Below are 218,583 nucleotides of genomic sequence, written 5' to 3' on the forward strand. Positions count from 1 at the left end.
TCTGATGACCCGCCAGGTGACGGAGTATTTCGGCCAGCAGCCGGACGGGTCCTATTCGACGCGCGGCGTCATGAGCTGGCCCGCCGAACCGCTGAAGAAGGAGCTGGAAGCCTTCGCCCACGCCATCCGCACCGGAGAGGCGCCCGAGGTCACCGGCGACGACGGCCTGCGCAATCTGGAAGTGGCCCTGAGGTGCCTGGGCGAGGGATGAGGCGGGCGGCGGGTGCGTTCCCGTCGTTCAGTTTCAGCCCAGAGCGCGCCTCATGTCCCTCGCGCAAAATCGTCGCCGACGAGCAGCAGGACATCAATTCTGACTTGGCTTTAATTTGACGCGGCGCCCCCGCCTCCCGCCTTGTGGCGGCATGATCAAGCTGACGGTTCTGGTGGGCGCCCTGGCGTGCCTGGGGTGTTCGGCGCCGCCTCAGGCGCAGTCGGGGGCGAGCCAGGGAGCTAGCGTCGTGACGGCGGCGGTGGTCGAGGCGGTGCGCCCCGGCGGTCCTCATCCGGTGGGTGTGGCCGAGGGTCCGGCGCTGGCGTCCGGGGCGGCGACGCGGCTCTACTATCCGGCGGCGAACGCGGGCGGCGAGGGGCGGGCCGAGAGCCCCAGCCCCGATCACCGGGCCAATCTGGCGCGCCGGTTCGGGGCGGATGCGGCCGAAATCCTGGCCCAAGCCGTGACGGCCGCCAGTCAGAACGCGGCGCCGGCCGCCGGCCGCTTCCCCCTGGTGGTGTTCCAGCCGGGCGCCTCCATGGGCGGCGGCGACTATCGCCTGCTGCTCGAGGATATCGCCAGCCGAGGCTATGTCGTCCTGGCCCTGAGCCCCGAAGGGTCGCCCCCGGTGTCGGGCGGACGCTATCGCCAGGCGGCGGCCGAGCTGGTCGAGGCGGTCGCCCTGGCGCGGTCGGGCGCCGTGGCGGGGATCGAAGGCGACCGGGTTGCCGTGATCGGCCATTCCCTGGGCGGGGCGGCGGCTGTCATGGCCCTGGCGGACCTGCCGGGCGCGGTCGCGGTGAACCTGGACGGCGACTACAACGGGCCGACGCGCATCCCGGCGGATGGCCGTGTCCTCTATCTGCTGGGCCGGACCGAGGGCGAGGCGGACCGGTCCCGGGACCGGCGCGCCCGGGCCTGGCGCGAGGCGGTCCAGGGGGCGGGCGATGCCGTGGCCTTGCAGGTCGCGGATGTCCGGCATTTCGACTTCGCCGACGCCGCCCTGATTCAGGATGCGGTTCCCCAGGACCGCCGCCGCACCCGATTCGGCCCCATCGGCGGCGCGAAGGCCCATGCCCTGACCACGGATCTGGTCGCCGGCTTTCTGGACAGCCGCCTGAAGGGCCAGGCCGACGCCTGGTCCGCCGCCCGGGCGCGCCACCCCGAGGCGGCGGCGCCCACGACCTGGTGACGCCTCAGCCGTCCACCATCTGCATCGACAGCCATTCGGCGATCAGGGCCGGCTTTTCGCCGCCGTCGATCTCGACCGTCAGTTCGTGCCGGATCAGCCAGCGGCCGCCGCCCTTGTCCTCGGCGCCCAGCAGCTTGAACCGCCCGCGCACCTTCGATCCGGCCGGAACCGGCGCCAGGAAGCGCAATTTGTCGAAGCCGTAGTTGACCCCCATCACCACCCCGTCCAGCGGCTGGACCGCGTCATAGCTCATGGCCGAGGCCAGGCTGAGGGTCAGGAAACCGTGCGCAATGGTCCCGCCGAACGGGGTCTGTTTCGCCAGTTCGGGGTTCACATGGATGAACTGATGATCCTCGGTCACCTGGGCGAAGGCGTCGATGCGGGCCTGGTCGATCTCGAACCAGCGCGAGACCCCGACCTCCTGGCCGATCAGGGATTGCAGGTCGGATGGTGCGGGCATGGGCTCAGTCTCCGGCGGGGGTGAAACGGTCTTCGATGATGGCGGCGAACAGGGCCGGATCGACATTGCCGCCCGACAGCACCCCCACCGTGGTCAGGCCCTGGGTCGGAACCTTGCCCGCCAGCAGGGCGGCCAGGGACACCGCCCCGCCCGGTTCGACCACCAGCTTCAGCACACGGAAGGCGTAGCGCACGGCCTGGGCCACCTCGGCGTCGGTGACGGTCTCGATCCGGTCCAGCCGCCGGTTGATCGGAAAGGTCAGCTCGCCCGGCCGGTCGGTCATCAGGGCGTCGCAGATGGACGGATGGACCACCGGCGGATGGGTCAGCCGTTCGCCCGCCGCCAGCGAGATCTGGGTGTCGTTATAGGCCGCCGGCTCGACGCCGATCACCCGCGTGTCCGGCGACCGCGCCGCCATCGACAGATTGATGCCCGCGATCAGCCCCCCGCCCGAGGCGCCGCACAGCAGTTGGTCGATTGGCGCATCCGCCTGTTCCAGGATCTCCAGCCCCGTCGTGCCCTGGCCCTCGATGACGAAGGGATCGTCGAACGGCCGCACCAGGACCGAACCGCGCGTGGCGGCGATCTCTTCGCCGATGGCCTCACGGCTTTCGGTGTAGCGGTCATAGGTCCGCACCTCGCCGCCGAAGCCGATGACGCCTTCGACCTTCACCCTCGGGCTGTCGGCGGGCATGACGATGATGGCGGACGTTCCCACCATGCGCGCAGCCGCCGCCACCGCCTGGGCGTGGTTGCCGGACGAATAGGCCACGACGCCGCGCGCCCTTTCCTCGTCCGTCAGGCGGCTGATGCGGTTATAGGCGCCGCGGAATTTGAAGGCCCCGGCGACCTGCAGGTTTTCCCCCTTCAGCAGCACCCGCCCGCCCAGCCGCGCGTTCAGGGCCGGGCTTTCGATCAAGGGCGTGCGCACGGCGTGGCCGGCGATCTGGCGGGCGGCGTCCAGGACGCCATCGAACGAGGCGGTGTGCATGGCGCCACCTAAGCCGATGCGGACGCGGGCTCCAAGAGGCGATCTGGCCGATGACGGCGCGCCAGCCTGCCCCTATGTTGCCCGCCATGACCGATGCGACCGACGCCGCGACCGAAGCCGACCGCCCCCTGACCCAGGACGGTCCCGCGATCCGGCTGTGGCTGATCGACGCCTCGGCCTACATCTTTCGAGCCTATCACGCCCTGCCGCCCCTGACGCGCAAGTCGGACGGCCTGCCGGTCGGCGCGGTCCAGGGATACTGCAACATGTTGTGGAAGCTGATCCGCGACATGAAGGGGGCGGACGGCCCGACCCACCTGGCGGCCATCTTCGACCATTCGGAAAAAACGTTCCGCAATGACCTCTATCCCGACTACAAGGCCCACCGCCCGCCGCCGCCGGAAGACCTGATCCCGCAATTCCCCCTGGTGCGCGAAGCCACGGCCGCCTTTGGCGTCCATTGCGTCGAACTGCCCGGCTATGAGGCTGACGACCTGATCGCCACCTATGCCTGCAAGGCGCGGGATGCGGGGGGCGAGGCGGTGATCGTGTCTTCCGACAAGGACCTGATGCAGCTGATCGGGCCGTCGGTGGTCATGTGGGATCCGATGAAGGACCGCCGCCTGGCCGAGGAGGCGGTATTCGAGAAATTCGGCGTCACCCCGGACAAGGTGGTCGAGGTCCAGGCCCTGATCGGCGACAGCGTCGACAATGTGCCCGGCGCTCCCGGCATCGGCCCCAAGACGGCGGCCCAGCTGATCGGCGAGTTCGGCGATCTGGAAACCCTGCTGGCCCGCGCCGGCGAAATCAAACAGCCCAAGCGGCGCGAGACCCTGATCGAATACGCCGACCAGATCCGCCTGAGCCGCGAACTGGTCACCCTGACCTGCGACGCCCCGGCGCCCGAGCCGATCGACGACTTCGTGGTCAGGGATCCCGATCCGGCGACCCTGTCGGCCTTTCTGGAGAAGATGGAGTTCCGGTCCCTGTCGCGGCGGGTCGGGGACGGCAAGGCGGCGGCCCATGACGGATCGGCCTTTGCGCCCAAGCCCATGTCGGCCCCGGTGGCCACGCCACGCTACGCCCCGGCCGAAGCGCCGACGCCCGTCGAGGGTCAGGCCTTCGATCACGACGCCTATGTCTGCATCCAGACGCTGGAGGATCTGGACGCCTGGATCGCGCGGGCCAGGGCGGCGGGCGTGGTCGGGTTCGACACCGAGACGGACGCCCTGTCGGCCACCCACGCGGGCCTGTGCGGCGTGTCGCTGGCGCTGGGGCCGAACGACGCCTGCTACATCCCCCTGACGCATGAACACCCCGAGGCGGCGGGCGCCGGCGGGGGGCTGGATTTCGGCCAGGCGCCGGCGCGCGAGCCGATCACCCAGATCGACAAGGCGACTGCACTCGCCCGGCTGAAGACCCTGCTGGAAGACCCGGCGGTGCTCAAGGTCGGTCAGAACATCAAATACGACATGGCCGTGATGGCCCGGCGCGGCGTGCGCGTGGCGCCGATCGAGGACACCATGCTGATCAGCTATGTGCTGGACGGCGGCCTCTATGCCCACGGCATGGACGAGCTGTCCAAGCGCTGGCTGGGGCACGAGCCGATCGCCTTCAAGACCGTGGCCGGGACGGGCAAGGCGCAGAAGAGCTTCAAACATGTCGAGCTGAAACCGGCGACCTGTTACGCCGCCGAGGACGCGGACGTGACTTTGAGGCTGTGGCGCCTGCTGAAGCCGCGCCTGGCCGAAGAGCGGCTGGTCACAGTCTATGAAACGCTGGAGCGCGGCATGCCCGCCGTCCTGGCGGACATGGAGCTGGCGGGGGTGCGGATCGACCCGGACCGGCTGCGGCGCCTGTCGCACGAGTTCGGCCTGAAGATGATCGAGCTGGAGGCGCGGGCGCACGAACTGGCCGGCCGTCCCTTCAACCTGGGCAGCCCGAAGCAGATCGGCGAGATCCTGTTCGGCGAGATGAGCCTGCCGGGCGGCAAGAAGACCGCCACCGGACAATGGGGCACCGACGCCAGCGTGCTGGAAGACCTGGCCCTGACGCACGACCTGCCGCGCGCCCTGCTGGACTGGCGCCAGCTGTCCAAGCTGAAGGGCACCTATACCGACGCCCTGACGGCGGCCGCCGATCCGAAGACCGACCGGGTGCATACGTCGTATCAGCTGGCCGCCGCCTCGACCGGGCGTCTGGCGTCCAGCGACCCGAACCTGCAGAATATCCCCATCCGCAACGAGATCGGCCGCCAGATTCGCCAGGCCTTCATCGCCGCGCCCGGCCATGTGCTGATCAGCGCCGACTACAGCCAGATCGAACTGCGCCTGCTGGCCCATATCGGCGACATCGCCGAGCTGAAGCGGGCGTTCAAGGCCGGGCTGGACATCCACGCCGCCACCGCGTCCGAGATGTTCAACGTGCCGATCGAGACCATGGACGCCGAGACCCGCCGCCGGGCCAAGGCGATCAATTTCGGCATCGTCTACGGCATTTCCGCCTTCGGCCTGGCCAACCAGCTGGGCATCGATCAGGGCGAGGCCGGAGCCTACATCAAGACCTATTTCGAGCGCTTCCCCGGCATCCGCGACTATATGGACAAGACCAAGGCCCAGGTGCGCCAGGACGGCCATGTCACCACCCTGTTCGGACGGCGCATCCACATCCCGGCCATACATTCAAAGTCGGGCGCCGAGCGTCAGTTCGGCGAGCGGGCGGCGATCAACGCCCCGATTCAGGGCTCGGCCGCCGACATCATCCGCCGCGCCATGATCCGCATGCCGGACGCCCTGAACCGCGCCGGCCTTGAAACCCGCATGCTGATGCAGGTGCACGACGAACTGGTGTTCGAGGCCCCCGAATCCGAGGCCGAGGCGGCCCTGACCCTGATACGCGGCGTCATGGAAGGCGCGGCCGAACCGGCCGTGGCCCTGAGCGTGCCCCTGGTCGTCGACGCCAAGGCCGCCGCCAACTGGGACGCGGCGCATTGAGGTCGGGATTGACAGTTTGTTGCTGTTTTGTTCTCATTGAGACATGAGTCAGAACCCGCCTTCGAGCCTTGGTCCGCAGTCCTTTGAAGCGATCCGTCGCGAGGATGAAGGCGCCGAATTCTGGCTCGCGCGCGAACTGGGGCCGGTGTTGGGCTATCAGGACTATCGCAATTTCGTCGCGGTGATCGAGAAGGCGAAGATAGCCTGCCGACAGGCGAGGTCGGAAATTTCCGACCATTTCGGTGACGTCACCATAATGGTCGATATAGGCTCCGGCGCGCAGCGGGAAATCCGCGACATCCGTCTGTCGCGCTACGCCTGCTATCTGATCGTTCAGAACGGTGATCCGTCCAAGCCGGTGATCGCCCAGGGCCAGACCTATTTCGCCGTTCAGACGCGCCGCCAGGAATTGCAGGACCAGCCCGGCTTCGGCGCCCTGTCCGAGGATGATAAGCGACTGATGCTGAGGCGTGAGATGGCGCATCACAACACCGCCCTGGCCTCGGCCGCGCGACAGGCGGGGGTGGAGACGCCGCTGGATTATGCGGTGTTTCAGGATCACGGCTATCGCGGCCTGTACGGCGGCCGGTCACAGCGTGACATCCACGCCGCCAAGGGCCTGAAGAAAAGCCAGAAGATCCTGGATCACATGGGCAGCACCGAACTGGCCGCCAATCTGTTCCGCGCGACCCAGGCCGAAGACAAGCTGCGGCGCGACGGCGCCTCGACCAGGGCGCAGGCGAACGATATTCACCGGGACGTGGGCCGCAGGGTGCGCGCGACCATCGCCGATCTGGGCGGCGTCATGCCCGAGAACCTGCCCGCGCCCGACACCAGCATTGGACAGCTGGAGCGTCGTCGCGCCAAGGCTGTGAAAGGCCCGACCGATGACTGACGCCGCTCCCGATCCCGACGTCCGCGACAATACCGAGGCGCGCCGCTACGAACTGACCGTCGAGGATCAGACGGCGGTGGTGATCTACAACCCGGTGGCCGGCGGCCTGCTGATCACCGAGACCATCGTGCCGATCCCGCTGGAAGGGCGCGGGATCGCCAGCCGGATGGCGCGCCATGTGCTGGCCGACATAAAGGCGCGCGGCCTGGTCGTCCTGCCCACCTGTCCGTTTTTCTCGGGCTATCTGCAGAAACATCCCGAATGGGCGGACATCGTGCACCCGTCCTATCGAACCGCCCTGGGGTTGTAGGCGGGCTCGAAAAGCGCCGTTCACCACTCCTTTGCCGCTTGGGGTCTAGGAAGACCGCCTGAGCGGGAGAGTAGGCTTGCAGCGTCTGTACGATTCGGTTTCGCCCCAACTGACCACCAGCGCGCGCGAGCGGCGCGGCCAGATTCCGGTGCGCATCCTTCTGGCCCTGCTATTGGCCTGGTCCCTGCATTCGGTGGGGCGCAATGAACTGATCCTGCCCTGGCTGGCGATCAGCGCGGGGGTCCAGCTGTTCGAGGCCTGGGCCCTGGCGCCGTTCCGCCGCGCAGAGGCTGTCGCCGGCGACAAGGGCCGGATCGTCCTGACGGCCCTGGCGTCGACCGTGGTCATGGCCGTCGTTCACGCCGTGACAGCCCTTCTGATCTGGCTGGAGGGCGACAAGACCCTGGCCACGGTGGCGGTGCTGATCCTGGCCGGCGGCCTGCTGAACAACATCGCCTCGGGCATCGAATCGCGCCTGCTGTTCTTCCTGGGCGCCACCCCCTATCTGGTCGCCCTGGCCGCCATGCCCTTGACTCAGATGGTCGAGTGGCGCTGGACCCACCTGCCGCTGCTGGCCACCTGTGTGGTGCTGTTCTTCGGCGCCGTGCTGGGGGTGTGGTCGCGCACCCATGCGGCGCGCCGTTCAGAAGGCCGCGCCCTGATCGACGCCGAGACCCGACTGGAACAGGCTGAAACCGCCATGGCCGACCGCGCCGCCATGGCCGCCATCGTCAGCCACGAACTGCGAACCCCGGTCAGCGCCATCCTGGCCAGCGCCCAGGTGATCCGCGACGGGGCGCGACCCGAGGGGACCCCCGAGGCCGCCGATCTGATCATCGACGCGGGCCGGCTGATGACCGGTATGCTGAACGACCTGCTGGACCATTCCAAGATCGAGGCGCGCGGCATGACGCTGGAGGCGCGCGATTTCGACCTGGCCGAATTCACCGCCGAGGCGGCCCGTTTCTGGTCCGCGCCCGCGGCCGAGAAGGGGCTGACCTTGGTTGCGCGCGGCCCGGTCGAGTCCCTGTGGCTGAAGGGCGATCCGCACCGGCTGCGTCAAATCGTCAACAACCTGATCTCCAACGCCCTGAAATTCACCCCGCGCGGAGACGTCGTGCTGGATGTTCGGGCCGACCCCGCACCGAATGGCGGGCGGCGACTGGTGCTGAGCGTTCGCGACCAGGGCCCGGGCATAGCGCCCGACGCCATGGCGCGGCTGTTCTCGCCCTTCGCCCAAGGGTCCGCCGAGGTGGCCCGCACCTATGGCGGCACCGGTCTGGGCCTGACCGTCAGCCGCGATCTGGCCCGGCTGATGGGCGGCGACCTGACGGCCGATGGAGCCGAGGGCGGCGGCGCCGTCTTCACCCTGGACGCGATGCTGCCGGAAGGCCGTCCCGTTGATCGCGCCGACCAGATGCAGGCCGCGCCCCGCGATCTGGCCCGTCGCCTGCGCGTCCTGGCCGTGGACGATCACGAGGTGAACCGCCGCACCCTGGCCCTGGTGCTGCAGCCGCTGGAAGTGACCCTGAGCGCCGTGGCCAGCGGGGCCGAGGCGCTGGAACTGCTGGCGGCCGAACGGTTCGACGTCGTGCTGATGGACGTCAACATGCCCGGGCTGGACGGCAATGAGACGACGCGGCGGCTGCGCGCGGGCGCCGGGCCGAACCGCGACGCGCCGGTGATCGGCTTCTCGGCCGGGGTCGAACCGACCCAGGTCGCCGCCTGTCGCGAGGCGGGCATGACCGACTGGCTGCCCAAGCCGCTGGAGCCGGCGCGCCTCTATGCGGCGCTGGAGCGGGCGATGACGGAACCGGCCCAGGCTGATACTCAGGCGGCATGACCGCCTCCGCCACGGATGTCCTGATCGTCGGCGCCGGCGCCGCGGGCATGATGTGCGCCATAGAGGCGGGCCGTCGCGGTCGGCGCGTCGTCGTGGTCGATCACGCCGCCGCGCCGGGCGAGAAGATCCGCATTTCGGGCGGCGGACGCTGCAATTTCACCAACCTGGGCGTGGGCCCCCACGCCTTCCTGGGCGGCAATCCGCGCTTCGCCACCTCGGCCCTGAAGCGGTTCAGCCAGCACGACTTCATCAAACGCGTCGACGCCGCTGGCATCGCCTGGCACGAGAAGACATTAGGTCAGCTGTTCTGCGACGGCAGCGCCAGACAGATCATCCGTATGCTGACCGACGACATGGCGGCGGCGGGCGTGACCCTGAAGCTGGGAACGGCGGTGGAGGCGGTCGAGGAAGGCGACGGCTTTCGCGCCCGCCTGTCGGACGGATCGGCCCTGACGGCCGCCAGCCTGGTGCTCGCCACAGGCGGCAAGTCGATCCCAAAGATGGGCGCCACCGGCTGGGCCTATGACACGGCGCGGCGCTTCGGCCTGGCCGTGACCGAGACGCGGCCCGCCCTGGTTCCCCTGACCTTCGAGCCAGGCCTATTGGCCCAGACGGCGCTGTTGTCGGGCCTGTCGGTCGATGCCGTGGTGACCCACGGGCGCACTCGGTTCCGCGAAGGCCTGCTGTTCACTCATCGCGGGGTCAGCGGGCCGTCCATCCTGCAGATCAGCAGCTATTGGCGCGAGGGTGAGGCGATCACCATCTCCATGGCCCCCGATGTCGATGCGTTCGAGACCCTGCGTGTCGCCCGCGCCGACAACGGCCGCCAGGCGGCGGCCACCGCCCTGGGCCATGTCGTGCCGCGCCGCCTTGGCGACGCCGTGCTGGCGCGGCTGGGCGTGTCCGGCAATCTGGGCGACCTCTCGGACAAGACGCTCCGCGCCCTGGACCAGGCGATCAACGGCTGGACCCTGAAGCCCGTGGGGTCGGAAGGCTATCGGACGGCCGAGGTCACCCTGGGCGGTATCGACACCGCCGGCCTGGACCAGAAAACCATGGCCAGCCGGACGCGGCCGAACCTCTACGCCATCGGCGAGGCCGTGGACGTCACCGGCTGGCTGGGAGGCTATAATTTCCAGTGGGCCTGGTCGTCTGGCTGGGCCGCGGGTCAGGCCTGCTGAAGCGTCAGGCCGCCAGGCCGGCGGCCTTCATCATCGGCCGCAACTGGACCAGGGCCTGGGGGTCGGCGCCCAGGGCGGCGCGGGCGTCGGGCGCACGCAGCAGTTTCAGCGCCTCGGCCTTGGCCCGGTCGGCGGCGGGCCCGGTGGGGGCCGTGTCGCCGGCGGCCAGGCGCAGCAGCAGGCCCAGCTTCTGCACGGCCGGCGCCGGAGCTCGCGCCAGCTGGACGGTCAGACGGGCGTCGGCCTCGACCAGCCCGCCCAGGACGCCGATGGCGTCGCAGATCGCTTGCTCGTCGTGCTCGGTCAGGGCGGCGGTCCTGACCGACTTCTGCAGTCCGGCCAGGATGTTCAGCTTCTGCGCCGCCGTGCCGCCCGACTGGCGCATCTCGGTCTCGAAACGCAGGGACGAGACGCAGGCGGCCAACCAGCGCGCGGCCGACCGCTTGTTGGCCCCGCCGGTCACGTTCTCACACAGCCGGGTCAGCAGTTCGGCTTCGCACAGAACGGTGTCGCAACCCTTCACATAGGCGGCGACGAAGTCGGCGGTGACCAGGGTCTTGGACCGTTCGACGAAGGCGTTCTGGACCTCGTCCAGGGTCAGCAGCCGCCCGGCCGTCGCCGTCAGGGCCGTGGCCAGGGCGCGCAGGATGTCGATCTCGCCGGGCGCGTCGCTGGGCCTCAGGCGGCGGGGGCTCATCAGTTCGCGCACCACCATCCGCGCAAGGGCGGCGGCCAGCAGGGGAAATTCGCCTGCGGCCAGATGGTCGCCCAGACGGGCGGCGGCGCCTTCGACAGGCGGGATCAGCAGCTCCAGCCGGGGATCGAAACGGATCAGGGCCTCGACCTCGCGCGGGGCGGCCATGCGGACCACGGCCGCCAGACTGGCGCCCTGGTCCAGGGACGGGCCCAGCACCTGGGCCAGGTTGGTGCGCTGGGACAGAAGCTCGCACAGGAATTGCTCGACGGGCACCAGGACCAGGGCGCGCGGCGGCCCGTCGGCTGGGGCGCCGTCGACGATGTCCATCAGCCGCTCCAGCCGCGCCCGGGCGCCCTTGGCGTCCCCCACGAAGGCGCAGACGGCGCCGCCCATGGCGAAGGCGCGATCCGACGATCCGGCCAGATGGACCGCCACCTCGGCCACGCGGCGCTGGGACAGATCGGGGAACAGACCTCGGCGGCCCGCCAGGATGACGCGCTCCACCGTGCGGTCGGCCAGTTTCTGATAGTGGCGCACCAGATCGTGGACCGACTGGCCGGTGGCCTGGCTCTCGGGCACGGCGACGCGCTGGATGGCATGCTGAATCTCGACACCCGAGGCTTCCAGCTTCTCGGCCAGATCCGGGCGATGCAGCAGCTCGAAGGCCGTCACGCCGTTGCGGCCCAGCCAGTCTTCCATCACCTGGGCCAGGCGTTCGCGGGCGTGCGGGGCGTAGAGGTCCTGGGGGCTGGAGCAGACCGAACCGCCGCCCGACTCCTCGACCAGCCGCTTGCGCTTCACCTCGGGCGCGCCCTTGGTCAGGACGGTGAAGCTGGCGAACTCCATCGTGTCCGGATCCAGGGTCTCCTTGGTCACGCGCACGGCGGCGGCGCGGTCGTCCTTCAGCAGGTCCTCGGCCGTCTCGATCGCGGCCTTGCGGTCCTCGGTCGCCATAAGCAGCGACCACGGCGCGGGCGCCGTCTTGCGGATATAGACTTCGTAGTGGACGGGGCCGGCCATGAATCGCTTTCGGACGCTAAGGCCGTCACCTTGAAGCATAAGGTTTTAAGGGAGGGTTTTTGGGCGGTGGATGCGACGCACTGCTCATCCGGGACGCTTGCCGTGCGCTTGTGTGTAAGTCCGGCTTCTTATAACGTTGATACTGAAGGGGGTGGGATAAATGCGGGTACTTGCTGGAATATTCGCCGTTCTGCTTGCGTTGGTGATCTGGGACGATCCTGCCTTTGCTCAGGGGGTCTACGCTCCGATCTCCGTCACTGGGTATAATCGCGATGAAATCGCGGAGGCTTTTCCGGCGGTATCCTCGACGACCGCCGATGTCGATGGCGTGAGGTGGACCTGGGTGGCGCGCAGCTTTCCTGGCTCCACCATAGGCCTGCCCCTAGATCGAAAACTGGAAACCTCCACGCACCGATTTCTCCTTAATTCCTATTCAACAAACAATGTCTTACGTCTCCTGAACTCGACAGGAACCCTAACGCTGGATGCCCCGAAGGCGTATCCGAGCATAAGCATTCTGGCGTCGAGCGGTAGCGGATCCGCCAACACCACGGTGCAGGTCAATTTCGTCGGCGGAGATGTTTATGTTCACCCCGCTTTCACGGTCTCGGATTGGTTTCTCGGCGCGAGCCCGTTTCCGTCTTTCGGCAGAGTCGACCGGCAAACCGACGCCGTCGAGAACCTCCCTGCGGGCGGACTGCTGCATGTTTATGACATCTCCATACCGCCCGCACAGGCATCCTTGCCCATAGAAAGCATCGCCATCCGATCTAATTCGGCGACCACCGTTTTGAACGTCATGGCGGTGGCGGGGTATGTGCCCCCCGCTGTTCCCACCCTCGGTTCATGGGCGATTTTCCTGTTCGGCGGTTTGCTCTTGGGAGGGGGCGCGGCCTATGCGCGGTTTACACGGTCGGCCGCCTGACGCCCGATCATTGAAGGCCGCCTCCTGGCCTCCCGCCATCTCAGAGGTTTTCATGGCGAGCTTGATGCTGGAGGGCGGATAATTTGCGCCTTCGGCAGGTGAACCCCATTTCCAGCGGCCCAAATCTAACCGCGATCCCGTAGAACGGTTACGCTTGCCACGCGTTCCAGCGTGAGTCGGCCGCCACGCGGGGCCGCGATCAGAGGAGAGACCCTTGGCCAACATCACCCTGGTGGATGACGACGAAAACATCGTGGCGTCGGTCTCGCTGGCGCTGGAGAGCCATGGTCACACGGTCACGGCCTATCACGACGGCGCGACCGGGCTGGAGGCCCTGGAGGCCACCCCGCCCGACCTGGTCATACTGGACGTCAAGATGCCGCGCATGGATGGGATGGAGGTGCTGCGCCGCCTGCGCCAGACCAGCCAGATTCCCGTCATCATGCTGACCTCCAAGGATGAGGAGATCGATGAGATCCTGGGCTTCAACCTGGGCGCCGACGACTACATCCACAAACCCTTCAGCCAGAGGCTGCTGATCGAGCGGGTCAAGGCCCTGCTGCGTCGCTCGGGCGCCGACGGGGGCGAGCCGGAGCCGGCGGGCGAAGGCTCGGGCAAGGCCATCCGTCGCGGCAAGCTGAGCATGGATCCGGCGCGCCACGAAAGCACCTGGGACGGCAAGCCGGTCAAGCTGACCGTCACCGAATTCCTGCTCCTGCAGGCCCTGGCCCAGCGGCCCGGCTTCGTGAAGAGCCGCGACAACCTGATGGACGCCGCCTACGACGATCAGGTCTATGTCGATGACCGCACCATCGACAGCCACGTCAAGCGGATGCGAAAGAAATTCCGGGCCGTCGATCCCGAGTTCGACGCCATCGAGACCCTTTATGGCGTCGGATACCGATACCGCGAAAGCTGATCCGGCCGACCGGCCGGGCCGGGACGTCGAGGACGAGGGCCGCCCCCGCGTGCGCCTGGGACGATCGCGCCTGGGCGCCTTCATCCTGGCGCTGAACCTGCTGAGCCTGCTGATCCTGTTCGGCGGGGCCCTGGCCCTGAACGAATGGCGCCGCGGCCTGGTCGAGGCGCGTCAGGAATCCCTGACCGTCCAGGCCGAGCTTCTGGCCAATCTGCTGGGCGAGGCGGGGGCGACGCGGGGCGAGCCGCGCCCCATGCTGAACCCCCTGGACGCCGCCCTGCTGCTGCGCGACAAATTCATTCCGACGGGCCAGAGGGCGCGGCTCTACGACCAGGACGGCCTGCTGGTGACAGACAGTTTCGCGGTGTCGGAGGCCATTTCCGGCGCGCCCCTGCCTCCCGCCCTGCCGGCCGGGGTCACGGCGCCCCAGCCGGGGGAACCCGCCCGCGCCCGCGACGACCGCCGCCAGGACAAGGCCGCCGCCGAATTGGCCGCCGAGGTCGAGCGGGCCCTGACCGGAGAGCCCCAGGCCGGGGTGCGGCGATCCGAAACGGGGGACCAGGTGGTGTCGGTCTCCATTCCCGTGCGCCATGTGCAGCAGGTTCTGGGCGTGTTGACGCTGGAAGCCGGAGACGTGGACGAGATCCTGTCGGCCCAGCGGCGGGCCCTGGTGCCCTTCGCCCTTGTGGCCCTGATCGTGTCCCTGCTGTCGTCCCTGGTGCTGCATCTGTTCGTGGCCCGGCCGGTGATGCGTCTGTCCCTGGCGGCGGACGAGGTGCGGATGCAGCGGGCGCGCGCCATCTCCCTGCCCGACCTCGAGGACCGCAAGGACGAGATCGGCGACCTGGCCCGCGCCCTGGAGAGCATGACCGACACCCTGTCGACGCGGATGGACGCCATCGAGGGCTTCGCCGCCGACGTCAGCCACGAGATCAAGAATCCCCTGACCTCGATCCGCTCGGCGCTCGAGACCCTGGCCCTGGTCAAGACCGACGCCCAACGGGAGACGCTGACCGCCTTGCTGCAACAGGACGTGCGGCGGCTGGACCGGCTGATCACCGACATCTCCAACGCCTCGCGGTTGGATGCCGAACTGTCGCGCGAGCGGCCGCGCCCGATCGACCTGGGCGAACTTCTGGCCGAGGTGACCCACATCTATCAGGCCACGGCCAAGCCGGGAGAGGCGGCGGTGGTGCTGGAGATGCGCGACGGCGTCGACAGCCCCGTCTCTGGCCGCGACGGGCCTCTGGGCCAGGTGTTCCGCAACCTGATCGACAACGCCCGCTCGTTCAGCCCGCCGGGCGGAACCGTGCGGGTTCTGCTGGACCGCGAAGCCGGCGAGGTGCGCGTCCGGGTCGAAGACGACGGGCCGGGCATTCCGCCGGACAATCTGGCGACCGTGTTCGAGCGGTTCTACACCTCGCGGCCCAAGGGGACGGCCTTCGGCGCCAACTCGGGCCTGGGCCTGTCCATCGTGCGCCAGATCGTCGAGGCGCACGGCGGCCGCGTCTGGGCCGAGAACCGTGCGGGGCCTGATGGCGCGGCGGCGGGCGCGCGCTTCACCGTCGTCCTGCCCGAAGCCGCGCGCCGGGGATGACCCAGCCGCTGCACGCCACCGTGGTCGCGCGCCATCATGCCGACGGCTGGCGCGGGGTGATGCTGAGGGGCGCTTCGGGCGCGGGCAAGAGCGACCTGGCGCTGAGGCTGGTTCAGGCCGGATTCCGCCTGGTTGCGGACGACTACGCCTGGGTCTGGGCCTCGGACGGCGCCCTGTTCGCCCGGTCGCCGGCCATGATCGCCGGCCGGATCGAGGCCCGAGGCCTGGGCCTGTTGACGGCGCCGACACTGGAACTGGCCCGGATAAGGCTGATCATCGACCTGGTTCAAAACCCGGTGGAGCGGATGCCGGAACCGCATTTCGAGACCCTGGATGGGGCGGCCGTGGCGGTCCTGGCGCTGGACCCGAGGCCGGCCTCGGCGGTCGCCGTGGTCGCAGGGGCTCTGGCGGGGTTTGATCGCGGCGCGGTTTGGCCTATCTAGGCCGGCTTGCGGTCTTGTCGGGCGTCGGCCCGAGGACGCGGCATGGGGCTTTGTCTTGGCGGTTCCTCAATGATCGGCCTGGTGATCGTCACCCACGGGGGCCTGGCCTCCGAATTCCTCTCGGCGATGGAGCATGTGGTCGGCCCGCAACGCGGGGTGGCCGCCATCTGCATCGGGCCGGAGGACGACATGGAGCGGCGCCGCCGCGACATCGTCGACGCCGCCGCGGCGGTGGACGACGGCGACGGGGTCATCCTGCTGACCGACATGTTCGGCGGCACGCCGTCCAACCTGGCCATCTCGGTGATGGAGCAGACCCGGGCCGAGGTCATCGCCGGACTGAATCTGCCCATGCTGATCAAACTGGCCAGCGTGCGCGGCCGCGAGAGCCTGGACGCCTGCGTCGCCGCGGCCCAGGACGCCGGGCGCAAATATATCTCGGTCGCCTCCTGGGTGTTGTCGGGGGAAAAATGAGCGAGACCGTTCCCGGCGCCGCCAAGGCCGTCGTCAACATCTGCAACCAGCGCGGTCTGCACGCCCGCGCCTCGGCCAAATTCGTCAAACTGGCCTCGAACTACGACTGCGAGGTGCGGGTGACGCGTGACGGCGTCACCGTGGACGCCCGCTCGATCATGGGGCTTCTGATGCTGGGCGCCGGCAATGGCTGCGGCGTCGAGATCGAGGCCGAGGGCGAGGGCGCCCAGGAGGCCGTCGCCGCCCTTGCCGACCTGGTCAACCGCCGCTTCGACGAAGATCAGTAAGATCGCCGACCCTGCACGATTTCGCCGCAAACCGGGGTAAGGTCGGGGTCATGAGATCGTCCGCCGCCGCCCTTGTCCTGTTCGCCGCCGTCTCGGCCGCCGCGCCCGCATGGGCGGACACCCGGCTTCTGGCCTATGACGCGGCCGACCGGGTGACCCAGGCCCTGACGCGCGGGGTGACGCTGGAGGTGGTGCGGCGCGGCCTACTGGGCGGGACCACTGTGCGGCGCATACTGTCGACCACGGCACGAGGCTCGGCCGACATCACCCTGGGCGGGCCGGACGGGGTGCGACGGGTCCTGCCGGAGGGCGCCGAGGCTGTCTCGATCTACACAATCCCGTCCGAGGGCGACGGACGCGGCCTGACCCGCGCCCTGTGTCCGGGGGCGGACCAGGCCTATCTGCTGCTGGGCCGGGTGCGGGCGGGGCGGCCCCTGACCATCCACGCCGCCGGCCGCTGGAGCGACGGCGCCTTCCGCCACTGCGTGACCCTGAATTACAGCTATCGCGGCGAATGGGCGGCGCCGCCGGCGCCGCGCGCGGCCGGCTGATCCGCCTGTCACGGGAATTTCGCCACCTTCGCCGTCCGGACGCGTTAGTCTGGCCATGATGACCGTTTCCGCCCGCACCCGTCCGTCGCCGCCGCGCCCTGTCGGCCGGGCCCTGGCCGCCGTGCTGTTTCCCCTGGCGCTGATCCTGGCCGTGCTGGTCGTGGACGAACCTTCGGCCACGGCGGTCTGGAACCAGGCGGCTCAGGCGGCGGGCGAGGCCTGGACCGCCGCGCGCACGCGCCTGGCGCCCTCCGCCCCCGACGCGGCGGTCGCCCGGGACGGTCCGATCCTTCAGGGCGACTTCCGCGCTGGCGATGACCGGACCCGCGCCCTGACCGGCCAGGTCGCCTTCGTGCGCGCCGAGCTGCGCTTTGAAACCGGCGGCCTGCTGAAGACCCGGCCGGACCGGATCGGATTCGGGCGCCAGGTTTCGGACGCGGCCGGCGCGACATTCGCCGCCCTTTATGGCGCCGGACCCGAGGACCAGATCGAACTGCGCCAGGTCCTGCCCGGCTCGGCAGCCGGGCTGTGCGACGGGGCCACGCCGGGCTGGATCGGCCTGTGGCATGCCGGCGACCGGGTGGTGCTGATCCCCTTCCGTCCCGGACCGCCGCCCGGCCCCGCCGCATCGCCCGAATCCCCGTGCGCCGCCCTGACCTATCGCCGCTGACCGGCGTCCTCCTCGGGGCTGTGCTGGGTCTGGCAGTCGCCCTGATGAGCTGGACACGGCCGGCCCAGGCGCCGTTTCCGGCCTCGACCGACGGCCCGGCGGTCGTCGCCTATCTGCTGGACAACGGCTTCCACACCGACCTGGCCCTGCCGCGTGACACCCTGGCCGCCGACGGCGGTCCCCTGGCCCAGGCCCTGGATCGCGTCCCGCCCGGCGACTGGATCCTGGTCGGCTGGGGCGACGCCCGCTTCTATGTGGACCAGAGGCCGATCCATCACCGCCTGCCGGACGGCGCCCGGGCCTTCTTCGCCCCGAGCAACGCCTCGGTGGTCATGCTGGACCCCTATGGCGGCGATCCGTCCCGCCTGGGTCCGGACCGGGGCCGCCGCGCCCTGGCCTTGTCGCCCAAAGGATTCGCCGCCCTGCGCGCGCGGGTCGAGGCCTCGCTGGCGCTGCGCGACGGCGCCCCCATCCTGGCGGCGCAGAGGCCCGGCGACGACACCCGCTTCTTCGCCTCGACCGAGACCTTCGGCCTCGGCCACCTGTGCAACCACTGGACGGCCCAGTTGCTGAACGCGGCCGGGGTTCCGGTGCGGCCCTTCCGTTCGATCGTCTCCAGCGAACTGCTGGCGGCCGTCGACAGGGCCTCGCTGGACAGGGCGTCCGAGGGGGACTAGACCGCGCGCCTTCGTTTCCTCAGCCGGGTCCGATCCCCGGCGGCGAAGACAAGGAGCCGCCCCATGGGCCGCAAACAGCACACCCGCAACGCATCCGGCCCCCATGGCCCGTCCCAGCGCCAGCTGCGCGCCGGCGAACTGATCCGTCACGCCCTGGTCGATGTGCTGCGCGAGGAGCAGATTCACGACGCGGCCCTGGACGGGGTGTCGATCACCGTCACAGAGGTGCGGATGAGCCCGGACCTGCGCCACGCCACCTGTTTCGTCGAACCCCTGGGCGCCGGGGTCGAGGCGGCGGTCACGACGGGGCATGAAAGCGAGATCATCAAGGCGATGAACGAACACGCCAAATTCCTGCGCGGGCGGCTGGGGCCCAAGCTGGACATGAAATTCACGCCGGACCTGAAATTCCGTCACGACGAGAGCTTCGACAACGCCAGCCACATCGACCGGCTGTTCAACGACCCGCGTGTCCGCGCCGACCTGGAACGTCACGACGACGAGGGCGAATAGTGGGCCGCCGCAAGTCGGGGCTGGCCATCCACGGCTGGGTCTGTCTGGACAAATCCGCCGGCCTGGGATCGACCGAGGCGGTGACGCGCGTCCGCCGCCTGTTCGACGCCAACAAGGCGGGCCACGCCGGGACGCTGGATCCCCTGGCCGACGGCATCCTGCCCATCGCCCTGGGCGAGGCGACCAAGACCGTGCCCTTCATGATGGAGGCGCGCAAAGCCTATCGCTTCACCGTCAACTGGGGCGTCTCGACCGACAGCGTCGACCGCGAGGGGCGCGAGATCAGCCGTTCGGACGTGCGGCCGACGCCAGACGCCGTGCGCGCGGCCCTGCCCGCGTTTGTCGGCGACATCCAGCAAGTCCCGCCGGCCTTTTCCGCCATCAAGGTGAACGGCCAGCGCGCCTATGACATGGCGCGCGAGGGGGCGGCGGTGGAGCTGTCCGCGCGCGCGGTGACCATCCATTCGGCCGAGGTGACCGCCGCGCCCGACGCTGATCACGTCGAGATCCGCATCGAGACGGGCAAGGGGGTCTATGTCCGCTCCCTGGCCCGCGATCTGGCCGCCGTCCTGGGCGCCGAAGGGCACGTCAGCGCCCTGCGGCGCGAGCGGGTGGGGCCGTTCTCGACGGAAAACGCCGTGACGCTGGATTTCCTGGCCGATCTGGTGCATAGGGACGCCGCCTTTGAGGGCCTGCTGCCCGTTTCGACCGCCCTGGACGACATCCCGGAGCTGGCCGTGACGGAACAGGACGCCTTCTCGCTTCGGCAGGGACGGCCGATCGTACTGCTCCCCCGACAGGTTGAAACCTTGAAGAGCCGGCTTCGTGACGGCTCCCGCATCGTTTCCGTCTTTCAGGGTCAGACGCTCGTCGCTCTCGGTTCGTTGCGGGCCGGTCGGCTCGAACCCGACCGCGTTTTCAACCTGTCCTGACGCTCTCCGCAAGGAGCCGAAAGGACGCCCAACGCCCTCAAGCAGCGAGCCTCCGCGAGGCGAGCGATAGGGCAAGAAAGGGAATACCGATGTCGATCACTGCTCAACGCAAGCAGGAAGTCATCGCCGACAACGCCCGTGGCACGGGTGACACCGGCTCGGCCGAGGTTCAGGTCGCGATCCTCTCGGAGCGCATCGCCAACCTCACCGAACACTTCAAGACCCACAAGAAGGACAACCACTCGCGCCGCGGCCTGCTCAAGATGGTCTCGCAGCGTCGTCGCCTTCTGGACCACCTGGTGAAGGTCGATAAGGAGCGTTACACCGCCCTGATCACCAAGCTGGGCCTGCGCCGCTAAGCGCGGAAACAACGAGATTCGAGGCGCGGGCCACGTCCGCGCCTCTTTCCGTATCTAACGACCGCCGCGCGCCGCGGTGTTTTGTATCGGCGCACGGACCCTTGAACCGGTCCGACACTCAACACGACGCGAGGGCCAAGCCGGTCCTCATCTTCCCGGGTTCGCCGCGATGGCGCGGCCGCCCTTGGACCGAAGGACTGAACGCCCGACGCTCCGCCCCACTGATGGGACTCCGGCCGGAATACGCCGCCCGGACTACGAAAGACGAGACATGTTCGACATCAAACGCAAGACGATCGAATGGGCCGGCCGCCCGCTGACGCTGGAGACGGGCCGTATCGCCCGCCAGGCCGACGGCGCCGTTCTGGCCACCTATGGCGAGACCGTGGTCCTGGCCACCGTCGTCTATGGCCGCGCGCCCAAGCCGGGCCTGGATTTCTTCCCCCTGACCGTCAACTACCAGGAAAAGACCTTCGCCGCGGGCCGCATCCCCGGCGGCTATTTCAAGCGTGAAGGCCGCCCGACCGAGAAGGAAACCCTGGTCAGCCGCCTGATCGACCGTCCGATCCGCCCCCTGTTCGTCAAGGGCTTCAAGAACGAGACCCAGGTCGTCGTCACCGTGCTGCAGCACGACATGGAGAACGACCCCGACATCGTCGGTATGGTCGCCGCCTCGGCCGCCCTGACCATCTCGGGCGTGCCCTTCATGGGCCCCATCGGCGCCGCGCGCGTCGGCATCATCGACGGTGAGATGGTCCTGAACCCGGCCGTGGACCAGATGGGCGAAAGCCAGCTGGACCTGGTCGTCGCCGGCACCGCCGACGCCCTGATGATGGTGGAATCCGAGGCCAAGGAGCTGTCGGAAGAGACCATGCTGAAGGCGCTGATGTTCGCCCACGCGGGCATGCAGCCGGTCATCGACGCCATCATCGAACTGGCCGAACACGCCGCCAAGGAGCCGTTCGACTTCGCCGCCGAGGATCACTCGGACGTCGTCGCCTCGATCAAGAAGCTGGTCGGCGCGGACATCAAGACCGCCTACACCCACGCTGGCAAATACGACCGCCGTTCGGGCGTCGATGCGGCCAAGAAGACCGCCGCCGCCGCCCTGGTGAAGACCGACGAGAACCCCGACGGCGTCGACGCCTCGAAATTCGCCGCCGCCTTCAAGGAGTGCGAAGCCGAAGTCCTGCGTCGCGACATCATCGAGAACAGCCACCGCGTCGACGGCCGCGCCCTGGACAAGGTCCGCGCCATCGTGTCGGAAGTCGGCGTCCTGCCGCGCACCCACGGCTCGGCCCTGTTCACCCGCGGCGAGACCCAGGCCCTGGTGGTCGCCACCCTGGGCACTGGCGAGGACGAACAGTACATCGACAGCCTGACCGGGACATACAAAGAGAAATTCCTGCTGCACTACAACTTCCCCCCCTATTCGGTGGGTGAAGCGGGCCGCATGGGGTCGCCCGGCCGTCGCGAGATCGGCCACGGCAAGCTGGCCTGGCGCGCCATCCGCCCGATGCTGCCGACGACCGAGGACTTCCCCTACACCATCCGTCTGGTCAGCGAGATCACCGAGTCCAACGGTTCGTCCTCGATGGCCACGGTCTGCGGTTCGTCGCTGGCGCTGATGGATGCGGGTGTGCCGCTGGTCCGCCCCGTGTCGGGCATCGCCATGGGCCTGATCCTGGAGCCGTCGGGCGAGTTCGCCATCCTGTCGGACATCCTGGGTGACGAAGATCACCTGGGCGACATGGACTTCAAGGTCGCCGGCACCCGCGAAGGCATCACCAGCCTGCAGATGGACATTAAGGTCGCCGGCATCACCGAAGAGATCATGACCAAGGCCCTGACCCAGGCCTCGGCCGGTCGCCTGCACATCCTCGATGAGATGGACAAGGCCATGACGGCGCCGCGCGCCGAACTGGGCGAGTTCGCGCCCAAGATCGAAACGGTCAAGATCCCGGTCGACAAGATCCGCGAAGTGATCGGCTCGGGCGGCAAGGTGATCCGCGAGATCGTCGAAAAGACCGGCGCCAAGATCGACATCGGCGACGACGGCACCATCAAGATCGCCGCCAACGACCAGGAGAAGATCGAGGCCGCCAAGGAATGGATCAACTCCATCGCCGCCGAGGCCGAGGTGGGCAAGATCTACACCGGCAAGGTGGTGAAGGTCGTGGACTTCGGCGCCTTCGTGAACTTCTTCGGCGCCAAGGACGGCCTGGTCCACGTGTCGCAGATGGCGCTGGAGCGCGTCGCCAACCCGGCCGACGTCGTGTCGGAAGGCCAGGAGGTCAAGGTCAAATTCCTGGGCCTGGACGACCGCGGCAAGACCAAGCTGTCGATGAAGGTCGTCGACCAGGCCACGGGCGAGGACATCACCGACAAGATCAACGCCGAGCGCGCCGAACGGGGCGAGCCGCCCCTGTCGGAGGACACCGGCGGCCGTCCGCGTCGTGACGGCGATCGCGGCGGCGACCGCGGCCGTCGCCGTCGCGACTGATCTACGGCTTCAGCCTGACATGAAGAAGGCGGCGCTCCTCGCGGGCGCCGCCTTTTTCCTTTCCGTCTCCTCCTCACGGAGGAAGGAAGAATGGATCAGGCCGTGCACTCGGCCGGCTTGGTCTCGCCCGGCTTGTACAGGGCGCAGGCCCGGTCGATCTCGTCCTGGATCAGTTGGCAGGGGTTGTTGGGATTGCACGGCGGATGGCTGGCGGGACTGACGGCCATGCAGCGGCGCACCAGCTCCATGGCGCCGTCCGAGCCCTGATCCAGGGTGCAGGACATCGAAGACGCCTCGGCGGGCAGGGGCGCGTCCTCCTGCGGCGGAGCGTCGGCGGGCATGACGGCGGTCTGTTCTGCCATGGCCGGATCGCTCGGCCGGTCCGTAGTGGGCTGCTGGCAGGCGCCCAGGGCCAGGACGGCGATCAGGGCGGCGGCGGTCAGCGGTGTGGTCAGGCGCATCAGAGGTCTCCGCAAGCTGTGTGGCGCGGACCATGCCCTTTTTCACCGAACGGCGAAACCTCTACAGCCGACGGGGGAATCCCTTCGCAGCCTAGCCCAGGGCCGCCTTCTGCAGGGCGAACAGTTCGGCGCATCCGCCATGGGCCAGTTCGAACAGACGGTCGAACTCGGCGCGTGAGAAGCCGCGCTTTTCTCCGGTCGCCTGAATCTCGACGATCTGGCCCGCCCCGGTCAGGACGAAGTTGGAATCCGCCTCGGCCGAGGAATCCTCCTCATAGTCCAGGTCCAGCACCGGCTGGTCGGCGCAGACCCCGCAGGACACGGCCGCCACCTGATCCAGGATGGGGTCGGCGCTCATCACCCCCTCGTCGCGCAGGTATTTCAAGGCTGAGGCCATGGCCACCCAGGCGCCGGTGATCGCCGCCGTGCGTGTGCCGCCGTCGGCCTGGATCACGTCGCAGTCCAGAACCACCTGCCGCTCGCCCAGGGCCTTCAGATCGACCACGGCCCGCATCGAGCGGCCGATCAGGCGCTGGATTTCCTGGGTGCGGCCCGACTGCTTGCCCGAGGCGGCCTCGCGCCGGCCGCGCGTGTGGGTGGCGCGCGGCAGCATGCCGTATTCGGCCGTGACCCAGCCCTGGCCCTTGCCGCGCATCCAGCCGGGGACGTTCTCCTCGACCGTGGCAGTGACCAGAACCTTCGTGTGGCCGAAGGCGACCAGGCAAGAGCCCTCGGCATAGCGGTTGACGCCGGTTTCCAGGGTCACGGGGCGCAGTTGGTCGGCGCTGCGGCCGGACGGGCGGGGGGCGGTCATGCGGGAACTCCTTGGAAGGCGGCGAGCGGCTGCTTATCCTGAAACCATGAGCCTGATCCAGCCCGCCTATGCCGGCCTGGCCGCCCTGGACCAGCGGGCGCGCGACATCTTTCGCCGCATCGTCGAGACCTATCTGGCGACCGGAGAGCCGGTGGGCTCCCGCACCCTGTCCCTGTCGGGCGTCAGCCTGTCGCCCGCCTCGATCCGCAACACCATGCAGGACCTGGCCCTGGCCGGGCTGTTGCATTCGCCCCACGCCTCGGCCGGGCGCATTCCGACCCATGCGGGTCTCAGGCTGTTTGTCGACGGCCTGCTGGAGATTGGCGACGTCGGGGTCGAGGAGCGGCGCGAGATCGACGCCCGCCTGGCCGGGCGGGGGCGACATTTCGACGAGGCTCTGGACGCCGCCTCGGCCCTGCTGTCCGGCCTGGCGGGGGGCGCCGGGGTGGTCGTCAGCCCGGTGCGCGACGCGGGGGTCAAGCATGTGGAATTCGTCGCCCTGGGCGGCGACCAGGCTCTGGCGGTGCTGGTCGCCGACGACGGGACGGTGGAGAACCGGCTGATGCCTCTGGCCGCCGGGGTCACCCCGTCGACCCTGGCCGAGGCCTCCAACTTTCTGAACGCGCGCTTGAAAGGCCGACCCCTGGCCGAGGCGCGGGTCGAGATGGCGGCCGAACTGGCCACGGCCCGGCGCGAGCTGGACGCCGCCGCCGCCCGGCTGGTCGAGGACGGCGTGGCCGCCTGGTCCGGCGGGGCCGAACGCGAGCGCGCCCTGATCGTGCGCGGCCGCGCCAACCTGCTGGCCGATCCCGGCGCGGTCGAGGACCTGGAGCGCGTCCGGTCCCTGTTCGAGGACCTGGAGCAGAAGGAACAGCTGATCGGCCTGCTGGACGGTGTCGAGGGCGGCCAGGGGGTCCGCATCTTCATCGGCGCCGAGACGCGACTTTTCTCCCTGTCGGGTTCCGCCGTGATCGCGGCGCCCTATATGTCGGGCCGACAGCGGGTCCTGGGCGCCATCGGCGTCATCGGCCCCGCGCGGTTGAACTACGCCCGAGTGATCCCGTTGGTGGACTATACCGCCCGGGTCCTGGGCCGGATGCTGGACGGACAAGAGACGTGACACAAACGCCCGAAGACCCCATCGAAACCGAACTGGACGCCGACATCGCGGCCTCCGAGGCCGACGCAGAGGCGGGGCTGAACGCCCAGCCTGAGGACGGCGACCTCGACCCCCTGGACGCCGTGATCGCCGAGCGTGACCAGTGGAAGGATCGCGCCCTGCGCGCCACGGCCGAGGTGGAGAACATCCGCCGCCGCGCCGAGACCCAGGCGAACGACGCCCGCGCCTACGCCATCCAGCGGTTCGCGCGCGACCTGCTGGGTGTGGCCGACACACTGGAGCGCGGCCTGGCCTCGGCGCCGCGCGAGGAGGCCGAAGGCCCCGTCGCGGCCATGGTCACCGGCCTGGAACTGACCCAGAAGGCCCTGCTGCAGGCGTTCGACGCCAACGGGCTGAAGCGGGTCGAGCCCCAGGCGGGCGAGGCCTTCGATCCCAACCTGCACCAGGCGATGATGGAACAGCCGTCCGCCGACGTCCCCGGCGGAACGGTGATCCAGACCCTCCAGGCCGGCTACGCCCTGTTCGGCCGCACCGTGCGTCCGGCCATGGTGGTGGTCGCGGCCAAGGGTTCAGGCGCGGGATCAGGCGGCGCGCCCGGCGCGCGGTTCGACACTCGCGCCTGACCGGATCAGGCCGCCGGCGTCCGGGTCACAGCCCCAGCCGGCGCGCCCTGGCCGCGATCTCCAGCAACAGCCGCTCGGCGACCAGATGGTCGGGCAGGCCGGTGGTCTTGGCGGCCACGTCGGCGGCGTTGACGCTGTCCAGGGTCTCGTCCAGGGCCGTCAGGCTCCAGCCGCGCGCCTGGCGCAGCATCTCGGCCTCCTGTTTCCAGAAGACGCCGGCCGCCTTGGCCGCCTCCTTGGCCCCCGCGCCATTGGCCTGCAGCACCGCGATGCGCCGCAGCCGGCCCAGGTGCAGGGCCGCCTGGCGCACCGCCATGACCGGCGATTCCCCCTCGGCCAACGCCCGCCGCAGTCCCGCCTGGGCCGGCGCCGGTCGGCCGCCGAAGGCCTGCAGCGCGGCATCCTGAAGCGAGGCGTCCGGTTCCACCCCCAGGTGCAGGTCCAGTTCGTCCGCATCGACCGTCCGGCCGGATCCCGGCCCGATATAGAGGGCCAGGCGCTCGATCTCCTGGCGCATCAGTCCGCGTTCCCGGGGCAGGCGGGCCACGAACCGCTCCAGGGCGTCCGAGGTCAGCCCCACCTTGTCGGCGGCCAGGGCCTCGCGCGTCATCCGCGCCATGTCGCCGACCTCATCCTCGTAGCAGACGATGGCGGCCGCCCCCGAAGCCGTCTCGGCCGCCTTCCTCAGACCCGAGTCGCGCCCCAGGCTTCCGGCCTCGATCACCAGCATGGCGTCGGGGTTGAACCCGCCCTCGGCATGGGTCTTCAGCGCTCCGGCCAGCAGCTTGTCGATCGAGGCCTTTTCGACCCCCAGCCGCACCCGCACCAGCCGCCGCCCGCCGATCATCGACAGGGCGGTCAGGGCCTCTTCCAGCCGCGCCTCGTCGCCGTCCATGTCGGTGTCGGTCAGCAGGGTGACGTTGAACGGGTCGTTCAGGTCCGGGGTCACCGTCCGGCACAGGATCTCGGCCCGCTCGGCCACGCCGGACCGGTCCTTGCCGTGGATCAGCACCGCCCGCACAGCCGGATCGGGCGACTTCAGGAACCGGTCTATTTCCGGGCGCTTTGAGAGGTTCATCTGATCCTCCCCCCTCGGGGGAGGGGGACCATGCGCAGCATGGTGGAGGGGGCTGATCCACGCGCCGGTGTCCGGGGCTGGCCCCCTCCACCGCTTCGCGGTTCCCCTCCCCCGATGGGTGAGGATTTTTTGCGGGCCGTCCTCACGGTTCCGACAGCGCCCTCAGGATGTCGATCCGCAACAGCCGCGCCAGGTCGGCGGCGGCCCGGTCCTCGCCGTCCTGCTGGGCCGTGATGGCGGCATAGGGCTGGTCCGCGGCGGCGTAGGTGACGGTGGCTGTCTCGGTCCCGGTCAGGGGCTCGCCCCCCGCGGCGGCGCTGAGGGTCCATTCGGCCCGGACGGTCAGTTCATAGCGGCTGGCCGTGTCGTCGATGCGCCGCCCCAGCGGCCGTCGCGCGCTCTGAACCCGCACATCCAGGGTGCGCAGCGGCGCCGCGCCCCGGTTGACGCCCAGGACGTCTTCAAGCTGCTCGCGCAGGCGGAAGCCCAGCCGGTCGTCCGGGGTGTTGACGGCGATGCGCGACGCCTCGGTCCCCGCCGCACCCTGGGCGTACAGGGGGGTGAAGCCGCAGGCCGCCAGCCCCGGCAGGGCCAAGGCGACGACCAGGCCGATCAGGGCGGGGGCGCCCTTCATCCGGCCACCAGATTGACGATGCGGTCGGGCACCACGATCACCTTGCGGACGCTCAGGCTGTTGGCGGCAAGGTAGGCCTGAACCGCCGGATTGGCGAGAGCCGCCGCCTCGACCGTCGCCGTGTCCGATCCGCGCGGCAGCACCACCTCGCCCCGGCGCTTGCCGCCGATCTGAACCGGCAGGGTGACTTCGTCGTCCGCCGCCAGGGCCGGGTCGTATTCGGGCCAGGGAGCGTCCAGCACCATCCCCGCCTGGCCCAGCCGGGTCCAGCCTTCCTCGGCCAGGTGCGGGGTGAAGGGGGCGATCAGCCGGGCCATGGCGTTCAGGGCCTGGCCCCGCGCCGCGCCGCCTGCCCCGTCATGCTGACGCAGGACGGCCAGGAAGGCGTACAGCTTGGCGATGGCCGAGTTGAAGCGGAAGCCCGCCACCCCCTCGGTCACGGCCTTGATCGCCTTGTGGGTCTCGCGCACCAGGGCGGCGTCCGCCGCCGCATCGCCGGGCGCGGCCGGGTCATGGGCGTCGAACTCGGCCCAGACGCGCTGGACGAAGCGGCTGGCGCCCTCGACCCCGCCGGCCGACCACTGAACGTCGCGCTCGGGCGGGCTGTCCGACAGGACGAACAGCCGGCCGGCGTCCACCCCGTGGCTGTCGATGATGTCCTGGGGCGCGACCACGTTCTTCTTGGACTTGGACATCTTCTCGATGTCGCCGATCGAGACCTCGGCCCCGGTCGACAGGCGGCGCGCCACGCGGCGGCCGTCCACCGTCTCGACCCGCACGTCGGCCGGCTCGACCCAGCGCGGCTTGCCGATCTCGTCCTGGCCCTCGAAATAGGTCTCGTGGACCACCATCCCCTGGGTGAAGAGGCCGGCGAACGGCTCCTTCACGTCCATCAGCCCGGCGTCGCTCAGGGCCCGACTGATGAAGCGGGCGTACAGCAGGTGCAGCACGGCGTGCTCGACCCCGCCGATATACTGGTCCACCGGCAGCCAGCGGGCCGCGGCCGCGCGGTTGATCGGCTGGTCCGCCGTCGGATCGGCGAAACGGGCGAAATACCAGGAACTGTCGACGAAGGTGTCCAGGGTGTCGGTCTCGCGCGTCGCCGCCGCGCCGCACGACGGACAGGCGACGTGCTTCCAGGTCGGGTGCCGGTCCAGCGGATTGCCGGGCACGTCGAAGGTCACATCATGCGGCAGTTCGACCGGCAGCTGATCCGCCGGAACCTCGACCGGGCCGCAGGCCGCGCAATGGATGATCGGGATCGGACAGCCCCAGTAGCGCTGGCGGCTGACGCCCCAGTCACGCAGGCGATAGATGGTCGCCCCCTGGCCCTGGCCCATGGCCTCGATGCGCCGCACCGCCTCGGCCTTGGCCGCCTCGATGTCCAGTCCATCCAGGAAGTCCGAGTGGAAAATCGCGCCAGGGCCGACATAGGCCTCGTCCGCCACGTCGAAATCGTCGTCGGCGCCCTCGGGCCGCACCACCGGGATGACCGGCAGAGCATATTTGCGGGCGAAGTCCAGGTCGCGCTGGTCATGCGCCGGACAGGCGAAGATGGCGCCCGTGCCGTAGTCCGACAGGATGAAGTTGGCGATCCAGACCGGAACCTCGGTCGCGGTAAACGGGTGGACCACCTTCAGGCCGGTGTCCCAGCCGATCTTCTCGGCCTGTTCGATGTCGGCCTGGCTGGCCCCGCCCTTGCGGCATTCGGCAACGAAGGCGGCGACGCGGGGATCGGCCTCGGCCAGCTGTTTCGAGATCGGGTGATCGGGGGCCAGGCCCATGAAGCTGGCGCCGAACAAGGTGTCGGGCCGGGTGGTGTAGATCTCCAGTCCGTCCTCGAACCCGGCCGGGGCGACGCCCGCCCAGGCCCAGGTCATCTGCAGGCCCTTGGACCGACCGATCCAGTTCTCCTGCATCAGCCGCACCTTGTCAGGCCAGCGGCCCTCCAGGGTCTTCAGCCCGTCGATCAGGTCGTCGGCATAGTCGGTGATGCGCAGGAACCACTGGTTCAGCTTGCGCTTCTCCACCACCGCTCCCGAACGCCAGCCGCGCCCGTCGATCACCTGTTCATTGGCCAGGACGGTGTTGTCGACCGGGTCCCAGTTGACCACCCCGTCCTTGCGATGGACCAGGCCGCGCCGATACAGTTCCAGGAACCAGGCCTGCTGCTTGCCATAATAGGCCGGGTCGCAGGTGGCGAACTCGCGGCTCCAGTCCAGCGACAGACCCAGCAGCTTCAGCTGATCGCGCATGTTGGCGATGTTGGACCAGGTCCAGTCGCCGGGATGGACGCCCCGTTCCATGGCCGCGTTCTCGGCCGGCATGCCGAAGGCGTCCCAGCCCATGGGGTGCAGAACGTCGAAGCCCTGGGCCCGCTTGGACCGGGCCACCACGTCGCCCATCACATAGTTGCGGGCGTGGCCCATGTGGATGTTCCCGCTGGGGTAGGGGAACATCTCCAGCACATAGTATTTCGGCCGTCCGCTATCGCCTTCGGGCGTGCGGAAGGCGTCGGCGGCCGCCCAGCGGGCCTGCTGGCGGGGTTCGGCGGTCTTGGGCTCGTAGCGGGCCACGGGTCGGTATCCTGAAGCAAGCCTCAGGGTTCGGGCCCGAAGAGGCGTTAAAACGAGGGGTCGGTCAGCGCGCCTGCGCCAGGTTCAGCTGGCGCGCCTTGGTCAGGATGGCGTTTTCCAGGTCCGTCTCGGTCTGGGCCGCCACCGGCGAGGAGACCCAGGCGCCCGAGGCGTCCTTGACCTCCTTGGTCACCGTCACGTTCAGGGCGTCGGCCCGTAGTCGCGTGTCCAGGATGAAGACGGTCGCCTTGAACCGCTCGTTCGGGGTCTGCGGATTGACGTACCAGTCGTAGTTGACCACCCCGCCCCACGGGTCCGCGTTCAGCAGCGGCATGAAGCTCAGGGTGTCCAGGGTGGCGCGCCACAGGAAGGCGTTGACGCCGATGCCCGTCTGGCTGGCAGCGTTCGCCTTGGCCCCGCCGCCGGTGAAGGGCAGCCGGGGTCCGCCGCAGCCGGCCAGGGCCAGGCTGGAGCCGATCAGAGCCAGGGCGGCGACGCGGGCCGCGCGGTTGCAGGAAAGCATCAGGAACCGTCTCCGTTCAAAGCGCGCCGGCCCCCTGGGCCGCCACAGCGGCGCGGGGCCGCGCAAGGGCTCTATAACACGGCGAAAAGGGGCGATGACAAGGCGAAGCGGCGTCCGCCGCCCCCTGTTCGTCTTAACGAAATCGCCGAAAGGGCGAATTCCCGTGACGCCTGCGCCACAGATTCGCCCCCAGGGCCATGGAACATCGGTCGATCAGTCGTGTTTGATTGACCGGCCGCCATGTCGGTGTCTAATCGCGGGAACGAAAGGGGCCGCCCCCGGGCGGTCGATCGAAGGAGTCGGCATGCGTCTCGGCGCCCTGACAGCTGCGATCGTGCTTGCGGGCGTCGCCGGATTCGGCGGCCAGGCCCTGGCCCAGTCGCGCCCGGCGGCCACGACCCTGTCCTTCAATGAAGCCACTGCGGCCTCGCGCGCCACCAGCGGCTCGGCCAACACCGCCACGGCCCCGCGCCGCAGCCTGCGCTGGATCGACGGCGGCCGCTGGGGCCTGGACTTCAACCTGAACCAGCCCGTGGGCCGCGAGACCGAATGGGGCGACGTCGAAGCCGGCGCCTATTATCGCCTCAGCCCACGCCTGCGCCTGGGCGCCTCGGCCGGCCTGGCCACGCCGCGCGCCGACCCCGGCCGCGCCCCTGAATCCGACGGTCGCGCCCAGCCGCGCGTCCGCCTGGAATCGATCTTCAAATTCTGATCGGCCGCGCAAAGGCCGACTGCACCGCCCCCACGGCCGCCAGTCCGCAGACGCCGCTGTCCGCCAACCGCGCTGCTGTTTCGGCGTCTATGCCGCCCAGGGCGTAGGTCGGTCGGCCCAGGGCCGTCGCCCGCGCCAGCCCCTCGAGCCCCAGCACCGGCCGCGCCGAGGCGCTGGCGGTCGCAAAGACGGGCGAGGCGACCAGAGCGTCCAGGCTATCGAGCGGAAGCGGTCCCGAAATAGCGTGGATCGCCGCCGTGATCAGCCAGTCCGGCCGGGCCCGCCGCAAGTCCGCCGCCCGTCCGGCCATTCGCTCCGGCAGATGCACCCCATCGGCGTCCAGGGCCTGGGCCAGGTCCGCATCGGCGCCGACCAGCAGCCGCACGCCCCGTCCCGCCGTGGCCGTCCTCAGCCGCCGGCCGGTCTTGATCGCGTCCTCGGCTCCGAAGGCGCGGAACACCACCGCCGCCCCGGCGGGCAGGCGGCTGGCCGTCTCCCACGGCCGCGGGGTGCGGGGCCCATCCGTGAAGAACAGCAGGGGCGGCAGGTCGCCCGCCGCCGGGCTGACAGCCGCCGCTCGCCGGTTTAGAGCCTGGGCCTGCCGCCACAGCCGCGCCGCATCGTCGGGATGGTCCGCCGTCATGTCCGCTTCTTCGCCCGCCGCGTCCGCCGCGTCCATCGCCGACCGCCTGGCCCACGCCCGCGCCGCCATCGCCCGGGCCGCCGCCTCGGCTGGGCGCGAGGCGGGGGATGTGACCCTGACCGCCGTGGTCAAGACCCAGCCGCCGGCCGCCATCGACGCGATCCTGGCCGCCGGCCAGGCCGTCTTCGGCGAAAACCGGGTTCAGGAGGCGCAAGCGCGCTGGGCCGACCGCGACCGCGCTGGGCTGGAGCTTCGCCTGATCGGCTCGCTCCAGACCAACAAGGCCGAGGCGGCGGTCGCCCTGTTCGACGTCATCGAGACCCTGGACCGGGCCCGGCTGGTCGAGGCCCTGGCCCGGGCCGCCGACAGGGCCGGACGAACTCCCCGTTGCCTGATCCAGGTCAACACCGGCCGCGAGCCCCAGAAGGCCGGCGCCGCGCCCGAGGCGGTTCCCGCCCTGCTGGACACGGCCCGCGCCGCGGGCCTGACCGTCGAGGGGCTGATGTGCATACCCCCCGCCGAGGACGACCCCGTTGCGCATTTCCGGCCCCTGGCCGCCCTGGCCCGCGACCTGGGCTTGCCGATTCTGTCCATGGGCATGAGCGGCGACTATCCGGCCGCCATCGCCTGCGGCGCCACCCATGTGCGGCTGGGAACGGCCCTTTTCGGGGAACGAAACCGTCCCTGAAGCTCCTCTAGAGAGGCCGCGGCGGCATTTCTGTCGTCCCGCGCCTTGCTTCGGCCGTCAGCGTCGCCATTCTCTGCACCATGCCCACGCCCAAGACCCTGCTGATCATCGACGACGACGACGACCTGCGCGAAGCCCTGGCCGAGCAGCTGGCCCTGCACGATGAGTTCCGCGCCGAACAGGCGGCCACCGCCGGCGACGGCCTGCGCCGCGCCCGCGAGGTGCGGGCCGATCTGATCCTGCTGGACGTCGACCTGCCCGACATGGACGGGCGCGAGGCCTGCCGTCTGATGCGCGACAGCGGCCTGTCCACCCCGATCATCATGCTGACGGCCCAGGGGTCGGAGGCCGACACCGTCCTGGGCCTGGATTCCGGGGCCAACGACTATGTCGTCAAACCCTTCCGCTTCGCCGTGCTTCTGGCCCGCATCCGCGCCCATCTGCGCAGCCACGAACAGTCCGAGGACGCGGTCTTCCAGATCGGCCCCTACGACTTTCGCCCGGCGGGCAAGCTGCTGGTCGATCAGAAGGGCCGCAAGATCCGGCTGACGGAAAAAGAGACCAACATCCTGAAATACCTCTATCGCGCCGGGGCCAAGGCGGTCTCGCGCGAGGAGCTGCTGACCGAGGTCTGGGGCTATAACGCCGGGGTCACGACCCACACCCTGGAAACCCACATCTACCGCCTGCGCCAGAAGATCGAGCCCGAACCCGGCCAGGCCCGGCTGCTGCTCACGGACGCGGGCGGCTATCGCCTCCAGCCCTAGGGTGGCCCTGACGGCGCCGACGGCCGCGTCCTGCCGCATCGATGTCTGGCTGTGGCGGGCGCGATTCGCCAAGACCCGCGGCGGCGCCGCCGCCCTGGTCGAGGCCGGGGCCGTGCGGCTGACGCACCAGGGCCGCCAGGTCCGCCTCGACAAGCCCAGCCGCTCGGTCCACCTGGGCGATGACCTGTTGATCGTCCAGGGCGGCCGCCTGACCGAGGTCCGCGTCCAGGCCCTGGGCGAAAGACGCGGCCCCGCCAGTGAGGCGCACGCCCTCTATGTGGCGACCAGTCAGGCCGAGGGCTGAAGCACGAACTCGCCTTCCAGGTGCAGCTTCACCTCGTCGCCGACCGCCGGCAGGGCGTAGTCGATGCCGAACTCCGAGCGCTTGATCACGGCCTCGCCGTCGAATCCGGCCTTGTAGGCGCCGCCCATGGACGGGCCCGCCTGGTTGAACGTCACCTGGATCGTCACCGGCCGGGTCACCCCGCGCAGGGTCAGGTCGCCGACCACCGTGGCGCGCGAGGCGTCGTCGGCATCGACGGTCACCGAGCGCGAGACATAGGCGGCGGTCGGATGGTTGGCGGTGTCGAAGAAGTCCGGCGTCTGCAGGTGGCGGTTCAGACCGTCGGAGTTGGAATCCACCTGGGTCAGGGGAACGGTTGCCGTCAGACGGCTGGCCGATGGATCGGCGGGATCGAGGACCAGCTGGGCCTCCACCTTCACGAACTGGCCGTAATAGGTCGAGAAGCCCAGGTGGTTGACCGACCAGGTGATCTTGCCGTGGTCGGAATCCAGGGCGTAGGTCCCCGCCCGCACCTCGGCCGGGGTCTGGGTCAGGTCGGGGCGGGCGGTCACGGCGCCGGCCGAAAGCAGGGCCGCGCCCGCCAGGGTCAGGGCGGCGACCGCCGCGGGTCGGATCATCGGATGCATGGGGTCTTCCTTCCGCTGAGGATACTGCAATAATGTTAGTTACAGATCATGCCGCGCCGCGACAAGTCTGGGGGGCCGAATCCGGTCACTTGGTTGACACCGGCGGGCGGGCGGCTCATGTCCCGGCCTCGCCCCGCCGCACCTTCCGACCGCTCATGACCTATATCGTCACCGACGCCTGCGTCCGCTGCAAATTCATGGATTGCGTCGAGGTGTGCCCGGTCGACTGCTTCTATGAGGGCGAGAATTTCCTGGTCATCGCCCCGGACGAATGCATCGACTGCGGCGTGTGCGAGCCAGAATGCCCGGTGGACGCCATCGTGCCGGACACCGAGGACGAGCCCGACGGCAAGTGGCTGCAGATCAACGCCGAATACGCCAAGGTCTGGCCCAACATCACCGTCAAGGGCACGCCTCCCGCCGACAAGGAACAGTTCGAGCGCGAGACGGGCAAGTTCGAGAAATATTTCAGCCCCAAGCCCGGCAAGGGTTCCTGAGCCTGCGGCGCAGCCCGCGCGACCACGGATTCCCTCGCCGGTCGAACTGACGCCGTGGATGTTTTGAATTTCTGCGGTTTTGTGATAGATTGCCATCATTGGATCGGGCGTATCGGGTAAATCCCGCGCTGCCCGTGTTTGCGACAGAACCTCGCCCACGCAGGCGGGGTCGGCCAGAGGTTCGGTGATCCGCTTCCACGCTTGAAGCCCGATGACGACTTTCCCCGGCGCCTGCGCCGGGCGAAGCCCGTTCGGCTTTGTGCGCCGCGTGTTCCCCCTTTCTGAGCCGGGAAAGGACTGAAGACATGACGAGCAAGAGCGGTCTGGAATTCAAGGTTGGCGACGCGGTCGTCTATCCGGCGCACGGCGTCGGCAAGGTGGCGGCGATCGAGACCCAGGAAGTCGCCGGCATGTCGCTGGAGGTCTATGTCGTGACCTTCGACCACGAGAAGATGACCCTGCGCGTTCCGACCAAGAAGGCCAAGACGGCCGGCCTGCGCACCCTGGCCGGCGAGGACGTCGTGACCAAGGCCCTGACCACCCTGAAGGGCCGCGCTCGCATCAAGCGCACCATGTGGTCGCGCCGGGCCCAGGAATACGAGGCCAAGATCAACTCGGGCGATCTGATCTCGATCGCCGAGGTGGTGCGCGACCTGCACCGCGCCGAGACCCAGCCGGAGCAGTCCTATTCGGAACGCCAGCTGTATGAATCGGCCCTGGACCGCATGGCCCGCGAAGTCGCCGCCGCCAACCGCATCGACAAGGACGCGGCGGTCGAACTGCTGGCCAAGTCGCTCAGCGCCAAGAAGCCCGTGGTCCCCGCCGCCGAAGCGGCCTGATCAAGGCTCGGACGATTGAAAAGGCCCCGGAGCGGTCCGGGGCCTTTTTCCTGTCCGCCGCTCAGCGTTTCGGCGCCGGCATCTGGCGGCCGTTCTGGTGCAGGACCAGGCCGGTCACCTGGCCCGCCGCGTCGCGGGTGAAGACGATGCGGGCGTCGATCCCCTGGGTGAAGAAGGCGTCCGCTCCCTCGGCGCCCAGGATGTTGCGCCCCTGGCCGGTCGCCTGGACCGTCAGCTGCCCGTCCGCCACCGACACCGTCAGCACGAAGGTCGGCGCCAGGGCGTAGTCGCCCTCATATTCGGCCAGGGTTTCCGGGGCGATGGCGACGGCCCGGCGTTCTTCGGGCAGGGTCACGTCTCCGCCCTGGGCCAGGGTCATCAGATCCCCGCCCAGCTTGCCGACCGAGGGGCTGTTCAGGTTGCTGAGGGCCACCACGGTGATCGCGCGCCCGGTGTCGCGGCCCATATAGGTGTTGAAGCCCTCGATCCCGCCGGTGTGGCTGATCACCTGGCCGTCTCCCGATGGCTTGACGAATAGCCCCAGGGCGTAGTCGTCCAGGCCCGGCCGGGTCAGTTCGGCCATGGAGGCGGCGTTCAGCAGCCGGCCCCCGAACAGGCCGTCCTCCCATTGGCGCAGGTCGTGGGTGGTCGAATACAGGGCGCCCGCCCCCTGGGGCACGCTCATGTCCACATAGTCGGCATTGACCACCCCGTCCGTATCGGGGCTGTAGCCCGAGGCCCGCCGCGGCAGGATGGTCTCGTGCCGGTCATAGCCGCTGTCGGCCATGTCCAGGGGCCGGAACAGGTTCTCGACCACGAAGTCGGCATAGGTCCGCCCGCTGACCCGTTCGATGATCGCGGTGGCCAGCACATAGGCCGAGTTGGAATAGGACCAGCGCTCGCCCGGCTGGAAATCCAGCGGCCGGTCGCGGAACCGGGCGATCAGGCCGTCCACCGTCGTCGGCAGGGTCTTCAGCGCCTGATAGTCGTCGAAGCCGGTGAAGTTCGGCACGCCCGAGGTGTGGTTCAGCAGGTGTCGCACCGTCACCGCGTCCCAGGTCGCCGGGGCGTCGGTCAGATAGGTCTTCACCGGCGCGTCCAGGTCCACCTGGCCCTGCTGCACCAGCAGCATCACCGCCACGGCCGTGAACTGCTTGCTGACCGAGGCCAGGCGGAATTTGGTCTCGCCGTCGTTGGCGATGTTCCATTCGCGGTTGGCCAGGCCATAACCGCGATCCAGCAGGACCTCCCCGTCCCGGACCACCAGGACCGATCCGGTGAACTCGCCCTGGTCGACGGCGCGACGGACCACCTGGTCCATCCGCTCCGGATCCTGGGCCGCGGCCGGCCCGGCCCACAGCATAAGGGCCGCCAGGCCGACGGCGATCAGACCGCCGCCGGATTTCATGACCAGGGGGTTCGACATCCGCATTCTCCTCCAGGCGTCATCGCCATTGTGGAGGAAGGAGGCGACGGGCGCACCCATCGGATGCGCGCGGCCGGAAATTCAGCCCGTGACCTCAGAAATACTCCGCGTTCGCCGGGCACTGGGCGGCCACGCGCCGCGCGGTGATGCTGGCGGGGATATAGGGGGTGCCGCGCGACAGCTGGGCCCCGCCGCGGAAGCTGAAGCTCTCGGCCTGATAGGGGCCGTTCAGCCGCACGTTCACGCGCCGGCCCTTGTGGTCGGTGCAGGTCCCCTCGAAACGCGCATTCCCGCCGCCAACCTGGCGCACCGGATAGACGCATTGCCAACGCCGCGTCGACAGGCCGCCGAAGAAGCGGTTGATCTCGCTGGGGCGGACGCATTTCGTCTCGGTGTCGCGCACCCCCATGACGCTGGTGGTGTAGGTCCAGTAGCCCGGCTGGGGCGTCTGGCTGGACTGGCTGCCGGCGACGCCGGGCGCGGCCAGGATCGCCGCGGCGGCCGCCACGGGCAGGGCGGCGGCGGCCAGGCGGGTCAGGGTCTTGCTGTTCATCACGGGCCTCATCAACCTGAATCTCGGGGCTTGATCTATGAGGTGGCGACTGAACGCCGGCTGAACAAGCGTCGCGGCCTCAGGACGCCAGGCGGCGCGCGGCCTCCAGATCCGCCGGATTGTCGACCGACAGGGGGGCCGCCTCGACGACCGCGCCCCAGATCGACAGCCCCATCTCCAGCGCCCGCAGCTGCTCCAGCTTCTCGCGGGTCTCCAGCGGCGAGGGCGGGGCGGCGCAGAAGCGTTTCAGCGCCTCGCGGCGATAGCCATAGACCCCGATGTGCCGCCACACCGGCCCATCGCCGTAGAGGGTGGAGCGGGTGAAATACAGGGCGCGCCCGGTCATCGCGCCGGGCGCAAGGGCCAGGACCGCCTTGACCACGTCCGGATTGGCCCGGTCGGACACGTCCGCCTCGGCCGCGACCAGGGTGGCGATGTCGCAGGACGGCTGGTCGGCCAGCAGGCGCGCGCAGGTGGCGGCGATGGAGGGGGGCGCAAACGGCATGTCGCCCTGAAGATTGATCACCGCGTCGTGGCGGCCGTCCGGGTCGATCGCTTCCAGGGCGGCCATGATCCGGTCCGAGCCGCTGGGCAGGGCCGGATCGGTCAGGACGGCGCGCCCGCCCGCCGCCTGGACGACCTCCACGATCTCCGCATCGCCCGCGGCCACGGCGACGGGCAGGCCCGATGCGGCGGCGCCTTCATAGGCGCGCACGATCATCGGCCTGCCGCCGATATCGGCCAGGGGCTTGTTCGGCAGGCGGGTGGCGGCCATGCGCGCGGGGATCAGCACCAGGGGATTCAGCGTGGCGGACATGGGCCGTTCGCTCCTTGTCGGCCCGCGGGAGCGTTCGGGCCGGTTGCGAAGGCGGCGCTAGCGTGTAAGAGACGGCCACGCAAGGATGCGCCCGCTTCGGCGGGGCTTTGACAGGGATGCGACGACGCGATGAGCGGCGATCTGAAGTGGAACAAGATTTTCGGCGCCGGCCTGGCCACCGCCTTCGCCATCGTCGGCCTGCAGCAGGTCACGGCGGGGGTGTTCCATACCGAAAAGCCCGAGAAGATGGGCTATTTCGTCGATGCGCCCGAGGAATCCGCCGGCGCCGAGGCCGCCGTCCTGCCGATCGACTGGGGCACGGTGCTGCCGGCCGCCGACGTCGCCGCCGGTGAAGCCGCCTTCGCCCGCTGCAAGGCCTGCCACACCGTCGCCTCGGGCGGCGCCGACGGCATCGGCCCGAACCTGTGGGGCGTGCTGGGCGGACCGGTGATGCACCGCGCGGGCTTCGCCTATTCGGACGCCATGGCCAAGCACAAGGCCGAGGCGCCGACCTGGGGCTATGACCAGATCGACCACTTCCTGACCGCCCCGGGCCGCTATGTGCCGGGCACCAAGATGTCCTTCGCCGGCATCCGCGACGAACAGACCCGCATCAACCTGATCGCCTATCTGCGGACCCAGGGGTCGGGCCTGGGCGTGCCCGCGCCCGATCCCGCCCGCCAGCCGGGCGCCGCCCCGGCCGAGGGCGAGACGCCGGCCGCCGAGGGCGCCGTCGCCACCGAGGGGGCCGAGGCGCCCGCGACCACCGACACGGCCACGACCCAGGCCGCTCCGGCCTCGCCGCCGGCGGCGACCAGCAGCCCGTCCAACCACTGAGGTTCCGGACAGGTCGTGTTCGCAAGGGCGGTCCCGCGGGGCCGCCCTTCGCCTATGCGCGGGCGTCCAGCCCGACCCGGATGCTGTGGACCCGTTCGTCGCCGAAGAAGACGTGGGCGGCGACCGCGCTGGCGTGATGGGCGAGCAGTTGCACGGCCTCTGCGCGGGCCTCTTCGACCGTTTCGGCCGCCAGGGGCTCCATGTGCGGCACGCTGAGGATGTCGGATTCGATGAAGCAGAAATAGGTCACGGACGTCTCCCGAACCATAACAAGGCGGGAGTGTGCGGCGTGCGCTACCGGTCTCTTCCAGCCGCGGACGCCCAGGAACGTGTGCCCACGATGCGACAAACTTAGCACGATCCTTCGCGTCGCGCTAGCAGAGGTCGCGCACGAGGCGGTGGAGACGCGTCAGACCCGGCGGAACACCGGCGCATCGAAACCCTCGGCGGCGTAACGGTCGGCTGCCGCCGCGAAAGACTCCATCACCACCGACCGGGCGGCCCCCGTGGCGTGGACCAGATGTCCGGCGTCATGGACGATGGCCGAATGGCCGCCCCAGACGTCCAGATCGGGCTTGAGCCAGATGACCAGGTCGCCGCGTCTCGCCTCCGCGTCGCGAACCGCCCGGCCCAGTTGGGCCTGGTCCGGCGCGTAGCGGCCGCCGGCCAGGCCGCAGGCGGTCAGGGCCTGCTGCACCAGGCCGCTGCAGTCCGTGGCCCGATCCGTGCGCCCGCCCAGGGCGTGGGGCGTGCCCAGCAGCCGCTCGGCCGCCGTGGCCGGGTCGGGATCGAAATCGCCGAAGGGCGCGACCGCGTCTTGCGCCACCCAGCCCGCGCCGACCACCTGAACGAAGCCGTCGCGGCGGCCGCCGGTCTGGACCAGGGCGTTCCACGGCAGGACGGCGACGACCTCGGCCTCGGCCGAGGCGCTGCGGCGTGCAGGGGTGCGCGGCAGGGCGATGCGGGCGTCGGGGGCGGCCACGGGACCCAGGGCCGCGCGGTCGATCCAGCCGATGGCCCCGTCGCGGCGGGCGCGGCCCCAGGCGCGCGGACCCCGGCTTTCCAGCACGTCGAACGCTTCGCCGAAAACCAGTTCACTGACCCGACGCGCCGTCGCCTCGGGCCCATCGCGCAGCTCGGCGCTGGGACTGACCAGCTGGAAGGCGTCGGTGGGGCGATAGGCGGCCGCGCGCACCAGTCCCTCGACCGCCTGTTCGGCCAGGTCGGGACGCGCCAGGGCGCGGGGCGGGATCAGGGCGGAGAGGTCGGTCAAGACGTCGGCGGTCCGGTTGAGCCGCCACCTTGCACGACAGGCCCTAGAGTCGCGTTAACAGGCGTAGCGGGCCTTCAGATAGCGATAGGCGGCGCGCACGCCATAGACCTCGGCGCCCTCGGGCCGGCCGGGCGCGGCCTTGGGGTTCCAGCCGAAGACGTCCATGTGCGCCCAGGCCCCGGTCTGCGGCGCGAACCTCTGCAGGAACAGGGCCGCGGTGATGGAGCCCGCCTGGGCCCAGGCGGCGGAATCGTTCCTCACATCGGCGATCTCGCTGTCCAGCGAAGATCGATAGCCGGGCCACAGGGGCATCCGCCACAGGGGGTCGCCCACCTCCCGCCCGGCCGCCAGCAGCCCTTCGGCCAGGGCCTCGTCATCGGTATAGAGCGGCGGCAATTCCGGCCCCAGGGCGATCCGCGCGGCCCCGGTCAGGGTGGCGTAATCCAGCGTCAGCTCCGGCGTATGTTCGCCCGCCCGCGCCAGGGCGTCGGCCAGGATCAGCCGGCCTTCGGCGTCGGTATTGCCGACCTCGATGGTCAGGCCCTTGCGGCTGTTCAGGATGTCGCCGGGCCGGAAGGCGTCGCCCGACACCGCGTTCTCGACCGCCGCGACCAGCACCACCAGCCGCACCGGCAGGTCCGCCTGCATCACCAGCCGGGCCAGGGCCAGGGCGTGGGCGGCCCCGCCCATGTCCTTCTTCATCAGCCGCATGCCGGCGGCGGCCTTCAGGTCCAGTCCGCCGGTGTCGAACACCACCCCCTTGCCGACCAGGGCGACCAAGGGCGCATCCGTGCGGTCCAGGTTCCAGCCGATCTCGATCAGCCGCGGCGCGCGGTGCGGGGCGGCGGCGCGACCGACGGCGTGGACGGCCGGATAGTTCGCTTCCAGCAGGGCGTCGCCGGTGGTGACGGTGAAGGCGGCCCCGTGCGCCTCGGCGATCTCGCGGGCGATGGTCTCGATCTGCAGCGGCCCCATGTCGGCCGCCGGGGTGTCGATCATCTCGCGCCCCAGGTCGCAGGCCGCGACGATGCGGGCCGTCTCCTCCAGGTCCAGGCCGGGGGGCGCGACCAGGCGCGGGCGCGGGCGGTCGGACCGGTCCTTGTAGCGATCGAAGACATAGGTCCCCAGGGCGAAGGCCAGGGCCGCGCGCTCGGCCTCGGCGCCGTCCAGGTCCAGCCGATAGATCCCGGTTGGCAGCCGGCCGGCCAGGGCCCGCGCCGAGAAGGGATCGAAGCGATCGCCCCGCCCGACCAGCACATGGTCCAGCGCCCCGTCCGCCCCCGGAACCAGGGTCCACTGGCCGGGCTTCCCCGCGAACCCGTTCAGGGCGGCCCAGCCGGCGTCCGGCGCGGCCTCGGGGCCGATGAAGCGGACGGGAATGGCGGTCGCGGCCTCAGCCGCATCGGCGGGGATCAGGGCGGGGTGCAGGGCGCTCATGGACAGCCTTCCGGACCGTGCAGGTCGTTAACCAGTGATTGACGCGGCCCGGCGATTCTCGATGCGACCGCCGGATCGTCAGGATCGCCCCCTCATGTCGCGCACCGCTCTTCGTCTCGCAACCGTCGCCGGACTGACCGTCGCCTTGAACCTGGGCGCCCAGGCCGCCTGGGCCCAGACGACGTCCGCCCAAACTCCGGGGACGAACACGCCCGCGCCCGCGCCCCGCACCCCGGCCGGGGCCCAGGAGCGGGCCGCCTACGACCGGATGGACCCCCTGTCGCGCTCGGCCTTCTGGGCCGGTCAGCAGGAGATCAACCCCGCCGACGCCGAGGCGGGGGTCAAGCTGGCCCAGGCCCTGCTGGACATGGGCGCCAACGACCAGGCGGTCCAGGCGGCCGAGCGGCTGCTGGTGCTCCAGCCTGACAATGTCGAGGCCCTGATGATGCTGGGCCGGGGCCATATCGCGCGCGGCCAGGCCTTCTATGGCGTCGCCGCCCTGGAGAAGGCGCGCGCCCTGGCCCCGAACGACTGGCGGCCCCTGTCCCTGCTGGGCGTGGCCTATCAGCAGGTGCGGCGGACCGACGACGCCCGCGCCGCCTGGAACGAGGGCCTGCGCCTGTCACCCGACAACCCCGCCATACTGACCAACGCCGCCATGGCCCTGGCCGCCTCGGGCGACGCCGGGTCGGCGGAGGTTCTGCTGCGCCGCGCGGCCTCGCGACCGGACGCGACGCTCAAGACCCGGCTGAACCTGGCCATGGTGCTTGGGCTTCAGGGCAAGACGGCCGAGGCCGAACAGATCCTGCGCCGCGACCTGCCGCCCGAAGCCGCCGACCGGAACCTGCAGTGGTTTGCCGCCCGCATGGCCGCCGCCTCCCCGACGACGGGCGCAGGCGCCGAGGCCGCCCGGACCTGGTCTTCACTGCAATAGACGTCGGCGCCTCGCCGCGACGGCCCGACCGCCCTATCTAGGGGCCATGATCGACGACCTCTACAGCGCCCGCATCCTGTCGCTAGCGGCCAACCTGCCGCACGCCGGCCGATTGGAATCGCCTCAGGGCACGGGCGAAAGGACCGCCAAGCTGTGCGGATCGCGCGCCGTGGTCGATGTGGTGCTGGACGCCCAGGGCCGGGTCGCCGCCTTCGCCCAGGACGTCAAGGCCTGCGCCCTGGGCCAGGCGGCCGCCGGGGTGCTGGGCCAGTCGGTGATCGGGGCCGACATGGCGGATATCCAGGCCGCCCGCGACGCCATGCAGGCCATGCTGAAATCCGGCGGCGAAGGACCCGAGGGCCGTTTCGAGGGCTTGCGGATCCTGAAACAGGTCGCGGATTATCCCGCCCGCCACGCCTCGACCCTGGTGGCGATAGAGGCGACCCTGGACGCCATGCGGATGGCCCTGGTGGCGGCGGCCGCCCCGACCCGGACAGCATGAGGACTTCGACCGATGGTGCGGGCGGTCGGACTCGAACCGACACGTCTTTCAACGGCGGATTTTGAATCCGCTGCGTCTACCATTTCGCCACGCCCGCATCCGGCGATCGAAGGCGGCGCAATCTAGCGGCGGCGCGCGCCGGGTCAATCGCGCCGGCCAGGGCTCAGGCCGCGGATTCCACATGGGCGTCCGAACCGCCGGCCAGAATACGGCGCGCCCGCACATACATCTCGATTCTCTGCAGCACGATCATCGCCGCCACGAAGAGCAGGAAGGCGTCGGCCACGGCGATGGCGCTGAGGCCCAGGGAGGCGGCGTGCGGCTCCAGCCAGGCGCCCAGGGCGCGCCGCCCGAACAGCAGCAGGACGATCAGGATCAGGCCCAGGGGCGAGGCCTGGGCCTTCAAGGCGCCATCGGAATGTTTCTCGATGGTCATCATCCGGCCGCGCTGCCAGCCGGCGGCGGCGCCCAGGACCAGGCCCATGGCCAGGATCAGCCAATCCAGGGGCCCGAACGACGCATGGGCGACCCCCGGCTGCATCGAGGTTCCCCATATGGCCAGGCCCATCAGGGGCACGATGATCGCCGGCGCGACCCACATCCACTGCGGTCGCAGGGTGCGCGGCCGGCGATTGCGCAACAGCACCAGAGGCAGCATCACCGCCACGGCGCCCAGGGGAATATACTGCTGCGGCTCCATGCCCGTCTCCAGCCGGCTGAATTCCGCCCGAACCTAGACGGGCCGCACCGTCTGGTCGATGGCGCCGAAGATGGAGTGATGGCGGTCGTCCAGCATCTCGATGCGGACGGTGTCGCCGTGCTTCAGGAAGGGGGTCTCCGGCTTGCCGTGCAGGAGGGTCTCGACCATCCGCACCTCGGCGATGCAGCTGTAGCCCAGGCCGCCATCGGCCACCGGACGGCCGGGTCCGCCGTCGGCGTCGCGGTTCGACACCGTGCCCGAGCCGATGACCGAACCGGCCCCCAGGGACCGGGTCTTGGCCAGGTGGGCGATCAGGGTTCCGAAACAGAAGGTCATGTCCACCCCGGCTTCGGCGCGGCCGAAATCCTGACCGTTCACCTGGACGTTCAGGGCGCCGGACAGCTTGCCGTCCTTCCAGCGGTCGCCCAGGGCGTCGGGGGTGACCAGGACCGGCGACAGGGCGCTGGCGGGCTTGGACTGGACGAAGCCGAACCCCTTGGCCAGCTCGTTGGGGATCAGGTTGCGAAGGCTGACATCGTTGACCAGGCCGACCAGGCGGATGTGGTCCAGCGCCTGTTCGCGCGTGACGCCCTGGGGCGTGTCGCCGGTGACAACGACAATCTCGGCCTCCAGGTCGCAGCCCCAGGCCTCGTCGGCCAGGGGGATGTCGTCGCGCGGCCCCAGCATGGAGTCCGATCCGCCCTGATACATCAGCGGGTCGGTCCAGAAACTTTCGGGCATCTCGGCCCCGCGCGCCTTCCGCACCAGTTCGACGTGGTTCACATAGGCCGAGCCGTCGGCCCATTGATAGGCGCGGGGCAGGGGGGCGGCGGCGTCGCGTTCGTGGAAGCGGCCGCGCGGCACGGCCTCATGCTCCAGGCTTTCAGCCAGGGCGCGCAGGCGCGGCTCGCACCGGTCCCAGTCGTCCAGGGCCGCCTGCAGGGTCGGGGCGATCAGGAAGGCGTCGGTGAACCAGTTCAGGTCGTCGGAGACGACCACCAGGCGGCCGTCGCGGCCGTGCTTGAGCGAGGCGAGTTTCATGACTTCGGCTTAGGCGGTTTCAGCGATAAGGGAAACCTCAGTCGGCCGACAGTTCGCGATGGGCGGCGCGCAGTTCGCCGATCCGTTCGGCCTTGTGCCGCCAGTGCTCGTTCAGATCGGCCACGGCCAGGCGCAGGGCATGGTCGCGTTCACGCGGGCTCAGAGGCGACGGCGTGTGGGGCCCGTTGTGGTCGTCATGTCCGCCCTTCTCGTCACGCCCGGGCGCGCCGTTGATGATGGTGACCTGGGTCACCGGCCCGGGTGCGGCGCTGGCCTGAGCAGGGTCGTCATGGGGTTGGTGATCGCCATGCCCATGATGCTCATCGCCGTGCCCCTGACGATGAGGATGATGGTCGTTGCCGTGCGGGTCGTGGCGCTCTCCGTCCAGGGCGCGGTCCAGGCCCTGAACCAGGTCGCCGAGGCCGCCCGCCAGTTTCAGGGTGGCGCCGAGCCGTTTCGACAGCACCTTTCGCAGATCCTCGGCCTTGCCCGCCAGGCCGGCGCCGTCCGCCTTCATGGCCGCCTTCAGGGCGTCGTCGACGGCCTTCCAGATGGCGTCGGCCGCGTCCGCGCGCCGGGGCGACCGGGCCTCGTTCAGGAACCAGCCCAGGGCGAACAGGGCCAGGCCCAGCACGACCAGGGCCGCCAGCATCATCGGCGGCAGGCTGAAGACGAGATCGGGACCGGCCGGCTCGAAAGCCCGGTCCGCGCCGAAGTCCGCTCCATTCACTGGCACGCCCATGCGGCCCTCCCTCTGCCCGGCCATCTTGCCCGGCGCGGCGGCTGCCGCAAGGAAAAGGTTAACGGCTCAGCACGCGCCGCGCCTCGGCCCCGGCGCGGGCGGCCATGTCGCGCACCTCCACCTCGACCGAGACGGCGCCGGCCGGGGCGTGGGCCCAGAGGTAGCGGCGCTCGACCTCCACCTCCCGCCCCGAGGGGGCGAAACCGACGAAGCTGTCGCCCCAGGGGGTGATCTTCAGGATCTCGGCGAAGGGCAGGGCGCAGGCGGCGGCCAGTTCCTCCCGGGCCATCGCGGCCAGTTCGTCGTCGCTCATTCGTCCAGGGACTCGTCGCCATAGATGGCGACGGCGGCGGGCCGGTCGGCGGCGACGCGGCCGCGATACATGCCCGAGGTGTTCATGGCGAAGGCGACCGCCCCGTCGAGGCCCATGACGATGACCCCGCCGTCGCCGCCGATGCCCCCCACGTCGGCGATCTCGGCCTCGGCCGCCGCCTGGGCCGTGGCGCCGTCGCGCGTGCGGATGCAGATGTCGCGGGCGACGGTCGAACGGATGAAATATTCGCCCGTGCCGGTGGCCGACACCGCGCAGCCGTCGGCGTTCGAGGCATAGGTGCCGGCCCCGATCACCGGGGCGTCGCCGATCCGGCCCCAGCGCTTGCCCGAGGTGCCTCCGGTGGAGGTGCCGGCCGCCAGCCGACCCTGGCCGTCCCGGGCCACGGCGCCGACCGTGCCGTATTTGCGCTCGTTCAGCGGCGGAGCGGCCTCGGCCATGGCGCCGGGCGGCAGGATGAAGGTCGGGACGGGATCGACCGGGCGGGGCGGGATCGGATCGCCGCGCTCGCGCAGGGTGCGCTCCAGCCCCTGCCAGCGGCGCTCGGTGAAGAACCAGGACGGATTCACCTGTTCCAGACCGGCGGACTCGGCGAAGGCGTCGGCGCCCTCTCCGGCCAGCATGACGTGCGGCGAACGCTCCATGACGGCGCGGGCGGCGGCGATGGGGTGGCGGGTTCGGGTCAGGCCGGCGACCGAACCGGCGTTCAGGTCGGTCCCGTCCATGACGGCGGCGTCCAGTTCGTTCCGGCCGGCGGCGGTGAAGACGGCGCCGCGCCCGGCGTTGAACAGGGGGTTGTCCTCCATCACCTCAATGGCGGCCTGAACCGCGTCCAGGGCCGAGCCGCCGTCGCGCAGCACGGCCGCCCCGGCCTCCAGCGCCCGGTTCAGCCCGTCGCGATAGGCGGCGTCCTGATCCGGCGTCAGATCGGTCCGCTCGATGACGCCCGCCCCGCCGTGAATGGCCAGGGACCAGGTCGGCGGCTCCTGGGCGATGGCGGGGGAGGCGAGCATCAAGGTCAGGGCGATGCCGATGTTCATTGTCCGTTCGCGCATTTTCGACTATTCTTCCCCTATGTCCGAGGTCACCGACATCGTCGTGCCGATGCTCCAGAAGATCCAGGCGCAGCTGACGCGCCTGGATACCGATATGGCCAACCTCAAGGAAGACATGCACCACATCAAGGTGCGGCTGACTTCGCTGGAAGCGAATGTGAACAGCCTGAATCGGCGGATGGACAATTTCGACCAGCGGCTGGAACGGGTCGAACGACGGATGGAACTGGTCGAGGCCTGATCGCGGGCTGTCACCGCCTGTGATGCAGGCGCTTCCAGACGCGATAGGCGACGATGGGGGCGAAACCGCAGACCAGGGCGGCGGCCAGAACCGTCCAGAAGCCGCCCCCCAGCCAGTATTCGCCCGCCAGGGCCCCGGCCGCGGCGGCCGCGACCGGCCCCAGCCAGGGCAGCCAGTGCGGCGGCCGCATCCTCAGGCGTCGACCTTGATGACGCCGCGGCGGATCTGGTCCAGCTCGATGGAATCGAACAGGGCCTGGAAATTGCCGTTGCCGAAGCCCTCGTTGCCCTTGCGCTGGATGATCTCGAAGAAGATCGGGCCGAACATGTCCTGGGTGAAGATCTGCAGCAGCAGGCCCTCCTCGTCCGAACCGTCGATCAGGATGCGGTTCCTGCGCATCCGCTCCACGTCCTCGCCGTGACCCGGCAGGCGTTTGTCGATCAGTTCGAAATAGGTCTCGATCGTGTCCTGGAAGGCGACGCCGCGCGCCTTCATCGCCTCGACCGTCTCATAGATGTTCTCGGTCGTCAGGGCGATGTGCTGGATGCCTTCGCCATTGTAGCGGCGGATGAATTCCTCGATCTGGGAATTGTCGTCCTGGCTTTCGTTCAGGGGGATGCGGATGGCGCGGTCCGGCGCGATCATGGCCTGGGAGAACAGGCCGGTCGCCTTGCCCTTGATGTCGAAATACTTCTGCTCCTCGAAGTTGAAGACCGAGTTGTAGAAGCTGGACCAGGTGCGCATCTGGCCGCGGCGGACGTTGTGGGTCAGGTGGTCCAGGATCTCCAGTCCCATGGAGTTCTTGCGCTCGGCCTCTTCCCAGCCCTCGATCTCGTCCCAGCCGTCATACAGCGAACCGGCGTCGCCGTACTGATCGACGACATACAGCAGGCTGCCGCCGATGCCCTGCAGCACATAGGGATAATCGCCGCCCAGGGCGCCGCCGGCCGCGCCCTCGGCCGCGCGGGCGCCGCGGGCCAGGGCGCCCTCATAGGCGGCCTTGGCGTCGTTGGTGCGGAAGGCCATGCCATTGGCCGAGGGGCCGTGGTCGCCGGCGAAGTCAGCCGCCTGGCCCTTGGGCGCGCGGTGGACCAGGAAGGAGATGTCCCCCTGTTTCAGCCGGACGACGCCGGTTTGGGGGTTCACATGGGTCTGGGTGAAACCCATCAGCTCCAGCTGGGCGATCATCGCCTTGGGGTCGGGGCCGGTGAATTCGACGAATTCGAAACCATCGACGCCCAGCGGGTTTTCCTGGTCCAGCCGGGCCGCGGCGTCGTTCTGGGGCGCGTCGTGCATGGGGGCGTCTCCTGATCCTGGGGGCGGCCGGAACCGCCTTTCGGCGCGGAACCTAGTCATCCGAGGCCCTCAAGCCAAGACAAGGCCGATGACAGGTTCGTGGAGTCGCAGGCGCGCTTCGCCGGATGCGCGCGCCTGCGCCCCCTGCTACAGGCCTTGAACGCCATCACGGATCGCCGATGCTCCGCAAACTTTACGACTGGGTCTTCTCCCTGGCCCGCAGCCGCCACGCCACCCGCACCCTGGCGGTGATCTCCTTCGCCGAAAGTTCGGTCTTTCCCGTTCCGCCCGACGTGATGCTGGCGCCGATGATCCTGGCGCGGCCGGAACGGGCCTATTTCTACGCCGCCGTCTGCACCGCCGCCTCGGTGGCGGGGGGAATCCTGGGCTATGTGATCGGCTATTTCCTGTCCGACGTGGGCCAGTCCATCCTGACCTGGCTGGGCAATCCCGAGGGTCAGGCCCAGTTCGAGGCCTGGTTCGACCGCTGGGGCCTGTCGGTGATCCTGGTCAAGGGGCTGCTGCCGATCCCCTACAAGCTGGTGACCATCAGCGCCGGCCTGGCCCATTTCAACTTCGCCGTCTTCGTGGCGGCCTCGATGGCGACGCGCGGCGGGCGGTTCTTCCTGGAGGCCTGGATCCTGCGGCGCTGGGGCCCGGCCATGCTGCGGATGGTGGAGAAACGCCTGGCCCTGTGGGCTTGCATCGGCCTGGCGGTCTTCATCGCCGGATTCGCCGCCGTGAAGCTGATGCACTGACCTGATCGACGCCGCCGCAAGGCCGGGCTAGAAAGGTTTTCCCATGATCGGCCTTTACCGCCTCCTGACCCGCTGGTGGACCGCCTTCGCCCTGGCGGCCTCCCTGGCCATGCTGGGCGCCGCCCACGCCTTCGAACGGTTCGCGGGCCTGGCGCCGTGCAACCTGTGCCTCAAGCAGCGCGAGGTCTTCTGGGGCGCGGCGGTCATCGCCCTGATCGCCACCCTATGGGCCCTGGTCAGCCGCGCCAGCCGGGGGACGCCGCGCATCGCCGCCTTTCTGCTGGCCGCCGTCTTCGCCACCGGCGCCGTCACCGCCGCCTTCCACGCCGGAGGCGAGATGAAGTGGTGGTCCCTGCCGGCCGCCTGCGCCGCCGGTTCGGGCGGGATCAGCCTGGACAGCCTGACCGCCCTGGCGCTGGGCACGGGGCCCGCCCCGCGCGTGGCCATGTGCGACGCCGTGGTCTGGCGCTTCCTGGGCCTTTCGATGGCCAGCTGGAACGCCCTGATCTCGGCCTTGCTGGCGGTGTTCAGCCTGCTGGCCGCCAAACGGCCCAAGGATGCGAGGGCCCCGCGCCATGTCGACTGAGCCGACCGCCGCCGCCCCTGCGCCCCGCCTGGCCCGCCCCGGCCGGGGCGAAGGCCGACGCCGCATGGCCGAGATCCTGCGGGTCGATCACGCCGGGGAATACGCCGCGGTCCAGATCTATCGCGCCCAGCGCGCGGTCTTCGAAGGCCGCAAGGGCCGTGACGCCATCAGCGCCGACATGGCCGAGATGGAGGCCCAGGAACAGGTCCACCTCAGCCGCTTCGACGCCCTGCTGAACGACCGCCAGGTGCGGCCCACGGCCATGATCCCCCTGTGGCGTCTCGCGGCCATCGGCCTGGGCGCCGGGACGGCCCTGATCGGCGAGAAGGCGGCCCACGCCTGCACCGAGGCGGTCGAGAGCGTGATCGAGGAACACTATGCCGATCAGGTCGCCGAACTGACCGAGCGCGATCCCGACCTGGCCGCCGAGCTGGAGCGGTTCCGCCAGGAGGAACTGGCCCACCACGACCACGCCATCGCCCACGGCAGCCGCGAGGCGCCCGCCTACCGCCTGCTCAGCGCCGTCATCAAGGCCGGCTGCAAGGCCGCGATCAAGATCAGCGAGAGGGTCTAAACCATTTTCGGTTCAGTCGGAATCGACTGAACCCAGATATTCGCTCTAGGCGGCCTCCGCCGACCGTCAGAGATCGGACAGGAAGTCCAGCAGCAGGCGATTGACCGCCTCGGGCCGTTCCTGCTGCAACCAGTGGCCGGCACCGGGGATGATGTGCGATCCGCGCAGGTCCGGCGCCCAGTCCCCCAGACTGGCCTCGTGACGGCCGGCGTAGTGGCGCACCGGGTCGGTTTCGCCGACCATGAACAGGGCCGGGACGGTGATCCCGAGGCCCTGGGCGAAGGCCGTCAGCGACCAGTTCAGGTCCAGGCAGCGATACCAGGCGAAGGCCGGGCCGAAGCCGGTGCGGCGGAAGGCCTCGACATAGCGGGCGAAAGTCCCGGGCGTCATCGACGGCGGCAGGGGGGCGTCGTCCGGCAGGGTCTGAAGCAGGCTGCGCCCCGGCGGAATGAACCCTGTCGCGCGCGGCGTCGGCGCCCCGTCATAGGCCCAGAAGACCTTGCGCAGGGCCGTTTCCGGGTCGGCGTCGAACTCGGCCTGAGCCGCCGCCTCCTGAAAGCGCGCGATATAGAGGTCGCCCAGCCCGGCCTTCCGGGTGATGGCCTTCATCGCCGCGATGGGCGGGCCGCGATCCGACCGCGGCTGGAACGGCACGCTCAGCCCGGCGACGGCGCGGAAGACGTCGGGCCTCAAAAGGGCGCAGTGCCAGGCGACCGGTGCGCCCCAGTCGTGGCCGACGACCACCGCCCGGGTCTCGCCCAGGGCCTGGACCAGGGCGACCATGTCCCCGACCAGGTGCAGGATCGAATAGGCCGCATCGCCCTCCGGCCGGTCGGTGCCGCCATAGCCCCGCATGTCCGGCGCCACGACGCGATAGCCGGCCCCGGCCAGGGCCTCGATCTGGGCGCGCCAACTGAGGCCCAGTTCGGGAAAGCCGTGGATCAGCACGACCAGAGGCCCGGTCCCGGCCTCGATCACCGACTGGTTCAGGGTGGCGGTGCGCAGGACGTGGGTCTTCATAGGCCGCCTTCCGCCGGCAGGGTCAGGGCCGAAGATCCGGCGGCGTGGCTTCGGCGGTCAGGACGGCGATGGCCTCCTCGATCGTCAGCACCTCCTGCGCCTGGTTGCCCAGGCGACGGATGGCGACCTTGCCCTCCTCGGCCTCCTTGCGGCCGACGACGGCGATGACCGGAACCTTGGCGACGGAGTGTTCGCGCACCTTGTAGCCGACCTTCTCGTTGCGCAGGTCGGTCTCGACCCGCAGGCCGGCGGCGCGGAATTTCCCGGCGACGGCCTCGGCATAGGGATCGGCGTCGGAGGTGATGGTCGCCACCACCGCCTGGGTCGGCGCCAGCCACAGGGGGAAGGCCCCGGCATAGTTCTCGATCATGATGCCGATGAACCGTTCGAACGACCCCAGGATGGCCCGGTGCAGCATGACCGGCCGGTGCTTCTGGCCGTCCTCGCCGACATATTCCGCGCCCAGCCGCTCGGGCAGGACATAGTCCAGCTGGATCGTGCCGCAGGTCCATTCGCGGCCGATGGCGTCCTTGACGATGAAGTCCAGCTTGGGCGCATAGAAGGCGCCGTCGCCCGGCGTCACCACCGGCTCGGTCCCGGCGGCGCGGGCCGCCTCGGCCATAAGGGCCTCCGCCTTGTCCCAGAATTCGTCCGTGCCGGCGCGCACCTCGGGCCGGGTGCCCAGGCTGATGTAGGCGGTTTCCATGCCCAGGTCGGCATGGACGCTGCGCGCCAGTTCGATGAAGGCCGCCGTCTCCTCGACGATCTGGTCCTCGCGGCAGAAGATGTGGGCGTCGTCCTGGGTGAAGCCGCGCACCCGCATCAGGCCGTGCAGCGAACCCGACGGCTCATAACGGTGGCAGGCGCCGAACTCGGCCATGCGCAGCGGCAGTTCGCGATAGGATCTCTGGCCCTGGTCGAAGATCTGCACATGGCCGGGGCAGTTCATGGGCTTCAGCGACAGGGTCTCGCCCTCGACCGTCTCGCACACGAACATATTGGGGCGGTATTTGTCCCAGTGGCCCGAAGCCTCCCAGAATTTGCGGTCCAGAACCTGGGGCGTCTTGACCTCAACATAGCCGGCCCTGGTCAGGCGGCGGCGCATATAGGCCTCGATCACCTGCCACAGCACCCAGCCCTTGGGGTGCCAGAAGACCATGCCGCGGCCTTCCTCCTGCATATGGAACAGTTCCATCTGCCGGCCGATGCGGCGGTGATCGCGCTTCTCGGCCTCTTCCTGCCGCTGCAGATAGGCGTCCAGATCCTCCTTGGTCGCCCAGGCGGTGCCATAGATGCGCTGAAGCTGCTCGCGCTTGGAATCGCCGCGCCAATAGGCGCCGGCCAGCTTGGTCAGTTTGAACGCCTTGCCGACGTGTTTGGTCGAGGGGAAGTGCGGCCCCCGGCACAGGTCCAGCCAGTCGCCCTGTTTGTAGACGGTGATGGTCTCGGTCTCGGGCAGGTCGCGGATCAGCTCGGCCTTGAACTTTTCGCCCCGCGCTTCGAAGAAGCGGATGGCCTCGTCCCGGTCCCAGACCTCGCGTTCGAACTTGGCGTCGCGGTCGATGATGCGGGCCATCTCCTTCTCGATGGCGGCGAAGTCGTCGGTCGAGAAGGGCTCGTCGCGGGCGAAGTCGTAATAGAAGCCGTCCTCGATGGCCGGGCCGATGGTGACCTGGGTGCCGGGAAACAGGGTCTGCACCGCCTCGGCCAGGACGTGGGCCGTGTCGTGGCGGATGGTGTACAGCGCCTCGGGATCGTCACGGGTCAGAAGGCGGAAGTCGCCGCCTTCTTCCAGCGGCCGGTTCAGGTCGCGCTGCTGGCCGTTCAGCTCGGCCAGCACGACGCGCTTGGCCAGGCTGGGCGAGATGGAGGCGGCGACGTCGCGGGCCGTGGCCGTGGCCGGGAATTGGCGCACCGCGCCGTCGGGGAACTTCAGGTCGATCATGATTCAGTCTTCAGCCGGAGGCGGCGGGACCGGATCGTATCCCGATCCGCCCCAGGGGTGGCATTTACAGACCCGACGCGCCGCAAGCCATCCCCCCCGCACCGGCCCGTGCCGGATCAGGGCCTCGGCGGCATAGTCGGAACAGGTCGGCATGAACCGGCACGACTGGCCGATCAGTGGCGACAGCGTCAGCTTGTAGGCCCGATGGGCCGCGCGCACGCTGCGTTCGTAAAGGGCGCCGGGGGAGGCCATGGCCATCGGCTTATCCGCCGGTCCAAGCGCGGGCAACCGGCTTCAGGCCGCCTGGCGCCGCGCCTCGGCCTCGCGCACGGCCTCGACGGCGCGGTCCACCACCTCCAGCCCGGCGCCGGGCCGGATCGCCTCGACCGTCAGGATGCGGCGGAAGGCGCGGGCGCCGGGCCGGCCGTGCATCAGACCCAGCATGTGCCGCGTCATCGCCGGCAGGGCGGTCCCGGCCTCCAGCCGCGCGGCCATATAGGGACGATAGCGGTCCAGGGCCGTCCACGGATCGATGTCCGGCCCGGCCTCGCCGAACAGCCGCCGGTCGACCTGACCCAGCAGGGCCGGTTCGTGATAGGCGGCGCGGCCCAGCATGACGCCGTCCAGCCGCACCCCGTCGCCGGCGTCGGCCAGATGGGCCTCGGCCTGGTCCAGATCGGCGATCCCGCCGTTGATGCAGACGGTCAGGTGCGGCCGCTCGCGCTTCAGTCGGCGCACCAGGGCGTAGTCCAAGGGCGGGACGTCCCTGTTCTCCTTGGGCGACAGCCCCTTCAGCCAGGCCTTGCGGGCATGGATGATGAAGGTGGTCACCCCGGCGGCGGCGCAGGCGTCCACCGTGGCGAACAGGCTCTGTTCCGGATCCTGGTCGTCGACGCCGATGCGGCATTTGACCGTGGCCGGCACGTCGACCGCCTCGCGGATCGCGGCCATGCAGTCGGCCACCAGCCCCGGTTCTTTCATCAGGCAGGCGCCGAACCGGCCCGACTGCACCCGGTCGGACGGGCAGCCGACGTTCAGATTGATCTCGTCATAGCCGCGCTCGGCGCCGATCCGCGCCGCCTGGGCAAGCTGATCCGGTTCGGACCCGCCCAGCTGCAGCGCCACCGGATGTTCGATCCCGTCGAAGCCCAGCAGCCGCTCGCGGTCGCCATGGATCACCGCCGGCGCGGTGACCATTTCGGTGTAGAGCAGCGCCCGCCCGGTCAGGGCGCGATGGAACGCCCGGCAATGCCGGTCGGTCCAGTCCATCATGGGGGCTATGGAAAATCTGCTCATCACATACAGACTTATTGGGCAAACCGGTCCGTTGCGGGCTGGGCCGACCCACCGATATTTCATGCGGTCAAGGGGGAGCTGTGTGCAATAGCACGCTCCGAGCCCCTCCGCAGGCGTATGTTGCGGCGGACCTTCGATTTCTGAACCTCCAGGCTCGTTCCGTCAGCCTCCGGCCCCCATCCGTTGTCGACCGCCCTAGGCTCGCGACGCGGTCGCTCGCGGCTTGAGGGCGGAATTGGCGGCGTCTTCGCCAGCCTGGATGCTTGCGAAGTTCGGGAAGGCGGCGGAGCGTCGGGCCTTCGCCCGGCTGGATTGGGCATTCGATGCCGTGTTCGGCGAGAGGTCTGACGCTCCGCGCGGAGGGTTTCCACGAGCTCGGGGCGGGCGCCGATCTTTTCGGCTACTCCCGGTGGCCCGCGGCGGGCGGGGAGGTCCAACGAACCCCTCCCGGAACGGCCAGAGTAACCCCCTCGACCCTCCCTCGATCGCCGGACCCGTCGCCAATGACTGTCCGATCCGACGACCGCAGGCCTGTGTGTGTGAACACGCAGCCCCGCTTCCTCCGCTCCCGCCGCCGCGAAGTCGCTGGCCTCGCGGCCTCCCCATGCGACGGGACCTGGGGAGTATAGGGCCGTTCCCAGCCCAGGCGTGTGGGATGGGGCTGGCGGTGGGGATTAGTAGGCGGGATCAGGAAGTTGGGTTCCCTGGCGCGCACAGTTGGCGTTCCTGACCCCTCTCCCGATGGGAGAGGGAGGGACCCGCCGCCTGGCGGCGGGAGGGTGAGGGTCGGGTGTATGCGATCCGCCGCCAGCCGACCCTGACCCTTTGACGCTTCGCGCCGCCCTTCGGGTCGGCCAAGTCGCATCGCTGCGCTCTGCGGGCCTCAAGCCCTCTCCCAGCGGGAGAGGGAAAGGGGGACGTCGGAGAGGTAGGGGGTCCCCCGGCCTCCCCCGGCTTTCGCCGGGGTCGCCGGAGGATGACGGAGGGAGAGAGGGCGCGTGGGGCCCTCTCCATCGCTTCGCGGTTCCCCCTGAGGGGGGGAGGATCGCGCGGCTGGCTTCTCGGGGAGCGGGAGACGGGCTAAGGGACGGCCGATGTCTTCCGATCCTGCCGACCATCGCCCCCTGCGGACCTTCGGACGCATCAAGTCGCGGCCGATCAAGCCGCGGCAGGCGGCCCTGTTCGACACCCTGCTGCCGTCCGTGGCCGTGCCGGACCCCAGGGCCGGGCCGGTCGATCCGCGCGCCCTCATGCCCCAGGCGACCGAGGCCTGGCTGGAGATCGGGTTCGGCGGGGGCGAGCATTTGGCGGCCCAGGCCGAGCGCAATCCCCAGGCGGTCATCATCGGCTGCGAACCCTTCCTGAACGGGGTCGGCTCGCTGTTGCGGCATATCGACGAGCGGGGACTGAAGAACGTCCGCGTCCACGCCGACGACGCCCGGGCGGTGGTGGACGCCCTGCCGGACGCCAGCCTGGACCGGGTGCTGATCCTGTTTCCCGATCCCTGGCACAAGGCGCGGCACAACAAACGCCGGCTGGTGCAGGACGAATTCGCCGGCGAACTGGTCCGGGTGCTGAAGCCCGGCGGGGCCCTGCGGTTCGCCACCGACTGGGCCGACTACGCCGACTGGGCGCTGGAGCGGTTCGCCCGCACGCCGGGACTGGAGCGGATCGGTGATGTCGAGGACTGGCATGCCGCGCCCGCCGACCATGTGGTCACCCGCTATGAGGAAAAGAAGCTGGGCGACGTGGCGCCCATCTTCCTGGAGTTCAGGCGGGTCGCCTGAACCGTTCGCGCGCCATCAGGACGGCCACGACCAGGGCCGACTTGACCACCGCCCCGATCAGGAAGGGGGCGGCCCCGTCGCGCACCGCCGCCCCAGGCCCCACGAACCGCGCCAGCCAGGCCGCGCCAAGGGCCAGGATCAGCAGGTGCAGGACCGAAAGCCACCCGACGCCCAGCCAAGGCCGCGTCAGCCAATCCTTCCGTGCGGCCCATCCGGCCAGGCCCGCCGCGATCGGGAAACTCCACAGATACCCGGCCGTCGGACCCCACAGGGCCTGGGCGCCGCCGCTCCCGTCCGAGAAGACCGGCAGGCCCAGGGCGCCGGCCGCCAGATAGGCCAGGACGACCAGGGTCCCCCAGGCCGGACCCAGCCAGGCCCCGGCCAGCAGGACGGCGAAGGTCTGCATCGTCATGGGCACGGGAACCATGGGAACCGCGACCTGGGCGGCCAGGGCGATCAGCAGGACGAAGGCGGCGATCTGAAGGGCGCGGATCATGGCCCCGCTTGTGCGGCCGACGAAGGGGGCTGACAAGCCGTCTCGAAGGGCCTATATCGCGCCTCACATCGTTAGACCGGCGTCCTAACGGCGCCGTTTGAAGCGGCGGCCCGGACGGCCCGCCGCTTTTGTTTTGCCCCCGGCGCCCCGAGTGGCGGCCGGACCCGAGAGAGACCCTTGCGCGCCAAGACCGCCGAAGACCGCGCCCTGCTGGAGCTGCTGGACCCCGTGGCGGAGTCCGTCGGCCTGGACATCGTGCGCATCCGCCTGATGGGCGGGACCCTGCGCCGGCGGCTGCAGATCATGGCCGAACGGCCCGCCGACCACGACATCTCGGTCGAGGAATGCGCCCGTCTGAGCCGCGCGGTCAGCGAGGTCCTGGACGCCGCCGATCCGATTTCCGGAGAATATCTGCTGGAGGTGTCGTCGCCGGGCATCGACCGGCCCCTGACCCGGCCGGTGGATTTCGACCTGTTCGAAGGTTTCGAGGCGCGGCTGGAGACCGACCGGATGGTCGAGGGCCGCAAGCGCTTCAAGGGTGTCCTGGCCGGGGTGGAGGACGGAAACGTCGCCATCGACCTGGACGGCGAGGAGGACACCGCCCTGATCCCGTTCGACTGGCTGGCCGACGCCAAGCTGGTCATGACCGACGCCCTGCTGAAGCGCGGCGCCGAGATCCGCGCCCGGCGCGGCGAACCCGAAGATGACGGCCTGCCTTCCGAAGGGCCTTCACCCCTGAACACCAACACGACTTCGACGTCCGAGGACAAAGCCTGATGGCCGCTACCGGTATTTCCGCCAACCGCCTGGAACTGCTGCAGATCGCCGATGCGGTCGCGCGCGAGAAGATGATCGACCGCGAGATCGTCATCGAGGCCATCGAGGAGGCGATCCAGAAGGGCGCCAAGTCGCGCTATGGCGCCCATCACGACATCCGCGCCAAGATCGACCACAAGACCGGCGAACTGGCCCTGACCCGGCACGTCACCGTCGTCGCCGACGACTGGCAGCCGGAAGACGAGCTGGAAGAGTTCAACGACAGCGCCATGGTGCGCCTGAAGGACGCCCAGAAGCGCGACCCCGAGGCCGAGGTCGGCAAGGAATATGTCGAGGAGCTGCCGCCGTTCGAGTTCGGCCGGGTCCAGACCCAAATGGCCCGCCAGGTGGTGACCGGAAAGGTCCGCGAGGCCGAACGCGCCAACCAGTACGAAGAGTTCAAGGACCGCGTCGGCGAGATCGTCAACGGCACGGTCAAGCGCGTCGAATACGGCAACACCATCGTCGATCTGGGCCGGGGCGAGGGCGTGATGCGCCGCGACCAGTCGATCCCGCGCGAGGTGTTCAACATCGGCGACCGGATCCGCACCTACATCTATGACGTCCGGCCCGAGGCCAAGGGTCCGCAGGTGATGCTGAGCCGCGCCCATCCGGGCTTCATGGCCAAGCTGTTCGCCCAGGAGGTGCCGGAGGTCTATGACGGGGTGATCGAGATCCGCGCCGCCGCCCGCGACTCGGGCTCGCGCGCCAAGATGGCGGTGCTGTCGAACGACAGCTCGATCGATCCGGTCGGCGCCTGCGTCGGCATGCGCGGCAGCCGTGTCCAGGCCGTGGTCGCCGAGCTGCAGGGCGAGAAGATCGACATCATCCAGTGGAACAACGACGAGCCCACCTTCATCGTCAACGCCCTGGCCCCGGCCGAGGTGTCCAAGGTGGTGCTGGACGAGGAAGCCGGCCGCGTGGAAGTGGTGGTGCCGGACGAGCAGCTGTCGCTGGCCATCGGCCGTCGCGGCCAGAACGTGCGCCTGGCCAGCCAGCTGACCGGCTGGCAGATCGACATCATCACCGAGGCCCAGGATTCGGAACGCCGCCAGAAGGAGTTCACCGAACGCACCGCCCTGTTCCAGGAAGCCCTGGACGTGGACGAGGTGATCGCCCAACTGCTGGTCACCGAGGGCTTCGCCACGGTGGAGGACCTGGCCTATGTCGAAGGCTACGAGATCTCGGACATCGAGGGCTTCGACGAGGAGACCGCCGAGGAGCTTCAGGCCCGCGCCCGCGACTTCCTGGACAGGCAGGCGGCCGAGCAGGACGCCAAGCGCAAGGAACTGGGCGTCGAGGACGGCGTGCTGGAGGTGCCCGGCGTGACCCTGCCGATCGCGGTCGCCCTGGGCGAAGGCGGCGTCAAGACGGTCGAGGACCTGGCCGACCTGGCCACCGACGAGGTGCGCGGCGGCTATGAGATGCAGAACGGCGAACGGGTGAAGGTCGCCGGGGTGCTGGAAGCCTTCAACCTGTCGCAGGAAGACGCCGAGATGCTGATCCTGCAGGCGCGGGTGGCGGCCGGCTGGATCGACGCCTCCGAACTGCCCCAGCCCGAGCCCGAGCTGGAATACGAAGAGGAATACGCCGAGGGCGAATACGACCCCGAGGCCGTCTTCGCGGCGCCGGACGCCGAGGCCGGAGACGAGGCGCAAGCCGATGCCGACGACGTCGCCGACGAGGGCGACCTCGAACCCTCAGACGCGTGATGGAGGCCAGGACCGTCCATGCCGCCGCGCGAAGGAGCGATCGATAGGGAGCGCCGCGACCTGGTCAGCCGCCAGGTCATGGATGAATCTCGCCTGATCCGCTTCGTCGCCGGGCCGGACGGTTCGGTGGCTCCCGACCTGGGGCGCAAGCTGCCGGGCCGCGGCCTGTGGGTGGCGGCCGACCGCGACTCGGTCCGCACGGCGGCGTCCAAGGGCCTGTTCGCGCGCGCCGCCAAGGCGCCGCTGAAGGCCGCGGCGGACCTGGACGAGACGGTCGAGACGCTGCTGGTCCGGCGCTGTCTGGACCAGCTGGGTCTTGCCCGGCGCGAAGGCGTGCTTATCTCGGGCTTCGAAAAGGCCGCCGCCGCGATCCGATCGGGTCGCGCCGCCTGGCTGATCGAGGCGTCGGACGGCGCCGCCGACGGGCGCGGCAAGCTGCTGGGCCTGGCGCGTCACCAGACGACGCGGGTGTGCGGCGCCTTCACCGCCGAAGATTTGGGTTTGGCCCTCGGGCTGGAAAATGCGATACACGCCGTCCTGCCTGCGGGCGGGCGAGCCGATCGCTGGACCTTCGAGGTCGAACGACTGGCGGGATTTCGACCGCTTCTGCCCCTCGCCTGGGGACAGGATGCGACAGAAGCCCCGAATAGGGACTTGGACGGGCGGGGTTCTGCTCCCTGATCGGGGGCGGGGCGCCGCACGGCTTTTTGTGTTTGAGGACTGTGGGCGGACCCCCGCCCGTTTTTGAAGCGACCGGATGACTGACGAGAACGACAAGACCAACGACGGCAAGACGACCCCTCCCGCGGCGCCGTCCGCGACGGGGCCGCGCGCGCCGCTGAGCCTGAAGCCGCGCACGGCGGGGGCGGTTTCGGCCGGCACCGTCAAGCAGAGCTTCAGCCACGGCCGCTCCAAGACCGTGGTGGTCGAGACCAAGCGGCGCGTCGGCGCGCCCAGCCCGGTCCAGCGTCCGACCGGCTTCGATGTCGCGCGTCCGCGCGCCGAGGCCCCGGCCCCCGCCGCGCCGCGTCCGGCCGCGCCCGCCGCCTCGACCGGCGGCCTGTCCAGCGAGGAACAGGAAGCCCGCCGCAAGGCCATCGAACTGGCCACCCGCCAGCAGGCCGAGCGCGCCCAGGCCCAGGCCGCCGAACAGGCGCGCCGCGACGCCGCCGCCCGCGAACAGGCCGCCAGCGCCGCCGAGGCCGCCAGCGCCGCCAAGGCCGAGGCCGCCGCCGCCAAGGCCGCCGCCGAAGCCGCCCGCGCCGAGGCCATAAACTGGCCGCCGCCGCGCCGCGCCAGCTCCGGCCAAGCCGCGGCCAAGACGGCCGCCCCGGCCGCGCCGACGGCCCCCGCCGAAGCCGAGACGCCCAGCGCCGAGGCCCCGGCCCGTCCGGCCGCCCCGGCCCGCGCCCCGGTCAATTTCGGCCAGCGCGCGCCCAAGCCCGGCAATCCGAAACGCGCGCCCATCGAACGCCCGGCCTTCGGCGGCCGCTCGGCCCGCGAAGCCGCCATGGGCGGCGGCGAGCGCAACTATTCCGACCGGCCCCAGGCCGCCGCCCCCGGCGGCCGCCCGGCCCAGCCTGTCCGCTATTCCGCCCTGGACCCGCGCCCGGCCCCCGGCGCGCGCGGCCCCGGCGGCCCGCGCACCGGCCCCGGCGCCCGGCCCGGTCCGAACCAGCCCCCGGCCGAGGCCGCGGTGGCCCGCCCCGTGCGCGCCGGCTTCGGCCGCCCGGCCGGATCGGGCCGCGAGGACGAACGCGACAAGCGCTTTTCCGACGCCGGTCCCGGCAAGGCCGTCAGCCGCACCCGCGGCGAGCCCAAGCGCCGCGAAGGCCGCCTGACCATCCAGGCCCTGGCCGGCGGCGACGAGGACGCGGCCGAACGGATGCGCTCCCTGGCCTCGGTGCGCCGGGCCCGCGAACGCGAACGCGAAAAGCGCAAGGGCGGCTCGACCGACGCGCCCAACCGCCCGCGCGAGGTCGTCATCCCCGACACCATCACCGTGGGCGAACTGGCCAACCGGATGGCCGTGCGCGGCGTCGACATCATCAAATTCCTGATGCGTCAGGGCCTGATGATGAAGATCAACGACGTGATCGATTCCGACACCGCCGAACTGGTGGCCGACGAATACGGGATGAGCGTCAAGCGGGTGTCGGAATCCGACATCGAGACCGGCTTCCTGGGCGAGGCGGACGACGCCGAGGCCTCGGAGATCCGCGCCCCGGTCGTGGCCGTCATGGGCCACGTCGACCACGGCAAGACCAGCCTGCTGGACGCCCTGCGGACCACCGATGTGGCGGCGGGCGAGGCCGGCGGCATCACCCAGCATATCGGCGCCTATCAGGTGCGGCTGGAGGACGGCCAGCGCGTGACCTTCCTGGACACGCCGGGCCACGCCGCCTTCAGCGCCATGCGGGCGCGCGGCGCCACGGTGACCGACATCGTGGTGCTGGTGGTGGCCGCCGACGACGGCGTCATGCCCCAGACGGTCGAGGCCATCCAGCACGCCAAGGCGGCGGGCGCCCCGATCATCGTGGCGGTCAACAAGGTCGACAAGCCGGACGCCAATCCGCAGAAGGTCGTCAACGAACTGCTGCAGTACGAGGTCATCGCCGAGAGCCTGGGCGGCGACACCCAGATCATCGAGGTGTCGGCCAAGGAACGAACCAATCTGAAGGGTCTGATCGACGCCATCCTGCTGCAGGCCGAGGTCATGGACCTGCGCGCCAACCCCGACCGTTCGGCCGAGGGGGTGGTGATCGAGGCCCAGCTGGACAAGGGCCGCGGCGCCGTCGCCACCGTCCTGGTCAAGCGCGGCGCGCTGAAGCGCGGCGACATCGTCGTGGCCGGCTCGGCCTGGGGCAAGGTCCGCGCCCTGCTGAACGAGCGCAACGAACAGCTTCAGGAAGCCGGCCCCTCGGTGCCGGTCGAGATCCTGGGCCTGGACGCGGCGCCCTCTCCGGGCGACGTCTTCGCCGTGGTCGAGAACGAGTCCCGCGCCCGCGAACTGACCGAATACCGCGACCGGGTGAAGCGCGAGAAGACCCAGGTGTCCGGCGGCTCGGTGTCGCTGGTCGACATGATGGCCAAGCTGGGTTCCAAGAAGGTCTCGGAACTGCCGGTCCTGATCAAGTCGGACGTCCAGGGCTCGGGCGAGGCCATCCAGGGCTCGCTGGAGAAGATGGGCAACGACGAGGTGCGCGCCCGGGTCGTCTATTCCGGCGCCGGCGGCATCACCGAAAGCGACGTCAACCTGGCCAAGTCGGCCGGGGCGCCGATCCTGGGCTTCAACGTCCGGGCGTCGAAACAGGCGCGCGACCTGGCCGAGAAGGAAGGCGTGGAGATCCGCTACTATTCGATCATCTACGACCTGCTGGACGACATGAAGGGCGTGCTGTCGGGCATGCTGGCGCCGCTGCAGCGCGAGACCTTCCTGGGCAACGCCCAGGTGCTGCAGGTGTTCGACATCTCCAAGATCGGCAAGATCGCCGGCTGCCGCGTCACCGAAGGCGTGGTCCGCAAGGGCGCCCGCGTCCGCATCATCCGCGAGGATGTGGTGGTGCTGGAACTGGGCGTGCTGAACACGCTCAAACGCTTCAAGGACGAGGTCAACGAGGTGCCCTCGGGCCAGGAATGCGGCATGCAGTTCCAGGGCTTCCAGGACATCAAGGAAGGCGACTACATCGAGTGCTTCACGGTCGAAGAGATCAAGCGCACTCTGGACTAGGTGGAATCGACATTCATCGCATCCAGATCATGGCGGCGGCGAGGTGAACGAAGCCTAGGAAGTGAATGGCTCTGCGATCGTAGCGGGTGGCGAAGCGTCGGAAGTGCTTGAGCTTTGAGAAGCAACGCTCGATGCGGTTACGAGCGCGATAGGCTTCAATGTCGTGGGCGATCAGCACCTTGCGAGTGCGGTTGGAGGGGATGACGGCTTGCGCGCCGGCGTCGGCGATGAGTTGGCGCAGGGCGTTGGAATCGTAGGCCTTGTCGGCCAGCACGGCGCGGGGGCGAAAGCCTTCCAGCAGGGCTGGCGCGGCCAGGGCGTCGCCGCTTTGGCCGGCGGTTAGGATGAACCGGATCGGCCGGCCGAGGGTGTCGGCGGCCATGTGGATCTTGGTGGTCAGTCCGCCTCGGGAGCGCCCCAGAGCCTGATCCGAGGCCCCCCTTTTCCGGTCGCCGCCTGCTGGTGGGCTCGGACCAAGGTGCTGTCGATCATCAGGTACTGATTGTCACGGTCCTTGATCAGGTCGGCGAACACCCGATCCCACACCCCGGCCTTCGACCATCGGCTGAAGCGCTTGTGCAGCGTCTTCCAGCGTCCATAGCGCTCGGGCAGATCGCACCAGTGCGCCCCCGAGCGCAGCACCCACAGCACCCCGTTGACGAACAGCCGGTTGTCGGCGGCAGTCCGCCCAGGATCGCCCGCCTTGCCCGGCAGCAGGTCCGCGATCCGCTCCCACTGAACCTGGCTCAACTCGTAGCGCTTGGCTGACATCAAAAGGGCTCCGTCCATCGAACGGAGCCCTATGAATCAGACATCTCAGCGTCTGAGAATCCTGAATGTCGATATCACCTAGGGCCTATCGACCTTTGCGCGCCGGCCGCCCTCTCCCTATGGGAGAGGGCTTGAGCCTCCGGGAGCGCAGCGATCGGCAAGGCGAAAGGGTGAGGGGCGGCTTTTGAGCCGTTCGATCATCTGAATTCCGACACTCGGCCCTCACCCTTTCGCGCAAGGCCAATCGCCCTGGCGGGCTCTTGGGCGCTCAAGCCCTCTCCCAGCGGGAGAGGGCCAGGGGGACGCTATCCCGAGGCCTAACCTTCGGATCAGGCCACGTCTTCGAGCAGGGCGACGAACCGGCGGCGGGCCTCTTCGGCCAGGGCCGCGTCATAACGCATGGGCGGGGCGTTCATCGGCTCGTCGAAACTGTGGGTGCCCTCGGCGATCCAGGTTTCGACCTCGGCGCCGCAGTCGCGGATCATGGCGTTGACCTGTTCGGCGTTGCGCACGGTGGTCAGGTGGTCGCGCCGGGCGGTCACGGCCAGGACCCGGGGACAATGCCGCCACGGCCGCATCCGGTTGAAGGCGGCGAAACCGACATAGGCGTAGGCCAGCCAGACCGCCCGGACGCCGGACAGGTCGCAGGCCTCGGCGTCCCTAAGCCCCGCCGCTCCGAAGGGGTCGGGGTCCAGGCTCATGGCCTCCATGATCGACCAGCCGCCGTGGCTCCAGCCCGCCAGGGCTAGGCGCGATCCATCCACCTCGGGCCGTTGCGACAGGCCGTGGATGGCGGCCAGGACGTCGCCCGACCTTTCCCCGCCGCGCAGGATCATGCCGGTGCAGACGAAGGCCAGGGCGGCCATGTGGCTGATGTCGCGGGGGGTGTAGGAATCGACGATACAGGCCCGCCACCCGGCCGCGCGCGCCGCCTGGGCGTAGAGGGGCAGATGGTCCCTCAGACCCCCGCAGCCGTGGAACAGGATGACGGTGGGGCGCGGCCGGTCGTCGTCCGGCCCCACCAGGGTCATGTGCGGCTCCAGCCGGGCCCAGCGTTCGGCAAGCGTGTCCATGCAGGGCTTCTAGAGCCTGATCCGCTCGGAGGGAATCGCTTCGCGCGCGCCCCGATGCGGTGCCTCCGGCGCGGGGCCGGAGGCGAGCGCCCGGGCAGGCCCGGACGCTCGGGATCCGATCAGCGGACGGCCGGGGTCCAGCCCTTGCCGGCCATGCAGGTGCGGTAGGTGGCGCCCGTACGGTCGCTGGCGCCCTCCAGGCGGCAGGCCTCGCGCGAGGCGTCGAACGGCTGGGCGTTCTTGCCGGTCCAGCCGAATTCGGTTTCCTCGCCGGGGTTGACCACGGTGACGCAGGCGGCGGTGGACAGGGCGGCCGCGGCGGCGGCCAGGACGAGCAGGCGTTTCATGGGAAGGCGCTCCACTGAATGGGTGATGCCGCCTCTTAGGCCGTTTGTGCGCGTTTCGTCCCGTTACAAAGCGGAAAGGGAGATTACATTTCCGCAATCTTTGCTTTTTAGGAAAAGATCACCGTATTGCGAACATCCGTCAGTGACGGTCGTTATTCCGGTTCAGAGGTCGCGCGTGGCCGTCATCATGAAGTTGACGTCGGCGTCCGCCCCTTCGTCCCAGCGGTCGTTCAGGACGTCATAGGCCAGGCCGAAGGGGCCCTGGACCGCCAGGCCGGTTCCTTCCAGCATGGCCGCGATCTCGGCGGGTTTCAGGAACTGGCGCCAGTCGTGGGTGCCGGCGGGCACCCAGCGTAGGATGTATTCCGCCGCCACCTTGCCCAGGGCCAGGGATTTCAGGGTGCGGTTCAGGGTCGCCACCATCATCAGCCCGCCCGGCTTCACCAGGCCCGCCGCCGTCTTCAGGAAGGCGGCCGGATCGACCACATGTTCGACCACCTCCAGCGTCAGGACCACGTCGAAGGGTCCCGCCCCCTCGGCCGCAACCTGTTCGACCGTGGCGTTGCGATAGGCGATATCCAGACCGACCATCTCGGCATGGGCGCGGGCCGTGCCGATATTCTCGGCCGAGGCGTCCAGGGCGGTGACGTCGAAGCCCATGCGCCGCATCGGCTCGGCCGCCAGGCCGCCGCCGCAGCCGACGTCCAGCAGGTTCAGCCCCTCGAACGGGCGGATCGCCTGGGGATCGCGGCCGAACCGGTCCAGCGCCAGCCGCCGGATCAGCCCCAGCCGCGCCGGATTGAATTTGTGCAGCGGCGCGAACGGCCCGCGCGCATCCCACCATTGCTCCGCCTGGGCCGAGAAGCGGGCGACATCGGCCGGGTCGATCGAGGGACCATGGGCGACCTGAACCATTCACTCATTCCTTCCCGCCTAGGCTCAGCGGATCAATATGACATCGACGCCCACATCCAGCGCCGCCCAAACGCGGTCCCCGGTCAGAACCGGCCCGCCTGTCTTGATTGCGAGAGCCAGACAGGCGCGATCCGCCAGAGACAGTCCGAAGCGTGAAGTCCGCAACCACAACCGTCCTGCCAGATCGGCCTGTTCTGCATCATAGGGAACGATCTCGCAGCCCAGATAATGCGCCCGCATCGGATCCGCCCCCATTCTGACCAGAGTGGTGACGACTTCTGCGAGATTGACGGCGCTCATCCTCCCCGAAGGCAAATGGTCTCTAACCCGTTCGCACCCGGGTTCATCGAGCAGATAGGCCAAACCTGCGGAAGCATCGATGACATGGCTAGTCATCGAATTCACGCATGGCCTCCCAGCGACGTTCGGCGATCAGGGCGTCAGTCGCCGACCGCATGCTGACAAGACGGGCGGCTTCAGATGCGGCGCTGACATCGATGAGGACCACATCGTTCAGGAATTTCCTGGCGATGAAAACAGCCCCGGGCCGTGACCATCCCGGCGGCAATTGAATGCGTCCCTGAGCGTCCACCGTCAGGCGCATGGGCAAGCCAGAATCGTCATGAAAACCGGCCGTCGGTTCTTCCACGCCCTGGCGAGCGTCGGATCGGTATGCCGACTCCGCTCCCAGCCCAGGCGCCGTGAGCACATTATGCACGAATTGGTAGCGAACACCCATGTGCCGGGCGATTTCACTGCGGCTAAAGCCGTGCTGAGCATAACGCCGCATCTTGGCGGACTTGTTGTCCCCCAGGTCCGAGACATCGATCGCCTCCATCGTCCGGGTGTCGGTGGAAGGCGACGCCGCGCTTGCGTTCGGCTCCGTCCTGTTGCGACGCCTTTTGGCCTCGTCGGCGACCAACACCTGACGCACCTGCTGATAGCTTCGATCCACCAGTCGCGCGATCTCAGAGCGCGACCGTCCCTCGGCCGCAAGCGCGCGAATCCGATCTGAAATCGTCTGAGGTTTTGAGTAACTGTTCATAACTGATAGATACTCCATCCATCATTGATGTCAAGCCTTGCGTTGTCATGCGGCGACGCGCTCGTTAGACCGCTCCGAGACAGGGAGTCGTTCGCGGCCTGATGACACGACTGGTGATGAAGTTCGGCGGCACCTCCATGGCCGACCTGGAGCGCATCCGCCGCGCCGCCCGCATCGTGGCGGCCGAGGTCGGGGCCGGGCGCCGGGTCGCGGTGGTGGTCTCGGCCATGGCGGGCAAGACCAACGAACTGGTGGCCTGGACCGACGGGGCGGGCAAGCCCGGCCAGGGGGTGGCCCTGTGCGACGACGAATATGACGCCGTGGTCGCCTCGGGCGAGCAGGTGACGGCGGGGCTGCTGGCCCTGACCCTTCGCAACATGGGGCTGAACGCCCGCAGCTGGATGGGCTGGCAGATCCCCATCACCACGGACGACGCCCACGGCCGCGCCCGGATCGAGGATGTGTCCGGCGAGCGTCTGGGCCCCGCCCTGGATGGGGGCGAGGTGGCGGTGGTGCCCGGCTTCCAGGGCGTGACCCGGGGCGGCCGCATCACCACCCTGGGCCGGGGCGGATCGGATACCTCGGCCGTGGCGGTGGCGGCGGCGCTGGAGTGTCCGTGCGACATCTACACCGACGTGGACGGGGTCTATACGACCGACCCGCGGATCGAGGCGCGCGCCCGGCGGCTGGAGCGGGTGTCGTATGAGGAAATGCTGGAGATGGCCTCCCTGGGGGCCAAGGTGCTGCAGACCCGCTCGGTCGAACTGGCCATGGCCAGACGGGTGCCGGTGCGGGTGCTGTCCAGCTTCATCGAACCCGACGAGAATGGAAACCTGCCGACGCACGCCGGCACCCTGATCTGCGACGAGGAGGAGATCGTGGAGCAACGCATCGTGTCCGGCGTGACCATGAGCCGCGACGAGGCCCGGATCACTCTGCTGGGCCTGTCGGACCGAACCGAGGCGCCGGCCGACGTCTTCACCCGCCTGGCCGAGGCGAATGTGAACGTGGACATGATCGTCCAGGGCCAGGCCCGCAGCGAGGGGGCGGTCAACCTGACCTTCACCACCGGCCGCAGGGACGCCGCCCGCGCCGCCGAACTGATGCGCGGAGCCCAGGACCAGCTGGGCTTCGAGGAATTGCGCGTCGACGAGGACGTGGCCAAGGTCTCGGTCGTCGGCGTCGGCATGCGCAGCCACGCGGGCGTGGCCCAGACCATGTTCCGCGCCCTGGCCGACAAGGGGATCAAATTCCAGGCCATCTCGACCAGCGAGATCAAGATCAGCGTCCTGATCGACGCCGCCTATGCGGAACTGGCCGTTCGCGCCCTACATTCGGCCTACGGGCTGGATACGGTCTAGAAAGGCGGAGCTTCGGCGCCCATGTTGGCGTCGCAGACACGGAGGAGCCATTGCCGATCGGCGGATTGACGACGAGGGGGCCGAGGAACCTCCTGCGCCAGATCCGCGAGGCCATGGCCGGCGCGGGCCCCGCGCAGGAGCGTCTGGATCTGGTCGTCCGCATCATCGCCCAGTCGATGGTGGCCGAGGTCTGTTCCATCTATCTGCGGCGCGCCTCCGGCGAGCTGGAGCTGTTCGCCACCGAAGGCCTGAACCCCCAGGCGGTGCACACCACGCGGCTGCGTCCCGGCGAGGGTCTGGTCGGAGAGGTGGCGCGCCTGGCCCAGCCGATCAGCCTGTCGGACGCCCCGTCCCACCCCAGCTTCTCGTATCGGCCCGAGACGGGCGAGGACCCCTATCACGCCTTCCTGGGCGCGCCCCTGCTGCGCGGCGGCCGGGCCATCGGGGTGCTGGTGGTCCAGAACCGCGCCGAGCGTCGCTATGACGAAGACGAGGTCGAGGACATCCAGACCATCGCCATGGTCCTGGCCGAAACGGTCGCCTCGGGCGAACTGCTGGCCCAGGACGAACTGCGCGACATCGAGGTGGCGCCGCACCGGCCCGAGCGGCTGAAGGGCCAGAGGTTCGCCGAAGGCCTGGCCATCGGCCATGTGGTGCTGCACGAGGCGCCCCTGCCGCCCGAGCGGCTGCTGGCCGACAACCAGCAGGTCGAGGAGATCCGCCTGCGCGAGGCGCTGATCCAGCTGAAGGACGGGATCGACGCCATGCTGGACGGCGGCCAGGGCAAGCTGGCGGGTCAGTCCTATGAGGTGCTGGAAACCTATCGCATGTTCGCCGACGACCGGGGCTGGAACCGGTCGCTGGAAGAGGCCGTGCGCGGCGGCCTGACGGCCGAGGCGGCGGTGGACCGGGTGCGCAACGAACACCGCGCCCGCTTCGCCCAGGCGCGCGACCCCTATATCCGCGAACGGCTGCACGATTTCGAGGATCTGGCCAACCGGCTGCTGCGCATCCTGGCGGGTGACAAGCCGGGCGACCGCGACCTGCCGGACGACGCCATTCTGGTGGCGCGCAACCTGGGACCGGCGGACCTGCTGGAATATCCGCGTCACCGCATCCGGGGCCTGCTGCTGGAGGAAGGCTCGTCCGCCAGCCACGCCGCCATCGTGGCCCGGGCGCTGCAGATTCCCTGCGTCGGGCGCCTGCAGGGGGTGCGCGACCGGCTGTCGGAGGGCGATCTGGTCATCGTCGACGGCGAGACGGGCGAGACCTATCTGCGGCCCCGGCCCGACATGATCGCGGCGGTCCGGTCCCGCATGGCCGTGCGCGACCAGCGCCAGGCCGAGTTCGCGGCCCTGCGCGACACCCCGGCGGTGACCCAGGACGGCACGCGCATCAACCTCTTGACCAACGCCGGCCTGGCGGTGGACCTGGAGAACCTGGACCTGACGGGCGCCGAGGGCATCGGCCTGTTCCGCACCGAGTTCCAGTTCATGGTGTCCGAGGAACTTCCCCGCCTGGACAGCCAGACGGCCCTTTACAAGCTGGTCCTGGACGCGGCGGGCGGCCGGCCGGTCACCTTCCGCACCCTGGACATCGGCGGCGACAAGGTCCTGCCCTATCTGGAGGCGACCGAGCGGGAGGAGAACCCCGCCCTGGGCCGACGCGCCATCCGTCTGGGCCTGGACCGGCCCAGCCTGCTGAGACTGCAGTTGCGGGCGCTGCTGGCCGCCGCCGCCGGACGCGAGCTGCGGGTCATGTTCCCGATGATCGCCACGGTGGACGAGTTCCGCGCCGCGCGCGAACTGGTGGATGTCGAGTGCGAATGGGCGCGTCGTCGCGGCCGGCCCCTGCCCGACCTGCTGCGGGTCGGGGCGATGATCGAATGCCCCAGCCTGCTGTGGCACCTGGACGCCCTTCTGCCCCTGACCGATTTCGTCTCGGTGGGGTCGAACGACCTGTTCCAATACATGTATGCGGCCGACCGGACCAATCCGCTGGTGTCGGACCGCTACGACCCCCTGTCGCCGCCGACCCTGCGGGCCCTGCAGGCCATCCAGGCCGCCTGCGCCGAGACGGGAACCCCGGTGTCGGTGTGCGGCGAACTGGCGGGCCGTCCGCTGGAGGCCTTCGCCCTGATCGCCCTTGGATTCACCCGGCTGTCGGCGCCCGCCGGCGGGGTGGGGCCGGTCAAGCGGATGATCCTGTCCACCGACCTGACGGCGGCGCGCAAGGGCATGCAGACCCTGCTGGGCTCCTCTTCCGGGTCGATCCGCAACGAGCTGGAGAGTCTGGCCCGCAAGTTGAACGTCGTCACCTGATCCGTCCCGTCCTGGGACGCGGTTAACACGGCGTTGATCGGGCGGCTGAAATGAGTTATCCACAGCAGGGTTTTCCGGGGTCTCCGGGGGGAGACCCGATCCGTCACGATGGCGTGCTATCGGACGGGCCGTGGTCGAGTACGGCGCGGATGGGCTTCGCCATCCCCGCGCCGAGTGTGGGGTCGGGCGTCATGGCGCTGGATACGGGGAACGTCCCCGAAGAGTTTCGGAACCATCCCGACTGGAAGGATCCCGCGCCCTCCATCGCCGACGCCGCGACTCTGGGCGACGGGCTGCGCCAGGCGCGCGAGGCCTCGGGCCGCTCCCTGAGCCAGCTGTCGACGGCCACCCGGGTTCACAGCCGCTATCTGACCGCCCTGGAGCAGAACGACTGGTCGTCCCTGCCGTCGCGGGTCTTTTCGGTCGGCTATGTGAGGGCCTACGCCGGCGCCCTGGGCCTGGACGAGCAGCTGGCGGTCGAGCGGTTCAAGCGTGAATGCCCGGACCCCTCCGTCCCGCTGCAGCCGCCCGTGGGCGTGGCCTTCCAGGAGGTGCGCCGCTATTCGCCTCGCGTCATCGGCGCCCTGGCCCTGGTCGCCGTGGCGGTGGTGGGCTGGAACGTCTTCCAGCGGGTCAGCCTGGCCCGCGCCCCGGCCCCGTCGGCCCTCACCTCCACGCCCGAAAGCTGGACCCTGGGGGCCGTGCCGGGCCAGACGGTGGCCCTGTCGGTTCCCCTGGCGGCGCCCCCGGACCAGACCATTCCCGCCCTCTATGTGACGCCGGGGCTGGAGGATCAGCTGGCCGGGACCGACACGGCCGAGACCCAGGCCGCCGCCGCGGCCCACGTCGGGCCGGTGCAGAAGGCCTTCAACCCGCGCGGCGCCGTCTATGGCGCATCGGCCACCGCCTCCCAGGTGGTGCTGCAGGCCCGCAAGGCCGCCAGCCTGGTGGTGCGGATGGCCGACGGACGGGTGCTGTTCGCCCGCCAGCTGGCCGCCGGCGAAGCCTGGCGCGCGCCGATCGGGGTGTCGGCCGTCATCGACGCCTCCGAACCCAACGCCTTCGACATCTATCTGAACGGCGAGCACGGCGGGGCCCTCCAGGGGGTTCTGACGCCGCTGCAGCAGCTGAACGCTCGCGCGGGATCGGTGGCCCGCCAGATGGCCGCCGACGCCGAGGCCGCCCGCGCCGCGGCCGCCCGGGGCGCCATGGCCGCCATCGCCCCCTCGGCCCAGGCGGCCACCGCGCCCGCCGCGCCGCCGCGTCCGGCGCCCTCGACCGGGCCGGTTCCCTATACGGCCCTGCCGCCCGCCGGCTGAGATCGCCGCACCCCATGGCCGCCGGCCCGGCCATGGCCTATATGACGCGCGAGATGAGCGACCCTTCCGCCCTCGGCCACGTCCGCCCCTGGCGCCATATCGAGCGCCGGCCCAGCCGCCAGATCATGGTCGGCGCGGTTCCGGTCGGCGGCGGCGCGCCGATCACCGTCCAGTCGATGACCAACACCCCGACGTCCGACGCGGCGGCGACCATCGACCAGATCCGACAACTGGAGGAGGCCGGCGCCGACATCGTGCGCGTCTCCTGCCCCGATGAGGACTCGACCGCGGCCCTGGGCGCCATCGTGCGGGCGTCGAAGGTTCCCCTGGTGGCCGACATCCATTTCCACTACCGGCGCGGCATCGAGGCGGCCCAGGCGGGCGCCGCCTGCCTGAGGATCAATCCGGGCAATATCGGCTCCAGCGAGCGGGTGCGCGAGGTGGTCCAGGCGGCCAAGGACCACGGCTGTTCCATGCGGATCGGCGTCAACGCCGGGTCACTGGAGAAGGAGCTGCTGGAGAAATACGGCGAGCCCTGCCCCGACGCCATGGTCGAAAGCGCGCTGAACCATGCGCGGATTCTTCAGGACCACGACTTCCACGAATTCAAGATTTCGGTGAAGGCGTCAGACCCCTTCCTGACCGTCGCCGCCTATCACCAGCTGGCCGAGGCCATCGACTGCCCCCTGCATGTCGGGGTGACCGAGGCGGGCCCCCTGCGGACCGGCACGATCAAGTCGGCCATCGCCATGGGCAACCTGCTGTGGGCCGGGATCGGCGACACCATCCGCGTCAGCCTGGCGGCCGATCCGGTGGAGGAGATCAAGGTCGGCTTCGACATGCTGAAATCCCTGGGTCTGCGGCACCGGGGGGTGAACATCATCGCCTGCCCGTCGTGCGCGCGTCAGGGGTTCAATGTCATCGAGACGGTGGGGGTGCTGGAGGAACGGCTGGCCCATGTGACCACCCCCATGTCGCTGTCGATCATCGGCTGCGTGGTCAATGGGCCGGGCGAGGCCCTCTATACCGATGTCGGCTTCACCGGCGGCGGCAAGGGGGCGGGGATGATCTATCTGAACGGCAAGATCGCCCACAAACAGGCCAATGAGGGCATGATCGACGAGATCGTGGCCCAGGTGGAGGCCAAGGCCGCCGAGCTGGAGGCCGCGCGCGCCGATCAGGCCGCCGCGGCCGAATAGTTGCAGCCCCGATCGACCGGGCGCATTATTCCGCCATGGCCAAACTGGATCCTATCATCAGCGAGTTCGCCACGACCGAGGAGGCCGAGGCCTATGACGTCTGGTTCCGCGCCAAGGTGCAGGAATCGCTGGATGACCCCCGGCCGCCGATCCCGCATGATGAGGTCGTCAGAAGGGTCAAGGCGACCATCGCGCGCAATCGCAAGAAGATCGCCTGATGCTTCCGGTGGTCTGGAGTGCGAAAGCACTCGAAGACGTGGACGGCGTCGCTGACTACATTTCTCGGGATAATCCGGCGGCTGCGGATCGCCTTACGGACCGAATGTTCGAATCGGCCGACGGTTTGGGGCTTCGAGCCCAGATGTATCGAGCGGGCCGCGCACCGGGGACGCGCGAGATGATTGTGACGCCCAACTACATCCGGGTCTATCGCATAGACATCGACGCCGTACGCATCGTCCGCCTCCTTCACGCCACGCAGCAGTATCCATGAAACTCTACATCACCACCCCGTCCCCCTATGCCCGCAAATGCCGGATCGTCGCCCGCGAGAAGGGGCTGGCGGATCGGATCCAGGAGGAGGTGGTCGATCTGTATGGCGATGCGCCCGAACTGGCGGCCGTGGCGCCCATAGACCAGGTGCCGGCCCTGGTCGCCGAGGACGGCCTGCCGATCACCGACAGCCCCCTGATCTGCGAATATCTGGACGGGCTGGGCGGCGGGCCGCGCCTGATCCCCATGAACGGTCCGGAGCGGCTGGCGGTGCGGCGGATCGAGACCCTGGGCCAGGGGGCGCTGGAGATGGGCGTCAAATGGGTGCTGGAGAAACGCCGGCCCGAGAATGAACGGTCGCCCGACTGGATGGCCCGTTGGCGCGACCGGCTGGGCCGAAGCCTGGACGCCCTGGAGGCCGCCGACCTGTCGGCCGACCGGCTGGACATCGGGGTGATCACGGCCGGATGCGTCCTGACCTGGACCGACTTCCGCCATCCGGAGTTCGAGTGGCGGGCGGGACGGCCGCGCCTGGTCGCCCTTCAGGCGGCGCTGGAGGCCCGGCCCAGTTTCGCCGACACCCGACCGGACGCCTGACGGGTCAGGCCACCCCGGCCAGCTGCAGGCCCTGGAAGACGGCCAGGATCAGCAGCAGGGCGCCCACGGCGTAGGACAGGACCGTGCGCGGGACCCGCTTGACGATCCAGCCCGCGAAGGGGGCGGCGATCAGGCCGCCGACCACCAGGCCGGCCACGGCCGCGCCATGGTTCCGCAGCGCCCCCGCCTCTTGCCAGTGGCCGGTGACCAGGCTCCAGACGAAGGTGGCCGAGATGGCCACGGTGACGAGGAATTCCGCCGTATTGACCGTGCCGATGGCGCGGCGCGGCTCGCCCCCCGCTCCGACCATGGCCGAGGAGACGGTCGGCCCCCAACCGCCTCCGCCGATGGCGTCCAGGAAGCCGCCGACCAGACCCATGGGCCAGGTCGTCCACGAGGCCAGCCGGCGCGGCTGGACGCCGCGGGCGGCGCGCCACAGGATCCAGACTCCGATCAGGGCCAGATAGGCGACCACGAAGGGCTTGATGACGTCGCCCTTGATCCCCGCCAGCACATAGGCGCCCAGGACCCCGCCGATGATTCCGGCCACGGCCAGGGGGCGGAACAGCCGCCAGTCCACGTTGCGGTGCGCCGCATGGCTGGTGGCCGAGGCGGCGGTGGTGAAGACCTCGGCGGCGTGGACGCTGGCCGAGGCCATGGCCGGCGGCACTCCGAAGGCCAGGAGCACCGAGGACGAAATGACGCCATAGGCCATGCCCAGGGCGCCGTCGACAGCTTGGGCCAGGATCCCGACCATCAGGAAGAGGAAGAAGATTTCCAAACGCATCCCCCGGACCGCGCGGCGCGGGGAGGCGCCGCCGGAGACGACAATGGCCCGGATACGGCGCCGGTTGCGATCACAGGTTCGACACCGGCGCGGCCGACCGTTAGGAAGCGCCTTCGATCTTTCAGGATGTCCGCCCTTGCGACTGCCCCAGGCCCGGCTCGATCAGGTGCTCGACCGCTTCCACGAGGTGGAGGCGCGGATGGGCGCGGCCTCGGACGGGGCCGAGATCGTGCGCCTGTCGAAGGAGCATGCCGAGATCAAGCCGGTGGCCGACGCCGTCCTGGGCCTGGCCCGCGCCCGCGCCGAAATGGCCGATCTGGAAGCCATGGCGGCCGATCCCGACATGGCCGAGATGGCGACCGAGGAATTGGCGGCCCTGAAGACCCGGCTGCCGGAGCTGGAGCGCGAAGTGGCCCTGCTGCTGGCCCCGCGCGATGCGGACGAGAACGCCAGCGCGGTTCTGGAGGTGCGGGCCGGGACGGGCGGCGACGAGGCGGCCCTGTTCGCCGGCGACCTGTTCCGCATGTATTCCCGCTATGCGGCCACGCGCGGCTGGCGGGTCGAGGTCGACAGCGTCTCCGAAGGCGACGCCGGCGGCTACAAGGAGATCATCGCCACCGTCACCGGCGACGGGGTGTTCGGCCGGCTGAAGTTCGAAAGCGGGGTGCACCGGGTCCAGCGCGTGCCGGTGACCGAGGCGGGCGGCCGCATCCACACCTCGGCCGCCACCGTCGCCGTCCTGCCCGAGGTCGAGGACGTGGAGATCGAGATCCACGACAAGGACATCCGCATCGACACCTTCCGGGCGTCGGGATCAGGCGGCCAGCACGTCAACAAGACGGATTCGGCGGTGCGCATCACCCACCTGCCCACCGGCATCGTCACCACCAGCTCGGAGAAGTCCCAGCACGTGAACCGCGACAAGGCGATGAAGGCTCTGCGCATCCGCCTGTATGACCAGCAGCGCCAGGCCAAGGACGCGGCCCGGTCCGACGCACGCAAGTCGCAGGTCGGATCCGGCGACCGGTCCGAGCGCATTCGCACCTACAATTTTCCGCAAGGCCGGGTGACCGACCACCGTATCGGCCTGACCCTGCACAGCCTGCCGCAGGTGCTGGAGGGCGAGATGGACCCCCTGCTGGACGCCCTGATCGCCGAGGACCAGGCGGCGCGTCTGTCGGCCCTGGAGGCGGAGCTGAGCTGAGGCCCGCCCCAGACAGCGCCAACGCTTGAATTTCGACGATATGCGGCGCATTCAATCGCCTGACATTGGGGGAAAATGTGATGCGCAAGGGTATGGTTGCGGGGCTGGCCGTCGCGGCGGGCCTGCTGATCGCGGGAACCGCCAATGCGGCGCCCATCACCTATACCTACTCCGGCGAAGGCTCAGGGACCGTCAATGGCGCGCCCTTCGCCAACCAGGCCTATAGTTTCGTCCTTCAGGGCGACACTACCGCCACGACAAGCGGCGGGACGATCAATCCGATCACCAGCGGCACGGTGACCATCGCGGGCACGGCCTGTTCGGGTGGTTGCGCCCTGACCTCTCCCGCTCTTTATGAAATGCGGTCGGATTTCGACAGCAGCGGCAGCGGCGTGATCGGCATTGGAGTTGTCGGCGGCGGCGATACGGGCCTCAACGAAGCCTTCTTCGGCGCCACGGCGCCGGGTCTGGACCTGGCGCTACCGACGGCGCCCGTCATAGCCACCGCCACCAACGGTTTTGCGCCTTATGTAAGCTTCGCCACCAGCGGCGGACCGGTGCAGATCACGCCCAACACGGTGGGCCCCTTCCCCACGTTTTCCTCCGCCTTGACGGCCGTCGTGCCGACACTTTCGGAATGGGCCATGATCCTGATGGGCCTGCTTCTGGCAGGCGCCGGTGCGGTCTGGACCGGCCGGCGTCGTCTGGCCTGAGGGCGTCGTCTGACGGATGCGAAAAAGGCCCCGGAGCGATCCGGGGCCTTCTTCAAATCCGGGGTCGATGGGCCTGGGATCAGGCCTCGTCGCCGGGGGTTTCGGCCTTGCCGGTTTCCGGCACGACCACGCCCTTGGGCGCGCGCTGGGTCTGGCGCTCGGCGATCCGGGCCGACTTGCCGCGACGGTCGCGCAGATAATAGAGCTTGGCCCGGCGCACGACGCCGCGGCGCTTGACCTCGATGGATTCGACGTTCGGCGACAGGATCGGGAAGCGGCGCTCCACGCCCTCGCCGAAGGAGATCTTGCGGACGGTGAAGGTCTCGTTCACGCCGCCGCCGTCACGGGCGATGCAGACGCCTTCAAACGCCTGGATGCGTTCGCGCTCGCCTTCCTTGATGCGGACGTTGACGCGCAGGGTGTCGCCCGGCTGGAATTCGGGGATGGTCTTGCCTTCGAGCAGGCGGGCTTTTTCTTCGGCAGCGAGCTGCTGGACGATGTTCATGTCATTCTCCTCGGGCTTTTGCGCCCTTTAGCTGTAAGTTGGCGGAATGCGCGGCCCAGAGGTCAGGGCGCCGTTCCCGCGTGGTCGTCTCCCGCTGCGCCTGGCGCCATTGGTCGATCCGCTTGTGATCGCCCGACAGCAGCACCTCGGGTATCTCGAGCCCCTCGAACGTCCGCGGTCGCGTGTACTGCGGATGCTCCAGAAGCCCGTCCTCGAAACTCTCGGACGACAGGCTGTCGCCTGAACCGAGCACTCCGGGGATCAGTCTTACGCACGCCTCGATCGCCACCATGGCCGCCGCCTCGCCGCCGGCGAGAACCGCGTCGCCGACGGCGACCTCCTCGAACCCCCGGGCGTCGAGCACCCGCTGGTCCACCCCCTCGAACCGGCCGCACAGGACGACAATGCCGTCCGCCTTGGCCCATTCACGAACGCGCGCCTGGGTCAGGGGCCTGCCCCGGGCGCTCATATACAGAAGCGGACGCTTCGGGCCGGTCAGGCTGTCGACAGCCCGGGCCACCACATCGGCTTTCAGCACGGCTCCGGGACCGCCACCCGCGGGGGTGTCGTCCAGGAAGCCGCGCGTATCTGTGGAAAAGGCCCGAATGTCAACCGTATCCAGGCTCCACAGCCCCTTCTCGCGCCAGGCCGTGCCGATCAGCGACACCCCCAGCGGGCCGGGAAAGGCCTCGGGGAACATGGTCAGGACGGTGACGGCATAGGTCATGGCGCGCGCCTATAGCCCATTTGCGGCCCCAGGCGGACGGATTCTATCGCAGCGCCAGGGTCGCCTGTTTGATCTCGACATATTCGTCGATGCCGTGGATCGAGCCTTCGCGGCCATAGCCGGACTGTTTCACCCCCCCGAACGGGGCCACGGCGGTCGAGATCAGGCCGGTGTTGACCCCGCACATCCCCGCCTCGATCCCGCGCGCCACGCGCATGGCCCGGTCCAGGTCGCGGGTGAAGACGTATGAGGCCAGGCCGAAGTCGCTGTCGTTGGCCTTCATCATGACTTCGGCCTCGGTCTCGAACGGGAAGACCGGGATCAGGGGGCCGAAGGTCTCCTCGGCCCGGAACAGCGTATCGTCGCCGCCCAGGGTCACGGTCGGCTGGAAGAAGCGCCCGCCCAGGGCGTGGCGTTCGCCGCCCGTCAGAACCCGCGCCCCCGAGCCGGTGACGCGGCGCAGGTGATCCTCGACCTTGTCCAGCGCCTTGTCCTCGATCAGGGGGCCGACCTTAACGCCGGGGTCGAAGGCCGGGCCGACCGGAATCCGGGCCACCTGGGCGGCCAGGCGCTCGGCATAGGCGTCCGCGACCGAGGCATGGACATAGACCCGGTTCGGACAGACGCAGGTCTGGCCCGAGTTGCGGAACTTGCCCTTGATCGTCTCGGCCACGGCCTGGTCGATGTCGGCGTCCTCGAACACGATCAGGGGCGCCGCCCCGCCCAGCTCCATCGACAGCCGCTTCAGGGTCGGGGCGCACTGTTCGGCCAGCAGCCGGCCCACGGGGGTCGATCCGGTGAAGGACAGTTTGCGGATCAGGGGCGAGGCGGTCAGCACCCCGCCGATGGTCGCCGCATCGCCGGTGACGACGCTGAGCGCCCCCTTGGGCACGCCGGCCTGATAGGCCAGCTCGGCCAGGGCGAGGGCGGTGAAGGGGGTCTGGCTGGCCGGCTTGACCACGGCGGTGCAGCCGGCGGCGAAGGCCGGACCCAGCTTGCGCGTCAGCATAGCGGCGGGGAAGTTCCACGGGGTGATCAGGGCGCACGGCCCCACCGCCTGGCGGAAGGTCAGGATGACATGGCCCAGGGGGCTGTCCTGGGTCTCGCCGATCAGCCGCTCGGCCTGGCCGGCGAACCATTTGATGAAGCCGTTGGCATAGGCGACCTCGCCCTTGGCCTCCTCGAAGGGCTTGCCGTTTTCCAGGGCCATCAGGGCGCCAAGCGCCTCGGTATTGTCGTCGATCAGACGCGCCCAGTCGCGCAGGATGCGGGCGCGGCCGTGCGGGTCCGACCGGGACCAGCCGCCGAAGGCGTCATGGGCGGCCTGGATGGCGCGCTCGGTTTCGGCGGCTCCTAGATTGGGAACATGGCCGATGATCTCGCCGGTGGCCGGATCATCGACGGCGATGGTCTTGTCCGCCGTCACCGCCTCGCCCGCGATCAGGGCGTGCTGGCGCAGAAGGTTCAGTCCGGCGGCGCGGGCGTCGGCCATGGCGGTCTCCTTGGGATCTTGCGGCTTCGGTCCTAGCTCAAACGCACGACAGGCGCATTGGCGGCGCCCGGCCATAGGTCAGGGCGCGCCAGACCCATTCGGCCGGGCCGAACCGGAACCGGGCCAGCCACCAGCGGCTGAACCCGACCTGGGCGGCGAAGATGACCAGGGCCAGGGCCAGGGCGAAGGTCGCGCCGTCGTATCTCAGCCAGTTCAGACCGAAGCCGTAGAGCACGAACAGGAAGACCAGGCTCTGCATCAGATAGTTGGTCAGGGCCATCCGACCGACGGCCGCCAGCCCCTGCAGGACTCCGCCGCGCGCCAGCCAGACCACGGCGGCCGCCCAGGCCAGGCCTAGGACCAGTTCCGCCGCGTGATTGACCACCCCCAGGGCCAGAAGCAGGCCGTCGCCGGCGGCCCATCCGGTCGCATCGACCAGGGGCTGAAGCCCAGCCAGGACCAGTCCCGTGGGCGCCAGCCAGGCCAGGGCGCGCCGCGCCAGGCCGCGCGCCCGGTCGGGGTCGGACAGCCAGCCCAGGCGGAAGATCGCCGCCCCCAGCAGGAACCGCCCCAGGGCCGTGGCCGTCAGGGCCGGGAACTCGGGCGCGGTCAGATATTCGCGCCAGTTGGCCTGGATCATCTGGGCGACATAGAGGCCGTAATCGTTTCCCTGCCAGGTGGCCCAGCGGGCGGCCCGGCCCAGGCGCGAGGCCTCGTCCACCCGCGCCTCCAGCCCCGGCTGGAGCGCCAGCCAAAGGTCGCCGGCCGCGGCGCTGAACAGGGCCAGGACCAGGCCCAGTCCGATCAGCCACGGCGTCGGGACGCGCCGGAACAGAATCAGCGCCAGACCGGCCAGGGCGTAGTTGTGCAGGATGTCGCCATACCAGACGAAGGACAGGTGGGCGAAACCCAGGGCCAGAAGCACCAGCAGTCGCCGGAGGTATATCCGCCCCGCCGGGGCGCCGGCCGCCTCCAGCCGCGCGAACATCAGGGCGAAGCCGAAGCCGAACAGCAGGCTGAACAGGGCCTGGGCCTTGCCTTCCCACAGCCAGCGCAGGACCGGATCCAGCCAGACGTCGATCTCGCTGGTGGGCAGGCGGGCCAGGACCCGGCCGGGAATGACGATGTCCGCATGCCACAACAGATTGACCAGCAGCACCCCGAACAGGGCCAGGCCGCGCACGGCGTCGACCGTGATCAGGCGCTGGCCGGACGGCAGGGGGGCGGCGGCGGTCACCGGATCAGGTCTCGATGGCGTCCAGGTCCCTGAGCCGCGTCTCGGGCAGCCAGATCAGGCACACGATGACCGAGACCAGGGTGAAGGCGATCGAATACCAGAGGCCGAAATAGATGTTCCCCGACCAGGCCACCAGGGCGAAGCTGGCCGCCGGCAGCAGGCCGCCGACCCAGCCGGTGCCGATGTTGTAGGGCAGGCTCATGGCCGTATAGCGCACCCGCGTGGGGAACAGCTCGACCAGGGCCGCCGCCTGGGGGCCGTAGAGGGCCGTGGCGGCGACGATGAAGATCATCAGAATGGCGAAGGTCAGCCCGAAATTCAGCCGCGCCGGATCGGCTCGTTCGGGATAGCCGGCCTGGGCCAGGGCGGCCTTGACCCGCCCCTCCACATCCGCGCGGGCGGCCTTCAGCCCGGCCGTGTCCAGCCCCGCCCCCTCGATCGAGGATACCTGGGTCTCGCCGATCCGGACCACGGCCACGGCGCCGGGCGCCGCCGCGACATTGTCATAGCCGATCCCGGCGTTGGACAGGATGCTCTTGGCGATGTCGCAGGAGCTGGAGAAGGCGGCCTTGCCGACCGGGTCGAACTGGACGGCGCAGGCGGCCGGATCGGCGACCACGACGACCGGTGCGCGGCCTTGAGCCTCGGCCAGGGCCGGGTTGGCGGCGCGGGTCAGGGCGTGGAAGCCGGGGAAGAAGGCGACCAGGGCCAGGATCATCCCGAACAGCATGACCGGCTTGCGCCCCACCCGGTCCGACAGCCAGCCGAAGAAGACATAGAGGCCCGCCGAGGCCACGGTGATGGCCAGGACCAGCTGATCCACCGTGGCCACCTCGATCTTCAGCACCCGCTCCATGAAGAAGCGGGTGTAGAAATAGCCGCAGTACCAGACCGCCCCCTGGGCGAACATGATCCCGGCCAGGGCCAGCAGCACGATCCGGCCGTTGCGCCAGGTCAGGAAGGCCTCGCGATAGGGGGTCCGGCGGGCGCCGCCCTCGGCCTCCATCCGCTGGAAGGCGGGGCTTTCGTTCAGTCGCAGCCGGATCCACAGCGAGATGGCCAGGAGCACGGCCGACAGCAGGAAGGGGATGCGCCAGCCCCAGGCGTCGAACGCCTCGGACCCCACGACCAGACGGGTGATCAGGATGACCCCCAGGGCCGCGATCAGCCCCAGGGCGGCCGTGGTCTGGATCCAGCCGGTCAGGAAGCCGCGCCGTCCGGCCGGGGCGTGTTCCGCCACATAGATGGCCGCCCCGCCGTATTCCCCGCCCAGGGCGAACCCCTGAAGCACCCGCATCAGCAGCAGAAGGACCGGCGCCGCCATGCCGATCTGGCCGTAGTCGGGCAGGAGGCCGATGATCACCGTGGCCACCCCCATCAGGGTGATGGTCACCAGGAAGGTGGTCTTGCGCCCGGTGCGGTCGCCGAACCAGCCGAACACCAGGGCCCCCAGGGGCCGCACCACGAAGCCGACGCCGAATGTCAGCAGGGCCAGGATATAGCCGGTCGCCTCGCCCACCTCGGCGTAGAAATGCCGCGCGATCAGGGTCGCCAGCGAACCGAAGATGAAGAAGTCATACCATTCGAACGCCGTGCCCGCCGCCGAGGCGACCACCACCGTGCGCAGCCCCGGCCCCCTGGCCTTGGCCCCCTGCGCCTCGGCCTCTTGTTCCTTGTCGGCCATTTCGCCTCCCCGCGACGCCGCCCGTGCGCCTCTGCCGGGCGCTGTCGAACGCGAATAGGCGGGAATCCGGGCGGCCGCGCAAGGCCTGGGGCGGAATTGAAAAGCCCCGCCGGGCGGACCGGCGGGGCCTGGGTTCGAAGTCGGGGAGTTCGATCAGTTCTTGGCGTCTTCCGCCGCGCCGGTGACGGCGTCTCCGGCGGCCGAGGCGTCGCGGCCCACGCCCGAGATGGTGTTGCAGGCGGCCGTGGTCAGGGCGGCCGCGGCGGCGAAGAGAACGAACAGTTTGCGCATATCCAGGCTCCTTTGGTCGCCGCGGGGCGGCTTCGGCTGGAGAAACGGCCACGCCGCCGTCAGGTTCCCTTGGGCTCTCGCTCGCCGGGGTCCGCGGGAACCACCGCCTCGGGCGTGGCGAAGGTCATGCGGGCGATGGCCCCGCCGCCCGGCGCCGCGACCAGTTCGGCTTCGCCCCGCAGCTGTTTGGCGAAGGCCCCCATCAGCACGCGCCCGACCCCCGCCGCATGTCCGGCCAGCGGCCCCGGCCCGTCGTCCTGGACCTCCAGCACGCTGACGTCGCCCCTGACCTTGAACCGCACCTGAAGCCGTCCGCCGCGGCCGGCGAAGGCGTGTTTGTGGGCGTTGGACACCGCCTCCACCACCCACAGGGCCAGGGGCGCCAGCTTGTCCGGATCGATCACCAGGGTGTCGGACTCAACCGAACTGGTCACCACCGGCCCGCGCAGGGCCTCTCCGGCCACCAGCTGGCCCACCAGGTCGTTCAGGAAGATGCGCGCGTCCGCATAGCGCAGGTCCGCGCTCTGATAGAGGGTGCGGTAGATCAGGGCCAGGGCGGCGATCCTCTGGCGGGTGTCGCCGATGGCCGCCTTGGCCGGGGCGTCGACCAGGGTCCGCTGCTGCATCGACAGCAGGGAGGAGATGATCTGGAGATTGTTCTTCACCCGGTGATGGATCTCCCGCATCAGGGCGTCCTTCTCGGACAGGGACTCCATCAGGGCCTGGTCGCGGGTGGTGATGGTGTCGGCCAGGTCGCCCAGGGTGGAGGCCAGGACGCGCAGTTCGGTCGGGGCGTTGACCGCCTGGGTCGGGCGCACGGTGAAACGGCCCCGCGCGTAGATGGCGGCGATCCGCTCCAGATAGTCCAGCCAGCGCACCACCACCCGCTCGGAGACCAGCATCACCGCCGCGAAGGCCGTCAGCCAGGCGGCCAGCGGCAGGACCAGGTTGCCGATCGGGTTCAGCACCGCCCAGGACCAGATGTTGGGCGCCGGCGCCGACAGCAGGACATAGACGTCACCCCCGGCCAGGGCGGCGCCGCTGTAGACCCGATGCTGGCCCCCCAGGGTGTCCGCCTCGAACACCGCCTCGCGGCCGGATCGGGCCCGGCCGGGCCAGCCGGCCAGCCGGCCTTCGCGGACCTGGAAGGCGGCCGGGTCGGTGGCGGTCAGGACATTGCCCTCGGCGTCGGTCAGGGCCGCCGCGGCGCCCTGGGGCAGGGCCGGGTCGGTCACGTCGGGCTGCAGGCCGCTGAGCGGGATGATCGCCGCCATGACGCCGTCGAACCGGCCCATCGGCCGCTCGGCCCGGACCGCGACGACCAGCGAGGGTCCGTCGGCCATGCGCCGCTGGGACCGGCTGATGACCGTGTGCTCGCCCTGGCTCAGGCGACGGAACCAGGAGCGGGCGCGCACCACCTCCGGCGTATTGGCCGCCAATGGCGCACGCGAGGCGCACACCGCGGCCCCGGTCGAAGAGAACCGATAGATGGCCTGATAGCCCTCGAGCCTCTGGGTCAGGGCGGCCAGGCGCGGGCTGCAGTAAGGGCCCAGGGACTCGGGCGTCAGGGCCTCCATCAGCACGACCGCCCCGTCCAGCCGCGCCTTGGCGGCCACCGAAGAACGGGCGGCGGCCAGCTGCAGATCCCGGGTCCGCTCCAGGGACTGTTTGCGGAAATCCGCCTGCATCTGGACGATCGACAGGATCAGGACCGGCAGCAGGGCGAAGGCCATGGCCACGCCCAGGCGGAAGCGGATGCCCTGGAACCTCGGCGCCGCCAGTCTCCGCGCCCAGGACCGACCGAACGAACCGCCGAGGGACCGGCCGAACGACCGGCCCAGGCGCAGCACGGCCTCAGCCCTGCCTGTTGCCGCTCAGGCGGTCTGCCTCGCCCAGGATAGAGCGCATGGCGTCCCCGGCGGCCTGGCCGTCGCGGTCATAGCCGCCGCGTTCCAGGGTGGCCTGCAGGGCCTTGCGGGCGCGGCTGACGCGACTCTTGACCGTGCCGACGGCGCAGTCGCAGATCTCGGCCGCCTCCTCGTAGGCGAAACCGCCGGCGCCGACCAGGATCAGGGCCTCGCGCTGTTCCTCGGGCAGGGTCTTCAGCGCCTGGCGCAGTTCGTCCAGGGCCACCGGCGCCTCGGGATCGTCGACGGCCACCAGGGTGCGTTCGGCCGCCTCCTGGTCCAGCTGCGACTGGCGCCAGGACCGGCGCTTTTCCGAATAGAACTGGTTGCGCAGGATCATGAAGGTCCAGGCCTTCATATTGGTGCCCATCTGATAGGAGGCGCGGGCGTCCCAGGCCTTCATCATGGCGTCCTGGGCCAGGTCGTCGGCCGCCGTCGGGTCGCCCGTCAGGGTCCGGGCGAAGGCCCGCAGATGGGGGATCAGGGTGACCAGCTCGCGCTTGAACGCCTCATCATCGGCGGAAGGCGGCCGCGGGCCTGAGCGCACGCTCATGCGCCGCCTCCCGACTTGCTGTCGGCGCGTTTGAGGATTTCCAGGAATTCGTCGGGAACCGGCTCGTTGACGACATCGTCGAACATCCGCCGCAGCTTGACCCCTATGGCCTGTTGGCGCAGCCGGGCTTCTTCAAGCCCGGGACCTTCGTCGGGCTTGCGCCGCGTGTCTTTGTCATTCGCCATGGTCTGGTCGTCGCCACCCCGATACCGCCCCCGCGGGCCTTACTTCAGACCGCTGCAACGTCGGTCCCGGCGACAGGTTCCGGAGGATCGGGAAAAATATGCTGAAGCTTGGCGCCGCATGATGGAACCCGGTCGCCATGGACGCGTTGGGCTTGACTGTGGGACCGCCGCACGGGCGGCTTCTTATTGTCGGGGACCCTATCCATGAGCCTTCTGGCCAGACTTGCGCCGCATCTTCCCTATGTGCGCCGCTACGCCCGCGCCCTGACGGGCGACCAGACCACCGGAGACAACTATGTCCGCGTCGCCCTGGAGGCCCTGGCGGCCGGCGAGCGGCAGCTGTCGCCCGAGATGACGCCGCGCGTGGCGCTGTATCACGTCTTCCACACCATCTGGTCGTCCACCGGCGCCCGGCTGGAGGACGCCAGCGGGCTGGAGGCCCAGGACGACGCCGCGCGCCGCCTGATGCGGATCGCCCCGCGCTCGCGCCAGGCCTTCCTGCTGACGGCGCTGGAAGGCTTCACCCCGTCCGAGGCGGCCCAGATCCTGGACGCCCAGCCCAGCGAGGTTGAGCGTCTGATCGGCGAGGCCCAGGCCGACATCGACGCCGAACTGGCCACCGACGTCCTGATCATCGAGGACGAGGCCATCATCTCGGCCGACATCGAAAGCCTGGTGCGCGAACTGGGTCACCGCGTCGCGGCCACCGCCACCACCCACGACGAGGCCGTGGACGCCGTGGCCCGCCAGCGGCCTGGCCTGGTGCTGGCCGACATCCAGCTGGCCGACGGCTCGTCCGGCATCGACGCGGTCAAGGACATCCTCAAGCGGATCGACGTTCCGGTCATCTTCATCACCGCCTTCCCCGAGCGGCTGCTGACCGGCGAGCGTCCCGAGCCCACCTTCCTGATCACCAAGCCCTTCCAGCCCGAAACGGTGAAGGCGGCCATCAGCCAGGCCCTCTTCTTCCATCCGGCGCGGCGCAAGGAGGCGGCCTGACGCCCCCTCGTTCTGCTCGATGCTGAAAAGGCCCCGGTTTCGACCGGGGCCTTTTTGCTGGGGCGCGTCAGTTGGCCGAAGGCGTTACCGCCGGCGCATTGACGTTGGGCGCCTCGCCGGTCGGCGGGCTGGTCGGCCGCCCCGTCGCGGTCGTCGGGGCGTCGGCGGCGGGCGGGGTCGCGACGTCGTCGTGGAAGGCGGCGACATCGACGGCCTGGGCCCCGTTGTTGGCGTTGGTGCGGGCGAAGCCGCCATGGCTGACCAGCCACATGCCCAGCAGCAGGATCGCCGCCGCCCCCGCCGAGACGATCAGTATCGTCAGGATGCGGACGCCGCCCCGGCCCTGGCGCACATACTGGGCCTCGACCGGGCGGCCTTCATGCACCGCGTCGGCGGCGCGGTCGTGGGGATTGTCGTGGGTCATGGCGGTCTCCGCGAACGGCTTGAGGAATGCTGGGGCTTCAACGTCCCCCCAGCGTGGCCGTTCCGCCGGCGGTCGGGGGCCGGGCGTCGTTCGACAAGGGCGACGAAAAATTCGCGCGCGCCGGGAACCGTTTCGCGCCGCCCCGGTTATAGGGTTTGCGGAGGCGGCGACGCCCCCCCGACTTGAGACCGGCCACAGCTGGTCTGTCGCCTCCGCGCCTCATTCTCGATGATGCCACTTCACAGGCGGGTTCTCACGAGCCCGCCTTTTTCTTCGCCGCGCCCTCGACAGGGGCGCGCGGCTCGGGCCCTATGCGCGTCCACAAAGAAAACGCCCCGTCCGTTTGAGGAGATCGCCATGAGCCGGATGAACCGTCAGTGGGTGCTGCGCCAGCGGCCGAAGGGCGAAATCCAGGACGGCGACCTGGAACTGGTCTCCTCGCCGATCCCCGACATCCGGGACGGAGAGGTGCTGATCCGCACCGTCTATCTGTCGCTGGACCCGACCAACCGCACCTGGATGAACGATTCCGAGGGCTATCTGCCGCCGGTCGGCCTGGGCGACGTGATGCGCGGCCTGACCCTGGGGGTGGTCGAGGCGTCGAAATCCACACGTTGGGCCGTGGGCGACATCGTCAGCACCGCCGCCGGGGGCTGGGCCGACTATGGGGTGGTCAACGAGGCCGCCGTGTCGCGGGTGCACCGGGCGCCGGGCCTGCCGCTGACGGCGAACATGTCGGTGATGGGAATGACCGGCATGACCGCCTATTTCGGCGTCACCGATGTGCTGCGGCCCCAGCCGGGCCAGACCATGGTGATCTCGGCCGCCGCCGGGGCGGTGGGCTCCATCGCCGGCCAGGTGGCCAGACAGAAGGGCGCGCGGGTCATCGGCATCGCCGGGGGCCCGAAGAAATGCGCCTGGCTGACCGACGAACTGGGGTTCGACGCGGCCATCGACTACAAGAACGAGGATGTCGGCGCGGCCCTGGACCGCCTGGCGCCCGACGGCGTCGACCTGAATTTCGAGAACGTCGGCGGCGACATCATGATCGCCGTCTGGAACCGGCTGAACATCGGGGCGCGGATGGCCGTGTGCGGCCTGGTCTCGGCCTATAACGCCACCCAGATGCCGCCTTCGCCCAACTTCTCGCGGCTGATCACCCACCGGCTGCACGTCCAGGGCTTCCTGGTGCTGGACTATCAGTCGCGCGCCAGGGAGATGGTCGCCGAGATGGGGCCCTGGCTGGCCAGCGGCCAGGTCAAGTGGAAGGTCCATGTCGATGACGGGCTGGAAGGCGCCCTGACCTCGCTGAACCGCTTGTTCACCGGCGACCATGACGGCAAGCTGCTGGTGCGGGTGTCCGAGGAGCCCGCCTGACGAAAGGCGGCCGATGAGCGGAACCCTGAACGTCCATTTCGAGGATCTTGGCGTCGGCCAGGTCATCCCCCTGGGGGCCTGCGCGGTCGATCAGGCCGGGCTGGACCTGTTCATCGAGCGGTTCGCCCCCGGATGGGACCCGGCCTATGGCGCGCCCGACGCCATGGTCTATGCCCTGTGGAGCCGGCTGGCGGCGGAGAAGGCGGCGGGCTGGGCCCAGACCAAGGTGCTGGCCGTCGACGGCCTGCGCTTCATGCGCAATCCGCCCGTCGGCGAGCTGCTGCGCGGGCGGCTGACGGTGATGGGCAAGGACCCGGTGGGCGACGAGAAGGGCATCGTCATCGCCCAGCACGACCTGCTGGACGAGGGCGGCCGCCTGGTCTTCTCCTGCCTGATGCGGACGGTGCTGACGCGGCGCTAAGCGCGTTCAGGCGGCCGCCCGGCGGCGCAGGCGGGCGATGCGGCGCAGGCGGCGCCAGAATTTGCCGCTCTCGGGCTCGGGATAGGGCTGAAGGTTCTCGACGAACTGTTCGGCCGAGGCGCGCCAGCTGAATTTCTCGGCATAGGCCCGGACATCACCCCGGTCGCACTTCAGCGCCTCCAGGCAGGCGGTCCTCAGATCGTCGCCGATGGCGCCGGCCCCGGACCCCGGAATGATGTCGATCGGCCCATGCGCCGGATAGGCGGCGACCGGGGTGCCGGTGGCCATGGCCTCCAGGATCACCAGGCCGAAGGTGTCGGTCCAGCTGGGAAACACGAAGACATCGGCGTCGCGGAAGCAGCGGGCCAGCTCCTCGCCGAACCGGGCGCCGAGGAATTTCGCCTCGGGATATTTTTCCTGCAGCTCGGCCCGGGCCGGGCCGTCGCCGACCACGATCTTGGTCCCGGGCAGGTCGGTCTCCAGGAAGGCCTCGATATTCTTCTCCACCGCCACCCGGCCGACGTTCAGCCAGAAGGGCCGGGGCCAGTCCTTGCCGCCCAGTTCGTCGTAGATGCGCGGCAGGTCGGGGTTGAACTGTTCGGTGTCCACCCCGCGCGACCAGGGCGAGACGTTGCGGAAGCCGTGTTCGACCAGCTCGTCCCGCAGCGTCGGCGTGGCGACCATCAGCCGGCCCGACGGCTTGTGGAACCACTTCATATAGGCGTAGCCGACCCCGACAGGGATCGGGAACCGGGCCGAGACATATTCGGGGAATTTGGTGTGGTAGCTGGTGGTGAAGGGCAGTTTCCACTCCACGCAGATGCGCCGCGTGGCGATGCCGATGGGGCCTTCGGTGGCGATATGCACCGCCTCGGGCGCGAAGGCGCGCAGCCGTTCGCGGATTTCCTCCTCGGCGCCCAGGGCCAGGCGGATCTCGGGATAGGTGGGGCAGGGGATGGTCTTGAACTGGCTGGGCTCGACGACCTCGACCTCATGGCCCATGGCGCGGCATTCCGCGATGGTGCGGGTCAGGGTGCGGACGACGCCGTTGACCTGGGGCTCCCAGGCGTCGGTGGCCAGTACGATACGCATGGAGGGCGCAGAACCTCGCCGTTGATCGGGATGATGCTCTAGCGGTTTGCGCGTGCGAAGGCGAGAGCACGATGATCCCCCTCCCGTTCCGCAACGGAAGGGTCTAAGAGCCGCCTCATGATCGCTGCTTCCGCCCCGCCCCTTGCCCTGTCCCAGGATTGGGACACGCTGGATCACGGAAAATTCGCCGACGAGACGGCGATGGTGCGCGGGCTTCTGGGCCGGGTTCCGCTGGACGGCGACGGCCGCCGGGCGGTGCTGGGCCAGGCCGTTGATCTGGTCGAACGCGCGCGCGCCAGCGTCAAGAAACAGGGGGTGGTCGAAGGCTTCCTGCAAGAGTTCAGCCTCGGCACCCGCGAGGGCCTGGCCCTGATGTGTCTGGCAGAGGCCCTGCTGCGCACGCCCGACGAGGACACCCGCGACCGGCTGATCGCCGAAAAGATCGGCTCGGCCGACTGGGCGTCTCATCTGGGACAGTCGGACAGCCTGTTCGTCAACGCCTCGACCTGGGGCCTGATGCTGACGGGCAAGCTGGTCGATGCGGACGAGGAGGCGAAGACTGACCTGCCCGGCTTCCTGAAGCGTATCGCCGGGCGGCTGGGCGAGCCGGTCATCCGCCAGGCGGTGGCCACGGCGGTCAAGATCATGGGTGAGCAGTTCGTGGTCGGCCGCACCATCGAGGCGGCCCTGAAACGCGCCGACCGCGAAGGCTGGCTGTGCAGTTTCGACATGCTGGGCGAAGGCGCCCGCACCGCCCACGACGCCGAACGCTATGAACACATCTACGCCGAAGCCATCGAGGCGGTGGGCCAGACGGCCGGGGGCCAGGGTCCGGAAAGCGGCCACGGCGTCTCGGTCAAGCTGTCGGCCCTGTCGCCGCGCTATGAGGCGATGCACGAAGACCGGGTCTGGGCCGAGCTTTACCCCCGCACCCGCCGCCTGGCCCTGATCGCGGCCCGGCACGACATCAACTTCACCATCGACGCCGAAGAGGCCGACCGGCTGGCCCTGTCGCTGAAACTGCTGGACGCCCTGGCGCATGATCCGGAACTGGGCGACTGGAAGGGGCTGGGTCTGGCGGTCCAGGCCTATCAGAAGCGCGGGCCCGAGGTGATCGCCCGCGTCGCCGACCTGGCCCGGACCAGCGGCCGTCGCCTGATGGTGCGCCTGGTCAAGGGCGCCTATTGGGACACCGAGATCAAGCGCGCCCAGGTGGGGGGCCGCACCGACTATCCGGTCTTCACCACCAAGGCGGCGACGGACCTGAACTATCTGGTCTGCGCCCGGGCCATGATCGCGGCGGCGCCGCACCTGTACGCCCAGTTCGCCACCCACAACGCCCATTCCCTGGCCGCCGTTCACAAGATGGCCGCCGACGCGGGCGTGAAGATCGAGTTCCAGCGCCTGCACGGCATGGGCGAGGCCCTCTACGCCGCCGCCGAGGACGTCTGGCGCGACGACCAGATCGTGGTGCGGGCCTATGCCCCCGTCGGAGGACATGAGGAACTACTGCCCTATCTGGTGCGCAGGCTGCTGGAGAACGGCGCCAACTCCTCCTTTGTACACGCCCTGCTGGACGAACGGGTGCCCGCAGCGGCCGTCGCCGCCGATCCCATCGCCGAGGTCGAGGCCCACCCCGACCGCCACGCCCGCATTCCGATCCCCAAGGACATGTACATGGACCGCCAGAACTCTCTGGGCCGAGACTATTCCCAGGCCGCCGACCGCGAGCGGCAAGCCCTGGCCCTGGCGGCCGTGGACGCCGAGACCCTGACCTCGGGTCCGATCATCGGGGGGATCCTGCGCGCGGGCGACAACCCGCAGGAGGTCCGCAACCCCTGGAACGGCCATCTGCTGGGCCATGCGTCGGAAGCGGCGGCCGCGGACATCGATGCGGCGGCCGAGGCCGCCCACCGCGCCCAGGTCGCCTGGGACCGCAAGGGCGGCGCGGGCCGCGCCCCGGTGCTGCGCGCCATGGCCGACGCCCTGGAAGCCGAGATGGACCGGCTGGTCGCCCTGCTGTCGCGCGAGGCGGGCAAGACCCTGAACGACGGCGTGGCCGAGGTGCGCGAGGCGGCCGACTTCTGCCGCTACTACGCCATGCTGGCCGAGCGGGACTTCGGCGGGGCCAAGACGCTGGAAGGCCCGGTGGGCGAGATCAACCAGCTGGTCCTGCACGGCCGCGGCGTCTTCGCCTGCATCAGCCCGTGGAACTTCCCCCTGGCCATCTTCACCGGCCAGATCGCCGCCGCCCTGGCCGCCGGCAACGGGGTGCTGGCCAAGCCGGCCGAGCAGACGCCCCTGATCGCGGCCGAGGCGGTGCGCCTGTTCCACAAGGCCGGGCTGGACCCCAGCCTGCTGGCCCTGGTTCCGGGGCGCGGCGAGACGGTGGGCGCGGCCCTGACCTCCCATCCCCTGATCGACGGGGTGGCCTTCACAGGCGGCACCGACACGGCCACGGCCATCAACCGCGCCCTGGCCGCGCGGCCCGGCGCCATCATTCCCTTCATCGCCGAGACGGGCGGGCTGAACGGCATGTTCGTGGACACCACGGCCCTGAAGGAACAGGTGATCGACGACGTGATCCTGTCGGCCTTCGGCTCGGCGGGACAGCGCTGTTCGGCCCTGCGGCTGCTCTATGTGCCGCACGATGCGGCCGATGCCCTGATCGAGGGGCTGAAGGGCGCCCTGGCGGCCCAGGTGGTGGGCGACCCGGCCGATCCCACGACCGACATCGGCCCGGTCATCGACGCCGACGCCCGAGCGATGCTGGACGCCCACCTGAAGCGGCTGGAAGGCGACGCGAAAATCATCGCCCGCGCCGAACTGCCGGCCCAGGCTGATCGCGGTCATGTCTTCGCCCCGACTCTTGCCGAGGTCCCGACCCCCGACTATCTGGAGCGCGAGGTGTTCGGCCCGATCCTGCACATCTGCCGCTACCACCCCAAGGATCTGAAGGCGACGGCGGGCAAGCTGGCGGCGCGCGGCTATGGCCTGACGCTTGGGGTGCACAGCCGCATCGAGGCCTTCGCCGAAGAGGTGGCGCGCCTGGTCCCGGCCGGAAACGTTTATATCAACCGCTCGATCATCGGCGCGGTGGTGGGGGTCCAGCCCTTCGGCGGCGAGGGCCTGTCCGGCACCGGCCCCAAGGCGGGCGGCCCCTACAGCCTGATCCGCTATGCGGCCGAAAAGGCCATCAGCAACAACATCTCGGCCCAGGGCGGGGACCCGGCGCTGCTGAATCTGTAACCGCCCCCTGGGGACGGGACCGATGACCGAGATCTATCGCAGCGACACGATTGTCGTGCGCGTCGTCCCGTCCAACGACACCACGCAATGGGTCGTGACCTTCGACAACTACGGCCTCGGGCCGGGTTTCGACCGCAAGGGGTTCGGTGAGGACTTCCTGCACGCCTCGGGCGTATCGGCCGTCCATGTGCTGGGGCGGGGCGACGACTGGTACCAGTATCCGGACATCCTGGCCGCCATGGCCGCCGTGCGCGCCCAGGTCGCCGGGGCCCGGCGCGTGGTCACCTACGGCTCAAGCATGGGGGCCTACGCCGCGTTGAGACTGGCCGACGCGGCGGGGGCCGATGGCGCCCTGGCCCTCTCGCCGCAGTTCTCGGTCGATCCGGCGAAGGTTCCGTTCGAGGCGCGCTGGGCGGCGGACGGACGGCGGCTGGATTTCCGCCCCGAGATCGAGGCGCGCATCGCCTGCAAGGCCCGCGCCCTGATCGTCTATGACGCCGCCGGCGCCGATCGTCGCCATATCGACCTGATTGCGCGAGAGATCGACGCGGACCGGGTCGGCCTGAGGCACATCGATCATCCCGCCGCCGTCTTTCTGCAGGAGTCGGGTCTGCTGGGCCCGCTGGTGCTGGATTTCGCCAGCGGACGCCTGGACATCGAAACCTTCCGTCGCCGCGCCGACCGCGCCCGGCGCGCCAGCGTGACCTGCCTGGCCCTTTTGGCCCGGCGCCAGCCGCCGCGACGGAGTCGGGCGGCGCTTCGGCTCGCGGAACGCGCGGTTCGCATCGCTCCCGAATCCGCCGTCGCCCTGTCGTGCCTGGCCGTGCAGCTGAGCCGCAGCGACCGTCATGAGGAGGCCGTGGCCGTCCACGAGCGGGCCACCGAAGCCGGCGGGCGGTCCCCCAACCATCTGACCAGCCACGCCCATGTCCTTGTCGACGCCGGGCGGATTTCGGAAGCTATCGTCCTGGTTCGGGAAGCCATCGCCGCCGAGCCGGGCGCAGCGCATCATCAACGCTGGCTGGCGACCTTGTTGAGTGATGCTGGCGATGCGCCTGGCGCCTTGCGGGCCCTGGAACGCGCCCTGGTTCTGGACCCCCTGAACCAAGCCTATCGGGCATCGGTGATCGAGGCGCGCCTGAACCGCAACGGCCTGGGCGGTCTTGTGGCGCGCCTGGGCGGCAGGCTGCGCACCGGCCGGAAAAAGATCGCTCGACTGTGGCGATCCACGACGCGGCCCTGACCCGAAGGACCGCGCCGAACATCCTGGCCTCAACCGGCCGGCCATCCGCCCGCGCGGCTGAGGGCGCTGGGGGCGGGGCGGCCGATCTGGGCGCCGATCCAGCGGGCCGTCTCGATCAGGGCGTCCAGGTCGTGGCCGGTCTCGAAGCCGGCGCGCTCCAGCATATAGACCAGGTCCTCGGTGGCGATGTTGCCGGTGGCGCCGGGGGCGAAGGGGCAGCCGCCGATTCCGCCGACCGAGGCGTCCAGCACCGTCACCCCCGCCTCGATCCCGGCGTGAGCGTTGGCCAGGCCGGTGTTGCGGGTGTCGTGGAAATGTAGCCGCAGGACGGCGTCGGGGGCGGCCTTGCGCGCCGCCTCGATCTTGCGGGTCACGCTCCAGGGGTCGCCGACGCCGATGGTGTCGGCCAGGCCGATCTCCTCGACCCCCAGGGCGGCGACGCGGCCGACCAGGTCGGCGACCTGGTCCACCCCGACCTCGCCGTCGAACGGACAGCCCCAGACGCAGGACAGGGTGACCGACAGCCGGGGCGTCGCCCCCGGCCCCGCCCCGGCGTTGGCCCGTCCGGCGACGATGTCGGACAGCATCCGGACCTGCTGGTCCACCGTCTGGCCCTGGTTCTTCAGGCCGAAGCCGTCGGTGGCGCTCATGGCCACATTGACCTCGTCCACCGCCGTGTTCAGGGCGCGGTCATAGCCCCGGCCGTTCAGGACCAGGCCGATGCGGCTGCGGCCCGGCTGGTGGGGCAGTTCGGCCATCACCTCTTCGGCGCCGGCCATCTGGGGCACATATTTGGGATGGACGAAGCTGACCGCCTCGATGCGCCGCGAACCGGCGGCCTCCAGCCGGCGCACCAGCTCGGCGCGGACGGCCGGGGCCAGGACGGTCTTTTCATTCTGCAGGCCGTCGCGGGGGCCCACCTCGACAATCTGGATGGCGCGGCTCATCGGTCGGCTCCCGGCGGGGCGTAGACGGTCAGGGCGACGTCGTCGCCGGTCGAATAGTTGTGGCCCCGCACCTCGCCGACGGCGCGGCCGGCCACTCCTTGCGCGGCGGCGGCCTGGCGGAAGGCCTCGGCGTCGCGGGCCTCGACCACGGCGGGCCGGCCCTCGGCCAGGGCGCGGGCGGCGCCGGCGGCGTCGGTCAGCTGGGTCCGGGTGCCGGTCAGGAAGACGAAGCTGGGTTCATGGAAACGGGTGATGGCCACCGGGCCGGGGGTGCGCCCCTGGTCCGGATGCAGATGGGCCGCGCGCAGGGTCTTCTCCAGCTGGACGGAAACCGCCAGCGGCCGCAGCTGGCGGATGGTGCCGGCCAGGGCCGCGTGGGAGACGACGCCGAAGCCCAGGGCGATCAGCACCGCCGTCACCGCCGCCCGGTTCAGCAGCAGGAAGCCCCCGACCAGGGCCGCCCCCACCGCCCCGACCATGGTCACGGCCGCCCAGGTCTGGGCCGTCGAGCGGCCGAACTCGGTCAGGCCATACAGGACCACCAGACAGATGAGCCCCGCGGTGAACAGGCCCAGGAAGGCGCCCAGCCGCCGCGAGACCGTGCCGATGGGCCGGGTCAGGGCCGCGGCGGCCAGCAGGGCCAGGGCCCCGAAGGTCGGCAGGGTGTAGTGGATCAGCTTGGTCGGCGTCAGTTCGAACATCAGCCAGGCCGGAACCAGCCAGCAGACCAGGAACCGCACGGCCGGCTCGGCCCGGCGGCTCCAGGCCGTCGACAGGGCGGCCGGCAGCATCAGGGTGGCGGGAAACAGCAGCAGGGGCGCGGCCAGGATGTAGTATCCCGGCGGTGCGCCGTGGCTTTCGTGGCCGCCCGCGACCTTTGGCGCCAGGTCGCCCATGATCGCCTCGCGCCAGAAGCCGCCGTCGGTGGCGATGGTCACGGCGATGGCCCAGGGGCCGACGATCAGCGCCAGCAGCGGCAGGCCCCAGCCCCAACCGAGGCCGCGCACCCATTTCCAGTCGCGGTCCCACAAAGACAGGGCGATCAGGGTCAAGCCGACCACAAGCACACCGATCGGCCCCTTGATCAGGACCGAGACCCCCAGGGCGGCCCAGAACATCAGCTTGTGCGGTCTTCGCCCCGCCTCGCCGGCGCGGGCGGCCATATAGAGGCGCGACAGGGCCGCCATGGCCACGGTCACGGCGGCGCACAGGACGGCGTCGGTCTTGGCGATCCCGGCCTCGGTCGACAGCAGGAAACAGGCCCCCAGAATGGCTCCGGCCAGGAAGCCGGCCCGCGCCCCGAACAGGGCCGCCCCGGCCCAGGCGCAGGCGGCGGCCGCGATCATGGCCGCCAGCAGGGAGGGGATGCGATAGGGGGCGATGGCCCGGTCCTCGACCTGGGAGGTGGCCGCCACGGCCGCGGCCTGAAGCCAGTAGATGCCGACCGGCTTCTTCCAGCGCGGCTGGTCCTGGAAGCGGATATCGACATAGTCGCCGGTCTCCAGCATCTGGGCCGTGGCCTGGGCGAAGCGGCTTTCGTCGCGATCCAGCGGCGGCAGCAGCAGCAGGCCCGGCAGGCCGGCGATCATCGCCACCAGGGCGGCGAACAGGGGGCCGCGCCAGCCCTGGATATGCCGGTCGAGATTGGGTCGGGTCATGCGACCTTCCTAACACGGCGTTTTCGCCGGCGTCAGCCGCTGCTAGAGGTGCGGACATGGATGCTTCCGACACGCCCGACATCTCCGTGGTCGTTCCCGTGCACGACGAGGCCGGGGCCGCCGGTCCCCTGGCGCGCGAGATCGCCGCCGCCTTCGCGGGCCGGCCCTATGAGATGATCTTCGTCGATGACGCCTCCAGGGATACGACCCTGGCCGAGCTGCGGGCCCTGATGGCCGAGCTGCCGGCGCTGCGGGTGCTCAGCCACGCGACCAATGCGGGCCAGAGCCGGGCGGTGCGCACCGGGGTGCTGGCGGCGCGCGGGGCCATTGTGGTGACCCTGGACGGCGATGGCCAGAACCCGCCGGCCGAGGCGCCGAAGCTGGCCGACGCCCTGATGGCGGCCCCGCCGAACGTGGCCCTGGTGGGCGGCCGCCGCGCCAAGCGCCAGGACACGGCCGCCAAACGCTGGGCCTCGCGCTGGGCCAACGGCATCCGCAAACGCCTTTTGAAGGATGACGCCGACGACACCGGCTGCGGGCTGAAGGCCTTCCGGCGCGACGTCTTCCTGCGCCTGCCCTATTTCGATCACCTCCACCGCTATCTGCCGGCCCTGATGATCCGCGAGGGCTATGAGAACCGCTATCTCGACGTCGATCACCGCCACCGCGAGACGGGCCGGTCGAAATACACCAACTGGGGCCGGCTGACCGCCTCCCTGTCGGACCTGATGGGGGTCATGTGGCTGAAATCCCGGGCCCGGCGGCCGGGCGGGATCAGCGAGTTCTGAGGCTGCGCGGACCGCCCGCGCGGCGCGGGCGTAGCGATATGGAGCGAACGGGGGTATTCACCGTTAACAAGCTCGGCCGTGGCTCGCGGCTGTCGCCAAGGAACGTCCCATGCTGATCGCCCTGCCGCTGCTGATGATCCCGGTGGTGCTCTACAATATCGTGGTCCTGACCAACGGCCTGACCGGGGCGGGCATGGCCGCGGCCGACGCCACCCTGCGCGAGCCGATGTTCTCGATCCCCATGGCCTCGGGCGCCAGCTGGAACGTGGGATCGGGCGACCTGATCCTGTTCCTGTCGCTGATCCTGCTGTTCTTCGAACTGCTGAAGTCGACGTCCAGCCGCAAGGTGGCGATCGTCAATCACGCCCTGTCGATGATCCTGTTCGTGGTCTGCCTGGTGGAGTTCCTGCTGATCCGCGGCTTCGCCACCTCGACCTTCTTCCTGATCGTGACCATGGTCATGCTGGACGTCCTGGCCGGCTTCATCGTCACCATCATCTCGGCCCGCAAGGACCTGGATTTCGGCGGAGCCTGAGAGGTTTCCCGCTAACGCTCGTCTCGAACAGGCTCGCTGACTGAGCGGGTCAGGAGAAGGCGGTGAAGATCAGGGCGACGACGGCGACGTCGAACAGGCGGGCGGCGAACGAGAGAAACTGGGCCATGGGCGTTCCGGAAGGCGACGATGTCCCGCCGTCCCAGCAAGCCCCGTGCCGGACGCCCCGGCGGCCCGGTCAGATGTCGGTGACGGTCTTTCGCCCCGCGCGGGGGCGCCGTTCGCGGTCGCCCGAATATTCCCGGCCCAGATAGACGGCGCGGGCCTGGTCCAGCACCGGCGCCCCGCCCTTCAGCCCGCGTTTCTGGCCGGACTGTCCCAGCAGCTGGGCGGCGAAGGCGGGATCGGCGGGCGTCGGCGGGGCGGCAGGGCTTGCCGGGCGGCCGGCAGCCTCTTCGGGCGGGTCCAGGGGAACCAGGGCGCGGCCGGCGGCCGGGGCGCGACGCTGGCCCTGGCGACGGTCCTGGCGGCGCTGATCGCCCTGGTCGGCCATGGGCGGATCAGTCCTTCCGGGCCAGACGATCGATCTGGGCGCGCATCTCGTCCATCTGACGGCGCATCTCGTCCAGGGGATCGGCCCTGGCGCCCGTTTCTCGCGCCGGTTCGGCGGCGGGGGTCGGGGCGGCGCCGGCCATGCCCGGCCACATCCGCATGGCCTGCTGGAACATGGCCATGTTGTGCTTGATCGCCTCGTCCATCAGCCCGGCGCCGGGCGCGGCGCCCAGGGCGCGGCTCATCTGGCTGCGAAACTGTTCCTGCTGGCGGGTGAAGCTCTCCAGCGACATCTCCAGATAGCTGGGCAGGACGTTCTGCATCGGATTGCCGTAGAAGCCGATCAGCTGGCGCAGGAACTGGACCGGCAGCAGGGCCTCGCCCCGGCTTTCCTCCTCGAAGATGATCTGGGTCAGGATCTGGCGCGTCAGATCCTCGTTCGACTTGGCGTCGAAGACCTGGAACTCGACCCCGTCGCGGACCATCCGGGCCAGGTCGTCCAGGGTCACATAGGCGCTGGTCGCGGTGTTGTAGAGCCGCCGGTTGGCGTATTTCTTGATGACGACCACGCCGTCTGCGGTCTTTCCGTCCGCGGATTTCTTCTCGGCCACGCCAAACGCCCGTTCAGTTGTCCCTTCGCCCTTATCCCGCAGCGGCGGACAATACGCCAGCCGTCATTCAGGCCGCCGCGGGCGCCAGCACCACCCCGACCAGGACCGCCGCCCAGTGGACCCCGGCGCCGGCCACCACGAATCCGTGCCAGATGGCGCGCCGGAACCTGACCCTGGGGCTGATGAAGACGAAGACCCCGGCCGTATAGATCAGCCCGCCGGCCACCAGCAGGGCCAGGGCCAGGGGATGGACGGTGTCCAGCATCGGCTTCAGGGCGATGACCGCCAGCCAGCCGAACAGGGCGTAGACGGCGCTCCAGAAGCCGTCGGAAATGCGCGGCGCCACCAGCTTGGCCCCCACCCCGGCCAGGGCGATGGCCCAGACCAGGACGGTGAAGCCCACCGACCACCAGCCCTCGAACCTCTGGGTCGTGAAGGGGGTGTAGCTGCCGGCGATCATCAGGAAGATGGCGGCCTCGTCCAGCCGCCGCAGCACCGGGCGGGCGGCGCAGGGCCGGGTCAGGTTGTAGACGGTCGAGGCCGACAGCATGGCGATCAGACAGACCGCATAGACCGCCGTGGCCATGGCCTCGCCCATGCCGGCATAAACGGCCGCCAGGGTCGCCAGGATGATCCCCCCGACCCCGGCCAGGATCAGGCCGATCAGATGCACCCAGAGATCCGCCAGCCGCTCGGCGCGGGTGGCGTAGTGTTCGATCATGTCCAGGGCGTCGGCGACACAGACGCGGGCGGACAGGGACTTCAACGCTTTCAGCATGGTTTCTCCAAACCGGAAGGCGCGCGATCGTTCCCGCCATCCTGGGGCGAAGGGGTGACGATCGGCTGAACGGCGCCGCCAAAGGCGAAGGTTGGCGTCGGCCTGAGGCCTTTCGGCAACAGGCCGGTTTGCCGCCGAGGGTCGCGAACGCTAGAGCGGCGTCAGAATTTCACGGGCCTTCAGCAGGAGTCCTCATGACCCGGAGCGCGATCCTGTACGGGCGGCCGCCGGCGGTGTTCGACCCGCCGGCCGGGGCGATCCAGACCTCGCCCCTGGTTCCCGGCTCGGCGGCGCTGGAGGCCCTGGCGCCCGGTTCGATCGACAGCGCCATGATCTACGCCCCGCCCGGGGTGGTCGAGCGGCGCCATGTCCTGGCCCTGGTCCTGCGGGCGCTGAGGCCCGGCGGGCGGCTGGACGTCATGGCCCCCAAGGACAAGGGCGGATCGCGGCTGAGGAAGGAGCTGCAGGGGTTCGGCCTGACCTTCGAGGAGACGGCCAAGGCTCACCATCGCCGCGCCATCGCCGTTCGGCCGGAGACGATTGAGGGGCTGGATCAGGCGATCACAGAGGGCGGGCCGCGTCGGCTGGACGCCATCGACGCCTGGAGCCAGCCGGGCGTCTTCGCCTGGGACCGGGTCGATCCGGGCAGCGCCCTTCTGCTGGACCATCTGCCGGACCTGTCGGGCGCGGGCGCCGACCTGGGCTGCGGCTGGGGCGCCCTGGCGCGCGCGGTTCTGACCTCGCCCCAGGTCACGGCCCTGCGGCTGGTCGACCTGGACCGGCGGGCGATCGAGGCGGCCCGGCGCAATATCGAGGATGGACGCGCCGCCTTCGACTGGGCCGACGCCCGGCTGCTGGCCGAAGACGCGGACCTGGACTTCGTGATCGCCAATCCGCCCTTCCACGACGGCGGGGCCGAAGATCGCCGCCTGGGCCAGGCCTTCATCCGCAAGGCGGCCGGGATGTTGAAGCCCGGCGGCGTTCTGTGGATCGTCGCCAACCGCCACCTCCCGTATGAGAAGGAGCTGACGGCAGCCTTCAAACGGGTGCGGCCGGTGGCCGATGCGGGCGGCTACAAGGTGCTGGAGGCGGTGAAGTGACCCTTCTTTCGTCATTCCGGGCGGAGAGGCGCGAAGCGGCTCGCAGACCCGGAACCCAGCGGCGCCGGAGCGACAGCGGAGGCGATGTTTCAACAGCCGCCCTCGTGACAGTTTCGCGCTCGCGCGCGCCGCTGGGTTCCGGGTCTCCGCTGCGCTTCGCCCGGAATGACGAAAGATGAAAACCGTGCGTCTGGACAAACTGCTGTCCTCCCTCGGTTACGGCTCGCGCCAGGAGATCGCGCGGCTGGCCAAGGCCGGGGGGGTCGAACTGGACGGGGTCGAGATCACCGACGCGGCCGCCCGCATCGCCGTGACGCCCGACCTGCCCACGCGGATGACCATCGACGGGCGGCCGGTCGATCCGCCCCAGGGGATGCTGCTGATCCTGAACAAGCCCCTGGGCATGACCTGTTCGCACAAGGAGGACGGGGCCCTGGTCTATGACGTCCTGCCCGACCGCTGGCGGCGGCGCGATCCGGCCATTTCGACCATCGGGCGACTGGACAAACAGACATCGGGCCTGCTGCTGCTGACCGACGACGGCGATCTGCTGCACCGGGTCATCAGCCCCAAACGGCATGTGGCGAAGACCTATCGGGCGTCGCTGGCCCGGCCGCTGGTCGGGACCGAGGGGCCCCTGTTCGCCTCGGGCCAGATGATATTGGAGGGCGAGGACAAACCCCTGGCGCCCGCCGTTCTGGAGGTCGTTTCGCCGACCGAGGCCAGGCTGACCGTGGGCGAGGGCCGCTATCATCAGGTGCGCCGGATGTTCGCCGCCGCCGGCAACCATGTCGAGGCCCTGCATCGCGAAAGCATCGGCGGCCTGGTCCTGCCGCCCGACCTGGCGCCGGGCCAGTGGCGGCTGGCGACGGCCCAGGAGCGCGAGGCCATCTTCGCCTGACGGAACCGCCGGGCGTCAGGGGGCTTATGGCTGCGCTTGGGAGAGGCCGTCATGGACAAGGGCGCCACGCGCAAACGCGATCTGCGGACGGGCCGTTCGCTATGGGCCGACGGGCCGGGCCTGGGCGTGCCGATCAAGCCCCTTACGGCGCCTGTGGCGGTGGATGTCGCCGTGGTCGGGGCGGGGATCAGCGGCGCCTTCATGGCGCGGGAGCTGAGCCGGGATCATTCGGTGGTGGTTCTGGACCGCCGACCGCCTCTGATGGGATCGACCATCGCCTCGACCGCCCTGCTGCAATGGGAGATCGACCTGCCGCTGACCGAACTGGCCAAACGGATCGGCGGCCGGGATGCGGCGCGGGCCTATCGTCGGTCATTCGCGGCGGTGCAGGCCCTGAAGACCATCGTGGAACGCGACCGGATCGTCTGCGGGCTGAAGGATCGCGCCTCCCTGTATCTGGCGGGCGACGCCTATGGGCATCGGGCGCTGGCGGCCGAGACGGAGGCGCGACAGGCCGCCGGGCTGGATTGCGAATACATCGGTGGGAACGCCCTGCGCGACCGGTTCGGGCTGGAGAGGACCGGGGCCATATTGTCGCCGGGCTCGGCCGTCGGCGATCCGGCGCGGTTGGCGGCCGGTCTGCTGCGGCGCGCGGCGTCCGACGGCGCCCTGATCCATTCCCCGGTCGAGGTGCTGGAGGCCCTGCCGGACCCCGAGGGCGTCACCCTGACGACCGACGCCGGCCATGCGGTGCGGGCCAGGCATGTCGTCTTCTGCTGCGGCTATGAGTTTCCCAGGGGCGTGCCGACGCCGGGCGCCAAGGTGGTCTCGACCTGGGCCATGGCGTCCCGGCCGCGCCAGCGGACGCCCGGCTGGCTGCGCGAAACCCTGGTCTGGGAGGCGTCGGATCCGTATCTGTATCTGCGCATGGCCCGCGACGGCCGGCTGATCGTCGGGGGCGAGGACGAGGATTCGCCGACCCTGCACGCCAGCCCCGAACGGCTGAAGGCCAAATGCCGGACGCTGGAGAAGAAGCTGAAGGCCTTGCTGCCGACGGTCGAGTTCGAGATCGACTACGCCTGGGCCGGCGCCTTCGGCGAGAGTTCGACCGGCCTGCCCCAGATCGGGCCGGTCGAGGGGATGCAGGACCGGGTGCATGCCGTCATGGGTTTCGGCGGCAACGGCATCACCTATTCGGTCATCGCCAGTCAGATCGTCTCGGCCGCCGTGCGCGGGCGACCCGACCCCGATGCGGACCTGTATAGATAGGATTGCAGATGGCCATCTGGAGGGCTATCTTTCCGGCATGAGCGAATACTCCGTCGCCGAGGCCAAGGATCAGCTGTCCAGGCTGCTGGATCGCGTGCTGGCGGGCGAGGACGTCACCATCACCCGTCGCGGCAAGCCGATCGTCCGGCTTCAGAAGGCGTCCGAAGCCGTTCCCGCCAAGACCAGCGGCCCCATAGATGTCGAATGGCTGCACAGCATCCGGGTCACCCCGACCGAGCCGACGGATGCGGTCGATCTGGTGCGCCAGGTTCGCGGCCACGGCGGATGAAGACCTATCTGGACACCAGCATACTGGTGTCGGCCATCCATCTCGACGATCACTCCTCGCGCGTGACGGCTTGGCTGGCTTCGACCGACGTGATCTGGAGCCGCTGGGCCCTGACCGAGATCAGTTCGGCCCTGGCGGTTCAGGTTCGGATGGGACGCCTTGCCGACAAGGCGCGGCGCGGCCTGGAGATACGCCTGGACGCCTGGCTGGGCGGGCGCGAAGTCATCGATGTCCTCAACGAAGACGTGGTTCTGGCCCGCGACCTTGTCCGGGGCGATGTGCGTCTGAGAGCGCCGGACGCGCTGCACCTGGCGATCGCGCTGAGAGAAGGCCTGCCGCTGGCGACGCTGGACCGGGACATGGCGGCCGCCGCGCGCGACGCCGGCCTGGTCGTCCTGACGCCATGACCGTCCAGGTGAAGATCTGCGGGCTGAGCACACCCGAAGCCCTGGACGCCGCCCTGGACAACGGGGCCGCCTATCTCGGACTGGTGTCCTTCCCGAAGAGCCCGCGGCACGTTTCGCTGGAGGCCATGGCGGCGCTGGCGGATCGGGCGCGAGGGCGGGCGAAGGTGGTGGTGGTGACGGTCGATGCGGACGACGCCCTGCTGACCCGGATCGGCGCGTCTGTGCGGCCCGATCTGATCCAGTTGCATGGGCATGAGACGCCGGACCGGGCCGAAGCCGTGCGGCGCCTGACGGGGGCGGGGATCATCAAGGCCCTGGCCGTGTCGGGTCCGGACGATTTCGCCACCGTCGGCGACTGGGAGGCGGGGGCGGACCATCTGCTTTTCGACGCCCGGCCGCCGGCCGGGTCGGCCCTGCCCGGCGGGGTGGGGGCGGTCTTCGACTGGTCTCTGATGGCCGGGCGGCGGTTCGCGCGGCCGTGGTTCCTGGCCGGCGGCCTGGCGCCCGAGAATGCGGCCGAGGCGGTGCGGATCACCGGCGCGCCGATGGTGGACGTCTCCTCTGGCGTGGAAAGCGCGCCGGGTGTTAAGGACGCCGGCCGGATCGCGGCCTTTCTGGACGCGGTGCGGCGGCCGTAATTCCGACGCCTGACCGCGTGAAAGCTGTGCCCGTGACCGCCGCCCTTCCCAACACCCCCTATGCCTGGCCCGACGACCAGGGCCGTTTCGGTCCCTATGGCGGGCGGTTCGTGGCCGAGACCCTGATGCCGCTGATCCACGAGCTGGACGCGGCCTATGCGGCGGCCAAGGCGGACCCGAGCTTCCAGGCCGAGCTGGATGGCTTCCTGACCGACTATGTCGGGCGGCCCAGCCCGCTGTATCTGGCCGAACGCCTGACCGAGCACCACGGTGGGGCCGACATCTGGTTCAAGCGCGACGAGCTGAACCACACCGGCGCGCACAAGGTGAACAACTGCATGGGCCAGATCCTGCTGGCCGTGCGGATGGGCAAGACCCGCATCATCGCCGAGACCGGGGCCGGTCAGCACGGCGTCGCCACCGCCACCGTCTGCGCCCGGTTCGGCCTGCCCTGCGTCGTCTATATGGGCGCGACGGACGTGGAGCGGCAGCAGCCCAACGTCTTCCGCATGAAGCTGCTGGGGGCCGAGGTCATTCCTGTCACCAGCGGCCGGGCGACCCTGAAGGACGCCATGAACGAGGCCATGCGCGACTGGGTCTCGAACGTGGCCGACACCTATTATCTGATCGGGACGGCGGCGGGTCCGCATCCCTATCCGGCCATGGTGCGCGACTTCCAGGCGGTGATCGGGCGCGAGGCGCGGGCCTCGATGCTGGCGCGACGCGAGAAACTGCCCGACGCCTGTGTGGCGGCCATCGGAGGCGGATCGAACGCCATCGGCCTGTTCCACCCGTTCATCGGCGACGCCGGAGTGCGGCTGATCGGGGTCGAGGCGGCGGGCCGTGGGCTGGACGGACCGGACCACGCCGCCAGCCTGCAGGGCGGCCGCCCCGGCGTGCTGCACGGCAACCGCACCTATCTGCTTCAGGACGACGACGGCCAGATCCTGGAAGGCCATTCGATTTCGGCGGGACTGGACTATCCGGGCATCGGACCGGAGCACGCCTGGCTCAAGGACATCGGCCGGGCCGAATATCGCGCCGCCACCGACGTTGAGGCGCTGGAGGCCTTCCAGCTGTGTTCCAGGCTGGAGGGGATCATCCCGGCGCTGGAGCCGTCGCACGCCCTGGCGCGTGTCGGCGAAATCGCGCGCGAGGTCGGCAGGGGCGGCGATGTGGTGCTGAACATGTGCGGGCGGGGCGACAAGGACATCTTCGCGGTGGCCAGACATCTGGGAGTGGAGCTGTGATGCTGATCGCCGCCCTGATCGCCATCCTGTCGGCGCCGGTCGCCGGCCAGGCTGCGCCCCTGTTCCGCCCGTTCGACGCCCCGGTCATCGCCCCGGCGGTCGCCGCGCCGGACTGCGGCGGCGAGACGGCCTTCACGGGCGCGACCTGCCTGACCGCGCCGGCCGGCCAGACCGACGCCCTGATCCAGGCCTATTCCGACCGGCTCTATACGCTGAGCTGGATCGAGGTGGACGGGTCGGACCGCCGCCGCGCCTTCGTGCGACGCCGTGACGGCGGCGGCTGCGACGGGCTGCAGATGCTGGCGGTCGAACGCGGCGACACGGTCCTGCTGGTCTTCGCCAGGACTCCGGGCGACGCCTGCGCCGCCCCGCCCAGCGCCGGGGCGGCGGCATGACCACCGCCCGCATCGACGCCCGCTTCAACGCTCTGAAGGCCCAGGGTCGGGCCGGCTTCATTCCCTATGTCATGGCCGGCGATCCGACGCGGGATCAGGCCCTGGCCATCCTGCGCGGCCTGGCCGCCGCGGGGGCCGACATCATCGAACTGGGTTTTCCCTTCAGCGACCCGATGGCCGAGGGGCCGCCGATCCAGCGGGCGGCCCTGCGCGGGCTGAAGGCCGGGCTGACGCTGAAGGGGACGCTGGACCTGGTGCGCGATTTCCGCGCGGGGGACGCCGAGACGCCCCTGATCCTGATGGGCTATCTGAACCCGATCGAGACCTATGGCCATGACGCCTTCGCCCGCGATGCGGCGGCGGCGGGGGTGGATGGGGTGATCGTGGTCGACTGCCCGCCCGAAGAGGCCGATCCTCTGACCGAAGCCCTGGACGCGGCGGAGGTGTCGCTGATCCGGCTGGCGGCGCCGACGACCGATGACGAGCGGCTGAAGGTGGTGGCCGCCCGCACCTCGGGCTTTGTCTATTATGTCTCGGTCGCCGGGGTGACCGGGACCAAGGAAGCCGACGCCGGCGCCGTGGCCCCGGCCGTCGAGCGGGTGCGCGCCGCCTCCAGCCTGCCGGTGGCGGTCGGCTTCGGGGTGAAGACGCCGCAGCGCGCGGCCCAGATCGCCCGGGTCGCCGACGCCGTGGTGGCCGGATCGGTGCTGGTGGACGAGGTCGCCGCCGCCCTGGATCAGAACGCCGATCCGGTCTCGCGCGTTCTGGACCGCGTCAGGTCGCTCGCCGACGCCGTGCGGGGTGCGCGCGCGGCCGAAAAGGTCTAAAGGCCCGCCATGGTCGAGAAGAACAAGCCGCAGGAACGCCCGCGCGGAGGCTGGCTCAGCCGCTTCGCCCCCGGCGTCCGCAAGATCGTCAGCCGCCGCGACACGCCCGACAATCTGTGGGTCAAGGACCCCGACACCGGCGAGATGCTGTACCGGTCGGACCTGGAGGCGTCGCTGTGGGTCACGCCCTCGGGCCGCCACATGCGGATCGGCGCGCGCGACCGGCTGCGCTTCACCTTCGACGACGGCGAGTATGAGGTCATCGACACGCCCGAGGTGGCCGAGGATCCGCTGAAATTCTCGGACGGAAAGCCCTACAAGGACCGCCTGGCCGCCGCCCGCAAGGCCCAGAACGCCCGCGACGTCATGTCCATCGGCGTCGGCGCCATCGATGGGACCGAGACGGTGGCGATCGTCCAGGACTTCGCCTTCATGGGCGGCTCTCTGGGCATGGCGGCGGGCGAGGCTTTCATCGCCGCCGCGCGCGAGGCGGTGGCCCGCGACCTGCCTCTGGTCTGTTTCACCGCCGCCGGCGGGGCGCGGATGCAGGAAGGCGCCCTGTCGCTGATGCAGATGGCGCGCACCACCCTGGCCATTCAGGAACTGAAGGCCGCCAGATTGCCCTATGTCGTGGTCCTGACAGACCCGACCACCGGCGGGGTCACCGCCAGCTACGCCATGCTGGGCGATGTGCATCTGGCCGAGCCGGGCGCCCTGATCGGTTTCGCCGGGCCGCGGGTGATCGAGGCGACCATCCGCGAGAAACTGCCGCCCGGGTTCCAACGCGCCGAATATCTTCAGGAAAAGGGCATGGTCGACCGGGTGACCACCCGCGCCGAACTGCCCGGCGTCCTGGGCCGCATCCTGTCCATGCTGATGGACGGCCGCCGTCGGGCGGCCTGAGGCGAGAGGCGGGCGGCCGATGTCGAAACCCGTCCGCTTCCTTCTGGCCCTGGGCCTGTCGATGCTGACCGCCGCGGCGGCGACAGTGGGGCTGAACTGGGTCTGGACCGACGTCCTGGGTGGCGGCGAGATGTCGATCCACGGCTGGATCGCCCTGGGCCTGGGCCTGTTCGGAACCTGCGGCCTGGCCTGGCTGCTGATGAGCCTGGCCTTCAAGTCCAGCCGCGAAGGCTGGGACGACCGCGTCGATAACAGCCTGGATCCCGGCCGCGATCCCGCAGACGAGCCGGACTGAAGGCGGCCTCCACCGCCCTCAGTGACCGCCGGTCGGGTAGGGGGTGGTGACGCCCGAGCTGATCATCCCCGGCAGGGCCTCGGACAGGCCCATCAGGATGAACTGGATGGCCAGGGCGCACAGGATCAGGCCCAGAACCCGCACGATGATCGACATGCCGACCTCGCCCAGGATGCGGCTGAGCGGCCCGGTCAGGGCGAAGCACAGGAAGCTGGCGGCCGCGGCGCCGGCGATGGCGATCACCCCCGCCGCCTGGCCCGCCGGCCCGATCTTTTCGGCCTCCCCGGCCTGGATGATGATGGTCGAGATGGCGCCGGGCCCGATCATCAGGGGGATGGCGAAGGGCACCACCAGCCGCTGGAACCGGCGTCGGGCATAGCCTCGCACATCCCGCGCATCGTGGGCCGCGTCGGAGTCGGTGAAGGATTTCAGGAAATCCTCCCGCGTCATGTCCAGGCCCAGCAGCAGCAGCAATATGCCCCCCGCGATGCGGAAGGCGGCCAGGGAGATGCCGAAGAATTGCAGCAGGCTGAGGCCGGTGAAGAAGAAGAAGGCCAGGAAGACCGCCACGAAGATGCAGATCAGGGCGGCGACCGACAGCCTCTGGCGCAGGGAGGCGCCGGCCGTGGCGGCGGCGAAGATCGGGATGTTGCCGATCGGGTCGACCAGGGCGAACAGGGCCACGAACAGGTTGACGCCCAGATCGACCGCGTTCATGACCTGACCTCGCCTTGAAAACCGAATTGCGCCGTTACCGCTGATTAGCGGAGCGGACGGGAGACGTCGATGACCTCGCCGCCGATGAACGACTCGCGCCTGATCGTGGGCCTGGACCTGCCCTCCGTCGAGGCCGCGCGCGCCATGGTGGATCGGCTGGGGGATGCGGCGACGACCTACAAGGTCGGGCTGGCCCTGCTGGCGCGGCCCGGCGGCGTCGCCTTCGCCCATGAGCTGCGCGAGGCGGGCAAACAGGTGTTCCAGGACTGGAAGCTGCACGACATCGGGGCCCAGGTCGAAGGCGCGGCGCGGGCGGTGGCCGAGGGCGGTTGCGACCTGCTGACCGTCCATGCCGAGCCCCAGGTGATGCAGGCGGCGGTGCGCGGGGCGGGCGGATCGCCGACCCGTATCCTGGCCGTGACGGTCCTGACCAGCCTGTCGGACGAGGACCTGAGGGCCATCGGCTATGGCGCCACGGCGGCCGAACTGGTGGCGCGGCGGGTCCGCCAGGCGCTGGACAGCGGCGTCGACGGGGTGGTGTCCAGTCCGCTGGAGGCGGCGGCGGCGCGGGCGGCGGCCGACGCGGCGGGCCGGCCCGACTTCCTGATCGTCACCCCCGGCGTCCGCCCGGCCGGTGCGGCCATGGGCGACCAGCAGCGGGTGGCGACCCCCGCCCAGGCCCTTTCAGCCGGCGCCAGCCATCTGGTCGTGGCCCGGCCCGTGACGGCCGAAGCCGATCCCCGCGCCGCCGCCCAGGCCATCGTCGCCGAGATGGCGGGAGTTCCCGTCCGCCAGACCCCTTAGAGCGTCTCCGCCTCCGCCATCGATCCCGTTGCGGCTGGCCTTCGATTTCTGAACTGCTAGGCCTTATTTCCCCGAGGCGGCCGATCCCGCATCAGGCCTCCTCGACCGCTACGGCCTCGTCTTCGTTCAGCAGCCGCCCCTCGCGGCGCGGGGTGACATAGGGCTCGGGGCGCGGCGTCGGCATATTGCCGCGCATCAGGGCCCGCCCGGCCGACAGGCCGCCGGTCAGCTGCAGGTCCAGCCGGGCGTCGTCGCGGCGGCGCACCTCGGCGATGGTGTCGGCGGCCTCGGCCTCGTTCAGACCCATCTCGACCAGCACGGCCTCGCCGAAGCGCAGGGCGGATTCGAAGGTCTCGCGGATCTGATAGTCGGCGCCCGCCTGGATCAGGCGGATCGAATGCCCCCGGTCGAAGGCGCGCACGAAGACCTTGGTCAGGGGGAACTCCCCCTTCAGCAGGGCGACGATGTGGTCGGCGACCTCAGGCTTGTCGATACAGACCAGGACCGCCTCGGCATGGCCGGCGCCCGAGGCGTGCAGCACGTCCAGCCGCGCCCCGTCGCCGTAATAGACCTTGAAGCCGAACTCGCTGGCGGCCTGGATCATCTCCACGTCGTTCTCGATGATCGACACATCGACCCCGCGCGCCAGTAGGGGCTGGGACACCACCTGGGCGAAGCGGCCGAAGCCGATGATCAGCACCTGGCCCTTCAGGTCAGCGGCCGCCTCCACCCCCTCGGCCTCGCCCGCCTCGCCCGTTTCCCTGGGCAGAAGCCGCGCCGTGGCCAGGCTGGTCAGGGGCGTCAGGGCCATGGACAGGATGACCACCGCCGTGGCCGCCGCCGAGATACGCGGATCGAATACCCCGGCGCTGAGGGCCGCGGCGTAGAGGACGAAGGCGAACTCGCCGCCCTGGGCGAACAGGACGGCGCGCTCCACCGCCTCGCGCTCGGACGCCCTGAACAGGCGGGCGACGCCATAGATGGCCACCGCCTTGACGGCCATGAAGGCGATCACCCCGCCGATCACCAGTCGCCAGTCGGCCGCCACCACCGCCAGATCGAGAGACATGCCGACCGACAGGAAGAACAGGCCCAGAAGGATGGCGCGGAACGGCTCGACATCCGCCTCCAGCTGATGGCGGAAGGTCGATTCCGACAGCAGCACCCCGGCCAGGAAGGCCCCCATGGCCATGGACAGGCCGCCCTCGTTCATCAGCCAGGCCGAGCCGACCACCACCAGCAGGGCCGCCGCCGTCATCACCTCGCGCCCGCCGTATCGGGCCAGGAAGCGGAAGATGGGATTGGTCAGCCAGCGTCCGGCCACGAAGACGACCACCAGGGCCCCGACCGCCAGGCCGATGGTCCGCCACAGCGGCGGCCCCGACGTCTCGGCCGCGCCCGCGACAGCCGCCCCCAGAACCGCCACGATGGCCAGCAGAGGCACGATGGCCAGGTCTTCCAGCAGCAGGATGGACACCGCCCTCTGGCCTGAGGGCGCGCCCAGTTCGCCGCGTTCGTCCAGCATCTGCATGATGACGGCCGTGGACGACAGGACAAAGCCCATGGCCACGATGAAGGCCACCGGGATCGACAGCCCCGCCGCCATGCCGGTCAGGGTCAGCAGCAGGCCGGCGCCCAGAACCTGGGCCGCGCCCAGGCCGAAGATCTCGCGCCTCAGACCCCACAGGCGGCTGGGCCGCATCTCCAGCCCGATGATGAACAGGAAGATGACCACGCCGAACTCGGCCACGTGCAGGATGGTCTCCGGCTCGCGGAACACGGCCAGGCCGAACGGGCCGATGGCCAGGCCGGCGGCCAGGTATCCCAGCACCGATCCCAGCTGCAGCTTGCGGAACACCGGCACGGCCACGACCCCGGCGCCCAACAGGACGGCGATATGCCCCAGACCCATGCCCGCCGGTTCCGCCATCGCCGTCGCCCCTGTCGCTTTCCCATCATAGTGGGGACGCATCGCGCCCTTGGCGAGGGGGCGGCGAGGGCCAGCGCCACAGTTTGGCCGAAAGATCACGGATCACTGGCGCTCGGGGGGCATGGAACGGAGACGTCTCATGCACACATTGAAGTCCGCCCTGGCGGTGGTTGCAGCCCTGGGCGTCGGGGCGCCCGTCGGAGCCCCTCCGGCTGCCGCTCCGGTCCAGGCGCGGGTCGTGGACGGCGAGCCGACCGCCGCCGCCTGCCGCGAATACGGCTTCGACCTGGCCCGGACCTCTCGCTCCGACAAACTGGCCATGACGGCTCCGGCCGTGGGAATGGCGGCGCCGATGCCCCCGGCCCCGCCGCCGCCTCCACCGCCGCCCGGCGCAGCCAGCGAAGCCTTCGCCCGGTCACGCGTCGCCGGCCCGATCCTGCCGCGACCGCCGGGCCCGCCGGTCGCCGCCGACACCGAACGCTATCCCGACGCCACGCCCAATCCGGTCAGGCGGGTCGCGGACCAGCCGGTCTCGACCTTCTCGATCGACGTGGACACCGCCAGCTATTCCAACGTCCGCCGCTTCCTGGATGCCGGCCGCGCCCCGCCGCGCGACGCTGTCCGGGTCGAGGAGCTGATCAACTATTTCGACTATGGCTACGCCCGGCCCGAAAGCGCGTCCCAGCCCTTCGCGGTGACCAGCGTCGTCACGCCCTCGCCCTGGGCCGACGGCCGCCAGATCGTGCATATCGGACTTCAGGGCTATGAGCTGCCGGAAGGCCAGCGGCGGCCGCTGAACCTGACCTTCCTGGTCGACGTGTCCGGCTCCATGGGGTCGGCGGACAAGCTGGACCTGGCCAAACAGGCCATGAACCTGATCATCGACCGGCTGCGACCGCAGGACACGGTGGCGGTGACCTATTACGCCGAAGGGGCGGGCACGACCCTGGCCCCCACGCCGGGCACGGACAAGCTGCGGCTGCGCTGCGCGGTGGCCAGCCTCTACGCCTCGGGCGGCACGGCGGGCGCTACCGGCATGACCAACGCCTATGACCAGGCCCAGGTCCATTTCGCCCGCGACCGGGTCAACCGCATCCTGATGTTCACTGACGGCGACTTCAACGTCGGGGTCACCGACGACAAGCGGCTGGAAGACTATGTCGCCGACAAGCGGGGGACCGGAATCTATCTGTCGGTCTATGGCTTCGGGCGCGGCAACTATCAGGACGCGCGGATGCAGGCCATCGCCCAGGCGGGCAATGGCGTGGCCGCCTATGTCGATAGTCTGAACGAGGCGCGCCGCCTGTTCGGCCCCGCCTTCGACCGGGGCGCCTTCCCCATCGCCGACGACGTCAAGGTGCAGGTCGAGTTCAACCCCGCGCGCGTCGCCGAATGGCGGCTGATCGGATACGAGACCCGGCTGCTGAACGAAGAGGATTTCGCCAACGACCGTATCGACGCGGGCGAGGTCGGATCCGGCGCCAGCGTCACGGCCCTGTATGAAATCACCCCCGTCGGCGGCCCGACCCAGGTTCCCGACCGGCGCTATGAATCGGCCCGTCCCCAGGCGGCGCCCGCCGCGCGGGGCAACGAACTGGGCTTCGTCCAGATCCGCTACAAATTGCCGGGCCAGCCGACGTCGGACCTGATCCAGCAGCCGATCCGCGCCGCCGCCACCCGTCCGGGGGAGGCGACGCGATGGGCCCTGGCGGTCGCCGCCTTCGGCCAGAAGCTGCGCGGCGATCCGTGGATGGCGGCCGACTATGGCTGGGACCGCATTCTGGACCAGGCCCAGGGCGCGCGCGGCGACGATCCGTTCGGCGACCGGGCCGAGTTCGTGCAACTGGTGCGGGCGGCCTCGGCCCTGCCGGAGCGGCGAACGCCTTAAACGTCGAACCTGACCCCCTGGGCCAGCGGCAGGGCGGTGGAGAAATTCACCGTCTGGGTCTGGCGGCGCATATAGGCCTTCCAGGCGTCCGAGCCGGATTCGCGGCCGCCGCCGGTGTCCTTTTCGCCCCCGAAGGCCCCGCCGATCTCGGCGCCCGAGGGGCCGATGTTGACGTTGGCGATGCCGCAGTCCGAGCCCCAGGCCGACAGGAAGGCCTCGGCCTCGCGGACGCTGTCGGTGAAGACGCAGGACGACAGCCCTTGCGGGACCGCGTTCTGCATCGCCACGGCACCGTCGAAATCGCGCCAGGTCAGGACATATAGGATGGGCGCGAAGGTCTCGTGCATGACGACCTCGGTCTGGCTCGGCATGCGGACGATGGCCGGGCGCACATAGACGCCGCCCGTCGCCTGGACCCGCGTTCCGCCCGCGATCCCTTCGCCCCCCTGTTCGACCGCCTGGGCCAGGGCGCGGTCGAAGGCGGCCCCGGCGTCCTCGTCGATCAGGGGACCGACCAGGGTTCCGGCCTCGCGCGGATCGCCGATGGGCAGGCTGGCGTAGGCGGCGGCCAGCCGTTCGACCAGGCCGTCCGCGACGCTCTCATGCACCAGCAGGCGGCGCAGGGTGGTGCACCGCTGTCCCGCCGTGCCGACGGCGGAAAAGGCGACGGCCCGCACCGCCATGTCCAGATCGGCGCTGGGCGTCACGATCATGGCGTTGTTGCCGCCCAGCTCCAGCAGCGACCGGCCCAGCCGCCCCGCCACCGTCGCCGCCACGGCCTTGCCCATGCGGGTCGAGCCGGTGGCCGAGACAAGCGGGACGCGCGGATCGGCGGCCAGGCCCTGACCCATCTCACGACCGCCGATCAGCAGCTGGTTCAGCCCCTCCGGCGCCTCGGCCCCGAACCGGGCGACGGCGCGGTCGAACACCGCCTGGACGCCCAGGGCGGTCATCGGCGTCTTTTCCGACGGCTTCCAGATCACCGGATCGCCGCACACCAGGGCCAGGCAGGCATTCCAGGCCCAGACCGCGACGGGGAAGTTGAAGGCGGTGATCACCCCCACCGGACCCAGCGGCTGCCAGGTCTCGCGCATGTGATGGCCCGGCCGTTCGCTGGCCAGGGTCAGGCCGTACAGTTGTCGCGACAGGCCGACGGCGAAGTCGCAGATGTCGATCATCTCCTGCACCTCGCCCAGGCCTTCGGAGACGATCTTGCCCGCCTCCAGAGTCACCAGCCGGGCCAGGTCATCCTTGGCGACGCGCAGCTCCTCGCCCAGCAGGCGCATCAGTTCGCCCCGGCGTGGCGCGGGGATGCGGCGCCAGGCGTCGAAGGCGGCGACGGACCGGGCGATCACGGCGTCCGGATCGGGCGTCAATGCCGCCTCGGCCCCGGCCGCGCCGTCGATGGGCGAGCGGGTCGTCAGGCCCGGTCCCCAGGCGGTGGGGGGAACGCCCAGTCGATCCAGTATTGTCTTCGCCTCTTGCGCCGCCGCGGTCATGGCCGTCTCCCCGATCTTCCCCGCTGTAACCGGCCCGCCCGCGCGGCGAAAGCGGAACCGTAAGCGCGCGGGCGGGTTCTGACGGCGACCCCGAAACTCAAGGAGCCCCCGCCATGAAAATCCGCGACGTGATGAGCAAGGACGTCCAGGTCGCCCGCCCCGGCGACACCCTGCAGGAGGTGGCCGGGCGCATGGCATCCGGCGATTTCGGCTTCATGCCCGTGGCCGACGGCGACACCCTGATCGGAACCCTGACCGACCGCGACATCACGGTGCGCGCCGTCGCCGGCGGAGCGCCTGCGTCCGCGCCGGTGGTCGAGTTCATCACCCGCGACGCCCTGACCGTCCGGGCCGACGACGACCTGAAATCCGTGCTGGACCTGATGGGCGGCCGCCAGATCCGCCGCGCCCCGGTGGTCGACAAGGACGGCCGCCTGGTCGGGGTGGTGTCCCTGGGCGACCTGTCCACGCGGGTGAAGGAGAAATACGCCGGCGAGGCGCTGGAGAGCATCTCGCGCCAGGGCTGACCCCCCGCGCCTTAACGCCCCCTTCACCTTCCCGCTTGACCCGCCGTCAACCCTCGGCGGCCAGACTGGCCGGATTGGCGACGAGGAGGATGGGGCATGGCGCGCGCTCAGTTTCAGAAGGGCCAGAAGGTCTGGGTCGAATGCGTCGGCGCCTGGGCCCATGTCGAACAGGTCCAGCCCGTCTGGGCCAAGGGCTTCGAGGAGCCTGTCCGCGTCACCTATGACGTCGGCCTGGGACGGGAGTTCACGGCCAATGAGCTGATGCTGCCGGTCGAGGATCAGGCGGCGACCGGAGACCTGGGCGACTGGCGCCTGCTGCGTGCGCGCAACAAGTGGCAGATGGCCGAGGACTGCCCCCATCATCCCTATCCGGGCACCTATCCGGTGGTGGTCACCGATGCGGCCGACTGGGGCGGCTGGCGCGTGCCCGGCGCCGAATACGACCGCGACCCGGACCGGATCGAGTTCCAGGCCCGGCTGATCGCCGCCTCGCCCCGCCTGATGGATCTGGCCCAGGCCCTGGTGGACATGGTGGGCGAGGCGCCCGACGACGCCCCGGCCGAGGCCCTGGCCCTGGCGCGACAGGCGCGCGAGGTCCTGCGCGGGATCACCGACATCCTGGCGCCGCCGTCCGAGGCCGCGGCGCCCAGGGCCGTCGAAGCGGCCTGATCGGGCCTTCCGCCTCGACAGGAATCCGCGACGCAGCCTAGATTCCGCCGGTTCGCCGAATCGAGGAGAGAGCGCCTTGCGCGCCACCGAGCGCCGCAGACAGGGTCCGGGGCGACGCGTCGCCGACCGCCATGCCGGAGCTCCGGCCTGGACGCGCATCCTGCTGCTCGCCGTCACCCTGGGCGTCGCGGCCTATGTGCTGCTGTTCGCGCGCGAGGCGGCCCGGCCGATGCGCGAGGCGGATCTGCTGCGCCAGGCGGCGATCCAGGGCGACGCCGATCTTCTGGCGGCCCGGTTCGAGGCGCGCCAGCGCGCGGCCCGCGGCGCCATGATCACCGGGCGCGCGGCTCTGGTCCGTGACGGCGACGCCATGGCGGCGGTCGAGGCGGCCCGGACCGAGGCGCCGGATAGCGCCTTCGCGGTCGTCGCGCCTGACGGGCGGGTCCTGGCGGTGGCCGGGGCCTCTGCCGAGACCTTCTCCGCCTCCGCCGCGCCCGGACTCGCCCCCCGGGCCGCGTCGGATCGGTCCGGCGTCCTGATCGCCGACGCCGACGAAGGGCGCAGGCTGGTCGCCCGCGTCCCCCCGCCCGAGGTGCGCGCCGGCGGGGTCGCGCGAAAGCCCCCGACCCTGTCCCTGGTGGCCGAGTCGGGGATCATGGCCTCGACCCAGACGGACCGGATCGGCCGCCCTCTGACCGCCCTGGCGCTTCAGGCCGCCGCCCTGCAACAACAGACTAAGCCCCGCTTCGAGATCATCGAAGGGGCGGGACGTCTGACCGCCGTATCCTCGGCGGGCGGCGGCGTCTTCGCGGTCGCCAGCATGCCGGTGGGCACGGGGGCCGCGGCTCTTCTGGACGACATCTGGGTTCTGGCCGCGCCCCTGGTCCTGGGCGTCGCCGTTCTGTTGCTGGTGCTTTTGAACCGCTGGCGCCAGGCCCGCATTAGCCGTCAGTGGGTGGCCTCCGAGCGCCGCTTCCGAGTCGCGGTCGAGGCGGCCCGATGCGGGGTCTGGGAATGGGACCTGGGCGAGGGATCGGTCGAGCTGTCGGACTATATGGCCGCCATGATGGGCTTTCCCGCCGGCGGCCCGGTCCCGGCCGAGACCTTCATGGAGCGGATCCACGCCCGCTATCGTGACCAGGTCGGGCACGCCCTGCGCCAGGCCGCCGCCTTCGGCGCCTTCGAGGTCACCTTTCCGGTCCAGGCGGAGGGGGTCAAGGTGCGCTGGATCGACGCCCGGGGCCAGGCGCGTGGCGAACGCCAGGCGGACGGTTTCACCTCCATCCTGGGGGTGGCGCTGGACATCACCGAGGCTCGCCGCGCCCGCGCCCAGGCCCAGGCCGCCGAGAGCCGCCTGCGCGACGGGATCGAGAGCGTGTCGGACGCCTTCGTCCTGTTCGACAAACAGGGGCGGCTGCTGCTGTGCAACCAGGCCTTCCAGGACGCCTTCGGCTTCGCGCCCGGCGCGGTCCAGCGCGGCGCCCTGAAGGACGAACTGAACCGCATCGCCGCCCTGGCGGTGAAGACCGAACATCCCGCCGCCGGCGGCCGGGCCGGGGCGCGCGAGGTCGAACTGCACGACGGGCGCTGGCTGCAACTGGTCGAACGCTTCACCTCGGACGGCGGCTCGGTGGTCACGGCCGCCGACATCACCGCCATCAAGCTGCAGGAGGCCGAGCGGCAGAAGGCGTCGGACAACCTGCGCGCCATGGTCGATCAGCTGGAGGCCAGCCAGGAGAAGCTGTCCCTGCTGGCGCGCAAATATGAGGTGGCCATGACCCGGGCCGAGGCCGCCAACCAGGCCAAGTCCGAGTTCCTGGCCAACATGTCCCATGAGCTGCGCACGCCGCTGAACGCCATCAACGGCTTCTCCGAGATCATGGCGGCCGAGATGTTCGGGCCGCTGGGCGACGCCCGCTACAAGGGCTACGCTGGCGACATCCTGAAGTCGGGCCAACACCTGCTCAGCCTGATCAACGACATCCTGGACATGGCCAAGATCGAGGCCGGCAAGATGACCCTGCACTATGAGGCGGTGTCCCTGCGCGAAGTGTGCGACGACGCGGTGCGGCTGATGCGCGGCAAGGCGCAGGAGGCGGGCCTGGCCCTGACGGTCGAGGCGGCCGACGGCCTGCCCGAGATCGAGGCCGACCATCGCGGCTGCAAGCAGGTGATGCTGAACCTGATCTCCAACGCCATCAAATTCACGCCGGAGGGCGGCGCCATCACCGTGCGCTTGGCGGCCCTGGGCGCCGACCGGGTGCGGGTGGCGGTCTCGGACACCGGCATCGGCATCGCCCCGGAGGACCTGGAGCGCCTGGCCAGGCCGTTCGAACAGGTCGAGGGCCAGCATTCCAAGACCACCCAGGGCACCGGCCTGGGCCTGGCCCTGACCAAGTCGCTGATCGAACTGCACGGCGGCGCCCTGCACATGGACAGCGCCCCGGGCGAAGGCACCACCGTCTCCTTCGACCTGCCGGTCCGCCGCGCCGCGGCCCAGGCCGAACAGGCCCGCGCCGCCTGACGGGCGCTCAATAGTGCGCGATCAGCCGCTGATGGCGAAGCGACGGTCTTCGGGTCGATGGAGGACGGCTATGCCGACAGCCAGAAAGCGATGGCCGCACACCTCTCGGCTTCCCCTATCGTGCGACAGATGAACCACCACGCCCGCCATTTGACCGTAGGACCACTGATCTTCGATCGATAGGTTCAAGCGGGAACTGAGGATGACGTCGGTCGATACGCCCCGCTCGTCTTCCGCGGAAAACAGAAGGGCAGGCTGGTCCAAGATCCGATCAGGAAACCACTTGGCCTGTTGGGGGCGTATCACACGCGCAGCACGGAGGAATTCCCCCATGCCGTCGCCAGGAGACAGGATGAATAGGGCGTCGGGGTTCGTGAGTTGCGCAACGGCGTCAGCGGTCATCACATCCGAGACCTATAGACAGAGCGCCTCGCCGAGAGAGGCTGGAGCGGGCAGCGGGAATCGAACCCGCACGAGCAGCTTGGGAAGCTGCCAGGCTACCACTACATCATGCCCGCGGCGCCTCGGCAGCCTCTACGCGACACGGGCCGCTCGCTCAAGCCGCGCCGTGCGGTTTCGGTCGGCCGCCTATTCCAGCCTCCGGGCGACGACGCCGCGCCGGGCCAGCTGGGCCTGGACGCTGTCGGGTCCCACCAGGTGCCCGGCGCCCACGGTGACGAAGGTGACGCCCGACCCTTCCAGCCGCGCCTCGATCTGGTCGGCCCAGTCGATGTTCCGGTCCGTCAGCAGGGTCTGGTACAGGTCGGGGAAGTCGGTCTTCCATTCCGCCACCAGCAGGCGCTCCAGCCCCTCCGCATCGCCGGTGCGCCAGGCGGCGACCATGCCGCCCACCTGTTCGGTCGCCTGGTCCACCCCGTCCAGGGCGTGTCGCAGGAAGGCCATCTCGACCGCCTCGGGCATGGCGGCGAACAGGCCCAGCTGCTGGTCCAGGGTCTCGAAGGCGCGGATGGTCTTGCCGTCCTCGCGCGCCCGGGCCAGCAGGATCATGTCCACCCCGGTGCCCGGCTGGTACCCCGCCCTGATCAGCTGGGCCATGGTCAGGTTCACCGCCGCGAACCAGGGGCGCATGGGGTCCATCAGGGCCGCGCTGGCGCCGATGGCGCGGGCGGCGGCGTCCAGCCGTTCGACATCCCCGGCGTCCAGCCGGCTGGACAGGGGCCGGTCCGGCGACAGGCCGTGCTGGCGGATGATCGGCAGGGCCGCGGCCGCGTCGTCGGGATTGGCCAGTTCGAACCAGACATCCTCGGCCGAGGCGAAGGCCGCCTCGATCTCGGGCGTGCGCCATTCGGTGTCGGGCTTCAGCACATGGACCGAGCCGAACAGATAGAGGGTGGAATCGGCGTCCGTGATCACCCACAGGGCGGGGGCGGCCGTCCGGTCGTCGTCCGCCGCGCGCACCGGGCTGGCCGTCAGCAGGGTCAGGCTCAGGCCAAGGACGCCCAGCACCGGCGCCAGCCTGCGCCACGGCCGCGAGGCTAGGATCGAACGGAAGGTCATGCGTGCTCCACGGACGGCGGGGGGTGAGGGGCCAGCCTATTCCGCCGCCGGGGGTTCGAGCAATTCGGGGCGGCTGACGGCGCGGGGCGACTGTTCCACCGGCGCCAGTTCCGGCAGGGTCTTGCCCTCGTGATCGACCTGCAGATCCTCGAACCGGCGCGCCTGGGTCATGACCTGGCTCTCCAGCGAACCGACGAAGGCGTTGTATTTGCCCACCGCCCCATCGAGCGCCCGGCCCAGGGCCAGGGCGTGGCCGCCCATGACCGACAGTCGCTTGTAGAGATCGCGGCCCAGCCGGGCGACATCCTCGGCGTTCTTGGCCTGCTCCTCGGCGCGCCATCCGTAGGCCACCGCCTTGCACAGGGCGAACAGGGTGGTCGGGGTCACGATCACCACCCGTGAGGCCATGGCCTGGGTCAGAAGCTCCGGCTCGTGATCCAGGGCGCTGGCCAGGAAGGCGTCGCCGGGCACGAACAGGGCGACGAAGTCAGGGCTGGGCCGGAACTGGTCCTGATAGCCCTTGGACGCCAGCTGCCGCATATGGGTCTTCAGGCTGGCGGCGATGCGCAGGGAGGCGGCCCGCGCCTGTTCCTCGCCATCACCCTCTTCCGGCAGGGCCAGGGGCACCTTGGCGTCGATCACGAACATGCCGCCGCCAGGCAGGCGGACGATGAAGTCGGGCCGGTTCTGGCGGCCCTCCTCGTCGGCCTGGGAGGTCTGTTCCTGGAAATCGAACCGGCCGGCCATGCCCGCGGCCTCCAGCACATTGCGGCAGGTCTGCTCGCCCCAGCGGCCGCGCCGGCCGGTGTTGCCCCGCAGGGCCTCGGTCAGCCGGCGCGCCTCGTCGCGCGTCGCCGCCGAGGCGTTCATCAGCAAGGCCAGCTGTTCCTTCAGCCCGCCCGCCTGTTCGGCGCGCGCCTTCTCCAGGGCCGCGACCTGTTCCTGGAATTTGGCCAGGGTCTCGGCCACGGGCTTCAGCTGGGCCTCCAGCCGCTCGCGCGCCACCCGGTCCTGGGCCTGGAAGGTCTCGGTGGCGCGGGTGACCATCTGGCCGGCCACCGCCTCGGCCGATTCCCGCGCCTGGGCCTTCAGATAGTCCGCCATGGCCCCGCGCCCGTCCTCGGCCGCCTCCAGCCGCGCCTCCAGCGCCCGGACGTCGCCCCGCGCCCTCTGCCAGGAGGCGAAGGCCCACAGGAAGCCGGCGCCGAAGACGACGGCGGCGGCCGCCAGGATGATCTCGAGAACGTTCATGCTCCGTTCCTAGACGGAATCGCGCCGTCCTCCAAACCGATCCGGCCTTCTGCGCCCTGATGCAGCGGAGTCACAGGTCCGCATCGTCGTGGTTAAGGGCGCGTCGCGCGGGAACCGGCCGAGTCGCCGCTCCGTTGAGAAGCGTGACAGGAGATCGTCCATGGCCCGCACCAGATCCGACGCCGCCCCCCGTCCCGACCTGCGTCTCGTCTCGGCCGAGAGCGCGGTCTACGAACTGATGAAGGCGCCCGAGACCACGGCCGAACGCGTCAAACGGCTGCAGATGGAGGCCCGCGCCCTGGCCGCCGAACAGGTCGAGGCGCTGGAGGTGGTGCTGAAACAGGCGGCGGCCATGGCCCAGGAAATAGCGGAGGGTGGCGACGCCTATCCGGTCGGGGCCCGTGAACTGGCCGCGCGGCTGGCCTCGGACCTGCCGTCCAAGGCCGAGACCCTGAAGGCCATCGTCGGGCGGACGCTGTAGGACCAGTTCCTCAATCCGCCCTCGCGGCCGGTCGCAACAGCCCCTCGGTCAGGGCGCGGACCACCGGCACGGCCACGGCGTCCCCCATCAGCTTCAGCGCGGCGGTCTCCGACGCCGGCAGGGCGTAGTCCTTGGGCAGGCCCATCAGGCGTGCGCATTCGCGGCCTGTCAGGCGGCGTACGCGGGTTTCGCCCCTCTCGCACACGATCACATACTGGCGCGACGAACCGCCGGCCGGAGTCCGCAGACAGCCGGCCAGGCCGTCGAACCGCACCTCCAGCCTCTGAGCCTTGGCCTGGCCTTCGCGCCGCACCCGTCGGAACCCGGCGCCCACGACGCGGCGGCCCTTCGTCAGGGCGGCCTCGATCCGGGCGCGATGCAGGGGCGCCGCCAGGGACAGGACCGCCCGCCCGCCTTCGGGCGATAGCCAGGTCACCGCCTCGTCCGGCTCCAACAGGTCGGCCAGATCGCTGTTGCGGCGCGGCGGCGGCGGCATCTTCCACCAGGCCCAGGCGGCGCGCACGGCCTGGGGCAGGCGCGCCTGGGCCGCGACCAAGCGGGACGAGTGGAAGGGCGCGAGCGGCGCCGGAGCCTGGGGCGCCTGTCCCTTGCCGCGCATGGCCACGATGAACAGCCGGGGCCGGGACTGGGGCAGCCAGTGCGCCGCGTCCATCTCCAGGGCGCCGACCCTGTATCCCGCCTCGGCCATGGCGGCGCAGACGGCGGCGAAATCGGCCCCGCCGCCCGAGGTCAGCAGGCCAACTACGTTCTCGATCACCACCACGGCCGGGCCGCGCCCCTCGGCGTCCAGCCCCTGCATCAGCCGCCAGAAACCCCAGAAGGCGCCGGACCGCCGCGCCTCCAGCCCTCCGCGCGCCCCCGCCAGGCTCAGGTCCTGGCACGGCGACGAGGCCCAGCACAGGTTGGGCCGTCCAGGCAGATCGGCGGGGGTCAGCCCCCAGACGTCGCCGACCGCCAGCGGAACCGCCGGATGATTGGCGGCGAAGGCGCGGGCCTTGGCCTGATCCAGGTCGTTGGCGAAACCGATGCGGAACCCGCGGCCGCCGGCCTCCAGCCCCAAGCCCGCCAGGCCGCCGCCGCAGAAGAATTCGAAGGCTGTCGGGGCGGCGCGATTCGGCATGAACCGCAGGCTAGCGCACCGAGACCGGCTTGGCGCCCCCTTGACCCGCGCGCGACCCGGCCTTTCCATGCCGGCTGATCGCCGGAGGTTTCCCATGCGCCCGACCCTCGCTTCTTCGCTGGCCGTCCTGACCCTTCTGGCCGGCGCCTCCGCCTGCACCCAAGAGGCGGCTGAGCCCGCCGCCGGCCCGGCCGCACCGGCCCAGGCCGCCGTGCTGGACGGAGTGGACCTGACCCAGCCGCTGCGCGCGCTTGGGACCGAACCCTTCTGGAGCGTCGACATCGGCCCGGACGGGGTGCGCTACGCCGGCGTCGACCGGCCGGAGCGGACAGCGCCCAACCCCGGCCCGGTCATGACCGGCACGGTGGCCACCTGGACCACCGAGGCCCAGGGCGAGGCCCTGGAAATCACCCTGATCGCCACCGAATGTTCGGACGGGATGAGCGACCGCACCTATCCCCTGACGGCGCGGGTCAAGGTCGGGGAAGAGACGCTTCAGGGCTGCGCCGCCGCCACCTCGGCCCTGATGGGGGCGGGCGAGTCGGGCCCGGTTCGCTAGACCATTTTCGGTTCAGTCGGAATCGACTGAACCCAGAACAAGGGTCCAGTTTCTGCTGGAGCGAATATCTGGGTTTAGTTGGACGCGCGTCCAACTAAACCGATTTCGCTCTCGCCTGCCTGTAATTCGCCCTCGTCCTGGGCCATAAGCCGGCGATGAAATTTCTCGACCAGGCCAAGATCTACGTCCGTTCGGGCAATGGCGGCGCGGGCGCCGTCTCGTTCCGGCGCGAGAAATTCATTCCCAACGGCGGGCCGGACGGCGGCGACGGCGGGCGAGGCGGCGACGTCTGGATCGAGGCGGTCGAGGGGCTGAACACCCTGATCGACTATCGCTACCAGCAGCATTTCAAGGCCGGGACCGGCAACCACGGCGCGGGCCGCAACATGCACGGCGCCAAGGGCGAGGACGTGGTGCTGCGGGTCCCCGTCGGCACCCAGGTGCTGGACGAGGACAAGGAAACCGTGCTGCTGGACATGGACGTGTCCGGCAAATCTGAGCTGTTGCTGAAGGGCGGCAACGGCGGCTGGGGCAACGATCGGTTCAAGGGGCCGGTCAACCAGGCGCCGCGCCACGCCAATCCCGGCCAGGAGGGCCAGGAGCGGTGGGTCTGGCTGCGGCTTAAGCTGATCGCAGACATCGGACTGGCGGGCCTGCCCAACGCGGGCAAGTCGACCTTTCTGGCCGCCGTCAGCGCGGCGCGGCCAAAGATCGCCGACTATCCCTTCACCACCCTGACGCCCAATCTGGGCATGGTGGATCTGTCGCCGTCCGAACGGTTCGTCATCGCCGACATCCCCGGCCTGATCGAGGGCGCCAGCGAGGGCGCCGGCCTGGGCACCCGCTTCCTGGGCCATGTCGAGCGGTCGGCCAGCCTGATCCACCTGGTCGACGGAACCCAGGAGGACGTAGCGGGGGCCTATGCGACGATCCGACGCGAGCTGGAGGCCTATGGCGAGGGCCTGGCCGACAAGCCCGAGATCGTGGCCCTGAACAAGATCGACGCCCTGACGCCCGAGGCGCGCGAGGAGAAGGCGGCCCAGCTTAAGGCCGCCTGCGGCCGCCCGCCGATGCTGGTGTCGGGCGTGTCGGGCGAAGGGGTGACCGAACTGCTGCGCGCGGCCTGGACCGAGGTCCGAAAAACCCGCGGCGAAATCGACGACGAGGGCGACGAGGTCGAACCCTTCGAGGTCGGCTGGACGCCGTGATCCTGGAACCGGTCGACTCCGTCGTCCAGAGCGTCGAATGCGTTAGCCCTCAAGCCCGCCGATCAGGATGTCCGCTTCCGCGATCCAGCGCAGCCAGTCCTCCTCGCCGAGGATGCCCCGACGCAGCGCCAGATAGATCATCCGTTCGGCGACCGGCATGGACGCCACGTCGCGGAAATGCTCCGCCTCCAGCGCGCGAAAGGTCGCCAGCCGCTGCTCCCGCGCGGTCCTCTCGCCCGCCAGCATCCCGCGCATGGCCGTTGCGCCGACGGTGTCGATGGCCAGGAGCTTGACCAGCAGGTCGTTGTTCACCCGGGGTGCGATCGGCGCCTCGAACCAGTCGTGCAGTTCTGCGCGACCCGCCTGCGTCAGTCGATACAGTTTCTTGTCCGGCCGGCTGTCCTGTTCCAGCCGTTCGAACGCCACCAGCCCCAGGTCCGCCAGACCTTTCAGGTCACGATAGATCTGCTGGTGCGAGGCCGTCCAGAAGAAGCCCAGGCTCTGATCGAAGGCGCGCACGATGTCGTAGCCGGACGACGGCTCGGCCCCCAGCACGGCCAGGATCACATGTTTCAGCGCCATACGGTCCTCCTTTTATATGCAACATGTTGCATATGGTCGTGGGTTGAGGCAAGGTCGGCGTCATCGATAGGGGACATGGGCGATGATTGACCGACCCGACAAGCGTCCGATCCCGTGGAGCGTGATCCTCGGCGTCCTGATCGGCTTTCCGCTGATCTTCTGGGCCTGGTCCCAACTGCTGCTGGACCGCGAACGGTTCAGCCTTCCGGGCGTCGATTTCTTCGTCGCCTTCTGGGCGGGGACGACGGTCGTCTATCTGCTGAAGATCGCCGTGATCCGCCGGCTTCTGGCCGGGCGGGGCTGGACCTTGGCGGACGTCGGCCTGCCGGTGTCGAAACGGTCCATCGCGATCGGCGTCGGCGGTTATCTGGTTCTGGCCCTGGCCCTGTTCGCCTTCGTCGAGGTCTCGGTCCGGGCCGTCGCCTTCGATCCGGAGAAGCTGGCGAACCTGCCCGGCCTCTATCCCGACACGACGCTGAAACGGGCGGTCTTCCTCGTCATGGCCTTCGTCGCCGGCCTGGGAGAGGAACTGACCTATCGCGGCTTCGCCATCCGAGGCCTGGCCTCGCGCGGGATCAACGCCTGGCTGGCCATTCCGCTTGCGGCGGTCCCCTTCGTCTTCCAGCACGGCCTGAAATCGCTGGACCAGTTCTGGTGGTTCTTCGGCAGCGGCCTGGTCCTGGGCGTCATCTTCGTCGCGACGAAGCGGCTGTGGCCCGGAATCGTCCTGCACTGGCTGATCATCCTCTCGGCCATGCTGGGCGTCTTTTCCGCCATGGCGGCGTGAGGTCTCACGCCTTCGTCGGGCCACGCCCTCGCCGCCGGCATCTGCTCCGGACCGTGATCATCATGGCGACAAGCCCCTCATGGCGTGTTAGGTGCGGTTTCGTTTGCTCAACCGTGAGCATAAGTCCCGCCGCGAGCCCGCTCCGCCTTGTCCTTCTTCCATGCCGGTCCCGCGCCCCAGGCGAATGGCCCCCATTCCGGGGCCTTGAGGGATGGGCTGGCCCTCGCTGCGGGCATGAAGGTCGGCCTCTTCGGGGGGTCCTTCAATCCGGCCCACGACGGCCATTCCCATGTGGCCGAGACCGCCGTCCAGCGTCTCGATCTGGACCGGGTCGTCTGGCTGGTCTCGCCCCAGAACCCGCTCAAGGACAGCCGTCAGACCGCGCCCCTGGCGCAGCGCATGGCCTCGGCCGAGACCTTCGCGCGCGGCCCCAATATGATCGTCTCGGACTTCGAAACCCGCGTCGGCACGACTTGGACCGTCGACACCCTGCGCGCCCTCAAACGCCGTCATCCCGGCGTGCATTTCGTCTGGCTGATGGGATCGGACAATCTGGAGAATTTCCACCGCTGGCGCGGCTGGACCGACATCATGCGGATGATGCCCGTGGCCGTCATCGCCCGGCCCGGCAGCCTCCTGGAAAGCCGCGCCGCCCCGGCCGCCAGACGCTTCGCCGCCCACCGCATCTCGTCCAACGAAGCGCGTCTGTTGCCGACCATGGAGGCCCCGGCCTGGACCTATCTGACGGCGCCGCTTAACCCTCAGTCCTCGACCGCCCTGCGCCGGGCCGCCGCGAGGTGACCTGAGGGGCCGTTTGTGCTAGACAGCCGTTTCAGTAAGTCTTCCGGAGCCCTCAGCTGACCCCCCCGCCCGCGCCCCAAGCGCATGACGACGCCTCTTCCGCCGCCTCCCCGGGGCCGGAGGCCGACGCCCCTCTGCCGGTCGGCGACACGCCGCTGGAACAGGCCATTCTGAACAAGCTGGACGAGGACAAGGCCCAGGACATCGTCCTGATCGACCTGCGCGGCAAGTCGCCCATGTCCGACGCCATGATCGTGGCTTCCGGCCGGTCGCACCGCCATGTCGGCGCCCTGGCCGACCACCTGCTGCGGACCCTGAAGGACCACGGCCTGGGCAAGGCGCGGGTCGAGGGCCTGCCGCACTGCGACTGGGTGCTGATCGACGCCGGCGACGTGGTGATCCACCTGTTCCGGCCGGAAGTGCGCACCTTCTACAATATCGAGAAGATCTGGTCGGTCGACAGCGGCCACCGCATCGACGCGCGGGCCTGACCCCAATCGTTTCGCGCGGCGCCCTCAAGCAGCGAACCGCCGCGCGGCGAGCGTTAGGGCAAGAAACAATGCCCGCCCTCAAACAGCGAGGCTCCGCGAGCCGAGCGGTAGGGCAAGAAACAATGCCCGCCCTCAAGCAGCGAGGCTCCGCGAGCCGAGCGGTAGGGCAAGGGTCATGAGACTTTCGGTCGTCGCTATCGGCAAGCCTGGCCGCGGCCCTGAGGCGGAACTGGCCGACGACTACGCTCGGCGCGCCACCCTGGCTGGAAAGGCCCTGGGTCTCGGCCCGCTCGAGCTGATCGACCTGGATCCAAAGAAACCCGGTAAGGCGCCGGAGGCCGAGCTGATCCTGGCCGCCGCCGAGGGCGCGCACCTGATCGCCTGTGACGAACGCGGCAGGACCTACGCCAGCCGCGCCTTCGCCGACCAGATCGCCCAGCTGCGCGACCGGGGCGAGCGGCGCCTGGTCTTCGCCATTGGCGGGGCGGACGGACTGGACGAGAGCGTACGGCGGGCCGCCGCATCGACCCTGGCTTTCGGACCCCAGACCTGGCCCCACGCCCTGGCGCGGGCCATGCTGGCGGAACAGCTTTATCGGGCGGTGACCATCCTGGCCGGATCGCCCTATCATCGAGACTGATGCGCGGCCTGCTTCCCATTCTGATCCTGGCCCTGGCCGCCGGTCCGGCCGCCGGGCGCCAGACCGCCCCGTCCGAGACGCGCCGGCTTCAGGCCGAATATCGGGACGAGGCGGTGCGCGCCCGGCGACTGAGGGCCGAGGCGTCGGCGGCCGGGCGCGAGATCGCCGCCCTGGAGGACCAGCTGCGTCGCCTGCGGGCCCAGGCCGAGGGCGGCGATCTGCGTGTCCAGGCCCAACGCCAGCGGCTGGAGGAACTGACCGGGCGCGAGGCGGCCCTGCTGGCCCGGATGACCGACGAGCGCGCCCGCCAGGGACGGATGCTGACGGCCCTGCAGATGATGAGCCGCCGCCCGCCGCCGCCCCTGCTGATCCCGGCGGATCAGGCGGTGGACACGACCCGGGCGGCCATATTGCTGCGGGCCATGACGCCTCAGATCGAGGCCCGTGTCCGCGCCCTGCGCGCGCGCCAGGACGAGATCGCCCGGGTGCGGCGGCTGGCGGTCCTGTCAAGCGAGGCCCTGATCACCCTGGAAAGCGAACAGGGTGATCGCCTGGCCGAGATCGAAACCCTGACCGCCCGCCGCCGCGCCCTGGCCACGGTGCTGAAGGCCGAGGCCGCCGCCGCCGCCCGCGCCGCCGCCGTGCTGGAGGCCCGCATCCGCGCCCTGGGCGGAGACGTTTCGGTTCCCGAGACGACCGATCCGGTCCCGACCGGCCTGCCCGGCGGCCTGACCCGCCTGGCCCCGCCCCTGGCCGGCGAACCGTCGCAGAGGTTCGGCGGCGGATCGGTCGGCTGGCGCTGGCGGGCCGACCGGCGCCAGGCCGCCGCCCCGGCCTCGGGTCGCGTTCTGCACGCCGGGCCGCTGAAGGGCTGGGGACAGGTGGTGATCCTGGACCTGGGGCCGGGCTGGCGCGCCGTGGTGGCCGGCCTGGACGCCCTGGAGGTCTCGGCTGGCGCCGATGTGCGCCAGGGCCAGACCCTGGGCCGCAGCGCCCAGGACGGCGAGATCTATTTCGAACTGCGCCGTGACGAACGGCCGGTCGATCCGGCCCCCTGGCTGGGCTGAGGCGCCGTCTGGGGGGATTCCCCTTTCCTTCCTCCGGTGACGCTGTTTTTATCGCCCCCGCGCGTCTCGGCCACGATTCAGCCGCGGGGGCGCGCCCAGATGCCGATGTCGGCCCCGCCGGGCCCAAGAAAGAGAGAGCATGCGTAAACTGCTAGTCGTCGGCGCCGCCGCCCTGGCGCTGGGCGGATCGGCCGTCGCGGTGCAGAGCCAGACGCCCCGCAACGAAACCTTCCGCATGCTGGAGCTGTTCGGGGACATCGTGGCCGCCGTCGAACAGGCCTATGTGGTGCCGGTCGACAACAAGAAGCTGATCGAGGCGGCCCTGCGCGGCATGCTGTCGTCGCTTGATCCGCATTCGGACTATCTGCCGCCCGAGAGTTACGGCGACCTGCAGGAACGGACCGAAGGGCGCTATTCCGGCGTGGGCCTGACCATCAGTTCCGAGGGCGGGCTGATCAAGGTGGTGTCGCCGATGGACGGCGGCCCGGCCGCCGCGGCAGGGATTCAGGCGGGCGACGTCATCTCCTCCGTCGATGGCCAGAACACCGCCGGCATGACCAATTCCCAGGTCTCGGAAAAGCTGCGCGGCCAGGCCGGCACCACCGTGGTGGTGGGCGTGATGCGGGTGGGCGAGGACCAGCGCGAGGTCACCCTGACGCGCGACATCATCCGCATCGATTCCGTCAGCGGCCGGCTGGAAGGCGACATCGCCTATGTCCGGATCTCCAGCTTCAACCGCAACACGGAGACCGAGCTGAACGACACCCTGGCCCGGCTGAAGCGCGAGAACCCGCGCATCACCGGCTATGTGCTGGATCTGCGCAACAACGGCGGCGGCCTGCTGCCGGCGGCCATCGCCGTGTCCGACGCCTTCCTGGAGCGGGGCGAGATCGTCAGCCAGCGCGGACGCCGCCCCGACCAGATCGAACGCTATGCGGCCACCCCCGGCGACCTGACCGGCGGCAAGCCCGTCGTGGTCCTGGTCAACTATGGCTCGGCCTCGGCCTCCGAGATCGTGGCCGGCGCCCTGAAGGACCAGGAGCGGGCGGTGATCCTGGGCCTGACCACCTTCGGCAAGGGATCGGTCCAGACCGTCTTCCCCCTGCGCGGCGGACAGGACGGCGCCCTCTACATCACCACGGCGCGCTACTTCACGCCCTCCGGCCGCTCGATCCAGAAGATCGGCATCGAGCCCGATCTGGAAGTGTCGCGCTCGGCCGCCGAGGCGCGGATCATCTCGCGGTCCAACTTCATCTACTCCGAGGCCGCCTATTCCACCGCCCTGGACGCCTCGATCGGGGCCGAACGGCGCGGTCCCCATGCGGCGCACGAGGCGCCGGGCCCGGACTATCCGGCGGACAAGGACTATCAGCTGGAGCGCGCCCTGCAGCTGCTGCGCGTCGGCGGCGACCTGTCGCGCCTGCCCGCGCCGGGGGCCGACATCGTCATCGACGGCGCCGGAGCCGACACCGCGGACGAAGCCGAGGCGACGCCCGAAGACTGAGCCCTTACCGCCCCTTAGGTGGTGAACGCAGCGTTAGGCTTTCTTAACCGGCCGGCGGCACACTGGCCTGGCAAGAGGTCCGTCCGACGCCCGCCATGTTCGCCAAACGCCAGTCCGCCCTCGCCGCCGCCGCCGGCGCCCCGCCCCGCGCCAGGGGCCCGGTCATGCCCATGAACGCCCTGAGGACCCTGGCGCGCAAGCCGCCGGTCCTGGTGGGGGCGGCGGGCCTGTTCCTGCTGGCCGCCGCCGCCCTGTTCCTGGTCGTCCTGGGCGACCCCCGCGCCGGCGCCCCGTCCGCCCGCGTCAGCCTGAAGCGGCCCGCGGCGGCCCAGACCCCGGCGCCGACCGGCTTCGACGCCTTCTCGATGGGGGCCATGGACCTGTATCAGGACCTGACCGGGACCGCCGACGACGGCCTGGGCGAGGCCGCGTCGGGAGAGGCGCTGATCACCCTGCCCGACGGCGCCACCATCGCCGGGGGCGCCCCGGTCGCCGCCCCGCGCCACGCCGCGTCTCCCCTGCCGGCCGCGCCCATCTCGGGTCTCAGCCAGCCGGGACCGAACGGCGCCCTGCCGACCATCGCGCCGGACGGCCGCACCCCGGCGGTGGCCTACGCCCGGCCCTTCCGCTCGAACGGCAGGCCGCGCGTGGCCCTGATCGTCGGCGGACTGGGGCTGAACGCCGTCACCACCCGCGCCGCCATCGAACGCCTGCCGCCCGAGGTGACCCTGAGTTTCGTGCCCTATGCCGAGGGACTGCAGGGCTGGATCGACCTGGCCCGGGCCCAGGGGCACGAGGTGCTGATCGAGATTCCGATGGAGCCGACCGGTTATCCCGACACGGTCGATCCGGGGCCACAGACCCTGCTGGCCGCCTCCACGCCCGATGAGATCCAGGCCCGGATGACCTGGCTGCTGGGCCGGGCGACGGGATATTTCGGCGTGACCAACTATCTGGGCGACCGGTTCGCCCCGTCGGACGCGGGGATGAACGCCTTCCTGGCCGTGCTGCGCCAGCGCGGCCTGGCCTTCCTGGACGACGGCTCCATGCGGCGCCGCCCCGGCGCCTTCGCCCGCGCCAGCGCCGACCGCATCGTGGATGAGACCCAGACCCCCGCCGCCATCATGGGCCAGCTGAACGCCCTGGAGGCCGCCGCCAAGACCCGCGGCCAGGCCCTGGGGACCGGCTTCAGCTATCCGGTCACGGTCGAGGCCGCCGCCCGCTGGACCGCCGGACTGGAGGCGCGCGGCCTGCAACTGGCCCCCGCCTCGGCCATCGCCGCGCGACCTGGGCGCTAAGCGCAGTGGCGAGTGGCGAGTGGCGAGGGTAGCCACGCCGCCCTTTCAGCCGTCAACAGCCAGGATCTGACCGCACCTCGATCTTGACTCACCCCTCGCCACTCGCCACTCGCCACTTCCATGGACCTCTCCCGCCATCGCCCCAACGTCGGCGTCGTCCTGTTCAACCGCCAGGGCCGGGTCTGGTATGGGCGGCGCGCCGGGACGCCGGGACCGCACAACTGGCAGTTCCCCCAGGGAGGCGTTGATGAGGGCGAGGATTTCAAGGCCGCCGCCCGGCGCGAACTGTTCGAGGAGACGGGGATCCGCTCGGCCGAACTTCTGGCCGCGACGCCCGGTTGGATCGCCTATGACTTCCCGCCCGAACTCGAGGGCCGGAAGATCGCGCGCGGCTGGCGCGGGCAGAAGCAGAAATGGTTCGCCTACGGCTTCACCGGCGAGGAGACGGAGATCGACCTGGAGGCCCACGGAGAGATCGAGTTCGACGCCTGGCGCTGGGGCCGGCTGGACGAGGCCTGCGACCTGATCGTGCCGTTCAAGCGCCCGGCCTATGAACAGGTGGTCGCCGCTTTCTCGGGCCTGGCTGGCATGCTGGCGGGCGGATAGACGGCGACCGTCAGGACGGCCCGCCGTCAGTGGCCGTCGCCGGACAGTTTCATCAGCACCAGGCCCGAGACGATCAGCACCGCCGCCGCCACCCGCATCACCGTGACCTGTTCGCCCAGGACCACGATCCCCACGACAAAGGCGCCGACCGCCCCGATGCCGGTCCAGACCGTATAGGCCGTGCCCAGGGGCAGGCTCTTCATCGCCACCGACAGCAGGCCGAAGCTGACGAACATGAAGGCGAAGGTGGCCACCGTCGGCCACAGGCGGGTGAAGCCGTCCGACTGTTTCATCAGAAACGCCCAGACGACCTCGAACAGGCCGGCGAGAACAACGAGAATCCAGGCCATGGGTCGGCCCTCCTTGCAAAGGGCCGGGCCGTCCCGGACTTGGTCCCGCACGGTTGGCGGGAGCGAGGACGTGGCCTCGTCTTTCAGCGGCTATCTAAGGCGTCGGCCGTGGGCGTCAAGCGCCGCGCGGGCCAAACAGGATGATGGCGGCCCCGGCCAGGCAGACGCCGGCGCCCAGCAGGTCCCACCGGTCCGGCGTGCGATGCTCGACCAGCCACAGCCAGGCCAGGGAGGCGGCGATATAGACCCCGCCATAGGCGGCGAAGGCGCGACCCGCCGCATCCGCCTCGACCCGCGTCAGCAGAACCGCGAACAGGACCAGGAACAGAACCCCCGGCGCGATCCACCAGGGCGACCGGTCCAGCCGCAGCCAGGCCCAGAAGGCGAAACAGCCGGCGATCTCGGCGACCGCCGCCAGGATGTAGAACAGGGCGGTCATCCGCGCCGCCCGCTCCGGCCTCAGTCGGCCGCGACTTCGGCGGCCTGTTCGGCCAGGATGGTCAGGCCCGCCGGGGTCACGTCGGCGAACCCGCCGTGCACCTCGAACCGGCGGCGTGAACCGCCGTCCATGACCGTCACCACGCCTTCGCGCAGGGCGGTCATGAAGGGGGCGTGGTCTGCCAGGACGCCGAAATCGCCCTCGGCGCCGGGCGCATCCACCTGATCCACGAGGCCCGAAAAGACCTCGCGTTCAGGCGACACCAGCGAAAAGTTCAGCTTGCCAGCCATGGATCAGGCGGCCTCGGCGGCCAGCTTCTGGGCCTTTTCGACCGCTTCCTCGATCGGGCCGACCATGTAGAAGGCGGCTTCGGGCAGATGGTCGTATTCGCCGGCCACGATGCCCTTGAACGAGCGGATGGTGTCTTCCAGCGAGACGAACTTGCCCGGCGAGTTGGTGAACTGCTCGGCCACGAAGAAGGGCTGCGACAGGAAGCGGCTGATCTTGCGGGCGCGGGCCACGACCAGCTTGTCCTCTTCCGACAGCTCGTCCATGCCCAGGATGGCGATGATGTCCTTCAGGGCCTTGTACTGCTGCAGCACTTCCTGGACCGAACGGGCGACCTGATAGTGCTCTTCGCCGATGACCAGCGGGTCCATGATCCGGCTAGTCGAGTCCAGCGGGTCCACGGCCGGGAAGATGGCCTGGGCGGCGATGTCGCGGCTCAACACGGTCTTGGCGTCCAGGTGGGCGAACGAGGCGGCCGGGGCCGGGTCGGTCAGGTCGTCGGCCGGGACGTAGATGGCCTGGATCGAGGTGATCGAGCCCTTCTTGGTCGAGGTGATCCGTTCCTGCAGGTTGCCCATCTCGGTCGCCAGGGTCGGCTGATAGCCCACCGCCGACGGGATGCGGCCCAGCAGGGCCGACATTTCCGAACCGGCCTGGGTGAAGCGGAAGATGTTGTCGACGAACAGCAGAACGTCCTTGCCTTCCTCGTCGCGGAAATACTCGGCCTGGGCCAGGCCGGTCAGGGCGACGCGGGCGCGGGCGCCCGGCGGCTCGTTCATCTGGCCATAGACCAGGGCGCATTTCGAACCCTCGGTCGAGCCGTTGTTCTTGGCCGGGTCCACGTTCACGTTGGACTCGATCATCTCGTGATACAGGTCGTTGCCTTCACGGGTGCGCTCACCCACCCCGGCCAGAACCGAATAACCGCCGTAGGCCTTGGCGATGTTGTTGATCAGTTCCTGCATGGTCACGGTCTTGCCCACGCCGGCGCCGCCGAACAGGCCGGTCTTTCCGCCCTTGGTGTAGGGGCACATCAGGTCGATGACCTTGATGCCGGTGACCAGGATCTCGGCCGAGGTCGACTGTTCCTCGAAGCTGGGGGCCTCGCGGTGGATCGGGCGGTACATGTCGGTCTTGATCGGACCGGCTTCGTCGATCGGCTGGCCGACGACGTTCATGATGCGGCCCAGGGTGCCCGGACCGACCGGGGCCAGGATCGAGGTGCCCGTGTCGGTCACCGGCTGGCCGCGCGTCAGGCCTTCCGAGGTGTCCATGGCGATGGTGCGGACCATGTTCTCACCCAGGTGCTGGGCGACTTCCAGGACCAGGGTGAAGGGCTCGCCCGTCTTCTGGTCGACGTTCTGGGTCTCCAGGGCGTTCAGGATGGCCGGCAGGTGGCCGTCGAATTCCACGTCGACGACGGCGCCGATCACCTGGGCGATGCGGCCGGTGGCGACGGCGGCCGAAGCCTTCGGCGCGGCGGTCTTCCTGGCGGCGGCGGGAGCCTTGGTCGCGGCCTTGGGCGCGGCGGGCTTCTTGGCGGCGGGTTTCTTGGTCGTGTCGGTCATCGGTTCGTTCCGTTCGGAAGGTCGTGTCGGTATCGGATCAGAGCGCTTCGGCGCCGGCGATGATCTCGATCAGTTCGGTGGTGATCTGGGCCTGGCGCTTGCGGTTGTATTGCAGGGTCAGGCTGTTGATCAGGTCGCCCGCGTTGCGGGTGGCGTTGTCCATGGCGCCCATCTGGGCCCCGAAGAAGCTGGCCTGGTTCTCATACAGGGCGGCCAGGATCTGGGTGGTGATGTTGCGCGGCAGAAGGGTCTCGAGGATTTCCTCCTCGGACGGCTCGTATTCGTAGGTGGCGCCGTTCAGGTCGATCGGCGGGGCGTCGCCGTCGACGACGGCGGGGATCAACTGCTTGGGCGTCGGCACCTGGGAGATGACCGACTGGAAGCGGCTGTAGAACAGGGTCACGACGTCGGCGTTCCCGGCCTCGAACTCCTCGGCGATCAGGGCGGCGATCGGCTCGGCCGCCGGCAATCCGATGACCTTGTGGTCGCTCATCTCGAAGGTGCGGACGATGCGGTCGCCGTACAGACGCGTCAGGCCGTCGCGGACCTTGCGGCCCACGGCGATGATGCGGACGTCCTTGCCGGCCGCGATCAGGCCGTTGATGCGCTCGCGCGCGGCGCGGATGACGTTGGTGTTGAAGCCGCCCGCCAGTCCCTTGTCGCCGGTGGCGATGACGACCAGGTGCTTCTGGTCCTTGCCCGTGCCTGCCAGCAGACGCGGCGCGCCGTCGCCCGAGACGCCGGCGGCCAGATTGGCGATGACGGCGGCCATCTTGCGGGCATAGGGGCGGGCGCTTTCGGCCTGATCCTGGGCGCGCTTCAGCTTGGCCGCGGCGACCATGTTCAGGGCCTTCGTGATCTTCTGCGTGGATTTCACGCTGTCGATCCGATTGCGCATTTCCTTGAGGCTGGCCATCCGGCGCTACTCTCGCTTCTCGGTCAGATCAGGCTCAGGCGAAGGTCTTGGTGAAGGCGTCCAGAACCGACTTCAGCTCGGTCTCCAGCTCCGGCGTCAGGTCCTTCTTGGTCCGGATGCCTTCCAGCAGGCCGGGGTTGGAGGACTTCACGCGGGCCAGCAGTTCCGATTCGAAGCGGCCGATGTCGCCCACGGCGATGCCGTCCAGATAGCCGCGGGTGCCGGCGTAGACCGAGACGACCTGCTCTTCCATGGTCAGAGGGCTGTACTGGGGCTGCTTCAGCAGTTCGGTCAGGCGCGCGCCGCGGGCCAGCAGCTTCTGGGTCGAGGCGTCCAGGTCCGAGCCGAACTTGGCGAAGGCGGCCATTTCCCGATACTGGGCCAGCTCGCCCTTGATGGTGCCGGCGACCTTCTTCATCGCCTTGGTCTGGGCCGAGGAGCCCACGCGCGACACCGAGATGCCGACGTTCACGGCCGGGCGGATGCCCTGGTAGAACAGGTCCGACTCCAGGAAGATCTGGCCGTCGGTGATCGAGATCACGTTGGTCGGGATATAGGCCGACACGTCGTTGGCCTGGGTCTCGATGATCGGCAGGGCGGTCAGCGAGCCCGAGCCGTAGTCGCCGCTCAGCTTGGCCGAGCGCTCCAGCAGGCGGCTGTGCAGATAGAAGACGTCACCCGGATAGGCTTCGCGGCCCGGCGGTCGGCGCAGCAGCAGGGACATCTGGCGATAGGCGACGGCCTGTTTCGACAGGTCGTCATAGACGATCAGGCCGTGCATGCCGTTGTCGCGGAAAAACTCGCCCATGGCGGTGCCGGCGAACGGGGCCAGGAACTGCAGCGGGGCCGGCTCCGACGCCGTGGCGGCCACGACGATGGTGTAGTCCAGGGCGCCCGACTCTTCGAGGGTCTTGACGATCTGGGCCACGGTCGAGCGCTTCTGACCGATGGCGACATAGATGCAGTAGAGCTTGGCGCTCTCGTCGTCGGTCGCGTTGACCGACTTCTGGTTCAGGATGGTGTCGACGGCCACGGCGGTCTTGCCGACCTGACGGTCCCCGATGATCAGTTCGCGCTGGCCGCGGCCGACGGGGATCAGGGTGTCGATGGCCTTCAGCCCGGTCTGCATCGGCTCGTGCACCGACTTGCGCGGGATGATGCCCGGCGCCTTGACGTCCACGCGGCGGCGCTCGGTGAATTTGATCGGGCCCTTGCCGTCGATCGGCTCGCCCAGCGGGTTGACGACGCGGCCCAGCAGGCCCTTGCCGACCGGCACGTCCACGATCTCGCCCAGGCGGCGGACTTCGTCGCCCTCAGCGATGGCGCGGTCTTCACCGAAGATCACGGCCCCGACGTTGTCACGCTCCAGGTTCAGGGCCATGCCCTTCACCCCGGCCTTGGGGAATTCGATCATTTCGCCGGCCTGGACGTTGTCCAGACCGTGGATGCGGGCGATGCCGTCGCCGACCGACAGCACCTGGCCGACGTCCGAGACGTCCGCCTCGACGCCGAAATTGGCGATCTGCGACTTCAGGATGGCCGAGATTTCAGCGGCGCGGATATCCATGGGGATCTCTCTGTCTTCGTCTTCTGGGGCGAGCCGTCAGGCGCGCCGCATTCTTGTTGTCGGCGCGTGCTTACGCACGCTTGAGGGCGAACTTCATCTGGTCGAGCTTGGTCTTCAGCGAGGCGTCGAACAGCTTCGAGCCGACCTTGACCTTCAGGCCGCCCAGGATCGACGGATCGACGCGGACGGTGGTTTCGGGGTCCTTGCCCAGCGCCGTGCGCAGGGCCGACTGGATCGACTTCAGCTGGGCGGCGCTCAGGGCCTGGGCCGACACGACCTCGGCGGCCACCACGCCCGTCTTCTTGGCATACAGGGCCTCGAAGGCGGCGATGACGGCGGTCAGGTCGCGCGCGCGGCCGTTGGCGGCCAGCAGGCCGAGGAATTTCTTGGTCGTGCCGTTGAATTTCGCCTTGTCGGCGATGGCGGTCAGGCCCTTGGCCTGATCGTCCGATGCGATGACCGGCGAGGTCAGCAGGCGGCGCAGGTCCGCGCTCTCCCCGAAGGCGGCGCGCAGCGACTTCAGGTCGGCCCGCACGGCCTCCAGCGCCTTGGTCTCGTCAGCGAGGTCGAACAGCGCCTGTGCATAGCGCTCGCCGACTTCCGTCGTCCTGAAATCGTCAGCCACAGATATAATGTCCGCGCGGTTAGCGTTCCATCGTGATCGAAGCGAACTCTCGCTGCGACCAAAGGCTTGAAATGCTTGCAGAAAGCATACCGGAGACATGTCTTGCGATATGTCATCTGGCGAAGCCGGGCGCCGGATAGCACCTATCCCCCCAAACCGCAACCGAGGCGGCAGGCCGCACCCCGTGCGGATTGCGGCCTAAGAAACCGCAACGCTAGAAGCGCATTTAGGCAATCGCCGCCTGATCGAACCCCGGGACATTCATGTTCGACGTCGCCCATCTCGTGACCGACCCCGCAGCCTGGGCCGCCCTGGTGACCCTTGTGGTCATGGAGGTGGTGCTGGGGATCGACAACCTGGTCTTCATCTCCATCCTGTCGAACAAGCTGCCGCCCGAACATCGCCAGAGGACCCGGCGCATCGGCATTAGCCTGGCCCTGATCATGCGGCTGGGCCTTCTGGCCACCATCGGCTGGATCGTCGGCCTGACCGCCCCCGTCTTCGACCTGGGTCTGGTCGGGCCGCTGAACGCCCATGGCGAACCCAGTTTCGACACCGCCTTCTCGTGGCGGGACATCATCCTGCTGGCCGGCGGCCTGTTCCTGGTGTGGAAGGCGACCAAGGAAATCCACCACACCGTCGATCCGACCCCCACCGACGCCGTGCTCGACAAGAAGGCGGTGGTTCTCAACAACGTCGGCGCCGCCATCTTCCAGATCATCCTGCTGGACCTGGTCTTCTCGATCGATTCCATCCTGACCGCCGTGGGCATGACCGATCACGTGCCGATCATGATGGTGGCGGTGATCGCCGCCGTGACGGTGATGCTTCTGGCCGCCGATCCCCTGGCGAACTTCATCGAGAAGAACCCGACCGTGGTCATGCTGGCCCTGGGCTTCCTGCTGATGATCGGCATGGTGCTGATCGCCGACGCCTTCGGGGTGCATGTGCCCAAGGGCTATATCTACGCCGCCATGGCCTTCTCGGCCCTGGTCGAGGGGCTGAACATGATGGGTCGCTCCTCGGCCCAGAAACGGGCCGCCGCCGAGGAGGCCGCCCGCGCCGCCCTGAACGACCGCGAGAAAGCCGAGCCCGGCGTCTGATCCGGACTCAGTTCCCGGTCTCGGCCGCGACCCGCGCCCGTTCGGCCCGGGTCGCCTCGTCGCGGGCCCGGCGCTCGGCCGCCAGCCGATGCTCGACGGCGACCAGTTCGCGGTTGTTGTCGGCCGAGGCCTCGGCCCGGCTCTGGCCCGCCTTGCGGCCGGTGATGTCGGCGACCGCCACCGGCGTGACGCATCGCCGCTGCTCGGCCCACCACCAGCGGCCGGAGGTTTCGCAGCGGTCCGCCGGATTGCCCCAGAAGACCTGGTACAGGCCCGCCCCTCCGGCCAGCAGGCCGAACAGCAGGAAGAACAGGACGCCCAGCCGCGCCGGGGTCAGAAAGCGTTTGATCATGGCGGCTTTACCCGGCGTTACGTTGACAGGCCTTCCCGTCCGGTCCAATCCCTGCCGCAAGATTCCGGCCAGCTGATGGAATAGCGCAATGAAGGTTCTCGTCCCCGTCAAACGGGTGATCGACTCCAACGTCAAGGCCCGCGTGAAGGCGGACCAGACCGGCGTCGATCTGGCCAACGTCAAGATGAGCATGAATCCCTTCGACGAGATCGCCGTCGAAGAGGCCGTGCGCCTGAAGGAAGGCAAGGATCACCACGCCGCCGGCACGGCGACCGAGATCGTGGTCGTCTCCATCGGCGTGACCCAGGCCCAGGAGACCATCCGCACCGCCCTGGCCATGGGCGCCGACCGCGGCGTCCTGGTCCAGTCGGACGCCGATCTGGAACCCCTGGCCGTGGCCAAGATCCTGAAGGCCGTGGCCGAGGAAGAGAAACCCGACCTGATCCTAATGGGCAAACAGTCGATCGACGGTGACAACAATGCCGTGGGTCAGATGCTGGCCGCCCTGCTGGACTGGCCCCAGGCCACCTTCGCCGGCAAGGTCGAGATCGGCGGCGGCAAGGCCACCGTGACCCGCGAAGTGGATGGCGGCCTGCAGACCCTGGCGGCGGCCCTGCCGGCCGTGGTCACCGTGGACCTGCGGCTGAACACGCCGCGCTATGCGTCCCTGCCCAACATCATGAAGGCCAAGAAGAAGGAGATCGCCATGAAGGCGGTCGCCGACTACGGCGTCGACACCGCGCCACGCCTCAAGGTTCTGAAGGTCGCCGAGCCGCCCAAGCGGTCGGCGGGCGTCAAGGTCGCCGACGCGGCCGAACTGGTCTCCAAGCTGAAATCCGCGGGGGTGCTGTAATGGCCGTTCTCGTCATCGCCGATCACGATGGTTCGGCCGTCCGCGACACCACGAACAAGACGATCACCGCCGCCCTGGCCATCTCGGGCGACGTGGACCTGCTGGTCCTGGGCAAGGGCGCCAAGGGCGTGGCCGCCGCCGCCGCGAAGATCTCGGGCGTGCGCAAGGTGCTGCTGGCCGACGGCGACGCCGTGGGCCACGGCCTGGCCGAGGCGGTCGAGGCGACCGTCCTGCCCCTGGCCGGCGGCTATGACGCCATCCTGACCCCCGCCAACACCGACGGCAAGAATTTCGCCCCGCGCATCGCCGCCAAGCTGGACACGGCGCCCATATCGGACATCATCGAGGTGGTGTCCGCCGATACCTTTGTGCGTCCGATCTATGCAGGCAACGCCCTGGAGACGGTGCAGTCCTCGGACGCCAAGAAGGTCATCACCGTGCGCCCGACCGCCTTCGCGGCCGCCGGCGAAGGCGGCTCGGCCTCGGTCGAGACGGTCGCCGCCGGCGACGCGCCGAAGACGGCCTTCGTCTCGGAGGAAATGGTCAAGTCGGACCGGCCCGAACTGGGCGCCGCCAAGATCGTCGTCTCGGGCGGCCGCGCCCTGGGCTCGGCGGAAGAGTTCCACGCCGTCATGGACCCCCTGGCCGACAAGCTGGGCGCCGCCGTGGGCGCCAGCCGCGCCGCCGTCGACGCCGGCTACGCCCCCAACGACTATCAGGTCGGCCAGACCGGCAAGGTGGTGGCGCCGCAACTCTACATCGCCATCGGCATCTCGGGCGCCATCCAGCACCTGGCGGGCATGAAGGACTCCAAGGTCATCGTGGCCATCAACAAGGACGCTGACGCCCCGATCTTCCAGGTCGCGGACTATGGGCTGGTGGCCGACTACAAGACCGCCGTGCCCGAACTGATGGCCGCCCTGGGCTGATCTTCGATCCGTTTCCGTCCCGGACGCCGGGGCGGGAACGGATCAGAATCGCTGGGCGCGGGCCAGGCCTTCCTGATGGAAGGCGGGATCGCCTAGGGTTTCGTTCAGAACCCGGACCCGCTTCATGAACAGGCCGATGTCGAATTCGTCGGTCATGCCGACGCCGCCGTGCATCTGGACCCCCTCCTGCACCGCCAGTTCGGCGACCCGCCCGGCCTTGGCCTTGGCGATGGCGGCGGCCATGGGGGCGTCGTCACGTTCGCCATCCACGGCCTGGAGCGCGGCCAAGGTGGCGGCGCGGGCGATCTCGATCTCGCTGAACAGATGGGCGGCCCGATGTTGCAGGGCCTGGAACTCGCCGATCAGCCGGCCGAACTGTTGGCGGGTTCGCAGATAGTCCAGGGTGATCCGGAAGGCCTGGTCCCCGGCTCCGACCAGGGATGAGGCCGCGCAGGCCCGGCCGAGGGCCAGGACGCCGTCCAGGATCGCCTCGCCTCCGCCCACCGGCCCGATCACGGCGTCAGCGTCGATCTGAACATCCGCCAGGGTGACGCGGGCGGCGTTATGGGCGTCGACCATGACGGTGCGTTCGATGGCGATGCCCGCGGCCCGGGGATCGACCAGGAACAGGGTGGTCCCCTCCGGCGTCCGCGCGGCCACGATCAGGGCGTCGGCGACATGGCCGTCCAGAACCATGGCCTTGGCGCCGTTCAGACGGAAGCCGTTGCCCGACCGTTCGGCGGTCGTGGCGATGCGGTCGGGCCGGTGCTTGGCGCCCTCGTCCAGGGCCAGGGCGACGATGGCCTGGCCTGCCGCGATGCGGGGCAGCCAGGCGGCCTGCTGGTCCGCCGACGCCGCGCCCAGGGTCCGCGCCGCCAGCACCGCCGTGCCGAAGAAGGGCGAGGGCGTCAGGGTGCGGCCCAGGCTTTCGGCGATGATCCCGGCCTCGACCGCCCCCAGCCCCATGCCCCCATGCGCCTCGGGGATCAGAACGCCGGCGAAACCCATCTCGCCGAAGGCCCGCCACAGGTCGCGCGACACTCCCTCGGCTTCGCGGTCGTCGCGCAGTTTGCGCAGATGGGCGATGGGGGCCTGTTCGTTCAGGAAGCCGTCGGCAGCCCCTTGAAGCAGGGTCTGTTCTTCGGTCAGGATCAGGGGCGCGGCCATCTCTCCGGGATAGGGCCCGCCGCCGCCCGCGGCAAGCGGCGGGGGTGGGTCACGGCGCGGGTCGCAGGGCCCGGGCCAGGAAGGCCGTGACCCGCGGCCAGGCGTCGGCGCGGGCGGCGGCGTTCGCATCGGGCGTTCCGCCGCTGCGATGGGCCTGGCGCGGACCGCCGTCGCCGATCAGGTCATGCCCCGCCTCGGGATAGATCAGGGCCTCGGTCGGCAGGCCCGCCGCCTGGCGCGCGGCGACGATGTTGCGGGCCTGGCGGGCCGAGTTCCACTGGGCGTCCTGCTCGCCCGCGATCAGCATCAGGGCGCCGCCATAGTTTTCGACCGGGATGCGGGCCTCGGCTTCGCGCTCGGGGTGGTCGGCGCGGCCGTTCTCGTGGATGGCGCGCAGGTCCGCCGCGTCGCCCGCCAGCAGCCCCTCGACGAAACCCCGATAGGGCATGAAGGCCAGGGCCTGGCCGTCGAAGGCGAAGGACGACCGCGTGCCCTCGGCCTCCAGCGTCTCCAGGCCCCAGCCCTCCCAGACGAGGTCGCTGGGCGTATAGGCGACGACCGCGTCGATCCAGGGATAACGGCTGGCCGCGATCAGGGCGAACTCGGACCCCTTGGAGCCGGAGAACAGGCCGAACCGCTCGACGTCGGCGCCGGGCATGGCCGCCACGGCGTCGCGCAGCCGCGCCAGCTGGTCCACCGGAATGTCGACGAAACTGCCCGACAGTTCCGGCAGGGCCTTGGGCGGCCCATACTGGCCCCAGTCGGGCGAATAATAGGGCAGGCCCACCGCCACATAGCCCAGCCGGGCCAGGATCGGCCCGAACCGCTCGCCCGCCTCGGTCCCGCCGTCCGCCCCGTGCAGTATCACCACCACCGGTCGCGAGACGCCGTCATCCAGCCGCCAGGCGGCCGCGTGGGGGAATCCCTCGACGGGGGTGCGACGGATGTCCTGGGCCAGGGCGGGCAGGGCGACGCCCAGCATCAGGGTCGCGGCGAGGGCGCCGAAGACTCGGCGGGTGGGTCGGATCATTCTGGTCTCCCGTCAGCGAACCGGTCGCTTGCGAAGAACAGTCGTCGCCGACCGGCGCAACGGATGCAGCCGTCCCTCAGGCCGCCGGCATGGTCCCGGCATTGATGGCGATACGGCCGATCAGCCCCTTGACGATCAGGTCCAGGGCCGAGCCTTCGCGATAGTCGGCGGCGGCGACGAAATTGACCCGGTCTTCCGAGATCAGCCCATAGATCTTGTTCTGGTCCCGCTCGGAATTGCGCGGGTCATAGACGGCGATCGAAAAACCGCCCTTGGTGTGCATCATCTTCATGGTCGGCACGTCGGTGTCGCCGTCGCCCAGGAAGATCATCCGTTCGAACGGCACCGGCCGCACGTCGTCGGGGATGAAGCGGTTGATCTGTTCGTGCTCGTAGTGGTTCAGCACGCCCTTGTTGATGCGGAACAGATACTGGGTCTTGGTGGTGTAGTTGACGCCCACCGCCGGCCAGATGGCCGTGCCGGTCTTGTCGTAAACGAATTTCGACGCGAAGACGTGGCGGAAGGCGTCGCGGATCGGACAGCCTTCGATCATCTCCTCCAGCCCCGCCGAGACGATATAGTGTTCGATCTCAAGGCCATATTGCTGGCCGAAGGCGTCGATGCGCTCGAACCAGCCCTTGCCGGTCAGGTCGGACTTCAGCCCGTCGAACAGCTTCACGTCCTGGCCGTGTTCGCGCAGCATCTTCCTGGTGATCGGCGCCCCGTTCTCGCGCGCCCGCTGCAGCATCAGCTGCATGTACATCAGGATGTTGTCGCCGTCGGATTCGCGCGTCAGACGGTCGGCCTCGCCCCAGAAGTCGCCGATGCCCATGCCCACCGAGGGGATGAAGGTCACCTCCTGCATGTTCCCGCGCGCCAGGGTGCCGTCGAAATCGTAGATCAGGGCGGTCTTCAGGGGGGCGGCCATGCGGCCTCCTAGTGGCGAGTGGCGAGTGGCGAGTGGTTAGTGAAGGCCGTGATGCGAGTCAAAGACGCGCACGCGTCAGCCGCCCTGCTCGCCACTCGCCACTCGCCACTCGCCACTCAGCGAAAGCTCCGGCGGGGCCGCCTCGCCGGCGGCGCTCAGCGGCAGGTGCAGGATGAAGGCGGCGCCCTTGCCCGGCTCGCTCTCCACCTCGGCCCAGCCGCCGTGCAGTTCGACCAGGGCCTTGACCAGGGCCAGGCCGACGCCGGGCCCGCCGCGCTCGCGCCGGACGAAGCGGTCGAACACATTGGGCTGAAGGTGGTAGGGGATGCCGCGCCCGGTGTCGGCGACGCGGATGCGGACCTCGCCCGGCCCGTCCTCGGCCGACAGGGTGACGGCCCCGCCCTCGGACACCGAACGGACGGCGTTCTCCAGCAGGTGATCCAGGGCCTGGCCGATGCGATGGGCGTCGGCGCGGATGGGGGCCAGGCCGGTGGGGCAGGTCACGGTCAGGCTGGCGCCGCGCCCCTCGACCTTGGGCCGCACGGTTTCGCCCGCCTGGTCCAGCAGGTCGCGGACGCGCAGGTCGTGCAGGCTCAGCTCCATCTCGCCGGCGTCGATCTGGGCCATGTCCAGGACATCGTCGATCGAGCGGGCCAGCTGGCTGGCCGCCACCCGGATGGCGCCGGCGTGCTGGCGGCTGCGCTCGGGCAGATCGCCCAGGGTCTCCAGCAGTTCCGAATAGCCGACGATGGTGGTCAGCGGGGTGCGCAGCTCATAGCTGACCGAACCGACGAACTCGCGCTTCAGCGCCTGGCTTTCGGCCAGGGCCGCCTCCTTGGCCTGCAGGGCCTGTTCCAGCTCGCGCCGGGCGGTGACGTCGGAAAAGGCCACCAGGGTGGCGCCGTCCGGCAGGGGGCGGGTGCGCCAGGCGGCGATGCGGCCGTCGCTGGTGCGCCCCTCGCCGGCCACGGCCACCCGGCTTTCGGGGTCCGGATCGGCCACCCGCGCCTTCAGCCCCAGCCACAGGCCGGCGTCGGGCAGGATCGCCTTGCCGATCTCGGCCACCGAATCGAAATCCCCCGCCTGAGCCAGCTGATCGGCGCCGACGCCCCAGAAGGTCTCGAAGGCTTCGTTGTGCAGCCGCATCCGCCCGTCCGACCCGAACACGGCCACCGCGTCGTTCAGCTTGTCCAGGGTCGCGCGCTGGACCTGGATCTGGGCGTTATAGCGACTGCGCAGCTTCAGCTCGTCGGTGATGTCCGAGAACAGCAGCAATATGCCGCCCAGCGGGTGCGGCTGGCGCACGACGCGCAGGGTGCGGCCGTCGGGCAGGGACCAGCTGTCGTCGGGCGAGGCCGCCGAGGCCTCGTAGAAGGCCAGTTCGCGCGCCTTCCAGCCGGCGTAGTCGACCACCTCGGGGATCTGCCGCCCCTGACGCAGCCGGTCCAGAAGCTCGGCGTGGGTCGGGCGGTCGTCCAGCCAGGCGGCGTCCAGGTCGAACAGCGTCTGGAAGGCGGTGTTGTGGAAGGCCAGCCGCTTGGACGGGCCGAAGATGGCCACCGCGTCGGCCAGGTGGTTCAGGGTCTCGTCGTGTGCCTCGACGTGGCGGCGCAGGGTGTCGCGGGTCTCTTCCGCCTCGGTCATGTCGATGGCGAAGGCGATGACCGCCCCGGTTCCGCCCGGCGCCGGTTCGGCCACGATGCGCCAGGCGCGGCGCCGTCCGCCTGAGGCGGTCCAGCGAAAGCCCTCCTGCCGCATGCCGCTGCGCCCCGCCTCGGACGTCAGGGTCTCGACGCCGCGATCGAAGCTCAGGCCCCTGTCGCGCGCGGCGTCCAGGGTGGCGGCCCCCACCTCGTCCAGCCAGGCGCGGTTGGCCCAGGCCAGGCGGCCGGCCGGATCGACCACCCAGGTCGGAACCGGCGAGGCGTCGGCCAGCATGCCCAGACCGCTCTCGGCGGCGTCCGAGGCCAGGCTGGCGCCGGCGGCGTCCAGGGGCGACAGGCGCAGCCAGGCCTCGCCCGACAGGGCCCGGCCGGAAACCCGCCACGGCGCGGGCTGGGCCGGCAGGACGGCGTCGAACGGCGCACCGGTCTGGGTCAGGGCCAGGAGGGGCTCGCCCAGGTGCAGGAACAGGGCGTCGCGCACGGCCTCGGCGTCGTCCGCGTCCAGGGACCGGGTCAGGGCGCGCACCTGATCGGGCAGGCCGACCATGACCGGTTCGCCATCCAGCGACAGCCGCACCTCGTCGAAGGCGGCCAGGGCCCCGTCGTGGCGCGCCCGCTCGCCCTGGGCGGCCAGGATCGCCGCCTCGGCCGCGACCTCGCGCGCGCTCAGTCGCGCCCGCGCCCGCCAGGCCCAGACACTGAGCGCCAGGGCCAGGCCGCAGGCGCCGGCGGTGGCTGCATAGGCGATGTCGGCCTCGGCCATCTCCCTCCACCCGCCAGGGATCGAATCGGATTCACCATAGCGGATTTCGGCGGGCTCCAAAGCGCCGCATTGCGGCCGGCCCCACACGCGGCGATATGTCGGCCATGACCGAGACCTGGACCGACTGGCCCGCGCCGTCGCTGGACGATTTCGCCACCCTGGCGCGGCGCGCCTTCGACGACCTGCCCGACCTGTTCCGCCAGGCGGCGGGCGAGGTGGTGATCCGCATCGACGACTTCGCCGACGACCAGACCCTGGACGATCTGGGCATAGAGGACCCGTTCGGCCTGACCGGCCTGTACAGCGGGGTCGACATCGGCCGGCGTGACGCCATGGGACCAGCGGCGGAACCCTCGCGCGTCTTTCTGTACCGCCGCCCCATCCTGGACGAATGGTGCGAGCGGGGGGACGTCGGCCTGTATGAGCTGATCGCCCACGTCCTGATCCACGAGATCGGCCACCACCTGGGCCTGTCGGACGACGACATCGACGCGATCGAGGACGCCGCCGGCGACTGAACCCGTCCGTTCGCGCTTCGTGAACGGCGCCGCCTGTCCGTTGGCGAAGGCGAGGCGGTTCTCGCCGCAAGGCCGGTGGCGGCAGTGGCGGGCGGCGGCCAGGGTCCGGTCATCGGGGCCCGGCGGTCGGGTCCCCCTGATCCGAGAGCCCGCATGAAGACCCCGATCCGCTCGGCCGCCCTGGCCTCCGCCCTCGCCGCCTGCCTGGCGCTGACGGCGGCTCCGGCCCTGGCCCAGAACGCCGCGCCCCAGACCCCTTCGGCCCACCTGGTCCTGACCTTCGATGTCGGCGCCGAGACCGGGATGGTCATGGTGGCCCTGTTCGACAGCGCTGAAGCCTATGACGCCGGCCGGCCCGTGCGCGTCGCCCGTCTGGACGTGGCCGGCGGTCAGCGGGTCGCGGACTTCGACGGCCTGGCCCCCGGCGACTATGCGGCCAAGGCCTTCCACGACGTGGACGGCGACGGCCAGATGAACACCAACCCCTTCGGCATGCCGACCGAACCCTACGCCTTCTCGAACAACGCCGTCGGCAACATGGGCCCGGCCTCGTGGGACCGGGCGCGCTTCACGGTCGCGGGCGACACCGCCCAGACCCTGCGGCTGAAATAAGGGGGCGGCGTCGATGATCCCGTCCCGTCGCGCCTTCATGATGGGCGCCGCCGCCGTCTCGGCCGCGGTCGCCGCGCCCGAGACCAGTTTCGCCGCCTCGGCCCTGCGCGCCCTTGAAGACGTGGGCGCCCCGGACTGGGCCCTGGCCACCGCCGACGTCGAGGCCGATGTGGCGCCGCGCGCCCTGAACCTGGTGCACGGCCGCGCGCCGGAGGGGCTGAAGGGGCTGCTGTATCGCAACGGTCCGGCGAAGTTCCGCCGCGCGGGCGGATCGGCGGCCCACTGGTTCGACGGCGACGGCCTGATCCGCCGCTTCGCCATCGAGGACGGCCGCGCGGTCCTGTCCGCCCGTTTCGCCGACACGCCCAAGCGCCGTCAGGAGACGCGGCTGGACGCCATGGTCATGCCCGGCTTCGGCACCCTGGCCGATCCGCGCGCCGAGATCGGCTCGGCCGACGACGCCAGCGCGGCCAACACCTCGATCCATCGGGTCGGCGATGCGGTCTGGGCCCTGTGGGAGGCCGGGTCGCCCCTGGCCATGGACCCGAACACCCTGGAAACGCGCGGCTTCGTCACCCTGAGGCCCGATCTGAAGTCCATGCCCTTCCTGGCCCATCCGCGCATCGAGCCGGACGGCCGCATCTGGAACCTGGGGCTGAACGGCGCCCAGGCCATCGTCTGGCGGCTGGCGGCCGACGGGACGCTGGAGGACGCCCAGGTCGTGCCCCTGCCGCGCGCCAGCTACATCCACGACTTCACCGCGACGGCGCGGCATCTGGTCATCGTGCTGCAGCCCTGGGTCCACGCGCGCAACGTCATGCCGATGTCGGCGGCCTTCGACTGGACGCCCCAGGCGGGAACCCAGGTCCTGGTGCTGGACAAGGACGACCTGAGCCGGCGCCGTGTCCACGACCTGCCGACCTTCGGCTTCTTCCATCTGGGCGACGCCTGGGAGGAGGCGGACGGGACCATCCGATTCGACGTCTGCGCCCACCAGGACATGGATTTCGCCGCCCACGGCGCCCAGCGCATCCTGAACGGCGTGCCGACCGGCGGGCGTCCGGCCGAACTGGCCCTGGCCGTCCTGCCGCCCTCCGGCCCGGCGCGGCTGGAGCGGACCGGTCAGATCGCCGAGTTTCCGCGCAGCGATCCGCGCCGGGCGGGCCAGGCCCGGCGGTTCAGCCTGCACACCATCGGCGACACGGCGCGGCGGCCCCTGGCCTGCGGGACCGGGGTGACGGACTGGGCCAGCGGCCGCACCCGCGCCTTCGACTTCGGCGCCGATCATGTGGCGGACGAGATGGTCTATGTGCCCAAGCCCGGCGCGACCGACGAGGCCGAGGCCTGGCTGGTCGGGGCGACCATCAATCTGAAGGCGCGGGCGACCGAACTGCATGTGCTGGACCTGGCCCGGGTCGAGGAGGGGCCGGTCGCCACCTGGCGCGCAGACGTGGCCCTGCCGGCCAGTTTTCACGGGTCGTGGGTGGGGGGCTGAAGCGGCGCCCTACCACCAGCCTTCGGCGCGCAGGCGCCGGGCGTGGACGCGGCTGACCGGCGCGGTCAGGCCGCCGTCCAGGGTCAGGCGGGCCCGGCCGTCGCCGCGGCTGACGTCGCGCACCGCCTCGCGCGCCACCCACCAGCTGCGGTGAACCTGGGCGCCTTCCAGCCCCTCCAACTCGGCCACGGCGTCGGACAGGCGCATCAAGATCAGGTCCGACCCCCGGTCTGTGTGCAGGCGCAGATAGTGGTCCTCGGCCTGGACGGCGATCAGCCGCGCCCCCTTCAGCCGGGGCGGCAGGCGATCCAGGAACCGCGCCGGTCCGGCGTCGGCCGCCGCCGCATGGGTGCGCACCGTCCGCCCGCGCGAGATGAAGATGTTCAGCACGCTCATGCCCAGGCTGACGATCCCGACGGGCAGGAGGAAGGCCGGCAGGACGGCCAGCGGATACATCCGGCCCTGGAACATCAGCCCGGTCACCGCCCAGACCACCAGGGTCATCGGCAGGGCGATCAGCACCGTCAGCACCAGGGCGTCCAGCCATGGCCGTTCCGCCGGGTCGATCCAGCGGCAGACGACGACCGAACAGAGATGGCCCCAGGCCCCGCCCGCCACCATCAGAGGAACCCAATAGGCCAGGCGCAGCGTCAGGGGCGGATCACCGCTGATGAAGGCGCCGGAAAAGGCCAGGAAGGCGCCCACGGCCGCGGCGAACCCCACGCCGCGCGCCAGCTGAGACAGGGAGGGGGTCAGGTCCGACCGGATACCCAGGCGATCAGCCCTCTGCCTCGTCGGCGGCCATGCCCATCATGTGGAAGCCGGCGTCGACGTGGATCACCTCGCCCGTCGTCGACAGGCCCAGGTCCGAACACAGCCACAGGGCGGCGCCGGCGACGCCTTCCATCGAGGTGTCCTCCTTCATGGCGCTCATGGCCCGGCCTTGGGAGATCATGCCCCGGCCGCCCGAGATGCCGGCCAGCGACAGGGTGCGCATGGCGCCGGCGCTGATGGCGTTGACGCGGATGCCCCTCGGCCCCAGGTCGCGGGCGATGTAGCGGGTCGCCGCCTCCAGCCCCGCCTTGGCCACCCCCATGGTGTTGTAGTTGGGGATGGCGCGCTCTGACCCCAGATAGGTCATGGTGATCATCGACCCGCCGTTCGGCATCAGTTTCGCCGCCCGTTTGGCCACGTCGACGAAGCTGAACACCGAGATGTTCATGGCCAGGAGGAAGCTGTCGCGGGTGGTGTTGTCGACGAACGAGCCCTGAAGCTCGTTCTTGTTGGCGAAGGCGACCGAGTGGACGACGAAATCCAGGGTTCCGAAAGTCTTCTCGATCTCGGCGAAGGCGGCGTCCATGCTGGCGTCGTCGGTGACGTCGGCCTGGACAATCAGTTTCGCCCCGACGCTTTCGGCCAGGGGGCGCACCCGCCGCTCCAGCCCCTCGCCCAGATAGGTGAAGGCCAGATCGGCGCCTTGGGCGGCCAGTTGCTGGGCGATGCCCCAGGCGATGGAGTTGGCGTTGGCCACCCCCAGGATCAGACCCTTCTTGCCCTTCATCAGGGTTCCGGTCGGCATGGTCCAGGCGGATTCGGCGGCCATGTGTGCGCTCCTCAAATCAGTCGCGCCTTTCTGGACGAGGGCGTCGGACGGAGCAAGTCGGCACGCCTCCCGCTTGGGGTCGCCGCACGGTTCTCGTCGCACCGGCGCACAACAGGCGTCCGGGCCGGGATGACGCGAGGCGAGGCGGTCTCTTAGGCCTGAACCTTCGAGAGGATCAGGGTCCCGTTCGTCCCTCCAAAGCCGAACGAGTTGGACATGACGTGCGTCAGCTCGCCGTCGTGGCGGGCGCGCAGGATCGGCATGCCCTCGAACTCGGGGTCCAGGTTCTCGATGTGGGCGCTCTCGGCCGCGAAGCCGTGCTTCATCATCAGAAGGCAGTAGATCGCCTCCTGCGCCCCGGCGGCGCCCAGGCTGTGGCCGGTCAGGGATTTGGTGGAGCTGATCATCGGCAGGTCGTCGCCGAAGACGTTGCGGACCGCAGCCATCTCCTTGGAATCCCCCACGGGGGTCGAAGTGCCGTGGGGGTTCAGATAGTCGATGCGCGGATTGCCGGCCATTTCCAGCGCGATCTTCATGCAGCGTTCGGCGCCCTCGCCCGACGGGGCCACCATGTCGTAGCCGTCGGAGTTGGCGCCGTAGCCGGTGACCTCGGCATAGATGGTCGCGCCGCGCGCCACGGCCCGTTCGTATTCCTCCAGCACCACGATGCCCGCGCCGCCGGCTATGACGAAGCCGTCGCGGTCCTTGTCATAGGCTCGGGAGGCGACCGAGGGGGTCTCGTTGAAGTTGGACGACATGGCGCCCATGGCGTCGAACATGTTCGACATGGACCAGTCGATGTCCTCAACGCCCCCGGCGAAGACCACGTCCTGCTTGCCCCAGGCGATCTGTTCGGCCGCCGCCCCGATGCAGTGGGCGGACGTCGCGCAGGCCGAGCTGATCGAATAGTTGATCCCCTTCAGTTCGAACCAGGTGGCCAGCACGGCCGAGGGGCCGGAGGCCATGGCCTTGGGCACGGCGAAGGGGCCGATGCGCTTGGGCGAGCCCTTTTCGACCGTCGTCTGGGCCGCCTGCAGGATGACCTGGGTCGAAGGGCCGCCCTCGCCGACGATCAGGCCGATGCGCGGGTCCTTGATCTCGTCCGGCGTCAGGCCGGAATCCTTCAGCGCCTCTTCGAAGGCGATGTGGCCCCACGCGGTGCCATTGGCCAGGAAGCGGGCGGCGCGGCGGTCGACCTTGTCGGCCCAGTCCTCGGCCGTATGGCCCAGGGACGGCGGGGCCCAGACCTGGCTGCGGAAGCCATGGGCGGCGTGATCGGCGGCGTGGCGCACGCCCGATCTGGCGTCTCTCAACGACGCCGCGACCTCGTCCTGGCCCGTGCCGATGGAGGAGACGATGCCCAGTCCGGTGACAACGACACGCCGCATGGGGGTTCTCTCTCTGAAAGGTTCCTGGAGCGTCAGTCTAACGCTCAGCCGCCGACCGGTTCGGCGCCGTCTTTCGTCGCACCGAACAGGCCGACGCGCATGTCGTTGCAGGTGTAGATCACCTCGCCGTCGGCCTCCAGAACGCCGTCGGCGATGCCCATGACCAGCTTGCGGTTGATGACCCGCTTCAGGTGGATCTTGTAGACCACCTTCTTGATGTCCGGCGTGACCTGGCCGGTGAATTTCACCTCGCCGACGCCCAGGGCCCGGCCGCGTCCCGGCCCGCCGATCCAGCCCAGGTAGAAGCCCACCAGCTGCCACATGGCGTCCAGGCCCAGACAGCCCGGCATGACCGGATCGCCGATGAAGTGGCACTGGAAGAACCAGAGGTCCGGATGGATATCCAGCTCGGCCTCGACATAGCCCTTGCCGTGGTCGCCGCCGTCCGCCGTGATCTGGGTGATCCGGTCGAACATCAGCATCGGCGGGGCCGGAAGCTGGGCGTTGCCGGGGCCGAACAGTTCGCCCCGGCCCGAGGCCAGCAGGGCGGCGTGATCGAAGGACGAGGGATATTGCGACGACTGGGTCAAGCGCGCGGGCTCCGTTTGCACCCCTGCGGCCTACACGCTCGCGCCGGACGGCTCAACCGGGTCGTGCGGTCCGGGCCGGGGCGGGGCCGGCCGGGCGGGCGGCGTCGCACAGGGCGCGGGCCTGGGTTCCGAACACAGCCCCTTCGGCCACCCAGCCGCTCAGCTTGCGGGCCCGGACCCGGCACCAGCCGTCCTGACAGTCCTCGATCCCGATCAGGGAATGGGGCTGGAGCCGGGCGCGCACCGAGGCCGTCTCGGACCGCGCGGCGCGGATCGGCGTCTCGCGGGCCGAGGTGTTGAAGACGGTGCGGCGGCCGGACGCCACCGACCGATGGATCCAGGCGACGGAGCCTTCCGGGTCGCACACCTTGCGCCAGTGGCGGGTCTCGGCCACCACCTGGACCGGCAGTCCGGCGGCGCGGTATTCCCACAAGATCTGGTAGTCCAGGCCGGGGCCGCCGCGGGCGCGCACCTGGGAGGATTTCAGCGAGATCCACCGCGGCACCTCCAGCCCTGTCGGGGTCGGCCGGCCGTCGGGCATGGTCGCGGCGCCGCCGCCGAACACGGCGGCGAAGGTCGCGGCGGCGGCGAGCAGGAGCGGGCGTCGGAACGGCGTCTGGATCACGGCGAGGCGTCTCGTTTCGCCCACCATGCCGCGCGGCCTTTAAGGGTTTCCTAACCCTGGGCGGGGCGCCCCGCCCAGGGACCCCAGATGGGTCAGCAGCAGCATCACCGCGGCGGCCGACAGCAGCATGATGAAGCGCCATGGGATCATGCGCGGGCCACGATGGGGATCGGGCGGCCGCGCCCCGCGCCAGCCGGCGAACAGGGCCAGGGCCGAAAAGCCGCCGAGCAGCCACAGGGTCAGGGTCAGGTCCATCCGCCGCAAGTGGCGGCTGACCCCGGTCGGGGCAAGGCCGAAATTCTTGCCGAGGGGTTAATCTTTAACGAGGCCTTAACCCGACGCGCCGCTCCCTGAGGCGGCTTGGGACGGGATTTCCACAGATGGCTGGTGCAAACCCCATATCTTGCGGTTAACGGCGCGTTTACACGCTTGATCTGGGCGATTAGCGTCAGGCGCGTAGGTCGGGAGGCGAATCAGTGAGCGCAGCCGCGCCGTGGAGCGTGAAGGGGATCGATCCCAAGGCGCGTGAGATCGCCAAGGATCTCGCCCGGCGCTCGGGCATGACCCTGGGCGAATGGCTGAACTCCATGATCATCGAAGACGGGGGCGACGACGGCTATACGCCCCTGCCGCGCCGCGCCCACGCCGCCGACAGCTATGAACGTCGCGGCCGCATCCGGCGGATGGACGACGCCTATGGCGCCGACGACGAGATGCTGCATCGGATCTCGGCCTCGGTAGAGGCCCTGGCCGCGCGGCTGGAGGCGTCCGAACGCCGGGCCCAGACGGCCATCCAGGGCGTCGACCAGGCGGTGGCCGGCCTGGTCCGCCGGCTGGACGAGCAGCAGAACGGCGACCGCGCCTGGGGCCGGCGCATCGACGACATCTCCGAAGAGCTGAAGGAAGGCCATCGCCGCCTGCGCCGCTTCGAGACCGAGACCGGACCGAAGACAACCGAGACCTTCGGCAAGGTCGAGACCACCCTGGGGGCCCTGGCCGGCCGGCTCTATGACATGGAGGAGCGCCAGCGGTCCTCGGTCAACGAACTGCGCCAGCGGATGGACGCGGTCGAGAAGACGACGCCGGGTTCGGACCTGCTGCATCAGGTCGGGGCGCGGCTGGACCAGGCCCAGTCGCGCACGGCCGACGCCCTGCGTGGGCTGGAACGGTCCTTCGCCGACCTGGACCGCCGGATGGCCGCGGCGGAACAGCGGGTCGAGCCCGCCGGCGCGCGCGAGGCGGCCCGGTTCGAGAAACTGGCCGAAAGCCTGTCGCGTCAGGTCGAGGCCAACCGGGCGGAGATGATGCGCCGCATCGACACCGCCGAGGCCGACAACCGCATGGCCCGGCTGGAACAGAGCCTGGCCTCGGTCGGCGACCAGGCGCGGGCGGCCGAGGAGCGTTCGGCCCGCTCGATCGAAGCCATGGGCCGCGAGGTCCTGCGCATCGCCCAGAACCTGAACGGCCGGATGCAGCGCGCCGAAAGCGCCGGCGCCGAACAGACGGCCCGGTTCGAGCGCGAACTGAAGCGCCACGCCCAGGCGGTGGAGCAGCGTCTGGTCTCGTCGGACGACCGGCACGCCCTGGCGCTGGAGAAGCTGGGCGGCGAGATCACCCGCATCTCCGACCGACTGTCCGAACGCATCGCCCAATCCGAGCGCAAGTCGGCCCAGGCCATCGAGGACATCGGCCGGCGCCTGTCGGAAAGCTCGGACCGGATCGAGCAGCGCTACGACCGCGCCTCGGGCGAACTGACCGAGCGGATGCGGCTGTCCGAGGAACGCACCGCCCGGCTGCTGGCCGAGGCGCGCGAGACCATCGAGCGCCGGGTCGAGCCCGCGCCCGCCGAACCCCCGGCCGCGCCCGCGCCGGTCGAACGCGACGACGACCTGGTGACCCCCGACTGGCGCTCGGCCGCCTTCCAGGACCCGGCCTTCGACGCCCCGGCCTGGACCGAGACGCCGCCGACCGTCGCCGACCTGATGGCGCCGGCTGTCGAGGAAGCCGAGCCGGCCTCCCCCTTCGGATCGCCCGAACCGTTCGCGGCCTTCGGCGGCGCCGATGTGCAGGACGCCCTGGCCGCGACCGCCGCGGCGATGGAGACCGCCGAACCCGCGCCGCGCCGCGCGGTGCCCGCGGCGGTCGAGGCCGATGCGGACGATTTCGCCGCCGAGACCGAGTTCGTCGATCCGCGCGCCCTGCGCGCCTCCATGGGCGCCGCCGCCGCAGCCGGTCGCGCCAGCCTGCCGGGCCGCAGCGCCGTCGAGGCGGCCCGCGCCGCCATGGCCGCCCCGGCCCAGGAGCCGCCGGCCCGCGCCGCCTTCGGCCTGAACCGCAAGAAGGGCGGCAAGTCCAAGCTGCAGGAACGGCTAGACAAGCAGGCGGCCCGCGACGGCTCGACCGTGCGCAAGGCCCTGCTGGCCTCGGTCACGGCGGTCATGCTGACCGGCGGCGTCTATGGCTATATGCGGCTGACCGACGGGACGACGCCCTTCCCGGGCGTCGGGACCGGCGCCGGCGAGGCGGCCCAGCCGACGGCCCTGAGCCTGACCCCGACCACCACGCCCGATCCGGCCGTGCGCGATGAGGCCCAGTCCCTCTACGCCCTGGCCCTGGAACAGCTGGACAATGGCGACGCCGCCGGGGTCGAGACCCTTAAGCGTTCGGCCCAGCTGGGCGAACCGGCGGCCCAGCTGCATCTGGTCAAGCTGTATCAGGACGGCGAGGCGGGGGTGGCCCAGGATCTGACCCAGGCCCGCGCCTGGGCCCGCCGCGCGGCCGAAAGCGGCAACGCCCGTGGCCGGCACGCCTACGCCATGTATCTGTTCGAGGGGACCGGGGGCGACCGCAACCGGGCCGAGGCCTTCCGCCTGATGCTGGCCGCCGCCAACCAGGGGCTGGTCGACAGCCAGTACAATGTGGCCCGCCTCTATGAGATGGGTCTGGACGGGACGCCGGCCGACGCCGAACAGGCGCTGAAATGGTATATGATCGCCGCGCGCGGCGGCGACGCAGAAGCCCCGGCCGCGGTCGAGCGCCTGCGCCAGGCGGCCGCCCCCGCCACCGTCCAGTCCGCCCGCCGCGCCGCCGAGGCCTTCGCCGTCGAACCCACGGCCGGCTGACCGGACGCGGCGTCCGGGCGATGCGGATTCGACCTGGCGACGAAATGGTCTAAGACCCATCGCATCGCCGCCTCGGCGTTGTCACCGTCCGCATCCAGCCGAAGGCGCGTCCTTTGGATATCTATCTGCCGATCGCCGAGGTTTCGGTGAACTGGCCGCTCCTGGTCATACTGGGGGCGGTGGTCGGCTTCGTGTCCGGACTGTTCGGCATCGGCGGCGGATTCCTGATGGCGCCGGTGCTGATCTTCCTGGGCATTCCGCCCTCGGTGGCGGTGGCCAGCCAGGCCAGCCATGTGGTCGCCTCCTCCACATCCGGCGTGATCCGCTATTCGGGCCAGGGGGCGGTCGACTTCCGCATGGGGCTGATCATGGCCGCCGGCGGGGCCATCGGCGCCCTGCTGGGCGTCGAGCTGTTCCGCTATCTGCGGCTGCTGGGCCAGGCGGACCTGGTGGTGGCCCTGTCCTACCTGACCTTCCTGGGCGTGATCGGCGCCCTGATGCTGAACGAAAGCCTGGGCGAGATCCTGCGGCGGCGTCGCGGCGAGCCGGCCCCCCGCAAGGATCGCCGCCGCCCCCTGTGGCTGTATGGCCTGCCGGGCAAGATGCGGTTCCCGAAATCGGGCCTCTACATCTCGGCGGCGCCGCCCTTCGCCCTGGGCGTCTTCGCCGGCGTCCTGTCGGCCATCATGGGCGTCGGTGGCGGCTTCATCCTGGTGCCGGTCATGCTCTATGTGCTGCGGATGAAGGCCGGGGTGGTGGTCGGCACCAGCCTGTTCCAGATCATCATCACCACCGCCATCACCACCGTGCTCCAGGCCGGGCGCAACCAGACGGTGGACATCGTCCTGTCGACCATCCTGCTGCTGGGCGGGGTGGTCGGGGCCCAGCTGGGGGCCCGGATGTCCGGCCGCATGCGGGGCGAGGAACTGCGCGCCGCCCTGGGACTGCTGGTCCTGGCCGTGGGTCTCTACATGGGGCTGGAGCTGTTCGTGCGGCCCAGCGAGCTGTTCCAGATCGCGCCGGGGGTCGCCGACGGATGATCGCCGCCCTTCCGCCCCCGCCGCCCGCCGTCGTCGCCCCGGCTCCGGCCCCGGCCCCGGCCCCGGAACGCTCGACCGTGACGACCGAGGCGCTGCGCGTCGCCGCCGCCCTGACCGAGGCCCAGGTCAAGGTCGATTCCGGATTCCGCGGGGCCTCCATCGTCCTTTATGGCGCGGTCTTCAATCCGGGGGACCGGCCGGCCGATGTGGTGGTGGTGGTGCGCGGTCCCGACGCCCCTGTCCGCCTGGTCAAGAAGACCCGCAACATGGGCGTCTGGCTGAACAGCCGGCCGGTGCTGTTCGAGGGGGCGCCCGGCTTCTACATGACCGCCTCGACCCGCCCCCTGTCCGACATCGCCGATTTCGGCCAGCTGCGCCGCCTGGGGGTGGGGGTGAACCACCTGCGCATCAATGCGCCCGAGGAAAGCCGCAGCGTCACCCGCTATGGCGTGCGCGACGTGGTGATCAGCCGGCTGGGCGAGGACTATCTGGACTGGCGCCGCGCCGTCATCCGGCTGAAGGAGGCGGCCCAGCTCTACGACACCGATCCGGACGGGGTGGAGTTCGTCGACCGCGGCCTGTTCCGGGCCGAGGTGCGCCTGCCGACCACGGCGCCGACGGGGCGCTACTATACGGAGGTCTGGCTGTTCCAGGACGGCGCCCCGGTGTCGGTCTCCAACCTGACCCTGACGGTCGAGAAGGTGGGGTTCGAGCGCGACCTCTATGAGTTCGCCCATCGCCGACCCTGGTCATACGGCCTTCTCTGCGTCCTTCTGGCCGCCCTGACGGGCTACGGCGCCAGCCGGATCTTCAGACGGAACTGACGCGCCGTACGCCTTCGGCGTCGGCCCGCACGTGGTCGATGGCCGTTGATAATCCGCTGAAAAGAATGGTGGAGGTGAAAGGCTTCGCCTTGAACCGGAACCACGCGGATAGGGTTGGCGTGGCGGCTATTCGCAAAGAAGAAATGGTGGACGCGACAGGGATTGAACCTGTGACCCCTACGATGTCAACGTAGTGCTCTCCCGCTGAGCTACGCGTCCGCCTTGACGGCCCTGGCTGTGCGCCGGGGCGGGAAGGCGGCGTCTATAACCCGGCCCCTTCGCCGACCGCAAGCGGGAAAGCGCGCATCGCCCACCACATCGTCACTCAAGCAGCGAGCGCCCGCGGCGCGAGCGGTAGAGATCAAGAAGACGCAAGTCCCCATCGCTCAAGCAGTGAGCGCCCGCGGCGCGAGCGGTAGCGACAAGAATTAAGCCGCCACCATCTTCTCGACCTCGTCGACCAGATCGCGCAGGTGGACGGGCTTGGACAGGACCTTGGCCTGGGGGCTGGCCTGGGCGGCCGTCAGGGCCACGGCGGCGAAGCCGGTGATGAACATGATGCGCAGGCCCGGCTGGCGCGCCGCGGCGACGCGGGCCACCTCGATGCCGTCGGCGCCCGGCATGACGATGTCGGTCAGCAGCAGGTCGTAGGGCCCCGCCTCCAGGGCGTCGATGGCGTCATCGCCGTTCTCGCAGTCGACCACCTCATGCCCGGCGCGCTCCAGCGCCCGGGTCAGGAAGCCACGCAGCGAGGCGTCGTCCTCGGCCAGCAGAATGCGCGCCATGCAGTGGTCCCCCGGTCTGTCGGCGGACCCTAGACCATTTTCGGTTCAGTCGGAATCGACCGAACCCAGAACAATGGCCCAGGAGTCCCTGGAGCGAAGATCTGAGTTCAGTTGGACGTGCGTCCAACTGAACCGATTTCGCTCTAGGGCCGGAACGGTAAACCGGCCATGAAAAACACCGTCGCGGCGACTTCGCGGCGGCGGCAAACCGGGTATGAAGCGCCATGGACGCCCCGGATGATGCGACTGGAACCGAGCCGGCCTTCGCGGTGACGCCGGCGTCGGGCGATGCGGGGCCGTTCGTCTTCGCCTCGCCCCATTCGGGCGAGCGCCTGCCGGCGGACATGGGCGCCGATCCGGACCTGGCCCCGGGGGATCTGGCCAGCGCCAACGACCTCTGGATGGACCGGCTGGTGGAGGCGGGGCCCCGGCATGGGGCGCCGCTGATCCGGGGCCTGATCGGCCGGGCCTATCTGGATCTGAACCGGGGGCCGGACGAGTGGGACCCGCAACTGGTCGACGCGCCGCCGCCCGGGTTCGAGACGGGCGGGGCCAAGGCCGCCGCCGGCTATGGCGTCGTGCATCGGCTGACAGGCGGGGGCCGGCCGCTTTACATCCGCCGCCTGGACCGGGCCGAGGTCGAGCGGCGGGTGGCGCGGGTGCACGGCCCCTATCACGCGGCCTTGGGCGGGCTGATGCAGGCGGCGCGTGGCCGTCACGGGCGCGCCGTGCTGGTGGACTGGCATTCCATGCCCGGACGGGCGGGCCAGGCCGATGTGGTGCTGGGCGACCGGCACGGAAGCAGCTGCGGGCGCGCGCTGACCCGCACCCTGCGGACCCTGTTCGAGCGCCAGGGCCTGAAGGTGGCGCTGAATCATCCCTATGCCGGGGGCTATTCCACCCGCCTGTGGGGCCGGCCCGAGGCGGGATACGAGGCGGTGCAGGTCGAGATCAGCCGCTCGCTCTATGTCGATCCGCGCACGGGGGGGCCGTCGGCGGGCTACGGCCGCTGTCGCGCCGCCCTGGACCAGGTGATCGCCGGCCTGGTCGGCGGATAAAAAAAGCCGCGCCCGGGGGCGCGGCTGGAAAGTCTATAGGGAGGAAACGCCCAGGAAGGGCATGACGCCCGGAGGCGTCGCATTCAAGCTAGGTTGCAGCGCACAATCCGTCAAGCGGATATGGTGTGCGGCGCGTCACGAAACGTAACAAAAAACCGCTGTCAGCAGAGTTTCCGCCGTTCAACCGGTCAGATCTTGCCGAACATCATGCTGCGGACGCGAAATCAGTCCTTGTCGATCAACCTGCGCGCGTCGCGGATGGCGCGGGCGGCGGGCGAGGCCTCCTGTCGCCACAGCATCAGGGAAAAGGCCGCCGCGACCCCGATCGCCAGCCACAGGGGCCCGAACAGCCAGGCGGCGGCGGCCAGCGAGAAATAATAGGCCCGGACCCCCTGGCTGAAGGCCGTCAGGGCGGGGTTCAGAACCTGGGCCACGGCCTGGCCATAGGCGTCGCGGTCGGGCCCCTCGGCCACCTCGGGCGCCGACCCGATCAGGGCGATGGTGTAGTTCATCTGTCGGATCGACCAGATGAAATCCAGCAGGCCGCGCGCCAGGCAGGCCATGATCAGGGCCAGCTTGCCCTCCAGCAGCCGCACCGGAACCTCCTCGGCGCCGACGGCGGCCAGGCCCCGCAGGGCCGCCTCCCCGCCGAACAATATGCCGGCCACCGCCGCGATCAGCAGCAGGTTGGTCGAGGCGAAGAAGGAGGCCGAGTTGATGGTGTGACCCATCAGCTGGCTGTCCAGCAGCCGCACCTCGCGGTGGGTCATGGCCGTCATCCAGGCCCGCCGGACATGCACCATGTCGGCGTTCAGCGACCCGGCCGTGCGCGCGATCAGGGCCAGGATCGGGCCGTAGCCCAGCCAGCAGAAGAAGAACAGGACCAGGGCGGCCCAATCCAGAGCGGTCATGCCGACCTTGATACACGCGGTCCGGCCCCAGATCGACGGGGCTGCGACGGCGGGAGCGAGATGACTCGGATCTGCGGAGAAGGCGGCGGACGGCAATGGCGGGTTGGCGAAACGCGGCCATCCTGCCGGCCCGGGGTCGGGCAGCGGCCATCGACGGCGCGAACTGGGGGCTGATCACCTTCACCGACTGAGGCGCCGCTTGCCTGAGGGCGGGCGCGGGCCTATCACGGCGGCCTCCCCGTTTCGCAGTTGCACAATAGAGCCCGTCATGAACCTCGACGCCATTCCCGTCGGCCCGAACGCCCCGTGGGACGTCAACGTCGTCATCGAGATCCCCGCCGGGGGCCTGCCGGTGAAGTATGAGATGGACAAGGCCTCCGGCGCCCTGTTCGTGGACCGCTTCCTGCACACGGCCATGTATTATCCGGGCAACTACGGCTTCATCCCGCACACCCTGTCGGACGATGGCGACCCGTGCGATGTGATCGTGATCAACCCGACTCCGGTGGTGCCCGGCTGCGTCATCCGCGCCCGTCCGATCGGCGCCCTGATGATGGAGGACGAGGCGGGCAAGGACGAAAAGATCCTGGCCGTGCCGGTCGACAAGCTGAACCCCTTCTATTCTGGCGTCGCCTCCTATCGCCAGCTGCCGGCCATCCTGATCGAGCAGATCGAGCATTTCTTCACCCGCTACAAGGACCTGGAAAAGGGCAAGCGGGTGGACGTCAACCGCTGGGCCGACGCCGGCGAGGCCGCCGAACTGATCGCTCAGGGCATGAAGGCCGCCGAGGCCAAGCTGCGCGGCGAGGCGGCCTGACGCCATCCCTCTCCGATCAGGAGAGGCGCGCGTTTGAGGTTGGCGCTCCGGCGCCCGCCCGCTATGGCTGCCCCCATGTCCGCTGACATCCCCGCCGAAACCTTCAAGCGCGCCCTGGCCCACGCCGCGCGGGCGCTGGCGGAACAGGCGGAGCTGGAGGTCGTGTTCGGGTCCGACGGGCCGCGGCTGACCGACGGCGTCCTGACCCTGCCCCATCCGCCGCGCGACCCCTCCGGGCCCGAAAGCGCGGCCCTGCGCGGCCAGGCGGACCGGCTGGCCCTGCGGCTGGCCAATCATGACGCGGCCCTGAACGCCCGGCTGCGCCCCGCCGACAGCCGCGCGGCCGAGGTGTTCGAGGCGGTCGAACAGGCCCGGGTCGAGGCCCTGGGCGCCCGCGCCCTGGCGGGGGTGCGGGACAATCTGGACGCCGCCCTTCTGACCCGGCTGGAGAAGACCGGCGCCCTGCGGGCCAACGAGGCCGAGCAGGTTCCCCTGGCCGAGGCGGTGGCCCTGATGCTGGCCGAGCGGGTGACGGGCCGCCGGGCGCCGGACGGGGCGGGCGCCATGGTCGACCTGGTGCGGGCCGATATCGAGCGCAAGGCGGGACGTACCCTGGACGCCCTGGCCGAGACGGCGGACGATCAGGGGCTGTTCGCCCTGAAGCTGCGCGATGTGCTGCGCGACCTGGAGCTGGACCCCGGCGACGGCGCCTTCGACGATCCGGCCGACGACCAGGGCGACGACCAGCCGGACCCGCAGGAGCCGGACGCGGCCGAGGATCAGGACGAGGAAGAGGAGGACGGCGGCGAGGGCGGACAGTCGATGGACGGCTCGGCCGACGACCAGTCGTCCGAGCAGGAGCGCGACAGCCGCCCCGACGGCGCCCCGGCCGATCCGGACGGCGAGGCGTCCGAGGACGGGCCCGAGCTGAACGAAGGCGCCCTGCCCAATCGCACCCAGACGGTGGACGACGGCCGGGCCATCGACGCCTATCGCGTCTTCACCACCGCCTTCGACGAGGTGGTGGACGCCGCCGACCTGTGCGACCCGATGGAGCTGGAGCGGCTGCGCGCCCTGCTGGACCAGCAGCTGGCGGCCCTGTCGTCGGTGGTGGCGCGCCTGGCCAACAAGCTGCAGCGCCGCCTGATGGCCCAGCAGAACCGCAGCTGGGTGTTCGACCTGGAGGAGGGGGTGCTGGACACCGCCCGCCTGACCCGGATCGTCACCGACCCGACCAGCCCTCTGAGTTTCAAGGCCGAGAGCGAAAGCCCGTTCCGCGACACGGTGGTGACCCTGCTGCTGGACAACTCCGGCTCGATGCGCGGGCGGCCGATCATGGTCACGGCGGTGTGCGCCGACATCCTGGCGCGGACGCTGGAGCGGTGCGGGGTCAAGGTCGAGATCCTGGGCTTCACCACCCGGGCCTGGAAGGGCGGACAGTCGCGCGAAGCCTGGATCACGGCCGGGAAGCCGGCCAACCCCGGCCGCCTGAACGACCTGCGCCACATCATCTACAAGGCCGCCGACGCGCCCTGGCGGCGGGCCAAGAAGAACCTCGGCCTGATGATGCGCGAGGGGCTGCTGAAGGAGAATATCGACGGCGAGGCCCTGTTGTGGGCGCACGACCGGCTGATGGCCCGGTCCGAGCAGAGGCGCATCCTGATGGTCATCTCGGACGGATCGCCGGTCGACGATTCGACCCAGTCGGCCAACGCCGCCCTCTATCTGGACAAGCACCTGCGCCAGGTGATCGGCGAGATCGAACCGGCGTCGCCGGTCGAACTGATGGCCATAGGCATCGGTCATGACGTGACCCGCTTCTATCGCCGCGCCGTCATGCTGGCCGATGTGGAGCAGCTGGCTGGGGCCATGATCGAGAAACTGGCCGAACTGTTCGATGCGGAAAGTTCCGCGCCGCGCGGCCGGTCGCAACGCCGTGACCTGGGGAGACGCGCCGCATGATCCCGCTTCGCCGATTTGTCAGCCTGGCCCTGGGCCTGACCCTGGCCGCCTGCGCCGGCGGGCCGGCCACGGGGGTGCGGCCCTGGACCGGCGCCGAGGCCGGGTGGACGGCGGCGGCGGCCGAGAACCGGGCCGTCGGCCTGGGCCTGCCGGGCGGCGCCGTCCTGGCGCCGGGGGTGGCCTTCGCCGGGGGGATCGAGATCGTCCTGGCGCCGGATTCGCCCCTGCACAGCCTGTCGGACCTGAAGCTGACCGGCGAGACCGGCTTCATCTCGGTGACCGACGCCGGCGACCTGGTGCGGGGCGAACTCCGGCTGGATGGCGACGGCCGGCTGACGGGGGTCGAACGGCTGCGCTACCGGCGGCTGACGCTGCGCAGCGGCGATCCGATCGTGGACAAGGCGGACGGCGACGCCGAGGGCCTGGCCTTCACCGAGGCGGGCGACCTGCTGATCAGTTTCGAGCGCGACCATCGCATCTGGAACTATGGCCGCGGCGCCGATCCGGCCGCGCGGCCGACACCCGCCGCCATGCCCGACTACGCCTTCCCGCTGAACGACGGCATGGAGGCGATGGCCGCATCCGGCCGCGGCTGGGTCGTGGCCGGAGAGAGCGGCGGGGTGTGGAACTGCAACAATCGGGACGGCTGCATCACCCTGGTCGATCCGCCCGAGCGGCTGCTGGCCGACAGCGAGTTCCGCATCACCGGCATGGACGCCAATCCGTTCGGCGCCGGCTGGTATGTGGTGCAGCGGTCCTTCACCCCGCCGGTGGACGCCCGCGCCCAGGTGCGCCGGATGCGGCCCGATGGCGAACTGGGCCCGGTGCTGATCGAACTGAAACTGCCGGGCGTGACCGACAATTTCGAAGGAATCGCGGCCGAACGGCGGGGCGACGGGGTGCGGCTCTACCTGCTGTCCGACGACAACAGCAACCCGCCCCAGCGCACCCTGCTGCTGGCGTTCGACCTGGCGCGCTGAGCCTGAGTTCGCGACAAAAAGCCGAGCGCCTGGGGCCCCGAGATATCCTCCCCCCCTTGTGAGGGGGAGGAGACGCATCGTCCTTCTCCCCTTGCGGGAGAAGGTGGCCCGCGCAGCGGGTCGGATGAGGGGTTTCTCCGGCCTTGCCGTCGAGCGTTCGGATGATGTCTAGGGCCCGTGAGACCCCTCATCCGTCAGGCTTCGCCTGCCACCTTCTCCCGCAAGGGGAGAAGGCTTGTTGCCTGCCCTATGCTCGCGACGCGGTCGCTCGCGGCTTGAGGGCGGAATTGGCGGCGCCTCCGCCAGCGGAGGCTGCGAAGTGATGGGAAGGCGGCGGAGCGTCGGGCCTTCGCCCGGCTGGGATGTATGAGTGCCGTGTTCGGCGAGAGGTCTGACGCTCCGCGCGGAGGGTTTCCACGAGCTCGGGGCGGGCGCCGATCTTTTCGGCTACTCCCGGTGGCCCGCGGCGGGCGGGGAGGTCCAACGAACCCCTCCCGGAACGGCCAGAGTAACCCCCTCGACCCTCCCTCGGTCGCCGGACCCGTCGCCAATGACTGTCCGATCCGACGACCGCAGGCCCGTGTGTGTGAGTGACACAACACACAGCCCCGCTTCCTCCGCTCCCGCCGCCGCGAAGTCGCTGGCCTCGCGGCCTCCCCATGCGACGGGACCAGGGGAGTATAGGGCCGTTCTCAGCCCAGGCGTGCGAGATGGGGTTGGCGGTGGGGATTTGTGGGTGGGATCAGGGGGTTGAGTTCCCTGACGCGCGCAGTTGGCGTTCCTGACCCCTCTCCCGTTGGGAGAGGGCTTGAGGCTCGCAGAGCGTAGCGATGCGCATAGCCGAAAGGGTGAGGGGTTACGACGCCCGCCCGGTGAAAGCGAAACCCCTCACCCTTTCACGCAAGTCCAATCGCCCTGACGGGCTCTTGGGCGTTCAAGCCCTCTCCCCATGGGAGAGGGGGCGCGTGGGGTGGTCCCCTCCGCCGCCTGTGGCGGTCCTCCTCCCCCGGCCGGGGCGGACCTGTCAGTCGCGCAGAAGCTCGTTCACGGCGGTCTTGGCGCGGGTCTGGGCGTCCACCCGCTTGACGATGACGGCGCAATACAGGCTTGGGCCGCCGTTCGGGTCGGGCAGGGAACCCGGCACGACGACGGAATAGGCCGGGACCTCGCCGCGGAAGACCTCGCGCGTCGCACGGTCGATGATCTTGGTCGAGGCCGACAGATAGACGCCCATGGCCAGGACGGCGCCTTCGCGGACGATGACGCCCTCGGCCACCTCGGCGCGGGCGCCGATGAAACAGCCGTCCTCGATGATGGTCGGATTGGCCTGGAGCGGTTCCAGCACCCCGCCGATGCCGGCGCCGCCGGACAGGTGCACATTCTTGCCGATCTGGGCGCAGGAGCCGACCGTGGCCCAGGCGTCGATCATGGCGCCCTCGTCCACATAGGCCCCGATGTTCACGAAGCTGGGCATCAGGACGACGTTGCGGCCGATGAAGGCGCCCTGGCGCGCCACCGCGCCCGGAACGGCGCGGAAGCCGGCCTTCTCGAAATCGGCCTCGGTCCAGCGCGACCATTTGCCGGGAACCTTGTCCCAATAGGGGCCGGGCGTCGGATCGCTGAGCCCCATGAAGACATCGACCGGCCCCGCCATGCGGTGGTTGTCGTTCAGCCGGAAGGACAGCAGCACCGCCTTCTTCAGCCACTGATGGGTCGTCCAGACGCCGTCGGCGCCGCGCGAGGCGACGCGGGCCTGGCCGGAATCCAGCAGGGACAGGGCCTGATCGACGGCGTGGCGGACCTCGCCCTGGGTGGCGGTCGAGATGTTCGCCCGGTCTTCCCAGGCGGTCTCGATGACGGAATCCAGACGAGCGATGTCGGTCATGCGGCGGCCTCTTCAAAGGTCAGGGCGGTCAGGAAGTCCAGCAGGTCGGGGGCCATGTGGTCGACATGGTCGCCGATGGGCTTGCCATGGCCGTCGCCGATCAGGACGGTGGCCATGCCCAGGGCCTTGGCGGCCTCCAGGTTGCGGGGCGTGTCCTCGAACATCACGGCGCTGCGTGGCTCGAAGCCGAAGCGTTCGATCATGCGGCGATAGGCGGAGGGGGCGGGCTTGGGCGTCAGGTCGCCGTCCTCGATGGCGAAGACGCCGTCGAAACAGTCGGCGATCCCCAGGCGGGCCAGCACACGATGGGCGTAGTCGCGCGCGCCATTGGTGAAGACGAAGCGGCGGCCCGGCAGGCGCTTAAGTTGTTCGGCCAGGCGGGGATTCGGCTCAAGCGAATCCATCGGCACGTCGTGGACCTCGTGCAGGAAATGGTCGGCGTCGATGGTGTAGTTGGCCATCAGCCCGGCCAGGGTCGTTCCGTGTTCGTCCAGGAACTGGCGCTGCAGCACCCGGGCGCTGTCGGGGTCCAGGCCCACGGCCTCGACGACATAGGCGTTGATCCGGGCCTGGACGAGAGCCATCAGCCCCTGCTCGCGCGGGTAGAGGGTGTCGTCCATGTCGAACACCCAGGCGGTGACGTGGGACAGGTCGATCAAGACGCCTTCACCAGAGTGCCCGCGCCGTGTTCGGTGAACAGCTCGACCAGCATGGCGTGGGGGCGGCGGCCGTCCAGGATGACCACGGCCTCGACCCCGGCGCGGACGGCGGCCATGGCGGTCTGAAGTTTGGGGATCATGCCGCCGGTGGCCACGCCCGTGTCGATCAGTCCCTGCGCCTCGGCCAGGGTCATCTGGCGGATGATCTGGCCGTCCGCCCCCCTGACGCCCGGAACGTCGGTCAGCAGCAGCATACGCTTGGCGTCCAGGGCGCCGGCGACGGCGCCGGCCACGGTGTCGGCGTTGACGTTGAAGGTCTGGCCGTCTTCCGAAACGCCGATGGGGGCGATGACCGGCACCCAGTCGGCGTCGGATTCGATCAGGCGGGTGATCAGCTTGGCGTCCACCCGGGTCGGTTCGCCGACAAAGCCCAGGTCCACCTCATGCTCGATCATGCTGTCGGGATCGCGCTTGGTGCGGCGGGTCTTTTCGACCGTCAGCAGGCCCGCGTCCTTGCCCGACAGGCCGACGCCGCGCACATCAGCCTCCTTGCCCGCATGGGTGATCCAGGCGGCGATCTCCTTGTTGACCGCGCCGGACAGGACCATCTCGGCCACCTGCATGGTGTCGGCGTCGGTGACGCGCAGGCCGTCGACGAAGCTGGATTTCACCCCCGCCTTGTCCAGCATGGCGCTGATCTGAGGTCCGCCGCCGTGGACGACGACCGGGTTCACCCCCATCAGTTTCAGCAGCACCACATCGGCGGCGAACTGCCTGGCCACGGCGCTCTCGCCCATGGCGTGGCCGCCGTATTTGATGACCACGGTCTCGCGGTCATAGACCTGGATATAGGGCAGGGCCTCGGCCAGGGTCCGGGCCGTGTCCCAGGCGCGTTCGTCGGATTGGCGTTCGGTCTCTTCCATGGCCGGTGCGATAGCGCCGGGACGCGGCGAAGTCACGATGAAACCGGGGCCGTTCCGGGCCGTTCAGCCTGGATGAAGGAAACCGAGATCGACGACCGCGACCTGACGCCTTCGGACCCGGCCGACCCGGCGTCCCTGCAGCATGTGGACGCGACCCTGTGTCCCGAGTGCCAGGGGGCGGCGGTGCTGCCGGACGGAGAGACCTGTCCGGTGTGCGAAGGCACGGGCAAGGCGGTGGGGCGGACCGGCGGGGGGTGACCAGGCGACGGCGTCCGCGGCCGGGCCCCCTCCACCGCTTCGCGGTCCCCCTCCCCCGCGGGAGAGGATTTTCAGGCCGCGTCGGGGAACAGGGCGCAGGCCTGGTCGAACTGGGCGGAAAGGGCGTCCAGGGCGTGGTGCAGGTCCGGGTGTTCGCCGTGGCGGGCCAGGGCCAGCAGGGCGGCGTGGGTGCGGGCGGCCAGGGCGGCGGGGCGGGCGGCGCCGGGACGCTGGCGGCGCAGATCGGGGCTGAGGAAGGCGTCGATGGCCTGGGCCTGGTCCGGGGTCGGCGTCAGGGGGCGGCCCAGGCGCTGGGACATCAGCCCGGCCTGGCCGCGCCAGTCGGCGATGAAGTCGTCCCAGGCCATCAGGTGGCGCGGCAGGCCGCGGCCGGCGCGTTCGGCCTCCAGCACATGGCGCAGCCACAGGCGCACGGCCCGGGCCGGGTCCATGCCGTTGCGGGCGTTCAGGCTGGCGGCGACCTCCAGCGGATCGCGGATCGGGGCGACCACGACCGGGGCGTAGCCCGCGCCCTGCAGCACCCGGCGCCAGAAGGGGAAGAAACGGCACAGGCGCGGATCCTTCAGGACGATGGCGTCCGCGTCGCCGAACTCGGCGTGCAGCACCCCGGCCGCTTCCGACGCCCAGGCCGGGTCGGACAGGCGGGCGGGGTCCAGACGGCGCCCGTCGTCCCAGGACGAGCCCGCGGCGGCCAGCAGCCGGTCGTTGAAGGCCGTCACCACCTCGCTTTCCCAGAAGCCCCTGGGGTTGTCCTCGGCCGGGCGCATCAGGGTGCGGGGCGGGGCGGCGCCCAGCAGGGCCAGGGTTCCGGCGACCGAGGAGGTCCCGCTGCGGTGCATGCCCAGCACCACATAGGCCGTGCGATCGGTCATGCGCCTTCCCTCGATTCCGGTTCCGCCTGATCGCAGACGCGGGCGGGCGGCGCAACCGGCGGGCGTCATCGTCTTTCGTCCGACATCACAGGCGGGTAGAAGGCGGCATGGCCCTTTATCCCGTCATCATGTGCGGCGGCGCCGGCGCCCGGCTGTGGCCGGCGTCGCGGCCGTCGCGGCCCAAGCAGTTCCTGGCCCTGGTGGGCGACCGGTCCCTGTTCCAGGAGACGGTGGCGCGTTGCGCGCCCCTGGCCTCGGGCGCCGGGCGGCTGATCGTGGTGGCGGGGGCGGCCCACGCCGGATGGATCGACCGCCAGCTGTCCGACCTGGGGGTCGAGGCCACGGTGCTGCTGGAGCCCGAGCCGCGCGATTCCGCCCCGGCCATGGCGGCGGCGGCGGCCTGGATCGCGGCGCGCGACCCGGACGGGGTGGCCGCCTTCGTCGCCTCGGACCATTTCATTCCCGACCACGACGCCTTCCGACGGGCGGTGCGCGAGGCGGCGAGCGCCGCCGGGGCCCAGGGGCGGATCGTGACCCTGGGCGTCCGGCCCCGCGCGGCCTCTTCGGCCTATGGCTATATCAAGCCGTCGGGGCGGGGGCTGAGTCCGGTCCAGGCCTTTGTCGAAAAGCCCGACGAGGCGACGGCCGAGGCCTATATCGGCGCGGGCTATCTGTGGAACAGCGGCAATTTCATCGTGCCGGCGGCGACCCTGGTGGAGCAGCTGGAGCGCCACGCCCCGGCCGTCCTGGCGGCCGCGCGGGCGGCCCTGCCCGAGGGAGAGGCGACGGTGCTGGACGAAGACTTCCGCACCGCGCCCAAGGTCTCGATCGACTATGCGGTCATGGAGAAGACCGATGTGGCCAGCGTGCTGGAGGTCGATTTCGACTGGTCCGACCTGGGCGCCTGGGACGCGATCGCGGCGACGGGAGCCGGATCGGCCGGAACCCAGGTCCTGGTGGACGGCGAGAACTGCCTGATCCGCGCGCCCGAAGGCGTGGTGGTCGCCGCCGTGGGGGTGCGCGACCTGGCCATCATCGTCGAGAAGGACGCGGTCCTGGTCTGCGACCTGAACCGGGCCCAGGACGTCAAGGGGGTGGTCGAGACCCTGAAGGCCGTGGCGCCGGGCCGTCTGGACTTCGACCTGGACGAGGCGGCGGGCGAGACCCTGCAGTAGGCCACCATCGGTTCGGATCAATCCGAATACATCTCGTCACCCTCGGGACAGGCCCGAGGGTGACGCGTTTATGGGCCCACCCAGGGGCTCAGCCGTAGTCGACGCCGGTCAGATACAGGCCGTCCGACGGCGCCACGGGGCCGCAGGCGGCGCGGTCGCGGGCGTCCAGGGCGCCCTTGAGGTCGTCGGGCGACCAGCGGCCCAGGCCGACCTGGACCAGGGAGCCGGTCATGGACCGGACCTGGCGGTGCAGGAAGCTGCGCGCCGCGAAATGCAGATGCACCTCATCGCCCGCGCGCTCGACATGGGCGAGGTCCAGGGTCTTTTCCGGGCTGGCGGCCTGACAGCCGGCGTCGCGGAAGGTGGTGAAGTCGTGCCGCCCGACCAGATGGGCGGCCGCCGCGTTCATGGCCGCCACATCCAGATCGCCCTTCACATGCCAGACCCGCCCCCGGTCCAGGGCCGGGCGGCCGGGCCGGTTCAGGATGCGATACAGATAGCGCCGGCCGACGGCGGAGAAGCGGGCGTGCCAGTCGTCATCGACCACCACGCAGTCCAGGATGGCCGTGGCCTGTTCGACCATATGGGCGTTCAGGGCGTTCATGACCGTGCGCGCGGGCCAGGCCTTGTCCAGATCGAAGCTGACCACCTGGCCGGTGGCGTGGACCCCGGTGTCGGTGCGGCCGGCGGCGGCGATACGCACCGTCTCGCCGCAGAAGGCGGTGATGGCCGTCTCGATCGCCCCCTGAACCGTCGGCTGGCCCGCCTGGGCCTGGAAACCGTTGTAGGCCGAGCCGTCGTATTCGACCGTGGCGCGATAGCGCGGCATCAGCCCAGCACCGTTCCCGGCGCGAGGGGGAAGCCGCGCAGCATCTCGTCCGCGCCCTGGGCCGACTTGCCCGCGCGCTGGACCCGGACCAGGCGCACCGCGCCCGAACCGCAGGCCACGGTCAAGGAGTCGTCCAGCACGGTTCCAGGCGCGGCCGAGCCGTTGGCCATGGCGGACATCAGGACCTTGATGCGGTTGGGCCCATCAGGGCCCTGAACCTCGAACCAGGCGCCGGGGAAGGGCGACAGGCCTCGGATGTGGGCGTCCACCTGGGCCGCCGGGCGGTTCCAGTCGATCCGGGCCTCGGCCGGGGTGATCTTGCGGGCGTAGGTGGGTTCGCCCTCCTGGGGCGTTTCGGTCGCCGCGCCGCGTTCGATGGCGGCCAGGGCGCGGGGCCACAGGGCGGCGCCCACCGTGGCCATCCGTTCGCCCAGGGACGCGGCCGTGTCGTCGGCCCGGATGGCCATGACCTCGCCCAGCAGGACGGGACCTTCGTCCAGACCCTCGCTCATCCGCATGATCTGGACCCCGGTCTGGGCGTCGCCGGCCATGATGGCGCGCTGGATCGGCGCCGCCCCGCGCCAGCGCGGCAGCAGCGACCCATGCAGGTTGAAACAGCCCAGCCGCGGCGCCTCCAGCACCTCGCGCTTCAGGATCTGGCCGAAGGCGACGACGCAGGCGGCGTCCAGATCCAGACTCTGGAAGATCTCGACCGCCTCGGGCGTCTTCATGGTCTGGGGGGTGAAGACCGACAGGCCCATGGTCTCGGCGAAGGCGTGGACGGGCGAGGGGGTCAGCTTCTGGCCCCGGCCCCGGGGGCGGGGCGGCTGGGAATAGACGGCCACGATTTCGTGCCCGGCGGCGATCAGCTCGGCCAGGGACGGCACGGCGAATTCGGGGGTGCCCATGAAGGCGAGGCGCATTGGCAAATCCAAAACCGGGGTCCCGCCCTCAAGCCGCGAGCGACCGCGTCACGACCTCAAGAGCGCTGGTGAAGCCTCAGTCCCAGCGGGTGAAGACGCCGCCGCCCTCGTCCCACTCGCCGCCGGTGTCCAGGACCTCGTCGAAATCCAGCAGGCGGTCGATCAGCAGGCCGGCGACCAGGCCGATCACCCCGACCCCGACCAGGGTGGCGACCGAGGCCACGCCCGCCTTTTCGGCGCGGGTCAGGCGGCGGCGGCCCGAGGCGTCGATGACGCGGTTGAAACCCTTGCGGAGGTGGCGGCGGCGGCGCGGGCGCATCAGGCGGCCATCCGGGCGTTTTTCTTGACCTTGGCCACGGCGCGCTCGCGCTTCAGCCGCGACAGGTGGTCGATGAACAGGACGCCGTTCAGGTGATCCATCTCGTGCTGGATGCAGACGGCGTAGAGGCCCTCGGCCTCTTCCTCGACGGTCTGGCCGTCGTAGTTCAGATAGCGGATGCGGACCCGGGCCGGGCGTTCGACGGCGTCGAAATATTCCGGGATCGACAGGCAGCCTTCCTCGTAGGTGAACATCTCATCCGAGGACCAGAGAATCTCGGGATTGGCGAAATGGCGCGGGTTGCGGCGCTTTTCGGCGGCCTCGGGGGTCTCTTCCTCGCCCTCTTCGACCTCGCAGGCGCCGTCGCGGTCGCCCAGGTCCATGACGATGACCCGCTTCAGCTCGCCGATCTGGACGGCGGCCAGGCCGATGCCGGGGGCGGCGTACATCGTCTCCAGCATGTCGTCCATCAGGGCGCGCACGGCGTCGTCCACCCCGGCGACGGGAGCGGAGACCTGCTTCAGGATCGCCAGGTCGGCGGCGTTGTCGATGGTCAGGATGCGACGGATGGCCATGGCGGTCAGGTAGGGCCCGGCGCGTCCGGGGTCAAGATTTCCCAGCGGGGCGGTGGGTTATGCCGCATCCTGGGGCGGCAGGTCGCGGGGGCGGCGCTGGGCGTCGATGGCGACATAGGTGAAGACCCCATCGGTCACCCGCACGGGCGGGGCGCTGGCGCGGTTGCGCGACCGTTTCCAGGCCTCGACATGGACCCGGATGGAGGTGCGGCCGGTCTTCAGGATGCGGGCGTAGATCGACACCTCGTCGCCGACGGCCACCGGCTGGTGGAAGACCATGCCGTCCAGGGCGATGGTGACGCAGCGCCCCTGCGCCCGTTCGAAGGCCGGGGTGGCGCCGGCCAGGTCCATATGGGCCAGCAGCCAGCCGCCGAAGATGTCGCCTTCGGGATTGGTGTCGGCGGGCATGGCCACGACGCGGCCGACGGGCTGGCCTTGGGGCAGGTCGGAGAGGGAGGCGGGATCGGTCATGGCGGGGGCTTAGACCATTTTCGGTCCAGCCGGAATCCGCGGCGAAGTTCAGTCGCCCTGATCGGGTCGGCGCGAACGGGTTGCGCCGGCGGGCGGCTTCAGGGCCAGCCGACGGGGCGGCGGACTGAAGGCCACGGCCTGGCTGAGAGCCCGCCAGTCGGCGCCCAGGGCCAGGGCGGCGGCCAGGTCCTCGAACATCGCCCCCTCGCGCAGCCGCCGCCGCAGCAGGGCGACCCCGGCCAGCAGGCGCGCCGCCTCGACCAGGCGGGGGCCGCCGCGCTCCAGGGCGCCGATGTCCTCCAGCGCGCCATGACGCCAGCCCTGCTCGGGCGGGCGGGCCAGGACCATGGCGAAACGGTCCTCGGGGCTGACCCGTTCGGCGATCCAGCGCCAGCGTTTGGCCCGCGGCCCCTTGCGATAATGGCCGCGTCGGGTGGGCAGGCCGTGCTCGGCATAGACCGACAGGGCCGTGGCCTCGACCTGGTCCAGCAGGGCGGTCAGGGCGTTGGCCTCGGGCTCGGCGCGACCGGCCTCTGCGAAGGGGTCGTCCTCGGCCTCGAACCAGGCCGTGGGCGAGCGGCGGCGGAACAGTCCGCCCCAGCCGCCGGAACCGGAGCCCCAGGCCATGGCTCAGTCGATGTTCAGGGCGCTGGTGACCGAGATGTCATAGACCACGCGGCTGATGCTCTGGACGAATTCGAAGAATTTCCGCATCTCGGCCGCACCGGCGTGCGGGGCGTAGATGACGTCGTCCGGCTGGATCATGAAATTGTTGGCGATGAAGAAGCCCGAGGCCTCGGTCAGGTCCAGCTGATAGACGACCGGGACGCCGCGCACCGTGGGGGCCTGGGTCAGGCCCAGGGCCTGGGCCGTCTCGGGCCGCTCGAAGCGGAAGATCAGGACCCGGCGGGCGTTGGCCAGACCGGAGTTCAGCCCCCCGACCGAACCCAGGGCGCCGGTCAGGCTGAGCTGGCCGGCCGGCATGTCCAGCTGGCGCACCGCGCCCAGGGCGCCGAAGGTGGCGTAGCGGCGCGGCTTGTAGGCCAGGTTGATGATGTCGTCGCGCCGCAGCCGGACGTTCTCGGTCATGTCGGTGGCGACGGCGCCCAGGGGGGCCGAATAGGTGCGGCCTTCGCGGCGGATGTTGACGACGATGTCGTCGGCCGGGCGGGTCGGGCCGCCGACGGTGGCCAGGACATCCAGGATGCGGTCGGCGTTGGCGCTGAGCGGGGCGCGGCCGGGCTGGCGCACATCGCCCAGGATGGTGACGGTGTTGGAGTTGTTCTGGGCCACCGAGACGGTGACCTGGGGATTGCCGACCCGGCCCTGGAAGGCGCGGCGGATGGCGTCGGCGGCCTGGGGCGCGGTCAGGCCGTCGACCCGCACGCGTCCGGCGAAGGGCACGCCCACCTGGCCGTCGCGGTCGACGACCATCAGCGGCAGGGTCTGGGAGCCGGACTGGACGCTGGGTCCGCCGGTGGACGAGCCCACGCCGCGGCCGAACAGGGCGCCGGAGGGTTCGAACACCGCCACGGCCAAGGCGTCGCCGATGCCGATCACGTCCAGGGGCGCGTCGCTGGAGGCCTCGGCCAGACTGCCCAGAAACTGGGGCGGGACGGCTTTGATTCGCTCGGTCAGGGCGAAGTCCAGAGGCACCAGGGCGTAGCCGCCCATGGCGTCGGGAGCCGAGGCGCCGCGGTCGATCGCCCGACTGGACGGCCCGTCGCGCGGCAGGGTCGAGCAGCCGCCCAGGGCGGCCAGGAGCATCAGGGTCAGGATGGAACGCGACATGGCGCCTCTGAAGGTCGAACGCCGCCTTGCTTAATAGGCTTTAGGGCAAGGGGCCAGTGGGGATGCGCCGCCGGGCGCTCAGGCCCCGTCCAGGGCCTGGGCGACGCGCTGGAAATGGGCCTGCCAGCTGGGGGCGGGATAGGGGGCGGTCTCGGCCGGGGCGGCGGGCGCGCGGGCGGCCTCTTCCAGGGCACGGAGCCAGCCCAGGCCGTCCAGGGGATCGATCAGCCGGGCCTGCGGCGTCAGTTCCCGGTGGGCCGGGATGTCCGAGGCGATCAGGCGCACCCCCAGGGCCGAGGCCTCGACCGCCGGCAGATCGAACCCTTCCACCGACGAGGGCGCCAGCACCGCCCGGGCGCCGCGCATCAGCTCGACCAGGGCGGCGTCGGGCAGGTCGGAGGCCTGATGCACCAGGCCCTGCAGGGCGGGCGACCGCTCCAGCAGGTCCAGCACGGCCTCGTTCTCCCAGCCGTAGCGGCCGATCAGGGCCAGGCGCGGGGCCGCGGGCCCCATCCCTTCGGCCAGGCGGCGCCAGACGGTCAGCAGGAAGGCCAGGTTCTTGCGCGCCTCGATGGTGCCGACATGGACGAAATAGGGCGGGGTCTCGCCCGGCGGGCCGTTGCGGTGGAAGACCGGCTCTATGCCCAGATGGGCCACGGTCACCGGCGGCGGGGCCAGGCCCTCGGCCGCGGCGAAGGCCGTCAGTTCGTCGGCCGTATATTGCGAGTTCACCAGCACATGGGAGGCGTGGTTCAGGACGATGCGGACCCGGCGGCGATGTTTGGCGGCGTCGCCGGCGCGGCAGAACTCGGGATGGGTGACCGGGATCAGGTCGTGGATCATCGCCACCCGCCGCGTGCCCTGGGCGGCCAGGCCGGACAGGATGCCCGGAGTGTTCAGACTGGTGTGGCCGACGTTGAAATAGAGGCCGCCGGACAGGTCGGCGGGCAGGGCGCGCGAGTTCAGGAACTGGCGCCAGACCCGGCGGGGCCGGCGGACCCGGCCGGCGGTCTCGCCCTCGGGCGGGGGCGGGGGGCTGAGCACCGAATGGGCCGGGGGCGCCGGCGCGCGCAGGGCGTCGAACAGCCGCTTCTCGTGCGGGGTCAGGGCGCGGGCGGCGTGGGCCCCGGCCCATTTCCCGCGCATCTCGGCCACGCTGTCGGCGAACCAGGCCGGATCGACCGCCACCAGGGCGTCGCGCCGCGACCGCACCGGCGACAGGGAGACCTCGGGCAGGGACAGAAGCCATTCGGCATAGGCCAGGCAGACCCGGTCGACGCCGGTCGGGGCCGCCCGCTCGGTGCGGCTGAGCAGGCGACTGGCGTCGAACAGGATCTGGCCGCGCATCAGGCCCCGACTTTGGCGTACAGCTCGCGCAGACGGGCCTGATAGGCTTCGGGCGAGAATTTCGCCGCCTGGACCCGCCCCTTCTCGATCAGGGCGTCGCGCAGGCCGGCGTCGGCGTCCAGGGCGCGGATGCCGCGGGTGATGGCCGGGACGTCGTAGGGATCGACGCTGTAGGCCGCGTCGCCGGCCACCTCGGGCAGGGAGCCGCCGGTCGAGGTCAGGACGGCGGTGCCCAGGGCCATGGATTCCAGCACCGGCAGGCCGAAGCCTTCATAAAGGGAGGGGAAAAGGGTCGCCTTGGCCCCGCGGATCAGGCTGACCAGCATGGCGAAGGGCATGTATTCGTAGGTCAGCAGCTTCTCGGACATGCTGCTCTCGGACTTCTTGATCTGGCCCATCAGGGCCGTCTCGCCCTCTTCCAGCCAGGCCCGCCCGCCGATGATGACCAGGGGGCTGTCGGCGCCCGAGGCCAGATAGGCCTCGACGATCCGGCCCAGGTTCTTCTTGGGCTCGATGGCGCCGAAATAGAGGAAATAGTCCTTCCAGCCGAGGTCGAAGATGCCCGCCAGCTCGCGGGCCACCTCTTCGTCGGGGCGGTCGGCCAGGGCCGGGGGGACGCTGACGGACTGGTAGGTGTTGGTGACCCGGTCCTCGGGCACGCCCAGCAGGCGCACCACGTCCTCGCGCGTCTTTTCCGAGACCACGGCGATGTGGTCGGCGCGCCGGACGATGCGACGGCACAGCCGCAGGAAGGCGGCCTTGTTGTCCAGGGTGGTGTGCGGCAGGCGCAGAGGGATCAGGTCGTGGATGGTGTAGATGTTCGGCACGCCCCGCGCCTCCAGCGGCAGGGGGCAGGTCCAGTGCATCACGTCCGGCGTCGCCTCGGTCGCGCCCTGGGCGCCCCGGGCGTCGAAGGACAGGGGGGTGAAGGTGCGGTAGCGGGCGAAGGCGTTGTTGGCCGAGCGGAACAGGTTGCGCGACGACCAGAAATAGTCGGCCCGGGGCATGCCGCCGCCGGTGCGGGGCCAGATCACCTCGCCGGTCGGGCGCACCGGCCGGGCGCTGCGGCCATAGCGGCTGGCGTAGAGGCCGGCATGGCGCGCCAGGAAGGGCGGCGCCTTGGCCGAGGCGGCGTCGGTCAGGGCGATCTCGTTCAGCACCGGGTTCTTGCGATAGGGGGCGCCGGGTCCGTAGAGGACCTGGGTCCCCATGCCGATGGCCTGGGCGTTGATCAGCAGGTTCCGGCCGTAGGTGGCGATGCCCGAGCCCTTGGCCAGGGCCAGGTTGAAGCCGTCGATACAGATGGAAGTCATTCGGAACCGGGATTCACATCGCCCCCCTCGGGCCCCGGCGGTATCCCACCGCCTCGGAAGACGGTCAACCGGCGGTGGCGGTCAGGCCACGTATCCCGCCTGAATCAGCTCCGAAATATGGACGATGGCCACGGGGCGGCCGTCGTCGACGACGAACAGATTGTTGATCCGGTTGGACGCCAGGCGGTCGACCACGTCGCTCATCCGGGCGTCGGGGCCGACGGTGATCGGCCGGGGGCTCATGATGTCGGCGGCGCTCAGGGCCGAGATGTCCTGGGCGAAGGCGCGACGCAGGTCGCCGTCGGTGACCATCCCCGCCAGGGTTCCGTCGGCGCGGACCACGGCCACGGCCCCCTTTCGCCCCTCGGTGATGGCCGAGACGGTCTCGGCGAAGCTGGCGGATTCCGGCACGCTGGCGGGGGCGGGGTGGTTGTCGCCCATCCATTCGCGCACGCTCTGCAGGCTCATGCCCAGGGCGCCGCCGGGGTGGTGCAGGCCGAAATCCATGGCCGAGAAACCGCGCCGGTCCATCAGCACCATGGCCAGGGCGTCGCCCAGGGCCAGGGTCATCAGGGTCGAGGTGGTGGGGGCCAGGCCGTTGGGGCAGGCCTCGGCCACCTTGGGCATCAGCAGGGTGACGTCCGAATGCCGCGCCAGGAAGCTGGAGGCCCGCTGGGTCATGCCGATGACGGGGATGTCGTTGCGATGGCAGAAGATCAGCGGATCGCGCAGTTCACGGCTCTCGCCCGAGTTGGACAGGGCCAGAAGGGTGGTGTCCGAACGCAGCATGCCCAGGTCGCCGTGGCTCATTTCCGCCGGGTGGACGAAGAAGGCGTTGGTGCCGGTGGAGGCCAGGGTGGCGGCGATCTTGCCGCCGATGTGGCCCGACTTGCCCATGCCGGTGACGACCACATAGCCGGGGCGGCTCAGGATCACCTCGCAGGCGCGGGCCAGGCTGACGTCGATCGACCGCTCAAGGGCGTCCAGGGCGGCGATGTTCAGCCGGACGACCTCGCGGGCGCGGTCGGTCATGGCGGACAGGATTTCGGGGGTCGAAGGCGCGATCTCGGCGTTCATGACCGGGAATTGCACCAGGGCGGCCGGTTGCACAACCGGGCGAAGGCCGACAACCTTAGCCGGCCTGAGGCGTTGAACGCGCCGGGACCCCAGCGCCACATCGAAGGATCCATGCCGACACAAGCCGGAAACTCACAGCCGTCGCCCCCCACGCCTCCGGTCCGCGCCGCCGGCGTGGCCCTGTTCCTGGACATCGACGGCGTGCTGGCGCCCATCGCCGCGACGCCGGAAGGGGTCGGCCCCGACCCGCGCCGCACGGCGGTGCTGGAACGGCTGGCCCGGAAGCTGGACGGGCGGCTGGCGATCCTCAGCGGTCGGACCCTGGCCGAGATCGACCGGATCGCCGGCACGCCCCTGGCCGCGGCGGCCGGGGTGCATGGGCTGGAGCGGCGCCAGGACGGCCGGACCCTGCGCGTCGCCGCCGACCCGGCCCTGGGCGACGCGGTCCAGGCCTTCCGCGACTTCGCCCGCGACCGGCCGGGCGCACGGGTCGAGGACAAGGGGCTGGCCACGGCCCTGCACTATCGCCTGGCGCCCGATCACGCCCATGCGGCCCTGGACCTGGCCCGCGACCTGGCCGACGCCAGCGGCCTGAGCCTGCAGCGCGGGGACATGGTGGTCGAGCTGCGGACGCCCGGCGCCGACAAGGGGGCGGCCCTGACGGCCTTCATGCAGAGCCCGCCGTTCGCGGGGGCGGTCCCGGTCATGCTGGGCGACGACCTGACGGACGAGGACGCCTTCCGCGCCGCCGCGGCCCTGGGCGGCTATGGGGTGCTGGTGGGGCCCGCGCGCGAGACGGCGGCGACCCGGCGCCTGGCGGACCAGGGCCAGGTGCTGGACTGGCTGGAAGCGGTGGCGGAGGCGGACGGATGAACCGGCCGAACCTCGATCTCGCCCTGATCGGCAACTGCGCCCTCAGCGCCCTGATCGACCGCAACGGACGGTTCGTCTGGGCCTGCGCCCCCAGGGTGGACGGCGATCCCCTGTTTTCCGCCCTGATGGACGGGGACGATCCCGAGCATGGATTCTGGGACATCCAGCTGGAGGGGCTGAAGCGGGTCGATCAGGCCTATGTCCGCAACACCCCGGTGCTGCGCACGGTGCTGACGGCCGAGGACGGGGCGGCGGTCGAGATCCTGGACTTCGCCCCGCGCCACCCCAAGCACGACCGGACCTATCGCCCCCTGGCCTTCGCCCGGGTGGTGCGGCCGATCGCGGGCGTGCCGCGCATCCGGGTGCGGTTGAGGCCGGCGGCCGACTGGGGCGCGCGCCGGGCCGAGCGGACGGCGGGCTCGAACCACATCCGCTATCTGTGCACGGGGGCGACCTTCCGCCTGACCACCGACTGTCCGGTGTCGCATGTGATCAACGAGCGGACCTTCCGGCTGGAACGGGCCCTGGCCTTCTTCCTGGGGCCGGACGAGGGCTATGACCAGGCGGTCGGGCCGGGAGTGGCCCTGGCCCTGGACCGGACAGTCGCCTACTGGCGCGACTGGGTGCGGACCCTCTATCTGCCGCTGGACTGGCAGGAGGCGGTGATCCGCGCGGCCATCACCCTGAAGCTGTGCGCCTATGAAGAGACCGGGGCCATCGTCGCGGCCCTGACCACCTCGGTTCCAGAATTCCCCGAAAGCGGGCGCAATTGGGACTACCGCTATTGCTGGATCCGCGACGCCTATTACGTCGTGCGGGCGCTGAACCGGCTGGGGGCGGTGGACCTGCTGGAGAACTACCTCGGCTATCTCAGGAACCTGGTCGACGCCTCGGGCGGGGGGCATGTGCAGCCGGTCTATGGGGTCGGGCTGGAGGCCGAGATCGACGAACGGATCGTCGAGACCGTGGCCGGCTATCGCGGCATGAAGCCGGTGCGGGTGGGCAACCAGGCGCGCGAACACCTGCAGCATGACGTGTACGGACAGATCGTCCTGCCCCTGGTCCAGACCCTCTATGACCAGCGGCTGGTGCGGCCCGGATCGGTCGAGGATTTCCATGCGCTGGAAAAGGTCGGCGAGCGCGCCTTCGCCCTGCACGACCAGCCGGACGCCGGCCTGTGGGAGTTCCGCACCATCGCCCGGGTGCATGTCTATTCCTCGGTCATGTGCTGGGCCGCCTGCGACCGGCTGGCCAAGGCGGCGGACCATCTGGGCCTGGCCCCCCGAGCCGAGGTCTGGCGCGAACGGGCCCGGATCATCCGTGAACGGATCGAGGCCGAGGCCTTCCTGCCGGACGAGGGCCGTTTCGGCGCCAGTTTCGGCGGGCGGGAACTGGACGCCAGCCTGCTGCAGCTGACCGACCTGGGGTTCCTGGACGCCCGGGACCCGCGCCAGGTGGAAACCTTCAACGCCATCGAACGGGACCTGAAGAAGGGCCCCTATCTGTTCCGCTATGTCGAGCCCGACGACTTCGGCGAGCCGGAGACGGCGTTCAATTTCTGCACCTTCTGGTTCATCGAGGCCCTGCACCAGAACGGCCGCTCGGACGAGGCGCGGGCCATGTTCGAGGAGATGCTGAACCGCCGCACCCATGCGGGCCTGCTGAGCGAGGACATCGCGGTGGAGACGGGCGAACTGTGGGGCAATTATCCGCAGACCTATTCCCTGGTGGGCATCATCAACTGCGCCGTGCTGCTGAGCCGGTCGTGGACGGACGTGCGATGAGCCGGCTGATCGTGGTGTCGAACCGGGTGTCGGCGCCCGTCGATCCGGCCGCCGGTTCGGCCGGCGGCCTGGCCATGGCCCTGTCGGCGGCGCTGAAGACCTATGACGGCCTGTGGTTCGGCTGGTCCGGCGAGACGGTCGAGACCTTCACCGGCGAACTGAAGCATCAGGACCGGGCGGGGGTGCAGGTGGCCCTGGTCGACCTGGAGGCCCAGGATGTCGAGGAATATTACAACGGCTACGCCAACAGGACCCTGTGGCCGCTGTTCCACCATCGGGTCGATCTGTCCGCCTACGAACGGTCATATGGCGAGGGGTATGAGCGGACCAACCGCCGCTTCGCCGAGGTGCTGGCGCCCCTGATCCAGCCGGACGACGTGATCTGGGTGCACGACTATCACATGATCCCCCTGGCGCGGGACCTGCGGCGGCTGGGGGTGACCAATCGGATCGGCTTCTTCCTGCATACGCCGTGGCCGGCGCGCCAGCTGCTGGTGACCCTGCCGCACCATCGGCGGCTGGTGGAATCGATGTTCGCCTATGACCTGGTCGGCTTCCACACGGAGGAATGGCTGGACCTGTTCCGCGACTATGTGGTGACCGAGGCCCACGGCGAGCTGGACGGCCGGGGCGGGCTGGAGTGTTTCGGGCGGCGGGTCCAGACCGGCATCTTCCCCATCGGCATCGATGTGGACGGCTTCGTGCGGGCGCGGGATTCGGCCGGGGGAGAGCGGACCTACGACCGGATGGCGGCGTCCGCGGCCTTCCGCTCGATGATCGTCGGGGTCGATCGGCTGGATTATTCCAAGGGGCTGGAGCAGCGGCTGCTGGGCTATGAGCAGTTCCTGCACGACCATGCCGAACAGCGCGGCAAGGTCTTTCTGCTGCAGGTGACGCCGATCAGCCGCGACGAGGTCGATACCTATCAGGACATCCGCGCCCGGCTGGACGCCCTGGCCGGGCGGATCAACGGCGAATACGGCGACATGGACTGGCAGCCGATCCGATACCTGAACCGCACCTATCGGCGGGACCAGCTGGCGGGCCTGTATCGCGCGGCGCGGGTCGGCCTGGTCACCCCCTTGCGCGACGGCATGAACCTGGTGGCCAAGGAATATGTGGCGGCCCAGGATCCGGAGGATCCGGGCGTGCTGATCCTGTCGCGCTTCGCCGGGGCGGCCGAACAGATGGGCGAGGCCCTGCTGGTCAATCCGTTCAGCCGCGAGGAGCTGTCGGAGGCCATAGACAAGGCCCTGGCCCTGCCCCTGGCCGAACGCCGCCGCAAATGGGAGGCCCTGATGCAGGTGGTGCGCGACACCGACGTGGCCGGCTGGCGCGACGCCTTCGTCCGGGCGCTGAAGACCGCGCCGACCTCGGGGACCGGCGCGGCCTGAAACGGCCGGATCAGAAGATCTCGAACAGCCCCGCCGCTCCCATGCCGCCGCCGACGCACATGGTGACGACGCCGTATTTGGCGCCGCGCCGCTTGCCCTCGATCAGGACGTGGCCGGTCATCCGGGCGCCCGACATGCCGTAGGGGTGGCCGATGGAGATGGCGCCGCCCGAGACGTTCAGCCGGTCATTGGGGATGCCCAGCCGGTCGCGGCAGTACAGCACCTGGACGGCGAAGGCCTCGTTCAGCTCCCAGAGGCCGATGTCGTCGACGGTCAGGCCGTGCTGCTTCAGCAGCTTGGGCACGGCGAAGACCGGGCCGATGCCCATTTCGTCCGGCTCGCAGCCCGCCACGGCCATGCCGCGATAGGCGCCCAGGGGCTTCAGCCCGCGCCGCTCGGCCTCCCTGGCCTCCATGACGACAGAGGCCGAGGCGCCGTCCGACAGCTGGCTGGCGTTGCCGGCGGTGATGAACCGGCCCTGCTGGATCACCTCGCCGCCGCCGAAGACGGGCTTCAGCGACTGAAGGCCCTCAAGCGTCGTGTCGGCGCGGTTGCCCTCGTCCTTGGACAGGGTCACCGCCTTCGCCGAGGCCTGGCCGGTGGCCTTGTCCACCACCTGCATGGTCGTGGTCATCGGCACGATCTCGGCGTCCAGCCGGCCTTCGGCCTGGGCCTGGGCGGTGCGCTGCTGGGACTGGAGAGCGTATTCGTCCTGGGCTTCGCGGCTGATCCCGTAGCGGTCGGCCACCACCTCGGCCGTTTCCAGCATGGACATATAGATGTGGGGCGACAGCTTCAGCAGCGCCTCGTCCTTCATCCGGTACAGGTTCATGTGTGGGTTCTGGACCAGGGAGATGCTCTCCAGCCCGCCGCCGATGGCGACCTGCTGGCCGTCGGTGATCACCTGTTTGGCGGCCGTGGCGATGGCCATCAGGCCCGAGGCGCACTGGCGATCCAGGCTCATGCCCGCGACCGTCGCCGGCAGGCCCGCCGCCAGGGCGACCTGGCGCGCGATATTGGGCGAGGTCGAGCCCTGCTGGAGCGCCGCGCCGAACACCACGTCCTCGATCTCGGCCGGATCGACGCCCGCCCGCTGGACCGCGTGACGGATGGCGTGGGCGCCCAGCTGCTGCGGCTGGGTGTCGTTGAAGGCGCCGCGATAGGCGCGGCCGATCGGGGTGCGGGCGGTGGAGACGATGACGGCTTCGCGCATGGGGAGGTCCTTATCGAGCGTGTGAAGGTGTTAGAGCCGGGCGTCAGGCCCCGCGCAAGCCTTGGTCTTGATCGGTCGTCGCCGGGGAACGGACCCCAATGTGTTGAAACGGCGCCACAGTCGGGGCGATTCCCCAACCTTGTCGTGGAACCGAGGCCGCCACATGCCGTTCGGCCCTCGTGCGCCAAAGCTGGAGCGACGGCGTCGTGCAATTATCTAATGGAATGAGGGACACCATGAAGCTCAAACTTCTGGCCAGTGTCGCCGCGGCGGGGCTGTTCGCCGCCGGCGCGGCCGCCGCACAGACGCCGGGATGGTATGGCGCGGCTGACGCGGGCTATCATCAGATGGACGACGCCAATCTGGAGTCGTCGACGACCGGTGCGAACTGGAACTGGGAAGTGAACAGCGGCTGGGCGGCTTTTGGCCGTCTGGGCTATCGCTTCGATCCGAACTGGCGCGTCGAGCTGGAAGGCGGCTATCGCTCGGGCGACATCGGCCGCGTTCGCGCGGTGACGGGTCCGCAGGGCCTGTGCAACGTGACCCCGGCTTCGGGCGCCTGCTATTCGCCGGAAGGCGACATGACCTCGATGACGGTCATGGCCAACATCATCTACGACTTCGGCTGGGAAGGCTGGGGCGTGCGTCCGTTCGTGGGCGTCGGTGTCGGCGTGAACAAGGTCAACCTGGACGTGGTGGGCCGTCAGCGTCAGAACCGTCCGGCCTATCTGGCCGCCGACGACAGCTCGACCCGCTTCGCGGCCCAGGCCATCGCCGGCCTGAGCTGGCAGGTCAGCGACCGCACCAACATCGACCTGACCTACCGCTATCTGAGCGGCGACATGCAGGTGGCCAGCCTGTCTTCGGGCACCGGCACGGCGACGCAGTTCGGCACCTGGGACGGCGACTATGACCAGTCGCACACGGTGAGCCTGGGTCTGCGCTATGCGTTCGGCGCTCCGGAGGCTCCGCCCCCGCCGCCGCCGCCTCCGCCCCCGCCGCCGCCTCCCCCGCCGCCTCCGCCGCCTCCGCCCCCGCCGCCGCCTCCGCCGGCTCCGACGGCGCGGCAGTTCGTGGTCTATTTCGACTGGGATCGCTCGGACCTGACGGCCGAGGCCCGCTCGGTGGTGACCCAGGCGGCCAACTACGCCAAGTCGGGCAACCCGACCCGCGTGCTGGTGGTCGGCCACGCCGACACCTCGGGCTCGGCCGCCTATAACGTCGGCCTGTCCAACCGCCGCGCCCGCACCGTCGCGGACGCCCTGGTCGCCCAGGGTGTGAACGGCGGCGTGATCGCTCTGGACGGCAAGGGCGAAACCCAGCTGGCCCGCGCCACCGCCGATGGCGTCCGCGAGCCGCTGAACCGCCGCGCAACCATCGACATCAACTTCTGAGACGCGGAGCGGGGAGCCGGATGAAACGCCGGCTCCCCGACCCCAAGATCGGAAGCGTCGATGACGCGTGACGAGAAAAGCCGCCCCCGGGTCTCGCGCCCGGGGGCGGTTTTCTGCTATTCGCCCCGGGCCAAGGGACACGAATTCGCCCCCCTGATGGGGCAGTGACGTCGTTTCCGGCGCGAGGTTTCGCCTTTCAGGACAAGTCAGTTGATCCTTGCGACGATGACGGCGACAAAGACCGCACATCCCCGATCGGGAGGCGTGCGCGAGCCCATGGGCCGCGGCGGCCTGGCGACCGGATCGATCCGGCCGCGGGGAGGGCGACCGTAAGATGACCGATCTTCGCAGCCCCGCGGACGTCTTCGGCCCGCCCCTGCGTGACGAGCGCCGTCTGACGGCCCCCTCGGCCGTGGCCCGCGCGGGACGCAAGCCCGACGCCAAGGCCCGCGCATGGGATGCGCCGGTCGCCTCGGTCGCGGCGGCCCCCTATGACCGCGCGGCGCCCCTGGCGGGACGACGGTTCCTGATCGTCACCGCCCCGTTCGGCCCGTTCGGACGGGTTCTGGCGGACAGGCTGACGGCCCAGGGGGCCCAGGTGTCCCGCATGCTGTTCAACTTCGGCGACGCCGTGAACTGGCGCCGCCCGGGCGGCATCCGCTTCAAGGGGGCGGTGCGGCAGTGGCCCGGGCGCCTGGCGCAGCTGGCGCCCTATTTCACCGACATTCTCGTCTTCGGCGAGGGCGGCGCCTACAACCAGGCGGTCCTGACCCAGGCCGAACAGCTCCAGGCCCAGGTCTGGGTTCTGGAGAACGGCTATTTCCGCCCCGACTGGATCACGGTCGAGCGCAACGGGGTCAACGCCTCCAGCAGCCTGCCGCGACGGCCCGAGGCCTATGGCCCGCCCGCCGCGGACCTGCCCGATGTGCGCCCTTCCGGCCGTATCCTGCCGCACCATGTGATCAACATCAGCCTGTATCATCTGATGCAGGCCCTGGGGCGGCCGCTGTATCCGCGCTATGTCGCCCCCTACACCCAGCCGCCGTGGCTGCAGTGCCTGGGCCATATCCGGCGCTATTTCAGCCTGGCCTTCCGGCGCAAGTCCGACGCCGACACGGCCGTCATCGCCGCGCGCGGCCCCTTCTACCTGGCCTGCCTGCAGCGCGAGGGCGACGCCCAGCTGCTGCGCTATTCGCATTTCGCCGACAATACCGCCTTCCTGGCCGAGGTGATGACCAGTTTCGCCCGCCATGCGGCGCCCGAGGCGCGGCTGGTGGTCAAGAACCATCCCCTGGACCCCGGCCTGGTGGACCTGGCCAAGATGACCCGCGTCCTGGCCATCGAGCGCGGCCTGGCCGACCGGGTCGATTTCATCGACGGCGGCAACCTGGCCCAGCTGTGCCGGGCCTCGCGCGGGATGGTGGTCAACAACTCCTCGGCCGCCCTGTCGGCCCTGGGCTTCCAGACCCCGGTCAAGGTGCTGGGCGAGGCCTTCTTCGATATCGAGGGCCTGACGCACCAGGGGCCGCTGGACGCCTTCTGGACGGCGGCCCAGGCGCCGGACCCCGATCTGTTCGTCAATTTCCGGGCCCATGTCATCGCCATGAGCCAGGTGAACGGCAACTATCACGAGCCCGACGCCCTGCGTCCCACGGCCGAGGGCCTGACGCGGGTCTTCGCCGAGCGCGCCTGAGAATCCGGGCGCGGCCAGTGTGGCCTCCGCGCCACCCTCCGCGAGCGTCACACGGCTGTCACATATCTGTCGCCGATGCGTTCAATCGAGGGCCTAGAGGGGCCTCAATCCGGCCTGGGAGAGGGGATTCGGCCCCTCGACCGCTGCGAACGGCCGTCATCTAGGGGATCTCGATGTTCATGAAGAAGCTCAGCTGTGGGGTCTCCCTCGCGGCCATCGCGCTGGTCTCGGCCACCGCCGTCCACGCCCAGGAAACCACCGGCGGCATCCGTGGCCAGGTCTTCGACGCGGCGGGCAACGCCGTCGCCGGCGCCTCGGTCACCGTGCTGCACCAGCCGTCGGGCACCTCGTCCACGACGATGACCGACCAGAACGGCGGCTACAGCGTGCGCAACCTGCGCGTCGGCGGCCCCTATGTCGTCACCGTCCAGTCGGCCCAGGGCGCCGGCTTCTCGGCCCTGCCGGCCGTGGCCATTGGTTCGCCGGCCTCGCTGGACGTCTTCCTGAACGCCGATGAGGGCGTGGCCGTGGACGACGTGCTGGTCACCGGTGCGCGTTCGCGCGGCACCTCGCCGACCGCCAACTTCAACCTGAACGACCTGGAAACCCAGCCGTCGATCAGCCGTGACATCAAGGACATCGTCCGCACCTCGGCCTTCGCCACCGTCGATCCGTCGAACGTCAACGCCCTGTCGATCGGCGGCCAGAACACCCGCTACAACGCCTTCCTGGTCGACGGCGTCCGCCAGGGCGACGACTTCGGCCTGAACTCGAACGGCTATCCGACCCTGAACTCGCCGATCTCGATGTCGGTGATCCAGGCGGTCAACGTGTCGGTCTCGCCCTATGACGTGCAGTACGGCTCGTTCACCGGCGGGGTGGTCAACTCGGTGACCAAGTCGGGCGGCAACGAGTTCCACGGTGAAGTCTTCTGGGAAACCACGAACGACAGCCTGCAGGGCGACACCTTCAGCTACACCGACTTCCAGACCGGCCAGCAGTTCGACCGCACCCTGTCGGGCGAGTTCGACGAGAAGACCTGGGGCGCGACCCTGAGCGGCCCGATCATTCGCGACCGCCTGTTCTTCCTGCTGAGCTACGAAAAGTATGAATCGGTCCAGCCGGCCCTGACGGGTCCGGAAGGCTCGGGCGCCCCGAACCCGGTTCCGGGCGTCACCCAGGCCATGGTCGACGAGGTGCGCGAGATCGCCCGCACCGTCTACGGCTATGACGCCATGGACTGGTCGACCGACAGCATCACGGTCACCGACGAGAAGTGGTTCGGCAAGCTGGACTGGAACATCAGCGACCGCCACCGCGCCGTCCTGTCCTACCAGCAGACCGAAGGCGGCGACTTCCGCCTGGGCCCGAACGCCACGACCGGCGCCTATCCGGCCCTGGCCCTGCTGTCGTCGTCCTACTACGTCAACAACAACCTGCGCTCGACCAAGGCCCAGCTGTTCTCGGACTGGACCGACAATTTCTCGACCGAGTTCTCGGTCGCCTACAAGGAAGTCGAGGGCATCACGACCAACCCCGGCGGCGACGACTTCGCCTCGTTCCAGGTCTATATCGACGACCCGACGGGCAGCACGCCGCGTCCGGGCGGCGAACGTTCGATCCGCTTCGGTCCGGACCGCTCGCGTCACGCCAACTCGCTGACGGTCGACACCACGACCTATCGCTTCGTGGCCAACTATGACACCGGCCTGGGCCACCGTCTGATGGCCGGCATCGAGCGCGAGGAACAGGACATCTTCAACCTGTTCGTCCAGGTGGCGAACGCGGAATACGAGTTCGCCTCGATCGCCGACTTCCGCAACCGGATCGCCTCGTCGGTCGGCTATTCCAACGCCGGCACCAATGTGAAGAGCGACGCCGCGGCCTCGTTCGGCTACGCCCAGAACAGCCTGTATGTGCAGGACACCTGGGAAGCCAACGACGTGCTGACCATCACCCTGGGCCTGCGCGCCGACTGGTACGAGATGTCGGACCGTCCCAAGCTGAACCCGGCCTTCGTCAGCCGTTTCGGCTTCGGCAACGACACCACCCTGGACGGGATCACCATCTATCAGCCGCGCTTCGGCTTCAACTGGCGTCCGGCCCCCGGCCTGACCATCTACGGCGGCTTCGGCCGTTATCAGGGCGGTTCGCCGAACGTCTGGATCTCGAACAGCTACACCAACCCCGGCAACCTGATCGGATCGTTCAACTGCCGGATTTCGTCGAACTATTCGTCGAACTTCGCCAACAACTTCGCCGTCTGCCCGGACGCCAGCTATCTGACCAACGTCGATGGGCTGAACGTCAATCCGCAGGTCCAGGCGGGCGTGACCTCCAGCGCCAACCTGGGCACCGGCAACATCAATGTGATCGACCCGAGCTTCAAAACCCCGTCGATCTGGAAGACCTCGCTGGGCTTCAACAAGGCCTTCGACCTGAGCCGCTTCGGCATGGGCGACGGCTGGGACGTGACCGCCGAATACGTCCACTCGCAACTGGAAGACCCGATCGGCTGGGTGGATCTGAACATGCTTCAGACCGTCAACGGCCAGGCGCCGGACGGCCGTCCGACCTACGGGCCGAACGGCAGCAGCAACCGCACCCAGCAGGTGATCATGATCACCAACTTCAAGGGCGGTAAGACCGACCAGATCGCCCTGTCGCTGAACAAGGACTGGAACGAGGGCTGGCTGGAAGGCCTGGGCTTCAACCTGTCCTACACCTACCTGGACTCGACCGATCCGTCGGCGGCCACCTCTTCGACGGCCTCGTCGAACTACGGCAACCTGATCGCTTCGGACCCGAACGCCTCGGTGGTCTCGACCTCGAACTACGAGATCAAGCACGCCACCAAGCTGCGCCTCAGCTATAGCCGCGCCTTCTTCGGCGACTATCGCACCCGCGTCGGCCTGTTCGGCCAGCGCCGCTCCGGCCTGCCGTTCAGCTATACCTTCGGCACCAGCCCGGCGACCCTGTTCGGCGAGAACTACACGACCCAGCGTCAGCTGTTCTACGTCCCGCAGACCGACGCCTCGGGCAATGTCACGGCCACCAGCGACCCGCTGGTCCGTTATGGTCCGACCTTCGACCTGGCCGCCTTCAACGCCTTCCTGAAGAGCTCGGGTCTGATCAACGAAGCGGGCAGCATCAGCACCCGCAACGCCTACAACTCGCCCGCGGTCACCACCTTTGACCTGCACCTGTCGCAGGAACTGCCGGCCTTCTTCCCCGGCGGCGCCCGCCTCGAGGCCTATATGGACATCGAGAACCTGGGCAATCTGCTGAACGACGAGTGGGGCGTGATCCAGCAGGTCGGCTTCCCCTACAACTCGACCAACGTCGGGGCGCTGAACTGCCAGCGCAGCACCTGCGCCGGTGGGGCGACTGGAAACTTCTACCAGTACAACACCTTCACCAACCGCACCGCCTCGACCTTCAGCACCACCGCCGTCTGGCAGGTGAAGCTGGGCATGCGCTACCGCTTCTAAGCCTTATGGGCTGAAGAGGTTGGGGGCGGTTCCGCAAGGGACCGCCCCTTTTCTTTTGCGCCGCCGCCGGTTGAATGGGGGGAACGGGATGGCTATCTGGCCCGCTCCCTCTCGGGACGCCGCAGGATCGAGACCGTCATGAGCTTCATTCCCGCCGAATGGGCCCCGCACCGGGCCATGTGGGTCGGCTGGCCCAGCCACGCCGAACTGTGGGGGGACGACCTGGAGGCCGCCCAGGCTGAGGTCGAGGCCCTGGTCCGCGCCCTGGCCGGGCCGGGGCGGGAACAGGTGCGGCTGCTGGTCGGGCACGACGACGCCCTGGCCGATGCGCGCGCGCGCTTTGACGGCGTGACCGGCGTCGAGGTCGTGCCGGGCCGGTTCGGCGACATCTGGCTGAGGGACACCGGGCCGATCTTCGGGGCGGGATCGGCGCGCGCCGCCGCCTTCCGCTTCAACGGCTGGGGCGGCAAATACGAACTGGAGCATGACGACGCGGTGGCCGACCAGATCGGCGCCCATGCCGGCGTTCCCCTGGACCGTCATGATTTCATCCTGGAAGGCGGCGCCCTGGACCACGACGGGGCCGGGACCATCCTGACCACCCGCCAGTGTCTGCTGAACCCCAACCGCAATAGGGGCTGGACCGAGGGAGCGGCCGAAGACGCGCTGAAAGCGGCCCTGGGCGCGGCGCGGGTGGTGTGGCTGGGCGACGGCCTGCTGAACGACCATACCGACGGCCATGTCGACAATCTGGCGCGGTTCGTGGCGCCGGGGGTGGTGGCCTGCCCCATCGCCTATGGTCCGAAGGACCCGAACGCCGAGGTCTATGACGCCACGGCCGCCGCCCTGTCGGCCGCCGGATTCCGCACCCTGCGCCTTCCCTCGCCCGGCCTGGTGGTGGACGAGGACGAGCGGCCGATCCCGGCCAGCCACATGAATTTCCTGATCGCCAACGGCGCCGTGATCGTGCCGACCTATGGCGACCAGACCGCCGCCCGCCTGGCCTGCGAGGCCCTGGCGACCGTCTATCCCGATCGGGAGATCATCCCCCTGCCGTCGACCGCCATCCTGACCGGCGGCGGATCCTTCCACTGCATTTCCCAGCAGGAGCCGGGATGAGTGGCGAGTGGGGAGTGATTAGTGAATAGTGACGGTTGCTGGCCATTGGGGGGTTCTGGTGACCGAGGGGGTGCGGAGCTATCGGGACTTGCAGGTCTGGAAGTCCGCCATGGACTGGACCGAGGCAGTTTACGAAGCCACGGCGCATTGGCCGGCCGACGAGCGTTTTGGCCTGATCAGTCAGGCGCGGCGGGCATCGGTTTCGGTGCCTTCCAACATCGCCGAAGGCTGTGCGCGGCAAAGCACGGGAGAATTCGTGCAGTTCCTGGGCATGGCCCGGGGTTCTTTGGCGGAGGCGGAGGCGGAGGCGGAGGCGGAGGCGCAACTGATTCTAGCCGGGCGCTTTGGATATACCGCCAGGCCCGACATCGAAGGCCTTCTGAGCGCCGCGGCCGAAATCAGCCGCATGCTCGTCGCGCTGATCGCATCACTCAAACGGAGGCAGAAATCATGATGCCTCAATCACTTACCACTAATCACTTATCACTATGACACGCACTCTTTCCGTCGCGGCCCTCCAGACCTCCTATGGCGAGGACATCCAGGCCAATATCGACAAGACCATCGCCCTGATCCGCCAAGCGGCGGCCCAGGGCGCCCAGGTCATCCTGCCCAGCGAACTGTTCCAGGGACCGTATTTCTGCGTCAGCCAAGAGGAGCACTGGTTCGCCCACGCCTATGAATGGCGCGAGCATCCGTGCGTGACCCAGCTGGCGCCGGTGGCCAGGGAGCTGGGCGTGGCCATTCCGGTCTCGATCTTCGAGCGGGCGGGGCCGCAGTATTACAACAGCCTGGTCATGCTGGACGCCGACGGTGAGGCCCTGGGCGTCTATCGCAAGAGCCATATTCCGGACGGGCCGGGGTATCAGGAAAAATACTATTTCCGGCCGGGCGATACGGGCTTCAAGGTCTGGAACACCCGCTTCGGCCGGGTCGGCGTCGGCATCTGCTGGGATCAGTGGTACCCCGAGACGGCGCGCGCCATGATGCTGATGGGGGCCGAGGTGCTGATGTATCCCACCGCCATCGGCACCGAGCCGCATGACGACAGCCTGGACACCGCCGAACCGTGGCGCCGCGCCATGCAGGGCCACGCCGTGTCCAACGTCGTGCCGGTGGTCGGCGCCAACCGCATCGGGCATGAACAGGTGACGGCGGCGGGCCAGACCTTCTATGGCCACTCCTTCATCGCCGATCATCGGGGCGACCTGGTGCAAAGCCTCGGCCGGGATCAGGAAGGGGTGCTGGTTCACAGCTTCGACCTGGACTTCCTGGACCGGCACCGCGCCGCCTGGGGCTTCTTCCGCGACCGCCGCACGGACCTTTACGGCCCGCTGATGGGGCCTGGGCGCTGAGCGTCAGGACATGGGAACCACCCTCTACATCGACGCCGACGCCTGTCCGGTGAAGGAGGAGATCTATCGGGTGGCGCGCCGCTGTGGGCTGAAGGTCTTCGTGGTCTCCAACGCCTGGATCAACGTCCCGCGCGAGCCTCTGATCGAACAGGTGGTGGTGGACGCGGGGTCCGACGTCGCCGACGACTGGATCGCCGAACGCGCCGGGGTCGGCGATGTGGCGATCACCAGCGACATCCCCCTGGCCGACCGCTGCCTGAAGGCGGGGGCCCAGGCGATCCGGCCCAACGGCCAGGTTTTCAGCGCGGACTCCATCGGCTCGGCCCTGGCCGGGCGGATGATCGGCGAGCACCTGAGGTCGGTCGGGGCGGTCACCGGCGGGCCGCCGCCGTTCGCCGCCGCCGACCGGTCGCGCTTTCTCCAGGCCCTGGACGCGGCGGTGGTGCGGGCGCTGAGGGCCGCGCCATGATCGCCGTGCCCGAGGAGGAGCTGGAGTTCCGCTTCTACCGCGCCGGGGGACCGGGCGGGCAGAACGTCAACAAGGTCGCCACGGCGGTGCAGATGCGGTTCGACGCGCGCGGCTCGCCCAGCCTGAGCGAGCCGGTCAAGGCGCGGCTGCTGAAACTGGCGGGGTCGCGGGCCACGGCGGACGGGGTGATCCTGATCAACGCCGTGCGGTTCCGCACCCAGGAACGGAACCGGGCCGACGCCGTCGAACGGCTTCAGGCCCTGCTGGACAAGGCCGCCGTGGCGCCGACCTTCCGCGTGCCGACCCGGCCCACCCGCGCCTCGAAGGAGCGCCGGCTGGAGGCCAAGTCGCGCCGGTCGGGCGTCAAGAGCGGCCGGGGCCGGCCGGACCTGGATTAGGTCCGATCAGGGGCGCCCCGTCTCCTCCCCGTCGCGCAGCGATGGGGAGGTGGAACGGCGGCGCAGCCGACGAGACGGAGGGGGTCTGTCTTGGTGTCGTGAAGAACCCCTCCACCGCCTTCGGCGGTCCCCCTCCCCATGAATGGGGAGGAGACAATGCTTCCTCCGCAAGGGAAAAAGTGAGTCTTCAGCGGCCGACGGCGTGCAGGGCGGCGCCGTGGTCGCGCAGCCATCGGCGATGGGGGCGGTGGTCGCCGATCAGCCGCTGGACCACCGACCAGTAGGCGGGGCTGTGGTCGGCGTGGACCAGATGGGCCACCTCGTGCGCGGCCAGATAGTCCAGCACCGCCGGCGGGGCCATGACCACGCGCCAGGAATAGCGGATGGTCCGGTTGTGGGGGCTGCAGCTGCCCCAGCGCGACCGGGCGTCGGCGATGGACAGCCGGACCGGCCTCTGACCCAGGGCCTTCAGGTGGACGTCGGTGCGTTCGGTCAGGGCCTGGCGCGCCAGCCGCTTCATCAGGTTCTCGACCCGGCGGGCGTAGGCCTCGCCCTCGCCGCCCGAAAGGATGACCGGCCCCTGGTCGGTCTGGACCAGGCGCGCCGCACCGGCGCCGCCGGTCGCTTCCAGCCGCACCGGCCGGCCGTGCAGCAGGATCGTCTGACCCGGCGCCAGGGGCGAGGCGGCGGGACGGGCCGCCAGACGTTCGGAAATCCAGATCGCCTTCTGCCGGGCGAAGGCCACCCCGTCGCTCAGCCGCCGTTCGCTGGGCGCCGTGACCACCGCCTCTCCGGCTCGGGCGTCGATGCGGATCGAGACACGCCGCGCCCGCCGGTTGACCGACAGCCGCAGGGTCAGGGGTTCCGCCGTCAGGCCGTCAAGCCGCAGCCGCTGGCCGTGCTGATAGGCCACCGGCGGCCTCCTCGTTGCGGGCGATGAAGTCGCGCACGCGGGGATAGATCTCGTCGCGGAAGCGGCGGCCGTTGAACACGCCGTAGTGGCCCACGCCCGGCTGGACATAGAGTTCGCGCCGGTCGTCGGGGATGTTGGGCGTCAGGCCATGCGCCGCCTGGGTCTGGCCGACGCCGGAGATGTCGTCCATCTCGCCCTCGACCGTCATCAGGCCGATGTCGGTGATGGCGGCCAGGTCCACCGGGCGGCCACGATGCTCCAACAGGCCGCGCGGCAGCAGGTGCTGCTGGAAGACGATGTCGATGGTCTGGAGGTAGAATTCCTCGGTCAGGTCCAGGACCGACAGGTATTCGTCATAGAATTCCGCATGCTTCTGGGCGCTGTCGCCGTCGCCGGCGACCAGGTCCTGGAAATAGCGCCCGTGGGCGTCGACGTGCTTGTCCTCGTTCATCGACATGAAGCTGTAGAGCTGGACGAAGCCCGGATAGACCCGCCGTCCCGCGCCCGGATAGGGCAGGGGGGTGGTGTGGATCATGTTCGACTTGAACCAGGCGAAGGGCCGGTCCTCGGCCAGCTGGTTGGTCACGGTCGGCGACAGGCGGGCGTCGATCGGCGAGCCCATGAAGGTCATGGAGGCGGGCCGGCTGGGGTCGTCGTCCCGGGCCATCAGGGCGCAGGCGGCCAGGACCGGCGGCCCCGGCTGGCAGACGCCCACGACGTGGGCGCCGGGGCCTATGCGCGCCAGCATGGTCCGGATGTGGTCGATATAGTCGTGGAAGTCGAAACGGCCTTCCAGCATCGGCACGTTGCGGGCGTTCTCCCAGTCGGTGACATAGACGTCGTGGTCCTGAAGGAAGGTCTCGACCGTGCCGCGCAGCAGGGTGGCGTAATGGCCCGACAGGGGGGCGACGATCAGGACGGCGGGAGCCGCCGTCGGCTTGCCCGCCTTCTTCAGATCGGCCGGATTGCGCACGAAACGCAACAGCCGGCACCAGGGCGAGGACCAGGCCACGCGCTGGGTGGTGCGCACCGGCCTGCCGTCGATCTGGATCGAGTCCAGCCGCCAATCCGGCTTGCCGTAGCGCCGGGTCAGGTTCTCGAACAGCTCGGCCGAGGCGTAGGCTGTGCGGCCGATCGCCGTTTCCGCCCAGGGATTGAGGGGAGAGGTCCAGAACTGCCGCGCCATCTGCGCGCCGATCCGGAAGGGAGCCGCCGACTGATAGGCGAGCTCATGTAGGGAATAGAGCATGGAATCCTGTACGCGGCCCCCGCCGATGCTGCAGGGCAGCATAGAACGCTCCAGGGCGCAAAAGGATTATGAACACGGATGCGTCATCCGCGCCGCCGCGTTCCGGCCGCGGCGGGCCGGAACGGGCGTCGCGCGAAGGCGTCAGCGCGTCAGGTGACCGGCCAGGATGGCGTCGATCTGGGTCTTCAGGTGGGATTCCAGCTGGGCCAGGTCCCAGCCGTCATAGGCCGCGCGGCGGAAATTGCCGGTGAAGACCGTCCAGATCAGACCGCCCAGCAGGGTCACGTCGGCGTCCTGCTTCACCTCGCCGGAGGCCACGCCTTCGCGCAAGACGGCGATGACCGAATCGATCAGCGGCTGGCTGAGCAGGCGGCTGCGGCGGTCGGCCTCGACCGGCTGGAACCACGAGCGGGCGATGGTCGCCTGCATCAGGGGCAGCTGGTCCAGCGAGCGGTGATAGCCGGCGGCCAGGGCCGCGGTCAGGCGTTCGGCCACGCGGCCGTCGCGCGGCGTGCCACCCTGAAGGGCGGTCAGCAGGTCGCCCATCTCGTCGGCCAGGACGGTTTCGAACAGTTCGGCCTTGTCCTGGAAATTGGCGAAGACGGCGCCGGTGGACATGCCGGCGCCCTTGGCGATGTCGCGGATGGTGGCGGCGTCATAGCCCCGCTCGGCGAACAGGGTGCGGGCGGCGTCCAGAACCTTGCCGCGGGTGCGGATCTTGGCGGCCTGACGACGGTTCAGGCGCGGTTCGCCGGGGACGGGGGAGGGGATGTCTCGCATGGGGAAAGCGTACTCGACTCGATTGGGCCGCCCGGCCGGGCCGTGCAGCGGTCACAGAGGGCTTTGAAGCGGTCGAAGAGGGGGAGGTCGACCGAGGGCCGGACAAAGATCACGGAACGATGACCAAATTGGGTCTTGTTCCTTGCCGGGAATTTAACCGGGACGATCGGTCGCGGCTCAGGCCTTGCTCGGCGTCGGGGTGCGGCGCAGGGCGCGGTTGGGCCGGCGGGCCCGACCCGCGGGCGCGGCGGCCTGGAATACGGTGCGGAACTGCTCGCGCTTTTCGTGCACCGAGGCCAGGACCAGGCCCATGGGCACGCCCAGATCGACCAGGGTGTTCTCGGCCAGCTGCAGGCTGGCCTCGGTCGTCTCGGGCACGGCGTCGGTGACGCCCAGGGCGTAGAGCCGCGCCGCGTGCCGGTCGTCGCGGGCCCGGGCGATGACGATCAGGTCGTCGCGGGCGGCCCGGGCGGCGCGGACCACTTCGTCCACCTTGGTCGGGGCGTCCATGGTGACCACCAGGGCGCGGGTCGATTCGATGCCGCACAGGGCCAGCATCTCGACCCGGCCAGCGTCGCCGTAATAGGCCTCTATCCCGTCCTTGCGCGCCTGGGCCACCGTGGCGGGGTCGGTGTCCAGGGCGATGAAGCGCTGGTCGTGCTCGGCCAGAAGATCGCCGACCAGTCTTCCCACCCGGCCGAAGCCGACCAGGATGACCGCCCCCTGGCGAGGCGGATCGACGGGGGTCGGGGCGGGGGCGACGCCGTCGGCGGGCGGCGGGGCGGCGGCGACGTTCAGCTTCTGGCCGATCATGGCCATCAGGGGGATGGTGAACATGCTGATGGTGGCGGCCGGCAGGACCACGGCGGCCAGGCCGGGCGAGACCAGTCCCTCGACCATGCCGGCGCCCAGGATGACGAAGGCGAACTCTCCCGCCGGGCCCAGGACCAGGGCGGTCTCGACCGAGGCGCGGACCGGCAGGCCCCACACCCTCGCCAGGTTGAAGATGATGGCGGCCTTGGCGGCGGTGATCAGGGCGGCCATGCCGAAGACGGAGACGGGATCGGCGAAGACCACGTCCAGGTTCAGCCCCAGTCCGACCCCGACGAAGAAGACCCCCAGCAGCAGGCCCTTGAACGGCTCGATGGCCAGTTCGACTTCGCGCCGGAACTCGGTCTCGGCCAGCAGGACGCCGGCGATCAGGGCGCCCAGGCTCATCGACAGGCCGGCCGCCTGGGCGCCGACGCCGGCGCCGACCACCACCAGCAAAGCGGCGGCCAGGAACAGTTCGCTGCCCCGGTCGGGCTTGCGCGACCGGGCCGCCATGCGGAACAGGGGGCGCAGCACCAGCCGGCCCAGCACGACCAGAAGCGCCAGGCCCAGGGCGGCCGGGGCCAGGGTGAACAGGGCCGAGCTGAGCACCGTCGCATCCAGGGCGCCGCCGCCCTGGGCCAGGGCGGCCAGGACGGTGACGGTGATCAGGATGGGGGCCACGGACAGGTCCTGGGCCAGCAGGACGGCGAAGGCGGACCGGCCGACCAATCCCTTGAGGCGGCCGCGCTCGGCCAGGACTGGCATGACGATGGCGGTGGAGGACAGGGCCAGGCCCATGCCCAGCACCGCCGCCCCGGCGAAGGAGGCGTGGGCCAGCAGCATGAAGCCGCCGGTCAGGGCCGCGGCGCACAGGCCGATCTGCAGCATGCCCAGGCCGAACACCAGCCGACGCATGGCGCGCAGCCGCTCCCACGACATCTCAAGACCGATCATGAACAGCAGGAAGGCGACGCCCAGCTCTGACAGCTGGCGCATCTGGGCCTCGTCGCTGAGGGTCAGGTGGCGCAGCCAGGGGGCGGCCTCGGCGAACCGGCCAAGGCCGCCGGGGCCCAGCAGCACCCCCGCGGCCAGGAAGCCCAGCACCGGACTGATGCGAAAGCGGCTGAACAGCGGGACCAGAACCCCGGCCGCCGCCAGAAAGACCATCAAGTCCTTGTAGTCGCCTCCGCCGTGCCCGGTCATCCGCCCCCCACGCTTCGCCCCATCATGGCAGGCGGGATGGACGCCGCGCTAGGGCCGATGGTGCGAATTGTCGCACCCGGCGGGTCAGTCGATCACCGAGAAGCGGCGGCTGTCGAACACGCGAAGGACCTGGGCCAGGTCGCGGCCCCGGCGCAGGATGTGGCCGCCTTCGCCGAAGACGGCCCACTGGCCCTGGCGCGCCTGCAGGGCGGGGCGTTTCTCGATGCGCCAGGCCGGGGCGTCGCCGGTGCGGCGGTAAAGGGCGAACTCGGCCGCCTCGCGTCCGTCGCTCATGGCGTAGTCGCGGGCCTCGCCCGCCGCCACCAGCCGGCCGTAGACGGACAGGATCCGGGTCAGCTCATGCCGGTCGAAGAAGATCGGGCCGGGCGGCGGGACGGCCAGGGCGTCGCGGGTCATGGCCTAGAGATGAGCCGCCTCGCGCCCCCGCGCAACGGGGCGGCCGCCGCGCCCGCGCGAAGTCCGGCGAACGCCGGGTTCAATCGACACGAAAAGGCCCTGTTTCGGTCCTTCGCCCGCCCGGTTGGCCATTGAAAAGGGTTTCATCGGCTCGCCGGAGTCCGGAACCGTCCCGGATCCTGAACAGCCCCCCCAGCCCCCTGGATGTTCCAGCAAGGGCTCCGGCGGGCCGATGCTTCCTCCAAGCGAGACGCCCGCTCCGCCGATCCCTCCCCCCTCCTGGCCGAGCGGGCGTTTTGCTGTCCGGAACCTGCCTTTATTCCCCGATCGTCAGACGCAGGGTCTCCTCGCCGCGCCGCAGGGTGAGGGCGATGGGCCGCGACCCGTCGCCGATGGCGGCCGCCAGGGCCGCCCGGTCGGCCATCTCGCGCCGGCCGACGGCCTGGACGACATCGCCGGCCCGCAGGCCCGCCGCGGCCGCCGGCGAACCGGCCTCGACCGCCAGGACCGCCAGGGCGCCGTCCCGATCCCCGAACTGGCCTCCCAGGGCGACGACCACCGACCGGCCGACCGCCACGCGCGGCGCCGAATCCGCCTCGACCGCCAGGCTGGCGGAGGCCTCGCGCCCGTCGCGCAGATAGACGATGCGCAGGGTCGAGCCGGGGGCGGCCACCCCCACGCCCGCCTGGACCGAGCCGGCGTTGGCGACCGGGCGATCCTCGATCCGCGTGATGACGTCGTTACGCATCAGGCCGGCGCGCTCGGCCGGGGAGCCCGGCGCCACGTCATCGACCACGGCGCCGCGCACGATGCGCAGGCCCAGGGCCTGGGCCCGCTTGGCGTTCAGGGAGCCGAAGATGGCCCCGGTGCGGCCGCGCCGCACCTCGCCATGTTCGCGCAGCTGCTGGGCCACATACAGCATGATGCGGGTCGGGACGGCGAAGGCGATGCCGTCGTTGCCCCCGCCCAGGCCGCCGGACAGGATGGAGGTGTTGATGCCGATCAGCCGGCCCCGGCTGTCCAGGAGCGGTCCGCCGGAATTGCCCGAGTTCACCGCCGCGTCGGTCTGGATATAGTCCTCGACCGCATCGCCCAGGCCAGACCGGTTCAGGCCCGAGATGACCCCCATGGTCAGGGTCTGGTCCAGTCCCAGGGGATAGCCGACCGCGAAGGCCAGATCGCCGGTGCGCAGGGTGTCGGAATCGATCGTCTCGACCTGGGTCAGGTCCGTGGCCTCGATCTTCAGCACGGCGATGTCGGTGGCCGGATCGGCCCCGATCAGCAGCGCGTCGAACAGCCGGCCGTCCAGCAGGTCGACGGTGAATTTCTGGCCGCCCTTGATGACGTGGTTGTTGGTGATGATGATTCCGTCGGCCGCGTCGACGATGACGCCCGAGCCGCCGGAAATCTCGGTGGGTTCGTTGTCACCGCTGGTGGGGCCGCGCGACACGCCCAGGGTGGTGATCTGGACCACGGCGGGCAGGCTGGCCTCCAGCCCGGCGGCGAAACTGAACACCCCGCGCCGGCTGTCGTAGGGCATGGGGAATTCGCCCGTCGGGCCGGCCTGCTGGATCGCGCTTTGATAGGGGGTCTGGGCCAGGCCCGGCGTCGCCAGGGCGGCGATCAGCAGGGCGGCGGCCAAGGGGCCGGAAGGGACGGGATGGAGGCGGTTGGGGGCGCGACGCATGGAAACCTCGTGTCGGAGGACGCCAGACTAGCGATAGAAACGCGCCGTGACGACAGCCCCTGGCGATGCGTCATCAACCGTCAGCCGTCCGCGGTGCCGCTGGACCACGGCGCGGACGAAGGGCAGGCCCATGCCGTGGCTTTCGACGCCGTCGCGCCGCTCGGGCCGGGCGGGGTCGAAGCCCGGCCCCTGGTCCGCCACCGACAGGGCGCAGCCGTCCGCCTCGCACCAGGCGCGCAGGGCGATGCGCCCGCCGTCGGGCGAGTATTTGACGGCATTGTCCACCAGATTGGCCAGGGCCCGCTGCAGCAGGGTGCGGACGCCCAGGACCGTCACCGCCCCTTCGGCCACGACCGCCAGGGTGACGCCGCGCGCCTCGGCCAGGGGCTCGTACAGTTCGGCCACCTGGCGCAGCAGGGCGTCCAGCCGGATGTCCTCGAACACCCAGGCCTCGCCGTCACGCAGGGCCAGGGCGTCGTTCATGGCGCGGGTCAGGGCCTGAAGGTCCTCTTCCGCCCCCCCCAGGAGGGCGTCGCGCCGGGCCGCGCCGGACGCGGTCCTCAACTGGGCCAGCCGGGCCGTGGCCCGGGCCAGGGGGGTGCGGAAATCGTGCGCCAGCTGGTCCGAGGAATCGCGCAGCCAGCCCAGCAGCTCCTCCAGCCGGTCCAGGGTCTGGTTCACCTTAAGCGTCAGTTCCGACAGTTCGGGCGCCACCCCGGTCTCGGGCGCGCGGCGCGAGAAATCGCCCACGGCGGCCCGCTCCAGCGCCAGGTTGACGTCGTCCAGCACGGCGGTCAGCCGTCGCCGAGCGAAGACGGCGGCCGTGATCCCCGACACCAGGATCACCCCGCCGGTCGCCAGGACCGCCAGGACCGCCCAGCCCCAGGCCTCGCCCGAGGGTTCCACCACCCGGCCGACGATCAGCCGCAGGGAGCCGGCGTTGCGACTGACCACCACCGCCTCGACCGCGCGATTGGGGCACAGGGCGCCGCGCTCCAGCCGGACCAGATAGATGTCGGCGCCCAGCCGGGGCGCCCGCACCGCCCGCTCGGTCTCCAGGGCCGCCAGGCCGGCCGGCTTTCCGACCGGGGCGCGGATGAAGCGCACCCCCGCGCCGCCGCGCCCGGTGCGACAGGTTTCCTCCAGGCTGCGCTGGTCGCGGGTCGGGCCGTTCTGGAAGGCGCTGAGCCAGGCCGACAGGAAGGCCGCGTCCCCGGGAGTCAGGGCCTCGGCCGCCAGGGTCGACTGTTCGCCCAGCTTGGACACCAGGGCGCCGTAGTCATCCAGCGCCGCCAGGGCCGCCTGTTCCCTCTGGTCCATCCGGGCGGCCATGCCGGTGGCGATCAGGGAGGCCGACAGGGCCACGGCCGCCAGCACCGCCAGGGCGGCGGCCAGCTGGGTGGTGGTGCGCCGACCGACCCAGCGTCCCAGGGCCGCCAAGGGCGCCACCCTCAGACCGCCCCGTCCAGGTCGCGGAACACCAGGCTCTGGCTGCGGGCCGAAACGATCAGGGGATGCCATTCCTCGGGCAGTTCGGGCGCCTGTTCCTTCAGCCGCCGGCGCAGGGCCGAGATGCGGGCGTCGATGATGTTGACGAAATTCTCGGGCAGGAATTTCCACTCCACCCAGCAGCGGTCCCACAGCATGGTCTTGGTCACCGGCTGGCCGCGCGCGGTCATCAGCTCGGCGACGATGGCGAACTCCAGCGGCGACAGGTCGATCAGGCGGCTGTGGCCGTTGGTCTCCAGCTTCAGGGTGCGCGGGCCGGGGGCCAGGCGGAACGGGCCGTTGACCACCTCGCCGCCGCCGACCGCCTTGGCCGGGCGGGCCGCGCGGCGCAGCTGGGCCGCGATCCGGGCCAGAAGCTCCTCGTCCCCCACCGGCTTGGCCAGATAGTCGTCGGCCCCGCCCATCAGCCCTTCGACCTTCTGGCGCTCGCCGCCAAGGGCGGTCAGCATCAGGGCCGGGGCGTCGGCGGAAGGCCCGCCGCCGGCGCGGATGCGCTTGAGGGTCTCCAGCCCGTCCAGGCCGGCGGTCAGCCGGTCAAGCACCAGGATGTCGAAGGCGGCCGCCTGGGCCGCCGCCGCAGCGTGCTCGCCCGCCTCGAACCGATCGACGACGGCGAACCCGGCGGCCTTCAGTCGGCAGGCGACGTGTTCGGAAAGGGCCGGGTCGTCCTCCAACAGCAGGGCGCGTCGCCCCGCGAAGGCCGCCTGCAGCTGGGCGAAGGGATCGTCGCCCCCGATTTCCGCCTGATCGGACATGTCCGCCTCCCACGACCCGGCGATGACGATACGGCCGTTCCGCGAAACGACAAGCGGGCCGCCGTCATCCCTGACGGGTATCGCGGCCGTTCGCCGCTGACGGTTCCTGATCTAGGACGACAGGGCGCGGGCGTCGCGCAGCCGCCGGCCGATGCGGAAGACGACGATCATCAGCAGGATCAGCAGCACCGGCGCCAGGATGGGCGCCAGAAGGGCCAGCAGGCTGGTGACCACGGCCAGGACGTCCTCGACCAGGCTGACCACCGGATTGCCCAGGCCGCCGGTCGTGGCGGTGGAGGCCACCCGCATTCCCCCTTGCGCCGCGTTGAAGGCCAGGGCCGCCGGAGCGCCGACGATGACGCCGGCGACGGCGGCGGCGGTCGGGTCCACGGCCCACAGGACGCTGCCGGCCGCCACGGCCCCGGCGATGGGCCGGGTGACGAAGCCCAGGGCGTTCAGGGCGTGGTCGACGGCCGGGATCTTGTCGCCCGCGAACTCCACCACGGCGGCGACGCCCAGGGCGGCGATGGCCGGCCAGCCCGCCAGCCAGGCCATCTGATCGTTCAGCCGCACGCCCGCGAACTCGAATTTGGCGGCCAGGGCCAGCAGCAGCAGGGGCAGGAAGGTGCGCAGGCCCGTCGCCGAGGCCAGGCCCAGCCCCAGGAGCAGGGGCAGGACCCAGGTGGTCAGGAAGGCGGTCGGGATCGCGTCCATCGCCGCACAATGCGCCGGAACCGGCCGTGGCTCCAGCCGCTTGTTCCGCGAGCCGTCAGGAGGACCGACCATGGAAGACCGTCACGCCGCCCGCGCCGAGACCGTCGCCGAACGCGAACGCGCCATCCAGGCGCCGATCGACGCCAAGGCCGGCAAATCCGAAGGCGGAAAGGCGCACGAAGGCGCGGTCCAGGCCGGGGCCCGCGCCTATCCGGAACCGCCCTTTCCGAAACAGCATCAGCGCAAGCCGGGCGAGGAATGGCGGCTGGATCCGGCGCCGATGTACGACGCCCCCTTCTGGAAGGGATCGGGCAAGCTGCAGGACCGGGCGGCGATCATCACCGGCGCCGACAGCGGCATCGGCCGGGCGGTGGCGGTCCTGTTCGCGCGCGAGGGCTGCGACGTCGCCGTCTGCCACCTGGACGAGGACCGGGACGCCGAGGCGACGAAACGGGCGGTGGAGGCCGAGGGACGAAAGGCCGTGGTGCTGAAGGGCGACGTGGCCGACCCGGCCTTCTGCGAAGGCGCGGTCAGGGCCGCGGTGGAGGCCTTCGGACGGCTGGACGTGGTGGTGTCCAACGCCGCCTTCCAGGAACATGTGGAAGCGCTGGAGGACCTGTCGTTCGAGCATTTCGACCGGACCATGAAGACCAACCTCTATGGCTGTTTCAACCTGGTGAAGGCGGCGCTGCCGCATCTGAAGCCTGGCGCGGCCGTGGTGGTGACCGGATCGGTCACCGGGATAGAGGGCAACAAGGACCTGCTGGACTATTCCCTGACCAAGGGCGGGCTGCACGCCTTCGCCCGGTCGCTGGGGACCCATCTGGCGCCGCGCGGCGTCCGGGTGAACGTGGTGGCGCCTGGCCCGGTCTGGACGCCGCTGAACCCGGCCGACAAGGCGGCGGACAAGGCGGCGACCTTCGGGTCCCAGACGGTGATGAAACGCCCGGCCCAGCCGGAAGAGATCGCCCCGGCCTTCGTCTTCCTGGCCTCGCCCCAATGCTCCAGCTACATCACCGGCGAGGTGCTGCCGATCATCGGGGGATACGGCGGCGGCTAGGCCACAAGGTCTTCGTATTCCGGATGCCGCTTCAGCCAGGCGACGGCGTAGCTGCACACCGGGTGCAGCTTCAGCCCCTCGGCGCGGGCGTGTTCGGCCAGGGCCTGCATGAACCGGCCCGCCGCGCCCGAGCCGCGCAGGGCCGGGTCCGCCTCGACATGCAGGATGGCGCGGGTGTCGCCCTGGACCGCATAGTCGGCGAAGACGGCGCGCAGTTCTCCGTCGCCATCGGTGAACCCCTGTTCGAAACGGTGGGCGGCGGGAACATCTCGGAACTGGGTCATGGGCGCATCCTGGTCTAGTCTCGTCCTTCGAACCGAAGAGGGGACGGCCCGTTCCCTGTCGAACCCTGACGAAGGCGTGAGCGAGGAACACCGATGTCGAAACGCAACACTGTCGGCCTGGCCCTGATCGGCCTGGGCCTTCTGGGCCTGACCGCCTGCGGAGACAAGGACAAGACGGCCCACGAGGGGGCGGCGCCCGCCCCGGCCGAGGCGCCGAGGACGGCCGCCCCGGCGACGCCCCGGCTGAAGGCTGGCCTGTGGCGGGTGACCAACGCCGGCGACGGCGCGCCCCAGGGCGTCAGCCGCATGTGCCTGGACGACGCCGTCCAGGCGCGGATGAGCGTGTTCGGGGCCCAGGCGGCCGGCGCCTGCCAACCGACCGAGACCTCAGCCAATCCCGGCGGGGGCTGGCGCTATCGCACCGTCTGCGACCAGTCGGCCCTGGGCGGCGGGACCAGCGTGGCCGAAGGCGTGATGACCGGCGACCTGGCGACCGCCTACGCCAGCCGCACCACGGTGACCACCACCGGCGCCCAGGTGGCGCACATGAACGGGGTGGTGACGATCACGGGCGAGGGCGCCTATGAGGGGCCCTGCCCCGCGGACATGAAGCCGGGCGACATGGTCATTCCCGGCGGCATGAAGTTCAACATGGTCGAGATGGCCGCGGCGGCGGCCAAGATGACGCCGAAACCGGCCGGTTAGGGCGCCCGGTCGCCGGCCAGGGCCAGCAGGCCCAGGACGCTCTTCACCGTGAACCAGACGCTGAGCAGGAACCACAGCAGCAGGAACAGCAGCAGGAAGGGGATGCCGACCAGGACGACGGACAGGACCCCGCTGATCAGGATCAGCACCCACAGGGCGATGGTCCACCAGAAGACCGACCAGAACAGCTGAATCTGGGCGTCCATGTGGGCGCGGGCCAGGCCGGTGGCCGATCCGCGCGCGGCATAGGCCACCACCAGCCCGACCAGGACCAGGATGTTGGCGCTGGGGATCGACAGGATGTAGAGCGCCCAGGCGACCAGGGCGGCGGCCTTGCCCTCGCTCTCGTGGCCGGGCTGGAACCGGGGCTGGTCGGTCATGGGGCGCGGCTCCTTCAGAACAGCCAGTGGCGAGGATCGGATATGGGGCGGCCGGCCTTCAGCCGGAAGACGCCGACGGCGCCCCGCGCCAGGATCCAGAGCGACAGGGCGAACAGGACGAAGACCCCGATATTGACCACGATCAGTATGACCCCCAGCAGGGCGGCAAGCCCGGCGGCCCACAGGGTGCGCTGCTGATAGATGAAATGGCTGCGCGCTAGGGGATCGGCCGGCGGTTCGCGCCCGGTCACGGCCAGAAGGCCGATCAGGGCCGAGACCCCGAAGGTCGGCACGGCGAACAGGATCAGGGCATAGACCGAATAGAGGCTGAGCACCCCCGGGGGCTGGGGCCGGTCCGGTGCGGCGTCCCGGCGCGACGGCGCGGTCACGGGGTCCGGGCGTTCGACCAGCGGCGGCGTGGCGGCGGCGATCGTCGGGGCGGGTTCGTCGGCCCCGTCGAACAGGTCCGGCTCGGGCGCCGGTTCCGGCTGGGCCTCCGGCTCGGGTTCGACCGGGGGTTCCGGCTCGGGCCGGGGCGCGGGCTTGCCCCCCAGGCTGGCGGCCGAGGCGAAGCCGATCAGGTCGTCGTTCCAGTCGTGATCCGAGGCGGGCGCGGACGGCCCGGGCGCATCGACGGGACGGTGGGGATCGCCGGGTTCGGCCATCGGTCTCCTCAAACGCCGACCACGCGGCGGGCCGACAATGGCCGGGCGCGCCGCCGGGCGCAACCGCTCAGCGGCTGAAGACGACGGTGCAGCCCGCCGCCTCGGCGCCGGCCAGGGCGCCGGGCTTGTCGATCGTCACCTCGGCCCGGCGCACGCGCGGGTCGTCCAGACAGGCCAGGGCCAGCCTCTGGGCGAAGGTCTCGACCAGGCCGACATGGCCTTCGGCGGCGATGGCGCGGGCGGCGGCGGCCACGGTCTCGTAGTTGACGGTGTCGGACAGCCGCTCGACCGACTGGGGCGCCAGGGTCAGGCGGACCGAGACCACCAGGGTCTGCAGCCGGCCCTGCTCATGATCATAGACGCCGATGCCCGCCTGGATCGTCAGGCCCCGGACATGGACCGTCAGCCCTTCGGGGCGCGGATCGGCGTCGGGGGCGGGAAAGGCGGCGACGGGCTGGGTCACGCGTGGGTCACTCCGGGTCGCCGGCCTGGATGTCGGGGGTGCGCCAGCCCAGGTGCTGGCCGCCGTCGACGGCGATCATCTGGCCCGTCACATGGTCGGCGTCAATCAGCCAGAGCACCGCCTGGGCCACCGCCTCGGGACGGATCGGGCGCTGCAACAGGGTGCTGGCCGCCTCGGCCGCGAACTCGGCCGGGGTCTGGTGGATCGAAGGCAGGGTCGGTCCGGGACCGACGCCGTTGACCCGGATGCGCGGGGCCAGGGCCTGGGCCAGGGTGCGGGTGGCCCACCACAGGCCGTTGCGCGACAGGGCGTAGGAGACGAAGCGGGGGTCCGGCTTCAGCACCCGCTGGTCCAGCAGGTTGACGATGGCCGATCCGTCCGGGGCCTGGGCGGCGAAGGTCTCGGCCAGGACCAGGGGGGCGCGCAGGTTGGTCTCGATATGCGCGTCCCAGATGGCGCGATCCAGGGCGCCGACCCGGTCGTCGCGGAACACCGAAGCGTTGTTGACCAGGACCGACAGGGGGCCGAGGGCGGCGACGGCCCGGCCGACCAGGGCGCGCGCCTGGGCCTCGTCGGCCAGGTCGGCCTGGATGACGGCGGCGCGGACGCCAAGGGCGCGCGCCTCTTCGGCCGCCCGCGCGGCGTCGGATTCGGAATCGCGATGATGGACGGCGACATCCCACCCGGCGCGCGCCAGGGTCAGGACGATGGCCCGGCCGATGCGCCGCGACCCGCCCGTGACCAGGGCCGCGCCGCGACGGGCGGCGGCCTCAGTCAACCCGGCCGAACTCGACGAAGTTGATCACGGCCAGGACGGCGACGAAGCCGAGGATGACGGCGATGGCCAGCATGAGGAAACTCCCGATCTTGCGCCCGCAATAAAGCGCCGGAGGGTCGGGTTCAAGCCGAGGGTGCGCCGCGGCGCGACGGATGCTAGCCAGGGGCCATGAACCCCATGATCTTCTTCATCGTCGCCATCGTCCTGGCCGGGGGTGCGACCGCCCTGCAGGCGCCGACCAACGCCCGGCTGATGGCGGCCGTCGGGTCGCCGGTGAACGCGGCCTTCGTCTCCTTCGCCGTGGGGACCGTGGCCCTGGGCGTCCTGGCCCTGATGATGCAGGCGCGGCCCGACGTGGCGGCGGCCCGGGCCCTGCCCTGGTGGGCCTGGGTCGGGGGTCTTTATGGGGCGATCTTCGTGGTGGCGGCGACCTGGGGCGTGCCGCGGCTGGGGGTGGCCCTGACCATCACCCTGATGGTGGCGGGGCAGCTTCTGATCGGGCTGATCCTGGACCATTTCGGCGCCTTCGGCGTGCCGCGCCAGCCGATGAACCTGGGGCGTCTGGCCGGGGCCGCCCTGGTCATCGCCGGGGTGGTGATGGTGCGCCGGTTCTGACCCGCTGCACGGCGGCGCGCCCGAGCCTATATTGGCGGCGATGACCGAGGCGACGCCCGAAACCGAATCGGCCCTGAAGGCGGCCGATCTGATCCGCGACGAGGCGCGCCGGGCGCCGGACAAGCCGGGCGTCTATCGCATGTACGGCGAGGACGGGTCGTGCCTGTATGTCGGCAAGGCGCGCAGCCTGAAGAAGCGCATCCTGCAATATGCCCAGGGGCGGTTTCACACCCAGCGCATCGGCCTGATGGTGTCGCAGACCCGGTCGATGCAGCTGGTGGTCACGGCGACCGAGACCGAGGCCCTGCTGCTGGAATCCAACTTCATCAAACAGCTGAAGCCCCGCTTCAATGTGGTGCTGCGCGACGACAAATCCTTCGCCGAACTGATGATCCGCAAGGACCATCGCGCGCCCCAGGTGCGCAAACATCGCGGGGCCCACACGATCAAGGGCGACTATTTCGGGCCCTTCGCCTCGACCTGGGCGGTGAACCGGACGCTGAACACCCTGCAGAAGGCCTTTCTGCTGAGGTCGTGTTCGGACAGCGTCTACGAGACGCGCACCCGACCCTGCATGCTGCATCAGATCAAGCGCTGCTCGGCGCCCTGCACCGGCCTGATCGGGCTGGAGGAATACGGGGCGCTGGTGGACGAGGCCGAGGCCTTTCTGCGCGGCAAGTCGCGGGCCGTGATCGGCCGCCTGTCGGCCGAGATGCAGGCGGCGTCCGACGAGATGGATTTCGAACGGGCGGCCCGGGTGCGCGACCGCATCCGCGCCCTGTCGGCCATCAGCATGGAGAATTCCGTCAGCGCCGAAGGCCTGGCCGAGGCCGACGTCTTCGCCCTGCACGCCGAGGGGGGGCAGGCCTGCGTCCAGGTCTTCTTCTATCGCGGCGGCCAGAACTGGGGCGGCCGGGCCTATTTCCCGCGCGTGGACAAGAGCGACGCCGACGCCGCCATCCTGTCGGCCTTCCTGGGCCAGTTCTATGAGGACAAGCCGGTCCCGCGCCTGATCCTGGCCAATGTCCTGCCGCTGGAGCAGGCCTTGCTGGAAGAAGCCTTCTCGCTGAAGGCCAAACAGGACGATGGTCGCCGCGTGGTCTCGATCGAACAGCCCCGGCGGGGGGATCGCAAGGCGCTGGTCGATCACGCCCTGACCAATGCGAAGGAGGCCCTGGGGCGGCGGCTGGCCGAAAGCTCGGCGCAAGGGAAGATCCTGGACGAGGTGTGCGAGGCCTTCGGCCTGGACGCCCGGCCCGAGCGGATCGAGATCTACGACAACGCCCACATCCAGGGCACGAACGCCGTGGGCGGCATGGTGGTGGCGGGGCCGGAGGGATTCCGGAAAAGCCAGTACCGCAAATTCAACATCAAGGGCGCCGATCTGACGCCGGGCGACGACTACGGCATGATGCGCGAGGTGATGCGCCGCCGGTTCAGCCGCCTGGTCAAGGACGAGGACGAGGGCGAGGCGGTCGAGCGGCCGGACCTGCTGCTGATCGACGGCGGGGCGGGGCAGCTGGCCGAGGTGCTGAAGGTCATGGCCGACCTGGGCGTCGACGACATCGCCGTGGTCGGGGTGGCCAAGGGGCCGGATCGGGACGCGGGGATGGAGAAATTCTTCATGCCGGGCAAGCCGCCCTTCATGCTGCCGCTGAAGTCGCCGGCCCTGTATTACCTGCAACGGCTGCGGGACGAGGCGCACCGCTTCGCCAACGGCGCCCACGCCAAGCGCCGGTCGATGGACATCAAGCGCAATCCGCTGGACGAGATCGAGGGCGTCGGGCCGGGGCGCAAGAAGGCCCTGCTGCACGCCTTCGGCTCGGCCAAGGGGGTGTCGCGCGCGGCGGTGGCCGACCTGGTCAAGGTGGATGGCGTCAGCGAGGCCCTGGCCCAGCGCATCCACGCCTTCTTCCGTCGCGGTTAGGGATCAGGTCCAGGGGTTGATGATCGCGACGCCCAGGCCGTCAAAATCCCGAACATTTCGCGTCACGACGATCAGGCCGGCCTGGACGGCGGTGGCGCCGATCAATGCATTGATCGGCGACACCTTGCCTCGAGCGCCGAGGCGGCCCCAGACCTGAGCGGTCTGGGCGTCCACGGGCAGCACGCGGGGGCCAAGCCATGCGACAAGGTCCTCTTCCAGCCAACGCATCAGGCTTTCGCGCTTCGGACTTGAGGAAAGCATTTCCACGCCGCGCCGAATCTCGCCGATGCAAAGGACGCTGGTGTGGATGTCGTGCGTAGGGAGCCGGTCCAGCCAGGCGACGAAGCCGGGGTTTGCACGCGGTTTGGCGGCCTCCGACAGGGCCACGGTGTCGAACAGCCACATCAATCGATCTCCCGCCACGGCGCGGATCGCTCAGGCGGCTCAATCGGCTGATCGGACAGGGGCGACGCCAGCATGAATTGGCGGAAGGTTCGAGCCGCTTCGGAGACTCCAGCCAGGTCGGCTTCGGCCAGGATGGCGTCGAGCTCCCTGCGGAGCGACCGCAGGGCGGCGGCGTCGATCGCGTCGGCGGTCGAAAAGGGGACGGGCTTGGCGAAGGTCTCCTGTCCGGTCTGGGGCGAGCGTGGGCGGAAGCCGGCCTGTTCCAGCCGACCCCGAAGGCGGCGCGCCTCGGCCAGGCCTTCGCCATAGAACTGGATGCCGACCAGATCCTTACGCGAGCGGATTTGGGACGTGGCCCAATATCGAACACCCGGGCGAACAGGGACCGAGCGCTGATAGCGGCCGCTGGCGGCCTGGGTCGCAGGGCGAAGGTTGAGGGTGGCGAGAAGCGCTCGGGCGCGCGTTTCAACCGTGATCATTTCAGTTCCTCCGACGAAATTCATAAAAATATGAACTACGAAATAATCTTTGTCCAGGGATCGATTGAGGCCCTGTCCGCTAGAGCGCTAGAAGACGCCATGACCCAGGGACCGAACGATCCGCTGCTGAAGGGCTATCGCCGCTTCCGCGACCTGCGCTGGCCGGAGGCGCACGCCGAATACGAGGCCCTGGCGGCCGGGCAGAAGCCGCACACATTGATCGTCGCCTGTTCCGACAGCCGGGCCGACCCGGCCCTGATCTTCGACGCCGCGCCGGGCGAACTGTTCGTGGTGCGCAACGTCGCCAACCTGGTCCCGCCCTATCAGCCGGACGGCCAACTGCACGGGGTGTCGGCGGCCCTGGAGTTCGGGGTCAAGGTGCTGGAGGTCGGGCGGATCGTCATCATGGGCCATGCCTATTGCGGCGGGGTCACGGCGATGCGAACCGGAACCCCGGCCAGTTGCCGCGACTTCGTCGGCCCCTGGGTCGACCAGGGCGCCGAGGTCGTGCGCCGGGTCTGCGAATCCGTGCCGCCCCAGGAGGCCGAGCGGGCCTCGGAAGAGGCGGTGGTGCGGCTGTCGATCGAGAACCTGCGCACCTTCCCCTGGATCGCCGAGCGCGAGGCGGCCGGGACCCTGCGGCTGACCGGCCTGCATTTCGGCATCGCCGACGGGGTGCTGAGCGCCCTGACCGCCGCGCCGCGGTTCGAGCGGCTGGGCTGATTCGCCAGAAGTAGTGAAATCCACTACATTGGGGGGATGGATATTCAGGTCCCCGCCGCCGAGGCCAATCGCAGCTTCTCCGAACTGCTGCGACGCGTGCAGAACGGCGAGAGCGTTTCGGTGACGCGTCATGGGCGGCCCGTGGCCCGGATCGTGCCGGCCGAGGATATCTCGGATGCGGCGGTCCGCCGCCGTCGAAGCCAGCAGGCGGCGGCCTATCTGAAGCGCGCATCGGCGCGGCCGGTGGTCGATATCGGTCCCTGGACCCGAGACGAGCTTTACGACCGTTGAAGGTCGCCCTGGACACCAATGTCCTGGTCTATGCCGAGGGCCTGAACGGTCCCGCCAAGGCCGCCGTGGCGCGTCGGCTGCTGGGGCAGGTTCTGGCGGACGCCTGCCTGCCTGTGCAGGTCGCGGCCGAATTCTACAACGTTCTTACGCTGAAGGCCGGTGTGGCCCGCACGGAGGCGGTGGGGATCGTTTCCAGCCTGACCGAAATGACCACCCCCTTGGCGACCACCCCCGCCGTATTGGCCGAGGCCCTGGAACTTGCGGCCAGCGCCCGGTTCAGAATCTTCGACGCCCTGATCCTGGCCACCGCCGCATCGGCCGGATGCATCCTTCTGTTGTCCGAAGACTTGCAGGACGGATTCGTCTATCGCGGGACGACCGTCGCCAACCCCTTCGCCGAGACGCCGCATCCCCTGCTGGCGTCCGTGCTGGAAACCCTGAGCGGGAGACCGGAATGACCCCCAATCCGCACGCCAACCCCCTGCCCAACATCCTGACCGGCCTGCGGCTGGTGGCCGGGGTGGTGATGTTCGTCATGATGGCCGGGGCCGCGCCGGGGGCGCTGGACACCTGGCTGTCGCCCGAGACCCAGGCCCGGTTCGGCATCTGGGCCTTCTGGATCTTCGTGGTCGCGGCCTCGACCGACTGGCTGGATGGCTGGCTGGCGCGGCGCTGGAACGCGGCCACCCGCTGGGGCGCCATCCTGGACCCGATCGCGGACAAGGTTCTGATCACCGGCGCGATCCTGGGGGTGCTGGCCTCGGGCTCCCTGCCGGGCATCGCCCTGCCGTGCGGCCTGATCCTGTTCCGCGAGTTCGCCGTCTCGGCCCTGCGCGAAACGGTGGCCGGATCGGTCAAGCTGCCGGTGACCCTGATGGCCAAATGGAAGACCACGGTGCAGATGATCGCCCTGGCGGCGCTTCAGCTGACCCTGCTGTGGGGCGCCTTCGGCCTGCTGGAGGCCGACGGTTCGCCCCTGGCCTGGCAGGGGCCGTTCGAGAGCTTCGCCGTCTTCCTGATCTGGTTCGCGGCGGTGATCACGGTCTGGACCGGAATTCAGTATTTCCGCGAAGCCCGGCGGCAGATGGGCTGAGCCGCCGGCGCGGCCCAGCCCGATGGCTCACTCGGCCTCCAGCTCCTCCAGAAGGCGGCCCATGCCGTAGACGTCGCGCAGGGCGGCGGCGACGGCGGCGGTGGTGACGATCACGCTGCGGTTCACATTGCGGTCGTAGCCGTAGGCGTTGCGCTGGCTCATCACGGTGGAGTCGAAATTGGCGCCCAGGATCTCCATCCGCTCGGTGATCACCGGCGAGCCGGACGAGCCGCCGATGGTGTCGGACGACACCGCCATGTTCAGCACCGTATCCGGATCGATCCGGTCCCGGGCCGCCAGCAGGCGCGGCGCGGCCTGGAAGGGGACGGCCCCGGTGGCGCGGTTCCACAGCTGGCCGAAGGTGGTGAAGGGGCCGAATTTCTGGCCCGGAACGTCCGAGCCCTCGATCAGGCCGAAACTGACCCTCAGGGTGCCGGTGGCGTCGGGGTAGACGCTGTCGCCATAGGCGGCGAAACGGGCGGCGGCCAGAGCCTCCGAGGCCCGGTCGGTGGGGCCGTCCACGCGGTCTTCCCACTCGGCGCGGATCGCCCGGGTCGGCGCCTGGATGGCCAGGGCGAACCGGATCATCGGATCGTCCGACGCCTCGATGGCGGCCAGGCCTCCGTCCCACAGGGCGCGACGCACCGCCGGGTCGGCCAGGCGCGTCCCCTCGACCAGCCGGGCCGAAAGGGCCTCGGGCGATTCGGCGCCCAGCAGGGCCTCCACCCGCGGATCGTCGGCGGTCAGGACCTCGCGGGTCTTGGACAGCCACCATTCCATCTGCAGCTGGTTCAGGGTCGGATAGCTGGGGCGTTCGGCCATCAGCCCGCTCTCGACCCCGCGCAGGCGGCTGTCGGCGTATTCGGGCAGGCGCTGTTCGGACGGCTTGGCGCGTTCCTGGGCGGCGCGCACCAGGGTGCGGGCCCAGCTGAACAGGGCCGATCCGCCGCCTGCCCGGCTTTCCAGCATGTGATAGGCGGGGAACAGGTCGCGATAGTCGTCCTGAACCGCCGACAGGGCGCCCCAGGGATCGCCCGCCTCGGCGGCGATGGCCGGATCGGCGGCGACGCGGGCGCGGAAATCCGCCTCGGCCTGCTCGCGCTGGGCGATGAAGCCGGCGTCGACCAGGGCCTTCATCCGCCCCATGCCGCGCTTGAAGGTGTTCTCGACCCCGCTGAGGGCGCCGAAGGCCATGAATTCGTTCTCGGCGCTCTCCTCCGAGAAGCGGATCAGCCGGCCGCGGAGTTCGGAGCTGATGATCTGGTCCAGCGGCAGGTAGACGTCGCGCACCGTCGCCACCTGGTCCTGGGTCAGCAGCCGCTGGGTCGCGCCCGGGGTTCCCACCACGAAGACGGGCGTCCGCTCGACCGGACGGTCAGAGGTCCATTTGAAATGGTTGGGCGTCGCCGCCGGGCGGCCGTCCTCATAGACGCGGATGAAGGCCGCATCGATCGAGTAGCGGGGGAAGCTGAAATTATAGGGGTCGCCGCCGAAATCGGCCGCCGCCGCCTCGGGCGCGAAGGCCAGGCGCACGTCGGAATAGCGTTTGTAGGTATAGAGTTTGAACTGGCCGCCCCGGTACAGGCTGACCACCTGGCAGCGCCGGTCGCGGTCGTCACCGCAGGCCTCACGCTCGATCCGGCCCGCCTCGGCGTCGCGCGCCTGGGTGAAGGCCAGGCCCGACAGGCCCTCGCCGGCCTTGTGCATCCGTTCGGTGACGTCGCCGATGTCGGTCAGGACGTCGACCGTGCCGCCGGGGCATTTCAGTTCCTCCTCGCGGCTGCGCGGCGCGAACCCCGTCTCGGTGTAGTTGGTGGCCGTGGTCGACAGGTCGGCGACGCACGACCGGACGCAGTGGTTGTTGGTCATCAGCAGGCCCTCGCCCGAGACGAAGCCGGCCGAGCAGCCGCCGTATTTGGCCGCGCTGAGCTGGACCCGGTCCAGGAAGGCCTGGTCGATATTGGTGCCCAGCAGCTGGTTGGCGCGGGCGATGGGGAAGTTGTCCAGCGTCCACATCCCCTCTTCGGCGCGGACCGGGGCGGCCGCCAGGGCGGTGATGGCGGCGCCCGCCACGGTGGCGAGGATGGCGGCCTGGATCAGGGCGGGGTTGCGCATGGAGGGTCTCCGGCGACGAGGAACAGGGCGGCCGCAACCTGCCCCCGCGGCGCCGAGGCGGTCAACCGCGGACGACTTTCCCCGCAGGAAGTTCGGCGGCTTACCCCGATTTAACTTGGCCGAAACAGGGTGCGCCTGCACATAGCGAAAATACTCCTTTGCAAGCGTTCCGCGAATGTCCCTGGCCCTGTCCACCCTGCTGTTCGAATGGCGGCGCTATATGGCGGCGGTCATGGCCCTGGCGCTGTCGGGCCTGCTGGTCCTGGCCATGACCGGGGTCTTCATCGGCATCGGCAAGGGCTTCACCGCCACCATCGAACGGTCGGGCGCGGACATCATCGTCATGCAGCCGGGCGCCAAGAGCCTGATCGGCGGGCCGTCGGGCGTGCCGCGCCGGTTCATTCCCCTGGTCTACAACCATCCCGAGGTGGTCGAGGTCCAGCCGCTGGACGGCGCCGGCGGCACCTTCCAGTCGGTCAAGAACGTCGATC

At 70.1% G+C, this 218,583-nt stretch carries 230 protein-coding genes and 3 tRNA genes (2 of these 233 only partly in view); 118 read left to right on the top strand and 115 right to left on the bottom strand.

From position 1 onward, the window contains the following. Both KF910_RS04405 and KF910_RS04410 read left to right on the top strand, forming a co-directional pair. Positions 1-211 carry the 3' end of a Gfo/Idh/MocA family protein gene (locus KF910_RS04405; RefSeq protein WP_292259054.1) on the top strand. The gene continues 725 nt to the left of window position 1, outside the view, so 211 of the gene's 936 nt are visible here — the last part of the coding sequence; its start codon lies beyond the left edge, outside the window; the stop codon is at positions 209-211. Positions 212-362: 151 nt separating this feature from the next. Beyond that, positions 363-1,403: a hypothetical protein gene (locus KF910_RS04410; RefSeq protein WP_292259055.1), complete on the top strand. Its 1,041-nt coding sequence runs from the start codon at positions 363-365 to the stop codon at positions 1,401-1,403. A gap of 4 nt (positions 1,404-1,407) precedes the next feature. Here the strand turns inward: KF910_RS04410 and KF910_RS04415 are convergent, their stop codons facing one another. Both KF910_RS04415 and KF910_RS04420 read right to left on the bottom strand, forming a co-directional pair. Further along, positions 1,408-1,863 carry a MaoC family dehydratase gene (locus tag KF910_RS04415; RefSeq protein ID WP_292259057.1) on the bottom strand — a complete coding sequence of 152 codons (456 nt, stop codon included), beginning with the start codon at positions 1,861-1,863 and terminating at the stop codon, positions 1,408-1,410. A 4-nt stretch (positions 1,864-1,867) separates the two neighbouring features. Beyond that, positions 1,868-2,854, bottom strand: coding sequence for a threonine ammonia-lyase (locus tag KF910_RS04420; RefSeq protein WP_292259059.1), 987 nt, complete (start codon positions 2,852-2,854; stop codon positions 1,868-1,870). Positions 2,855-2,940: 86 nt separating this feature from the next. Between KF910_RS04420 and polA the strand changes: the two genes are divergently transcribed. The 5 genes from polA to KF910_RS04445 all read left to right on the top strand — a co-directional run bounded on the left by polA (position 2,941) and on the right by KF910_RS04445 (position 10,076). Then, the gene (gene polA, locus KF910_RS04425; RefSeq protein WP_292259061.1) at positions 2,941-5,847 is read left to right on the top strand and encodes a DNA polymerase I; all 2,907 of its coding nucleotides are present in this window, start codon (positions 2,941-2,943) and stop codon (positions 5,845-5,847) included. Between the two features lie 43 nt (positions 5,848-5,890). Then, positions 5,891-6,742, top strand: a complete 852-nt coding sequence (gene dinD / locus KF910_RS04430) for a DNA damage-inducible protein D (RefSeq protein ID WP_292259063.1) — start codon at positions 5,891-5,893, stop codon at positions 6,740-6,742. After that, a complete protein-coding gene (locus KF910_RS04435) occupies positions 6,735-7,052 on the top strand; it encodes a GNAT family N-acetyltransferase (RefSeq protein WP_292259064.1) in 318 nt (105 codons plus the stop codon). The genes dinD and KF910_RS04435 overlap by 8 nt, the downstream gene beginning before the upstream one ends. Positions 7,053-7,128: 76 nt before the next feature. After that, positions 7,129-8,895, top strand: coding sequence for a hybrid sensor histidine kinase/response regulator (locus KF910_RS04440; RefSeq protein WP_292259066.1), 1,767 nt, complete (start codon positions 7,129-7,131; stop codon positions 8,893-8,895). Beyond that, entirely contained in the window at positions 8,892-10,076 is a 1,185-nt protein-coding gene (locus KF910_RS04445; protein ID WP_292259068.1) for an NAD(P)/FAD-dependent oxidoreductase, read from the top strand. Before KF910_RS04440 ends, KF910_RS04445 begins: the two co-directional genes overlap by 4 nt. Positions 10,077-10,080: 4 nt before the next feature. On the opposite strand, the gene KF910_RS04450 is transcribed toward KF910_RS04445, so the two are convergent. After that, entirely contained in the window at positions 10,081-11,793 is a 1,713-nt protein-coding gene (locus KF910_RS04450; RefSeq protein ID WP_292259070.1) for a hypothetical protein, read from the bottom strand. Positions 11,794-11,953: 160 nt separating this feature from the next. Here KF910_RS04450 and KF910_RS04455 point away from each other — a divergent pair, with 160 nt between their 5' ends. The 13 genes from KF910_RS04455 to pnp all read left to right on the top strand — a co-directional run bounded on the left by KF910_RS04455 (position 11,954) and on the right by pnp (position 22,643). Further along, positions 11,954-12,718: a hypothetical protein gene (locus tag KF910_RS04455; protein ID WP_292259072.1), complete on the top strand. Its 765-nt coding sequence runs from the start codon at positions 11,954-11,956 to the stop codon at positions 12,716-12,718. Between the two features lie 214 nt (positions 12,719-12,932). Then, positions 12,933-13,637 carry a response regulator transcription factor gene (locus tag KF910_RS04460; RefSeq protein ID WP_292259074.1) on the top strand — a complete coding sequence of 235 codons (705 nt, stop codon included), beginning with the start codon at positions 12,933-12,935 and terminating at the stop codon, positions 13,635-13,637. Further along, positions 13,606-15,234, top strand: coding sequence for a stimulus-sensing domain-containing protein (locus KF910_RS04465; RefSeq protein ID WP_292259076.1), 1,629 nt, complete (start codon positions 13,606-13,608; stop codon positions 15,232-15,234). Before KF910_RS04460 ends, KF910_RS04465 begins: the two co-directional genes overlap by 32 nt. Then, the gene (locus tag KF910_RS04470; RefSeq protein WP_292259078.1) at positions 15,231-15,677 is read left to right on the top strand and encodes an HPr kinase/phosphorylase; all 447 of its coding nucleotides are present in this window, start codon (positions 15,231-15,233) and stop codon (positions 15,675-15,677) included. The genes KF910_RS04465 and KF910_RS04470 overlap by 4 nt, the downstream gene beginning before the upstream one ends. 69 nt (positions 15,678-15,746) lie before the next feature. Beyond that, entirely contained in the window at positions 15,747-16,151 is a 405-nt protein-coding gene (locus KF910_RS04475; RefSeq protein ID WP_292259080.1) for a PTS sugar transporter subunit IIA, read from the top strand. Continuing rightward, entirely contained in the window at positions 16,148-16,438 is a 291-nt protein-coding gene (locus KF910_RS04480) for an HPr family phosphocarrier protein (RefSeq protein WP_292259082.1), read from the top strand. Before KF910_RS04475 ends, KF910_RS04480 begins: the two co-directional genes overlap by 4 nt. A gap of 50 nt (positions 16,439-16,488) precedes the next feature. Next, complete coding sequence (locus tag KF910_RS04485) at positions 16,489-16,989, top strand: hypothetical protein (protein WP_292259084.1); 501 nt, start codon at positions 16,489-16,491, stop codon at positions 16,987-16,989. Between the two features lie 55 nt (positions 16,990-17,044). Next, positions 17,045-17,659, top strand: coding sequence for a hypothetical protein (locus KF910_RS04490; RefSeq protein WP_292259086.1), 615 nt, complete (start codon positions 17,045-17,047; stop codon positions 17,657-17,659). A gap of 44 nt (positions 17,660-17,703) precedes the next feature. Then, positions 17,704-18,336 (top strand): DUF2459 domain-containing protein, encoded by a 633-nt coding sequence (locus KF910_RS04495; protein ID WP_292259087.1) that lies wholly within the window; start codon positions 17,704-17,706, stop codon positions 18,334-18,336. A gap of 63 nt (positions 18,337-18,399) precedes the next feature. Beyond that, positions 18,400-18,849 carry a 30S ribosome-binding factor RbfA gene (gene rbfA / locus KF910_RS04500; protein ID WP_292259089.1) on the top strand — a complete coding sequence of 150 codons (450 nt, stop codon included), beginning with the start codon at positions 18,400-18,402 and terminating at the stop codon, positions 18,847-18,849. Further along, a complete protein-coding gene (truB, locus tag KF910_RS04505; protein ID WP_292259090.1) occupies positions 18,849-19,781 on the top strand; it encodes a tRNA pseudouridine(55) synthase TruB in 933 nt (310 codons plus the stop codon). Before rbfA ends, truB begins: the two co-directional genes overlap by 1 nt. An 89-nt stretch (positions 19,782-19,870) precedes the next feature. Then, entirely contained in the window at positions 19,871-20,140 is a 270-nt protein-coding gene (gene rpsO / locus KF910_RS04510) for a 30S ribosomal protein S15 (RefSeq protein WP_292259091.1), read from the top strand. Between the two features lie 271 nt (positions 20,141-20,411). Next, positions 20,412-22,643 carry a polyribonucleotide nucleotidyltransferase gene (gene pnp, locus KF910_RS04515; protein ID WP_292259093.1) on the top strand — a complete coding sequence of 744 codons (2,232 nt, stop codon included), beginning with the start codon at positions 20,412-20,414 and terminating at the stop codon, positions 22,641-22,643. A gap of 95 nt (positions 22,644-22,738) precedes the next feature. Here pnp and KF910_RS04520 read toward each other — a convergent pair whose 3' ends face one another. Then, on the bottom strand, positions 22,739-23,104 hold the full coding sequence (locus KF910_RS04520) for a hypothetical protein (RefSeq protein ID WP_292259094.1): 366 nt from the start codon (positions 23,102-23,104) through the stop codon (positions 22,739-22,741). 91 nt (positions 23,105-23,195) lie between these two features. Next, the gene (gene rph, locus KF910_RS04525; protein ID WP_292259096.1) at positions 23,196-23,918 is read right to left on the bottom strand and encodes a ribonuclease PH; all 723 of its coding nucleotides are present in this window, start codon (positions 23,916-23,918) and stop codon (positions 23,196-23,198) included. A 46-nt stretch (positions 23,919-23,964) separates the two neighbouring features. Here rph and hrcA point away from each other — a divergent pair, with 46 nt between their 5' ends. Next, positions 23,965-25,038, top strand: coding sequence for a heat-inducible transcriptional repressor HrcA (gene hrcA / locus KF910_RS04530; protein WP_292259098.1), 1,074 nt, complete (start codon positions 23,965-23,967; stop codon positions 25,036-25,038). After that, entirely contained in the window at positions 25,035-25,661 is a 627-nt protein-coding gene (grpE, locus tag KF910_RS04535; protein WP_292259100.1) for a nucleotide exchange factor GrpE, read from the top strand. The genes hrcA and grpE overlap by 4 nt, the downstream gene beginning before the upstream one ends. Positions 25,662-25,686: 25 nt before the next feature. Here the strand turns inward: grpE and holA are convergent, their stop codons facing one another. The 4 genes from holA to KF910_RS04555 all read right to left on the bottom strand — a co-directional run bounded on the left by holA (position 25,687) and on the right by KF910_RS04555 (position 30,472). Then, positions 25,687-26,739: a DNA polymerase III subunit delta gene (gene holA / locus KF910_RS04540; protein ID WP_292259101.1), complete on the bottom strand. Its 1,053-nt coding sequence runs from the start codon at positions 26,737-26,739 to the stop codon at positions 25,687-25,689. 142 nt (positions 26,740-26,881) lie between these two features. After that, positions 26,882-27,373, bottom strand: a complete 492-nt coding sequence (gene lptE / locus KF910_RS04545) for an LPS assembly lipoprotein LptE (RefSeq protein ID WP_292259103.1) — start codon at positions 27,371-27,373, stop codon at positions 26,882-26,884. Then, positions 27,370-29,949 carry a leucine--tRNA ligase gene (leuS, locus tag KF910_RS04550; RefSeq protein WP_292259105.1) on the bottom strand — a complete coding sequence of 860 codons (2,580 nt, stop codon included), beginning with the start codon at positions 29,947-29,949 and terminating at the stop codon, positions 27,370-27,372. The genes lptE and leuS overlap by 4 nt, the downstream gene beginning before the upstream one ends. A gap of 64 nt (positions 29,950-30,013) precedes the next feature. After that, on the bottom strand, positions 30,014-30,472 hold the full coding sequence (locus KF910_RS04555) for a DUF3576 domain-containing protein (RefSeq protein ID WP_292259107.1): 459 nt from the start codon (positions 30,470-30,472) through the stop codon (positions 30,014-30,016). A gap of 304 nt (positions 30,473-30,776) precedes the next feature. Between KF910_RS04555 and KF910_RS04560 the strand changes: the two genes are divergently transcribed. Next, entirely contained in the window at positions 30,777-31,184 is a 408-nt protein-coding gene (locus KF910_RS04560; protein WP_292259109.1) for an NtrZ family periplasmic regulatory protein, read from the top strand. Here the strand turns inward: KF910_RS04560 and KF910_RS04565 are convergent. Then, positions 31,174-31,827 (bottom strand): thiamine phosphate synthase, encoded by a 654-nt coding sequence (locus tag KF910_RS04565; protein ID WP_292259111.1) that lies wholly within the window; start codon positions 31,825-31,827, stop codon positions 31,174-31,176. The genes KF910_RS04560 and KF910_RS04565 overlap by 11 nt on opposite strands. Here KF910_RS04565 and KF910_RS04570 point away from each other — a divergent pair. The 3 genes from KF910_RS04570 to KF910_RS04580 all read left to right on the top strand — a co-directional run bounded on the left by KF910_RS04570 (position 31,826) and on the right by KF910_RS04580 (position 33,586). Next, on the top strand, positions 31,826-32,515 hold the full coding sequence (locus KF910_RS04570) for a YggS family pyridoxal phosphate-dependent enzyme (protein ID WP_292259112.1): 690 nt from the start codon (positions 31,826-31,828) through the stop codon (positions 32,513-32,515). The two genes, KF910_RS04565 and KF910_RS04570, sit on opposite strands and share 2 nt — an antisense overlap. Before the next feature lie 80 nt (positions 32,516-32,595). Beyond that, positions 32,596-33,282 carry a response regulator transcription factor gene (locus tag KF910_RS04575; RefSeq protein WP_292259113.1) on the top strand — a complete coding sequence of 229 codons (687 nt, stop codon included), beginning with the start codon at positions 32,596-32,598 and terminating at the stop codon, positions 33,280-33,282. A 1-nt stretch (position 33,283) separates the two neighbouring features. After that, a complete protein-coding gene (locus tag KF910_RS04580) occupies positions 33,284-33,586 on the top strand; it encodes an RNA-binding S4 domain-containing protein (protein WP_292259115.1) in 303 nt (100 codons plus the stop codon). Here KF910_RS04580 and KF910_RS04585 read toward each other — a convergent pair. Further along, positions 33,571-34,212 (bottom strand): YceI family protein, encoded by a 642-nt coding sequence (locus tag KF910_RS04585; protein WP_292259116.1) that lies wholly within the window; start codon positions 34,210-34,212, stop codon positions 33,571-33,573. The genes KF910_RS04580 and KF910_RS04585 overlap by 16 nt on opposite strands. Before the next feature lie 155 nt (positions 34,213-34,367). Between KF910_RS04585 and fdxA the strand changes: the two genes are divergently transcribed. Together fdxA and KF910_RS04595 are read left to right on the top strand one after the other, a co-directional pair. Continuing rightward, positions 34,368-34,709 carry a ferredoxin FdxA gene (gene fdxA / locus KF910_RS04590; RefSeq protein ID WP_292259117.1) on the top strand — a complete coding sequence of 114 codons (342 nt, stop codon included), beginning with the start codon at positions 34,368-34,370 and terminating at the stop codon, positions 34,707-34,709. A gap of 305 nt (positions 34,710-35,014) precedes the next feature. Further along, positions 35,015-35,548 carry a CarD family transcriptional regulator gene (locus KF910_RS04595; RefSeq protein WP_292259118.1) on the top strand — a complete coding sequence of 178 codons (534 nt, stop codon included), beginning with the start codon at positions 35,015-35,017 and terminating at the stop codon, positions 35,546-35,548. 61 nt (positions 35,549-35,609) lie between these two features. Here the strand turns inward: KF910_RS04595 and KF910_RS04600 are convergent, their stop codons facing one another. The 3 genes from KF910_RS04600 to KF910_RS04610 form a co-directional block, all read right to left on the bottom strand. Further along, positions 35,610-36,974, bottom strand: coding sequence for a serine hydrolase (locus tag KF910_RS04600; RefSeq protein WP_292259119.1), 1,365 nt, complete (start codon positions 36,972-36,974; stop codon positions 35,610-35,612). 94 nt (positions 36,975-37,068) lie between these two features. Continuing rightward, positions 37,069-37,527: a DUF3617 domain-containing protein gene (locus tag KF910_RS04605; protein ID WP_292259121.1), complete on the bottom strand. Its 459-nt coding sequence runs from the start codon at positions 37,525-37,527 to the stop codon at positions 37,069-37,071. A 79-nt stretch (positions 37,528-37,606) separates the two neighbouring features. After that, complete coding sequence (locus KF910_RS04610; protein ID WP_292259455.1) at positions 37,607-38,332, bottom strand: 3-deoxy-manno-octulosonate cytidylyltransferase; 726 nt, start codon at positions 38,330-38,332, stop codon at positions 37,607-37,609. A 141-nt stretch (positions 38,333-38,473) separates the two neighbouring features. Between KF910_RS04610 and KF910_RS04615 the strand changes: the two genes are divergently transcribed. Beyond that, positions 38,474-39,181 (top strand): c-type cytochrome, encoded by a 708-nt coding sequence (locus tag KF910_RS04615; protein WP_292259122.1) that lies wholly within the window; start codon positions 38,474-38,476, stop codon positions 39,179-39,181. Positions 39,182-39,233: 52 nt separating this feature from the next. On the opposite strand, the gene KF910_RS04620 is transcribed toward KF910_RS04615, so the two are convergent. From KF910_RS04620 to KF910_RS04630, 3 genes are all read right to left on the bottom strand, one after another. Beyond that, positions 39,234-39,431 (bottom strand): hypothetical protein, encoded by a 198-nt coding sequence (locus KF910_RS04620; RefSeq protein ID WP_292259125.1) that lies wholly within the window; start codon positions 39,429-39,431, stop codon positions 39,234-39,236. A 159-nt stretch (positions 39,432-39,590) separates the two neighbouring features. Then, on the bottom strand, positions 39,591-40,454 hold the full coding sequence (locus KF910_RS04625; RefSeq protein WP_292259127.1) for an NlpC/P60 family protein: 864 nt from the start codon (positions 40,452-40,454) through the stop codon (positions 39,591-39,593). A 54-nt stretch (positions 40,455-40,508) separates the two neighbouring features. Beyond that, positions 40,509-41,891, bottom strand: coding sequence for a leucyl aminopeptidase family protein (locus KF910_RS04630; RefSeq protein ID WP_292259129.1), 1,383 nt, complete (start codon positions 41,889-41,891; stop codon positions 40,509-40,511). 94 nt (positions 41,892-41,985) lie between these two features. Here KF910_RS04630 and KF910_RS04635 point away from each other — a divergent pair, with 94 nt between their 5' ends. Beyond that, positions 41,986-42,825 carry a tetratricopeptide repeat protein gene (locus tag KF910_RS04635; protein ID WP_292259131.1) on the top strand — a complete coding sequence of 280 codons (840 nt, stop codon included), beginning with the start codon at positions 41,986-41,988 and terminating at the stop codon, positions 42,823-42,825. A gap of 46 nt (positions 42,826-42,871) precedes the next feature. Then, entirely contained in the window at positions 42,872-43,327 is a 456-nt protein-coding gene (locus KF910_RS04640) for an iron-sulfur cluster assembly scaffold protein (protein ID WP_292259134.1), read from the top strand. 13 nt (positions 43,328-43,340) lie between these two features. On the opposite strand, the gene KF910_RS04645 is transcribed toward KF910_RS04640, so the two are convergent. From KF910_RS04645 to KF910_RS04670, 6 genes are all read right to left on the bottom strand, one after another. Beyond that, positions 43,341-43,424, bottom strand: a tRNA-Leu gene (locus KF910_RS04645). Between the two features lie 66 nt (positions 43,425-43,490). Continuing rightward, a complete protein-coding gene (locus KF910_RS04650) occupies positions 43,491-44,027 on the bottom strand; it encodes a CcdC protein domain-containing protein (protein WP_292259136.1) in 537 nt (178 codons plus the stop codon). Between the two features lie 33 nt (positions 44,028-44,060). After that, positions 44,061-45,068, bottom strand: a complete 1,008-nt coding sequence (locus KF910_RS04655; RefSeq protein WP_292259138.1) for a fumarylacetoacetate hydrolase family protein — start codon at positions 45,066-45,068, stop codon at positions 44,061-44,063. 37 nt (positions 45,069-45,105) lie between these two features. Beyond that, a complete protein-coding gene (locus KF910_RS04660) occupies positions 45,106-45,810 on the bottom strand; it encodes a hypothetical protein (protein WP_292259140.1) in 705 nt (234 codons plus the stop codon). Between the two features lie 58 nt (positions 45,811-45,868). Continuing rightward, positions 45,869-46,123: a hypothetical protein gene (locus tag KF910_RS04665; RefSeq protein WP_292259142.1), complete on the bottom strand. Its 255-nt coding sequence runs from the start codon at positions 46,121-46,123 to the stop codon at positions 45,869-45,871. After that, positions 46,120-47,196, bottom strand: coding sequence for an isoaspartyl peptidase/L-asparaginase family protein (locus KF910_RS04670; protein WP_292259144.1), 1,077 nt, complete (start codon positions 47,194-47,196; stop codon positions 46,120-46,122). The genes KF910_RS04665 and KF910_RS04670 overlap by 4 nt, the downstream gene beginning before the upstream one ends. Positions 47,197-47,215: 19 nt before the next feature. Here KF910_RS04670 and KF910_RS04675 point away from each other — a divergent pair, with 19 nt between their 5' ends. Beyond that, positions 47,216-47,437: a hypothetical protein gene (locus tag KF910_RS04675; RefSeq protein ID WP_292259146.1), complete on the top strand. Its 222-nt coding sequence runs from the start codon at positions 47,216-47,218 to the stop codon at positions 47,435-47,437. 10 nt (positions 47,438-47,447) lie between these two features. Here KF910_RS04675 and KF910_RS04680 read toward each other — a convergent pair whose 3' ends face one another. Together KF910_RS04680 and hppD are read right to left on the bottom strand one after the other, a co-directional pair. Then, positions 47,448-47,627, bottom strand: a complete 180-nt coding sequence (locus KF910_RS04680; protein WP_292259147.1) for a hypothetical protein — start codon at positions 47,625-47,627, stop codon at positions 47,448-47,450. A 2-nt stretch (positions 47,628-47,629) separates the two neighbouring features. Beyond that, a complete protein-coding gene (gene hppD / locus KF910_RS04685; protein ID WP_292259149.1) occupies positions 47,630-48,733 on the bottom strand; it encodes a 4-hydroxyphenylpyruvate dioxygenase in 1,104 nt (367 codons plus the stop codon). Between the two features lie 179 nt (positions 48,734-48,912). Here hppD and KF910_RS04690 point away from each other — a divergent pair, with 179 nt between their 5' ends. Genes KF910_RS04690 through KF910_RS04700 form a run of 3 tightly spaced genes read left to right on the top strand, consistent with a single transcriptional unit; the run spans position 48,913 to position 50,651 of the window. Continuing rightward, positions 48,913-49,491, top strand: a complete 579-nt coding sequence (locus KF910_RS04690) for a YqaA family protein (RefSeq protein WP_292259151.1) — start codon at positions 48,913-48,915, stop codon at positions 49,489-49,491. Between the two features lie 43 nt (positions 49,492-49,534). Next, positions 49,535-50,077, top strand: coding sequence for a disulfide bond formation protein B (locus KF910_RS04695; protein WP_292259153.1), 543 nt, complete (start codon positions 49,535-49,537; stop codon positions 50,075-50,077). After that, positions 50,067-50,651: a demethoxyubiquinone hydroxylase family protein gene (locus KF910_RS04700; RefSeq protein WP_292259155.1), complete on the top strand. Its 585-nt coding sequence runs from the start codon at positions 50,067-50,069 to the stop codon at positions 50,649-50,651. The genes KF910_RS04695 and KF910_RS04700 overlap by 11 nt, the downstream gene beginning before the upstream one ends. Positions 50,652-50,717: 66 nt before the next feature. Here the strand turns inward: KF910_RS04700 and KF910_RS04705 are convergent, their stop codons facing one another. Genes KF910_RS04705 through dusA form a run of 4 tightly spaced genes read right to left on the bottom strand, consistent with a single transcriptional unit; the run spans position 50,718 to position 54,912 of the window. Then, entirely contained in the window at positions 50,718-51,671 is a 954-nt protein-coding gene (locus tag KF910_RS04705) for an alpha/beta fold hydrolase (protein WP_292259157.1), read from the bottom strand. 22 nt (positions 51,672-51,693) lie between these two features. Next, positions 51,694-53,616 (bottom strand): threonine--tRNA ligase, encoded by a 1,923-nt coding sequence (gene thrS, locus KF910_RS04710; RefSeq protein ID WP_292259158.1) that lies wholly within the window; start codon positions 53,614-53,616, stop codon positions 51,694-51,696. 3 nt (positions 53,617-53,619) lie between these two features. Continuing rightward, complete coding sequence (yidD, locus tag KF910_RS04715; protein WP_292259457.1) at positions 53,620-53,868, bottom strand: membrane protein insertion efficiency factor YidD; 249 nt, start codon at positions 53,866-53,868, stop codon at positions 53,620-53,622. Between the two features lie 42 nt (positions 53,869-53,910). After that, entirely contained in the window at positions 53,911-54,912 is a 1,002-nt protein-coding gene (gene dusA / locus KF910_RS04720; RefSeq protein ID WP_292259159.1) for a tRNA dihydrouridine(20/20a) synthase DusA, read from the bottom strand. 1,094 nt (positions 54,913-56,006) lie between these two features. Between dusA and trmB the strand changes: the two genes are divergently transcribed. Further along, a complete protein-coding gene (trmB, locus tag KF910_RS04725; protein ID WP_292259160.1) occupies positions 56,007-56,699 on the top strand; it encodes a tRNA (guanosine(46)-N7)-methyltransferase TrmB in 693 nt (230 codons plus the stop codon). On the opposite strand, the gene KF910_RS04730 is transcribed toward trmB, so the two are convergent. Then, positions 56,683-57,195, bottom strand: a complete 513-nt coding sequence (locus KF910_RS04730) for a biotin transporter BioY (protein WP_292259161.1) — start codon at positions 57,193-57,195, stop codon at positions 56,683-56,685. The genes trmB and KF910_RS04730 overlap by 17 nt on opposite strands. Before the next feature lie 177 nt (positions 57,196-57,372). Here KF910_RS04730 and rimP point away from each other — a divergent pair, with 177 nt between their 5' ends. From rimP to infB, 4 genes are all read left to right on the top strand, one after another. Next, positions 57,373-57,972 (top strand): ribosome maturation factor RimP, encoded by a 600-nt coding sequence (gene rimP, locus KF910_RS04735; RefSeq protein ID WP_292259162.1) that lies wholly within the window; start codon positions 57,373-57,375, stop codon positions 57,970-57,972. Beyond that, a complete protein-coding gene (gene nusA / locus KF910_RS04740; protein ID WP_292259164.1) occupies positions 57,972-59,723 on the top strand; it encodes a transcription termination factor NusA in 1,752 nt (583 codons plus the stop codon). Before rimP ends, nusA begins: the two co-directional genes overlap by 1 nt. 18 nt (positions 59,724-59,741) lie before the next feature. Further along, positions 59,742-60,404 (top strand): RNA-binding protein, encoded by a 663-nt coding sequence (locus KF910_RS04745; RefSeq protein ID WP_292259165.1) that lies wholly within the window; start codon positions 59,742-59,744, stop codon positions 60,402-60,404. A gap of 76 nt (positions 60,405-60,480) precedes the next feature. After that, positions 60,481-63,453 (top strand): translation initiation factor IF-2, encoded by a 2,973-nt coding sequence (infB, locus tag KF910_RS04750; RefSeq protein ID WP_292259166.1) that lies wholly within the window; start codon positions 60,481-60,483, stop codon positions 63,451-63,453. A gap of 13 nt (positions 63,454-63,466) precedes the next feature. Here the strand turns inward: infB and KF910_RS04755 are convergent. The 6 genes from KF910_RS04755 to KF910_RS04780 all read right to left on the bottom strand — a co-directional run bounded on the left by KF910_RS04755 (position 63,467) and on the right by KF910_RS04780 (position 67,604). Then, positions 63,467-64,224 (bottom strand): IS5 family transposase gene (locus KF910_RS04755; protein WP_292258833.1). Its coding sequence is split into 2 segments (ribosomal slippage): positions 63,467-63,882 and positions 63,882-64,224, totalling 759 coding nucleotides; the frame shifts between segments, so codons are not numbered across the junction. A 329-nt stretch (positions 64,225-64,553) separates the two neighbouring features. Then, positions 64,554-65,297 carry a dienelactone hydrolase family protein gene (locus KF910_RS04760; RefSeq protein ID WP_292259168.1) on the bottom strand — a complete coding sequence of 248 codons (744 nt, stop codon included), beginning with the start codon at positions 65,295-65,297 and terminating at the stop codon, positions 64,554-64,556. A gap of 119 nt (positions 65,298-65,416) precedes the next feature. Beyond that, positions 65,417-65,644, bottom strand: a complete 228-nt coding sequence (locus tag KF910_RS04765) for a hypothetical protein (RefSeq protein ID WP_292259170.1) — start codon at positions 65,642-65,644, stop codon at positions 65,417-65,419. 162 nt (positions 65,645-65,806) lie between these two features. After that, positions 65,807-66,559: a bifunctional 2-polyprenyl-6-hydroxyphenol methylase/3-demethylubiquinol 3-O-methyltransferase UbiG gene (gene ubiG / locus KF910_RS04770; RefSeq protein WP_292259171.1), complete on the bottom strand. Its 753-nt coding sequence runs from the start codon at positions 66,557-66,559 to the stop codon at positions 65,807-65,809. Between the two features lie 24 nt (positions 66,560-66,583). Then, positions 66,584-66,955, bottom strand: a complete 372-nt coding sequence (locus KF910_RS04775) for a type II toxin-antitoxin system VapC family toxin (RefSeq protein WP_292259459.1) — start codon at positions 66,953-66,955, stop codon at positions 66,584-66,586. After that, the gene (locus KF910_RS04780; RefSeq protein ID WP_292259173.1) at positions 66,948-67,604 is read right to left on the bottom strand and encodes a hypothetical protein; all 657 of its coding nucleotides are present in this window, start codon (positions 67,602-67,604) and stop codon (positions 66,948-66,950) included. The genes KF910_RS04775 and KF910_RS04780 overlap by 8 nt, the downstream gene beginning before the upstream one ends. Positions 67,605-67,705: 101 nt before the next feature. Here KF910_RS04780 and KF910_RS04785 point away from each other — a divergent pair, with 101 nt between their 5' ends. The 7 genes from KF910_RS04785 to KF910_RS04815 all read left to right on the top strand — a co-directional run bounded on the left by KF910_RS04785 (position 67,706) and on the right by KF910_RS04815 (position 74,893). After that, entirely contained in the window at positions 67,706-68,965 is a 1,260-nt protein-coding gene (locus KF910_RS04785) for an aspartate kinase (RefSeq protein ID WP_292259175.1), read from the top strand. Between the two features lie 113 nt (positions 68,966-69,078). Then, entirely contained in the window at positions 69,079-71,286 is a 2,208-nt protein-coding gene (gene ptsP, locus KF910_RS04790) for a phosphoenolpyruvate--protein phosphotransferase (protein ID WP_292259176.1), read from the top strand. A gap of 149 nt (positions 71,287-71,435) precedes the next feature. Further along, entirely contained in the window at positions 71,436-72,605 is a 1,170-nt protein-coding gene (locus tag KF910_RS04795) for a helix-turn-helix domain-containing protein (protein WP_292259178.1), read from the top strand. Positions 72,606-72,658: 53 nt separating this feature from the next. Next, positions 72,659-73,804 carry a flavodoxin-dependent (E)-4-hydroxy-3-methylbut-2-enyl-diphosphate synthase gene (gene ispG, locus KF910_RS04800; protein WP_292259461.1) on the top strand — a complete coding sequence of 382 codons (1,146 nt, stop codon included), beginning with the start codon at positions 72,659-72,661 and terminating at the stop codon, positions 73,802-73,804. A gap of 35 nt (positions 73,805-73,839) precedes the next feature. Further along, positions 73,840-74,022 carry a hypothetical protein gene (locus KF910_RS04805; RefSeq protein WP_292259179.1) on the top strand — a complete coding sequence of 61 codons (183 nt, stop codon included), beginning with the start codon at positions 73,840-73,842 and terminating at the stop codon, positions 74,020-74,022. After that, a complete protein-coding gene (locus KF910_RS04810; RefSeq protein ID WP_292259180.1) occupies positions 74,022-74,297 on the top strand; it encodes a type II toxin-antitoxin system RelE/ParE family toxin in 276 nt (91 codons plus the stop codon). Before KF910_RS04805 ends, KF910_RS04810 begins: the two co-directional genes overlap by 1 nt. Continuing rightward, a complete protein-coding gene (locus KF910_RS04815; protein ID WP_292259182.1) occupies positions 74,294-74,893 on the top strand; it encodes a glutathione S-transferase N-terminal domain-containing protein in 600 nt (199 codons plus the stop codon). Before KF910_RS04810 ends, KF910_RS04815 begins: the two co-directional genes overlap by 4 nt. A gap of 4 nt (positions 74,894-74,897) precedes the next feature. On the opposite strand, the gene KF910_RS04820 is transcribed toward KF910_RS04815, so the two are convergent. Further along, entirely contained in the window at positions 74,898-75,680 is a 783-nt protein-coding gene (locus tag KF910_RS04820; RefSeq protein ID WP_292259184.1) for a sulfite exporter TauE/SafE family protein, read from the bottom strand. 136 nt (positions 75,681-75,816) lie between these two features. Here KF910_RS04820 and prfA point away from each other — a divergent pair, with 136 nt between their 5' ends. Beyond that, entirely contained in the window at positions 75,817-76,884 is a 1,068-nt protein-coding gene (prfA, locus tag KF910_RS04825; RefSeq protein WP_292259186.1) for a peptide chain release factor 1, read from the top strand. 80 nt (positions 76,885-76,964) lie between these two features. Next, the gene (locus tag KF910_RS04830) at positions 76,965-77,597 is read left to right on the top strand and encodes an IPTL-CTERM sorting domain-containing protein (RefSeq protein ID WP_292259188.1); all 633 of its coding nucleotides are present in this window, start codon (positions 76,965-76,967) and stop codon (positions 77,595-77,597) included. Between the two features lie 79 nt (positions 77,598-77,676). Here KF910_RS04830 and rplS read toward each other — a convergent pair whose 3' ends face one another. The 9 genes from rplS to KF910_RS04875 form a co-directional block, all read right to left on the bottom strand. Then, the gene (rplS, locus tag KF910_RS04835) at positions 77,677-78,102 is read right to left on the bottom strand and encodes a 50S ribosomal protein L19 (protein ID WP_292259190.1); all 426 of its coding nucleotides are present in this window, start codon (positions 78,100-78,102) and stop codon (positions 77,677-77,679) included. A gap of 1 nt (position 78,103) precedes the next feature. Continuing rightward, positions 78,104-78,829, bottom strand: a complete 726-nt coding sequence (gene trmD / locus KF910_RS04840; protein ID WP_292259192.1) for a tRNA (guanosine(37)-N1)-methyltransferase TrmD — start codon at positions 78,827-78,829, stop codon at positions 78,104-78,106. A gap of 43 nt (positions 78,830-78,872) precedes the next feature. Continuing rightward, positions 78,873-80,321: an NAD-dependent succinate-semialdehyde dehydrogenase gene (locus KF910_RS04845; protein WP_292259193.1), complete on the bottom strand. Its 1,449-nt coding sequence runs from the start codon at positions 80,319-80,321 to the stop codon at positions 78,873-78,875. A 37-nt stretch (positions 80,322-80,358) separates the two neighbouring features. After that, a complete protein-coding gene (locus KF910_RS04850; protein ID WP_292259194.1) occupies positions 80,359-81,558 on the bottom strand; it encodes a DUF418 domain-containing protein in 1,200 nt (399 codons plus the stop codon). A gap of 4 nt (positions 81,559-81,562) precedes the next feature. After that, a complete protein-coding gene (locus KF910_RS04855) occupies positions 81,563-83,242 on the bottom strand; it encodes an MFS transporter (protein WP_292259196.1) in 1,680 nt (559 codons plus the stop codon). A 153-nt stretch (positions 83,243-83,395) separates the two neighbouring features. Next, a complete protein-coding gene (locus KF910_RS04860) occupies positions 83,396-83,533 on the bottom strand; it encodes an entericidin EcnA/B family protein (RefSeq protein ID WP_292259198.1) in 138 nt (45 codons plus the stop codon). A gap of 59 nt (positions 83,534-83,592) precedes the next feature. Beyond that, positions 83,593-85,383, bottom strand: coding sequence for a sensor histidine kinase (locus KF910_RS04865; protein WP_292259200.1), 1,791 nt, complete (start codon positions 85,381-85,383; stop codon positions 83,593-83,595). Between the two features lie 4 nt (positions 85,384-85,387). Beyond that, positions 85,388-85,993: a sigma-70 family RNA polymerase sigma factor gene (locus KF910_RS04870; RefSeq protein WP_292259213.1), complete on the bottom strand. Its 606-nt coding sequence runs from the start codon at positions 85,991-85,993 to the stop codon at positions 85,388-85,390. Next, positions 85,990-86,178, bottom strand: a complete 189-nt coding sequence (locus KF910_RS04875; RefSeq protein ID WP_292259214.1) for a NepR family anti-sigma factor — start codon at positions 86,176-86,178, stop codon at positions 85,990-85,992. Before KF910_RS04875 ends, KF910_RS04870 begins: the two co-directional genes overlap by 4 nt. A gap of 204 nt (positions 86,179-86,382) precedes the next feature. Here KF910_RS04875 and KF910_RS04880 point away from each other — a divergent pair, with 204 nt between their 5' ends. Then, a complete protein-coding gene (locus tag KF910_RS04880; RefSeq protein WP_292259216.1) occupies positions 86,383-87,177 on the top strand; it encodes a response regulator in 795 nt (264 codons plus the stop codon). A 67-nt stretch (positions 87,178-87,244) separates the two neighbouring features. Here KF910_RS04880 and KF910_RS04885 read toward each other — a convergent pair whose 3' ends face one another. After that, positions 87,245-87,601, bottom strand: a complete 357-nt coding sequence (locus tag KF910_RS04885; RefSeq protein ID WP_292259217.1) for a hypothetical protein — start codon at positions 87,599-87,601, stop codon at positions 87,245-87,247. Between the two features lie 357 nt (positions 87,602-87,958). On the opposite strand from KF910_RS04885, the gene KF910_RS04890 reads away from it, so the two are divergent. Next, a complete protein-coding gene (locus tag KF910_RS04890; protein WP_292259219.1) occupies positions 87,959-88,978 on the top strand; it encodes an NADP-dependent oxidoreductase in 1,020 nt (339 codons plus the stop codon). 13 nt (positions 88,979-88,991) lie between these two features. Continuing rightward, complete coding sequence (locus KF910_RS04895) at positions 88,992-89,399, top strand: MaoC family dehydratase (protein WP_292259221.1); 408 nt, start codon at positions 88,992-88,994, stop codon at positions 89,397-89,399. 6 nt (positions 89,400-89,405) lie between these two features. On the opposite strand, the gene KF910_RS04900 is transcribed toward KF910_RS04895, so the two are convergent. Continuing rightward, entirely contained in the window at positions 89,406-90,491 is a 1,086-nt protein-coding gene (locus KF910_RS04900; protein WP_292259223.1) for a glycosyltransferase family 4 protein, read from the bottom strand. Positions 90,492-90,608: 117 nt separating this feature from the next. Here KF910_RS04900 and putA point away from each other — a divergent pair, with 117 nt between their 5' ends. Together putA and KF910_RS04910 are read left to right on the top strand one after the other, a co-directional pair. After that, positions 90,609-93,740, top strand: a complete 3,132-nt coding sequence (gene putA / locus KF910_RS04905) for a bifunctional proline dehydrogenase/L-glutamate gamma-semialdehyde dehydrogenase PutA (protein ID WP_292259225.1) — start codon at positions 90,609-90,611, stop codon at positions 93,738-93,740. Between the two features lie 22 nt (positions 93,741-93,762). Further along, positions 93,763-94,983: a tetratricopeptide repeat protein gene (locus KF910_RS04910; protein WP_292259227.1), complete on the top strand. Its 1,221-nt coding sequence runs from the start codon at positions 93,763-93,765 to the stop codon at positions 94,981-94,983. Between the two features lie 29 nt (positions 94,984-95,012). On the opposite strand, the gene KF910_RS04915 is transcribed toward KF910_RS04910, so the two are convergent. After that, complete coding sequence (locus tag KF910_RS04915; protein WP_292259228.1) at positions 95,013-95,930, bottom strand: hydroxymethylglutaryl-CoA lyase; 918 nt, start codon at positions 95,928-95,930, stop codon at positions 95,013-95,015. After that, positions 95,927-97,588 carry an ArnT family glycosyltransferase gene (locus tag KF910_RS04920; RefSeq protein WP_292259230.1) on the bottom strand — a complete coding sequence of 554 codons (1,662 nt, stop codon included), beginning with the start codon at positions 97,586-97,588 and terminating at the stop codon, positions 95,927-95,929. The genes KF910_RS04915 and KF910_RS04920 overlap by 4 nt, the downstream gene beginning before the upstream one ends. A gap of 56 nt (positions 97,589-97,644) precedes the next feature. Here KF910_RS04920 and KF910_RS04925 point away from each other — a divergent pair, with 56 nt between their 5' ends. Beyond that, positions 97,645-98,376, top strand: a complete 732-nt coding sequence (locus tag KF910_RS04925; RefSeq protein ID WP_292259231.1) for a glycosyltransferase family 2 protein — start codon at positions 97,645-97,647, stop codon at positions 98,374-98,376. A gap of 109 nt (positions 98,377-98,485) precedes the next feature. After that, the gene (locus KF910_RS04930; RefSeq protein WP_292259232.1) at positions 98,486-98,911 is read left to right on the top strand and encodes a hypothetical protein; all 426 of its coding nucleotides are present in this window, start codon (positions 98,486-98,488) and stop codon (positions 98,909-98,911) included. Positions 98,912-99,107: 196 nt separating this feature from the next. On the opposite strand, the gene KF910_RS04935 is transcribed toward KF910_RS04930, so the two are convergent. From KF910_RS04935 to trhA, 3 genes are all read right to left on the bottom strand, one after another. Then, entirely contained in the window at positions 99,108-99,422 is a 315-nt protein-coding gene (locus tag KF910_RS04935) for a hypothetical protein (protein ID WP_292259233.1), read from the bottom strand. A 7-nt stretch (positions 99,423-99,429) separates the two neighbouring features. After that, positions 99,430-100,032 carry a polyhydroxyalkanoate synthesis repressor PhaR gene (gene phaR / locus KF910_RS04940; RefSeq protein ID WP_292259234.1) on the bottom strand — a complete coding sequence of 201 codons (603 nt, stop codon included), beginning with the start codon at positions 100,030-100,032 and terminating at the stop codon, positions 99,430-99,432. Positions 100,033-100,099: 67 nt separating this feature from the next. Continuing rightward, positions 100,100-100,810, bottom strand: a complete 711-nt coding sequence (trhA, locus tag KF910_RS04945; RefSeq protein WP_292259236.1) for a PAQR family membrane homeostasis protein TrhA — start codon at positions 100,808-100,810, stop codon at positions 100,100-100,102. A 194-nt stretch (positions 100,811-101,004) separates the two neighbouring features. Here trhA and KF910_RS04950 point away from each other — a divergent pair, with 194 nt between their 5' ends. From KF910_RS04950 to KF910_RS05000, 11 genes are all read left to right on the top strand, one after another. Then, entirely contained in the window at positions 101,005-101,910 is a 906-nt protein-coding gene (locus KF910_RS04950; protein WP_292259238.1) for a class I SAM-dependent methyltransferase, read from the top strand. 175 nt (positions 101,911-102,085) lie between these two features. After that, the gene (locus KF910_RS04955) at positions 102,086-102,811 is read left to right on the top strand and encodes a pseudouridine synthase (RefSeq protein ID WP_292259239.1); all 726 of its coding nucleotides are present in this window, start codon (positions 102,086-102,088) and stop codon (positions 102,809-102,811) included. A gap of 51 nt (positions 102,812-102,862) precedes the next feature. Beyond that, the gene (locus tag KF910_RS04960; protein ID WP_292259240.1) at positions 102,863-104,080 is read left to right on the top strand and encodes an NAD(P)/FAD-dependent oxidoreductase; all 1,218 of its coding nucleotides are present in this window, start codon (positions 102,863-102,865) and stop codon (positions 104,078-104,080) included. Positions 104,081-104,117: 37 nt separating this feature from the next. Further along, on the top strand, positions 104,118-104,369 hold the full coding sequence (locus KF910_RS04965) for a type II toxin-antitoxin system Phd/YefM family antitoxin (RefSeq protein WP_292259242.1): 252 nt from the start codon (positions 104,118-104,120) through the stop codon (positions 104,367-104,369). Continuing rightward, positions 104,366-104,776 carry a type II toxin-antitoxin system VapC family toxin gene (locus KF910_RS04970; RefSeq protein WP_292259244.1) on the top strand — a complete coding sequence of 137 codons (411 nt, stop codon included), beginning with the start codon at positions 104,366-104,368 and terminating at the stop codon, positions 104,774-104,776. Before KF910_RS04965 ends, KF910_RS04970 begins: the two co-directional genes overlap by 4 nt. Further along, positions 104,773-105,414 (top strand): phosphoribosylanthranilate isomerase, encoded by a 642-nt coding sequence (locus KF910_RS04975; RefSeq protein ID WP_292259246.1) that lies wholly within the window; start codon positions 104,773-104,775, stop codon positions 105,412-105,414. The genes KF910_RS04970 and KF910_RS04975 overlap by 4 nt, the downstream gene beginning before the upstream one ends. 32 nt (positions 105,415-105,446) lie before the next feature. Then, positions 105,447-106,664: a tryptophan synthase subunit beta gene (gene trpB / locus KF910_RS04980; RefSeq protein ID WP_292259247.1), complete on the top strand. Its 1,218-nt coding sequence runs from the start codon at positions 105,447-105,449 to the stop codon at positions 106,662-106,664. Next, the gene (locus tag KF910_RS04985) at positions 106,664-107,059 is read left to right on the top strand and encodes a hypothetical protein (protein WP_292259249.1); all 396 of its coding nucleotides are present in this window, start codon (positions 106,664-106,666) and stop codon (positions 107,057-107,059) included. The genes trpB and KF910_RS04985 overlap by 1 nt, the downstream gene beginning before the upstream one ends. After that, positions 107,056-107,886, top strand: a complete 831-nt coding sequence (trpA, locus tag KF910_RS04990; RefSeq protein ID WP_292259251.1) for a tryptophan synthase subunit alpha — start codon at positions 107,056-107,058, stop codon at positions 107,884-107,886. The genes KF910_RS04985 and trpA overlap by 4 nt, the downstream gene beginning before the upstream one ends. Before the next feature lie 9 nt (positions 107,887-107,895). Continuing rightward, a complete protein-coding gene (locus KF910_RS04995) occupies positions 107,896-108,789 on the top strand; it encodes an acetyl-CoA carboxylase carboxyltransferase subunit beta (RefSeq protein ID WP_292259253.1) in 894 nt (297 codons plus the stop codon). A gap of 19 nt (positions 108,790-108,808) precedes the next feature. Further along, entirely contained in the window at positions 108,809-109,084 is a 276-nt protein-coding gene (locus KF910_RS05000) for a hypothetical protein (RefSeq protein ID WP_292259255.1), read from the top strand. 18 nt (positions 109,085-109,102) lie between these two features. Here the strand turns inward: KF910_RS05000 and KF910_RS05005 are convergent, their stop codons facing one another. After that, positions 109,103-109,801, bottom strand: coding sequence for a MarC family protein (locus KF910_RS05005; RefSeq protein ID WP_292259257.1), 699 nt, complete (start codon positions 109,799-109,801; stop codon positions 109,103-109,105). Between the two features lie 69 nt (positions 109,802-109,870). Here KF910_RS05005 and pyrF point away from each other — a divergent pair, with 69 nt between their 5' ends. Further along, entirely contained in the window at positions 109,871-110,605 is a 735-nt protein-coding gene (pyrF, locus tag KF910_RS05010) for an orotidine-5'-phosphate decarboxylase (protein ID WP_292259259.1), read from the top strand. Positions 110,606-110,696: 91 nt separating this feature from the next. Here the strand turns inward: pyrF and KF910_RS05015 are convergent, their stop codons facing one another. After that, positions 110,697-112,535 carry a monovalent cation:proton antiporter-2 (CPA2) family protein gene (locus KF910_RS05015; RefSeq protein WP_292259260.1) on the bottom strand — a complete coding sequence of 613 codons (1,839 nt, stop codon included), beginning with the start codon at positions 112,533-112,535 and terminating at the stop codon, positions 110,697-110,699. A gap of 139 nt (positions 112,536-112,674) precedes the next feature. Here KF910_RS05015 and KF910_RS05020 point away from each other — a divergent pair, with 139 nt between their 5' ends. After that, entirely contained in the window at positions 112,675-114,423 is a 1,749-nt protein-coding gene (locus KF910_RS05020) for a vWA domain-containing protein (RefSeq protein WP_292259261.1), read from the top strand. Here the strand turns inward: KF910_RS05020 and KF910_RS05025 are convergent. Then, positions 114,420-115,922, bottom strand: coding sequence for an aldehyde dehydrogenase family protein (locus KF910_RS05025; RefSeq protein WP_292259263.1), 1,503 nt, complete (start codon positions 115,920-115,922; stop codon positions 114,420-114,422). The genes KF910_RS05020 and KF910_RS05025 overlap by 4 nt on opposite strands. Positions 115,923-116,035: 113 nt before the next feature. On the opposite strand from KF910_RS05025, the gene KF910_RS05030 reads away from it, so the two are divergent. The 3 genes from KF910_RS05030 to KF910_RS05040 all read left to right on the top strand — a co-directional run bounded on the left by KF910_RS05030 (position 116,036) and on the right by KF910_RS05040 (position 119,642). Next, entirely contained in the window at positions 116,036-116,449 is a 414-nt protein-coding gene (locus tag KF910_RS05030) for a CBS domain-containing protein (protein WP_292259265.1), read from the top strand. 96 nt (positions 116,450-116,545) lie between these two features. Beyond that, positions 116,546-117,118 carry a hypothetical protein gene (locus KF910_RS05035; RefSeq protein WP_292259267.1) on the top strand — a complete coding sequence of 191 codons (573 nt, stop codon included), beginning with the start codon at positions 116,546-116,548 and terminating at the stop codon, positions 117,116-117,118. 76 nt (positions 117,119-117,194) lie between these two features. Beyond that, positions 117,195-119,642, top strand: coding sequence for an ATP-binding protein (locus KF910_RS05040; RefSeq protein WP_292259268.1), 2,448 nt, complete (start codon positions 117,195-117,197; stop codon positions 119,640-119,642). A 21-nt stretch (positions 119,643-119,663) separates the two neighbouring features. Here KF910_RS05040 and KF910_RS05045 read toward each other — a convergent pair whose 3' ends face one another. From KF910_RS05045 to KF910_RS05060, 4 genes are all read right to left on the bottom strand, one after another. Continuing rightward, positions 119,664-120,044, bottom strand: a complete 381-nt coding sequence (locus KF910_RS05045; RefSeq protein WP_292259270.1) for a hypothetical protein — start codon at positions 120,042-120,044, stop codon at positions 119,664-119,666. A gap of 42 nt (positions 120,045-120,086) precedes the next feature. After that, positions 120,087-120,160 (bottom strand) — tRNA-Gly (locus KF910_RS05050). Positions 120,161-120,230: 70 nt separating this feature from the next. Beyond that, positions 120,231-121,160, bottom strand: coding sequence for a TraB/GumN family protein (locus KF910_RS05055; protein WP_292259272.1), 930 nt, complete (start codon positions 121,158-121,160; stop codon positions 120,231-120,233). A 36-nt stretch (positions 121,161-121,196) separates the two neighbouring features. Next, entirely contained in the window at positions 121,197-122,411 is a 1,215-nt protein-coding gene (locus KF910_RS05060) for a DNA recombination protein RmuC (protein WP_292259274.1), read from the bottom strand. A 160-nt stretch (positions 122,412-122,571) separates the two neighbouring features. Between KF910_RS05060 and KF910_RS05065 the strand changes: the two genes are divergently transcribed. Then, positions 122,572-122,892 (top strand): hypothetical protein, encoded by a 321-nt coding sequence (locus tag KF910_RS05065; protein WP_292259276.1) that lies wholly within the window; start codon positions 122,572-122,574, stop codon positions 122,890-122,892. A gap of 10 nt (positions 122,893-122,902) precedes the next feature. Here KF910_RS05065 and KF910_RS05070 read toward each other — a convergent pair whose 3' ends face one another. Beyond that, positions 122,903-124,033, bottom strand: coding sequence for a DNA cytosine methyltransferase (locus tag KF910_RS05070; RefSeq protein WP_292259277.1), 1,131 nt, complete (start codon positions 124,031-124,033; stop codon positions 122,903-122,905). A gap of 94 nt (positions 124,034-124,127) precedes the next feature. Here KF910_RS05070 and KF910_RS05075 point away from each other — a divergent pair, with 94 nt between their 5' ends. Further along, positions 124,128-124,592 carry a COG3650 family protein gene (locus KF910_RS05075; protein WP_292259279.1) on the top strand — a complete coding sequence of 155 codons (465 nt, stop codon included), beginning with the start codon at positions 124,128-124,130 and terminating at the stop codon, positions 124,590-124,592. 155 nt (positions 124,593-124,747) lie between these two features. After that, positions 124,748-125,800: a GTPase ObgE gene (obgE, locus tag KF910_RS05080; protein WP_292259281.1), complete on the top strand. Its 1,053-nt coding sequence runs from the start codon at positions 124,748-124,750 to the stop codon at positions 125,798-125,800. Positions 125,801-125,842: 42 nt separating this feature from the next. On the opposite strand, the gene KF910_RS05085 is transcribed toward obgE, so the two are convergent. Next, positions 125,843-126,382 carry a PadR family transcriptional regulator gene (locus KF910_RS05085; protein ID WP_292259283.1) on the bottom strand — a complete coding sequence of 180 codons (540 nt, stop codon included), beginning with the start codon at positions 126,380-126,382 and terminating at the stop codon, positions 125,843-125,845. A gap of 82 nt (positions 126,383-126,464) precedes the next feature. On the opposite strand from KF910_RS05085, the gene KF910_RS05090 reads away from it, so the two are divergent. The 8 genes from KF910_RS05090 to KF910_RS05125 all read left to right on the top strand — a co-directional run bounded on the left by KF910_RS05090 (position 126,465) and on the right by KF910_RS05125 (position 133,576). Further along, the gene (locus KF910_RS05090) at positions 126,465-127,169 is read left to right on the top strand and encodes a CPBP family intramembrane glutamic endopeptidase (RefSeq protein ID WP_292259285.1); all 705 of its coding nucleotides are present in this window, start codon (positions 126,465-126,467) and stop codon (positions 127,167-127,169) included. A 216-nt stretch (positions 127,170-127,385) separates the two neighbouring features. Next, positions 127,386-127,970: a nicotinate-nucleotide adenylyltransferase gene (locus tag KF910_RS05095; RefSeq protein WP_416354684.1), complete on the top strand. Its 585-nt coding sequence runs from the start codon at positions 127,386-127,388 to the stop codon at positions 127,968-127,970. A 56-nt stretch (positions 127,971-128,026) separates the two neighbouring features. Continuing rightward, a complete protein-coding gene (gene rsfS / locus KF910_RS05100) occupies positions 128,027-128,461 on the top strand; it encodes a ribosome silencing factor (RefSeq protein ID WP_292259462.1) in 435 nt (144 codons plus the stop codon). Between the two features lie 175 nt (positions 128,462-128,636). Then, complete coding sequence (gene rlmH, locus KF910_RS05105) at positions 128,637-129,101, top strand: 23S rRNA (pseudouridine(1915)-N(3))-methyltransferase RlmH (RefSeq protein WP_292259289.1); 465 nt, start codon at positions 128,637-128,639, stop codon at positions 129,099-129,101. After that, a complete protein-coding gene (locus KF910_RS05110; RefSeq protein ID WP_292259290.1) occupies positions 129,101-130,168 on the top strand; it encodes a murein hydrolase activator EnvC family protein in 1,068 nt (355 codons plus the stop codon). The genes rlmH and KF910_RS05110 overlap by 1 nt, the downstream gene beginning before the upstream one ends. 139 nt (positions 130,169-130,307) lie before the next feature. After that, positions 130,308-131,672 (top strand): S41 family peptidase, encoded by a 1,365-nt coding sequence (locus KF910_RS05115; protein ID WP_292259292.1) that lies wholly within the window; start codon positions 130,308-130,310, stop codon positions 131,670-131,672. Positions 131,673-131,767: 95 nt separating this feature from the next. Then, a complete protein-coding gene (locus tag KF910_RS05120; RefSeq protein WP_292259294.1) occupies positions 131,768-132,970 on the top strand; it encodes a divergent polysaccharide deacetylase family protein in 1,203 nt (400 codons plus the stop codon). 120 nt (positions 132,971-133,090) lie between these two features. After that, positions 133,091-133,576: an RNA pyrophosphohydrolase gene (locus KF910_RS05125; protein WP_292259295.1), complete on the top strand. Its 486-nt coding sequence runs from the start codon at positions 133,091-133,093 to the stop codon at positions 133,574-133,576. Positions 133,577-133,602: 26 nt separating this feature from the next. On the opposite strand, the gene KF910_RS05130 is transcribed toward KF910_RS05125, so the two are convergent. From KF910_RS05130 to KF910_RS05160, 7 genes are all read right to left on the bottom strand, one after another. Then, on the bottom strand, positions 133,603-133,926 hold the full coding sequence (locus KF910_RS05130) for a DMT family transporter (RefSeq protein WP_292259297.1): 324 nt from the start codon (positions 133,924-133,926) through the stop codon (positions 133,603-133,605). 115 nt (positions 133,927-134,041) lie between these two features. Continuing rightward, positions 134,042-134,365, bottom strand: coding sequence for a YnfA family protein (locus KF910_RS05135; protein WP_292259299.1), 324 nt, complete (start codon positions 134,363-134,365; stop codon positions 134,042-134,044). Positions 134,366-134,385: 20 nt separating this feature from the next. Next, on the bottom strand, positions 134,386-134,655 hold the full coding sequence (locus tag KF910_RS05140; RefSeq protein WP_292259300.1) for an ATP synthase F1 subunit epsilon: 270 nt from the start codon (positions 134,653-134,655) through the stop codon (positions 134,386-134,388). A gap of 3 nt (positions 134,656-134,658) precedes the next feature. Beyond that, a complete protein-coding gene (atpD, locus tag KF910_RS05145; RefSeq protein WP_292259303.1) occupies positions 134,659-136,221 on the bottom strand; it encodes a F0F1 ATP synthase subunit beta in 1,563 nt (520 codons plus the stop codon). Between the two features lie 37 nt (positions 136,222-136,258). Beyond that, on the bottom strand, positions 136,259-137,137 hold the full coding sequence (locus tag KF910_RS05150; protein WP_292259305.1) for a F0F1 ATP synthase subunit gamma: 879 nt from the start codon (positions 137,135-137,137) through the stop codon (positions 136,259-136,261). 34 nt (positions 137,138-137,171) lie between these two features. After that, positions 137,172-138,704: a F0F1 ATP synthase subunit alpha gene (gene atpA, locus KF910_RS05155; protein WP_292259307.1), complete on the bottom strand. Its 1,533-nt coding sequence runs from the start codon at positions 138,702-138,704 to the stop codon at positions 137,172-137,174. A gap of 70 nt (positions 138,705-138,774) precedes the next feature. Continuing rightward, entirely contained in the window at positions 138,775-139,329 is a 555-nt protein-coding gene (locus KF910_RS05160) for a F0F1 ATP synthase subunit delta (RefSeq protein WP_292259309.1), read from the bottom strand. Positions 139,330-139,592: 263 nt separating this feature from the next. Between KF910_RS05160 and KF910_RS05165 the strand changes: the two genes are divergently transcribed. Further along, positions 139,593-140,432, top strand: coding sequence for a TerC family protein (locus KF910_RS05165; protein ID WP_292259311.1), 840 nt, complete (start codon positions 139,593-139,595; stop codon positions 140,430-140,432). A 7-nt stretch (positions 140,433-140,439) separates the two neighbouring features. On the opposite strand, the gene KF910_RS05170 is transcribed toward KF910_RS05165, so the two are convergent. Further along, positions 140,440-140,784, bottom strand: coding sequence for a hypothetical protein (locus KF910_RS05170; protein ID WP_292259313.1), 345 nt, complete (start codon positions 140,782-140,784; stop codon positions 140,440-140,442). A gap of 88 nt (positions 140,785-140,872) precedes the next feature. Between KF910_RS05170 and KF910_RS05175 the strand changes: the two genes are divergently transcribed. Together KF910_RS05175 and KF910_RS05180 are read left to right on the top strand one after the other, a co-directional pair. After that, positions 140,873-141,637: an electron transfer flavoprotein subunit beta/FixA family protein gene (locus tag KF910_RS05175; RefSeq protein WP_292259314.1), complete on the top strand. Its 765-nt coding sequence runs from the start codon at positions 140,873-140,875 to the stop codon at positions 141,635-141,637. After that, positions 141,637-142,566 (top strand): electron transfer flavoprotein subunit alpha/FixB family protein, encoded by a 930-nt coding sequence (locus tag KF910_RS05180; RefSeq protein ID WP_292259316.1) that lies wholly within the window; start codon positions 141,637-141,639, stop codon positions 142,564-142,566. The genes KF910_RS05175 and KF910_RS05180 overlap by 1 nt, the downstream gene beginning before the upstream one ends. Before the next feature lie 42 nt (positions 142,567-142,608). Here KF910_RS05180 and KF910_RS05185 read toward each other — a convergent pair whose 3' ends face one another. From KF910_RS05185 to KF910_RS05200, 4 genes are all read right to left on the bottom strand, one after another. Continuing rightward, entirely contained in the window at positions 142,609-143,733 is a 1,125-nt protein-coding gene (locus KF910_RS05185) for an acyl-CoA dehydrogenase family protein (protein WP_292259318.1), read from the bottom strand. Between the two features lie 49 nt (positions 143,734-143,782). After that, on the bottom strand, positions 143,783-144,763 hold the full coding sequence (locus tag KF910_RS05190; RefSeq protein WP_292259320.1) for an alpha/beta hydrolase family protein: 981 nt from the start codon (positions 144,761-144,763) through the stop codon (positions 143,783-143,785). 76 nt (positions 144,764-144,839) lie between these two features. Continuing rightward, positions 144,840-145,691 (bottom strand): HAD family hydrolase, encoded by an 852-nt coding sequence (locus KF910_RS05195; protein WP_292259322.1) that lies wholly within the window; start codon positions 145,689-145,691, stop codon positions 144,840-144,842. Between the two features lie 75 nt (positions 145,692-145,766). After that, complete coding sequence (locus KF910_RS05200) at positions 145,767-148,118, bottom strand: ATP-binding protein (protein WP_292259323.1); 2,352 nt, start codon at positions 148,116-148,118, stop codon at positions 145,767-145,769. 104 nt (positions 148,119-148,222) lie between these two features. Between KF910_RS05200 and KF910_RS05205 the strand changes: the two genes are divergently transcribed. The 3 genes from KF910_RS05205 to KF910_RS05215 all read left to right on the top strand — a co-directional run bounded on the left by KF910_RS05205 (position 148,223) and on the right by KF910_RS05215 (position 150,743). Then, positions 148,223-148,636: a metallopeptidase family protein gene (locus KF910_RS05205; protein ID WP_292259325.1), complete on the top strand. Its 414-nt coding sequence runs from the start codon at positions 148,223-148,225 to the stop codon at positions 148,634-148,636. Positions 148,637-148,789: 153 nt separating this feature from the next. Next, on the top strand, positions 148,790-149,248 hold the full coding sequence (locus KF910_RS05210) for a DUF2141 domain-containing protein (protein WP_292259326.1): 459 nt from the start codon (positions 148,790-148,792) through the stop codon (positions 149,246-149,248). Positions 149,249-149,261: 13 nt separating this feature from the next. Then, positions 149,262-150,743: a carotenoid oxygenase family protein gene (locus KF910_RS05215; RefSeq protein ID WP_292259328.1), complete on the top strand. Its 1,482-nt coding sequence runs from the start codon at positions 149,262-149,264 to the stop codon at positions 150,741-150,743. Between the two features lie 9 nt (positions 150,744-150,752). Here KF910_RS05215 and KF910_RS05220 read toward each other — a convergent pair whose 3' ends face one another. The 6 genes from KF910_RS05220 to KF910_RS05245 form a co-directional block, all read right to left on the bottom strand. Continuing rightward, positions 150,753-151,466, bottom strand: coding sequence for a LytTR family DNA-binding domain-containing protein (locus KF910_RS05220; protein WP_292259330.1), 714 nt, complete (start codon positions 151,464-151,466; stop codon positions 150,753-150,755). A 55-nt stretch (positions 151,467-151,521) separates the two neighbouring features. Then, on the bottom strand, positions 151,522-152,322 hold the full coding sequence (locus KF910_RS05225; RefSeq protein ID WP_416354685.1) for an enoyl-ACP reductase FabI: 801 nt from the start codon (positions 152,320-152,322) through the stop codon (positions 151,522-151,524). Positions 152,323-152,498: 176 nt separating this feature from the next. Beyond that, positions 152,499-153,734, bottom strand: a complete 1,236-nt coding sequence (fabB, locus tag KF910_RS05230) for a beta-ketoacyl-ACP synthase I (RefSeq protein WP_292259335.1) — start codon at positions 153,732-153,734, stop codon at positions 152,499-152,501. A 44-nt stretch (positions 153,735-153,778) separates the two neighbouring features. Beyond that, positions 153,779-154,324 (bottom strand): 3-hydroxyacyl-[acyl-carrier-protein] dehydratase FabA, encoded by a 546-nt coding sequence (gene fabA, locus KF910_RS05235; RefSeq protein ID WP_292259336.1) that lies wholly within the window; start codon positions 154,322-154,324, stop codon positions 153,779-153,781. Between the two features lie 52 nt (positions 154,325-154,376). Then, the gene (locus tag KF910_RS05240; protein WP_292259337.1) at positions 154,377-154,949 is read right to left on the bottom strand and encodes an SH3 domain-containing protein; all 573 of its coding nucleotides are present in this window, start codon (positions 154,947-154,949) and stop codon (positions 154,377-154,379) included. Between the two features lie 39 nt (positions 154,950-154,988). After that, positions 154,989-155,204 (bottom strand): hypothetical protein, encoded by a 216-nt coding sequence (locus tag KF910_RS05245; protein WP_292259338.1) that lies wholly within the window; start codon positions 155,202-155,204, stop codon positions 154,989-154,991. 221 nt (positions 155,205-155,425) lie between these two features. On the opposite strand from KF910_RS05245, the gene KF910_RS05250 reads away from it, so the two are divergent. From KF910_RS05250 to KF910_RS05260, 3 genes are all read left to right on the top strand, one after another. Then, positions 155,426-158,071, top strand: coding sequence for a hypothetical protein (locus KF910_RS05250; RefSeq protein ID WP_292259339.1), 2,646 nt, complete (start codon positions 155,426-155,428; stop codon positions 158,069-158,071). Positions 158,072-158,184: 113 nt separating this feature from the next. After that, positions 158,185-159,111: a sulfite exporter TauE/SafE family protein gene (locus tag KF910_RS05255; protein WP_292259340.1), complete on the top strand. Its 927-nt coding sequence runs from the start codon at positions 158,185-158,187 to the stop codon at positions 159,109-159,111. After that, positions 159,108-159,935 (top strand): TIGR02186 family protein, encoded by an 828-nt coding sequence (locus KF910_RS05260; protein ID WP_292259341.1) that lies wholly within the window; start codon positions 159,108-159,110, stop codon positions 159,933-159,935. The genes KF910_RS05255 and KF910_RS05260 overlap by 4 nt, the downstream gene beginning before the upstream one ends. 144 nt (positions 159,936-160,079) lie before the next feature. Here KF910_RS05260 and KF910_RS05265 read toward each other — a convergent pair. Together KF910_RS05265 and cpdR are read right to left on the bottom strand one after the other, a co-directional pair. Next, a tRNA-Val gene (locus tag KF910_RS05265) sits at positions 160,080-160,154 on the bottom strand. Between the two features lie 209 nt (positions 160,155-160,363). Next, complete coding sequence (gene cpdR / locus KF910_RS05270; protein ID WP_292259342.1) at positions 160,364-160,720, bottom strand: cell cycle two-component system response regulator CpdR; 357 nt, start codon at positions 160,718-160,720, stop codon at positions 160,364-160,366. A gap of 224 nt (positions 160,721-160,944) precedes the next feature. On the opposite strand from cpdR, the gene KF910_RS05275 reads away from it, so the two are divergent. Then, entirely contained in the window at positions 160,945-161,778 is an 834-nt protein-coding gene (locus KF910_RS05275; protein WP_292259343.1) for an N-formylglutamate amidohydrolase, read from the top strand. A gap of 224 nt (positions 161,779-162,002) precedes the next feature. Here KF910_RS05275 and KF910_RS05280 read toward each other — a convergent pair whose 3' ends face one another. Further along, positions 162,003-162,689, bottom strand: coding sequence for a DUF599 domain-containing protein (locus KF910_RS05280; protein WP_292259344.1), 687 nt, complete (start codon positions 162,687-162,689; stop codon positions 162,003-162,005). A gap of 268 nt (positions 162,690-162,957) precedes the next feature. On the opposite strand from KF910_RS05280, the gene ppa reads away from it, so the two are divergent. The 3 genes from ppa to KF910_RS05295 all read left to right on the top strand — a co-directional run bounded on the left by ppa (position 162,958) and on the right by KF910_RS05295 (position 166,448). After that, complete coding sequence (gene ppa / locus KF910_RS05285; RefSeq protein WP_292259345.1) at positions 162,958-163,506, top strand: inorganic diphosphatase; 549 nt, start codon at positions 162,958-162,960, stop codon at positions 163,504-163,506. 75 nt (positions 163,507-163,581) lie between these two features. Continuing rightward, positions 163,582-165,468, top strand: coding sequence for a cobaltochelatase subunit CobT (gene cobT / locus KF910_RS05290; protein ID WP_416354681.1), 1,887 nt, complete (start codon positions 163,582-163,584; stop codon positions 165,466-165,468). Continuing rightward, positions 165,465-166,448: an esterase-like activity of phytase family protein gene (locus KF910_RS05295; protein ID WP_292259347.1), complete on the top strand. Its 984-nt coding sequence runs from the start codon at positions 165,465-165,467 to the stop codon at positions 166,446-166,448. The genes cobT and KF910_RS05295 overlap by 4 nt, the downstream gene beginning before the upstream one ends. A gap of 1,024 nt (positions 166,449-167,472) precedes the next feature. Here KF910_RS05295 and dapD read toward each other — a convergent pair. Genes dapD through argB form a run of 3 tightly spaced genes read right to left on the bottom strand, consistent with a single transcriptional unit; the run spans position 167,473 to position 169,915 of the window. Continuing rightward, entirely contained in the window at positions 167,473-168,333 is an 861-nt protein-coding gene (gene dapD, locus KF910_RS05300; RefSeq protein ID WP_292259348.1) for a 2,3,4,5-tetrahydropyridine-2,6-dicarboxylate N-succinyltransferase, read from the bottom strand. Beyond that, on the bottom strand, positions 168,330-168,992 hold the full coding sequence (locus tag KF910_RS05305) for a pyrimidine 5'-nucleotidase (RefSeq protein WP_292259349.1): 663 nt from the start codon (positions 168,990-168,992) through the stop codon (positions 168,330-168,332). The genes dapD and KF910_RS05305 overlap by 4 nt, the downstream gene beginning before the upstream one ends. Beyond that, the gene (gene argB / locus KF910_RS05310; RefSeq protein ID WP_292259350.1) at positions 168,989-169,915 is read right to left on the bottom strand and encodes an acetylglutamate kinase; all 927 of its coding nucleotides are present in this window, start codon (positions 169,913-169,915) and stop codon (positions 168,989-168,991) included. Before argB ends, KF910_RS05305 begins: the two co-directional genes overlap by 4 nt. A gap of 72 nt (positions 169,916-169,987) precedes the next feature. Between argB and KF910_RS05315 the strand changes: the two genes are divergently transcribed. Beyond that, positions 169,988-170,173, top strand: a complete 186-nt coding sequence (locus KF910_RS05315; RefSeq protein ID WP_292259351.1) for a hypothetical protein — start codon at positions 169,988-169,990, stop codon at positions 170,171-170,173. A 71-nt stretch (positions 170,174-170,244) separates the two neighbouring features. Here the strand turns inward: KF910_RS05315 and KF910_RS05320 are convergent, their stop codons facing one another. Continuing rightward, entirely contained in the window at positions 170,245-171,066 is an 822-nt protein-coding gene (locus KF910_RS05320) for a sulfotransferase family protein (RefSeq protein ID WP_292259352.1), read from the bottom strand. A gap of 107 nt (positions 171,067-171,173) precedes the next feature. Between KF910_RS05320 and KF910_RS05325 the strand changes: the two genes are divergently transcribed. Beyond that, positions 171,174-172,241, top strand: a complete 1,068-nt coding sequence (locus KF910_RS05325) for a mannose-1-phosphate guanylyltransferase (RefSeq protein ID WP_292259354.1) — start codon at positions 171,174-171,176, stop codon at positions 172,239-172,241. A gap of 88 nt (positions 172,242-172,329) precedes the next feature. Here KF910_RS05325 and truA read toward each other — a convergent pair whose 3' ends face one another. The 10 genes from truA to KF910_RS05375 form a co-directional block, all read right to left on the bottom strand. After that, on the bottom strand, positions 172,330-173,070 hold the full coding sequence (truA, locus tag KF910_RS05330) for a tRNA pseudouridine(38-40) synthase TruA (protein WP_292259356.1): 741 nt from the start codon (positions 173,068-173,070) through the stop codon (positions 172,330-172,332). Then, positions 173,070-173,993: a methionyl-tRNA formyltransferase gene (fmt, locus tag KF910_RS05335; RefSeq protein ID WP_292259358.1), complete on the bottom strand. Its 924-nt coding sequence runs from the start codon at positions 173,991-173,993 to the stop codon at positions 173,070-173,072. The genes truA and fmt overlap by 1 nt, the downstream gene beginning before the upstream one ends. Before the next feature lie 76 nt (positions 173,994-174,069). Next, on the bottom strand, positions 174,070-174,312 hold the full coding sequence (locus KF910_RS05340) for a hypothetical protein (RefSeq protein WP_292259359.1): 243 nt from the start codon (positions 174,310-174,312) through the stop codon (positions 174,070-174,072). After that, positions 174,312-174,887: a peptide deformylase gene (gene def / locus KF910_RS05345; RefSeq protein ID WP_292259361.1), complete on the bottom strand. Its 576-nt coding sequence runs from the start codon at positions 174,885-174,887 to the stop codon at positions 174,312-174,314. Before def ends, KF910_RS05340 begins: the two co-directional genes overlap by 1 nt. Positions 174,888-174,944: 57 nt before the next feature. Beyond that, complete coding sequence (locus tag KF910_RS05350; RefSeq protein WP_292259363.1) at positions 174,945-175,358, bottom strand: acyl-CoA thioesterase; 414 nt, start codon at positions 175,356-175,358, stop codon at positions 174,945-174,947. A 48-nt stretch (positions 175,359-175,406) separates the two neighbouring features. Further along, entirely contained in the window at positions 175,407-175,985 is a 579-nt protein-coding gene (locus tag KF910_RS05355) for a hypothetical protein (protein WP_292259364.1), read from the bottom strand. A 3-nt stretch (positions 175,986-175,988) separates the two neighbouring features. Next, the gene (locus KF910_RS05360; protein WP_292259366.1) at positions 175,989-177,149 is read right to left on the bottom strand and encodes a polysaccharide biosynthesis/export family protein; all 1,161 of its coding nucleotides are present in this window, start codon (positions 177,147-177,149) and stop codon (positions 175,989-175,991) included. Positions 177,150-177,227: 78 nt separating this feature from the next. Next, positions 177,228-178,496: a glycosyltransferase family 4 protein gene (locus tag KF910_RS05365; RefSeq protein ID WP_292259368.1), complete on the bottom strand. Its 1,269-nt coding sequence runs from the start codon at positions 178,494-178,496 to the stop codon at positions 177,228-177,230. Beyond that, complete coding sequence (locus KF910_RS05370; protein ID WP_292259370.1) at positions 178,496-179,809, bottom strand: glycosyltransferase family 4 protein; 1,314 nt, start codon at positions 179,807-179,809, stop codon at positions 178,496-178,498. Before KF910_RS05370 ends, KF910_RS05365 begins: the two co-directional genes overlap by 1 nt. Positions 179,810-179,890: 81 nt before the next feature. Further along, positions 179,891-180,901: a KpsF/GutQ family sugar-phosphate isomerase gene (locus KF910_RS05375; RefSeq protein ID WP_292259372.1), complete on the bottom strand. Its 1,011-nt coding sequence runs from the start codon at positions 180,899-180,901 to the stop codon at positions 179,891-179,893. A 96-nt stretch (positions 180,902-180,997) separates the two neighbouring features. Between KF910_RS05375 and otsB the strand changes: the two genes are divergently transcribed. Genes otsB through KF910_RS05390 form a run of 3 tightly spaced genes read left to right on the top strand, consistent with a single transcriptional unit; the run spans position 180,998 to position 184,937 of the window. Further along, positions 180,998-181,759, top strand: a complete 762-nt coding sequence (otsB, locus tag KF910_RS05380) for a trehalose-phosphatase (protein ID WP_292259374.1) — start codon at positions 180,998-181,000, stop codon at positions 181,757-181,759. Beyond that, positions 181,756-183,543, top strand: a complete 1,788-nt coding sequence (locus tag KF910_RS05385) for a glycoside hydrolase family 15 protein (protein WP_292259376.1) — start codon at positions 181,756-181,758, stop codon at positions 183,541-183,543. The genes otsB and KF910_RS05385 overlap by 4 nt, the downstream gene beginning before the upstream one ends. After that, positions 183,540-184,937, top strand: a complete 1,398-nt coding sequence (locus KF910_RS05390; RefSeq protein WP_292259378.1) for an alpha,alpha-trehalose-phosphate synthase (UDP-forming) — start codon at positions 183,540-183,542, stop codon at positions 184,935-184,937. Before KF910_RS05385 ends, KF910_RS05390 begins: the two co-directional genes overlap by 4 nt. Before the next feature lie 10 nt (positions 184,938-184,947). Here the strand turns inward: KF910_RS05390 and KF910_RS05395 are convergent, their stop codons facing one another. Beyond that, positions 184,948-186,150, bottom strand: coding sequence for an acetyl-CoA C-acyltransferase (locus KF910_RS05395; RefSeq protein WP_292259379.1), 1,203 nt, complete (start codon positions 186,148-186,150; stop codon positions 184,948-184,950). 236 nt (positions 186,151-186,386) lie between these two features. On the opposite strand from KF910_RS05395, the gene KF910_RS05400 reads away from it, so the two are divergent. From KF910_RS05400 to arfB, 8 genes are all read left to right on the top strand, one after another. Then, positions 186,387-187,544, top strand: a complete 1,158-nt coding sequence (locus tag KF910_RS05400) for an OmpA family protein (protein WP_292259381.1) — start codon at positions 186,387-186,389, stop codon at positions 187,542-187,544. 334 nt (positions 187,545-187,878) lie between these two features. Further along, positions 187,879-189,237: a capsule biosynthesis protein gene (locus tag KF910_RS05405; protein ID WP_292259382.1), complete on the top strand. Its 1,359-nt coding sequence runs from the start codon at positions 187,879-187,881 to the stop codon at positions 189,235-189,237. Between the two features lie 173 nt (positions 189,238-189,410). Further along, the gene (locus tag KF910_RS05410) at positions 189,411-192,728 is read left to right on the top strand and encodes a TonB-dependent receptor (protein WP_292259383.1); all 3,318 of its coding nucleotides are present in this window, start codon (positions 189,411-189,413) and stop codon (positions 192,726-192,728) included. Positions 192,729-192,866: 138 nt separating this feature from the next. Then, on the top strand, positions 192,867-193,847 hold the full coding sequence (locus KF910_RS05415; protein ID WP_292259385.1) for an agmatine deiminase family protein: 981 nt from the start codon (positions 192,867-192,869) through the stop codon (positions 193,845-193,847). 70 nt (positions 193,848-193,917) lie between these two features. Further along, positions 193,918-194,301 carry a four helix bundle protein gene (locus tag KF910_RS05420; RefSeq protein ID WP_292259463.1) on the top strand — a complete coding sequence of 128 codons (384 nt, stop codon included), beginning with the start codon at positions 193,918-193,920 and terminating at the stop codon, positions 194,299-194,301. Positions 194,302-194,335: 34 nt separating this feature from the next. Continuing rightward, the gene (gene aguB, locus KF910_RS05425; protein ID WP_292259386.1) at positions 194,336-195,202 is read left to right on the top strand and encodes an N-carbamoylputrescine amidase; all 867 of its coding nucleotides are present in this window, start codon (positions 194,336-194,338) and stop codon (positions 195,200-195,202) included. A 10-nt stretch (positions 195,203-195,212) separates the two neighbouring features. Beyond that, a complete protein-coding gene (locus KF910_RS05430; protein WP_292259388.1) occupies positions 195,213-195,671 on the top strand; it encodes a YaiI/YqxD family protein in 459 nt (152 codons plus the stop codon). After that, complete coding sequence (gene arfB / locus KF910_RS05435; RefSeq protein ID WP_292259390.1) at positions 195,668-196,069, top strand: alternative ribosome rescue aminoacyl-tRNA hydrolase ArfB; 402 nt, start codon at positions 195,668-195,670, stop codon at positions 196,067-196,069. The genes KF910_RS05430 and arfB overlap by 4 nt, the downstream gene beginning before the upstream one ends. A gap of 187 nt (positions 196,070-196,256) precedes the next feature. Here the strand turns inward: arfB and KF910_RS05440 are convergent, their stop codons facing one another. From KF910_RS05440 to KF910_RS05480, 9 genes are all read right to left on the bottom strand, one after another. Continuing rightward, complete coding sequence (locus tag KF910_RS05440) at positions 196,257-196,982, bottom strand: M48 family metallopeptidase (protein ID WP_292259392.1); 726 nt, start codon at positions 196,980-196,982, stop codon at positions 196,257-196,259. Continuing rightward, positions 196,948-198,231, bottom strand: coding sequence for a polyhydroxyalkanoate depolymerase (locus KF910_RS05445; protein WP_292259465.1), 1,284 nt, complete (start codon positions 198,229-198,231; stop codon positions 196,948-196,950). Before KF910_RS05445 ends, KF910_RS05440 begins: the two co-directional genes overlap by 35 nt. 141 nt (positions 198,232-198,372) lie before the next feature. Continuing rightward, the gene (locus KF910_RS05450; RefSeq protein ID WP_292259394.1) at positions 198,373-199,011 is read right to left on the bottom strand and encodes a TetR/AcrR family transcriptional regulator; all 639 of its coding nucleotides are present in this window, start codon (positions 199,009-199,011) and stop codon (positions 198,373-198,375) included. Positions 199,012-199,188: 177 nt separating this feature from the next. After that, a complete protein-coding gene (locus KF910_RS05455; RefSeq protein ID WP_292259396.1) occupies positions 199,189-201,027 on the bottom strand; it encodes a cation:proton antiporter in 1,839 nt (612 codons plus the stop codon). An 84-nt stretch (positions 201,028-201,111) separates the two neighbouring features. Beyond that, the gene (locus tag KF910_RS05460) at positions 201,112-201,444 is read right to left on the bottom strand and encodes a DUF2794 domain-containing protein (protein WP_292259398.1); all 333 of its coding nucleotides are present in this window, start codon (positions 201,442-201,444) and stop codon (positions 201,112-201,114) included. Between the two features lie 316 nt (positions 201,445-201,760). Further along, positions 201,761-203,131 (bottom strand): trypsin-like peptidase domain-containing protein, encoded by a 1,371-nt coding sequence (locus KF910_RS05465; protein ID WP_292259399.1) that lies wholly within the window; start codon positions 203,129-203,131, stop codon positions 201,761-201,763. A gap of 27 nt (positions 203,132-203,158) precedes the next feature. After that, on the bottom strand, positions 203,159-204,571 hold the full coding sequence (locus tag KF910_RS05470; RefSeq protein ID WP_292259400.1) for a sensor histidine kinase: 1,413 nt from the start codon (positions 204,569-204,571) through the stop codon (positions 203,159-203,161). 11 nt (positions 204,572-204,582) lie between these two features. Further along, complete coding sequence (locus KF910_RS05475) at positions 204,583-205,395, bottom strand: response regulator transcription factor (protein ID WP_292259402.1); 813 nt, start codon at positions 205,393-205,395, stop codon at positions 204,583-204,585. 111 nt (positions 205,396-205,506) lie between these two features. Next, a complete protein-coding gene (locus KF910_RS05480) occupies positions 205,507-206,109 on the bottom strand; it encodes a DUF4126 domain-containing protein (RefSeq protein WP_292259405.1) in 603 nt (200 codons plus the stop codon). Between the two features lie 70 nt (positions 206,110-206,179). Between KF910_RS05480 and KF910_RS05485 the strand changes: the two genes are divergently transcribed. Next, a complete protein-coding gene (locus tag KF910_RS05485; RefSeq protein WP_292259407.1) occupies positions 206,180-207,169 on the top strand; it encodes an SDR family oxidoreductase in 990 nt (329 codons plus the stop codon). On the opposite strand, the gene KF910_RS05490 is transcribed toward KF910_RS05485, so the two are convergent. Then, entirely contained in the window at positions 207,166-207,453 is a 288-nt protein-coding gene (locus tag KF910_RS05490; protein ID WP_292259409.1) for a GNAT family N-acetyltransferase, read from the bottom strand. The two genes, KF910_RS05485 and KF910_RS05490, sit on opposite strands and share 4 nt — an antisense overlap. 93 nt (positions 207,454-207,546) lie before the next feature. Between KF910_RS05490 and KF910_RS05495 the strand changes: the two genes are divergently transcribed. Then, the gene (locus KF910_RS05495) at positions 207,547-208,158 is read left to right on the top strand and encodes a DUF3617 domain-containing protein (RefSeq protein ID WP_292259411.1); all 612 of its coding nucleotides are present in this window, start codon (positions 207,547-207,549) and stop codon (positions 208,156-208,158) included. Here KF910_RS05495 and KF910_RS05500 read toward each other — a convergent pair. The 4 genes from KF910_RS05500 to KF910_RS05515 form a co-directional block, all read right to left on the bottom strand. Further along, positions 208,155-208,538 carry a hypothetical protein gene (locus tag KF910_RS05500; RefSeq protein WP_292259413.1) on the bottom strand — a complete coding sequence of 128 codons (384 nt, stop codon included), beginning with the start codon at positions 208,536-208,538 and terminating at the stop codon, positions 208,155-208,157. The two genes, KF910_RS05495 and KF910_RS05500, sit on opposite strands and share 4 nt — an antisense overlap. Positions 208,539-208,552: 14 nt before the next feature. Next, positions 208,553-209,203, bottom strand: coding sequence for a hypothetical protein (locus KF910_RS05505; protein WP_292259414.1), 651 nt, complete (start codon positions 209,201-209,203; stop codon positions 208,553-208,555). A gap of 67 nt (positions 209,204-209,270) precedes the next feature. Next, entirely contained in the window at positions 209,271-209,666 is a 396-nt protein-coding gene (gene folB / locus KF910_RS05510; RefSeq protein ID WP_292259416.1) for a dihydroneopterin aldolase, read from the bottom strand. Positions 209,667-209,673: 7 nt separating this feature from the next. Beyond that, positions 209,674-210,444, bottom strand: a complete 771-nt coding sequence (locus KF910_RS05515) for an SDR family oxidoreductase (protein ID WP_292259418.1) — start codon at positions 210,442-210,444, stop codon at positions 209,674-209,676. A 168-nt stretch (positions 210,445-210,612) separates the two neighbouring features. Between KF910_RS05515 and KF910_RS05520 the strand changes: the two genes are divergently transcribed. Both KF910_RS05520 and uvrC read left to right on the top strand, forming a co-directional pair. After that, entirely contained in the window at positions 210,613-211,059 is a 447-nt protein-coding gene (locus KF910_RS05520) for a DMT family transporter (RefSeq protein WP_292259419.1), read from the top strand. Between the two features lie 40 nt (positions 211,060-211,099). Then, positions 211,100-212,986, top strand: a complete 1,887-nt coding sequence (gene uvrC / locus KF910_RS05525) for an excinuclease ABC subunit UvrC (protein WP_292259467.1) — start codon at positions 211,100-211,102, stop codon at positions 212,984-212,986. 3 nt (positions 212,987-212,989) lie between these two features. Here the strand turns inward: uvrC and KF910_RS05530 are convergent, their stop codons facing one another. Both KF910_RS05530 and KF910_RS05535 read right to left on the bottom strand, forming a co-directional pair. Next, positions 212,990-213,391 (bottom strand): type II toxin-antitoxin system VapC family toxin, encoded by a 402-nt coding sequence (locus KF910_RS05530; RefSeq protein WP_292259421.1) that lies wholly within the window; start codon positions 213,389-213,391, stop codon positions 212,990-212,992. Continuing rightward, positions 213,391-213,870, bottom strand: coding sequence for a hypothetical protein (locus tag KF910_RS05535; protein ID WP_292259423.1), 480 nt, complete (start codon positions 213,868-213,870; stop codon positions 213,391-213,393). Before KF910_RS05535 ends, KF910_RS05530 begins: the two co-directional genes overlap by 1 nt. A gap of 99 nt (positions 213,871-213,969) precedes the next feature. On the opposite strand from KF910_RS05535, the gene KF910_RS05540 reads away from it, so the two are divergent. Genes KF910_RS05540 through pgsA form a run of 4 tightly spaced genes read left to right on the top strand, consistent with a single transcriptional unit; the run spans position 213,970 to position 215,977 of the window. Then, positions 213,970-214,593 carry a carbonic anhydrase gene (locus KF910_RS05540; protein WP_292259424.1) on the top strand — a complete coding sequence of 208 codons (624 nt, stop codon included), beginning with the start codon at positions 213,970-213,972 and terminating at the stop codon, positions 214,591-214,593. A gap of 36 nt (positions 214,594-214,629) precedes the next feature. Then, the gene (locus KF910_RS05545) at positions 214,630-214,884 is read left to right on the top strand and encodes a type II toxin-antitoxin system Phd/YefM family antitoxin (RefSeq protein ID WP_292259426.1); all 255 of its coding nucleotides are present in this window, start codon (positions 214,630-214,632) and stop codon (positions 214,882-214,884) included. Next, positions 214,881-215,342: a PIN domain-containing protein gene (locus KF910_RS05550; RefSeq protein WP_292259427.1), complete on the top strand. Its 462-nt coding sequence runs from the start codon at positions 214,881-214,883 to the stop codon at positions 215,340-215,342. The genes KF910_RS05545 and KF910_RS05550 overlap by 4 nt, the downstream gene beginning before the upstream one ends. After that, on the top strand, positions 215,339-215,977 hold the full coding sequence (gene pgsA / locus KF910_RS05555; RefSeq protein ID WP_292259429.1) for a CDP-diacylglycerol--glycerol-3-phosphate 3-phosphatidyltransferase: 639 nt from the start codon (positions 215,339-215,341) through the stop codon (positions 215,975-215,977). The genes KF910_RS05550 and pgsA overlap by 4 nt, the downstream gene beginning before the upstream one ends. A gap of 27 nt (positions 215,978-216,004) precedes the next feature. Here pgsA and KF910_RS05560 read toward each other — a convergent pair whose 3' ends face one another. Beyond that, positions 216,005-218,092 (bottom strand): S46 family peptidase, encoded by a 2,088-nt coding sequence (locus KF910_RS05560; RefSeq protein WP_292259431.1) that lies wholly within the window; start codon positions 218,090-218,092, stop codon positions 216,005-216,007. Between the two features lie 175 nt (positions 218,093-218,267). Here KF910_RS05560 and KF910_RS05565 point away from each other — a divergent pair, with 175 nt between their 5' ends. Then, positions 218,268-218,583, top strand: the 5' portion of a protein-coding gene (locus KF910_RS05565) for an ABC transporter permease (RefSeq protein ID WP_292259433.1). The gene runs 857 nt beyond the window's last position; only the first 316 of its 1,173 coding nucleotides appear in the window; it begins with the start codon at positions 218,268-218,270; the stop codon falls past the right edge of the window.

The organism is Brevundimonas sp., from assembly GCF_019636155.1.
Lineage (GTDB): Bacteria > Pseudomonadota > Alphaproteobacteria > Caulobacterales > Caulobacteraceae > Brevundimonas.

What these genes read in the sequence shown, in the direction of transcription:
- KF910_RS04410 (WP_292259055.1), top strand. Translation starts at nt 363, where the DNA reads ATGATCAAGCTGACGGTTCTGGTGGGCGCCCTGGCGTGCCTGGGGTGT.
- KF910_RS04415 (WP_292259057.1), bottom strand. Translation starts at nt 1,863, where the DNA reads ATGCCCGCACCATCCGACCTGCAATCCCTGATCGGCCAGGAGGTCGGG.
- KF910_RS04420 (WP_292259059.1), bottom strand. Translation starts at nt 2,854, where the DNA reads ATGCACACCGCCTCGTTCGATGGCGTCCTGGACGCCGCCCGCCAGATC.
- polA (WP_292259061.1), top strand. Translation starts at nt 2,941, where the DNA reads ATGACCGATGCGACCGACGCCGCGACCGAAGCCGACCGCCCCCTGACC.
- dinD (WP_292259063.1), top strand. Translation starts at nt 5,891, where the DNA reads ATGAGTCAGAACCCGCCTTCGAGCCTTGGTCCGCAGTCCTTTGAAGCG.
- KF910_RS04435 (WP_292259064.1), top strand. Translation starts at nt 6,735, where the DNA reads ATGACTGACGCCGCTCCCGATCCCGACGTCCGCGACAATACCGAGGCG.
- KF910_RS04445 (WP_292259068.1), top strand. Translation starts at nt 8,892, where the DNA reads ATGACCGCCTCCGCCACGGATGTCCTGATCGTCGGCGCCGGCGCCGCG.
- KF910_RS04450 (WP_292259070.1), bottom strand. Translation starts at nt 11,793, where the DNA reads ATGGCCGGCCCCGTCCACTACGAAGTCTATATCCGCAAGACGGCGCCC.
- KF910_RS04455 (WP_292259072.1), top strand. Translation starts at nt 11,954, where the DNA reads ATGCGGGTACTTGCTGGAATATTCGCCGTTCTGCTTGCGTTGGTGATC.
- KF910_RS04465 (WP_292259076.1), top strand. Translation starts at nt 13,606, where the DNA reads ATGGCGTCGGATACCGATACCGCGAAAGCTGATCCGGCCGACCGGCCG.
- KF910_RS04470 (WP_292259078.1), top strand. Translation starts at nt 15,231, where the DNA reads ATGACCCAGCCGCTGCACGCCACCGTGGTCGCGCGCCATCATGCCGAC.
- KF910_RS04475 (WP_292259080.1), top strand. Translation starts at nt 15,747, where the DNA reads ATGATCGGCCTGGTGATCGTCACCCACGGGGGCCTGGCCTCCGAATTC.
- KF910_RS04480 (WP_292259082.1), top strand. Translation starts at nt 16,148, where the DNA reads ATGAGCGAGACCGTTCCCGGCGCCGCCAAGGCCGTCGTCAACATCTGC.
- KF910_RS04485 (WP_292259084.1), top strand. Translation starts at nt 16,489, where the DNA reads ATGAGATCGTCCGCCGCCGCCCTTGTCCTGTTCGCCGCCGTCTCGGCC.
- KF910_RS04490 (WP_292259086.1), top strand. Translation starts at nt 17,045, where the DNA reads ATGATGACCGTTTCCGCCCGCACCCGTCCGTCGCCGCCGCGCCCTGTC.
- KF910_RS04495 (WP_292259087.1), top strand. Translation starts at nt 17,704, where the DNA reads ATGAGCTGGACACGGCCGGCCCAGGCGCCGTTTCCGGCCTCGACCGAC.
- rbfA (WP_292259089.1), top strand. Translation starts at nt 18,400, where the DNA reads ATGGGCCGCAAACAGCACACCCGCAACGCATCCGGCCCCCATGGCCCG.
- rpsO (WP_292259091.1), top strand. Translation starts at nt 19,871, where the DNA reads ATGTCGATCACTGCTCAACGCAAGCAGGAAGTCATCGCCGACAACGCC.
- pnp (WP_292259093.1), top strand. Translation starts at nt 20,412, where the DNA reads ATGTTCGACATCAAACGCAAGACGATCGAATGGGCCGGCCGCCCGCTG.
- KF910_RS04520 (WP_292259094.1), bottom strand. Translation starts at nt 23,104, where the DNA reads ATGCGCCTGACCACACCGCTGACCGCCGCCGCCCTGATCGCCGTCCTG.
- rph (WP_292259096.1), bottom strand. Translation starts at nt 23,918, where the DNA reads ATGACCGCCCCCCGCCCGTCCGGCCGCAGCGCCGACCAACTGCGCCCC.
- hrcA (WP_292259098.1), top strand. Translation starts at nt 23,965, where the DNA reads ATGAGCCTGATCCAGCCCGCCTATGCCGGCCTGGCCGCCCTGGACCAG.
- holA (WP_292259101.1), bottom strand. Translation starts at nt 26,739, where the DNA reads ATGAACCTCTCAAAGCGCCCGGAAATAGACCGGTTCCTGAAGTCGCCC.
- lptE (WP_292259103.1), bottom strand. Translation starts at nt 27,373, where the DNA reads ATGAAGGGCGCCCCCGCCCTGATCGGCCTGGTCGTCGCCTTGGCCCTG.
- KF910_RS04555 (WP_292259107.1), bottom strand. Translation starts at nt 30,472, where the DNA reads ATGCTTTCCTGCAACCGCGCGGCCCGCGTCGCCGCCCTGGCTCTGATC.
- KF910_RS04560 (WP_292259109.1), top strand. Translation starts at nt 30,777, where the DNA reads ATGCGTCTCGGCGCCCTGACAGCTGCGATCGTGCTTGCGGGCGTCGCC.
- KF910_RS04570 (WP_292259112.1), top strand. Translation starts at nt 31,826, where the DNA reads ATGTCCGCTTCTTCGCCCGCCGCGTCCGCCGCGTCCATCGCCGACCGC.
- KF910_RS04565 (WP_292259111.1), bottom strand. Translation starts at nt 31,827, where the DNA reads ATGACGGCGGACCATCCCGACGATGCGGCGCGGCTGTGGCGGCAGGCC.
- KF910_RS04575 (WP_292259113.1), top strand. Translation starts at nt 32,596, where the DNA reads ATGCCCACGCCCAAGACCCTGCTGATCATCGACGACGACGACGACCTG.
- KF910_RS04585 (WP_292259116.1), bottom strand. Translation starts at nt 34,212, where the DNA reads ATGCATCCGATGATCCGACCCGCGGCGGTCGCCGCCCTGACCCTGGCG.
- fdxA (WP_292259117.1), top strand. Translation starts at nt 34,368, where the DNA reads ATGACCTATATCGTCACCGACGCCTGCGTCCGCTGCAAATTCATGGAT.
- KF910_RS04595 (WP_292259118.1), top strand. Translation starts at nt 35,015, where the DNA reads ATGACGAGCAAGAGCGGTCTGGAATTCAAGGTTGGCGACGCGGTCGTC.
- KF910_RS04600 (WP_292259119.1), bottom strand. Translation starts at nt 36,974, where the DNA reads ATGTCGAACCCCCTGGTCATGAAATCCGGCGGCGGTCTGATCGCCGTC.
- KF910_RS04605 (WP_292259121.1), bottom strand. Translation starts at nt 37,527, where the DNA reads ATGAACAGCAAGACCCTGACCCGCCTGGCCGCCGCCGCCCTGCCCGTG.
- KF910_RS04615 (WP_292259122.1), top strand. Translation starts at nt 38,474, where the DNA reads ATGAGCGGCGATCTGAAGTGGAACAAGATTTTCGGCGCCGGCCTGGCC.
- KF910_RS04630 (WP_292259129.1), bottom strand. Translation starts at nt 41,891, where the DNA reads ATGAGCGCCCTGCACCCCGCCCTGATCCCCGCCGATGCGGCTGAGGCC.
- KF910_RS04635 (WP_292259131.1), top strand. Translation starts at nt 41,986, where the DNA reads ATGTCGCGCACCGCTCTTCGTCTCGCAACCGTCGCCGGACTGACCGTC.
- KF910_RS04640 (WP_292259134.1), top strand. Translation starts at nt 42,872, where the DNA reads ATGATCGACGACCTCTACAGCGCCCGCATCCTGTCGCTAGCGGCCAAC.
- KF910_RS04650 (WP_292259136.1), bottom strand. Translation starts at nt 44,027, where the DNA reads ATGGAGCCGCAGCAGTATATTCCCCTGGGCGCCGTGGCGGTGATGCTG.
- KF910_RS04655 (WP_292259138.1), bottom strand. Translation starts at nt 45,068, where the DNA reads ATGAAACTCGCCTCGCTCAAGCACGGCCGCGACGGCCGCCTGGTGGTC.
- KF910_RS04660 (WP_292259140.1), bottom strand. Translation starts at nt 45,810, where the DNA reads ATGGGCGTGCCAGTGAATGGAGCGGACTTCGGCGCGGACCGGGCTTTC.
- KF910_RS04665 (WP_292259142.1), bottom strand. Translation starts at nt 46,123, where the DNA reads ATGAGCGACGACGAACTGGCCGCGATGGCCCGGGAGGAACTGGCCGCC.
- KF910_RS04670 (WP_292259144.1), bottom strand. Translation starts at nt 47,196, where the DNA reads ATGCGCGAACGGACAATGAACATCGGCATCGCCCTGACCTTGATGCTC.
- KF910_RS04675 (WP_292259146.1), top strand. Translation starts at nt 47,216, where the DNA reads ATGTCCGAGGTCACCGACATCGTCGTGCCGATGCTCCAGAAGATCCAG.
- KF910_RS04680 (WP_292259147.1), bottom strand. Translation starts at nt 47,627, where the DNA reads ATGCGGCCGCCGCACTGGCTGCCCTGGCTGGGGCCGGTCGCGGCCGCC.
- hppD (WP_292259149.1), bottom strand. Translation starts at nt 48,733, where the DNA reads ATGCACGACGCGCCCCAGAACGACGCCGCGGCCCGGCTGGACCAGGAA.
- KF910_RS04690 (WP_292259151.1), top strand. Translation starts at nt 48,913, where the DNA reads ATGCTCCGCAAACTTTACGACTGGGTCTTCTCCCTGGCCCGCAGCCGC.
- KF910_RS04695 (WP_292259153.1), top strand. Translation starts at nt 49,535, where the DNA reads ATGATCGGCCTTTACCGCCTCCTGACCCGCTGGTGGACCGCCTTCGCC.
- KF910_RS04700 (WP_292259155.1), top strand. Translation starts at nt 50,067, where the DNA reads ATGTCGACTGAGCCGACCGCCGCCGCCCCTGCGCCCCGCCTGGCCCGC.
- KF910_RS04705 (WP_292259157.1), bottom strand. Translation starts at nt 51,671, where the DNA reads ATGAAGACCCACGTCCTGCGCACCGCCACCCTGAACCAGTCGGTGATC.
- thrS (WP_292259158.1), bottom strand. Translation starts at nt 53,616, where the DNA reads ATGATCGACCTGAAGTTCCCCGACGGCGCGGTGCGCCAATTCCCGGCC.
- yidD (WP_292259457.1), bottom strand. Translation starts at nt 53,868, where the DNA reads ATGGCCTCCCCCGGCGCCCTTTACGAACGCAGCGTGCGCGCGGCCCAT.
- dusA (WP_292259159.1), bottom strand. Translation starts at nt 54,912, where the DNA reads ATGAGCAGATTTTCCATAGCCCCCATGATGGACTGGACCGACCGGCAT.
- trmB (WP_292259160.1), top strand. Translation starts at nt 56,007, where the DNA reads ATGTCTTCCGATCCTGCCGACCATCGCCCCCTGCGGACCTTCGGACGC.
- KF910_RS04730 (WP_292259161.1), bottom strand. Translation starts at nt 57,195, where the DNA reads ATGATCCGCGCCCTTCAGATCGCCGCCTTCGTCCTGCTGATCGCCCTG.
- nusA (WP_292259164.1), top strand. Translation starts at nt 57,972, where the DNA reads ATGGCCGCTACCGGTATTTCCGCCAACCGCCTGGAACTGCTGCAGATC.
- KF910_RS04745 (WP_292259165.1), top strand. Translation starts at nt 59,742, where the DNA reads ATGCCGCCGCGCGAAGGAGCGATCGATAGGGAGCGCCGCGACCTGGTC.
- infB (WP_292259166.1), top strand. Translation starts at nt 60,481, where the DNA reads ATGACTGACGAGAACGACAAGACCAACGACGGCAAGACGACCCCTCCC.
- KF910_RS04760 (WP_292259168.1), bottom strand. Translation starts at nt 65,297, where the DNA reads ATGGACACGCTTGCCGAACGCTGGGCCCGGCTGGAGCCGCACATGACC.
- KF910_RS04765 (WP_292259170.1), bottom strand. Translation starts at nt 65,644, where the DNA reads ATGAAACGCCTGCTCGTCCTGGCCGCCGCCGCGGCCGCCCTGTCCACC.
- ubiG (WP_292259171.1), bottom strand. Translation starts at nt 66,559, where the DNA reads ATGGTTCAGGTCGCCCATGGTCCCTCGATCGACCCGGCCGATGTCGCC.
- KF910_RS04775 (WP_292259459.1), bottom strand. Translation starts at nt 66,955, where the DNA reads ATGACTAGCCATGTCATCGATGCTTCCGCAGGTTTGGCCTATCTGCTC.
- KF910_RS04780 (WP_292259173.1), bottom strand. Translation starts at nt 67,604, where the DNA reads ATGAACAGTTACTCAAAACCTCAGACGATTTCAGATCGGATTCGCGCG.
- KF910_RS04785 (WP_292259175.1), top strand. Translation starts at nt 67,706, where the DNA reads ATGACACGACTGGTGATGAAGTTCGGCGGCACCTCCATGGCCGACCTG.
- ptsP (WP_292259176.1), top strand. Translation starts at nt 69,079, where the DNA reads ATGGCCGGCGCGGGCCCCGCGCAGGAGCGTCTGGATCTGGTCGTCCGC.
- KF910_RS04795 (WP_292259178.1), top strand. Translation starts at nt 71,436, where the DNA reads ATGGGCTTCGCCATCCCCGCGCCGAGTGTGGGGTCGGGCGTCATGGCG.
- ispG (WP_292259461.1), top strand. Translation starts at nt 72,659, where the DNA reads ATGAGCGACCCTTCCGCCCTCGGCCACGTCCGCCCCTGGCGCCATATC.
- KF910_RS04805 (WP_292259179.1), top strand. Translation starts at nt 73,840, where the DNA reads ATGGCCAAACTGGATCCTATCATCAGCGAGTTCGCCACGACCGAGGAG.
- KF910_RS04810 (WP_292259180.1), top strand. Translation starts at nt 74,022, where the DNA reads ATGCTTCCGGTGGTCTGGAGTGCGAAAGCACTCGAAGACGTGGACGGC.
- KF910_RS04815 (WP_292259182.1), top strand. Translation starts at nt 74,294, where the DNA reads ATGAAACTCTACATCACCACCCCGTCCCCCTATGCCCGCAAATGCCGG.
- KF910_RS04820 (WP_292259184.1), bottom strand. Translation starts at nt 75,680, where the DNA reads ATGCGTTTGGAAATCTTCTTCCTCTTCCTGATGGTCGGGATCCTGGCC.
- KF910_RS04830 (WP_292259188.1), top strand. Translation starts at nt 76,965, where the DNA reads ATGCGCAAGGGTATGGTTGCGGGGCTGGCCGTCGCGGCGGGCCTGCTG.
- rplS (WP_292259190.1), bottom strand. Translation starts at nt 78,102, where the DNA reads ATGAACATCGTCCAGCAGCTCGCTGCCGAAGAAAAAGCCCGCCTGCTC.
- trmD (WP_292259192.1), bottom strand. Translation starts at nt 78,829, where the DNA reads ATGACCTATGCCGTCACCGTCCTGACCATGTTCCCCGAGGCCTTTCCC.
- KF910_RS04845 (WP_292259193.1), bottom strand. Translation starts at nt 80,321, where the DNA reads ATGGCCGACGCCCGCGCCGCCGGACTGAACCTTCTGCGCCAGCACGCC.
- KF910_RS04855 (WP_292259196.1), bottom strand. Translation starts at nt 83,242, where the DNA reads ATGGCCGACAAGGAACAAGAGGCCGAGGCGCAGGGGGCCAAGGCCAGG.
- KF910_RS04860 (WP_292259198.1), bottom strand. Translation starts at nt 83,533, where the DNA reads ATGCGCAAACTGTTCGTTCTCTTCGCCGCCGCGGCCGCCCTGACCACG.
- KF910_RS04870 (WP_292259213.1), bottom strand. Translation starts at nt 85,993, where the DNA reads ATGAGCGTGCGCTCAGGCCCGCGGCCGCCTTCCGCCGATGATGAGGCG.
- KF910_RS04875 (WP_292259214.1), bottom strand. Translation starts at nt 86,178, where the DNA reads ATGGCGAATGACAAAGACACGCGGCGCAAGCCCGACGAAGGTCCCGGG.
- KF910_RS04880 (WP_292259216.1), top strand. Translation starts at nt 86,383, where the DNA reads ATGAGCCTTCTGGCCAGACTTGCGCCGCATCTTCCCTATGTGCGCCGC.
- KF910_RS04885 (WP_292259217.1), bottom strand. Translation starts at nt 87,601, where the DNA reads ATGACCCACGACAATCCCCACGACCGCGCCGCCGACGCGGTGCATGAA.
- KF910_RS04890 (WP_292259219.1), top strand. Translation starts at nt 87,959, where the DNA reads ATGAGCCGGATGAACCGTCAGTGGGTGCTGCGCCAGCGGCCGAAGGGC.
- KF910_RS04895 (WP_292259221.1), top strand. Translation starts at nt 88,992, where the DNA reads ATGAGCGGAACCCTGAACGTCCATTTCGAGGATCTTGGCGTCGGCCAG.
- KF910_RS04900 (WP_292259223.1), bottom strand. Translation starts at nt 90,491, where the DNA reads ATGCGTATCGTACTGGCCACCGACGCCTGGGAGCCCCAGGTCAACGGC.
- putA (WP_292259225.1), top strand. Translation starts at nt 90,609, where the DNA reads ATGATCGCTGCTTCCGCCCCGCCCCTTGCCCTGTCCCAGGATTGGGAC.
- KF910_RS04910 (WP_292259227.1), top strand. Translation starts at nt 93,763, where the DNA reads ATGACCGAGATCTATCGCAGCGACACGATTGTCGTGCGCGTCGTCCCG.
- KF910_RS04915 (WP_292259228.1), bottom strand. Translation starts at nt 95,930, where the DNA reads ATGAGCCGCGCCATCCAGATTGTCGAGGTGGGCCCCCGCGACGGCCTG.
- KF910_RS04920 (WP_292259230.1), bottom strand. Translation starts at nt 97,588, where the DNA reads ATGACCCGACCCAATCTCGACCGGCATATCCAGGGCTGGCGCGGCCCC.
- KF910_RS04925 (WP_292259231.1), top strand. Translation starts at nt 97,645, where the DNA reads ATGGATGCTTCCGACACGCCCGACATCTCCGTGGTCGTTCCCGTGCAC.
- KF910_RS04930 (WP_292259232.1), top strand. Translation starts at nt 98,486, where the DNA reads ATGCTGATCGCCCTGCCGCTGCTGATGATCCCGGTGGTGCTCTACAAT.
- KF910_RS04935 (WP_292259233.1), bottom strand. Translation starts at nt 99,422, where the DNA reads ATGGCCGACCAGGGCGATCAGCGCCGCCAGGACCGTCGCCAGGGCCAG.
- trhA (WP_292259236.1), bottom strand. Translation starts at nt 100,810, where the DNA reads ATGCTGAAAGCGTTGAAGTCCCTGTCCGCCCGCGTCTGTGTCGCCGAC.
- KF910_RS04950 (WP_292259238.1), top strand. Translation starts at nt 101,005, where the DNA reads ATGACCCGGAGCGCGATCCTGTACGGGCGGCCGCCGGCGGTGTTCGAC.
- KF910_RS04955 (WP_292259239.1), top strand. Translation starts at nt 102,086, where the DNA reads ATGAAAACCGTGCGTCTGGACAAACTGCTGTCCTCCCTCGGTTACGGC.
- KF910_RS04960 (WP_292259240.1), top strand. Translation starts at nt 102,863, where the DNA reads ATGGACAAGGGCGCCACGCGCAAACGCGATCTGCGGACGGGCCGTTCG.
- KF910_RS04965 (WP_292259242.1), top strand. Translation starts at nt 104,118, where the DNA reads ATGAGCGAATACTCCGTCGCCGAGGCCAAGGATCAGCTGTCCAGGCTG.
- KF910_RS04970 (WP_292259244.1), top strand. Translation starts at nt 104,366, where the DNA reads ATGAAGACCTATCTGGACACCAGCATACTGGTGTCGGCCATCCATCTC.
- KF910_RS04975 (WP_292259246.1), top strand. Translation starts at nt 104,773, where the DNA reads ATGACCGTCCAGGTGAAGATCTGCGGGCTGAGCACACCCGAAGCCCTG.
- KF910_RS04985 (WP_292259249.1), top strand. Translation starts at nt 106,664, where the DNA reads ATGCTGATCGCCGCCCTGATCGCCATCCTGTCGGCGCCGGTCGCCGGC.
- trpA (WP_292259251.1), top strand. Translation starts at nt 107,056, where the DNA reads ATGACCACCGCCCGCATCGACGCCCGCTTCAACGCTCTGAAGGCCCAG.
- KF910_RS04995 (WP_292259253.1), top strand. Translation starts at nt 107,896, where the DNA reads ATGGTCGAGAAGAACAAGCCGCAGGAACGCCCGCGCGGAGGCTGGCTC.
- KF910_RS05000 (WP_292259255.1), top strand. Translation starts at nt 108,809, where the DNA reads ATGTCGAAACCCGTCCGCTTCCTTCTGGCCCTGGGCCTGTCGATGCTG.
- KF910_RS05005 (WP_292259257.1), bottom strand. Translation starts at nt 109,801, where the DNA reads ATGAACGCGGTCGATCTGGGCGTCAACCTGTTCGTGGCCCTGTTCGCC.
- pyrF (WP_292259259.1), top strand. Translation starts at nt 109,871, where the DNA reads ATGACCTCGCCGCCGATGAACGACTCGCGCCTGATCGTGGGCCTGGAC.
- KF910_RS05015 (WP_292259260.1), bottom strand. Translation starts at nt 112,535, where the DNA reads ATGGCGGAACCGGCGGGCATGGGTCTGGGGCATATCGCCGTCCTGTTG.
- KF910_RS05020 (WP_292259261.1), top strand. Translation starts at nt 112,675, where the DNA reads ATGCACACATTGAAGTCCGCCCTGGCGGTGGTTGCAGCCCTGGGCGTC.
- KF910_RS05025 (WP_292259263.1), bottom strand. Translation starts at nt 115,922, where the DNA reads ATGACCGCGGCGGCGCAAGAGGCGAAGACAATACTGGATCGACTGGGC.
- KF910_RS05030 (WP_292259265.1), top strand. Translation starts at nt 116,036, where the DNA reads ATGAAAATCCGCGACGTGATGAGCAAGGACGTCCAGGTCGCCCGCCCC.
- KF910_RS05035 (WP_292259267.1), top strand. Translation starts at nt 116,546, where the DNA reads ATGGCGCGCGCTCAGTTTCAGAAGGGCCAGAAGGTCTGGGTCGAATGC.
- KF910_RS05045 (WP_292259270.1), bottom strand. Translation starts at nt 120,044, where the DNA reads ATGACCGCTGACGCCGTTGCGCAACTCACGAACCCCGACGCCCTATTC.
- KF910_RS05055 (WP_292259272.1), bottom strand. Translation starts at nt 121,160, where the DNA reads ATGACCTTCCGTTCGATCCTAGCCTCGCGGCCGTGGCGCAGGCTGGCG.
- KF910_RS05060 (WP_292259274.1), bottom strand. Translation starts at nt 122,411, where the DNA reads ATGAACGTTCTCGAGATCATCCTGGCGGCCGCCGCCGTCGTCTTCGGC.
- KF910_RS05065 (WP_292259276.1), top strand. Translation starts at nt 122,572, where the DNA reads ATGGCCCGCACCAGATCCGACGCCGCCCCCCGTCCCGACCTGCGTCTC.
- KF910_RS05070 (WP_292259277.1), bottom strand. Translation starts at nt 124,033, where the DNA reads ATGCCGAATCGCGCCGCCCCGACAGCCTTCGAATTCTTCTGCGGCGGC.
- KF910_RS05075 (WP_292259279.1), top strand. Translation starts at nt 124,128, where the DNA reads ATGCGCCCGACCCTCGCTTCTTCGCTGGCCGTCCTGACCCTTCTGGCC.
- obgE (WP_292259281.1), top strand. Translation starts at nt 124,748, where the DNA reads ATGAAATTTCTCGACCAGGCCAAGATCTACGTCCGTTCGGGCAATGGC.
- KF910_RS05085 (WP_292259283.1), bottom strand. Translation starts at nt 126,382, where the DNA reads ATGGCGCTGAAACATGTGATCCTGGCCGTGCTGGGGGCCGAGCCGTCG.
- KF910_RS05090 (WP_292259285.1), top strand. Translation starts at nt 126,465, where the DNA reads ATGATTGACCGACCCGACAAGCGTCCGATCCCGTGGAGCGTGATCCTC.
- rlmH (WP_292259289.1), top strand. Translation starts at nt 128,637, where the DNA reads ATGAGACTTTCGGTCGTCGCTATCGGCAAGCCTGGCCGCGGCCCTGAG.
- KF910_RS05110 (WP_292259290.1), top strand. Translation starts at nt 129,101, where the DNA reads ATGCGCGGCCTGCTTCCCATTCTGATCCTGGCCCTGGCCGCCGGTCCG.
- KF910_RS05115 (WP_292259292.1), top strand. Translation starts at nt 130,308, where the DNA reads ATGCGTAAACTGCTAGTCGTCGGCGCCGCCGCCCTGGCGCTGGGCGGA.
- KF910_RS05120 (WP_292259294.1), top strand. Translation starts at nt 131,768, where the DNA reads ATGTTCGCCAAACGCCAGTCCGCCCTCGCCGCCGCCGCCGGCGCCCCG.
- KF910_RS05125 (WP_292259295.1), top strand. Translation starts at nt 133,091, where the DNA reads ATGGACCTCTCCCGCCATCGCCCCAACGTCGGCGTCGTCCTGTTCAAC.
- KF910_RS05130 (WP_292259297.1), bottom strand. Translation starts at nt 133,926, where the DNA reads ATGGCCTGGATTCTCGTTGTTCTCGCCGGCCTGTTCGAGGTCGTCTGG.
- KF910_RS05135 (WP_292259299.1), bottom strand. Translation starts at nt 134,365, where the DNA reads ATGACCGCCCTGTTCTACATCCTGGCGGCGGTCGCCGAGATCGCCGGC.
- KF910_RS05140 (WP_292259300.1), bottom strand. Translation starts at nt 134,655, where the DNA reads ATGGCTGGCAAGCTGAACTTTTCGCTGGTGTCGCCTGAACGCGAGGTC.
- atpD (WP_292259303.1), bottom strand. Translation starts at nt 136,221, where the DNA reads ATGACCGACACGACCAAGAAACCCGCCGCCAAGAAGCCCGCCGCGCCC.
- KF910_RS05150 (WP_292259305.1), bottom strand. Translation starts at nt 137,137, where the DNA reads ATGGCCAGCCTCAAGGAAATGCGCAATCGGATCGACAGCGTGAAATCC.
- atpA (WP_292259307.1), bottom strand. Translation starts at nt 138,704, where the DNA reads ATGGATATCCGCGCCGCTGAAATCTCGGCCATCCTGAAGTCGCAGATC.
- KF910_RS05165 (WP_292259311.1), top strand. Translation starts at nt 139,593, where the DNA reads ATGTTCGACGTCGCCCATCTCGTGACCGACCCCGCAGCCTGGGCCGCC.
- KF910_RS05170 (WP_292259313.1), bottom strand. Translation starts at nt 140,784, where the DNA reads ATGATCAAACGCTTTCTGACCCCGGCGCGGCTGGGCGTCCTGTTCTTC.
- KF910_RS05175 (WP_292259314.1), top strand. Translation starts at nt 140,873, where the DNA reads ATGAAGGTTCTCGTCCCCGTCAAACGGGTGATCGACTCCAACGTCAAG.
- KF910_RS05180 (WP_292259316.1), top strand. Translation starts at nt 141,637, where the DNA reads ATGGCCGTTCTCGTCATCGCCGATCACGATGGTTCGGCCGTCCGCGAC.
- KF910_RS05185 (WP_292259318.1), bottom strand. Translation starts at nt 143,733, where the DNA reads ATGGCCGCGCCCCTGATCCTGACCGAAGAACAGACCCTGCTTCAAGGG.
- KF910_RS05190 (WP_292259320.1), bottom strand. Translation starts at nt 144,763, where the DNA reads ATGATCCGACCCACCCGCCGAGTCTTCGGCGCCCTCGCCGCGACCCTG.
- KF910_RS05195 (WP_292259322.1), bottom strand. Translation starts at nt 145,691, where the DNA reads ATGGCCGCCCCCCTGAAGACCGCCCTGATCTACGATTTCGACGGCACC.
- KF910_RS05200 (WP_292259323.1), bottom strand. Translation starts at nt 148,118, where the DNA reads ATGGCCGAGGCCGACATCGCCTATGCAGCCACCGCCGGCGCCTGCGGC.
- KF910_RS05205 (WP_292259325.1), top strand. Translation starts at nt 148,223, where the DNA reads ATGACCGAGACCTGGACCGACTGGCCCGCGCCGTCGCTGGACGATTTC.
- KF910_RS05210 (WP_292259326.1), top strand. Translation starts at nt 148,790, where the DNA reads ATGAAGACCCCGATCCGCTCGGCCGCCCTGGCCTCCGCCCTCGCCGCC.
- KF910_RS05215 (WP_292259328.1), top strand. Translation starts at nt 149,262, where the DNA reads ATGATCCCGTCCCGTCGCGCCTTCATGATGGGCGCCGCCGCCGTCTCG.
- KF910_RS05225 (WP_416354685.1), bottom strand. Translation starts at nt 152,322, where the DNA reads ATGCCGACCGGAACCCTGATGAAGGGCAAGAAGGGTCTGATCCTGGGG.
- fabB (WP_292259335.1), bottom strand. Translation starts at nt 153,734, where the DNA reads ATGCGGCGTGTCGTTGTCACCGGACTGGGCATCGTCTCCTCCATCGGC.
- KF910_RS05245 (WP_292259338.1), bottom strand. Translation starts at nt 155,204, where the DNA reads ATGGACCTGACCCTGACCCTGTGGCTGCTCGGCGGCTTTTCGGCCCTG.
- KF910_RS05260 (WP_292259341.1), top strand. Translation starts at nt 159,108, where the DNA reads ATGATCGCCGCCCTTCCGCCCCCGCCGCCCGCCGTCGTCGCCCCGGCT.
- cpdR (WP_292259342.1), bottom strand. Translation starts at nt 160,720, where the DNA reads ATGGCGCGCATTCTGCTGGCCGAGGACGACGCCTCGCTGCGTGGCTTC.
- KF910_RS05275 (WP_292259343.1), top strand. Translation starts at nt 160,945, where the DNA reads ATGGACGCCCCGGATGATGCGACTGGAACCGAGCCGGCCTTCGCGGTG.
- KF910_RS05280 (WP_292259344.1), bottom strand. Translation starts at nt 162,689, where the DNA reads ATGACCGCTCTGGATTGGGCCGCCCTGGTCCTGTTCTTCTTCTGCTGG.
- ppa (WP_292259345.1), top strand. Translation starts at nt 162,958, where the DNA reads ATGAACCTCGACGCCATTCCCGTCGGCCCGAACGCCCCGTGGGACGTC.
- cobT (WP_416354681.1), top strand. Translation starts at nt 163,582, where the DNA reads ATGTCCGCTGACATCCCCGCCGAAACCTTCAAGCGCGCCCTGGCCCAC.
- KF910_RS05295 (WP_292259347.1), top strand. Translation starts at nt 165,465, where the DNA reads ATGATCCCGCTTCGCCGATTTGTCAGCCTGGCCCTGGGCCTGACCCTG.
- dapD (WP_292259348.1), bottom strand. Translation starts at nt 168,333, where the DNA reads ATGACCGACATCGCTCGTCTGGATTCCGTCATCGAGACCGCCTGGGAA.
- argB (WP_292259350.1), bottom strand. Translation starts at nt 169,915, where the DNA reads ATGGAAGAGACCGAACGCCAATCCGACGAACGCGCCTGGGACACGGCC.
- KF910_RS05315 (WP_292259351.1), top strand. Translation starts at nt 169,988, where the DNA reads ATGAAGGAAACCGAGATCGACGACCGCGACCTGACGCCTTCGGACCCG.
- KF910_RS05320 (WP_292259352.1), bottom strand. Translation starts at nt 171,066, where the DNA reads ATGACCGATCGCACGGCCTATGTGGTGCTGGGCATGCACCGCAGCGGG.
- KF910_RS05325 (WP_292259354.1), top strand. Translation starts at nt 171,174, where the DNA reads ATGGCCCTTTATCCCGTCATCATGTGCGGCGGCGCCGGCGCCCGGCTG.
- truA (WP_292259356.1), bottom strand. Translation starts at nt 173,070, where the DNA reads ATGCCGCGCTATCGCGCCACGGTCGAATACGACGGCTCGGCCTACAAC.
- fmt (WP_292259358.1), bottom strand. Translation starts at nt 173,993, where the DNA reads ATGCGCCTCGCCTTCATGGGCACCCCCGAATTCGCCGTGCCGTCCCTG.
- KF910_RS05340 (WP_292259359.1), bottom strand. Translation starts at nt 174,312, where the DNA reads ATGCGCCCGCGCCGCCGCCGCCACCTCCGCAAGGGTTTCAACCGCGTC.
- def (WP_292259361.1), bottom strand. Translation starts at nt 174,887, where the DNA reads ATGGCCATCCGTCGCATCCTGACCATCGACAACGCCGCCGACCTGGCG.
- KF910_RS05350 (WP_292259363.1), bottom strand. Translation starts at nt 175,358, where the DNA reads ATGACCGATCCCGCCTCCCTCTCCGACCTGCCCCAAGGCCAGCCCGTC.
- KF910_RS05355 (WP_292259364.1), bottom strand. Translation starts at nt 175,985, where the DNA reads ATGGCCTGGGGCTCCGGTTCCGGCGGCTGGGGCGGACTGTTCCGCCGC.
- KF910_RS05360 (WP_292259366.1), bottom strand. Translation starts at nt 177,149, where the DNA reads ATGTCGCGTTCCATCCTGACCCTGATGCTCCTGGCCGCCCTGGGCGGC.
- KF910_RS05365 (WP_292259368.1), bottom strand. Translation starts at nt 178,496, where the DNA reads ATGCGCGGCCAGATCCTGTTCGACGCCAGTCGCCTGCTCAGCCGCACC.
- KF910_RS05370 (WP_292259370.1), bottom strand. Translation starts at nt 179,809, where the DNA reads ATGACTTCCATCTGTATCGACGGCTTCAACCTGGCCCTGGCCAAGGGC.
- otsB (WP_292259374.1), top strand. Translation starts at nt 180,998, where the DNA reads ATGCCGACACAAGCCGGAAACTCACAGCCGTCGCCCCCCACGCCTCCG.
- KF910_RS05385 (WP_292259376.1), top strand. Translation starts at nt 181,756, where the DNA reads ATGAACCGGCCGAACCTCGATCTCGCCCTGATCGGCAACTGCGCCCTC.
- KF910_RS05390 (WP_292259378.1), top strand. Translation starts at nt 183,540, where the DNA reads ATGAGCCGGCTGATCGTGGTGTCGAACCGGGTGTCGGCGCCCGTCGAT.
- KF910_RS05395 (WP_292259379.1), bottom strand. Translation starts at nt 186,150, where the DNA reads ATGCGCGAAGCCGTCATCGTCTCCACCGCCCGCACCCCGATCGGCCGC.
- KF910_RS05400 (WP_292259381.1), top strand. Translation starts at nt 186,387, where the DNA reads ATGAAGCTCAAACTTCTGGCCAGTGTCGCCGCGGCGGGGCTGTTCGCC.
- KF910_RS05405 (WP_292259382.1), top strand. Translation starts at nt 187,879, where the DNA reads ATGACCGATCTTCGCAGCCCCGCGGACGTCTTCGGCCCGCCCCTGCGT.
- KF910_RS05410 (WP_292259383.1), top strand. Translation starts at nt 189,411, where the DNA reads ATGTTCATGAAGAAGCTCAGCTGTGGGGTCTCCCTCGCGGCCATCGCG.
- KF910_RS05415 (WP_292259385.1), top strand. Translation starts at nt 192,867, where the DNA reads ATGAGCTTCATTCCCGCCGAATGGGCCCCGCACCGGGCCATGTGGGTC.
- aguB (WP_292259386.1), top strand. Translation starts at nt 194,336, where the DNA reads ATGACACGCACTCTTTCCGTCGCGGCCCTCCAGACCTCCTATGGCGAG.
- KF910_RS05430 (WP_292259388.1), top strand. Translation starts at nt 195,213, where the DNA reads ATGGGAACCACCCTCTACATCGACGCCGACGCCTGTCCGGTGAAGGAG.
- arfB (WP_292259390.1), top strand. Translation starts at nt 195,668, where the DNA reads ATGATCGCCGTGCCCGAGGAGGAGCTGGAGTTCCGCTTCTACCGCGCC.
- KF910_RS05445 (WP_292259465.1), bottom strand. Translation starts at nt 198,231, where the DNA reads ATGCTCTATTCCCTACATGAGCTCGCCTATCAGTCGGCGGCTCCCTTC.
- KF910_RS05450 (WP_292259394.1), bottom strand. Translation starts at nt 199,011, where the DNA reads ATGCGAGACATCCCCTCCCCCGTCCCCGGCGAACCGCGCCTGAACCGT.
- KF910_RS05455 (WP_292259396.1), bottom strand. Translation starts at nt 201,027, where the DNA reads ATGACCGGGCACGGCGGAGGCGACTACAAGGACTTGATGGTCTTTCTG.
- KF910_RS05460 (WP_292259398.1), bottom strand. Translation starts at nt 201,444, where the DNA reads ATGACCCGCGACGCCCTGGCCGTCCCGCCGCCCGGCCCGATCTTCTTC.
- KF910_RS05465 (WP_292259399.1), bottom strand. Translation starts at nt 203,131, where the DNA reads ATGCGTCGCGCCCCCAACCGCCTCCATCCCGTCCCTTCCGGCCCCTTG.
- KF910_RS05475 (WP_292259402.1), bottom strand. Translation starts at nt 205,395, where the DNA reads ATGTCCGATCAGGCGGAAATCGGGGGCGACGATCCCTTCGCCCAGCTG.
- KF910_RS05480 (WP_292259405.1), bottom strand. Translation starts at nt 206,109, where the DNA reads ATGGACGCGATCCCGACCGCCTTCCTGACCACCTGGGTCCTGCCCCTG.
- KF910_RS05485 (WP_292259407.1), top strand. Translation starts at nt 206,180, where the DNA reads ATGGAAGACCGTCACGCCGCCCGCGCCGAGACCGTCGCCGAACGCGAA.
- KF910_RS05490 (WP_292259409.1), bottom strand. Translation starts at nt 207,453, where the DNA reads ATGACCCAGTTCCGAGATGTTCCCGCCGCCCACCGTTTCGAACAGGGG.
- KF910_RS05495 (WP_292259411.1), top strand. Translation starts at nt 207,547, where the DNA reads ATGTCGAAACGCAACACTGTCGGCCTGGCCCTGATCGGCCTGGGCCTT.
- KF910_RS05500 (WP_292259413.1), bottom strand. Translation starts at nt 208,538, where the DNA reads ATGACCGACCAGCCCCGGTTCCAGCCCGGCCACGAGAGCGAGGGCAAG.
- KF910_RS05505 (WP_292259414.1), bottom strand. Translation starts at nt 209,203, where the DNA reads ATGGCCGAACCCGGCGATCCCCACCGTCCCGTCGATGCGCCCGGGCCG.
- KF910_RS05520 (WP_292259419.1), top strand. Translation starts at nt 210,613, where the DNA reads ATGAACCCCATGATCTTCTTCATCGTCGCCATCGTCCTGGCCGGGGGT.
- uvrC (WP_292259467.1), top strand. Translation starts at nt 211,100, where the DNA reads ATGACCGAGGCGACGCCCGAAACCGAATCGGCCCTGAAGGCGGCCGAT.
- KF910_RS05530 (WP_292259421.1), bottom strand. Translation starts at nt 213,391, where the DNA reads ATGTGGCTGTTCGACACCGTGGCCCTGTCGGAGGCCGCCAAACCGCGT.
- KF910_RS05535 (WP_292259423.1), bottom strand. Translation starts at nt 213,870, where the DNA reads ATGATCACGGTTGAAACGCGCGCCCGAGCGCTTCTCGCCACCCTCAAC.
- KF910_RS05540 (WP_292259424.1), top strand. Translation starts at nt 213,970, where the DNA reads ATGACCCAGGGACCGAACGATCCGCTGCTGAAGGGCTATCGCCGCTTC.
- KF910_RS05545 (WP_292259426.1), top strand. Translation starts at nt 214,630, where the DNA reads ATGGATATTCAGGTCCCCGCCGCCGAGGCCAATCGCAGCTTCTCCGAA.
- pgsA (WP_292259429.1), top strand. Translation starts at nt 215,339, where the DNA reads ATGACCCCCAATCCGCACGCCAACCCCCTGCCCAACATCCTGACCGGC.
- KF910_RS05560 (WP_292259431.1), bottom strand. Translation starts at nt 218,092, where the DNA reads ATGCGCAACCCCGCCCTGATCCAGGCCGCCATCCTCGCCACCGTGGCG.